We start from the raw sequence: 230686 nt of genomic DNA, 5'->3' as shown, positions 1-230686 counted from the left end.
GTTTCCGCCGCGCCTGGGCAAACCGGGCGAGTATGCCGGGCTGGTCAGGCATATCATTGAAAACAGCATGCTCAATGGCGAGGTGATCCGTCTCGACGGCGCCTTGCGCATGGCCGCCAAGTAAAGAGGATTTGTCATGACTATTGCCAATGATCCAATTGTTATCGTCAGCGCCGTCCGCACCCCGATGGGCGGTTTCCAGGGCGAACTGAAAAGCCTGACCGCGCCGCAACTCGGTGCGGCAGCGATCAAAGCCGCGGTTGAACGCGCCGGTATTGCAGCGGATGCGGTTGAAGAAGTGCTGTTTGGCTGCGTACTGCCCGCCGGCCTCGGCCAGGCCCCGGCGCGTCAGGCCGCACTGGGCGCCGGGCTGGATAAATCGACCCGTTGCACCACCCTGAACAAGATGTGCGGCTCGGGCATGGAGGCGGCCATTCTGGCGCATGACATGCTGGTGGCCGGCAGCGCCGAGGTGGTGGTCGCCGGCGGCATGGAAAGCATGTCCAACGCGCCGTACCTGCTCGACCGCGCGCGCAGCGGATACCGCATGGGCCACGGCCGCGTACTCGATCACATGTTTCTGGACGGTCTGGAAGACGCTTACGACAAGGGCCGCTTGATGGGCACCTTCGCCGAGGATTGCGCCGAAACCAACGGGTTCACCCGGGAAGCCCAGGACGCGTTTGCCATTGCCTCGACCACCCGTGCGCAGCAGGCGATCAAGGACGGCAGCTTCAGGGACGAGATCGTGCCGCTTACCGTGACCGTGGGCAAAGAGCAGGTCCTGATCAGCAACGACGAGCAGCCACCGAAAGCCCGACTGGACAAGATCGCCTCGCTCAAACCGGCGTTCCGCGACGGTGGCACCGTTACCGCGGCCAACTCGAGCTCAATCTCCGATGGCGCTGCGGCACTGGTACTGATGCGCCGCTCCGAAGCCGAGAAGCGCGGTCTGAAACCGCTGGCGGTGATTCACGGCCACGCCGCATTTGCCGATACCCCGGGCCTGTTCCCGGTAGCTCCGGTGGGCGCGATCCAGAAACTGATGAAGAAAACCGGCTGGTCCCTGGACGAAGTGGACCTGGTGGAGGTCAACGAGGCCTTCGCCGTGGTCAGTCTGGTGACCATGACCAAACTGGAAATCCCCCACGAGAAGATCAACGTTCATGGCGGCGCTTGTGCTCTCGGCCACCCCATCGGTGCGTCTGGTGCGCGGATCCTTGTGACCCTGCTCTCGGCCCTGCGCCAGAAAGGCCTGAAACGAGGTGTCGCGGCGATTTGCATCGGCGGCGGCGAAGCGACGGCCATGGCGGTGGAATGCCTCTACTGAGGCTGACACCAATCCCTGTAGGAGCTGGCTTGTCGAATCGTCGAACCGCAGCGAAGGACGTCAACGATAACGCGTGCTGCCTGGATACACGCGTCGCCCTCACGTCCATCGCGAGCAAGCTCGCTCCTACAAGGGGCAGGGGGCAACTTTAATTTTAAGGATTCACCATGATCCCCAATGACGACCAACAACAAATCCGCGATATGGCCCGGCAGTTCGCCGAGGAACGGCTGAAACCGTTCGCCGCCGAATGGGACCGCGAACATCGCTTCCCCAAGGACGCCATCGGCGAGATGGCGCAGTTGGGCTTCTTCGGCATGCTGGTGCCGGAAGAGTGGGGCGGTTGCGACACTGGTTACCTGGCCTACGCCATGGCCCTGGAGGAAATCGCCGCCGGCGACGGTTCCTGCTCGACCATCATGAGCGTGCACAACTCGGTGGGGTGCGTGCCGATCCTCAAGTACGGCAACGACGAGCAGAAAGAGCGCTTCCTCAAACCGCTGGCCAGCGGCGCGATGCTGGGTGCCTTCGCCCTGACCGAACCCCAGGCCGGCTCAGATGCCAGTGGCCTGAAGACCCGCGCCCGGCTGAACGGCGACCACTACGTGCTCAACGGCTGCAAGCAGTTCATCACGTCGGGGCAAAACGCCGGGGTGGTGATCGTGTTCGCCGTGACTGATCCGGGGGCTGGCAAGCGTGGCATCAGCGCGTTCATCGTGCCGACCGACTCACCGGGTTACAAGGTCGCACGGGTCGAAGACAAGCTGGGTCAACACGCGTCCGACACGTGCCAGATCCTGTTTGAAGACGTGAAGGTGCCGTTAGGCAACCGTCTGGGCGAGGAGGGCGAAGGGTACCGGATCGCCCTGGCCAACCTCGAAGGCGGCCGTGTCGGCATTGCCTCGCAATCGGTGGGCATGGCCCGCGCCGCGTTCGAAGCGGCCCGCGACTACGCCCGCGAACGTGAGAGCTTTGGCAAGCCGATCATTGAACACCAGGCGGTAGCGTTCCGCCTGGCCGATATGGCCACCCAGATCGCCGTGGCCCGGCAGATGGTGCACTACGCCGCGGCCCTGCGTGACAGCGGCAAACCAGCCTTGGTCGAAGCGTCGATGGCCAAGCTGTTCGCTTCGGAAATGGCCGAGAAGGTATGCTCTTGGGCCTTGCAAACCCTTGGCGGTTACGGTTATCTGAACGATTTCCCGCTGGAGCGGATCTACCGCGACGTGCGTGTCTGCCAGATCTACGAAGGCACCAGCGATATTCAGCGCATGGTCATTTCGCGCAATCTTTGAAACCACCCGGTAGGCCCCTGGAACCGTAAAACCGTACACGGTGGGACAAGGCTTTAACAATACTTAGGAGTCATACATGAGTTACGAAACGATTTTGCTGGAAACCCATGGTCGCGTTGGCCTGATTACCCTGAACCGTCCGCAAGCACTGAACGCGTTGAACGCGCAGATCGTCAGCGAACTGAACCAGGCCCTCGACGGCCTGGAAGCCGATTCGAACATTGGCTGCATCGTTTTGACCGGCTCGAAAAAAGCCTTCGCCGCCGGCGCCGACATCAAGGAGATGGCCGAGCTGACCTATCCGCAGATCTATCTGGACGATCTGTTCAGCGACAGTGATCGCGTGGCCAACCGCCGCAAGCCGATCATCGCCGCGGTCAACGGTTTCGCCTTGGGCGGTGGTTGTGAACTGGCGTTGATGTGCGACTTCATCCTGGCGGGCGACAACGCCAAGTTCGGTCAGCCGGAAATCAACCTCGGCGTGCTCCCGGGCATGGGCGGCACCCAGCGCCTGACCCGCGCCGTGGGCAAGGCCAAGGCCATGGAAATGTGCCTCAGCGGCCGCTTGATCGACGCGGTGGAAGCAGAGCGTTGCGGGATCGTCGCGCGGATCGTGCCGGCGGATGAACTGCTTCAAGAAGCGCTGAAAGTCGCGGCCAAGATTGCCGCGAAGTCGCTGCCGATCGCGATGATGGTCAAGGAAAGCGTCAACCGGGCGTTTGAAGTGAGCCTGTCCGAAGGCGTGCGCTTTGAGCGCCGGGTGTTCCATGCGGCGTTTGCGACGCAGGATCAGAAGGAAGGGATGGCGGCGTTTATTGCCAAGCGTGAGGCGGAGTTCGTCGGGAAGTAATCGGCGTTTTCAATGACGTCTTCGCGGGCAAGCCTCGCTCCTACAAGGATCCACATTCCCCTGTAGGAGCGAGGCTTGCCCGCGAAGCTTTCAGGGCATCACACCAGATAATTTTTCAGTTCACGGGCAATCACCATTCGCTGTATCTCGCTCGACCCTTCATATATCTGCGTAATCCGCGCATCCCGGTAATAACGCTCCACCGGGTAATCCTCCAGATACCCATACCCGCCATGAATCTGCATCGCCGACGAGCAGACCTTCTCGGCCATTTCCGACGCAAACAGCTTCGCCTGTGACGCTTCCGACAGGCAAGGCTTGCCGGCACTGCGCAAGCGCGCGGCATGCAGGATCAGCAACCGCGCCGCATTCAACCGCGTGTGCATGTCGGCCAGCATATTCGCAATGCTCTGGTGCTCGATGATCGGTTTGTCGAACTGCACCCGATCCCGCGAATAGGCCAGCGCCGCTTCGAACGCCGCACGCGCAATGCCCAATGCCTGCGCCGCGATACCGATGCGACCCCCTTCGAGGTTTGACAGGGCGATGGCCAGGCCTTTGCCACGTTCGCCCAGCAGGTTGGCTTCGGGGATCGTGCAGTTGCTCAGGGTCACCGCGCAGGTATCGGAAGCGCGGATGCCCATCTTGTGTTCGGTGCGATCTACGATGAACCCTGCGGTGTCGGTGGGTACCAGGAACGCCGAGATGCCGCGCTTGCCCAGCTCCGGATCGGTCACCGCGAACACGATCGCCAGTTTCGCCCTTTTGCCATTGCTGACGAATTGCTTGGCGCCGTTGATCACCCACTGACCATCGCGCAGTTCAGCGCGGGTACGCAGGTTGTGGGCCTCGGAACCGGCCTGGGGTTCGGTCAGGCAGAAGCAGCCGATGGCCTGGCCGCTGGCCAGATCCGGCAACCAGGTCTGTTTCTGCTCTTCGGTGCCGTAATTCAACACCGGTCCGCAGCCCACGGAGTTGTGGATGCTCATCAGCGCGCCAGTGGCGCCGTCGCCGGCAGAGATTTCTTCCACCGCCAGGGCGTAGGCGACGTAGTCGACATAGGTGCCGCCCCATTCCTCGGGCACCACCATGCCCAGCAGGCCCAGTTCGCCCATTTTCGCCACCAGGCCATCATCGATCCAGCCGGCCTTTTCCCAGGCCTGGGCGTGGGGCGCGATTTCGCCGCGGGCAAAGTCCCGGGCCATGTCGCGGATCATGACTTGTTCTTCGCTCAATTCGATATCGTGCATGGCTCAGCTCCAGCTTGGGTCGAACCCGCTGAAAAAACTCGCGACGTGCCCGGCGTCCAGCGCCTGCAAGGTCGGCGGGTTCCAGCGCGGGCTCTTGTCTTTGTCGATCAGCAAGGCGCGCACGCCTTCGATCAGGTCGCCGCGCTCGAACCATTGACGGTCCAGGTGCAGCTCAAGGGCGAAGCAGTGTTCCAGGCTCAGGTGCCGGCCGCGGCGCAACATTTCCAGGGTCACAGCCATGGCCAGCGGCGAACGGCTTTCAAGCAGGTCGGCGGTGGTCACGGCCCATTCATGACTGTCGGCGACCGTTACTTCACGTAGTTGTTCAACAATACTCGGCACGTCGGGCAGGGCGAAGAAGTGATCGATGGCCGGGCGCAATACGCTCAGGGGTGCATCGGGCAGTTGTTGCACCGCAAGTTTGGCCAGCAGGCCTTGCAGGTCCTTGAGCGGCGAGTCGTGCCATTGCAACCGATCGAGTTGCTCGTCAAGTGCGCCAAGGGTACTGCTCTCGAGGTACCAATCGGCCAGGCCACAATAGAGCGCATCGGCCGCGCGAATTTGCACGCCGCTGACGCCGAGGTAGATCCCCAGTTCCCCGGGAACCCGCGGCAGGAAGTGGCTGCCGCCGACGTCAGGGAAATAACCGATCGCGACTTCCGGCATCGCCAGGCGGCTTTTCTCTGTGACCACCCGCAGGTCCGCGCCTTGCACCAGGCCCATGCCGCCGCCCAGGACGAATCCGTCCATCAAGGCCAGGACCGGTTTACGGTAATCGTGGATCGTCAGGTCGAGGGCGTATTCCTCGACGAAGAAATCTTCGTGCAGGGTGTCGCCATTTTTGAAGCTGTCGTAGAGCGAGCGAATGTCGCCGCCGGCACAGAACGCCTTCTCGCCGGCACCGCGCAAGACCACCGCATGCACTTGCGGATCCTGCGCCCAAGCGTCGAGCTGACGCTGCAGCGTGCGTACCATGTCCAGGGTAAGGGCGTTGAGGCCAGCGGGGCGATTGAGGGTCAAGTGACCGATATGGTTGCGCACCTCGGCCAGCACTTCGTTTTGCATGGCATCCATGGACGAAGTCCCCGGAGAAGAAACCTGAGCAGTCATCTGTAACTCCCTGCTTTTATTGTTCTTTCATAGACAAGCTCGCGCACGAGCGATGCTGGATCGTACCAGTGCAAATTTGTGATGTACAACCGGGATATGTGCAGGGTCAGTTTGCGTTTTTGCCTTACTGAAAAAGCAAAAGATCGCAGCCTGCGGTAGCTCCTACATTGACCGCGTGCAAACCCGATCCCGTAGGAGTTGCCGAAGGCTGCGATCTTTTGATCTTCAACTTTTATGGGAAAACACATCACCAATACTGCGACGTTTGGCGTGCAACTCACTGATATGGATCAGTTGCTCCAGGTCTTCGGGGGTGACATCAAAGAACGCCTCCATCTCCGCCAGGGCCAGTTTCAAATCCTGGGCGGTGATGGCCTGGCTGTCCACCGGCGGGTGATCGGCCGGCACCACGGCTACCGGTTCGCTGGCGCGCTTGGGGTAACGGATGCGTGTCAGGTTGTTGTAGGTCAGGGCGCTGAGCAGCATGGCCGAGCCGCTGAGCATCACGGGGCCGAGGGCTTTCCAGTCCAGGGCGATGGTCGCCGGGTCCGCCAGCACCATCAGCAACGCCAGCGCGCCGGCAGGCGGGTGCAGGCAACGCAGCCAGCACATCAGAATCAGTGCCATGCCTGCCGCCAGGCAAGCGCTGCCGAGGGTCCGCCCGAGCACATGCGCAACCAGCAACGAGACCACCCCGGCGCTCAAATACCCGCCAAGAATCGACCACGGCTGGGCCAGTGCCCCGGAGGAAACGGCGAACAGCAACACGGCCGAGGCGCCCAATGGCCCGATCAGATGCTGCGCCACTTCCATGCCAAAGACCTGGCTGCAGAGCCAGACGCTGAACATAGTGCCCAAGGACATGCCGATAGCGGCGCGACTCCATTCGGAAGGACGGGTGTTGATGGCGGCAGGTAACCAGCGAGCGAACATGAGACTCAGGATCCGTAAAAAAAATCGAGGCAAAAAAAAGGCTTAGCTGGAATACCCAGAAAGCCCTTGAAGATGTTCCAACTATTGGGGAAGGAACGAGCACAGTGTGCCGCTCAATCCTGATGCTGACAAATTCATATTAATGAAGTTTCAATTCATTATTTCTGATGTATGGCGACGCGACGCCCGCTCATGAAACACAGGAAACCACCCATGGCAGTCAGCGCGCTCAACGCATAAAACATGGTGGGTGCAGGGGAGTGCAACAGTAGATAACCGCAGATCACCGGACTCAGTGCGCCGCCCAGGGCAGCGAGGTTCTGGGCGCCGTAGTAACTGCCGCGCAATTCCTCTGGGGCCAAGGTATCGACGAAGAGGAATTCGGCGGGGTAAATGATCATTTCCCCGAGGGTGAAGATGAACATTGCCACGCACCAACTCACCAGGCTGTCGGCCAGGCTGAAGCCGATCAACCCGACGATGAACAGGCTGGTACCGCCGGCGATCCAGTAGCGCAGTTGTTCGCGCTTGAGGAAACGGCCGATCTGGTATTGCAGCAGGATCACGCTGATGGCGTTGCAGGCGAGCAGGGCGGCCATGGTTTCCAGGGCCCGCTTGGAATCCTCGGTCACCAGCAGGTACTGCGACAGGTACAACGTGAAGCGGCCGTGGACCACGGTACTGAGCAGGCAACCGCAGGTGAACATGATCAGCGTGCGGTCGTTTTTCAGGGTGACCAGCGTTTTGAGAAAACTCTGGGGTTGGCCGATGGCGGGTGCCGGGGCGGCGTGCTTCGGTATCCCGATCATCAGGAAAATACTGAAGAAGGCGATACCCCCGGCGATCAGGAAGGGTGCAACCGGATACACGCCGGCTATTACCACACCCAACATCGGGCCGGTGGCGTAGCCGATGTTGGTCAGGGTGTAGCGCAGGGAAAACGCCTTGGCACGCTGGCCCATCGGCAGGTTTTCGCTGAGGATTGCCTTCGAGCCGATCAGGAACAGGGCGGAGGCGGTTTCGGTGATCACCAGGGTGGCGGTGGTCAGGTAGAGGTTGTCGGCAAAGGTCAGCAGCACGAAGCCGATGGCGCTGGAGAGCATCGCGAGGATCAGCAGCCGGCGCTTTTCGAGGCGATCGATGATGTAGCCGCCGTAGAGCGCCAGCAGGGTGGCGATGAACACCGCGATGCCCAGCAGCAAGCCGACGTCCTGTTGGTTGAGGCCGAGTTTGTTGCTCAGGAACAGCGTGAGCAACGGGCTGGTGATGGCGCGGCTGACGACGATGGTCAGCGAAACGATCATCAACCGGCGGATAACGAGTGAGTAAGTGGCCACGGTGGGGCAAATGTCCTTATTCAGATTCTATGGTGTTCGGTTTGATACCGAGTCGCCGCCATTCGCGAGCAGGCTCGCTCCCACAGGGGAATGCATTCCAACTGTGGGAGCGAGCCTGCTCGCGAAGGGGCCGGGTCAGGCAATGCCATAGTCAATTCAGCGATCGGTCCAGAGCCAACCGATTCCAATTCATCCAGCGCCCGTCGCTGCATCCGCGCACTCATGCAAGATAATTCCGATAATGCCGCTCATACACTGAAGCGGGATGATCCTCGGTCACTTGTGCCGCCGAATCGGCCCACCATCGGGCTACGTCGGCCCCGGTGGCGATCCATACGTCTTCGTGCCGTAAAATCCCCTCAAGCAACTCGCGCAGCACGCCAATCCGCCCGGGCGTGGCAATGATCTCCGGGTGCAGCCGCAGCACATAACACAAGCCGAACCGGTGAAACCCGGCGAAGTCCATTTGCAGGTTGCCCAGGGTGTGGCTGTATGACGCGATCCGTGATTGCGCCGGTGGCACGGCGGGGCTGAGGTTGAAGGCGAAGTAGGGTTCGTCTTCCAGTTCGTAGTGCAGCGGCAGTTCGATGATTTCGGGCGCGGTCGGGTGAGCGAAGGGCAAGTCATCGCCACGCCATGACGACGACCAACGTATGCCATGGTCTTTCAACGCCTCGATGAACCCCGGCGCGCCATTGCCGGCGGGGATACGAAACCCGGTCGGACGCTGACGGGTCAGCGCAGTCAACGCCGCGCACCCCTTGGCGATCTCGGCACTCTGCGCGGCCAGGTCCAGCCTGTCGTAGTCTTGATGGCGATAACCAGCGCAGGCAATCTCGTGACCGCCCGCCTGAATGGCCCGGATGTGGTCCGGGTTTTCTTCGGCAACGATACCGGGGATGCACCAGCTGCTGGGTACGCCCAGTTCTGCAAACAACCCGAGCAAACGCTCGACGCCGCGTTGGCTGCCATAGCGCCAGACCGACAGCGTCTTGTCGCGTCCGGCGACTTCAGGAGCTTGCGTCAGGATGCCGTGGACATCGTTGTAGTCGACGGTCAGCACCACGGCGCAGCGGTAGCCTTTGGGCCAGACAATGGAATCAGCCATGGTGATGCTCCTTCAGCCACCATTGGGCGACATCGCGGCAAGTGGCGAACCAGACGTCGTCGCGCTGGCGCATGTGTTCGAAGAGTTTTTCCAGCAGCAGGATGCGTCCTGGCTTGCCGGTGATCTTGGGATGGAACAGGGTGGTCAGGCACAGGCCTTCGTTCATCGCGCCGTCGTATTCGCGGCACCAGTTGTCCAGGGTCAGCTCGTAACTGGCGGTGCGGTCCAGGCCGGATGGGAAGTCTGGCGCGCGGGTATAGGCGATGGAGGCGTAATCGTCCATTTCCCAGCGGCCGGGGATTTCCACCAGTGGCGTGGCAAAGCCTGGCACCTTGACCAGGTACGGCCGGTCATCGCCGCGCATGCTGCTGGAGTAGGTTACGCCGGCCTCGACCAGCATCGCCGGGGTCTCGGCGCGCCAATCGCCGGAGGGGGTGCGGAAACCTTCGGCGCGGATGTGCAGGTGTTGCCAAAACACCTCGCGGGATCTGTTCATCACGTCCTTTTGCTGCGCCAGGGTCAGGGCGTAAAAGGATTCGTGTTTGTAGCCGTGGTAGGCCACCTCATGACCGCGTTCGACAATGGCCTGGCATTGTTTCGGCCAGTTTTCCACCACCCAGGCGGGGACGAAAAACGTGGTCGGGATCCGGAATTCGTCGAGCAGATCGAGAAGACGCGGCAGCGCCCGATAGGGGCCGTAACCACCGAAACCGAAGTACTCGGGCTTGCGCCAGATCGAGCCATCGAGCATGGCATCGCCGGTGGGGCCATCGAGGTCGAAGGCGAGGGCGAGACAGGCCTTGTGCTGGTCGGGCCAGGTGGGTTGTGGCGAGGAGGACATTAGCGGCTCTCCAACTGTTATAGGTAAAACACAATCCCTGTGGTCAACCGGCCCCCCTGTAGGAGCTGGCTTGCCAGCGAAGGCGGTGTGTCATTCGACATCGAAGTCGCCTGTCACGCCTTCTTCGCTGGCAAGCCAGCGCCTACAAGGGTATTCGGGTGTCCTCAAGATCGACATCCGGTCCTGTAGGAGCAAGCTTGCTCGCGATGGTCGCTAACGATAACGCGGCAAGCCTGACACCCCGCGTCGTTCTCAGGTGCATCGTCGGAACGCCGCCCGGAGCAGGCTCGCTCCCACAGGACAGGCATTATTTCCCGGCGTTGATGGTCACAGTCTTGATCGCACCCAATTCCAAGTCCCATTTTTTCAGGATGGTCTGGTAGGTGCCGTCATCGATCATGCTCTGCAACGCCACCTTCAGCGCTTCACTGAGCTCAGGCTTTTTCTTGCTCACCCCCAGCCCGGTGAACTGCTCGGAGATCGGCAGGCCCACGGTCTTGTACATGTCCTTTTCCTGGGTCTTGAGGTACGACAAGGTCTCGCTGCCCTGCATCGCCGCATCGATGCGGCTCTGGCGCAATTGCGCACGGGCGTCGGCCGAGCCTTCGGTGCCGATCACATTGATGGCAGGCTTGCCGGCGGCTTCGCAATTGGCCTTGCTCCATTCGGCGATTTCCGCCGGGAAGGTCGTGCGGCGGCTGGTGCCGACCTTCTTGCCACACAGGTCGATGATCTCGTTGGTGTCCTTGTTTTTCTGCAAGGTGTAGAACTGCGGCCCGCTGGTGAAGTAGTCGACGAAGGTCACGCTGGCCTGGCGTTCGGCAGTGTCGGTCATGCCCGACATCACCATGTCCACGCGGTCGGTGGTCAGGGCGTTGATCATTTGCTCGAAGCCGGTTTCCTGCCACTTGATCTTCACGCCCAGGCGTTCGGCCAGGGCATTGCCCAAGTCAACGTCGAGCCCGGTGAGGGTGTTGGTGGCCGGGTCCTTGAAGTCCATCGGCGGGTAGTTCGGCATGATCGCCACCACGACCTCGCCCTTGGCCTTGATGCTGGCGGGCAATTCGGCGGCGAACGTGAAGCCGGAGGCCATGATGCCTGCGAGTACTGCTGGGATAACGTAGTTCTTCATGGTCGTTCTCTTATGAGTGTTGTGAGGCGGCTCTTGTATTCCAAGCATCGCACTTAGGTTCGAACGGCAGAAATGAAGCTTTGGGTGCGCGGATTTTGCGGACTTATCAGTATTTCTTCGGGGCTTCCAGCCTCCACGATCTGCCCGCCGTCCATGAACACCATGCGATTGGAGACTTCGCGAGCGAAGCCCAGCTCATGGGTGACGACGATCATGGTCATGCCGGTCTGCGCCAGGTCGCGCATCACCGACAGCACCTCACCGACCAGTTCCGGGTCGAGTGCCGAAGTGGGTTCATCGAACAGCATCAGCTTGGGGCGCATGGCCAGCGCGCGGGCAATGGCAACCCGTTGTTGCTGGCCACCGGACAGTTCGATCGGGTAGCTGTTGCGCTTGTCGGCCAGGCCGACGCGGGCGAGCAGTTCCACCGCTTCTTCATGCGCCTCCTTGGGCGAACGCTTGAGCACCTGGCACGGCCCTTCAATGATGTTTTGCAACACGGTCATGTGCGGGAACAGGTTGAAGCGCTGGAACACCATGCCGGTGGACAGGCGTTGCCGGGCGATCTGCGACTCGTTGAGTTCGTACAGCTTGTTGCCTGCGATGCGGTAACCCACCAGTTCGCCGTCGACCCACAGGCCACCCTTGTCGATCTTTTCCAGCTGGTTGATGCAACGCAGCAAGGTGCTTTTGCCGGAGCCGGAAGGGCCGATGATGCACAGCACTTCGCCTTGCTCGACTTCGATGTTGACGTCCTTGAGCGCGTGGAAGTGGTCGTAGTACTTGTTCAGGCTCACGGCCTTGACGATGCTTCTCATGTCGGACTCCTCAAGAACGCTTGCCGGCGCCGCGAGCGAAACGACGCTCCAGGCGGCTTTGGCCGAAGGACAGCACGGTGACGGTGGCCAGGTACCAGATACCGGCGACGATCAGCAGCTCCATGACCCGGGCGTTGGCGTAGTAGATGTTCTGGGCGTTGTAGAGCAGTTCCGAATACTGGATGACGCTCGCCAGGGACGTCATTTTCACCATGCCGATGAATTCGTTGCCCACCGGCGGAATGATCACCCGCATCGCCTGGGGCAGGATGATCCGGCGCAGCGCTTGCAGGCGCGGCATGCCGATCGACTTGGCGGCTTCGTACTGGCCGGTGTCCACCGACAACAGACCGGCGCGCACCACTTCGGCGGTGTAGGCGCCCTGATTGATGCTCAAGCCGAGCAGGGCGGCCACGAAGGGGGTCATCAGGCTCACGGTGTCCATTTCGAACAGGCCGGGAATGCCGATGGTGGGGAAGATCAGCGCCAGGTTGAACCACAACAGCAGTTGCAGGATCAGCGGCGTACCGCGAAACAGCCAGGTGTAGGTGACCGCCACGTAGCGCAGGATCGGATTGGCCGACATGCGCATGATCGCTGTGATCACCCCGAAGACAATGCCCAGGGCCATCGCCAGCACCGCCATGACTATGGTATTGAGCAAGCCCCACATGATCGCCTGGGAGGTGAGGAACTGGCCGATGTACGACCATTCGATCTTGCCTTCGGCGAAGGCCCGGATCAGGCCGAGAATCGCGATGACGATCACGGTGGCGAAGAAAATCCGCCCGTAGTAACGCCGTGGCACATGGTGGTACTGGGTAATATCGAACTGGTTTTCCGCCAGTTTGCGCTCCGCCTGGAGTCGTTCTGCCTGGGTTTGGCTCATCTTGCTTCTCCGTACACTTGGTCATTCAGGCCAACCGCGATCCCCTTGTAGGAGCGAGCTTGCTCGCGATGGTCGTCAACGATAACGCTGGAAACCTGACACCCCATGGTGTTCTTAGGTCCATCGCGAGCAAGCTCGCTCCTACAAGGGGTCTTGCGGCGTCGATCAGAGGCGGAAGCCCTGATAGTCCTCGGTCCATCGTTGCTGCGCCGCGAGGGCGGTCTTCAAGCGCCCGATCTGCTCGCGCACCTGTTGCGGCGCGGTTCCGCCCCAGCCGCTACGGGCGGCAATGGCGGCTTCGAGGGTCAGGCAATCGCGCACCTCAGGTGTCAGGCGCGGATCGATCTCCGCCAACAGCGCCGGCGAGGCTTGCCACAGCTCAATGTCATGTTTCTCGCAGGCCCGGACCAGCGCACCGGTAATTTCGTGGGCTTCCTTGAACGGCACGCCGCGCATGGCCAGCCAGTCCGCGACTTCGGTGGCGAGGGTGAAGCCCAGCGGCGCCTGCCGCCGCAGCTCTTCGACATTGACCGTCATGGTCGCGACCATTCCGGCCATGGCCGGCAGCACCAGCAGCAAGGTGTCGACGCTGTCGAGCACGCCATGCTTGTCTTCGCTCAAGTCGCGGTTGTAGGACAGCGGCAGGGATTTGAGGGTCGACAGCAGGCCGGTCAGGTTACCGATCAACCGGCCAGCCTTGCCCCGGGCCAGTTCGGCGATGTCCGGGTTCTTCTTCTGCGGCATGATCGAACTGCCGGTGGCGTAGGCATCGTCCAGCGCAACCCAGCGAAATTGCCGGGAAGACCACAGGCAGAACTCTTCGGCGAGGCGGGAAATGTTGATCCCCAGCATGCTGGAGATAAACAGGAATTCGGCGACATGATCGCGGCTGGCCACGGCGTCGATGGAGTTTTCGCAGACGCCGCTGTAGCCCATTTCCCTGGCCGACTGCTGCGGCAGGCGAGCAATGGCGGAGCCGGCCATGGCTGCCGCCCCCAGTGGCGACAGCGAGGTGCGCACGTCCCAGTCCACCAGGCGCTGCACATCGCGCAGCATGGATTGGGCGTGGGCCAGCAAGTGGTGCGCGAAGACGATCGGCTGGGCCTGTTGCAAGTGCGTGAAACCCGGGCAGATGCTGTCGACGTGTTGCTCGGCCTGAGCCACCAGGGCGTGCTGCAAGGCCAGGACTTCAACGGCCAGGGTGCGCACATGATCACGCAGGAACAGGCGCAGGTCGTTGGCGGTCTGGTCATTGCGCGAACGGCCGGCGCGCAGTTTGCCGCCCAGGGCGCCGAGGCGCTCGGTCAACAGGCGTTCGATGAAGGTGTGGACGTCTTCGTCGTCCAGGGTCGGGGCAATGCTGCCGGCGCGGAAGTCAGCGCCAATGCGTTCCAGCGCATCGACCATGGTCCGGGTTTCCTGCTCGCTCAACAGCCCGGCGCGTTGCAGTTCACGGGCATGGGCGCTGGAACCGGCGAGGTCGTACGGGGTGAGCCGGAAATAGCACTCCGGGCAACGGGACAGGGCCGCCAGGGCTTCGGACGGACCGCTATTGAAGCGGGCACCCCAGAGACGGTCGGTGGTTTGAGACATTGTTGTTTTTCCTCGTCGTTGCTCGGGAGTGAAGGGTGTGATGGCCAGGAGCTTCGCTGGCAAGCCAGCGCCTAACGGGATCGATTGCCAAGCCGGGAGTGCACGCTCGAATTAATCGGGGCGTGGCTCGGTCCAAGCGGTGTTCAAGAGGGCAGTTGCGAAGTGGCGGGAGTTGATCGAAATGTCAGCTTTTAACAGTTCAAAATCAGTGATTTGGCGCCGATGTGTGGAATTTATTAGCGGTTGCCAAGCCTGGGTTTCTGTGTTCATTATTATTGGCCAGCTATGTTTTTGTTGTTGTGCACAGAGTGTTGAAACGGGCGCCAGAGGTAAATAAGCATTATGGAAACCCCACTTTCCAATTCCGGAAACCCGCCGCTGAAAACGTCGCATCGGGCACCGCTGACCCTCAGTGGCCTGGACTTCAAATTGCTCAAAGTATTCAAGGCCGTGGTCGAGGCGGGCGGGTTCAGTGCGGCCCAAAACGAGCTGAACGTGGGGCTGGCAGCCATCAGCAAACAGATCTCCGACCTTGAAATCCGCATCGGCATGCGTTTATGCACGCGAGGTCGGGAAGGCTTTCACCTGACAGAAGAAGGCAGTCTGGTGTATCAGGCATCCATTGATTTGTTCGCCTCGGTCGATAACTTTCGTGATCGTCTTAGTTCAGCGCAAAATGAACTTGTGGGTGACCTTGGGGTGGGAGTCATCGATAATACGATTTCCGATGCCAATTCACCCTTAGTTGCTGCGCTTAGACGAATTAATGAAACCTCGCCTAAAGTAAGATTCCAACTTCATACTTCGCAACTGGATGAGGTGGAAAGGGGCGTGGTAGAGGGGCGGTTGCTGGCGGGAATTGTCCCGGTTTATCAACGACGGGAGGAGTTTGATTATTACGCGCTTTATGAGGAGCGCTCGGAAGTCTACTGTGCTTCCGGTCACCCGTTATTCACCCTGCCGGAGGCGGAATTGGGCAGCGATGTGCTCAAGGACTACGAGTGCATCAACCACCGTTATGCGATACATCGCGACAAATTGAATTTTGCCCACTACGACAGCTTTTCGGCCTCGGCGACCCAGGTCGAAGCCGTGGCGCTGCTGATCAAGACCGGGCGGTTCGTAGGCTTTTTGCCGCAACACTACGCCGCCTCGCTAGTGGCCCAGAGACAATTCCGAGCCGTGCGTCCGGACCTGATCCACATCGACACGCCGTTCAACCTGATCCTGCGTCACAACACCGTGCGCAGTCCGCTGGTGAAGGCATTTGCCCAGGCGTTGGGCGTCGACTTGAAAGTGCCAGCTTGATACCCCGATGGATTGCGCGCCAACCCCTGTAGGAGCCGGCTTGCCGGCGAAGGCGTCTTCGAAGGCGCTGCAAGGCTCCAGGCAGTCTTCGCCGGCAAGCCAGCACCTACACAAAGTCCGCGTCCGGTCATTGCGCGACGACGTGCGCCACGGGCCATTGTTGCAATGGAATCGGCAACTTGCGCGATTCACCGCGCCCCATCGGGAAGTACAGGAAACCCGCGCGTGCCAGGCGTTCGGCGTCATACAGGTTGCGGCCATCGAAGATTACCGGCGCCTTGAGCCGCTGCTGGATCAGGTTGAAATCCGGCGCCTTGAACTGCTGCCATTCCGTGCAGATGATCAACGCGTCGGCACCGGACAACACCGCTTCCGGCGTCCCCATCAGCACCAACTTCGATTGATCGGGATACAATCGCCGTGTCTCCTGCATCGCTTCCGGGTCAAACGCCCGCACGTTGGCCCCAGCGGCCCACAGCGCTTCGAGCAGCACCCGGCTCGGCGCATCGCGCATGTCATCGGTGTTGGGTTTGAACGCCAGGCCCCACAGGGCAAACGTCCGGCCGCGCAAGTTGCCCTCATAGAACGCGTTGATCCGCTCGAACAGCTTGTGTTTCTGCCGCTGGTTGATGGCTTCCACCGCTTGTAGCAAATCACTGGAACAATGCGCCTGTGCGGCGCTGTGGATCAGGGCACGCATGTCCTTGGGGAAACACGAGCCGCCATACCCGCACCCGGGGTAGATGAAATGGTAGCCAATGCGCGAGTCGGCACCGATGCCCAGCCGTACCGATTCGATGTCGGCGCCCAGGTGTTCGGCCAGTTCGGCGATCTGGTTGATGAAGCTGATCTTGGTCGCCAGCATGCCGTTGGCGGCGTACTTGGTCAGCTCCGCGCTGCGCAGGTCCATGAACATGATGCGGTCGTGATTGCGGTTGAAGGGCCCATAGAGGTCACGCATCACCTCGCGTATGTCTTCGCGCTCGCAGCCGATGATGATCCGGTCCGGGCGTCGGCAATCGGCCACGGCCGAGCCTTCTTTCAAAAACTCCGGGTTGGAGACGATGTCGAACTGCAGCAGCCGGCCGACCTTGAGCAGGCACTTGTCCATATGCGCGCGCAAGGCATCGCCGGTGCCCACCGGGACCGTGGACTTCTCCACCAGAATCACCGGGTGTGCGCGATGACGCGCCACGGCTTCGCCCACGGCCATCACGTGGCGCAAATCCGCCGAGCCATCTTCCCGGGAGGGTGTGCCGACGGCAATGAACAGCACGTGGCCATGTTGCACCGCGAATTTCTCATCGGTGGTGAATTGCAAGCGCCTGGCGTCCAGGTTTTCACGCACCAGGCTGGCCAGTCCCGGTTCGAAAATGCTCACTTGGCCTTGCTGCAACAACTCGACCTTGTGCGGGTCAATGTCCATGCACACCACGTCGTGGCCTACTTCGGCCAGGACGGCGGCTTGCACCAGGCCAACGTAACCGCTACCGAATACACTGATTTTCATGAGGGCTCTCCTGTCCTGATCGACACCCATCCAGGAGTAGCAGGGCCATGTTTCAGTTCATCTATCGCGTTAACCTTGACCTGCCGGGCGTGACAATTCACATTCCCGGCCACGCCCGGCAGCGTAACCGCCAGTTCTTCATCTATCGTTGTGCTTTTCCTTTGGACTCTTCATTCAAGGCCGTTTCGTTTGACTGACTTACCCGCTGATGTTGCCCCTACGCCAAAAATCAATCCGCTGACCCTGTATCTGGCGCGACTGGCCCCGTCCAGCCAGCTGACCATGCGCTACGTCTTGCAGGACGCGGCCGACCGCCTGGGTTTCGAAGACATGAATGTCGAAGAGATCCCCTGGCACGAGTTGCAGCCCGAAGATGTGATAGCACTGGTGGCCACCTTGCGCGCGGACGGCTATGCACCAAACACTTCGTCGCTGTACGTCAATGCGGTGCGCGGGGTGATGAACGAAGCATGGCGCATGAGCCTGATCAGTCAGGAACACCTGCTGAAAATGCGAACGGTCAAGGGAATATCCGGTACCCGGCTGTCCCAGGGGCGCAACCTGCGGCGCACGCTGATCCAGGAGATGATGGCGGTCTGTGCCGCCGATCCCCGCCCACAAGGCCTGCGAGACGCGGCGATCATCGGGATTCTGTACGGCTCGGGGATGCGCAAGTCGGAATCGGTGAACCTGGACCTCAATCAGGTCGATTTCGCAGAGCGCAGCCTGCGGGTCACCGCCAAGGGCAACAAGCAGTTGATCAAGTACGCACCGGCCTGGGCCTTCGCCAAACTGGATGCGTGGCTGGAGCTGCGCCGGTCGCAACTCAAGGAAGGCGAAGAGGACGATCCTTTCCTGTTCAATCGCATCCGCCGCGGCAGTCACATCACCCGCGAGCGCATCACCAAACACGCCATCTATTACATCGCCCGCCAGCGCGGCGCGCAAGTCGGGGTCAAGATCATGCCCCATGACTTTCGGCGCTCGTTCATTACCCGGGTGATCGAAGAGCATGACTTGTCGATCGCCCAGAAGCTGGCGCATCACAGCAACATCCAGACGACCGCCAACTACGATGTGCGCGATGACAACGAGCGGCGGCGGGCGGTTGATCGCTTCGATCTGTGAGGGCAGGGGTCAGGCTTCGCTCAGCACGTGGGCGTGGCCGATCATCGAGACGTGAACGGCGCTGCCCATGGGGGGCGCATACAAGCCGGAACTGCGCACCATCAAGGAACGACCTGGCTGTTGCGCGCCATTGTGCGACTGCAATTCCACCGTCAAGGTGCAGGTATTGCCGCTGAAATCGCGCTCGGTCACCACTGCACGGCAGCCGAGGGCTTCTTCCGGACTCGTCTGGATGCTCACCAGATGCAATTGCTCTGGCCGCAGCATGATCTGCGCGCAGTGGTTGTTGCGGTGATTGTTGACCGGAATCCGCCCCAGGTCGCAATGGGCCCAGCCCGCTTCAATCCGGGCCGGCATGACCACCGCATCGCCGAGAAACAGCGCGGTTTGTTCATCGCCGGGATAGCGGTACAGGTCCAGCGGATGGCCTGACTGCACCAGCCGGCCCTGACGCATCACCGCCAGTTGATCGGCAAACGACAACGCTTCACTCTGGTCATGGGTGACCAGAATGGTGGTGACGCCGGTATCGGCGAGCAGCCGCGCGACCAATTTGCGCATGGCGGCGCGCAAGCCGGTATCCAGTGCCGAAAACGGTTCGTCCAGCAGCATCAGGCGCGGCTGTTGGGCCAGGGCGCGCGCCAGGGCCACACGTTGTTGCTGGCCGCCGGATAACTCATGTGGCCAACGCCCGGCCATGCTGGCGTCCAGCGCAACGCTGTCCATCAGTTCGGCGATCCGCTCCTGTTTTTCAAGGCTCCTGGTCGACAACCCGAAGCCGATGTTGGCAGCGACGGTCATGTGCGGGAACAGGGCGCCATCCTGGGGCACATAGCCAATCAACCGTTGGTGCGCCGGCACCTCGTGGGTGCTGTCGACCAGCGTCTGACCGTTGAGCAGAAGGCGGCCCGAATCGGGGAATTCGAAGCCGGCGATCATGCGCAGCAAGGTGGTCTTGCCCGACCCTGAAGGGCCGACAATCACTGTGCGGCTGCCCGCGGGCACCGACAGGCTGATATTTTCCAGGGCCGTCTGGGCACCATAGGACTTGCAGATCGTATGCAGTTCGAGAGCGTTCATCGGCCCGCCGTTCGCTTGGATTGATGATAAAGAATGCCGGTCAGCGGCAGCGACAGTACGATCATCAGCAGGGCATAGGGCGCCGCGGCGGCATAATCGATTTCGCTGGTCAACGCCCAGAACCCGGTCGCCAGGGTACGCGTCCCGTTCGGTGCGAGCAGCAGGGTGGCCGTCAGCTCATTGGTAATCGCCAAAAACACCAGCGCGACGCCCGCGGCAACACCCGGAGCGGCCAGGCGCAAGGTGATCAGCCACAGCGCCAGGGCAGGGGAGCGACCCAGGCTGCGAGCCATGTTTTCCAACTCGATCGGTGCCTGGGCGATACCGGCACGCAAACTCACCAGGGCACGGGGCAGGAACATCAGCAGATAAGCCAGCAGCACCGTGATGGTGGTCTGGTAAATCGGCCGGGCGAAATGAATCGTGATGGTCACCAACGCCAGGGCCACGACAATCCCCGGCAGCGAACTGGTGATGTAGTTACAGCTTTCCAGCACCCGTTGCAGCCGCCCGGGCGAACGAATCGACAGCCAGGCAATCGGGATGGCCGCCAAGGTGGTCAATATCGCCCCGCCGATACCCAGGAGCACGGTCTGTTCCAGTGCCGGCAGCAGTTCGCTCAGTTGCCAGACTTGCGTGCCGCCAGCGATCAGCCACTTGCCCAGCGTGATCAAGGGCACCCCCAGCGCCAGTGCGCAGGTCAGGATCTGCAAAACCAGCGCCAGCACCGTTGGCCCGGCAGACAGGCGCACGATTCGCTGTTCGCGAGGACTGCCCGAACCTACGCGGGCATAGCGTGCCCGGCCTCGCGCGGCGGATTCACCGGTGAGCATCGCCAGGCAACACAAGGCGAGCACGCCCGCCAGCATGTTGGCGGCGGGGCCATTGAAGGTGGACTTGAACTGATCGAAGATCGCCGTGGTAAAGGTGTCGAAGCGAATCATCGCGTACAGGCCATATTCGGCCAGCAGGTGCAGCCCCACCAGCAAGGCGCCGCCGCAGATGGCCAGGCGCAATTGCGGCAGCACCACACGGAAAAATACCGCCCAGGGCTTGAGCCCCAGAGACTCGGCGACATCTTCGATGGTCGGGTCGATCCGCCGCAGGGATGCCGCTATGGGCAGGTACAGGAACGGGAAGTAGGCGATCACCGAGACCAGAACGGCGGCAAACAGGCCGTGTATCGGTGGCACCAGGCTGACCCAGGCATAGCTGTGGACGAAGGCGGGGACTGCCAGCGGCGCCGTGGCCAGCAATGACCACCAGCGCCGACCCGGCATGTCGGTACGCTCCGTGAGCCAGGCCAGGGCCACCCCGAGCACCACGCACAAGGGAATGGTGATCAGTACCAGCAACAGGGTATTGATCAGTAACTCGCCGACCCGTGGCCGTACTACCAGCGGCACCAGGCGCGCCCAGCCGGTCTCGAAAGACACGCCGATCACGAAAGCGATCGGCAGCAGTGCCAGCAGCGACACCAGCACCGACAATCCCACAACCCACGCACCGCCCAGCCCCGCAAATAGACCACGGGAACGTCGGCGTAACCGGGGCGGGATCGCCTCTGCGACACCCGCCGGTAGCGTTTCAGGCATCAATCAGAGCAGTCCGGCCTGAGTCATCAGCTCCACGGCTTTTTTACTGTCGAGTTTCGAGGCGTCGACTTTCGGCGCGTCAAGCTGCTGCAAAGGCACCAGTTTGGGGTTGGATTCGGCGTTTTTGCCCACCGCGTATTCGAACGAATTGCCGGTCTTGAGGATGGCCTGGCCGTCTTTGCCGGTCACCCACTTGAGGAAGGCCTGAGCCTGTTCCTTGTGTTTGCTGGAGGCCAGCACGCCGCCACCGGAAAGGCTGACAAAGGCGCCGGGATCCTGGTGCTTGAAGTAGTGCAGGGCGGTGTTCTTGCTGTTTTCACCGGTCTTGGCCTGATCGCCGAAGCGGTAATAGTGGTAGATCACGCCACTGTCGATCTGGCCGGCATTGACCGCCTTGAGCACGGCGCTGTTGCCCCGGTACGCGGTGAAGTTGCTTTTCATCCCTTTCAGCCATTCCAGGGTCGCGGCTTCACCCTTGAGCGCCAACACGGCGGCGACGATCGCCTGGAAGTCGGCGCCGGCCGGCGAAGCACCCCAGCGGCCTTTCCAGTCCGGACCGGCGAGGTCCATCAGTGACTTGGGCAATTCGGCTTCGGGCAGCTTGTCCGGGTTGTAGACGAATACCGTGGAGCGCGCGGCAATGCCCACCCATTTGCCGTGGGCCGGCCGGTAGGCCGCGTCGACTTGTTCAAGGGTCGCCGGTGCCACCGGTGCGAACAGCCCGGCGTTGTCGACCAGCACCATGGCCGGGGAGTTCTCGGTCAGGAAGACGTCCGCCGGAGAGGACGCGCCTTCCTGCACGATCTGATTGCCCATTTCGGTGTCGTCACCATTGCGCACGGTGACCTTGATCCCGGTTTCCCGGGTGAAGCCTGCAATCCAGGCTTTGGTCAGGCTTTCGTGCTGGGCGTTGTAGACCACGATGCCGTCGGCATCAGCGGCGTACCCATGGCCGGCGCTCAACAACGCGGCCGTCAGCGCTGCGAGCTTAAGAAAAGACGGGATAAGGGGGATCATGCCGGGGCAGCTCCTGTTGGTTAGAATCATGCACGCAGACGTGACCGGGACGGTCGTCAATTATTGTAGGCCAATACGAATCATTTGCAGGTTTAAGCGTGGCAAAAATGTCATGCGCAGTAAGAAAAATCATCAAGTCACTGGGCGGGAGGGCAACCTCGTTGTGTACCGTTCGCTGCCTGGGTGATCAGCGCGGCCAGGCGTTTGACGTTGCTCTGCTGGGCCGCCACCAGATCATCGATGCTCGGCCCCGATGGCGTCTGCAAGGTGCTGCGGCATGTCACCAGGGCGTTATCGCTTTCGCCCAGAGTGCGCAGGCGCCATTTGACATCGATCAGGCCGTACTGACCGGGTATCGAGTCAAAGCGCTGTACATCGAGCCGCACCGACATTTTGCGTCGGGAATTGCTGTTGACCAGTTGATCTTGCAAGGCGCTGCTCAACTCATCCACCAGGCTCGCGGCCCACCATTGGGTTTCCAGGATCGCCAGGCCACTGTTGCCCTGGCGGATGACGATCTGCGGACGATCGACCTGGGGCGGCACGCTGATCGCTTCGATCTGGATATCCGCCACAGCGGACTTCGAAGGGCTGCCCGGTTGGGTCGGGACCAGGGTGTGAAACTGGATCGGGTCACTGCGACAGGCGGTGAGCAGTAGCAGCGCGGCGGCCAAGGTGATCTTCAGCGGAAAAGCCATGGGTAATGCTCCTGTGCTCAATTGCGCGGTGGCGCTTGCAGATCCATTGGTGCGGCATTGTTGGGACGACCGCGCAGCAGCGATTCCGGATGCCGGCCCAGGTAATCCGAGAGCTCGCGCAGTGAGCGTGACATGCGCCCCAGTTCGTCGAGTGTCTGGGTCAGTTGTTCCCGTTGCGGTGAGTCTTCGGCCAGGGTCGAACTCGCCGATTGCAGGGTCTTGCTGACGTCCGCCAGGGTGGTTTGCACGCCGGGCAAGGTCTTGGCATTGAATTGGGCAAGGCCCTTGCGCAGTTCGACAAGGTTGCTGTCGAGGTTGCCGGCAAGACGCTCGATCGGCAGGTTGTTGATCTTGGTGACCATGCCCTCGAGTTTTTCCTGCAACTGCTCGAGGCTGCCGGGAATCGTTGGAATGCTGACGGGACGGGCACTCGGATCGAACGCGACTTTCTCCGCCTTGGGGTAGAAATCGAGCGCGATGTACAACTGGCCGGTCAACAGATTGCCGCTACGGGCCTGGGCGCGCAGACCGTTCTCGATAAAGCTGCCCATCAACCGCACGCTGGCGGCTTCATCATTGGGATCATGATTCAGGGCCTTGAGCATTTTGGCGTGGGCCGTACCGAGGCGTTGCGGGTAGATGAGAATGCCGACATTGACCGGGAAACTGCGCTTTTTCGCATCGTAGTCCAGATTGATCGACACCACTTTGCCGAACTCGATGCCGAGAAACTCCACCGGCGCATCGACTTTGAGCCCGCGCAACGCCTGGTCGAAACGCAAACTCAGGTACTGACCCTTGCCGTGGGGCGGGGCGAGGGCGGTTTGCTGGTCGTCGAACAGGTCGAAGGCTTTATCCTCGCTGGCCGGTTGATCGTTGGGGCTGTATTCCGGGGCGCGAAAGGCAATGCCGCCCACCAGCAAGGACGACAGCGACTCGGTCTTCACCGCAACACCGTTGGCGCCAACGTTGACGTCGATCCCGCTGGCATTCCAGAACCGGGTGTTCTCGGTGACGTAGGCATCGTTGGGCGCGTGGATGAACACTTCGATATTCACCCCTTTGCCGTCGGCGTTCAGGGCATAGGCCACCACCTGGCCGACCGGAATCTTGCGGTAGTAAACCGGCGAGCCGATGTCCAGCGAGCCCAGGTCCTGGGTATTGAGCGTGAAGCGCTTGCCCGGTTCGCCATAGGTGATCGGAGGCGGGTTCTCCAGCCCGGTGAAGGTTTTCGCGCGGGTGTTGGACTGGCCGATATCGGCGCCAATGTAATCCCCGGAGAGCAGGGTATCGATACCCGAAACCCCGCCGGCACCGATACGCGGGCGCACCACCCAGAACTGTGAGTCTTCGCGGGTGAAACTTTCCGCCTGCTTGGCCAGCTTGACGGTGGCGTTGACACTCTTCTGGTCATCGCTCAATGCCACGTCGGACACCACGCCGATCACCACATTGCGGTATTTGACCTGGGTCTTGTTGGCCGTCAGGCCGCTGCCGGTCTTGAAGGTGACGGTGATGGTCGGTCCTTCCTGCATGACCGAGTGCACCACCAGCGAAATCCCCACCAGCACGGCGACGATCGGCACGATCCACACCAGCGATATGCTGAAACGGCGGGTCTTGATTGGGGCATGGCCGGGGGGCTGCGGCCCGTCAGTGGCTTGCGACTTCATCCATGACCTCCTCGTTGGGTGGGTTATTGCGTGCTTTATCCTGCTTGTCCCAGATCAGGCGCGGGTCGAAACTCATCGCCGACAGCATGGTGAACACCACCACCAGGCCAAAGAACAGAATGCCCAGGCGTGGTTCAATATCGCCCAGGGCCTGGAACTTCACCAGCGCCGCCACCAGGGCGACGACAATCACATCAAGCATCGACCAGTAGCCGATGAGTTCGACGAATCGGTACAGCTTCGAGCGCTCCTTGAGCGCCCAGGAACTCCCGCGCTGGACGGTCACCAACAGCATCGTCAGGGCGACGAACTTGACGCCGGGCACCGCGATGCTGGCGATGAAGATAATCAGGGCAATGTCCCAGGCGCCGTGCTGCCAGAAATCCAGGACCCCGGCCATGATGGTGCTGTCGGCGCCGGAACCGAGCATGGTGGTGTTCATCACCGGCAGCAGGTTGGCCGGCACATAAAATATCAGCGACGCCAACAGGTAAGCCCAGGTCCGGGTCAACGAGTCAGTCTTGCGCCGGTGCAGCGGCGCGCCACAGCGCTCGCATTCATGAGAGTCATGGGTAATGTCACAGGCCAGGCCGCAGCTGTGGCACAGGCACAGCTTGAGCTCGTCGGCGAGCGGTGGTCTCGTCATAGGATGTCCCACAGTTCACGGATATCGCGCCCGGCAATGCGGATCATCATCAAACTGAGCACCGCCAGGGCGAACAGACCGATACCGGGCAACACGTCGAGTAGTCCGGCGAGTTTGAACACCGCGACCATGGCCCCCAGCAGACAGACTTCCAGCATGCTCCAGGGCCGCAGGGTTTCCAGCCAGCGCATGCAGAACCGGAAGCCGGGCGAGCGCTGATGCGCGAGGGCGTAACTCAGGACCCAGATCAGCAACAACAGCTGGAACACCGGTGCGATGATCATCGAAATCGCCGCCACCAGCGCAATGAAGGTGATCGGCCCCTGACTGAGGGCCAGCACCGAATCCCAGAGCGTGGCGCTGTTTTTCAGGCCTTTGAGGCTGATGCTCATGACGGGATAGAAATTGGCGAAAATCCACAGGACAGCCGCCGTGAAGCTCAGCGCCAGGCGCTGTTCCACCGAAAGACCGTTATAGCGCTGAAGCACGCCGCCGCAGCGCGTACACAGGGTTTTTTGATGTTTGGCGAGCGTGACTTTTTCATACACGCAGTCGCAGTGCTCGCAGATGATCAGGTGGTCAGTCGTAGCCATAGGCGGCACTCGCCAGGAGACAGGAAATTCAGAGCACCCCCTCAATATAGAAGTGCCTTGCGATTGAGCAAATCGAAAGGTTGAACGAGGCGCTGGGGGCATGATGGCGTAACGAATTAATCAAGCCACCGATGCCCCCCTGTAGGAACCGGCTTGCTGGCGAAGGCGGCCTGGAGCCCTGCACCGCCCTTGAAGACGCCTTCGCCGGCAAGCCGGCTCCTACAGGGGGATGCGGCGGTCATTCGAATGTCAGCCAAGCAATTCGCGCAGGCGATACCAGAACATGCCGAGGGCCAGCAGCGGCGAGCGCAGCTTCCGCCCGCCAGGGAACGTCATGTGCGGCACAGCGCTGAACACGTCGAACCCCTGACTGTGTCCGGCATGGATCGCTTCGGCCAGCAACCTGGCGCACCAGTGGGTCACATTCAGGCCATGGCCCGAATAACCCTGGGCGTAAAACACGTTCGGATGCTGGCTCAAACGCCCGACCTGGGGAAAGCGGTTGGCGGTGATGCCAATCTTGCCGCCCCATTGATAATCAATGCGCACGTCCGACAGTTGCGGGAACACCTTGAGCATTTGTGGACGCATATACGCTGCGATGTCCACCGGGTCGCGCCCGGAATAATGGCAGGCCCCGCCAAACAGCAGGCGTCGGTCCGCCGAGAGCCGGTAATAATCCAGGCCGACTTTCTGGTCGCACAACGCCAGGTTCTGCGGGATCAACCGCGCTGCCACCTCGGGAGCTAAAGGCTCGGTGGCGATGATGTAGCTGCCCGCCGGCAGCACCTTGCCGCTCAGTTTCGGCTCGAGTTCTTCCAAGTGCGCATTGCACGCCAGCACCAGCGTACCGGCGCGAACCGTGCCAGCGGCACAGCGCACCTGCACGGTACTGCCATGAATCAACTCCAGCACCGGACTTTGCTCGAAGATCTGTACGCCGAGGCTATGTGCCAGTCGCGCTTCACCGAGGACCAGGTTGAGCGGGTGCAAGTGTCCCGAGCCCATGTCCACCAGACCGCCGGCGTACACCCCGGAGTCCACCACTTGCTGACGGATCCGCTCCGGCCCCACGAGGCAGATCTGATGGACGTAACCCGATTCGACAAGGCTGCGTTGCTCTGCCTCGAACGCCGCGAATTGCGCCCTGGTATTGGCCAGCTCACAGAAGCCCCAGCGCAAGTCGCAGTCAATCCCGTGTTCGCGGATGCGGTTTCCTACCAGTTCCACCGACTCGATCCCCGCACGCTCCAGGTAACGCACGCCTTCTGCACCAACATGCCGGGCAAAACCGCTGACATCATGGCCGACCCCGCGGATCAACTGACCGCCATTGCGCCCGCTGGCGCCCCAGCCGATCCGTCGGGCTTCCAGCAAGATCACCGAGAGCCCGCGCTGCGCCAGTTCGATTGCCGTGTTGACCCCGGTGAAACCGCCGCCGATCACGCACACATCGGCGACCAGATCCTGGTCCAGCGTAGGGTAGGGCGCCATGCTGTTCGCGGTCGCCGCGTAATAGGAATGCGCGTGTTGGTTATTCATTGGCTGGATTTCACTTTGCTCCAGGAACGGGTCATCAGGCGCATGATCGGCTGGGGCGGGGTGGTCGAGATGTAGAGCTTGTCGAGGACTGCCTGGGACGGGTACACCTCTGGGTTATTCACCAATTCGGCGTCCATGTATTGCCGGGAAGCCGGGTTCGGGTTGGCGTAACCGACCGCTGCGCTGACGTTGGCGATCACGCGTGGATCGAGCAGGTTGTCGATGAACGCATGGGCTTCTTTCTGGTTGCCGGCGTCGGCGGGAATCGCCAGCAAGTCGAACCATAGATTGCTGCCTTCCTTGGGGATCGCATAAGCGATGTTCACGCCGTTCTTCGCTTCCCTGGCCCGGTTCGCGGCCTGGAACACGTCGCCCGAGTAACCGAAGGCCACGCAAATGTCGCCGTTGGCCAAGTCCGACACGTACTTGGAGGAGTGGAAATAGGTGATGTAGGGGCGAATGGTCAGCAGCTTGGCTTCAGCCTTTTTGTAATCCTCAGGCTTTTCGCTGCTCGGGTCCATGCCCATGTAATTGAGGACCGCCGGGAACACTTCATCGGCCGAATCCAGCATCGACACGCCGCACTGGCTGAGCTTCTTCAGGTTTTCCGGTTCGAAAAACACCGCCCAGGAATCGATGCGCTCGATGCCCAGCACCTGCTTGACCTTGTCGACGTTGTAGCCGATACCGTCGGTACCCCACAGGTAGGGTACCGAATACTCATTGCCAGGATCGTTTTGCTCCAGCAACGCCAGCAGTTTCGGGTCGAGATTCTTGTAGTTGGGCAACTGCGAGCGATCCAGCTTGAGGAAGGCCCCGGCCTTCACCTGGCGGGCGAGGAAGTGGTTGGACGGCACCACCACGTCGTAACCGGTACGGCCAGCGAGCAGTTTGCCCTCCAGGGTTTCGTTGGAATCGAATACGTCGTAGATCACCTTGATCCCGGTATTGGCCTGGAAGTCGGCGAGGGTGGTCTCGCCGATGTAGTCGGTCCAGTTGTAGACGCTGACGCTGGGCTGGGCATGAGCCACCGCGCTGAACATCATCGCCAGCGCGACCGGGACCACGGATTTCAATAGACGCATATCGACACCTCTTGGAGTTATTGGATTTTTCAGGCGTTGGCATTCCCCTGTGGGGGGCTTGCCGCGATGGCGGTCTGTCAGTCAACGGTGATGTTGAATGTATTGGCCTCATCGCGGGCAAGCCCGTTCCCACAGGGGAGTGTGATTTCAGAAGCGCAAATTTCAGACGCTGAGCATCAGGAATTCCCGCTCCCAGGAACTGATCACCCGCTTGAAGTTCTCGTGCTCGGCGCGCTTGACCGCGACATACCCGCGCACGAACTTGCTGCCCAGGTAGCGGCCAATGGTCTGGCATTCCTCCATCTGCGTCAGGGCGTCTTCGATGGTGATCGGCAGGCGCAGATTGCGCCGTTCGTAGGCGCGGCCCTGGACCGCGGCGCTCGGTTCAATGCGTTCGACCATGCCGAGGTAGCCGCACAACAGACTCGCCGCAATCGCCAGGTAAGGGTTGGCATCGGCGCCCGGCAAGCGGTTCTCCACGCGCATCGAATCCGGCGTGGAAGTCGGTACGCGCAGGCCGACGGTGCGGTTTTCTTCGCCCCATTCGACGTTGACCGGGGCCGAAGTGTCCGGCAGGAACCGGCGGAAGGAGTTCACGTTGGGCGCGAACATCGGCAGCACTTTGGGAATGTACTTCTGCAGGCCACCGATATGGTGCAGGAACAGCTCGCTCATGGTGCCGTCGGCATTGGCAAAGATCGGTTGCCCGCTGGCGATATCGACCACGCTCTGGTGAATGTGCATGGCGCTGCCGGGCTCATCTCCGATCGGCTTGGCCATGAACGTCGCCGCCACATTGTGCTTGAGCGCTGCCTCACGCATGGTGCGTTTGAACACGGTGATCTGATCCGCCAGATCCAGCGCGTCGCCGTGACGGAAGTTGATTTCCATCTGCGCCGGGCCGTCTTCGTGGATCAAGGTGTCAAGGTCCAGACCCTGCAATTCACACCAGTCGTAGACGTCTTCGAACAGCGGATCGAACTCGTTGGCGGCGTCGATGGAAAACGACTGCCGGCCACTTTCCGCGCGGCCCGAACGGCCCAGCGGGGCCTTGAGCGGCAAGTCCGGGTCTTCACAGCGCTGGGTCAGGTAGAACTCCATTTCCGGAGCGACGATCGGCCTCCAGCCCTTATCCGTATACAGCTGCAGGACTTTCTTCAACACGTTGCGCGGCGACAGCTCGATGGGATTGCCGAACTTGTCGAAGGTGTCGTGGATCACGATCGCGGTCGGCTCGATGGCCCATGGAATCACGTAGACCGCATCGGAAACGGGCTTGCAGACCATGTCGATGTCGGCCGGATCGAGCAGGTCGTAGTAGATGTCATCGTCGACAAAGTCCCCGGTTACCGTTTGCAACAGCACACTTTCCGGCAGGCGCATGCCTCGCTCATGCAAGAACTTGTTGGTCGGTGCGATTTTTCCGCGTGCAATGCCGGTCAGGTCGCTGACGACGCACTCGACTTCGGTAATCTTGTGATCTTTCAGCCAAGTCAGCAGCTGATCGAAAGGGGCATTCATAAAGACCTCGTTATTGGTTTCATTAACGCCGGGGAGGGTGGTTTCATCCACCATCCACTTCCCCTGCGGCGCGTTGGCGACTATCTTGAGCAACCCTTGCCGATCCATCTATCCACTTTCAGCAGCACCAAAACGCACCAAAAGAGTGCGAAAGGTCACCCATGACAGCGTGCAATCCGTTACAAGTCCAAGCTTTCAACACCGCCGATGTGGTCGAGCAAATCCGCGCCACACCCGGTTGGGTCCAGCACTACCAGCAGATGTCGCCGGGGCACTTCGCCGGGCGGGTGCGCTACCTGGACCTGCAAGGCGTGGAAATCTACGAGGAACACATGAACACCCGCGTCGAGCAGAATTTCAGTGCGCCCGAGGGCTCGCTGGCGTTCTGTTTCGATCGCAGCGACAACGCGCTGTACGTATTGAATGAAGAAAGCCGCAACATCTGGATCACCCCAGAGAACTACAAGGAAATTGCCGTGGTGTTCGGCCCGGCGTTTCTCCGGCGGCACGGTCTGAATGTCGCCAGGCTGGAGGGACTGTTCATGGCGCCGCTGAATTCGGGCCAGAACGCGCTGTTCAGCCGCTGGCTGAGCGGGACCCTGACCCGGCTGGCGCAGACGCTCGACCCGCCGAGCAAGGAGGCTCTGACCCAGCAGTTGCTGGAGGACTGCCTGTACATCCTCGACAACGCCTGCGTCTGCCTTGATCGCGGAGGTCTGCGCCGCCGCGCCGAAGAACGTGCGGTGATCAAGCGCATCGGTGAATGGGCGGCCGACGAGCCCGAAGAAACCTTGAACCTGCTCGAGCTTTCCCAAGTGGCCGGGGTGTCCTTGCGCCAGTTGCAGCAGGCGTTCAAGGCCTACACCGGCATGACCCCCCCCCATTGGCTACGTTTGCGCCGGCTCAACAGCGCGCACCGTGAACTGCTCAAGCGCTCGCCCATGGAGACCACGGTGGCCGAAGTGGCGATGCAATGGTCGTTCTGGCACCTGGGACGATTTTCCAGCAGTTACCGGGCGTTGTTTCACGAGTTGCCAAGTGAAACGCTCAAGCGCAGCTGTCGCTGAAATAATGCTCAGCAGGATGAGCTTTATTCGAGATAACACTCATCATGTTGCCCTTTATCGTCTCGGCGATCAGATTTAATACGTGCTATGGTTAACCTTAATAAGGATAACGCTCATCATGGTGCGTATTATGAAAGACTTTTTCCCTGTCTCCTGTGCGGATACCCTCAGCAAGATCGGGCTATTGGTTAAAGCCAGGCGCTTGGCGTCGGGCATGCGCCAATCGGATTTCAAATCGACGCTCGGTATCTCGGAGCATACCCTGCGCAAAATAGAGAACGGCTCGGAATTGGTCGACCTGCGATCTTTTATGCTGGTCCTGTGGCGTCTGGGGATCAACGAGCCGGTTTTCGCCTCATTGGACGGGATTGAAACCACATCGCAGATCACCCGGTATGTCACCGATGAGGATGCTCACCAGAGCATTGCCTCCAAACGCGTGCGGCTGCGTAAACCCAAAGCGGAGGACTTCTGATGTCCCGTGCCTATATATACATGGAGCACCCGGACACCGGAGAAATCCTGACCCTCGGCAGGCTGACCCTGCAGGGGAAGTCCGGCGAATTCATTTATGCGCCCGACTATGTAGAGCGTGGCGCCTGGGTACCCGATCCCATCAACTATCCGTTACGCGCCGAAGCCTATACCGGCATCACCAGGAACCGAGGCATACCGGGTTTCATCAACGACGCCATGCCGGACGGATGGGGAGAGCGCTTGCTTCAGCGTGCCTTCGGTCAAGTGATGGCCCCAATCGATTTTTTGCTCAAGTCCCCGAATAACGACCGAGTCGGCAATCTCATGGCCGGCACAGCGACTGTTCCTACCCATGGCCTGGGAGACAGTTCAGTCCCCACTTTGAAAGGTTTGGCGAAATTCATCGAAGCCTGCGAAGCGGTCTATGACGGACAACTGGATGAACAATCCATCGCCATGCTGAACATCCGCCAGCAACGATCCTCCCTGGGCGGTGCGCGACCCAAGCGAACGTTGCAGGACAACGGGATGCTGATTCTGGCCAAGCCTCGAGACCGGTTTGACGCGTATGATTTTCCCTCGATCGAATATGCCTGCATGACCTTCGCCGCATCCAGGGGTTTGAACGTCGCCAAGACCGCGTTGCATGCCGAAATCCCATCCACGCTATTGATCGAACGCTTTGACCGCACCCCATTGGCCGACGGCGCCAGGCGCATCCCGATGCTCAGTGCTCTGACCTTGCTCGATGCTGAATGGAACGAGCAATATCACCGTGACTGGCGCTATGCCGCTGTGGCCGATGAAATGCGCCGGCGCGGTGTCCCGGACGTCGATCTGCAAGAGCTGTTCAAACGCATGTGCTACAACGCCTTGGCGGGCAACAGCGACGACCACCCGCGAAACCACTCGATCATCTGGCTCGCGGGGCAATGGCGCCTTTCGCCCATGTACGACGTGCTGCCAATTGTCGATGAAGGTCCTGCCCAGGCCCTGGCGATGGCAGTGGGCCGGGATGGCAATCAAATCAGCCGGGGCAATTTGCTCAGTCATCACACCCACTTTGCGCTAACCCGCGAACACGCCGAGCATCTGCTGGATGAAGTGATTGGCTGGGAGGAGGAACTGAAAGATTATTACGCGCAGTGGTTGCAAGGCGAAGAGTTGCAGATGGCACGCGGCGCGGTCAGTAGCGCGCGCATGCGCAAGTAGAAGTTACTGGTACCGGATCAGCTCCGGGCTGGATGATCAGGTCAGCCGATGCACCACATTCAACAAGACACGGGGGCTAAAGGATGGGTAGGGGAGTTGAATCTGACACAGGGCAATGGACGGCTCACATATAACTCAACTAAATAGATGTTTAGTTTAATTATAATTACTGATTATATCCATGACCACTGGCAGGTGGCTTGTCCAATGACTCAAAACAGACGCGACAACCAAATTCCCACCGCTCAAGACGTGATCGCCGCACTCGACTTGCAGTCCCACATGGAAGGTGGATTCTATCGCAGAACCTTCCAGACCGACCATTCCACAGTCGAGACTGCAGGCGGTCATCGTTATTTGATGAGCTCCATCTATTATCTGCTGACCCGCGATTCACCAATCGGACACTTCCATATGAACCGGTCCGATATCGTGCATTACTACCATCTAGGCGACGCGATTCAGTACAGCCTGATCTATCCGGACGGCACGTTGAAATCTGTCGTGATGGGCAACGATATTCTCGCAGGAGAATGTTTACAGCTGCACGTGCCTGGCGGAATCTGGAAAGCTTCGCAGCTGCTGGCTGGAATTGCGGGATACGGGTTGGTCAGTGAAGCGGTTTCACCAGGCTTTGATTATGTGGATATGGAGATGGGCAGTCGGCTGAGGCTTGGCCAGCGGTTTCCTGAGCATTCGATGTTGATTGAGAGGCTGGCACGTGAGTGAGTGATTGATGCCGAAGTTGTCGAGGGTTGGTGGTTAAGTCGATGCGGGTTTGGGTTGAGGGTTGAAGGTTGAGCGGGAATCATCTCCTCAAAATGTGCGTGCAAACCGGGCTGATCCCCAAGCGCATCATTACGTGTAATGTATATTATGTTAAATTTAATATGACCCCGAGAAAGTGGCGTGTACGTCAAAAGCCTCAGCTCTAAGGAGAATGCTTGGAGATCTACCCAGCCCACCCAACCCGTTCTGATTGTCAGTCGGAGCCAGAATGGTACTGCCATAGATGTGGCGCATTGAGGGAGCATCCTCATCGTCGCATGTGACGCTGTTCTGTGGTTTGGTCAGGTGAACATTGGAACACTCAGCGAGTTGTTTCTGGGTCATACTCAGGAGATTTTTAGCCTTTGATACACTCGCTTCGGAACGCGAAGCACCAATGGTTTTGTTGGACTGGTGATGCTTAATACGTAGTCATGGATTCTCGATCCGAAAGCACGTTTTGAAGGCGCTCCAGGTTCAGTCGCTGACACTCCACTTCAGCTTCCTCTCGGGCCTGGTAGGTAGTCTTCAGACGTAGCTTCTCCTCGTTGTCATAGATGTTGAAGCCTATGGGTGCAGTCTTGCAGTAAAAACGCGATCCGTTACGCATTGATCCCGTTTCTGTTGGGATTGCAGGGACAACAACAAATCTCGACATCATTTTCACGCCCTCTCCAAGCACTTCCTAACTATTAGCGGCTATTCGCCACCACAGCAAGTGACCTTCATCAGTTTCCGATGACAAGTGCAAACGGCCTCGGAATGGTTCGGAGCTTCGCAGCTTCGCATCAAGCTGATGTGAGATGCATGGCTCAGCTGGAGATCATCGAGTCGTAAAAAAATCTGCTGCTACGCTGACCGCTTCCACGGAGGAATCACAATGTCGAACGCAGACTTATTCTCTTCCCTACTCTTCAAGATCAATCAAAATCAGCTAGCACTTGAAGCCGCGATCATGAAACTCACGCTCTGGGTCGAGCAGCGCGGGTCAGCGGAGGTCGCCGGCAACGTTCGTGGGGCTTTGGACACAATCTGCAGAAACGAGGAGTTCATCAACCCAACGCTTGCCGTGCTGATGTCCCCGGAGAAGTAGGTTTCGAGTTTGTTAGACTAGCCGGGCCTCCTTGGCCCGAACGAGCGACCTCTTCATTCACGCCACTTCATAGCGCAGCTTAGCTACGTGCATGCGATGACTCGAGCGTGGAATGATTTGAACACAACCTCTCCTCTCACCGCCCACGAGGTCTGCCAGGTGCTGAAGGATGTCGCGCTCGGAAAACATTTCATAATGCGAAGCTCCATCCAGCCATAGAGTGAGGGCCTCCTGGCCCTCCCCTATCTGCTAGGTGCGATTGCCATGACGTTATGGGCTCGCCTGGCCAATCAAAGCCGTCTACGCTTACCTTATGTTGTGGGCGCTTTGGCAATGGCTGCTGCGGGTCTTGTCGCTGCTGCATTGATTGAGCATCCAGTGTTGAAGATTGCCTGCCTCTGTTTAACTGTCGCGAGCATCCTTTCCTTCCAAGCGACGTTCTGGGCAATCCCATCAACCTTTCTCACTGGTCGCGCCGCTGCTGGTGGCCTTGCAATGATTGTCTCAATCGGCAACCTCGGCGGTTTCACTGGCCCCTTCGTGATCGGCCGAATAAAAGACGCCACCCATAGCTATTCAATGCCCTTCTTCGCAGTGGCGGCGATTCTTTTGGTTGGGACATGCTTGATGGTCTGGCTGGGAGATCCCGCTCGACTAAAGCCTGAGAATCACCAAGCAGCCGCTAGCGCTGCCTGATTGGGTCATTACCCGTAGCCCGCCATTTGCTGGACGGGTAATAAAAAGAGCCCGCGCCTAGGGCCGCCACTCGCTTTGTGTGAGGAGATACAGCGATGACATCGCACAACTCCGGGGCCGGGGCCCAGCCCCAGAACCGCACGCCACAATCCATAGGCTTTCTGCTACTGGATAATTTCACATTGATTTCCCTGGCTTCGGCGGTCGAGCCGCTGCGCATGGCCAACCAGCTATCGGGTCGTGAGCTGTATCGCTGGACGACCCTAACGGTCGATGGAGGGCAGGTTTGGGCCAGTGACGGCCTGCAGATCACCCCCGACGCCTCCATGCACAAAGCCCCACCCATGGATGCGATCGTCGTCTGCGGTGGTGTCGGGATCCAGCGCACCGTCACTCGCGAACACGTGTCATGGCTGCAGAGTCAGGCACGTCAGCACCGTCGTCTTGGTGCGGTCTGCACTGGTAGCTGGGCATTGGCTTGCGCCGGTCTGCTCGACGGTTTTGATTGCAGCGTGCACTGGGAATGTCTGGCCGCCATGCAGGAAGCCTTCCCGCGAGTGAACATGAGCACCCGGCTGTTCACCCTCGACCGCAACCGCTTCACCAGCTCCGGCGGCACCGCGCCAATGGATATGATGCTGCACCTGATCAGTCGCGATCACGGTCGTGAACTGTCGGCGGCGATCTCGGAAATGTTCGTCTACGAGCGCATCCGCAACGAGCAAGATCACCAGCGCGTGCCACTCAAGCACATGCTCGGCACCAACCAGCCGAAGCTGCAGGAAATCGTCGCGTTGATGGAAGCCAACCTGGAAGAGCCGATTGATCTGGATGAGCTGGCCGTCTACGTTTCGGTGTCGCGCCGTCAACTCGAGCGCCTGTTCCAGAAGTACCTGCACTGCTCTCCATCGCGGTACTACTTGAAACTACGCCTGGTTCGCGCACGGCAACTGCTTAAGCAAACGCCGATGTCAATCATCGAAGTTGCGTCTATCTGTGGCTTTGTGTCCACGCCGCACTTTTCCAAGTGCTACCGCGAATACTACGGTACTCCGCCACGCGAAGAGCGCTTTAGCTCCAACACCGCGAAACACATAACGATGATTCCGTTGCCGCAATCCCTGGTGCTTTCACCGTTGTCCAGGGCGTTGTCGACGCTCAACGACGCCCGCGACGAATCAACCTTTGCCAGCGTCCGTCTTTAGGATTTGCATCATGCTGATCCGAAAACTTATTTCCTTCCCAAAATGCGGAGCGCTGAAGGGTGACGTATAAACAATATCACTACAGACAGTCGCACCTATCGCAGTAGTGAGTCAACGACACATCGCTTGTATTCTCACCGCCAAGTTCGCCAATCATTAAGGGATGGAGGCGAAAATAGAAGCCCCGAAGACGCGAACCTTCGGGGCTTTGCGTTTTTGCATCACTGTACTGTTACTGGTTACCGCGAATATGACCGCACGACTCGCAGAGTGAACCCGCCTGACTAGCCATCGCATCATAAATGTCGTTGGCTGCCGAGCCAAGGGAAGGTACGGTAACGACGTTTTTCAGTTTGAAAGCCTGGAATCTGTCAGCGGCCCTTTCATGTAAACATCCAATCCAACCGTTTTGGTTCGAACACTCGAATGCCTGACATCAAAGACTCAAGCTCGAACATCTGGTCTCGTCGAGACGAGACCAGGGTGCCAACAGCTCATGCACACACGAGCTTTAACCAAGCGGGATATGCACTCTCAGTCCTTCCTTTGGAAGCTGCCTCAACACAGCCTGCCAAGCTCGCGAAGTGAACGGGGCGACCGACCAGACCTGGCGCATAATGGGCAAATTTCGCAGAATTCGTCATCACGTTCTTGGCAGTCGGCGGGATCACTGGCTCACCAAGCATGCACCAACAGGTGTCATTCACAATTTGGGCGCCGAATCGCTCGATCTCGGCTACATAACCGTTTTGTATCGCCTGTTCGTAAATAGCACGCCCACACGTGATGACCATTGCCGTACCTGGAGCCTTTACGAGGCCTTTGCACAGATTCGCCAGCGTCTGGAATTCAGTCAGTGAGAAATGCGGGTTGCCCAACGACACGATATCAACGTCCGGTTCGCTCGCGCTATTCAGGCTGTCCCAACTTTGAATCAGGTCGACCGGAGCGATAGTCAGCAACTCTAGACCGGAACCCAAAAAGTTAGGTTTATCGACATCCAGTGCTTCTGGCGTTACGCCCGCGATATGAAATAGCGGCGCTCCTGATGTCGTGCCGAAAGCTGCTGAGAATGCTTTCAAGTTGTCCAGGCTTGGAGCAGCGTCCTCTAGCCCAAAAACAACGGGGATACGCTTCCCTGACAACAAGCCGACGTGATAACCAAGGAGAGGATAGAAAGCATCGTCAAGCTCATCAGGTAAAGTCACCTGAATTTTTAACTGAGGTTTCCGGTGTTCGTCTAAATGACATCCGGAAAGGGGCGCTCGCCCAGTAATTGCGATGCAGATATCCAAGTAATCTGGGTACTTCAATGTCCGGGCCGCAAGAACACTATTCGCATACACGACCGCGTTAGACTCAGCCCAGACAATTTGCTCCCCCGCTTTAGGCGCGGATTCGAGCAGGTACGGCGCGCAGGTGTAACTCATGCGCGCTCCCATTGCCATATAGGCAGTTCCCACAGCGCTCGCAGGCTCGCCGAATTCTGGATCTACACCGAGAGTCCTCCATCGACGCTGGTCGACGGAAATCGAGTTAAGCGTCGTAGGAACTACAACCTTGGCACCCCACTCGACAAACTGCTCAGCGAATTTAAGGCTTGCTGGCCCAGTGTAAATGCATCCATCGATATGAGCTTGGGTGACATTAATGAGCTCAGAGGCACCTTGTAAATCGGCCATCCTCAAAACCACCTGCATAGCAACCTGGGCAGCTTTGCCCTGATCACCGGCTAGCATTTTTCGATCTTGTTCTGAAAGAACGATTGGGTATGCCGAGAAGTCGAGCGTGCCGCTGGGCTTGCTAGGTATGAAGCCATCTTGGGGCAGACTACTGAGTGTCCTTACAGACTCGTCGCTAACGCGTACATAAGAGCTACCACGAAGGGATGCGAACGCTTCCTTACCAATGCTGATCACGGGTAAGGAGCGGTCATAGATCATCTCCGCCAGCAATACTCCGAGTGTCAGGATCTCATCCACCTCTGCAAGGATAAGTGCTGCAGGCGCATGGCCGGAACTGATGAGTTCCATCATCACACTGCTTCCAGTGCAAGACCCTCGTCCAGAAGGAATCGCCAGGACACGACCCGTTAAGTTCTTCCCGGCGAGCGGGTGATGCTGGTCGATTACGTCTCCAGTGAATGAATTGACTCCTCCCCAGAAGCTAAGCCCTACGTCAGCAAAAAGCAGTTCGCCCTGTGCAGAGCCGCCAACCAGGCTACGGCCTGGGAGAATCTTATCCTCGTTCGTCATGAGTAACCTCGGCACTCAACGTTACCTTCGGCGCCCAATCGGACGCCGAAGGCCGTCATTTAGCTGTTTTTAGAGTTGACCGGCTGCACGGTGAAAGAGCGCTTCATCTTGTAGAGCGTACCCTCAACCCAAAATCACTTGGTCAGCCAGGACTCAACGGTCGCAGAAGGGAGTAAAAAAGTCTTAATTAGCTTTGTTCTCAACCAAGCAATTGCCTCCATCCACCACGAGCAACTCACCGGTGATGTAACTCGCTTCAGGTGAAGCCAAGAATACAACGGCTGCGGCCACTTCCTCTGGCCGACCCGCTCTGCCGAGAGGTGTAGAGCGTGCTGCTTTGACTTCATCAGGAGTACTCGACCCTGTAGCTATCCAACCAGGGGCAACTGAATTCACAGTGATACCTTGATGAGCAACCTCAAGAGCTAGACTCATGTTCATCCCTACCATTCCGGCCTTTGCTGCACTATAAGCAGCCTCTCCTGGATTGCTGGCTCGTGTGCCGGTGGTTGAGCTGATGTTCACTATGCGGCCATATCCTCTAGCCCGCATCCCAGGCAACACCCCTTGAGTTAACAGGAACGCAGTTGTCAGATTTCTAGCGATGGAAAGATTCCAGGTTTCGAGGCTCGTATTCGTGAACTCGGCGAACGGTTCTGGACTCCCTTGCATCGCCATACCGGCATTATTTACAAGAATATCGATGCGGCCCCAGACGTCCTCAGCCCAAGCGACGAACTCACTAACCTGAGTTTCCTGAGTTAAGTCTACTGGTCGACCCTCTGCTTCGAAGCCGGCGGCGCGTAACTCCGCAACCCGCTCATTGATGCGTGCGCTGCTTGCCGTGACGATCAGCTTGGCCCCTTGAGCCCCAAGACGATGGGCAACAGCCATACCGATTCCCAGCTCACTGCCCGCTCCACTCACAAGCGCCACTTGATCTGCCCAGCTTGAATTCATCATCCTTGCCTCTGTTGAAGGTTTGCGAATCACGCGAATGGAGATGTAGCAGATAGCCGGAAACGCCGGTTGAGTATTTGGTCGCTGACTTCGCCACGCCCATAAAAAAGGGCCCTTCCGGGCCCTTTTGTACTCAAACCAAAATCACTTAATCAGCCAGAACTCGATGCTATCGGAACCGTATTTCGCCTTCCATTCCTTCAGAGTCTTGTGGTTGCCCCCCCTTGTCTCAACGACTTCGCCGGATTCCGGATTTTTGTAGACCGTCACTTGGTGAGGCTTGAGGTTGCGGCTTCGGACTCAACAGCTGGAGCACGAAGGCAGCCAACTTGTGGATCAGGCCAGTTGATCACGTATTTTATTTGGCGACCACCCACACCCAAGTTGCGGAGATAGGTCTAGGCAACATGCCTTTCAGTAGGTTTGAGACCAATCGCGAGTCGCCTTGCACATCCCACGCCCCATGCCAAAGCACGAGTCATTGACTCACCTGGCCTGGAATCAACTGCCTCTTCATGCAAAGCCATGCCGCTCGCCGCATACACTCCGATGAACATCTGCGTGTTTCCCGTGGGCGACAGCCTCACTTGGACATCAATGACGGTTCCGTCGTCTAACGTTTCATCGTGTGTTCGATTGTGAAGCGCCGGATCAGCCCATTGCCAAAACACATCCCCACGAATTCGCATACTCGCCCTCCTACGACTTTAGTCTTACATGCCGGAGAACTCACCATAGCGCAGAGAAGCAGGGACGCCACGGGTTGCTTCAAGTTTGAATGCTGAATCCGATGACTGGCCGCGATTCCTGTACACGGTTAGTCATTCTGCATAGGATCTGATGGAACTTACCCCCTGAGCAACTCAACCAACTGGGCATGCAACGCAGGATCACCACAAGCAACAATTGCTCCGCCATGCTGAGCAGTGCTCCCATCCCAAGCGGTAATTTCTCCACCGGCACCTTCGACAATCGGAATCAGTGCTTGTACGTCATATGGCTGGAGACTGGCCTCGATAATCACATCAACGAAGCCTGACGCGAGCATGCAGTACGCATAGCAATCACCGCCGAAGCGAACCAATTGCGCCTGACTAGCCACAGATTGGAAAGCGTTTCGAAGCACTGGTGTGTTGAACATATCTGGCGTGGTGCACATCAGTGTTGCTGAGGAAAGACCTTGGCACGAGCGCGTCCGTAGCGTCGTCCCATTGAGCCATGCACCATGTGGAGTTCCAATGTAGCGCTCCCCAGTGAATGGCTGGTTCATTACTCCGAACACAGGGCGCTGACCATTGTTTAGAGTCAAAAATGAGCAGGGCTTTCAGCGCCCAACGTCCTGCACAGCGTTAAATTTGCGCATATTTATTGGCTTACGGCCATTAACTATAATAAATATTTCCAATGATTCTAAAGTGTCAGTATACGCGAGCTAATATTAAGTCAACGCGACTTCAAATTATTATTAATCATCCCAGGCAAAGTCATTATTAGCAGGCTGGTAATAAATTCTAATATTCTGATGAATGTATTGGAATCGGACAATGATGCGGACGCAATTAATGCCTCCGCATGATCCTATTCACAAAAAAATACTTTGTAAAGTTTTTTTATCGAACATGAAGACCAAGAAAGTTCCACTGTTTTCCAAATGCATGGAGGATCTTTCAATCATGTACGAAAGGACTATGACCAGGCTGGGCGCCCTTGCCGTTACCGCATTTTTCCTCGGCGCAGGCAGCTGCGTCGCCGGGGATGACGTAGAAAACAGGCTCAGGGCTGTCGTGGACGCGGCTATCCGGCCGGTGATGCAAAAGTATGCCATTCCTGGCATGGCGGTGGCGGTAACACTCCATGGGAAGCAGTATTACTTTAACTACGGCGTCATTTCCATGGAAGAAGGGAAGCCGAAGGTTACCGAGAAGACGATTTTCGAGATCGGCTCAATTAGTAAAATCTTCACGGCGACCCTCGCATCCTACGCGCAGGAAATCGGAAAGCTCTCCCTGTCTGATCCCGCAAGCCAATACCTGCCTTCGCTGCGTGGCAGCAGTTTCGACAACATTAGCCTGCTCGATCTTGGAACCTACACGCCCGGTGGTCTGCCGCTGCAGTTTCCGGGCGATGTGGACAGTCACGAAAAGATGATCGGTTATTACAAAAACTGGCAACCGAACTATGCCGCCGGAACAATGAGGCTCTACTCGAACCCGAGCATCGGTCTGCTCGGCCTTCTGACCGCCGAGAGCATGGGGGAGCCTTTCGAAGATCTACTGGAAAAGAAGCTGTTTCCCATGCTCGGCCTGAAGCAAAGTTAGGTCAGAGTCCCTCAAGCGCAAATGAGTCATTACGCGTACGGCTATAGCCCAGAGGGAGTACCGTCCAGGATGGTGCCGGGTGTTCTATATGCCGAAGGTTATGGCGTGACATCCAGCTCAGCGGACATGATTCGTTTCGTCGAGGCAAACATGCAGGTGGTGGATCTGGATGAGGCTCTGCAACGCGCCATCACTGCAACGCATACAGGCTACTACAAGGTCGCAGAAATGACGCAGGGCTTGGGATGGGAGTTCTACACATATCCAATAGAGCTCGACCGCTTGCTCGCAGGCAACTCGTACCCGATGATCCTTGAGCCCCATGAAATTACCCGGCTCAACCCTCCGCTGCCACCGCAGGGTAACGTGCTCATCAACAAGCCAGGCAGGACGGACGGTTTCGGCGCTTACGTGGCCTTTGTTCCAGCCAAGAGCATGGGCATCGTGACGCTGGCGAACAAGGACTATCCCCTCCCTGCGAAGGTGGAAGCCGCCCATGAAGTATTGACGGCCCTGGATACCCGGATTGGGTCGAGTGCACGTCATTGAGCGCTTGAAACTCTACGCACCTTTGCGAGGTAGCCTGGATAAGGATGGGTGGGCAATGTTTTTGTCCACCCATTTCAGCGACTGACTGTTTTGGTCGATTGATGCCCTTCCACCAGGTAACAATCGGCCTTAAGCCGCCACGCTTTCAGTCCCTGGGCCCTCAACATTTCTGTCGCACTTGGTCGAGATCAATTCTCCTGTCATGGGTAAAATTGAGCTCTTCCTTGAGTTCATTTATGAGTTGGGCTATAGCCTTGTCTCCAGTGATGCGAGATGCAGAAATACCGGTAACAAGAAGCTCAACTCGCCCGGATATTGGTTCGCTAATCTGTATTTGCAGTGATCCCGACGGCTCGACTCTACATTCGCATGAGAGCGGCAGGAATGCTGAATCTATGACGTGGCATAGCTCGAGAGTGAACAACATAATGTCTCCGTTGGCTTGAGCCGGCCAAGGCGCTCAAGCTTGGTTGAAAGGAAGCTTGATCTCAAGCTTAGGGCCATTTTTCAAATCCCTGGCGAAGCGGTGACAATTTCAGCCTACGCCCATCTGCGAGACGCGTTATACCAATTGGGAACGAGCACAACCCATTCTTTCGTGCACATGTGGTTTATAAACGGGTACCTATCGGGTCGGTGGGTGCTTGAGTGCATGACTGGTGAATTCCCTGCGTTGCGGGATCCCGGTGTGCCCATGACAACCGGATAGATGTCGCACACAACCAACCAAGAAATGCTCTACCCATGGATGCCAAAAACCATCCGCCCCAATACGACAACAGCTACCCACGTTGCCATTAGTCCAACCAGGAACCAAATAAACTCGCTGCTGTTCATGGTACCTTTCCTCGCCGCACTTGCTTCTCTCGCTCTGTGTGAAGACTTCTGTAGACGCTGGATTGCGACAAGGTAGGCGACGATTACCTTTACTTCGTATCGTTCCGCTGCGCATTGCCTACATCCATTGGCCCTTGCGCACCAATGAAAATGCCGGCAGTAGGGGCAGCAATGAACTTCACTTTTTCGGTAATGGTGTCTTCGCAGTTGACCCGCGCAGAATGCGTCCATTCAATTTCTGCGCGCCGCTATCCCATAGCAACCATCTTCATGAGCTAAATCTTTCAGCCTCCAAATCGATCTGACCTCCTCGGAGAAAATCGATGGTTACCCCAGCAGAAAATCCTTTGAATTTTCCATGAGACAGCCACTCCTTTGTCTATGAGCATAGGGAGGGCTTCATGAATACCGATCTTTACATCATCGAGTACAAGCTTCACGGAGAGTCCAAGTCCTTCATCATCAGGACGAAGATAAGAAGCAACGCCGATGCGTGGCATTGGGCAAGTTGTGATGCTGGAGTGGCACCTATACCAAAACCTGGAAGACCGCCGCTCAAAGTCGTCACCAAGCCTCAAGCTGAAAAGTACGGGCTCAGTGACGTCAGATGGCGTGAATCGGCAATCTTGGATTGGACAGAGGTGGCAACGTGATTAAACACATGCTCAAAGCCATTGGTAAGACCCCCATCCAGCCTCTTCACCGAGCGAGCTGTCACTGCGGTGCCGTTGTTCTCGAGATCCATTTACCTGCAGGTCTGCCTGAACCACATCGCTGTGATTGCTCGTTCTGCAAACGCAAGGGAACGATAGTCGCTGCGGTGCCAGCAGCGGATTTGAAAGTGATTCGCGGCCAAGCTGCATTACGCAAATATCAGTTCGGAAGGCAGGTCGCCGAACATTTCTTTTGCGGGATCTGCGGCATTTATACCCATCACCGACGCAGTACCAATCCGAACGAATTTGGCTTCAATATCGGCTGCATGGAAGGCGTTAATCCCTATGATTTGGGGAGCGTTCCGGTAGCGGATGGGGCGAGTGGGAGGAACCTGTGGGTCAGCATCGTTAGCGAAAATTTTCTTCCCTAATTCACCTCCCACTAATGTGAAAAACAAAAGCTTCCTACGATGAGGACATTTTGTCAGAAAGAATTTCAAAGACTCACCGTGGTCTACCTGGCACCATACCCAGAGCTCGCAATCATGAAATTCTCAAAATTCTGCCAAGCACTCTCCAACCGGGCTGGCAGTTCGAAGACGTTCCTCACCGCTATTTGTCTCATCGTTGTGTGGGCAGTGACGGGCCCGTATTTTCATTTCAACGATACGTGGCAACTGATCATCAATACGTCGACGACGATCATCACGTTCCTGATGGTTTTCCTGATCCAGAACACCCAGAACCGGGACAACGACATTTTGCATCTGAAGATCGATGAGCTGATTCGAGCGACCAAGGAAGCACAAAACGCCACATTGTCCTTGGACAAGATGAGCACCAGGGAGCTTCGGAAGCTGCGGAAGCAGTACAGCGTTATGGGTGAAGCCGGTGAGATCAGTCTTGATGCTTCCGACGACGAGCCCCCTATTCCTAAATAGGTGGCCTGGATCATCCGAGGGCCGTTGTCCCCATCAATTTGAACGCAAGCTCTCAAGCGCTATCTATCAACGTATGTGAGTACCGGAACCCGCGCGGTCGTCGCTCGTCATCAACGCCTGAAACCTGTTTGTAAGAAGGATCTGCAATGAAAAAAAATAATCCTCAGCGCACGTTTTTCATCGCATCCAGAACATCGTTGATGCTGATGATCCTCGGCTTGCTGACTGCATGCGCCGGTAACACTACGTCGTCCAATGTCATTGCACCGGGCGAGGAAAAGACAGTCACGACCCGCACACTGGATGCGGGCGCCGCCCTGCTCCAGTCACGCCCACCCATTGATGCACTCAATGCCTACCTGGATGGATTCCATTTCTACAATGGCCACCCTGAGGTTCAAATGGAGGCCCACCACTATTGCTCCATCCTGAATGAAGAAGTAATCCAGTGCGTGATCTACGATGGCAATCGCAAGGACGCGAAGCTCATGGGGGTGGAATACATCATTAGTGAACAGCTGTTTGCAAAATTGCCCGACGCTGAAAAGGCGCTGTGGCACAGCCATGTTCATGAAGTGAAGTCTGGTCAATTGGTCGCCCCCGGCATTCCGGACATTGCAGAACATGCGCTTATGGAAAAGCTCATTCATACCTATGGCAAGACCTGGCATACGTGGCACACCGACCTCAACAAAGATCTACCGCTGGGCGTTCCGCAATTGATGATGGGATTCACCGCTGATGGGCAGATCGACCAGCGACTGGTGACAGATCGGGACAGAAGACTTGGCGTCGATAGCATCCGGAAAAAGAAAGCCCGGGCCGACATCCCTGCACCTGCTATTGACCCAGGTGCTGACGCTTGGCGTAAAGTAAAGGTCATTCAAATCGAAGATCCGAGTGGCCGTCCGCATCAGCACTGAATCATCAGGATGACTGGCTAGCCTTTGGATTTTCGTGGGTCAGCACTACGAGGAAAAGTTCTTTCTTCCTGAATAGTCCCGTCCTCTTTGTGAATCTTCAGCGACGCAGTTTTGCCCTGAAGGAACTCACCCGCCAGCGCGGTGATTTCAGCCTTGGTCGAGGCCGTCTTCGACGCCCTTTGCGCGCCTTCCTTTGTCAGTGCCCAGAGCTTGTTGGTCTTGGTGATGTGATAGTTGTCCATCCGATCTCCTAGCGCTCTGCGCGCATTTCCAACGTGGTGATCGGTTGACCTCTTCACTCATAATGAGTTTGAAAAACTTAGGCGGAATTATGGTTACTCTAAAATCAAAAGCTAGCCGCGACTGCGTCGCAAACCAGCGACCCTCCCTGACGTGCGTGGCAAAAGCTACCTTCCGCCCTTTCCTACTGTTTACTTCACTCTAGATTTTCAGAAGCCAGGGCAGAAGCAAAAGCTACGGCGATGCAATCGAGTCGATTGCCCCAAAGCGTCTGGAAATCTGAAAAAAACCGTGCGGATGAAGATCCCTGCTTTTTTTTGGTATCAAATATAATAACTCCGTTTTCTTTTTTTTATTTCAAGGGGGGTTCGCAAAATATATTTTTTTACAGACCGTCCCTGCGCCGTTTTGCTCGCCCTTGATGAACGTGAAAATGCCAGAGGGGTACCGGAATGCGCATGATCTGGTCAGAGGAGTAGTAGCGCAGAGTGGTGCCATAAATTGACTACTACGCTCTCTCTTTCCATGAAGGAATCACTACGTCGTAAGCAGACCCTGCCTTGGCCATTTTCAGTATGAACCAGCATCAATTGGCTCACGAACCTCAGTCATGAAGCTGACGCTGTGGTCGAGCGGCGCGACCCGGGTGAGGTTGGAGGCAATGTGCGCGGCGCGCTGGCATCAATCAGCAAGAACGAAGAGTTCATCAACATGACGCTAGCAGTGCTCATGCGCCGAAAAGTTATTAGAGACAGACAACCGACGACAAATAGTTGCCTATCCTGAGCCTTCCGTTTGGGTTGTGGATTCAACCGATCGCGGATGATAGGCAAGTCATCAATCCTGCGAACACAGTCACCTGACGATCACGCCAATCGATTTGCCAGGCAAGAGCCAGTTGCACTTGTGGCCTCATGAGCATCCGTGAGTGCCTCATTCGCCTCGTACCTTAATGCAGCCGGGACTGATAACCAGTGTGCGATCCCAAGTCCCGCCAGCGCTCCTATGAGCTTGCCTACTAGCAGCGGGACGATCAGCGTAGGTTGGAAATTGGCAATGAAGGCCAGGGAGTCACCCAACATCCACGCTGCGCATACCGCAAACGCAATGGTCAGCACTTTATCTTTGGCATTGAGCGAAGGGAGCATGCGCCACAATGCCAGGGGATTCGCAGCTGCAGCAAGCAACCCAACGCTGCCCATGGGCCCAAGTCCAAGCCGGCGACCAATTAACGTCAATGGATACCGCAGATAACGCTGGATGCAGTAGACCATTGGGAATGCGCCCGCCAACATCAATGCAATGTATCCAGCTATTTCCAGCGCTCGGAACTGATCGGCAGAGTCGGCGATCATTGGATCAAACGCCCAGCCGATATCGAGTTTGGTGAACACGCCGGTGAAATACTCAACGACGCACGCAGCAAAGATCAGTTTCATGAGGATATCGGCCCCTCGCCCTAACGCGATGAAGCCGAGGATCATCTGTCGCGTGAAAAGCTTCAGGCTCAGCGCAAGCGAACCAACGAACAACACTAAGGGCAGGATGTTGTGAACGATGACGGACGGCTCGAAATAGAGCAGATAGGTAGATGCGGCGTGAGTAGATATCTCCGTTCTGACCAGAGGCTCCATTATATTGATCAGCAACAGAATCGACACGAAAGCGACTGGAATTGAAATTAGGCCCGCGATCATGCCTAGCGCCAGGTACTTGTGATCTCGTTTGTCCAAGATAGCCAAGGCCACAGGAATCGTGAAAAGCAGGTGCGGGGCCAACAGGAATCCGTTCATGGACGCCAATAGCCACGACTCGGTGGTAGGTGCCAGCGCTTTGGCGATCTGATAACCACCTAGGTCAACTGAAATTAGACTGGTCGCTGCCATGGCTGGCTCGGAGCCCATGGCGACGAAAAGAGGGCTGACAAAGTTCGCAATCAGCTTGGTCAGCACAGGAACCGAAACCATGATTGCAGCCACGGGTATGAAGATTTGACCGAGAGTGTGGATACCAGCCATAAATTCAGCCCCGATTCCCTCTCGGTCGTTTAGGGCCGCACCAATGGCTCCGATGACGACGAAAAACATAATCAGATACAGCACGTAGTTACCAAGATCACTCATAACTCACACCTAATGAACGGAGGTTTCAGTAGGTCGTCCGTGACCCTCGGAAGATATACGTTGGTAAGAGCTAGACTTTGAATTGCTCGGCTATATGCAACTGTTGGTCGGCTAGTGCCATCGGCGCAGGAATACCCCAAGGCTTCGCAACGCTGTGACCCGGGCTAGTACCGTGGGCGAAAACAATTGGTACTCAGCCCTGGTCGACAGACGCTTGTGAGAGATTCTTGTTGTTATTTGGCTTGGCCGGCTTGGAACCACTGCCAAGTTGCCTCCAATGATTCCTCAAAGCATTTCAGGATGGCCTGGATATCTTCTTCTTTAGAAATCAACGGAGGGCAAAAAGCGACGGCGTCGCCCTTCGCACGGCTGATCATGCCCAGATCCTGAGCGCGTGCCGACAGATATCGACCCAAGCGCCCCACAGTTTCGAACGGCGCCTTTGTTCCCTTATCAGCAACCAACTCCACCGCAGCGATCAAGCCAACACCACGGATCTCACCCACCAGCGGGTGATCAGCGAACCGCTGAAGACCACCACGCAAGATCTCTCCCATGTGCGCAGCGTGCCGAACCAGCTCGTCCTCCTGGATGATCTTGACGTTCTCCAGGGCGACGGCAGCTGCGACCGGATGACCGCTGCCGGTAAATCCGTGACCAAGAGTTCCAATCGTGTGGCTTTGGTCAGCGATACCTTGATAAACCAGATCGTTGATCATAATGGCCGCAATCGGCTGGTAGGACGAAGACAGCTGTTTGGACACAACCATAACGTCTGGTTTGATCCCAAACGTCTCGCTCCCAAACATGTTGCCAGTGCGCCCGAAGCCGCAAATCACTTCGTCAGCCACAATGAGGATGTCGTGCTTGCGGCAGACCTTCTGAATCTTTTCCCAGTAGGTTTTAGGCGGCACGATCACGCCACCAGCCCCCATAAGCGGCTCTCCGTAGAACGCTGCGATCGTCTCCGGCCCCTCTTTGAGGATCAAGTCTTCCAGTTCCTGCGCGAGATGATCCGCAAATTGCTCCTCAGTCTCACCTGGCTTTCCGAACCGGTAAAAGTGAGGGCAACTGACATGGAGAAAGCCAGGGAGAGGCACATCAAAACCACGCTGATTGGCAGGCAGCCCAGTGAGGCTTGCACTGACGGCAGTAATGCCGTGGTATGCGTTCATCCGACTTATGAATTTCTTCTTCGTCGGCTTGCCCAATGAGTTGTTCCGGTACCACAGAAGCTTCACGACAGTGTCGTTGGCTTCAGAGCCAGAGTTGGTGAAAAACACCTTACTCATTGGCACTGGCGATATTTCAATCAGCTTTTCTGCAAGCTCAATGCTCGGCACGTGCGCCTTGCTGGTGAACAAGTGATAGAACGGTAGCGTACGCAGTTGCTTTTCTGCCGCCTCGATCAAGCGCTGATTACTGAACCCTCAATTCGTCGCTAATGCGTGAGCTGCGCACGATCGCTTTTGTCACCGACCTCATCCAACAAGACAAGGTCGATCGCAACGAGATGAAGGAGATGCTGATCCACTCCATTAAGTCAGACGAGGCAATGTGTGCGCTCAGCGTTTCCAGCAAGTACAACGCGGACTGGGGCTTCCTTTGCGGACTGCGCGACAACGGACGACACGAGGCCGAGATGTGGCTCTCGGAGAACTACCGCAATATTGGCAACCGGTCTAGTATCGACATCCGAAAGGAGTTTCTTTGAACGCCGCCATAGGACTAGAAAGGTGACTGGCGTTGGCATGAATTCTCGCGCGGGGGTGCGGTGCAGCACGCATGAGTGCTGCATGTGACTGCCCCCTATGCTAACGCCAGATCCAATGTCCCTAAATCTGCTACACAAAAGTCCCCTGCGGGCCCTTTTGTACTCAAACCAAACTCCCTTGGTCAGCCAAGACTCGACAGTCGCGGAGCCGTGCTCTGCTTTCCATTCCTTCAGCGTTTTGTGATTGCCACCTTTGGTTTCGACGACTTCGCAAATAAATGCTTATCCGCGGGCATGGCCGTTGCCACCGTGCGCAGCAATGAACATGTCGACGGCTGACCGACAATAGGATTCGATTTCGTTGTCGTCCTCTGCTCTGGTCTCATCGAAGCGTGCGATAGTTAGGAGATCGGATCCTTTGAAAAGCGCGGAAAACACACGGGCGGACAGTAGAGGATCGGGCACGTTCAGAACCGCCTTAGCGTGGAGCTGACTCAACAGGGCCTCGATTCGGGCGAGGACATGGGCCGGGCCGGCTTCGAACTGGAGCTTGCTTAACGACTTTTGATTCGTCTTGTCGGCCATGATCATAGCTTCGACAGCGCGGACGTCCGGACTCAACAGCGTGCGAAGAAGGGAAGATCCTACCGCCATTAGCTGATCTTCTGCCGAACCCTCGACGCCTTCAAAAAGGGCCTGTGGCGCAAATTGATGGCAGCGGGCCGCAATGGCTGCGCTGAACAGCGCCTCTTTATTCTCGAAGTGCCTATAGATGCTCAACTTGGATATCTTCGCCCGCCGGGCGACCTTGTCCATTGTCGTCGCTTGAAAACCCAACTCCAGAAAAAGATCGCATGCGGCGTCGACTATCGTTTGGCCCAGCGCCTCGTTGGCAGGCCGGCCGCGCCGGGCCTGGCTGTTTTCAGTCATAAAAATTCCAGTACTTGACAGTATTCTAATACGTGAATTAGGGTACTTCAAAGTATCTAATGTGTGCAAGCCAATGCATAAGTTTCAACTTGTTCTCCACATCATGTTCTCCGGGCCGCCCGGCGATATCGAGTGCGGCATTGTCAGACCGTTCAACACGGTGATGGGCGATTTTCTCGCCAATGCCGAAGCCTTGCACGCTGCATGTATCGGGCGCGTATCGCTGGACGATATTGCGCACATGGCCCAACTCCACCCTTTATCCACAGCACTGAGCCCATCATCATGAATGACGTCATCATTATCGGAGGCAGCTTTGCCGGCCTCGCCGCCGCCCTGCAGCTCGGCCGTGCCCGCCGAAAGGTCACCGTTCTCGATACCGGCCTGCCGCGTAATCGCTTCGCTGCCCACTCCCATGGCCTGCTCGGCCACGATCACAAGCCACCGCTGGACATCCTGGCCGAGGCGCGGCAGCAACTGACCCGTTATCCCACGATCAGGTTGGTCAGCGCCCGGGCTGAAAGCGTCTCAGGCTCCATCGACGATTTCTCTGTCCTCACTGGCGATGGCCAAAGCCTTGGCGCGCGCCGCCTGATCCTGAGCTATGGCGTCGTCGACAAGATGCTTGATGTTCCGGGCTTTGCCGATAGCTGGGGCACGTCCATCGTGCCCTGCCCCTATTGCGACGGCTTTGAAGTCGCCGGCCAGCATTGGGGCCTCGTATGGTCTGGCCCGCAGTCGCACCAGTCTGTCAGGCTGTTTCACGATTGGACTGACACGTTGACGCTCTTCGCCGATGGTCACAACATTCCGCCCGATATCCGGGCCGATCTGGCACGCCGCAACATACCTGTCGTTGAGGGCCGGATCGTCGAAATCGGACATCACAAGGGTCATATCACCACCATCAATCTCGATACCGGCCCCAATGTTGCGGTCGACATCCTGTTCGCCCATCCGCGCAACAAGCCGTCCGCAAGCCTGCATGAATCACTGGGCCTCTCCACCGTGGATACGCCGCTCGGCATCGTCCTCAAGGTCGACGAGCGCCGCCAAACGAGCATGCCAGGCATCTATGCCGCCGGCGACCTCACCACGCCATTCTTGCCCTCAGTCACCCTGGCATCATCGCAGGGCGCCATGGCGGGTATCTTCGCTCAGCAATCGATGCTGGTTTGAAAGCACAGGTTCCCTTCTCCGGTTGCGTCGTATATTTCGAAGAGGTTGGCGTAGATCGGCGCGGTGATGGACGAAGCGTCGAGTTTGACGGAATGGTAGGAGCGGTCGTACTTCGAGCTCCGGCTCTAGGCGGTACCGATCTCGACGCCTGAGACGACCACACGCAGATCTGGTGCCTTATCAAGCGGGTTTGGTCGAGACAATACGCGCCTTGGCATCGGTTCAGCCTCCCCTTGCCTAGTTCAAAGGGTAGCTAGTTAGGAACGAATGAAAAACGAGGAGAAGTCATGACAGATCAAAATACCTATCAGGTGGCCGACTGGAATGGCCAAAGCGGAGAGTACTGGGTCGCCAACCAGGCCCGGCTCGACGCCATGTTTGCGGTATTCGGTCAGGCCGCGATAGAAGCCGCCGCACCCAAGCGGGGCGAACGCGTGCTGGACGTCGGCTGCGGCGCGGGGGCGTCGAGTCTGGCTCTAGCTGCTCGCGTCGGCGCGGGTGGCCATGTGCTGGGCGTGGACATTTCCGAACCGTTGATCGGACGAGCGTGCGCGCTTGCGCCACAGGATACGCCGGCCCAGTTCCGGGTAGCCGATGCCAGCTGCGCCGAGCTGCCCGAGGGCGCGTTCGACATCCTGTTTTCGCGTTTCGGAGTGATGTTCTTCGACGATCCGACAGGGGCGTTCGCCCATATGCGTCGTGCTCTCAAGCCGGGGGCGCGGCTCGCTTTCGTCTGCTGGCGCGGCATGGCCGAGAACGATTGGGTGCGCTTGCCGATGGGCGCGATCAAGGGCATCGTCCCGCCGATCACCCCGCCCGCTCCCGAAGCGCCTGGCCCATTCTCTTTCGGCGACCGGGGGCGCGTGGAACGCATCCTGACAGTAGCCGGCTTCACCGATGTCACTATCACGCCCTTCGATGCTTCCATCCCGTTCGGCGAGGGCAGGACGCGGGACGCGGCGATCGACGACGCGGTAAAAATAGCGTTCGAGGGCGGCCCGCTGTCGCTAGTGCTCGCTGATCAGTCTGACGACATCCGCGCCCGCGCCTCGGCCGCGGTTCGTGCCGCCTTCGAAGGTCTCCCCGGCGAGCGGTCGCTGATGATCGAAGGCGCGGCGTGGATCGTCATGGCACGCACTCCGCCAAGCTGACAGGGATTAACAGGGGAGACGCCCCGCTGTGAAGCGGGCGTCTTTGGCGGGTCAGACTGACGTCCCTTTTGGCACCTGGTCGAGCAATTCGTCAAAATGGCTTATTGCTGGGTAAAAAAAGCGCTGGCTTATACGTCTGTATAAGCCAGCCAACTTATTGAAACTCATCCCATCTGTTAGAAGAAATGGTTCAGATCAACTTTTCGTAGCAAGATGACGATGTTGGTTTGCGGCAGAAGAGCGGAGGACTTTTTCACGATTTTCCAAATTACTTGCAGACCTTGCAGAATGTGCACGCATGGCATTAGCGAAGGATACTGCATCTCCTTCAGGTGCATTCGAACGAAGATGCGGCTTAGCAATAACTAAGTACAACCAGCCTGTAAGTATGACGATCGATACCCCAACAACCGCGATCCATCGATCCAGAAGAGACAGACTGAGATCACTCGACGGTGTTGCAAGTACAACGCAAGCAAAGATCCCGTATCCCAACGCGGCTATATTTACTACCCAGCCCCAGCGCCCTAATGAAAACGATCCTGCTGGTTTCCACCCCATGAATCTTGCTCTTAAGGCTGCAAATACCACCATCTGAAAGGCAATGTACCCTGCCAACATTTGCATGCCCGCGATGCGGAATAGCGCCCCTGGGAAGAAATATACGAACAACAGTAAGAGCCCTGAAAGTACGTTTACACCAATGATTGCCCATAGCGGGGTGTGACGGACTTTCGTCAACTTCCCAAAAATTGCAGCACCAGGGAACATATTGTCACGTGCGAAAGAGTAAATTAGACGGCTCGCTGACGCCTGCTGTCCCATCACACATGCGAGGAAAGATGTAAGGGCAATGAACAAGAACGCTTTCGTACCCCAAAATCCGATTGTCGCATTGAGGATATCTGGGACTGGATCCACGACGTTACCAGCCACTATCTCAGCAAGGTTCGGTGCCGCTAGCACGTAGCCAGCGAATGACAGCAGCGCAGAGCTGCAGCCAACGACAACCGTAAGAATCATGGCTCTAGGTACTTGCTTGCCGGGGTTAGGAACCTCCTCAGCTACCTCGCCGCAAGCCTCAAATCCATAGACCATCAAGATACCCACCAATGCAGCACCGACAAAGGCGGTCGTATAATTCCCGTCATGCGCCGTGCCCATGGCATCGAAAAATACACTGAACGAGTGTTTGCGCTCGAAAATTAGCAGGTAAATGCCTACGCCGATCACACCCACCAGCTCTGCGGCTAACCCAGCGCCCGCAATGCGTGCCAGCGTTTTGGTACCAGTTAAATTGAGCAACACGCCAACGAAAAGCATAACGGCAGCAATAGTGGCCGTCATACCTGCGGTGGTGGGTACCACAGGCATTTCTCGTGTCCCAACAAACAGGTTAGCGACAAAGCTAGCGCCAAACATCGCTGTCGTCGCAATAGCGACAATCACACAGGCCAAATAAATCCAGGACAGCAGCCATGCGTATTGTCCGTTCCACAATCGCCTTGCCCATTGGTATAGCCCGCCAGCGATAGGGTACTGAGCAACGATCTCACCAAAGACCAGTGCGACAAGCAGCTGACCACCACCAACGATAAAAATCCAGAAAATAGAAGGTGGGCCTGCGGTCGCAAGGCCCTGTGCAAGCATTGCCACCACACTGACGAGAGGAGAAAGATACAAGAAACCAAGGGCAAGGTTTGACCAAAGAGACATGCTACGTTCGAATTTTTGTTCATACCCTAGAGACTCTAAAAACTCAGAGTCAGAGCGATCAGACACGTTCGGCACTGCGTACTCCTCGAAGCTTAAAAAACTTACTTATAATTGTCTTTCAACCGCCAAAGCCTGGTTCGGCGAACGTTTCCAACGCAGTAGCGCTCCACATGTAAGCTTAGGCTACTGTCCGACCTGACTGACCTCTGTAAAAGCAGTATCAGGCAATTTTGTTTTCCTATCATCACCATTCCTGAGGCCCCGACTGATGGCGGCACCTCAGGTTCAGCAATGCTCAGCGCACTGTGCATTCACTCTTCAGAGCGCTTTTGATAGGGCCAATCTGCAAGACTGAGCTGACTCGGCTCGGCTGTTGATGACGGTGGTGGATCAAGAGATTCATCCTGAATCGCTTTTCGGAACCCTTTGATTGAGGAACCAACGTCAGCTCCCAAATTTTTCAGCTTTTTGGTTCCAAAAATCAGAATCACTACGAGCAGGATTACAACCCAATGCTTCCAATCAAAAATGCCCATAAGATTCACCTATGTTGTCGGCCAGAAAACGAAGCGCACACCCGGCCGAGGCATACGCTCGATGCGTCCATGCAAAAGGGTAAGGAGGAGGCGTCAGACTTTCCGACCTGGCCTCCTACATCGTCAGAAACCTGCTCGAAAAGAAGCCCACGCCTGCAGCCAGTCGTCGTACGTGGCGTACTTGTCTGACTGTCGGGGCGGTTGACCCTTGATTGGTGCGGTTTCTAAAAATTTGTCGACATTGTCGTAGTCGAACAGAGACTTCGTTGCTTCATCCATATGCTGGACGGCCTTTCTGTTCACTACTGCGGAACTGACAGACTTACTCATCGCCGCTTGGGTGCGGGGATCGAGCGCCTGATTGATAAAGGCTAGAGCCGTATCAATGTTTTCAGCGGTTGACGGGATGAACCATGCGTCTGCCCAGACTGCGCCCCCCTCTTTAGGAAAGACGTACTCAGTTTTTACGCCCTGCTTGGCGGTTTCCAAGGTTGCTGCTGTCCAAGTACAAAAGCACGCGGAAATCTCGCCAGCAACAAAGAGGGAGACAACGTCACCGTTGCTGGAAGCAAAAGTACGGCACTGATCCCGATATGGCTGCATCTGCTGCCAGATCTGATCGAGCTCGTCCTTAGTGACATTCGGGAATTTGTCGTCGAACCCCGTAATGCGTGCCGCAAGCGGCCAAACTGTCAACGGGTTGTCGAGGAAAGTCAGCTTACCTTTGAATTCAGGCCGCAACAGATCCTTGAAACTGGTAATTGGTGCCGAGAGACCTTTGGGGTTGTAAACAATGGTATCGACTCCCCATGTCCATGGGATTCCGAAACGTTTGCCGTCCCAAAACCACATACTGCCATCGTGGAATTTGCTGATCGTATCAGTCGGGTTGTAGTTAGAAATTTTGGACACATCAATCGGCTTAAGCTGGTTGAGTCCTTTGTACAACTCGTTATAGCCGTTGGAATACTCAGCAAGGTCAAGCCGAACACCGCCGCCCATCAGCTTGGCAGTTACGTCATCTTGGTTTCCCATGATGCTCGCGTTGACTCGAATCCCGTTCGCCTTGATCCAATCAGCCGCTTCCGTCTGCAGCGAGTACCCTTCCCAAGTCATGATGTCGAGATTGCCACCCACAGCGGCTTGCGCGGAAGGAACCCATCTACCAAGTGTCGCACCAGCCGCCGCAGCAGCAGCTCCCAGCATCAACAGCCGCCTACTGATTTTCGGATTCAATAACGTTTCTAAAGAGTTCTCACCGCATGGATCTTTTTCGACTGACATGGCGCATTCCTATCCTGTGAACGTTGTTTTTGAAATAGGCAGGACGAAACTTTGAAGCGGTACCGCATCATCCGGCGTGGCAAACCTCTCTGGGTGCCATCACTGGATATAGTGTTAAGAGCAAAAGGAATGCCAGTTGCGAAAAATCAATCTAACTAGCTGTAATATATGGATTTTTTTTCAACATCCAGATGGAAGATCCATCGCTGTCGCAGTGTTGCGATATGCGAAATTTCACCGCTGAGAAATTTTCGCCTGTGTGCGACAACAGAACGAAAGCGCGATAGAAACGAAGATCTCTGCTCAGAAAAAAGGCCCTGACTGGAAGCAGTAATACTCCCGTCAGGGCCTTAGGAAACAGATGCCGCTCGATTAAGACGCAGAAGGTGGTGATGCTTGTTTATCTGCGTGATAAGACGAACGAACAAGCGGCCCTGATGCCACGTTGCTAAAACCCATTGCCGCACCAAGTGTTGCAAAGCGAGCAAATACATCAGGATGGACGAATCGGTGCACTGGCAGATGATTTCGTGATGGCTGCAAGTATTGCCCTAGCGTCAGCATGTCCACTCCGTGCTCACGCATTCTCTGCATGACCTCAATAACCTCTTCATCGGTTTCTCCCAAACCGAGCATCAACCCAGATTTAGTAGGCACATGGGGAATACGCTTTTTGAAACCCTCTAGCAAATCCAGCGACCATTCAAAGTCGGATCCTGGTCGAACCGCCTTGTAGAGACGTGGGACAGTTTCAAGATTGTGGTTGAAAACATCGGGAGGCTCTTGCTCAGTGATGGCCAAAGCAACGTCCATTCGACCACGATAATCCGGTACCAACGTTTCCAGCCTGACACCTGGTGAAATCTTGCGTATTTCACGCAAACACTCCACAAAATGGCTAGCGCCACCATCTCTCAGGTCATCACGGTCGACGGATGTGATTACTACATATTTCAGACGAAGATCGGAAATCGCCATCGCAAGGTTGCGAGGCTCGTCTGCGTCCAGAGACTTTGGCCGACCATGCCCGACATCACAAAACGGGCAGCGTCGAGTACAGATGTCACCCATGATCATGAAGGTAGCAGTGCCACCGGAGAAGCACTCCCCCAAGTTCGGACATGAAGCTTCTTCGCACACGCTGTGAAGCTTGTGCTTCCTGAGCAATGCCTTGATACGACTTACCTCAGGTGACGCTGCAATTTCCACACGAATCCAGTCCGGTTTTCGAGGAATATCTTCGGTTGGGAGAATCTTGACTGGGATACGTGCAACTTTCTCAGCACCGCGAAGCTTCACCCCCGCCTGCAACGGTTGAGGGCGATTGGAAACAGACAGGAGTTCGGTCATTACAATCGATCCTTTAACCGCGGTAGTAGCGTTGAGGCACGAAAGGCGTCTTCGTCACGCGCATAGGAATGTGCTTACCTCGGACATCGGCGTAGACCACCGAGTCCAAAGCAGCAAAAGCTGATTCGACATATCCCATTGCGACTGGTGCTCCCAACGTTGGGCCAAAACCGCCACTGGAAACTTGGCCGATGATCGAACCTTCTTCCGAATAAATTACTACGCCCTCACGGACTGGAATACGCTCCAGAGGCAACAGACCTACGCGCTTCTTGCTCACGCCTTCCTTCTGTTGAGCAAAGATGTGAGAAGCACCAGGAAAGCCACCAGCTCGGATACCATCGATACGGCGCGCTTTCGAAATAGCCCATACAAGGCTCGCTTCAATTGGCGTTAGTGACGAGGTCATGTCATGACCGTAGAGACATAACCCCGCCTCTAAACGCAGCGAATCACGTGCGCCTAAACCGATCGCTTTAACTTCAGGCTGCGCCAGTAACGCTCGAGCTAACTCGTTCGCTTGCTCTACCGGAACCGAAATTTCATACCCGTCTTCTCCCGTGTAGCCGGAGCGGCTGACGTAACAAGATATGCCAATGATTTCCACCGCTCGGGACTGCATGAACGTCATTTCAGTTACTGCGGGTGCAAGGCGGCCCAACGCTTGTGCAGCCAGGGGCCCCTGCAATGCGAGCAAGGCTCGGCTTTCAAAAAGCTCTTCAACTTCGCACTGACCTTCGAGGTAAAGCCTAAGATGAGCAAGGTCTTGCTCTTTGCATGCCGCGTTGACGACGACAAATAGGTGATCACCGGCGTTCGCGACCATCAAGTCATCGAGAATGCCACCGTGCTCATTAGTGAAGAGCGCGTAACGCTGCATCCCCACTGGTAAATCTTGTATGTCGACAGGTACAAGAGACTCAAGTGCAGCAGATGCGCCCTTCCCGTGCAGGCGAATTTGCCCCATGTGACTGACGTCAAACAGACCTGCCTGCTCGCGAGTATGAAGATGCTCTTTCATCACACCCAAAGGGTATTGAACAGGCATTTCATAGCCTGCGAACGGTACCATTCGTGCGCCAAGCTCCACATGAAGATCATGAAGTGGTGTACGTTTCAAAGATTCGCTAGTCATCAATAAACCCTTCGTACAGCTGGGGATCGAACCTCAGCATTCAATAATGTTGACGGCTAATCCACCGCGAGCCGTCTCTTTGTATTTGGTCTTCATATCGGCGCCGGTCTGGCGCATGGTTCGAATGACCTTGTCGAGCGAAACGTAGTGATCTCCGTTGCCTCTCAGTGCCATACGGGCAGCATTGATGGCTTTCACAGAGCCCATCGCATTGCGTTCGATACACGGCACCTGAACCAACCCTCCGATGGGGTCGCAGGTCAGTCCCAAGTTATGCTCCATGCCTATTTCTGCAGCGTTCTCGACCTGACGAGGAGTCCCTCCCAGAACTTCACAAAGAGCGCCCGCAGCCATGGAACAGGCCACCCCTACTTCGCCTTGGCAACCCACCTCTGCTCCAGAAATTGAAGCGTTTTCCTTGTAAAGAATGCCTATTGCAGCCGCGGTGAGCAGGAATCGCTGCACCCCCTCTTCACTGGCACTACTGATGAAGTTGACGTAGTAGTGAAGAACAGCCGGAATAATTCCCGCAGCGCCATTCGTAGGTGCTGTAACCACACGGCCACCACTCGCATTCTCCTCATTGACTGCCAATGCATAGAGATTCACCCAGTCCAAGACTGAAAGATTGTCCCTAAGTCCTGCCTCAGGACTGACACGGAGTTGGCGGTAGAGATTCGCAGCACGTCGTTTGACCTTGAGGCCGCCAGGCATGATTCCTTCGTTATTGCAGCCTGCGCGAACGCAGTCCTGCATAACACTCCAGATATGCATCAACCCATGAGTTGTTTCCGAAGCCGGACGCCAAACCTCTTCATTTCGAGCCATCAGCTGACTAATGGAAAGCCCATGTTGCTCGCACAATGACAAGAGCTGATCGCCACTGCGAAAGGGAAACGGCAACGGCGTTTTGTCCTTTACAATACGGTCGTGCCCCGCAGCATCTTCATCAACCACGAAGCCGCCCCCAACCGAGTAATACTTCCGACTTCGCACCTGAAGGCCCGCTTCATCGAATGCTCGAAAGATCATTCCATTCGGGTGAAACGGTAGAGGCTTGCGAATCATCGCAAGATGTTCTTTCTCTACAAACCGAATCCGCTTTTTACCTAAGAGGTTGAGACTATTGTCGGCCCTGATTTCGATTAAGCGGCCATCGACACTGCTGGTTTCAACCTTGTCGGGATAATCGCCTTCTAAGCCAAGAAGCACCGCTTTATCACTGCCATGCCCCTTCCCGGTCGCACCTAACGAGCCGTACAACTCGACTTTTACCGAATGCACTGTGTGCAAAAGGCCATCGCGTTCCAGGCCCTCAACGAACGTCACGGCCGCACGCATAGGCCCAACGGTGTGGGAACTGGATGGCCCAATACCTACTTTGAACAGATCAAAAACACTGAGTGACATGTACGACTCCAACTTAGCGTTCGGAGAGCTTCACTTTCCGTAGACCGGAAAACGCTCGCAGAGCGTTGCGACTTGCTTCGCAACGTGCGCTTCAACGTCGGCATCGCCCAAGTGATCGAGGATGTCGCAAATCCAGCTTGATAGTGCTCGACACTCTGGAACCTTAAGTCCTCGGGTGGTAACGGCAGGAGTACCAATACGCAATCCAGAGGTCACAAAAGGAGACTGAGGATCATTAGGCACGGCATTTTTATTGACTGTGATACGCGCTCTGCCAAGCGCGGCATCAGCATCCTTGCCAGTGATGCCTTGACGTATCAGGCTAACCAAAAATAAGTGGTTGTCAGTACCGCCAGATATAACGTCGTAACCACGCTCCATGAACACTTCGGACATCGCCTGGGAATTGGCAATTACCTGCGTCTGATACTCCTTAAAGGCAGGCTCTAAAGCCTCCTTGAAGCACACAGCTTTCGCGGCGATCACATGCATCAATGGGCCGCCTTGACCACCTGGGAAGACTGCCGAATTAAGCTTCCGCTCGATTTCCGGATTCGAGTTAGCCAGAATCAAACCACCCCGTGGGCCGCGGAGTGTTTTATGGGTAGTAGTTGTAACCACATCAGCGAAAGGAAGCGGATTAGGGTACAAGCCTGTAGCGACCAAACCAGCTACGTGAGCCATATCAACGAACAGATAAGCCCCTACCTTGTCGGCAATTTCGCGAAAGCGCGCGAAATCTAAAGTCTTTGAGTATGCCGAAAAACCAGCTATTACCATTTTGGGTTTGTGCTCGAGCGCTAGTCGTTCGACCTCGTCGTAATCGATCAGGCCATTGGCATCAATTCCGTACTGAACGGCGTTGTACAACTTGCCAGAGGAGCTAACTTTCGCACCATGAGTGAGGTGCCCCCCGTGAGCCAGGCTCATGCCCAAAATCGTGTCACCGGCATTGAGCAAGGCTAGATACACAGCGGAGTTCGCCTGAGAACCTGAGTGCGGCTGAACGTTGGCATAAACTGCGCCAAACAGTTTTTTTGCTCGATCGATTGCCAACTGCTCGACCACATCGACGTACTCGCAACCACCGTAGTAGCGCTTGCCCGGATAGCCTTCAGCGTATTTGTTAGTCAGCGCCGAGCCTTGTGCTTCCATGACTTGCGGACTGGTATAGTTTTCAGAGGCAATGAGCTCAATATGAGCCTCCTGTCGACCTTCTTCTGCGTTCATTGCAGCAATCAGAACAGGATCAAAATCTGAAAGGGTTAGGCTCTTGTGAAACATGAAATTCTCCTCAATTGAGGGGAAGCACGGGGCTGCCGTGCTTCCCTGGTTCAGACCTGAGTCAGGCGTCTTGATACACAGACATTGGTGGGCAAGCACACGACAGATTTCGATCGCCGTAGACGTTGTCTACGCGTCCAACCGGCGGCCAGTATTTATTTTCCTGAACCGAAGTCGTCGGAAACACTGCCTGTTCGCGGCTATAGGAGTGATTCCACTCACCTGCCAACTCAGCAGCTGTATGAGGCGCGTTTTTGAGGGGGTTGTCGTCTTGATGTAAGTCACCGCGCTCGACCGCGCGGATCTCTTCACGGATACAAATCATCGCGTCACAGAAGCGATCGAGCTCTTCTTTTGATTCACTTTCTGTTGGCTCAACCATCAAGGTTCCAGCAACGGGAAAAGACATCGTCGGAGCGTGGAAGCCGAAATCAATCAAGCGCTTTGCGACATCCTCTACGCTGATGCCACTGCTGTCTTTGATAGGGCGGACATCAAGTATGCATTCGTGCGCGACTAACCCGTTTTCACCGGTGTAAAGGACTGGGTAGTGTTCTTCCAAACGTCGTGCGATGTAGTTCGCACTAAGAATTGCGAGTTCAGAAGCACGCTTCAGACCCTGCCCACCCATCATCCGGATGTACATCCAGGTGATTGGTAAAATACTCGCGCTACCAAATGGCGCGGCGCTCACTGCACCATGCTTGCTTTCCATATGGCCATGCCCTGGCAAATAAGGTGCAAGGTGAGATTTCACGCCAATGGGCCCAACACCAGGGCCCCCTCCACCATGAGGAATGCAGAAAGTTTTGTGCAGGTTGAGGTGAGAAACATCCCCACCAAACTGGCCTGGTGCGCACAGTCCCACCATGGCATTCATGTTTGCACCATCGATATAGACCTGGCCTCCGTGCTTGTGCACGATGTCGCAGATTTCACCGATGCGCTTCTCAAAAACACCGTGAGTTGAAGGGTATGTGATCATCAGGGCAGCAAGCTGAGTGCGATGTTTCTCAGCCTTGGCGAGAAGATCATCTACATCGACGTTACCGCGCGCATCGCAAGCGACAACGACGACACGCATGCCGGCCATTTGAGCAGTAGCGGGGTTTGTGCCATGCGCTGATGATGGGATCAGGCAAACATCTCGACCGGCTTCGCCACGACTCTTGTGGTACGCTCGGATTGCCAACAGACCAGCATATTCACCTTGCGATCCCGCGTTTGGCTGGAGCGAGACGGCGTCATAGCCTGTTGCCGCACAGAGCATTGCTTCAAGCTCTCGGGTTAACTCTTGGTAACCCTTGGTCTGCTCCACCGGAGCGAAAGGATGCAACGAGCCGAACTCTGGCCATGTTACCGGGATCATCTCACTCGCCGCGTTGAGTTTCATGGTGCATGACCCCAGCGGGATCATGGTGCGATCCAAAGCTAGGTCTTTGTCGGCGAGCTTGCGCAGATACCGCATCAGCTCAGTTTCGGAGTGATAGCGGTTGAAAACTTCGTGAGTCAGGAACCGTGACTCTCGAATGAGTTGTGTTGGTATACGGGCGCTGGCCAAATCGGCCATATTGTCGAAATTAGGCACTTCCTGATCTGCAGCAGTGAACACAGCCCACAACGCAGAAATGGATTCGGGAGTGCACGTTTCGTCGATAGAAACACCAACACGCTGATCATCCAAAATGCGCACATTGATGCGAGCGTTTTTCGCGTTAGCTACGATTTCGGGCGAAGGCCGCGCAGTGATGACACTGAGAGTATCGAAGAAATAATGTTGCTCCACATGATGACCCAGCTCTTCTAATCCCTTAGCCAAAATCGTGGTCAATCGATGAATTCGATTAGCAATGTTTTTCAATCCTGCTGGGCCGTGGTAAACGGCATACGTACTCGCAATATTGGCCAACAACACCTGAGCTGTGCAGATGTTGCTCGTCGCCTTTTCACGGCGAATATGCTGTTCGCGAGTCTGCATAGCTAGGCGCAGAGCGGGTCTGCTATGGCGATCAATCGAAACACCAACCAAACGCCCAGGCATGTCCCTTTTGAAAGCATCACGAGTTGCAAAGAACGCTGCGTGTGGGCCGCCGAAACCCAAAGGAACGCCGAATCGCTGTGCGCTCCCCAAAACTACATCGGCCCCAAACTCACCAGGAGGGGTCAGCAGGGTCAAAGCCAGCAGATCGGCAGCAACCGCGACCAGAGTGCCGAGCTCATGAGCTTTGGTGATCAGCGCTCGATAATCGGTAATACCACCGGTGCTTGCTGGGTACTGGAGGAGCAAGCCAAAGTAGCCATCCATCCCTTCCTCAAGCAACTCATTCTCATCGCCTACAACTACATCAATGCCCAGTGGTTCAGATCTGGTACGTAGTACTTCCAGGGTTTGTGGATGGCAGTGTTGAGAAGCGAAGAACGCCGGGGCCTTGTTTTTTGAAAGGCGCTGGCAAAAGGTCATAGCTTCAGCAGCCGCAGTCGCTTCATCAAGAAGCGAAGCATTGGCAATGTCCATTCCAGTGAGATCACTCACGAGTGTTTGGAAATTCAGCAGCGCTTCGAGTCGCCCTTGTGAAATCTCTGGTTGATAAGGGGTATAAGCTGTGTACCAAGCAGGATTTTCAAGCAAATTGCGTAAGATTGGTGCTGGCGTAAAGCATGGATAATAGCCTTGGCCTATATACGTACTAAACAGCTCATTCTTGGACGCAATAGCTTTCAAATCGGAAAGCGCCTGCGCTTCACCCTGTCCAATAGATTGCTCGAGTACGCTTGTCCCTTTGATCGCATCAGGTACAACGCTCTCAATTAAATTTTCGAGAGAGTCGTAACCGACAGCCTCCAACATTTCACGAACATCTTTGTCACGAGGGCCGATGTGACGAGCAACAAATTCATCACGTGTATCAAGAGAAATTGGAGTGGTCATTGTCTGTTCACCTCAGGAATTTTCCGCCAGGTATTGTTCATAACCGTCTTGATCCATCAATTGATTGAATGCAGACTTATCGTGAGGACGAATACGGAAGAACCAACCAGAGTCCATAGGGGATGCATTAACCAACTCAGGCTCTTCAGATACCGCAGGATTCACTGCAACTATCTCTGCTGCAATCGGCATAGTGATGTTGCTAGCAGCCTTCACCGACTCAAGAACGACCACTTCGGCACCTGCTTCAAAGGAAGATAAATCTGGAAGTTGGACGAACACCACATCACCCAATGCTTCTTGAGCAAAGTTGGTGATACCTACTGTGATCTCGCCAGTTTCTTCAAGACGAAGCCATTCGTGATCATGAGTAAAACGCAATTTCATAATAAGTCCTTGAAGCCGTTTAAGGATGATGGAGCCTAGTAAAATCCAGGTCTAAGCGGACACTGCAATTGGAGTGCCAACAAAATAAAATCAACGAAAACACATGCATTACAAAAACATACGAAAACAGCAAAGCAGCTCTTATCGATGTCACCCAATAAAGCCAATCGCGGTGCATTAGCGGCAGCAAAATTTATCAATCTTGAGAGCGATTCATCCCATCTAAACAGAACCGTCCCAGCATCTTAAAACGTTATCACCCGAATGATCAAACAGATAATCCTCGTGAGTTTACAATACTTTAATACCCTTAACTTCGACACCACAGAGCTTTACCAACTATCAATCTTGATCTTGTGGTGAAAAATTTTTTGCATTAATGAGAAACTCAGAGAGCATTTAAACGGCAATTGCATGCCCATGGACAATCGAATGCTTAGCCATCGATGACAGTTGCTCAGCCTCCAACGCAAGCCTGCACTCTACAAGCTCCGCGATTGTCAGTATTGGTAACCTGTAACGTGCGGCGTACGCCTCAATGTCATTCCCACGAGTCATTGTTCCGTCTGGATTCATCAATTCACAAAGCACGGCTGCTGGGCGCATGCCTGCCAGGATTGCGATTTCGACACTCCCTTCGGTGTGACCACGACGCTCCAAGACGCCTCCAGATCTAGCCTTCAACGGGAACATATGACCCGGGCTAACAATACGACGATTGAATGTGTCTGATGCTAAAGCGGCCTGTACGGTAGTCACCCTGTCCGCAGCAGAGACACCCGTCGTGATGCCTTCAGCAGCTTCAATACTCACAGTGAAGCCGGTTGCATACCGCGACTCGTTTAGTGGAACCATTGGCTTAAGCCGTAGCATGTCGACGGTTTGTTCGTCCAGGCAAAGACAGACAATGCCACTACCATCTCGAATCATCATGGCCATGCTTTGAACTGACATATTCTGAGCGGCCACGACTAGGTCAGCTTCATTTTCTCGATCAAAATCGTCGACTAATACTACTGGGCGCCCTGCCTTATAAGCGCTCATAGCAGCGAGCACGTTGGGAAAACGCGATAGGATAGAGTTGGACATTTCTTATTCTCCGAACAAGCCTGGCGCTGGGCCGGGCATTCAAAACCAGGGATAGGTCGATGTTTTTTTGCGATCACTTTCGCAACCGCAGAAATTAATTTTTACGCTTGTTCAATAACCACGACTGAGATCCACGCTTCCTTTCAACGGCCGGTTTGAAATGAATCGTTCAAAGTTTGACAAGAACGCATCAACCATCATTTCAGGGTTTGCCGGCCCGGCAATATGGGGCGTAATCGTGATATTTGGTGTTATCCAGAATTGATGCGAAGGCGGCAGTGGCTCATGGTGAAAAACGTCAAGCACTGCAGCAGCGATACGATTGTTACCGATTGCCTCCACTAAATCGGCGTCGACGACTGCTGATCCCCGTCCAATGTTGATGAACAACGCACTGGGCTTCATCAAATTGAAGAGTTTTCGATCAAACAGGTTTCTGGTTTCAGGTGTATCAGGAAGAATATTGACGACGAAATCAACTTCATCGAGATGTTCGTAAAATGAATCCAAGTCATACGTGGCGAGCAGATGCTCACTTTCTTTAGGCGCACGCTGTACGCCAACCACCTGCATTCCCAAACAGGTTAACCGTTGTGCAACGTAAAGCCCGATATTCCCAGCACCAACGAGCATGACTCTTTGCCCGTGAAGGGTGCCGGATTCAGCCGTTCCCCAAATAAAGCGTTCCTGATTTTCCGAACAACTCATACCTGGCTTTACATGTGCCAGCATGTGAAATAGAACGTACTCCAACATCGGCTGACCGAAAACATCAACAGCACGACTCAATAAATAGTCATCAGGCATAGAGGATTTCAAAAGAGGTGAAAAACCTGCCCATGTCAACTGCAACCAACGAGGCTTCCACCCTTGGATTAACAAACGTGCAGCTTTATCCGGTGCTCCAAACCATACATCAGCTGGGCAATCAGATTGCGAGTACACATCCGAGATAGGAAAAACCGTAATCTCAGGCGCTTTACTGCGCAGAAGAGAGAAGTACCCGTCGGCAGCGTCATCATCCAAAAGCAGTACGCTGCGAGAATCTGGTTGAGAGGTGGCAGACAACATCCCGGCATTACCTTTGATTGGAAGCTCCCGCGTCGTACAGAAGCCTTTTAACCAATAAGGCAATTGCTGTGCCATTATAAAAAAGCTTTTAAAAACATAGTGTTAGCTCATGATAAATTTACTGAACGCAACGTTGAGACGAGAGAATCACTTTTGCAACGAAAAAAAAGGCCAGCTAACAAGCGTTAGCTGGCCTTCTTTACACGTGGTTTAAGCGGTGCGAATTCCGTACCGTTTGATCTTGCGGTAGAGGGTCGCCTTGCTCATTCCTAGAGCCTTGGCGGCCCGATCGATCTGATTACCATGACTAGACAAGGCTGCCTGAATTGTTTGCCCTTCAAGATTTGCGAGTGCCTGGCGCGCGTCAAGATTCATGAACTCGTGCGAGCTACTCAATTGGTTGCGATTCACCACAACAGGAGATGAGTCATTCTCCAATTCGCCTGCACGGCTGTGTGGCATATCTGGCTCCTTATGAACCGGCACCTCCAAACGCTCAGAGATCGTTTTTATCCGATTCTCAAAAGGTAGCGTGATATCCGAAGGCTTGATGACACCATCCTCAGCAAAGAGCGATGCACGATGGAGGACATGTTTAAGCTCGCGGACATTGCCAGGCCATGAATAATCGAGGAGCTTTTTCCACGCAGCGGGCTTCATCTCTGGAAGGTCATCCGTACCAACCACAAGCTCCAAGACTGTTTCAATCAGTTGAGCCCTGTCTTCACGCTCACGAAGCGGTGGGATATTCACAATCATCCCTGCGAGCCGGAAAAATAGATCCTCTCTAAAGGTTCCATCAGCGACTTTTTCGTGAAGCCTTTGATTGGTAGCCGCGATGATCTGCAGGTTGACCTTAACTGCTTTACCAGACCCGAGAGGCGACACCTCTCCTGACTCGAGTACTCGCAACAAACGCGTCTGGAGTGCAAGGGGCATATCGCCTATTTCATCCAGGAATAGAGTCCCTCCATCGGCTTCCAGCAAACGCCCCTGATTTCCTTCCTTGCTGGCACCTGTGAACGCTCCTTTGCTATATCCAAAAAGCTCACTATCAATCAGGGACTCTGGTACGGCAGCACAGTTGAAAGCGACATAAGGGCCACGGCAACGATCGCTCTCTTCGTGGATCGCTTTCGCAAGCGTGTCCTTGCCGACACCTGTCTCACCCAAAAGAAGAAGGGGGAGATTTTTATTCATCACCTTGCGGATAAGTTTGACGTTTTGCAGCATCGTCGAATCCTGTCCAGCACAGCGGGCGAGAGAGCTGGAGGTTTCCCGAGGCTTAGGTTGGGGGCGGCTAGAGCGCGGCCTATTATCCGTAACTGCAATTTGAGATTCACCCCGCTCCCACTTCAACAAAACCATATCAATGGACTCATCACGGACTAGCGTCCGCACACGCGTCAGTGATCGGAAACACTCCAACGAGATGGCTGACTGCGGGCAATCGATAACCTCCCACAGCTTGGATTTACCGATATGCTTCGCCTCGATACCCAATCGTTTCCGCGCGCTATTACTAGCACCCCGTAGAGTGCCATTGTCATCAACGGCGATGATCTGAGCGGCGGTGTTGATGTCGCAGATTTGCAGGATGACACAGTCCCTGAAATGCTCGGTAAACAACCGTTCCTCGAGCATAACCGAGCTTCGAGTGGCCAGGTTATAGACAATGTGATGCGCATTGACATCCACATCAGGATTGCAGGTAGTGAGGTTCAGAACACCCTGTAGCTCCCCCCAAGGATTATAAAAGGGTGCAGCAACACAGGCTTGGGACGACAGATCGAAATAGAAATGATCATCCCTGAAAACGGCTACAGGCCGTTGTTCAGCTATGCAGGTACCAATGCCGTTGGTACCTCCCACGTCTTCGCTCCAAACTGTCCCTAGTTTATCGCTCTCACAATAGAAAGCCTGCTGGGGTTTAACACTCTCGGCGATAATCACACCTTGGGCATTCGCCAAGCTGGCGCTATAGCCGACGGCACTGACCATAGACATGAGACCGTTAAGTTCACTCAACGCAAAAGTGAATGCCTGCTGTCCGAATTCATCTTGCATCCGACGCAGCTGTGAGTCCTCTACCTGAGGAACCTCCGGCTTTTGATCCGGAGACATACCATTTGCGAAGCAGCGGGCCCAAGAGTCTTCGCATCTATCACGCAGGATTACAGAAGTATCTGAGGAGGTCTGCAAGGCGCCTGGCTTCCCTACGGAATCTAGCCGTGAGCGGATTCGTGAGAGATGTTCTTGGAAACTCATGCCTAGCACCTTCTCGGGTGAGCCGTAATGACAGGATACACCTTTACCTGATTTCGATGAATTCAAGCAATAATCGAGCCCACAGGACAGTCGCCATCTGTCCGAAATCGGCAAAAATAGCGACTCGATCGAATGGGGACACGCGCTAGCTCATCGCATTTCCTGCCAGCTCATACTTTTTTCTGCGAGTTAATCCGGCCCTGGCATGCCTACACCGCGCGCCACCAAGCCATGCCCCTTCGATCATCGAGAACATAAGCCGAATCGCAAAAAGGGGGTGGGTGAGGAATACGCGCACCTGCGCACTGGTGCTACGGCCATACAAACACCAATTGCAGAAATGCTCGCAGTTGTTCGTGAGTACTCGGTAACGATTTTCACCCACGCGCGAAAGCGCACGCCTTACCACCTCATCTGCGCTGTATTGAGGCCTTGGATCACCTCGATATTGCACCGTCTTGCCAGCAGCAAAACCCTCAATAGGCAAGATTTTTACCGCGCCGCCGTAGAGCCCGCCAAACAACCCCGAATAATGAATGACCTTTCCAGCGCCTAAGTAGATCCCATGATGAAAGTAGCCTTTTCGAGGGGTAATGAGATGACTACCAACAGGCAGTTCAGAGCTGCTCTGCCTGTCCCATTGCACCCAAGCAGCATGAGAATCCGTAGCCGATAAAGGAGTTGTCACTTTCATTTTAGGCACCACCTCGAACTGCTTCGGCGCTCACTTAGAGTCACCACTTCATCCAGGGTGGAGCACGCTTCATGCCACGTGACCAATTTATCCCTACTGACCTGCTCGCCGGCGCCAAAACTGGTACCACGACTCAACCCGAAATCTATTCGCCGACCGAGCCAAAGCACGAGTTTCATCGCACAAAAAATCAATTCTCAATTTTGCAACGAATGATTTAAGACCTTGTCGCAAAGTTGATTTTACGAGGTGAGAGACGTTGCGAGAAAAGGGATACGGTGAAAAAAATAATAAAATAACCATATATATCAATCAGATAAGCAATTTAAACCGAGATGGCACCCTTGTTGCTATGACCTGTTTACTGACGAACTCGACATGCATCCACGCAGTGCGCTTCGTTGTTCGGCGGTTAAACCCTCATGGGGCGTTCTACCAAAAACCAGACGCCCTAGATGCTCAGCAAAAGCTTAGGAGTACATATGGAACTCGGTCTTTTCATGATGCCGCTGCACGATCCGCGGCGTAACTACACTGAAATGCTGCAACAAGATCGCCAAGCCGCTATTTTGGCTGACCAGTTGGGCTACTCCGAGGTATGGGTAGGCGAACACTACAGTTGCAGCTCTGAGCCAGTAGCGAACCCGCTCCAGTTTTTCGCCACTCTTCTGGATGCCACCAAAAACATCAAATTCGCAACCGGTGTTTTGAACCTGCCTCAGCACCACCCGGCAACTGTCGCAGGTGATGTCGCTCAATTCGACCACCTGAGCGGGGGCCGTTTTATCATGGGTGTTGGCCCTGGCGGCTTAGTCAGCGACATGGAGCTGTTCGGCACTTCCGATATGAACCGTGCAGAGATGACTGTCGAATCCGTGGAAATGATCCACAAAATTTGGGCATCCAATCCACCATACAACATTCAGGGTAAGTACTGGAACGTCGTACTTGAGAAGAACCTGATCCCTTCGCTGGGTTTTGGCCCGATGCTCAAACCATTCCAGCAACCACATCCTCCGCTCGCCATTTCTGTAATGAGCCCGTCGTCTAGCAGTGCTCGCCAAGCTGGTGAAAAAGGCTGGAGCATTGTCAGCGCAAACTTCATTCCACCGGTGCACGCTAAATCTCACTGGGAACAGTATGCAATTGGTTGCGAAAACGCCGGTCGTCCGGCTGACCGCAACAACTGGCGTATCGCTCGTTCGATCTTGGTCACCGACACCGATCAAGAGGCTGCTGATTACCTGGCTCGTCCGGATTCTACTTATGGCTGGTACTACGACTACATCGTCGAAGATATGAAAGCCTTCAACATGCAGCGCATCCTCAAACCAAGCGCTGATATTCCGGACAGCGAAGTAACTCGCCAAAACTGCCTGGATTGGATGGTGATGTCTGGTTCACCAAAAACCGTCCTCGACAAGCTAGTTGCATTCGTCGATTACGTCGGTGGCCCATTCGGCACCCTGCTGACCACTCAGAAGGATTGGGAAAACCCAGCCCTTCATCAGAAGTCTTTGCGACTGCTGGCTGAGCAGGTCATGCCGAAGCTGCGTGATTATTGCAAAGAAATGAAGAAAGCTTCTTAACGAAGCCATGGGCCCGGAAGGGCCCAACTCAAGACGGCCAAAGCAGTCGTCAGCTCGGTGTCACCCTTACTGCCAAGAACAATCTGTCCGATCGTACGTTCACCTTCCAGGTAGAGCATGTAAAGGAAGTCGATCAGGGCATACACAAACAAGGTCGCAACACGTCCGATCCCAATGGTATCGGCGATTGCTACCTACACAAGGGGATTGCCATGATTTTAAATGTAACTCAACGACAGCGGCTGATAAGCGGATTTCTTGCCGCTCCGACAATGTCGTTCATGCTAGTGTTCTTCATTTTACCGTCCCTCTTGCTGTTGCTTTACAGCTTCTGGTCGGCTCGCTCCTTCGTCATCGACCCCACCTTTAACATAGACAATTACGTCCGAACCTTGTCAGCCGCCGGTTTCTGGAGGACTGGGGTCACTGGTCTTTCGAACGGTGTATGGACAGCCATTGCGTCCGTGGTTTTAAGCTTTCCTGCGGCGTATTACATCGTCTACCGCAGCGTCAACAACAACGCCTTCTACCTGATCCTCCTTTCATGGTTTTCAAGTTATCTGGTGAGGGTTTATGCCTGGAGAACCATTCTGGGTACAAACGGGCTGATCAACACGACGCTCATGCAATTCGGGCTGATCAACCAGCCGGTTGAATTTTTACTATTCAGCCCATTCGCCTCGGTGATCACCCTCGTCCACATCATGTTTCCTTTCGCGCTCCTTCTTTTGGTTTCAGCGTTGCGTGACGTGAAAACTGACTACATCGAAGCGGCTCGAGATATGGGCGCATCGCGGTTTCAGGTGCTGACCAAGGTAATCATTCCAATGTCCTACAAGGGCATTGTCTCCGCATTTATGTTTACGTTCATCCTCGCAGCAGGCGACTACATCACCCCTCAGTTATTGGGCGGAAGAGATGGGGTTACCAACGGCCTGCTCATTGCCAACCAATTCAGAAGCGCCGGTAACTGGCCCCTAGGTGCAGCGATGGCGTTCATCACCTTGGTGCTTTTTGTAGGTGTCTACGTGGCCTTTACGCAACTGATGAAAGCTTGCCGTCTTTCCCCCGGCCGCCGTTATCACAACTAATTGAGGACATCGAAATGTTAAGAATGTACCTCTGGCTCTATGTGCTGTTCCTCTATGCCCCTATCGTCATCATTGGCATGTTCAGCTTCCATAGCAGCCCATCACTGGTGTTTCCGTTCGACGGATGGAGCCTGCGCTGGTACGAACAGATTTTCGCCAGCCGCACCTTTCGCGAGTCACTGTGGAACAGCATCATCGTGGCGACTGCTGCATCTGTAGTGACTACCCTTCTCGGGGCTACGGTTGCTCTCGCGTTGATTCGGATCAAAGGAAAGATGCGGGATGTGATTGCTACGATCTGCGCAGCTCCTATCGCCTTGCCTGGATTATTTTTAGGGATCGCCCTGGTAAGTGGTTTCGCGCAAGTGGGAATGAATCGCTCACTACTAACCGTCACCATCTCGCATGTGCTTTATGCCCTGCCATTTTTTGTGGCGACTCTGCGTTCTCGTATCGACTACTTCGACAGTTCGCTCGAAGAAGCAGCCCGAGATCTGGGTGCGACGACTTGGCAATCTTTCCACCTTGTAACTTTGCCAATTCTGCGTCCTAGCATCGTGGGAGCCGCAATCTTGGTGTTCGCACTCTCGTTCGACGAGCTGATCATCACCGTCTTCGTGAGTGGAAACGAGTCAACGCTCCCCATGATGATTTGGTCGATGATGCGTCGCACTGTTGACCCAACCATCAACGCTGCATCCATGGTGGCCCTTGGGCTTTCCTTGATCGTCATCACCATCGCGGGAGCCATTTTTTGGCTGCAACGCCGTGCCGCAATCTCGTCCAGAACTTCTGATTTGAGGGTTGAAGCAAATGACCAAGTCGATAGTACAACTGAACAACGTCCACAAAGCGTTCGGCCCGTTCAAAGCTTTGAATGACATCAACCTTGATATCCAGAAAGGCGAGATTCTGACACTGCTTGGCCCAAGTGGCTGCGGCAAGACGACCCTCATGCGGATCATTGCAGGTTTTGAGGAGCCGACGTCCGGCACGCTGAAAATTAATGGGCAGAATGCGACCAGTCTGCCACCCGAAAAACGCAGCGTGAACATGGTGTTTCAGCGCTATGCACTGTTTCCGCACCTGGATGTTTTTGACAACGTTGCCTTCGGATTGCGCCTTCGTAAATTGCCCAAGGATGAGGTCAATAAGCAAGTGACAGCTATGCTTCATTTAGTGCAGTTGGAAACCTATTCCGGCAGATGGATCCATGAACTCAGCGGTGGGCAATGCCAACGAGTTGCTCTCGCCCGCGCATTGGTCAATCAGCCAGACGTGCTGCTATTGGACGAACCCCTGGCAGCGCTCGACCTCAAAATTCGGCATCACATGCTTCGTGAGTTGAAGCGAATTCATGAGGAAACAGGCACCACGTTTGTTTACGTCACTCATGATCAGGATGAGGCAATGATTCTCTCGGATCGGGTCGTACTGATGAACAAAGGGGAGATCGCGCAGCTTGGTTCACCACAGGATCTGTACGCAGCTCCTGAATCTCTGTTCTGCGCCAAATTCTTCGGCGAGACCAACATCTTGGAAGGGCGCGTCGACAAGATAACCAGCGGCGTAGCTGACATTTCGACTCCGCTTTTTTCTGCCAAAGGTGCGGCACGAAATGCTCGCGAGGGAGAGACCGTATCCATCTCCATTCGTCCAGAGGCGATGAAATTAACAGGTTCTGATGCCCCACTCTTGGCAGGCCCCAACAGACTGAAAGGACATGTTGAGGACATCGTTTTTATCGGTAATCGCGTTGTTTATCAGGTTCGCCATGGCGACAACCTTCTCAGTTGCCAGGAGACGCGTCCCGTAACAGGAATTCAACACACCCCGGGATCTCACGTCCATCTCAACTGGCCAGATGAGGCCGTTGTGGTTCTGACGCAATGATCAGTAAGAACGTCGCGGTGGGCTTAGTCCACCGCTGCAACCAAAGTACTAAGGAGTCGAAGTTGGTGGATTATATTGTAGTGGGTGGTGGGCCTGCAGCTTGCGCGGTCGCATCTCGTTTAACCGAGGATTCCAACACCTCGGTAACTCTGTTCGAGCAGGGTTCCCGTGACTGGAACCCGTATATCCATATGCCGGTTACCTACTTTAAGACGGCCAAGGGCAACCTGCTGAGCCGTTACACCTTGCAACCGCAAAAGCATCAGAACAACCAGACCCCGGTGATGGTGCAAGGTCGTGTGTTGGGCGGCGGTAGCTCCGTAAACGCCATGGTCTACATGCGTGGCTGCCCGGAAGACTATGACAACTGGGTCAAACTTGGTTGTGAAGGATGGTCGTACAAGGAGGTGCTTCCTTACTTCAAACGTAGCGAGGACAACGAGAGGTTCGCGGGAGAGGCGCACGGCCAAGGTGGGCCATTGGGGGTGTCCGACCAACGCCATACGCATTATCTGACCAAGAGCTGGGTGAAAGCGGCGCAACAGCTTGGCGTCAACTACAACCCAGACTTCAACTCTGGCAAGCAGGCTGGCGTAGGGTTGTATCAGGTCAAGATGCGCAATGGACTGCGTTGCAGCGCGGCCGTCGCTTATTTGAACCCAGCGCGAAAACGCTCGAATCTTAAAATCCGTACGCAATGCAAAGTATTGCGCATTTTGGTTGAGAACGGCCGAGCGGTTGGTGTGGAGTATGAGGAAGGCGGTAACGTAAAGACCCTGCGTGCCGAAAAGGAAGTGATCGTTAGTGCTGGTGCGATCGGCTCTCCTACCTTGTTGTTACGCTCTGGTATCGGGCCTGCTGAACATCTGAAATCTGTCGGTGTTCCGCTGGTTCATGACCTACCCGGCGTGGGTGAAAATTTGCAAGACCACGTCGATATGTTCCTCATTTACGAATTGACTGGCGCCCACAGCTACGACAAATACAAAAAACTGCATTGGCAAGCTTGGGCTGCTTTGCAGTACTTGATGTTCCGCAACGGCCCGATCACCTCCAACATCTGCGAAGGTGGGATGGTCTGGTACGGAGATGAGCAAGACCCGCTACCAAATCTTCAGTACCACTTCCTCCCTGGGGCAGGTGTAGAAGAAGGTGCCGAAAGCACCCCGAGTGGAAATGGCTGCACAGTCAACGTGTACCAAACCCGTCCTCGCTCTCGAGGCACAGTCCGTCTTCGCGACGCCAACCCTCATAGCGATCCGCTTGTTGATCCGAACTACCTGGCAGACCCGTACGATGTTGAGGTTCTCGCGGAGGCAGTGCGCATTGGCCAGGAAATTATGGAGCAGTCCGCACTCAGTCAATACATCGCGCATCCACATCGTCCATCGAAGCGGTTGATGACCAAAGAAGAGCGCATCCAATTTGTAAGGGAAACTGCACAAGGGGCTCTGCACCCATCAGGCGCCTGCAAAATGGGTACCGACCCTATGGCCGTAGTCGATCCGCAGTTCCGCGTGCATGGGCTTAAAGGATTGCGCGTGTGCGATACATCAGCAATGCCACAACTCGTCTCCGGCAACACCAGCGCACCATCCATGATGATGGGTGAACGCCTCGCCGACTTCATCCGTGGCCGTTCTGCGGAGGTCAGATGATATGAAGCTACTACCCGCCTTATCAGGTGCGGAACAAAGTAGTTGGTCTTGGTGGCGGGAGGATATACAGCCACTCCATGGCCTTCCATTGAGGCCACTACGCGGAGCTATCAATGTTGACGTCGTCATCATTGGTGGAGGCTTCACTGGCATGTGGACTGCGTTGGCTTTGCGCCAACGCGCTCCGCATTTATCTGTCGCCCTCTTGGAAGCTAATCGGCTTGGTGATGGAGCAAGTAGCAAAAATGGAGGGATGGTTCACGGTTACTGGGCTTCCCTTCCAGGAAACATCAGAGCAATGGGCGTTGATAATGCCCTCGATATCGCCCTGCTTGGTAGTAAGGCGCAAAACGCATTCAGGGAATTCGCGTTCAAACCCGGGCGCGACATCTGGTGGAACGAAAAAGGAAATCTCAGAGTCGCTACATGCGAGGCGCAGGAGCGAACGTTAAAAACCTTCCTTGAACAATGCCAAGGGTTGGGGGTGGAAAAATACATCCAGCCACTTGATCGTAAAAAAGTCAGAGAGCTCATAGACGCTCCCGCCTTTGGTAGTGGAATCTACTTTCCGGAAGCTGGAAATGTGCATCCAGGCAAGCTGATCATTGAGCTAAAAAAAGCAGTGATTGAAGCTGGCGTACAAGTGTATGAACACACGCCGGTATCTCGAGTTGAGGATGGTTTTCCACATCGGGTTCAGTGCGAGAATGGAGTCGTAATCGCAAAGGACGTGGTGCTTGCAACGAATGTGGGGCTCGCTGGCATTCCTTCCTTAACGAACAAATTCAGCATTTTTTCCAGCTACGCAACGATGTCCAATCAGACAGAGGAAGGCCTCTCCAATGTCGGATGGTCAACTCCCGTAGGCGTCAGCGATGCACGAATGTTTCTCCATTATTTCCGTCGCACTAACGACAATCGGGTGCTTATGGGATCGGGCTCCGGGCCTATCGGCTGGCGCAGTGAAATTGATGGGTTGGCATTACGCCAGGACGAACAAAGTGTCGGCAGAGCACGCCGAGGAATGAAGCATCTTTTGCCATCTGTTGCCCAAGCGGGTTTCGCAAAAAGCTGGGGCTGGCCGATAGATGTGTCGTCTGACCGGATTCCATTCTTCAAGACACTCAAGAGGCGAATACACTACGGCGGCGGTTACTCGGGCCATGGCGTCCAAGCAACTTGGATCGGAGGACAGTGCTTGGCCTCCTTGGTTCTGAACACTCAAGATGAATGGACGCTATCTCCATTTTGTAACCGCAGGATGCCTAGCCTGCCCCCTGAACCATTCAAGTTCATTGGAGCAAGTGCAATCCGGTGGGGAGTATTAAGCTGCGAGGAAGCTGAGCAAGTGGCGCGTAATGCGCCTTTCCCAGCTAAAGCGCTTGCTGCACTTCCTTCAATTCTGGGACTACGCATCGGGGTTCGCTGATCCTTCCCGAAGTACCTGTATTCAAAGGCCGCCATGAAAAATCTGCCCAAAAAAGTCGGTACGCTGCCGTATCGACTGTCGACCCGTATCGCATTTTTTGTGGCTGGTTTTTTGATGGCGTCGTGGGCGCCATTAGTAGCCTACGCGAAGAGTCGTCTAGAGCTTAATGAAGCCACTCTAGGTCTGTTGCTTCTTTGTGTGGGCATCGGATCACTCATTTGTATGCCACTCGCTGGGCCTCTTGCTCAGCGAGTAGGTCTACGCAAGCTCATCATCTCAAGCAGCCTTGTTTTCTGTGCAACCCTACCAGGTTTGGCGATCGCTTCTGATCTCATGGTTATGGCCGCCCTGCTCCTACTGTTTGGTGCTTCGTTAGGTCTATTGGATATCTCAATAAATTTCCAAGCAGCAGCAGTAGAACGAGCAGCAGGCATGCCATTGATGTCTGGGTTTCACGGTTTTTTCAGTATCGGCACATTCGTAGGTGCCAGCAGCGGAACAGCTCTTTTAAGCACAGGTGCGTCTCCACTATTTGTAACGCTTATCGCTGCGGCGTTGGGGTCACTTCTCATACTGGTAACGCACCCTCGACTCATTCCTTCAATGCCCGACTCATCTTCCAATTTCTTCGCGCGCCCCCGTGGCACCGTTAGCCTTTTAGCGGCACTCACCTTCATTTGTTTGTTGGTGGAAGGCGCAATGCTGGACTGGGGGGCCATTCTTTTAGGCACGCTTCAACACGTACCTTCCGCATCAGGAGCAATCGGCTATTCCCTGTTCACATTGACAATGTCCATTGGACGGTTATCTGGAGACTGGGCAAGCGCGAAATTTGGGGACAAAAATCTCCTGCAATCTGGTGCGGCAATAGGAGTCGCAGGATTCGCATTAATTCTGACACAAGACCTTAACGGCGCGTTGCTGGGTTACATGCTGATTGGGATTGGTGTTGCGAACATTGTCCCAATTTTGTTTCGGGCTGCGCTCAATCAACATGACGTTCCCAGCGCCCAAGCCTTGTCCGCGGTAGCAACAGTTGGATACCTGGGCGTGCTTATGGGGCCCGCCGCGATCGGATTCGTATCTCATGCCACCTCGATCAAAGTGGCATTCACCGGCCTGGCAGCACTACTTGGCATAGTTCTACTGGCAGCAACATTCGTCGCCCGCGGCAGTATCCCAGCGAATCAGGAGAGTTGAACAATTGCGAATGCGCCTCTCACTATTGAGAATTGAAAAACACCCTAACGCAACTTATTGATAAATAACGAATATTTTTATGGCATAGGCTTTGCTATCTCCTGAATAGGCTGATCCGAAACATTCCGGATCGATGCGCGGAATCATATTCAGGAGCTTTCCATGTTCTATCCCCCAGTGAAATTATTCATCAACGGTGCATGGCGTGAAGGTAGCGAAGGTATCCGGGAAGACGTGATCAACCCGGCTACAGGTGAAGTGATTGGAACATTCGCTCACGCTACCCCTGACGACTTGGATGATGCGATCAAAGCCGCCGAAGAGGGTTTTAAAGCCTGGCAAGCCATCTCCGTTTTTGAGCGCAGTAAAATTATGCGTGTTGCCGCCGGCCTAATGCGTGATCGGCTGGAAGAGATTGCTGGCCTCATTACTGCTGAAGAAGGCAAGCCACTCGCTGAAGCACGAATGGAAGTTAACGGCGGTGCTGACCTGGTCGATTGGTTTGCAGACGAAGCTCGTCGCACTTATGGTCGAGTTATTCCTGCACGCTCTCCAAACGTCACCCAACTTGCTATCAAAGAGGCAGTCGGCCCGGCAGTCGGTTTCACGCCATGGAATTTCCCCGTCAGCCAAATTCTTCGCAAGATAGGCCCGGCGTTGGCGGCTGGCTGCTCAATGATCATTAAAGGCCCAGAAGAAACCCCAGGTGCACCGGCAGCATTGTTCCGCTGCTTCCAGGATGCCGGAGTACCAGCAGGGACATTGGCCCTTGTATATGGCAACCCCGCCACTATCTCGGAGCATTGTATCCCGCACCCAGCGATCCGAAAGGTTTCGTTCACAGGTTCTGTACCTGTCGGTAAACACTTGGCCGCTCTGGCAGGCAAGCACATGAAGCCCGCGACTATGGAGTTGGGGGGACATGCGCCTGTAATCATCTGCAATGATGCAGACCTCGAATCGGCTTGCTCGGCATTGATTTCCTTCAAATACCGCAACGCTGGACAGGTATGTATTTCACCGACCCGCTTCATCGTACAAGAAGGCGTTTACGACCGTTTCATTGAGATGTTCACCGCCGCAGCTCAGATCCTAAAAGTAGGTGATGGTGCCGTGGAAGGTACTCAGATGGGGCCATTGATCAATGAACGTCGGCTCCAGGCTGTAGAGCGCTTGGTTAAAGACGCGATTGCTCGCGGCGCAAGCTTGGAAACGGGTGGTTCCCGATTCGATAAACAAGGCTACTACTTCCAGCCAACTGTTCTCAAAAACGTCACTCCTTCTATGGACATCATGAACGAGGAGCCCTTTGGCCCCGTAGCAATGTTCATGTCTTTCAAAAATCTAGATGAAGCCATTGCCGAAGCTAATCGCCTCCCCTTTGGGCTGGCTTCATACGCGTGGACTCGCCAGCAATCAAACATCTCGGCACTGAACCGCGGCGTCCAAGCGGGAATGCTGACCATCAACCACTTGGGACTGGCTTTACCAGAAACCCCATATGGCGGCATCAAAGATTCAGGGCATGGCTCCGAAGGCGGCACCGAAGCGTTAGAGGCGTATCTCACAACAAAATTTCTGTCATGCCTTAACGCATAAGACAGATCGCCCGGTTCGGTCGAATCGGGCTGATTACAACAGCGAGGTAATGATCATGTTGGACATTCAATTTCGTGAAGCAATGGGCCGTTTTGCCGGCGCAGTCAACGCTATCACTACATTCGAAGGCGACCAGCCCGTAGGACTGATCGCAACCGCAGTTTGCAGCCTTTCCGCAGAGCCACCTTCTGTCATCGTGTGCGTGAATAAAAGCGCTTCTGCTCACAATGCCATGCTGAACAATGGCTACTTTGGGCTAAGCCTGCTCTCCCCCGCCCAGTCCCATGTGGTATCACGCTTCACAAAGCAAAAAGGCTCAGAACGATTTGCAGCTGAGGATTGGGATCTTGAAGGCGGTAAAGCCCCGGTTCTGTGGAACGCACCTGTGGGCATGATCTGCAAGATCGGAAACTGCTTCGACGGGTTCTCCCACACCATTATTGTCGGGATTATTGAATCGATCAGCCTTTGTGATCCTGAGCTTAATCAGTGCCTGCTATGGAAAGGCAGAGGGCTTCATCAGGCAGTTGAGTACGTATCTACCCATTGAAGGTAGGCCAGGTACGAGAGCTCACTAAGCCGTTGCGATGGAGTCATTCATGTTGAGTATTAGCGAGAAAATAAGAGGCTATGGCACGGACTTCATCTCGGTGTTGCGAGGCGACAATCGGGCTGAAGGAGACATGCTGGAGCTGCGAGCCTCTGAAGATAGAACCCCATCGTGTAGCTCATTGTCGGCCTTTATTGTCAGTGAGGAAAACGGCTCACACCGCTTCGCGAGACACAGTCTCGCGCGAGCGGAGGAGCAGGCTATTGAGCTTGTTAAAGATTTATTCGGGGCTGAGTACGCCAACGTCCAACCTCAGTCGGGTGCCAATGCCAATGCTGCCGTTTACCGTGCATTGCTCAAGCCTGGAAACACCATTCTCGGCATGAGCACAACGTACGGGGGTCATTTACCTACTTCGACAATACCTTCTGTTGGCAGCAGTTCTTACAACGCTGTTGAGTACGGTTTATGTGACAACGGATTGATCGATTATGACGAGATGATGCGTCTGGCTGTTGTCCACCGCCCCAAAATTATCGTGGCTGGATTTTCAACATACTCGAGATTCCTGGACTTTCAGAAACTCAGAGATGTCGCTGACACGGTGGGCGCTTTTCTATTGGTCGATATGTCACATATCGCTGGCTTGGTCGCTGCGGGTCTACACCCGAGTCCAATCAGCTTTGCAGACATAGTTACTTCCACCACCCAGAAATCGCTGCGCGGCCCCAAGGGTGGATTGATTCTGTCGAAGGACAATAGGCTGGAAATCCTTCTGGATCACTCAGTTCGTGAGCTCAATCGTTATGCATCTCTCAATCGAATGATTGCAGCGAAAACTCAGTGTTTTCGCGAGGCAAAGACCCACCGGTTTGAGGCCTATCAGAAGCAGGTCGTTGCCAATGCTCGAGCAATGACCCATGCGTTGGTTCAACAAGGTATTGCGGTCGTCACGGGGGGTACAGACAACCATATATTCCTGATCGACCTCAGCAAACAAAACCTCAACACGCTCGAGGCCAGCGTTGCACTGCAGCATGTAGGTGTTGCTGTGGAAAATGGGGAGCAGGCACAGGCATCTGAATCACCTTTCGCCACCAGTCAATTGCGTATCACTACTTCGTCGATAACTGACCGGGGGTTCACACCTGCTTCGTGCGCTCGCCTTGCCTCAGTTATTAGCCAAGTTCTGTTGCAGCCCAACGACCTAAAAACGGTTTCAACAGCAGCAAAAGCGATTGGTTTGCTATGCGCAGATCACCCGCTTTATCCGAGTTACATCGGATACCCGAACCTCTGACATTAACCCCGTTGCGTATATCGCCACGCATTCCCCTGCAACAAATGGAGCTTATATGAAGATCGTTTCAGCCAAAGTGTTCCTTGTAGATAGCGGTTATGTGAAACCAATCATCGTGGAATTGACCACAGACGAGGGCATCACCGGCATCGGCGAAGCCGCCATCGCTTATGGCCTAGGTGCAACAGCCGCCGCCGGGATGATCAAAGATTTTTGCGATCGCTTGGTCATTGGTGCAGACCCGTTCCGCATCGAAAGTTTGTACACCCAAATGTACGACAACTCTTTTTGGGCCAAAGGGGGTGGTGCCATTGTCTTCGCTGGCATCAGTGCGATTGAAACCGCTCTCTGGGACATCAAGGGCAAAGCAACCAACCTTCCAGTTTATGAATTCTTTGGTGGCAAAGTGTTCGACGAAGTACCGGTCTACGCAAACGGCTGGAACTACCATTGCTTCGACGCCGACTCGTGGGCTCATGCCGCCGAACGCCCGATTGCCGATGGTTTCAAGGCCTTGAAGTGCTATCCCCTGGCGACTCAGGACAAAAATGGTCGTCTTCAACATGTCCAACGCCGATTCCATGATCGTGACTTCACTGAACTCGCCTATCAGCGAGTGAAGAAGCTGGTGGAAGTGGCTGGAAGCGAAACCGAAGTTTACATCGACCTCAGCGGCGGCATGACCACCGCTGAAACTATCCGTCTGTGCAAACGCTATGAAGACTTGGGCATCACCTGGATTGAAGAACCTTGCGATGCCTTTGACGTTGGTGCCATGGAGAAAATTTCCAAAGCTACCAACGCATCGTTGGCCGCTGGTGAGCGTCTGTACACTCGCCAAGGTTTCCGTCGTCTGATCGAGAAGCAGATTGTAGATATCGTTCAGCCTGATGTCGGTAACACCGGCGGGTTGTCTGAAACCAAAAAGATCGCATCAATGGCTGAGGCCTACAACATGCTCGTTGCGCCGCACAACTGCGCCAGCTCACTGTGCACGGCCGCTACCATGCAGGTCGGCGTGACCATGCCCAACTTCATGACGATGGAGATTTACCCCTACTTCAGTGATTCACCGAAGTACGTACAAATTCTGGAAAGCTCACCAGAAGACCGTATTGCCAATGGCAAGCTGGCGATCACCGACGATATAGGCCTTGGTGTCACCCTGGATCAGAAAGCGATCGCTCCTTTCCTGTGGGCTGAATGTAAGGCGCAATGATGACACCACCAATGCAGCTAATCGCTAGCGCATTGGCCAAGTGAACACTCTATTTAGGCCGCTTTACAGCGGCCTTTTTTTCAGGAGCGGTCATGAGTATTCAGGTAATTGAAGGCAAGTTCACTGACGTAAAAGGCCGGTACGCAATCATTATGGGACGATTCAACAGCTTCGTTGTTGAGCACCTTGTGAGCGGCGCTGTCGATGTTTTGAAAAGGCATGGCCTCGATGATGACGACATCAAAATTATCAAAGCACCGGGCGCTTTTGAGCTGCCGTTGGTTGCACAAGCCGTTGCAAAAAAATACGACGCAATCATCGCGTTGGGTGCAGTTATCCGAGGTGGCACTCCCCACTTCGAATACGTCGCGGGCGAATGCACAAAAGGCCTTTTCCAGGTGGGTATGCAGTTCAATGTACCCGTCGCGTTTGGCGTATTAACGGTTGACTCAATTGAACAGGCCATTGAGCGCTCGGGCACTAAAGCAGGGAACAAAGGTGCTGAAGCGGCAATGAGCGCCATGGAAATGGTCAGCCTCATCAAGACGCTGCAGAGCTGATCGGCGCCGCAGAAAAACAAAAAAACACCTCTCGCCAATTGCCACATGGAAGCGCGTCATGTTTGACTCCAGCTTATCGATCAAAAGCAGAATTACCCTCCTGGCCGGGTTGTGCATGCTCGGCGTCATCGCTGTACTCATAACCTTTTCGGTTTATCGAATACAGGGAATTTCAAACCTCGCGTTTGAATCCAGCTCGAAGATACTGAAAGAAGATGCTCAGCAGTATCTGGGTAAGATCGGCCAAGAGCAGTCTCGCGTTGCCATTGAGCGATTCACCAGCACTGCTGCTTTCGGCGAAACGCTCGCCAGGCAGTTGGTGCTTATGCGTGCGAATGACCAGCACTTACAGCGGGATTCTGAGCTCACTCGACAGGCAATCGTCGACTCGCTTGGCTCACAGATAAAAGCGAGCCCAAACATTTTTGGTGTCGGTGTGGCATTCGCTCCAAACGCGATGGATGGGCGTGATTCAAAGTACATTGCCAAAGGGATGATTGGTAACGAGATAGGTCGGTTCTCGGTTTATCAGTCGACTCACATTCCCAGCTACGCCATTCCCGAAAAGGAAATTCTCGATGACGGCACCGTGGGAACCTACTGGTACAAATGCGCCTTCCAGCAAAAGCGGACATGCGTCACAAATCCGTACACCTACACAGATGCGAGTGGTGTTAGCACCCTCATGTCGACTGTCGCGATTCCACTCATAGATGGACAGCAAGTCCTCGGCGTCATGAGCGTAGATATCAGTCTGGACAGCCTCCAGAAAATTGTTACCTCATCAGTGCCATCCCTTTATGGGGGGAACGCCGAGGTCTCATTCATAAGCCCGGATGGCGTCATAGCAGCCAATAGCAAACACGAAGAATCGTTGGGTAAATCATTGCAGGCGACCGATATCGCATCGGGCACACAAATACTGAGCGCAGCTAAAAAAGGCACTGAGAGCATTTTTGAAACAACAGATGCCATGATCGCAGTCGCTCCGTTCCAGGCTGTCGAGGGGAATACACCCTGGGCGGTAATTGTTAAAGCGCCTAAAGAGATTGTTCTAGCGCCCGCTCGCAAACTGGAGAGCGACCTTGGATTGGCAAAAGCTGCGAGCATGAAAATGCAGCTTGCGGTCGGCGCTCTTGCGGGCCTTTTGGGGATCGTTTTCATTTGGTTGATGGCCACGACAATTACCAAACCCATTCTGCGGGTTGCAGAAATGTTTAAAGATATTGCCTCTGGTGAAGGTGATCTTACGCATCGCCTGACATACGACAGAAAAGACGAATTGGGACAGCTGACCAGCTGGTTCAATAAATTTCTCGACAAGCTGCAGCCCATAATCGCAGCAGTGAGTCGCTCCATCGCAGATACGCGACGTACTGCGGATCAGGCGTCCAGCATTGCGAATGAAACCAGTGAAGGTATGCAGCAACAATTTCGTGAGGTCGATCAGGTTGCGACTGCCTCACAAGAGATGAGCGCGACTTCACAAGATGTGGCAAAAAATGCGGCTCTGGCAGCAGAAGCTGCGCAGAACGTCGATGCCGCGGCGAGAGAAGGAATGGCCACGATTAATCAGACAACCCATTCGATTGATCGCCTCGCTACGAATATTGATAGCGCGATGCAAGAGGTTGAAGTGCTGGCGTCAAACAGCGAAGAGATTGGTGCCGTACTTGACGTCATACGTGCCATAGCCGAACAGACAAACTTACTTGCATTGAACGCTGCAATTGAGGCCGCCAGGGCTGGCGAATCTGGTCGAGGGTTCGCAGTCGTTGCTGACGAGGTAAGAAACCTGGCCCGACGCACCCAGGATTCAGTTGGTGAAATCCACGGTGTAATCGAGCAGCTTCAAAATGGTACTCGAAATGTGGTTCAGTCAATGCAAACAAGCCACAGTCAAGCCTCAGGGAGCGTCGCCCAGGTTGAACAGGCAGTTCTTGCATTGCAGAAGATCAACCGCGGAGTCGAAGTGATCAGTGATATGAGTCTACAAATCGCGAGCGCTGCGGAAGAACAGAGCTCGGTATCGGAGGAGGTAAACCGAAACGTTGCCAACATTCGCGATGTCACTGAGCAACTGACCCTTCAATCAGAAGAATCGGCGAGAGTGAGTAAATCATTGAACGATCTGGCTAATCAACAACAGCAGTTGATGGCTAACTTTAAGGTCTAGCTCGTGGTCGAAACGACTGATGGCCAGCTGCGACTTAGCTACCTTACTCACCATTGATCTTTACTGTTTGAACTCGCAAACGTTAATCGCGCTGCAGATGGGCATCTGCTATTCATGTGGTTTGGTCACCCACGTTGCGTGTTCAACAGCTGGCTTCCGGAGCAATCCGGAAGCCTTTTTTTGATGATTGAAAAATGCTTCATTCCTTAATGAAAAAGGGCCCTCGAAGGGCCCTCTTGTACTCAAACCAAAATCACTTGGTCAGTCAGGACTCCACGGTGTCGGAACCGTGTTCAGCTTTCCATTCTTTCAGCGTTTTATGGTTGCCGCCTTTCGTTTCGACTACTTCTCCAGTGTGCGGATTTTTGTGTCACTTCACTTGGGTAGGTTCGCGAGAGTCGGCTGTTGACGCGCGCCCATCGGTAGCTCAAACGTCAACCATATGATGTGCTCACGAAATGCCTTCGCGTTGAGTTGACGACCTATAAATTACGCGACGCCTTGACCAATTCCTGATCGTTACCACCTAGGGCACTGGTGGCAATAGCTGCGTTTCGAAGCAACATAGCAATCGCAGCATCCATCTGTTGTTTGTTGAAACGCTCGGCTGGGCCCGACAGGGTGAGAGCCCCCTTGAACTCATACCCTACAGCAAAGACCGGTACCGAAACCGACGCGGTTTCGGGATCCCGCTCTCCACTGGACGCCGCCCAGAACTGATTGCGTTCCTGCGCAAGAGCCGGGTCTTGCAACTTGCTGAAGGCTCGTAGCACTTTGCCCGATGCTCCCGCCTGCAACGAAAAGCGCGCGCCCTCATGAATGGAGAATCGGACAGCACGCTTAGGCTCAACCCTGAACAGCACAACGCGACTGCCGTTATCCAGTACGTAAAATGATGAGGTTTCACCACTCTCTTCGGTAATCGATTCCAGGATCGGATAGATCACATCACGAAGGCGAAACGAGGTTTGATAGATCTGCGCCAGACGCAGTGGTTCAGGGCCCACTGCATAATTACCATCGGGAAGTCGCCGCACAAAACCTGCTAACTCCAATGACGTTATGAGTCGAAGAATGGTGCTTTTGTACAGCCCGGTACGCCTTGCAATCTCAGCCAGCGACAGACTGCTCTGGTCAATATCGAATGCCGTTAAAATCGAGAATGCCCGGTCAACCGCAGCCACACCACCCTCTGCAGCAGGATTGGAAGACTCGACGTCTTTGGGTTGTTCACTCGTCATGATCGCTCGCGGCAAAATAAAAAACGATGGAGTACGGTGCAAAAACGAATGCCCGCTAAGGGTGAACCTTACCCTTTGCCCCTATTAGCTGCCAAATCGTTTTCACAACCAGCCCTAACAGCCTACGCCTCATTGAGTCCCGACGATGGAAAAACGGCTGACTAGACTGAAATTCTGAAACCTCTTTCATTGGCTGCTGCAGAAGGCAATGAAAGAGGCATGTCCACAAGGTTCGACTACGTTACCGCAGAGCCAGCTCCTCCTATCAAGCGTCACGCATGAACAGACGAAGGGACATTGCCATCAAGGCCGCTACAAACACGATGCACCCCATCGCCATTAATCCTGCGCTGAAAGAACCGGTAAAGTCTTTCAAAAAGCCCATCAGATACGGGCCTGCAAATCCACCAAGCGCACCGATGGAGTTGATCAACGCAATACCACCTGCTGCCGCCTGCCCGGAAAGAAACTTGCCGGGTAAGGTGTAGAAGATGGTTTTGGCCGAAATCGTTCCAACCAGCGCAAAAGTGATGCCGATCAATGCCGGAACCAAAGTATTCATCTGCATTGCCACTAAGAGAGCAGTACCTGCCAGCAGCAAAGCCAGGATCAGGTGCAGGATGCCTTTGCCTGTACGGTCTACATGACGAGCCCAAATTAGCAGGCCAATAGTTGCGAAGAAATAAGGAATCGCCGCCACCCAGCCAATCATGCTGACTTCAACCCCATGCCCTTTGAGCATTTGCGGCAACCAGATTCCGATCCCATAAGAGCCGAGCGTGAAGCTGAAGGTGATACAGCTGAGAATCCAGACCCGTGGATCTTTGAGCGCGTCCTTGAAACCATGGTTTTTAGGTTGGCTGCGCTTCTCATCGGCAAGCATCTCTTCAAGAACACTGCGTTCTTCTGAGGTGAGCCATTTGGCTTCAGCCGGACGGTCAACCATGACCTTCAAGGTGATCAACCCGAGGATGCAAGCTGGCAAACCTTCAATCAGGAACATCCATTGCCAACCCGATAGACCCCAGATGCCGTGCATCTGCAACAACCAAACGGACAGTGGCCCACCGACCAGAAACGATATGGGGGTCGCTATGGTGAACCAGGCGAGCACACGAGTTCGATACTGGGCTGGAAACCACAGCGTCAGAAAAAATATGACGCCAGGAAAAAAACCAGCCTCAGCAACTCCGAGTACAAAGCGCGCAATGTAGAAACTGTAGGGCCCAATGACCAGTGCTGTCGCAGCGGCGGCAAGCCCCCACGTGATCATGATTCGAGCCATCCAAAGGCGCGCGCCGAAGCGGAACATTGCCAGATTGCTTGGCACTTCACAAAGGCAATACCCGACGAACATGATGCCTGCGCCCAGACCAAACTGGGATGCTGTCAAACCGAGCTGATCGGTCATCTGCAGTGCGGCATACCCCACGCTGGTACGGTCAAGGTAGTTGAAAAAATAAGCGAGTGCCAAAAGAGGTATCAAGCGCCAGGCGGCTTTGTGCAGGACACGTGTCTGCTCTCTACTCAGGACTATGGAGACAGGAGTGGACGATTCAGTTGCGGAAGTCGTGACGGTGGCCATGACGTGATCCTCGATATTGTTTTTATTGAAGCCGGCGGCTCAGTCATGCCGCCGGTAACACACCCTGGGATGACAAAAACTCAGCCTTTAACAACGCCGGCATTACGCAAAGCCTCAATATCGGCTGGTGCATAACCCATCTGGCTCAACAACTCACTGGAGTGGCTGCCCAACGCCGGCACGTTCAGGCGAGTGCCAAATCGTTGACCGTCCATCTCGAACGGAAGCATCGGCACTTTCACTGCCTCACCATCAGGCAGCGTCAGCTCAGCCATGCCACCTGATTGATTCAGGTGTTCATCTTCGAACAGATCTTGCGGACGCTGGATCGGCGAAAACGGTAATCCTGCCGCTTCACAACGGGCCATCACTTCAGCCTTGCTCATGCTGCCCAGGCGCTCGATAACCAGAGGCATGATCTGATCGCGGGCCGCAACACGCTCATTGTTCTGTTGCAGCGAAAGATCGGAACCGAGTTCGGTAAAGTCAAAAGCAGTGCAGAAGCTCTGCCATTGACTGTCGCTGACGACACCCAGGAACACCTGGTCATCATCAGATGTGTTGAATACGTCATAGATGGCCCATGCGGAAATGCGGCTTGGCATCGGCGCTGCGGCCTTCCCAGTCACAACTTTTTGCATCATGTGCTGAGCCACTAGGAATGCAGAATTTTCGAACAAGCCTGTCTGGACAAATTGCCCCTGCCCAGTGGCATTACGCTGATGTAAAGCCGCGAGAATCGAGATCGCGCTAAACATGCCACCCATGACGTCATTAACTGAGGCGCCAGCGCGCAACGGACGCCCTTCAGGGCCCGTCATGTAGGCCAGCCCTGTCATCATCTGCACCACTTCATCCAACGCCGTGCGGTGATCGTAGGGGCCAGGCAAAAAGCCCTTCATTGAGCTGTAAATAATGTCGGGGTTGATCCCTTTGACTTGCTCAAATCCGAGCCCGAGCTTTTCCATCGCACCTGGGCGGAAGTTCTCAGTCACCACGTCAGCGCTGGCGATCAGCTTGCGTACCGCCTCCATGCCCGCGTCAGTTTTCATGTCCACGGCAAAACTTTTTTTATTGCGGTTGTAAGTCATCCAGTAGCCCGCGCCGGATCCCATGAGACGTCGAGTGTTGTCACCTGCCGGAGCCGGTTCGACTTTGATGACTTCGGCACCAAGATCCGCGAGTACCAAACCGCAGGTTGGGCCCATAACCATATGCACAAATTCGATGACACGGATGCCGGCGAGCGGCAGGGCTTTTTCAGAAGTCTGCTGCATGCTCATGCATCCTTTTTCGCGTAATGGAAGTTCTTGCCGACGCCTGCGTCCGGAATGAAACCGTATAGCGGTTCACCGGGCAAACCCCGTTGCAGCCACTCACGGGCAGCCACCAAACGTTCGATATCGACGCCCGTGCGCAGCCCCATGGACTCAAGCAGGTAAACCAAATCCTCAGTCACAATGTTGCCCGAGGCGCCCGGTGCATAAGGGCACCCGCCTATCCCGCCCTGGGAGGCATCGATTGTAGTGACTCCTACTTCTATCGCCGCTACGACGTTGGCCAAGCCTTGACCGCGCGTATTGTGAAAGTGCGCACTCCCAGCCACCGTACCTACGGAGTCGCGCAGTCGGGTAAACAGGCGGCGAACCTGGGTTGGATTGGCGTACCCGACTGTGTCAGCCAGGCCAACTTCGTCGACCCCCATCTCGGCCATCGTAACGGCCATGCGGATGACATCGTCCTCCGGTACTTCGCCCTGAATCGTGCATCCGAACACTGTCGACAGACCGGCTTCTATCTGGATATGCGGGAACTGCGTGTTACGCAGAGCCACTACAGAGCGCACTTCCTCGAATACCTGAGCGTGCGTCTTGCGGATGTTCGACAGCGAGTGCGGCTCACTAACAGAAATCGGCATGGTGATTTTATGTACGCCGGCTTCGAAGGCCGCCTGCGCGCCTCTGAGGTTCGGCACCAGTGCGGTGACGAACAAGCCCGGTAAGCTACGCCCATGAGCGACTAACTGCGCGGCATCAGCCATTTGAGGCAAGAGCTTGGGCGAGACAAACGAGCCGATCTCAATTTCACGCAGACCGGCACCGGCCAGTGCTGATATCCATTGACGCTTGAGTTCGGTCGGCATTGTGGCCTTCACACTCTGAAGCCCGTCTCGTGGCCCCACTTCACTGATCAAAATGTCGATGTCGTTGTTGTTATGCATCGCTAGACCTCTTCTTGTTTTTTCCCCATGCCCCACAGCTCGCTCGGAGAGGTGACATGAAAAAGCGTTCTCGTTCTGTCTGTCAGAACAGTGTTCTATTTAAAATACTGCGATGCGTAGCCAGGGCTGTCAACAAATTCGTGATCAACGGCAAAATACGTTCACGAGAGAACGCTTACGGGAAAGTCATTCAAAAAAACAGGCTTGACAGAAGGAAGCATACGGCCTGAAAGTTGTTCTAGCCGAAAGAATCACGTTCTGCCAGATAGAACACAACAAAAAAAGACTTGGCCAGGCTAAACAGCCGCCACGTCTGTTTACACCGGAGACTGCCATGAGTTTTTACGCCCCTCCTCGCGTGCTGCCGACACGGCTATTCAGCCAATTACCTGAAGGGTTCTGGCGTGACGGTGACTCCGATTGGGTTAGGGCGAACAAACCTGGACAGCGGGTCAAGAGCTTTTTGGAAGGGCCGTCCTTCGATCTCGAAGGCAACCTCTACGTGACTGACATCCCCTATGGGCGAATTTTTCGCGTTACACCTTCGGGTGATTGGCAGCTAGTTGTGGAGTATGACGGTTGGCCTAATGGCCTGAAAATTCACCAAGACGGTCGCATTTTCATTGCCGATTACAAGCACGGCATTCTTCTGTTAAATCCAGTTGATAACAAAATCACGCCCTTCCTTACTCACCATCGTAGTGAAGGCTTCAAAGGTGTTAACGACCTGTTCTTTGATGACTTGGGTTTGCTTTATTTCACCGACCAAGGCCAGACCGGGCAGCACGATCCCAGCGGTAGGGTGTTTCGCTACGATCTGGATACACAGCAACTGACTTGCTTGATAGACAACGGCCCCAGTCCGAATGGACTCGTGATGGATATCGATCAGAAAGCTTTGTTGGTGGCGATGACCCGGGGCAATGCCGTGTGGCGCCTGCCCATTCAAACGGATGGGAGCACCACCAAAGTTGGCATATTCCTGACCATGGCTGGAGGTGTCAGCGGGGCCGACGGCATGGCGCTTGATACCGAAGGCAATCTCTATATCTGCGATGCGGGGAATGGCTGTGTGTGGGTCACTGACCGGCATGCGGTGCCGTTGTATCGAATAGAGGCATGCACTGGAGGACGAACGGTGACCAACCTCGCATTTGGCGGGCCTGGTAATCGTTCCCTGCACATCATCGATTCTTCCACCGGCAGCATCCTGATCGCGGACTTGGAACATTCGGGCAACCCCATGTTTTCCCACGCCACGACGTAATCCTTATGCGCAGCACTCCTTATATGCCCTCGTGCATATAGGCCCACTTCGTCCATAAAAAAGCCAAAAGCGCATGGGCCCCAGAAAACAATTCATAAAAATAAAGAGGAAAACATGCTCACTCTCCTTAGCTACGCAATGATCATCTGCTTCATGTACTTGATCATGAGCAAACGCCTCTCGCCTCTGGTAGCTCTGCTGCTAGTTCCGGTCGCCTTCGCTTCTATGGGCGGTTTCGCTACCCAACTAGGGCCAATGATGCTGGACGGGGTAAAGATGCTTGCACCAACCGGCATCATGCTTACGTTCGCAATCCTGTACTTCTGCATGATGACAGATGCCGGGCTCTTCAATCCCCTAGTCAAGTTGATCCTGAAAACGGTAAAAGGCGATCCTCGGAAAATCGTTTTAGGGACTGCGATTCTTGGACTTTGTGTCGGACTTGACGGTGACGGTGCGACCACCTACATCATCACCACGGCTGCGTTGCTACCTCTGTACCGCCTGACCGGCATCCGCATGCAAGTGATGGCGACCGTGCTGCTGATGACCATCGGGGTGATGAATATCCTCCCGTGGGCAGGGCCGTTTTCGCGCGCGGCAAGCGCCATGCATGTAGACATCACCGAGCTGTTCGTCGAGATGATTCCTATCATGTTCGCTGGTGCGATCTGGGTTCTTTTTTCTGCATGGTACTTGGGCCGCGTGGAGTACCGCCGTCTCGGTGTGGTTCAACTCGATGAAGAAGCCGCGCTGGAAGGAATGGCACATATCCGCATGCGAGATTGGAGATTCATTTTCAATTCGGCACTTACCATTAGCCTCATTGCAGCAATGATGATCAGCCTCATGCCGTTGCCGATCCTGTTCATGCTCGCCTTCGCTATTGGTGCTCTGGTAAATTTTCCAAAGCTCAAAGATCAGAAAGCAATGGTTGCAAGACATGCCGATAACGTCTTAGCGGTGACATTGCTGATTTTCGCAGCGGGGACATTTGTTGGAATCATGAGCGGAACAGGCATGATCAAGGCAATCTCCGCGAGCTTGATCTATGTGGTACCTGAGTGGGCAGGACATTTCATGTCTGTGTTTACGGCATTTCTCAGCATGCCGTTCACTTACGTGCTGACCAACGACGCCTTCTATTTCGGCATCTTGCCGATCCTCGCCGAGACCGCCAGCCACTACGGAATTGGTGCTCAGGAAATGGCCATCGCCAGCCTTATTGGTCAACCGGTACACCTGCTTAGCCCTCTGGTGGCCTCTACTTATCTTCTGTGTGGATTGCTCGACTTGGACTATGGCGATAACCAACGCGTGTCCATGAAATGGATGATTGGTACCTGCGTTGTAATGTTTATTGCGGCTCTGCTCTTTGGCTCGATTTCCATCATAGCGAAGGCATAGAGCTGACCTCTCTCGCTGAGGAAATGACTGTAACTATGTGCGGTGATGTGGATGGATGCAGGGATGCGAACGGCGGTGACGTTGACCTTGCGTGTGGTGCGGTTGAGCAGGCGCACGCGCAACCTCGCTTCCAGTTGCTGAACGAGCTGCGTAACGGTGGTCTTGCTCATGTGCAGGGTGGCTGCCGCCTTGGTGAAGCTGCCGGTTTCCACCACTCGGGCAAAGGCCTGCATTGCATCGAAACGGTCCATTTCACGCCTCACTCCGGTCTGGATAGTTTGGATTCTACAAACAGTCATGACCAGAGTTGCCTGTTTATTCCGGTGGGTCATCTTTTTACAGTGGCTCCATCGTAAACAGCGGGCCGCGATGGCCCCGAAGGAAGTATGCAATGACCAGCAAACGTGACGTCGTTTTCCCGCCTGACCGCCATGCACTGTACGAGCTCCACCGCTACTCGCCGGCGATTCGCTCCAACGGTTTTCTGTTTGTATCCGGTCAGGTCGGCAGCCGCAAGGATGGCTCGGCCGAGCCGGACCTCGCGGCACAGGTTCGCCTGGCCTTCGCCAACCTCAACGCGATCCTGGCCGAGGCCGGCGGTAGTTTCGAGGATGTGGTCGACACGACCATCTTCATGGTCGACCCCGACTCGACATTCGAAACTATCTGGGAAGTAGCGGCCGAGTACTGGGGCGAAGCCCCCTACCCGACGGTGACCGCTATCGGCGTGACCTGGTTGTCCGGCTTCGACTTCGAGACCAAGGTGATCGCCAAACTATCCCAATAAATTCGGCTCGGCCCTCGTGGCAACGGTCGGACTAAACGACAGGTCATGTCATAGATGTTGATGAGCCGTCTAAACCACTGATTCGACGAGCATACATCTACGTCCACTCCCTCACCGGACCATGTACCTGGTGTTCATGGTGTTCATGGAGAAAGGATTCGTACGTGAAAACGAACAACTACCTCGAACGCCAGTACCGTGGTCATTCACTCAACATCCAGTAAGGATCATTCTCCATCAATGCGGCCGCCCAATCGGCGAAGACCCGAACCCTCGCTGACAAATGCCGTGAGTACGGATAAACGAGACTGATCGGCATGCTGCTTAAGGTCCAATCCGGCAATAGCTTCACCAACTGCCCGGACTGCAGGTATGGATTTGCCTCCGCCAGAGGTACAGAAATGATGCCGAGTCCTGACAGCCCGGCGGTCATGTAAGCACCGCCGTGGTTGAAACGCATCGTCGGCAGTTGATCAAGCACGAAGCTCTTATCGTTATTCTGCAATACCGGGGTCATCTGTTTGCCAGACCCTGGAAAGGTGAAGCCCAGATACCGATGATTCTGCAAGTCGTCAGGACTGCGTATTGGAGTGTTTGTACACAGGTATGCCTCTGAAGCGCAGAGGCAGAAACGCATCTGTCCCACCGGACGGCACACCAATCCTCGATCGGTGACCGGGCCGCCACGAAAAGCGCAATCAATACCTTCCTGGACGAGATCGATCACGCGTTCGCTGCACCCAATGTCCAGTTGAATCATCGGGTGCAATGCCGAAAAATCGGGTAGCGATGGAATGATCAGGCACGTTCCGACGGGAGACGGCATCTCTACCCTCACCCTGCCCCGCGCCTCGCTCCGATTTTGCGATACCGAGATTTCCAGTTCGTCCAGATCATCGAGTACTGCACGTGCACGTTGATAGTACGCGGCACCATCCGTCGTGGGTGTAACCCTTCTGGTAGTTCTATGCAGCAGCTTGACGGACAGTCGTTTTTCAAGGCCCTGAATTTGTCCTGAAATCGTGGTTTTCGCGACGTTCAACGCGTCCGCAGCCTGGGTAAAGCTGCCCAGTTCGACGATGCGGCAGAACGCGCGCATCGCTTCCAATCGATCAAATGCCATGATTATCCGTTTTCTCGCACAATGAATACGGTACAGCCCAGTTTATGCGGGTGCTCGCTATCAATAAAGTGGTTCCACCGAAGCCTTCGCTTGAGAGATAGACCCATGGCAGCCAACGATACTTTCGACGTCATAATCCCTGACAGTTCATTAGCGCGCGAGGCGACTCAACTGATCCGCGACACTGAGAGTAATTTGCTGTTTTCCCACTCCACACGCGTTTACTTTTGGGGAGCGCTGATCGGTAATCGTAAAGGCCTGACATTTGACCCTGAACTGCTCTACGTCGCATCGATGTTCCACGATATCGGGCTGACGTCGATCTACCAAAACAGTCAACTTCGCTTCGAGGTGGATGGCGCAAATGCCGCGCGCGACTTCCTGCGAAACCATGGCATTGGCGGGGCCGATATAGAAAAGGTCTGGAACGCGATCGCGCTGCATACAACGCCGGGCATACCAGAGCATATGCATGCAGAAATTGCCCTGCTACAGGCTGGCGCGGGAATGGACGTGGCGGGACGTGGTTTTGAACAGTTCACCGACGAACAACGTGGTGCGGTGGTCGCCGCCTATCCCCGTGAATCCGGTTTTGCTAACAAGATGATCGACGAGTTTTATCACGGCATGAAACATCGGCCGGACAGCACATTTGGCACCTTCAACGATGACTTCCTTGCCTTTAAGGATCCAGGTTTCAAGCGAACAGATCTGTGCAGCATCATTTTGTGTTCGCATTGGGAGCATCGTTAACGCTAAACCACTGCAAAAAAAGCGAGACCCGAAATATCCGCAAGCAGGGTCTCGCCAAACTACCTCATGGGAGCGAACGGTAGCGGTTGGTTCCTGACCTGACGCAAGCCATAAATCTAAACAATGCGCAGTCAAAAGCGATCATGCAGATTAGGCATGCAGACTTCGCGCTCTATGACACTCCCTGCGACCAACAAGCGTTGTTCGCGATAGCTGTCAGCGACCAGTTGAACCCCGGTTGGCAGACCTTCTTCTACGCCTGTTGGAACATTCAGCCAGGCAAACAAAGTGCCGCCACAGTAATAAGCGGGCTCTGGTCCAGTAACACTCGTTTCATATCTTCTGTCGAGCCCAGATCATCACCCCACTTCATGGGCAAGCGGCAAGAGGTCGGCATGAGAATAAGTGGATAGCGGATCATGAATTCGTTCCACTGGCGACGTAATTGATCGCGACGGGCGATGGCGAGTGCATAGCCCTCAAGATCTAATGGGGGGGCGCCCGCCAGCATGTTTTCAACAGAGCGCAGGATGACGTCATCACCTATCGCTTTCACACCGGCAAACATCCCGATACGCGCTTCAGTCATGACAATCGATTGCCAGATCTCAATACCTTCGGTCATTCCCGGGGGTGTGGCTCGTTCAACCAAATAGCCCGCTGCTTCCAGGATCTGGCCCGCCTTGTTTAAAGCCGTTTTTATCGCGGGCGCTATCGTGCTGCCCGGAAGTTCATCGACCAGGGCAACACGCACAGCCGTCCAATCGTCCGGATAATCCATGTGCGCTGGCACCCACATCGGATCACGACGATCAGCACAGGCCATGGCCGCCAGCCCCAGGCGCACATCCCTCATCCGCCGTGCGAGCGGACCTTGAGCTGACATGGTTTGCAATCCAAGGTAACGCAGGCCGGTCGTGGGATGGAATGCCGGAATTCGTCCTGGTGTGGCGCGCAAACCTGCCAGGCCATTGACATAGGCCGGGTAGCGAATGGAGCCGGCAATATCAGTACCATGCGCCAACGGACACATGCCAGCTGCTACCGAGACCCCTGCCCCGCCACTCGAACCACCAGAGGTCACCGTCTCGTCCCAAGGGTTGAGCGTGCGCCCATGCAAAGGGTTTTCAGTAAACCAGCGAAAAGAAAACGGCGGCGTGTTGGTGCGACCCACGTTAATTGCGCCAGCTTTTCGCAAATTGCTGACAACGGTACTGTCACCGTTCGCGATTCGTCCTGCAAAGGCAGGCACGCCATTAGTTGTGGCCTCGCCTTCGACATCGACATTCAATTTGATGGTCACTGGCACACCGTGTAACGGCCCCAGGTTTTCGTGACGGCGAACTTGCCTGTCAGCCACATCAGCGTCCTGCAGTGCCCGCTGTCGATCGGCGAAGACGATGGCATTCAGATGAGGATTGATGGCGTCGATACGCTCATGGCAACTGTTAACAGCGTCTCGGCTGGAGATCGTACCTAGACGGATGTGTGCAGCCATGTCAGCGGCGTCCCACCGCCAGATTTGATCCGGAAGATCGGCTGCGCAGGTTATATCCTCGTCGTTTATCGGGCTTGTCATTAACTGGCACTCCATTCTGATTGAAGTTTTATAAAGTGATCCGGCCACCTACCGGCAACACTGCTCCCGCCATTGCACAAACGTCAGTCAATGGAGTTGGGGTGTCACCGGTTACAGCAATGTAATTAGCGTGCGGCGCTTAATCGGGTTCAAACTGGTTGAGTCGAGCCTTGTGCTTTGAATTCGACTTTCCGATGACGCACGAAACACATGGCCAATGCGGCCACGCAGCCCGGTATGGCGAATACGATGAAGTTCAAGTGGAGGGGCAACTGGATATTAACAAGCACGCCACCGAGAATTGGACCACTGATGGCTCCGCTGCGCCCGAGTCCGGAAATCCAACCCAATCCGGTGGTGCGAATGCCCATCGGAAAAAATTCCGCGACGCAGGAGTAAGCCAGGATTTGAGTGCCAATAGTGGTGGCACCTGCAACAAAAATCAGCGCATACAAAATTGCAGTCGGGCTGTTAAAGCCCAGCAGGCTAATCGATGCAGCGGCCAGTAGAAAAAATACGATCAGAACCCTGCGCAAGCCCAGGCGATCGCCAATCCATCCGCCACCGACGGCACCAAAAATAGCGCCGACGTTCATTAGCAACAAAAAGCTGAGACTCGATCCGAGGCCATAACCGGCGGTGATCATCAGTTTTGGCAACCACGAGTTAAGCGCATAAATCATTAGCAGGCAGCAGAAGAACACCAGGCACAGCATCACCGTGCCAATGGCCCGTCCCTCTCGGAACAACTGAACGACCGGCGCGCCTGGTGCCTTCAGAACAGGCACGACAAATTCATCACCCGGCAAAGATACAAATGCGGGCTCGACCCGATGCAAGACCTCTTTGGCTTTCGCTTCGTGGCCTTGTCGAATCATGAAACCAACCGACTCCGGCAGATAGCGCATAATCATCGGTAACAGGATCAAAGGGATAACCGCCACATAAAACACTGACTGCCAGCCGAAACTCGGTAACAACACCATGCCTAATCCGGAGGACAGTATCCCGCCCACGGAATACCCGCTGAACATGATCGCAACCAGCGTGCCGCGAATTTTCTTCGGTGCGTATTCACTCATCAATGCGACAACATTGGGCATCACACCACCGATCCCCAGCCCCGCCAGAAAACGGCATAGACCAAACTCAGTGGTGTCCCGTGCCAGGCCATTAAGCAGCGTGAACCCGCTGAACAAAATCACGCAGATGGCAATGATCCATTTGCGTCCGAAACGATCGGAGAGCGAGCCGAAAATGATAGCTCCCAACATGGCTCCGAACAACGCATAGCTACCCAGCGCGCCGGCTTGCAGCGGTGTCAGTCCCCAGTCTTTCATTAACGCCGGGAGTACAACGCCGTAGATCACAAGATCGTAGCCGTCGAAGATGATGATCAACGCACACCAGAACAGTACCCGCCAATGAAAGGCGTTGAAGCGCGCGTGGTCGATGACCTCATTGATGTCGATTTTTCGCATGGCGATCAACTCTTTTTGTAGTTGTAAGGGATCTGACAGTCACCCTGTTTTTTTCAGGCAACACAATCCTAGGGCTGCGCGTTGTCAGCCTATATCCGCTGATCGCAGTCCTTTATCCGTTTTTTACAGATAGGCATCTTGAGATGAAAACCAGATGTAGTAAGCGCCGACAGTATCAGGGCCACCCAGCCGGGCCTGTTTACTGGCGACGCTTTAGGGTGTCAGTCGGTAACTCGCCAAACTGTTTGCGGTAAATCTCGGAAAACCGACCCAAGTGAAGGAAGCCGAAATCCATCGCGAGTTCTGTGACGTTACGATATCCGCACGTCGCGTCACTAAGGCAGGCATGTACGCGCTCCAGCTTCTTCTGCCGGATATAACGGTTGGGAGTAAGCCCCACCGTGCGTTGAAACAGGCCATAGAGCGATCGAGCACTCATGTGCGCCCGACGGGCCAGGTCGTCACCGTCTATGTCTTCCTTGAGGTTTTGCTTTATGTAGTCGGCTATCTGTTCGAACGTAGCCAGGGATGAATTCAACTCCGGGCGAGTCAAATTCGTGCGCATCAGCATCAGCAGTTTGGTCGCGACGATCTGCATGTAGTTTTCCTGAATCCGGGGCATTTGCTCAGCGGACTCCGCCTCAGCGCATACCATGCGCAAGAGGTCAAAAAACCCCCCGAGCTCGCTCATCCGATAGCGTGATTCGACAAACCGCAGACCTTGACTGGGCGTCTGCCAGCGCTGATCGCGACAAATCGCTTCCATCACCGCTGAAGGGATTTTCAGGATGAATTTTTCGCAGTCCGCAGAACTCGTCAGGTCGACGCGATCATCAGGATTGATAATCAGCATTTCCCCGGCGCTCAAGTAGTGCTCCTGCTTGTAGTTGCGCCACAGGCAATGACCTCGCAACAGAATCTGCAAGTGATAAAACGTTTCCAGAGCGGGCGATGTAACCCGCACATCGGAGCCATAACTGATACGACATAAATCAAAGTCGGCGAACTTGCGGTGCAAGAGGTTCGATACAAACGCCTGCGATCGGGAGAGATGAATACTGTGGGTGCCCAAGTGTTCGTTGACATAGCTTGAAACCGCATAAGGGTCGGCCAGATTGAACACTGCGCTTTGTTGATTAGAAAGTAGCTGTTCCATTACTCAGTACTCTATTTGTCGGCCTGGTGCCGATGATGCCGCCACACGGCACTACTCAGGACACCGTCTTCATGAAATTCCACCTCCTGCGCAAGGTCGTCAAGCATCATTGCGCTACCCGGTGGCACAAACCGCCCAACGGCTGCGTCCCTTCCCCCGACCTTCACCGGGAAGGAATGCCTTATACACCCTACTGCGCTGGTCCCGGCCGAACGCTACGCAAATGTGGAGAAAAAGGATAACGATCTGCAAAAACTGGATACTGCCCCTCCGGCACCAGGCTTAATTTCAGTTCCACGAACAAGTATAAGAACTGGAGATACCGCACACGCCACCTGCCTGTTCATTTGACTTGAGCAAATATCAATTTTCACTCCCGCACCCCAATAAAAATAAAGTTTTGGCGGAAAGAACATGAAATCAAAACACACGCACTCCGGTATCAGTTCGGAGCAATGCTACTCATTGAGTTTGATAGGTCTCCTGGCACTTTCCTGTGGACTTCCCTTAGCCGCGTCCGCTGCCGGATTTATCGAGGATTCCAAAGCGACTCTGGAGTTGCGCAACTATTACTTTAATCAGGATTATCGCAGCGGCACGGCGGCTCCTTCAAAACAGGAAGAATGGGGCCAGGGTTTTATCCTTAATTATACTTCCGGCTTCAGTCAGGGACCGGTGGGTTTTGGTCTGGATGCATTGGGCATGCTCGGTATCCGCCTGGATTCCGGCAAAGGTACGCACTACAACCCCAATGGTATAAATCAGGCCGGCTTTGTCTTCCCTACCGACAATGATGGTCGCGCAGTGAATGACTTCAGCAGCCTCGGCCTGACCGCCAAAGTACGTGTGGGCAAGACGGAAGCCAAATTCGGTACGCTTCGGCCAAAAATGCCCATCCTGGTCATCAATGATGGTCGGTTATTGCCAGAAACCTTTGAAGGGCTGCAAATCACATCACAGGATTTTGACAACATTACCCTCACCGGCGGCAAAGTCGAAAAGGTCAAAAGCCGCACCTCATCCAACAATGAGAACCTGGCGATTTCGGGCGCAGGCGGCGCATCAGGCAAACGCAGCAACAAATTCTACTTCGCGGGTATCGACTATAAACTCAGCCCACACCTGCTGCTCCAGTACTACTACGGCGGCCTCGAAGATTTTTACCAGCAACATTTCCTGGGAATGGTCCATAACCTCCCTTTGCCAGTCGGGAATCTGAAGAGCGACCTTCGTTTCTTCGACAGCAGCCCGGATGGCCGCAATGGTAGCCTGGCCGGACGACAAGAGGGATACCGCAGTAGCGGTTATCACAATAACGGCGAAGTCGATAATCGAGCGCTGGCCGGGATGTTCACCTACACGGTGGGACCTCACTCTGTCGGACTTGGTTATCAGACGCTTAGCGGCTCCAGTGACTTTCCTTTCGTCAATCAAGGTGACGGATCAGCGACCTACCTGATTACAGACAGACAAACCGGTGCCCGCTTCCAGCGTGCTGGCGAGGATACTTGGGTAGCTCAATACGGCTTCAACTTCGTGGGTGTCGGAATCCCCGGGCTCACCACCCTGATGACCTATCAGCGAGGGGACAACGTTAAAACCGATAAGGGTGATCAACATGAATGGGAACGAAATATCCACTTCAACTACGCGTTCCAGGCGCCTGTGCTTAAAGGTTTAAGTGTGTCACTGCGAAATGCAACGCTACGCAGCACTGTTCCCAATCAGCGCGACATTGACGAAAATCGGGTGTATATCACCTACACTCGTGACTTGTTCTAAAGGCACTATTTTTCGTTTTCATCTCATTCCATCCTTGCCGACGCCTCCTGTTCCAGATGTGTCATTGCTACCTTTAACAGGATTTAGTGATGGCCTGGAATAGTCCGGCTCGGCTTCGATAAGCACCCTGGACACGATCATCGAGTGGGTCGTTATCAGTCCATTGCACAGCGTTCTCCCGGAACTCACCGCGCATTACTGAGCCCGGCTCACGATTGCATCCTGCAAACGCCAGTTATCACCCGGAGCCTGTTGCCATAGGCTCCCACAATGAACATTTTTGCAAATACCGCGCCCTTGTTTCGCGCCTCACTTAAAGAGCTTCCGGTTCCAGCTACCCACACTTGCGAATGGAGACGTTGATGAACCCTCGAAAACCTTCCGAAGACGGATTCAGACTATCCCGGCGACAAGTACTGATCGGTACCGCAGGATCTGCAGTCACCGCCGTATTTGCCAAAGCTGATGATGTACAAGCGGTAACCCGTATGGAAACAGCTGCAGATCCGCCCTCAAGCAGTCATGTGGCGTTCATTCTTAACGGGCGGCGCTATGCCTTGGATGTCGACAACCGCATCACTCTCCTGGACGTCCTTCGAGAAAGGCTGCATTTGACGGGCACCAAGAAAGGCTGTGACCACGGCCAGTGCGGGGCTTGTACGGTGATTGTCGAGGGTCGGCGAATCAACGCCTGCCTCACGCTGGCAGTCATGCACGAGGGCGACAGCATCACCACCATTGAAGGGCTTGGTACGCCAGACAACCTGCACCCGCTGCAAGCGGCGTTCATCAAGCATGACGGCTATCAGTGTGGTTACTGCACGCCGGGGCAGATCTGCTCGGCAGTCGCGATGCTTGAGGAATTGAAGGCCGGCGTGCCCAGCCACGTGAGCAGCGATCTGATTGCCACGAGCGCCGTCACCGACGCCGAGATTCGGGAGCGCATGAGTGGCAACATCTGCCGTTGTGGCGCGTACTCCAACATCGTTGATGCGATTCGCGAAATTGCTGGAGGTCAGGCATGAAGTCCTTCACTTACGAACGGGTGACGTCTGCCCAAAAGGCGGTTAACGCAGCGGCCAGTACTCCGGGCGCCCGATTCATTGCCGGGGGTACCAACCTGCTCGATCTGATGAAGCTGGAAATAGAGACACCCCAGCACCTGATCGATGTGAACGGACTGGAGTTCGACAAAATCACCATGACCGAAGACGGAGGGCTGAGAATTGGCGCCTTGGTGCGTAATACCGACTTGGCGGCTGCGCCTCAGGTTCGTCGAGATTACGCGGTACTTTCCAGGGCGCTACTTGCGGGAGCGTCAGGTCAACTGCGCAACAAAGCCACGACCGCAGGCAATCTATTGCAACGCACCCGGTGCGCTTACTTTTACGATACCAATCAGCCTTGCAACAAGCGGCGACCCGGTGCTGGCTGCGCTGCAATCGGTGGCGCCAGTCGCCAGCACGCGATCGTTGGTGGCAGCAACGCTTGTATTGCCAGCCATCCCAGCGATATGGCCGTGGCGATGCGAGCATTGGGCGCGATGGTAGAAACCCTGCACTCAAACGGCCAGGTCAGAACGATACCGTTGAATGATCTTTACAGGGCTCCCGGTGATACGCCGCATATTGAAAACACCCTCGATACCGCCGAACTGATTACTGCTGTGATCTTGCCTAAACCTGTAGGCGGCAAGCATATCTACTACAAGGTTCGCGACCGCGCCTCCTACGCGTTTGCGCTAGTTTCCGTCGCAGCGATTGTACAGCCAGATCAAACGGGTCAGGTCGCTCTTGGCGGCGTGGCTTACAAACCTTGGCGAAGTGAAGAAGCCGAGGTTTATCTTCCTGACGGCGCGAATGCCATAACAATGCATTTGCTCGCTGACGCTCATCCCACGGCGCAAAACGCCTTCAAGATCAAACTCGCAGAGCGGGCCATAGGTCTTGCTCTTTCCAACGCTTCTTCCTAAGCGAAATCACTCGCGCTGTGCAATTGCGGCCGATTGACCAGGAGTAAACCCTATGAAGTTCGATACGCCTGCGAGCACTAATCCAATCGATCAAATGAATGTGATTGGCCAACCCAAGGATCGGGTTGAAGGCAAACTGAAGACAACCGGCACGGCGACCTATGCGTACGAACAACAGGTCGCTGCCAGTTACCCCGCTTATGGTTACGTAGTAGGTTCGTCAATCGCCAAAGGCAGGATTTCCTCCATTGACTTGAGCGAAGCACGCCAGGCCAGCGGCGTTATCGCAATTGTCACCCATCAGAATGCAGGTCAACTGGACAGGGGCGAATTTTACGTTGATCGCGCACTTGCCGGCCCTCAGGTTGATCACTACCACCAGGCGGTAGCAATCGTCGTGGCTGAGACGTTCGAACAAGCCAGGGCAGCTTCGGCATTGCTTCGAGTCTACTACGTCAGGGAGCCTGGAGCTTACGACCTGGCAGCACAGCGAGACTCAGCCACGACACCCGCGCCCGGCGCGTTCGGCCCTCCCCCCCACACCGCGACCGGTGACTTCGAAGGTGCCTTCAAAAAAGCTGCGTTCACACTCGACGGCCAATACACCACCCCGGATCATGCTCACGCGATGATGGAACCACACGCCACCATCGCCCAGTGGCAGGGAGACAAACTGACGCTTTGGACGTCGATCCAGCAGATGAATTGGGGCGTCAGAGACCTGGCCAAAACACTGGGAATCCGCAAACATGACATTCATTTGATCTCCCCTTACATTGGCGGCGGCTTTGGTGGAAAAGGCACCATCCTCTGCGACGCCGTGTTGGCGTCTCTTGCGGCTCGAGCGGCCGGGCGCCCCGTAAAAGTAGCGCTGCCCCGCCCGCTCATGTTTAACAATCTGACCCACCGACCTGCGACGATCCAAAGAATACGACTTGGTGCAAATCCAGACGGAACACTCACTGCCATTGGGCACGAGAGTTGGTCGGGCAATCTGCGCGGCGGTCGTACTGAAGCAGCGACTGCATCGACCCGAACGTTGTATGCGGGGGCGAACCGTATGACCCGCTTGTACCTTGCTGAACTCGACCTTGCCGAAGGCAGCGCCATGCGAGCGCCCGGTGAAGCGCCTGGGATGATGGCGCTGGAAATTGCCATGGACGAAATGGCCGAGAAACTGGACATGGATCCGGTAAAGTTTCGCGTGATCAACGACACTCAGGTTGACCCGGAACAGCCTGATCGTCCGTTCTCTCAGCGTCAGTTAGTGGAGTGTCTGAATACGGGAGCCGATCATTTCGGCTGGGCTCGACGTAATGCCCATCCAGCTAAAGAGCTGCATGACGGCTGGTGGATCGGCATCGGCATGGCTTGCGCCATCCGGGGCGCTCCCACCACAAAATCCGCTGCTCGCGTCCGACTTGATCGTAAAGGCATGGTAACGGTCGAGACCGACATGACAGACATTGGCACGGGTTCTTACACCATCATTGCCCAGACGGCTGCAGAGATGATGGGTGTGGACATGGACAGCGTGAAAGTCCATCTGGGGGATTCATGGTTCCCGGAGTCTTCAGGGTCAGGTGGTCAGTGGGGAGCAGCCTCATCAACGGCCGGGGTATATGCGGCCTGTGTCAAGCTCAGGGAGGCCGTCGCCAACAAGGTGGGCCTTGATCCAACAAAAGCCGAGTTTATCGGTGGCCACGTTCGCGAGGGTTTAAAAACCTTGCCACTGGCACAGGCGACGATGGACGGCGACATTCTGGCCGAAGACACCATGGAGTTCGGCGACCTGGCGAAGCAGTATGCCCAGCAGACCTTTGGCGCTCACTTCGTCGAAGTTGGAGTAAACGCTGCCACCGGGGAGATTCGCATTCGCCGTCAGTTGGCGGTGTGCGCTGCTGGCAGGATACTCAACCCCAAAACAGCGCGCAGTCAAATAATCGGGGGAATGACCATGGGCGCAGGTGCCGCGCTTATGGAAGAGATGGTCGTGGACCATCGTTTGGGATTCTTTGTCAATCACGATCTGGCTGGCTACGAAGTACCGGTGCATGCCGACATTCCTCATCAGGAGGTTATTTTCCTGGAAGAAGTAGATCCCTGCGCGCCCCCCCTGAAAGCTAAAGGTGTCGGTGAGCTCGGTATTTCCGGAGCAGCCGCGGCGATTGCCAACGCTGTTTATAACGCTACCGGCATAAGGGTTCGCGATTATCCCATTACGCTCGATAAGCTCATTGACCATTTGCCCGCTACGGGTTGACCCTACCCCCCTGGACTGACTTAGCTTCGGAGTTATCAATGCAGCTCAGCCGCACGAATTTGGCAGATATTGTTTACTTCCTCGCCATCGCTCGGCATCAAAGCTTCAGAAAGGCTGGTCTGGAGGTGGGGATCAGTGCGTCAGCGCTGAGCCATGCCATAAAAGGACTCGAGTCGCGCCTTGGAGTTCGACTGCTCAATCGCACCACCCGAAGTGTGACGCTTACGGCCGCAGGCGAGGAGTTGCAGGGACTGATCAGCTCCCCGGTCAACGATATCGGACAAGCGCTGGAGACACTGAACCGGCTGCGCGACGAGCCCGCCGGGCGTATCCGTCTAAACGTCTTGAGCGATGGTGCAAAACTGCTGCTAGGGCCCGTTCTTCCGGTTTTTATCGATCGCTATCCGGACATCGAGGTCGACATCACCGTGACCAATAAAATGGTCGACATCATCGGCGACGGTCATGATGCGGGCATTCGTTTTGGTGGGACTGTACCCGAAGACATGATCGCTCAGCGGCTATCTCCCGATGTGGCATGGGCAGTAGTGGCAGCGCCTGGTTACCTTGAGCGATTTGGAACACCAAAGCATCCAGAAGATCTACAACATCACCGGTGCTTGCGCATTCGCTTGGGTAATGCGCGCCTCTATCACTGGCAATTCTCGAAGAATGGCCAGCAGATGGAGATTGACGCGCCCGGTGCCATTACTATCGATGAAACGCGGGTCGGTGTAGCGCTGGCAATGCGCGGCGCCGGGCTGATGTATGTTCCGGCGTCAGTTATCGAACGACAGATCGCGGAAGGCTCGTTACAACGAGTGCTTGAAGACTGGACGCATTACGACCCAGGTTTTCACATCTATTACTCAAGCTTCAGACAGGTTCCCGTAGGCCTTAGGCTGCTCATTGATTTGATCCGCGAACTGGAATCCATGGGCGCACTCCCCTGGCGGCGTTAGCGCTCCTGCCGCTTAGTGAAGACATCGCTAAACACCGGCACCGCCGAAAATGCGTTAGGCCAGCCCGCATAGAAAGCCAGGTGCGTCAAAAGTTCTGAAGCCTCGGTCTGCGTAAGGCCATTGTCCATCGCACGATTGAGGTGATAGCCGATCTGAGCGGACTGACCATTTGCTACCAGCGTGGTGACAGTGATCAGACTACGGTCTCTGGGCGCTAGCCCCGGCCGCAACCAGAGGTCATTGAATAACGCGCTGGTGGTGTACTGTACTAGCCCGGGTGAAACCGGGCCCACGGATTTGTCGACATTCGCTACGCGTGCATTCTCTGCGGCTTGATCAATGGGTAGGAGCACGGGTGTCACCGGAGCCAGCTGATCAGAGGTTATACCGTGCCTGTTGAACACTTCCTTGGTGATCGGGACTGCGCCAGCGGCATTACCCCAGCCCGAATAAAACGCGAGATGGTTGATTGCTTCGGACAGCTCCAATGGAGTCACGCCATGGTTCAGCGCCAGCTCAAAATGAGCGGCCATCTCCGCTGTCTGGCCTCGCGCGATCAGTACAGCGACAGTAGCCAAACTTCGGTCTCGCGGCGACAACTCTGGGCGTTTCCATACTTCGCCGAGGAGTAAGGAGTCGGTGTTGTGCGCCATGACGGGTGAAACGGCGCGAGTATCGACTGACGTTGGCATGTGAGAGATCTCCTTGGTGTTCGCCTCCTGTGGGGAGGCGCAAGCGGTTAAAAATATCGCTAAACCCGCTACTGCAAATTTGCGAATGCTCATCGTGAGGCGCCATATTGGGCTTCGGTGACAGGCTCAAGCCATTCGACATTTTTGCCGTCCAGTGACTCTTGAATAGCCATGTGGGTCATGCCGGTCGTACTCGTTGCTCCGTGCCAATGCTTGACGCCGGGGGGCGTCCATATCACATCGCCCGGCTTGATCAGCTGCTTATCAGCGCCCTGTTGCTGAACCCATCCAGTACCTGACGTGACCACCAAGGTCTGTCCTAGCGGATGGGTATGCCACATTGATCGCGCCCCTGGTTGAAAGGTCACGTAACCCGCCGAAACCCTGGACGGCGCCCGTGCTGGAAACAGAGGATCAATTCGCGCATTGCCCACGAAATTTGCAGGCGCACCGATGATTGATGCCTGCTCACCATTTCTGACGACGATCATGGGTCGCTCATTAAGGTCATCGGTAGCGCTGGCGTTGAACGCGACAGTTAACAATAAAGCGAATGCAGATGAGAGTGCGATCGGACGCATCTGTAGCTCCTTGTGGGACGAATACCTGTGCGAACAACCTAAGGCATGCCCCTGCATTCAACTACCGGCTTTTCGGTTTATGCACCGATGAGCGTGACTCAACAATGCCTAAGCAAGTCGAAAGCCGGGGTCGACCAGACATTGGGCGTTCCGGCTGTATAACTCTGGTCATCAGGTGGTTCACGAGTGATGGCTGGGTTGCCCAAATCCCACGCCCAAACGAGCTTTCCCGTGTGTACGTCAAAGGCACGAACGACACCCACACGTTGTGGACGCGCACTGACGTCGGCTCGATTTCCATCGTGCCAATGATCAGTGGCGGCAGTCGCATGGCGCTGATGGACACCAACCGCATGCAAAAAGTCGATCAGGTGGCCAATAAGTAGAAGCGAGCTTGCTTGCGAAAAACGTAAACGATGACGCGTATTCCCTGGGTATACGCCGCATTTGAGACCATCGTCGGATCGCCCCCGGAGCAAGCTCGCTCACACAGGTTTTGTGCTTGAGCGGTTATTCAGGTGGGTCGATCTGGTCCAGCACTCGGTTCGCGGTGATCTCGGCAAGCATCACGCTGTTGGAGATGCCCAGCAGGGCATGGCGTGATCCGCCGTCCAGGTGATCCACCAACTGATGGACCATCACATCCACCGAGGCCAGGGTTTCCACCAGATACACCATCAAGCTTTCGCTCGTGGCCTGCGGGTCGACGGTAAACAGGGTGCTGACTGTGCGCGGTGTGGCCTTGATGTCGGCTGTCGAGGGGGCGTGGAAGTCGAGGGCGTGTTCGGCGGCTTCGTTGAGCTTTATTGAATTGGGTTCGTGCGGAGATGCCGGATTGGTGTCTGGCGGGTTTGGCGTTACTTTGAACATTGGCTCTATCCTCATAGGACTGAGGCTACAACCCGTTCGCTGCTAAACGAATTAGGGAGGCAGCTGTGCGCAGGTTAGCAGACCGATGAGCCAAGAAATCGGCGCGCCGAAGCGCCCTGCGCACAGCCACCATCAAATACAGGCATGGGATACCTGACTGATAGGGACGTCGTGCGTCTTGACATCAACGGACTGCTAAACCCGATCACTGATGGGCAGTGACGGCAATCAAGTTACCGAGGGAGTCGCAAGCGCACAAGCCAGCGGATTCTGGCGTAAGCGTAGGCAACGGCGCAAGGTGTTGTAGCTTTCGAGACGTAAGGCTGACAGTGCTTAAACACATACTGCCTGGAGATGTTTAAAGGCTTGCAGCCTGATGCATTGATGTTGTTTGTGCCGACGCTTTCGCGGGCAAGCCCGCTCCCACAGGTTCTTAAGTCGGTCACCCATTCTGCGACCTCCACGAATCCGCAGGAGCAAGCTTGCTCGCGATGGGGCCGGCACAGCCGCAGCTAGTGTCTTCAGCATTTATTTACGAGCGAAATGCCGACATCAGCGCAAGCCTTCACCCCACTTACGCTTTCGTTCGGTCTCTACGATGTGAAAGCTACGGATCGAGTCCCCACGAGCTTTCGGGTCAGGAAGTGTGTCGCGCCCAACCATTGCTGGAGCGTCCCGAAGGGATGCTCAACCGTCCGTTTTCGGATCCTCATCATCTCCGGGGCATTGCTCAACCGGTTCTGCATTTCCTCAAATATTGCTGCATGCTCCCAGCGTCGAACCCGCCGTTGCGTGCACTGCGGTTTCATTGCGCAGCCCCGGCATTTCGAACTCCAGCAACGGTGCAACGTCAAGCCTTTTTCAATGTTGGTATAGCGCCAGATTAGCGCCTCTCCAGCCGGGCAAACGTATTCGTTTTTTGCCGCGTCATAGATAAAGGCATCGTTATTGAAACGCCCGTCTGCTTTGGCTCCAGAGGTCATCGGCTTGGGCACGTAGGCGGTGATGCCTGCATCGTGACAAGCCAGGATTTCTTCGGTTTGAAGTAACCTCGGTCAGCCGCTACCGACAGAGTTTTTTTGACGCCATCGCCTCGCGGGCCTGCTTGGCCATCGAGCTGAGTTGATCGCGGTCGGAACCGACGTAGGTCACCTCATGCGCAACGATCAAATGAAGCTGGGTATCGACCGCTGTCTGCACGTTGTAGCCGACGATTCCCGTGCCGCGCGTCATCATGGAGCGGGCGTTTGGATCGGTCAGTGAGACCTGATTATCCAGCGATTCGTTGAGCTGGATTTCAATCGCTTGAAGCTCCTTCATTTGCATTTTCATCTTGGCGATTTTCTCTTCCAGCCGTACTGCTTTGGGCTCAGAGGATGTGGGTTCTTGCCGATCGGCAGCATCGAGCGCGGTCAGGTAACGGCTGATGCTCGATTCAATTTCGTCCATGCGCCGCTTCAGTTTGGCACTGGTGAAATTGCGGTCGCGGTTGTTGACTGCCTTGAACTTGCTGCCGTCGATGGCGACCAGATTCTCTCCGAATAATCCCAACTGCTGACAGAGCACAACGAACTGGCGGCAGACGCCCCGGATACCCTTGCTGTTGTCTCTTCGAAAGCTGGCGATGGTCTTGAAATCCGGCAGCAAACGCCCGGTTAGCCACATCAGTTCGACGTTACGTTGGGCTTCTCGTTCCAGTCTCCGACTCGGTCATTCACGGAGCATTAGTCGCGGGGATTGAGCACCGCTTCCAAGCGCTGAAGGAACATTCCTACTCTATGCGGCACGTGCTGACGAGTGGGCAATATTGCGGTGATGAAAAGTTGTTCGGGGTCAACATCCTCCAATTCAACTAAGCAAAGGCTTCCAGCAGCCAGATCATCACGGATGTCCCAGTACGTGAGCATCGCCATCCCCAAGCCTTGCCTACTCGCCGTGCGCACCGCCTCGACACTGTTGGCCGAAAAAACGCCCTCTGCCCGCATGGAAACCGCTTCACCGTCACGCATGAATGGCCAGAAAGGCATCCCATGCAAAGCTATGCGGCGGTGGCTTAATAGTGCGTCCATCGTAGCGGGTATGCCGTGACGCTCCAGATACATCGGACTGGCGCACAGCACTCTAGGGTTCGGTGCTAGGGGGCGCGCGATTAAAGCTGAGTCTCGCGGGGTTGCGATGCGAACCGCGACATCGATCCCAAGACCGACAATATCCACAATGCTGTCTGATAATGTCAGATCAACCCGCAGCGCCGGGTGTTCTGCCAAGAGGGCGGGAATCAGCGGCATGATCACTGCCTGTCCGAACACTGTGGGGGCAGTTACCTTCAAGACACCGCTGGCAGCTCCGGCATTGCATTTCAAACTGATCTTCGCCCCCTCACTGGCTTCCAATAGCGTCGTTGCAAAGGGGAGAAATGTTTCGCCTTCGGCTGTCAGTGACACGGAGCGAGTTGTTCGATGAAACAGCCGAACACCTAGCTCACCCTCAAGCGATGCCAGCCTGCGAGATACTGTCATGGGGGACAGGCCGAGTCGTCGAGCGGCTGCCGAAAGACTGTCGCTTTCGGCAATGGCGCTGAACACTTCCACATCTGGAATCTGCATCATTACATCCAATTTTGATAAAGCGGCTTATCGTTTTTGCTGGCTTCTCAGCGGTTCAAGCCAAGTTTATTGTCCTCTATATCGCTATCTAACAGCATCTTGGATAAATGAGGGCAGACCACATGATTGACTACAATCAGCAGATTTTAACTCAGTATGATATTGGCCGCCTCAGATTGAGAAATCGTCTTGCCGTAGCACCCATGACGCGTGTCAGTGCTACCGAGGCGGGCCGGGCTACCGCTGAGATGGCGCGTTACTACGAGCGATTCGCCAAAGGCGGATTTGGTCTGGTGATTACCGAAGGGCTGTACAGCGATCAGAGGTATGCTCAAGGTTACCCCTTCCAACCGGGGCTCAGCGATGTCGAGCAGGCCCAGGCCTGGCGTGGTGTGACCGATCTTGTTCATGCCCACCATGGCGCGGTATTCGCACAACTCATGCACGCTGGAGCGCTGAACCAGGGCAACCGCTTTCAAACTGCTACCGCTGCACCCTCGTCCGTCCGACCGAAAGGAACGCAGATGAAGCTCTACTACGGTGAGGGACAGTATCCGCTTCCCCAAGCGATGAGTGATGAGGACATCGCCGATGCCATCGCGGGATTTGCACAAGCGGCGGTGCTGGCAACGCGTGCCGCTGGCTTCGACGGTGTTGAAATCCATGGGGCGAACGGCTATCTGCTTGATCAATTCCTGACCGATTACACCAATCAGAGAGACGACCGCTGGGGCGGTAATGTCGCAGGACGGATCACTCTAATACTGGAAGTCATCAAGGCAGTCAGAGCCGCTATCGGCACGCTTGCTCCCGTCGGTGTACGCATTTCCCAGAGCAAGGTGAATGACTACGAACATAAATGGCCTGAAGGCGAAGCAGCCGCCGAGGTCATCTTTGGCTCGCTCAAGGACGCCGGCGTAGACTTCATCCATGTGACGGAGCTTGAGGCTTGGAAACCGGCGTTCGTAGATGGAAATGCAAGCCTGGTTGAGCTGGCCCGCCGGTATGCGCCGCAGGTGGCGATCATCGCCAATGGTGGTCTGGATGTATCGCAACGCGCTGAGCAGGTGTTACGAGTCGGCGCCGACATGATCGCGCTGGGCAAGGCAGCTCTGGCCAACCCCGATCTTCCCTGCCGCCTGGCAACCCACGCCGCCCTAGACGAATTCGACGCTTCGATCCTGGGGCCGATTGCGAATATCAAAGACAGTGAATTAACGTTGGCGTGACACCAACTGGAAAGCGTCGAGCGGACACTATCGATTTGTGTTTACGATCAGCCTAGGCCAACGACCGCTTCACGCCCTGAGGAAGTCAGTCAACCTAAATCGAGGTTCTTGAGGAGCGGTGAACCACGCTTCCTCAAGGCATTCAAGTAGGTGGTTTCATCGTAGCGTCTGAGCAAACGGCGGATGTCTCGGCGCCTATACGGGCTCAGCAGTAGACTCTGCATCCTCTTCCTCCTCACCAGACACACCCTCAATTTCGAAGCGAGTCTTGAAGCCCGGATAGACGGTGTTCTCACCATCAAGCATGGCATTCACCAAGTGCAGTGCATCAGCTATGGTGGACTCCAGCATGCGATGCATCGGCAGCGCAATCCTGTGGAAACGATGCAGCGGATTCAGACAGTGACTGAAGTCACTGTCTCTCGGGGCTTCTAAGCAGCTGGCGTGACGGGCACCATGATGGTTTACTGAGCACTGCTTTGAGCGAGGCCGATGATCTCGGCAGTCGCTGAAACATATAAATAAATACTCTACGGCGCTAATGCAGAGATCCTGTAGCTCGTACCCAAAGCAATGAAAGTTATGTTGTTTCTGCTTATTGGATTTTCACGCATTAGTCAGGCTAAAGCGTGTGATTGGAAACCAACGCTCTGCACCAGGAAGGTAGTCGCTGGTTTCCGCTTAACAGACAATCTTTTACTGTATGGGGGTACACTACCCATGTTCGCGACTGACAATAACGCTCCCTGTACGATCGAGCCCGTTTGCGGCAAGCCCTCTGGAACTCAAAGTATCGAGCGCGCAGCCAATATCCTGCGCGAGATTGCCTCCTATAACGACCAAGGACTTCGCCTCTCCGATCTCTCTACCATCCTGAAACTCGAACGTCCGACTATCCATCGAATACTCTCGTGCCTGGTGCGTGAGGGGTTGGTTATGCAGGATCCGGTAACACGGCATTATATGCTTGGTCACGGGCTTTTCGAGCTCGGCCTGACTGCCGCTACACAATTCAAGCTTAAGACCTTGTGCCGCCCTTCAATGGCCCGCCTGGCAGAGGCCACTGGCGAGATGGCCTTCCTCACTATCAGAAGCAATCGCGATGCAATCTCCATCGAGCGCGTCGAAGGCACGCGGCCGGTAAACGCACCCGTCATCGAAATCGGGGTTCACCGGCCACTGGGGGTAGGTGCTGGAAGCCTGGCGCTAATGATGCTCCTGCCGGACGATGAAATCTCCCGCCTCTGCGATTTGAATGCAAAGCGCCTCATCAAATACGGCGGCCTCTCTACACCGAAACTGTTGAAGATCATTCGCCAATCGCAAGATATCGGCTACGCGGTACATGACGGCAACCTGATCCCTGGCTTCAGCGGAGTGGGTACAGTGATCAACGATCACAAAGGCGCTCCACTGTGCGCCCTCAGCGTCACTTTGGTCTGCGACTCGATCTCGACAGCGAAACACCAAGAGATCATCTCACTGCTCCGGCAGGAATCTCGGACAATCCAGAATCTGATCTACCAATCAGGTGGTTTGATGAATTAAGTTCTTCCCGATAGACAAAAAGGCCTGCTTCCCCAAGCAGGCCTTTTTCATGCACGACTTTCAGAGGCTACTGCGCGAACCCCGGCGGCACTGTATCCCAGAGGCACTGTTCACCTTCCAATGCAGAGGCGGCCCGGAAGATGTCTTTTTCCTGGTTAACCTTTGCGACCATCTGCAGACCGACAGGCAGGCCTGCCGCCGTGAAGCCCACCGGAACCGATGCCGCCGGCTGCCCTGTCACGTTGAATGGATAGGTGTAGTACTGCCAAGTGCAAAGGCTTCGACCACCGAACTGGGGGGGAACGTCCACCCCGACATCACAAGCCGCAATAGGTACGGTCGGCGATAGCAGCAAATCAAAAGACTCGAACAGCGCGCTCACCTTTTCACGAAAGGCGTAACGTGCAAAGACGTTCTCGTAATAAGAAGAGAAGGATTGGCCTCCGGCCGCCTCAAGTACTTCGCAAAGTGCAGGATCCAGCAGATCTCGCGAATCACGCATGGCCCCGCTCAATCGGGTGCTGATGCCGGCGTAGAACTCGGACAACCAGATATTGGCGGGATCAATACCAATCCCCTCCTCCAACTGGATGACTTCACAACCCAACTTTTCCAGGATCCTCACCGCGTTTTCAGTGATCCGGAGGATCTCGGAATCAGGTTTCGCAAAGCCTAATGTCGGGCTCCAGGCTAAACGCATTCCTTTAACGGGAAGCTCGCAGGCTGCTAGATAATCTGGGACATCGCTGCTCACCGAGAACGGATCACGCCGATCAAAGCCGGAGAGCACCCCTAACAGCAATGCGCTGTCACGCACTGTCCTGGCCAGTGGGCCCACATGGGCCAAGGTCGGCGTCGCCGATGTTGGAAAGACCGGAACCCGGGCAAACTGAGCCTTGATACCGACCAAACCCGTGAACGACGCAGGTGTGCGAATCGAACCGCCGCCATCTGTGCCCAGAGCGAAGGGTGTCACACCGGCCGCTACACTGGCAGCGGCCCCGCAACTTGAGCCTCCCGGGGTCTTGCCCAGGTTCCACGGATTGTGAGTGATTCCCGTCATGGGTGAATCGCCGACCGCCTTGCAGCCGAATTCGCTGGTGGTGGTCGTCCCGATGATGCAGGCACCTGCGGCCTTGATCCGCTCCACGGAAGGGGCATCCGAGGCGGCGATATTTTCAGCCATGACACGCGACCCAAAAGTCTGCCGCACACCGCCGACCGAGATAAGATCTTTGACCGAAATGGGGAGGCCATGCAGCGCGCCGAGCTTTTCCCCCGCCATCACGGTTTTCTCGGCAGCCCGTGCGGCGCTCAAGGCAAGTTCGGGAGTTTGGGTCACAAATGCGTTCAACTGTGGCTCTAGTGACTGCATCCTATCGATGGCCGCCGTCACAACCTCAACGGGCGAAATCTCTTTGCTCGTGATAGCGTTACGCAATTCCAGAGCCGAGCGGAATGGGTAAGAATTCATACTTTGATGCGCCTTTTTCAGAGTCAAATCATTCCCAGAGCTCGATCCAGCACCGGTTGCGCTTTCGCGATGCACGCCTCAAACCGTTCCCTGATTTTGTTGTGATCGAGCTCCTTGCCAATGATCACCAGACGAGTTTCGGCTACCCCTCCAGGCCAGGCATCGGCGTAGCTCAAAGGACTGAACACGTTTTGGACGCCTTGGAGCACCACTGGCCGCTCTACTCCGCTGAACCTGATCAATCCCTTGATGCGGTAGAGATTCGGCCCGTACTCCTCCGTCAACTGAAGGAGGCAGCTCATCAGTTCCTGGTAATCGACCTCGCGCGAGTCGCGCAGGCTTATGGCCGACACATCGGTATGGTGATGGCCCTTGTGAGGGTGGCAAGAATGGCAATCTGCCCCGTGATGCTCGCACCCCTCCGGCTCCTTACCCCCGAGCCAGCCACTCAGGTCGGCGTTCTTGGTCGCCGGGTCAAAGAACGACCCACGAAGCAACTGGTCTATGTCGATCTCACTGAAGGAGGTGAACTCCTTTGGCGCGAAGGGGTTCAGTTTTGAAACTGCGGCGAGGGCCTGGCCGAATTCATCATCGCTCACCAGGTCGCGCTTATTCAACACCACCTTGTCTGCCAGAGCGATTTGTCGCTCGGCCTCAGGACAGTCTCTCAGCTGCAGGCTAATGTGCTTGGCGTCTACAAGCGTAACGATTGCATCCAGCCGGTAGGTCAGGCTCAGTGACATGTCGGTGTAGAACGCCTGCGCCAAAGGCGCCGGGTTCGCGAGCCCCGTCGTTTCAATCACGATCCGGTCGAAATCGATCTTCGGCTCGAGCAGTCCGGATTTGCGCATGTACAACTTATACAGCGACTCGATTAAGTCGTCCTTGCTCGAACAGCAGATACATCCATTGCTCAGTTCGAGCATGTCATCCGACGCACGGCTGATCAGATCGCCATCAATTCCGATCTCGCCGAACTCGTTGACGATGACCGCAACCCGCTCCTTATTGGGGTTAGACAAGATTCGGTTAACCAACGTCGTTTTCCCAGCGCCCAAAAACCCAGTGAGAAGAGTTATCGGGATTCGCTGATCCTGATCGATCGAATTATTCATATCATCACCTGACTTGATATAGGGCGATGAAGCTCATCGCCCTGATACTGGAAAGTTCAGTTACTCGTCGAGAACTGCCCAGGCGCGCACAGGGGAGCCGCTGCCGTTCTTGATCTTCAGCGGGGGGCCATAGAACATGAATTCCCCTTTGCCAACCAATTCTTCAAGGTTCACCAGCCACTCGTAGTGGGTGATCCCCCTGTCTCGGCAAACACGGTGGCTGGGGAAAAGGTTATGGGAAGGTTTGTCGGTTGACGGCCCTTCCACGCCGTGTAACTTCGAGCCGCGGTCGGCCAGCCAGTGGGTCGCCTCGGCGGTCAGGCCAGGGTTCGACCACACAACCTTGATGTCGGGGTAGTGCCGTTTGTGCAACCCAGTATTCAGCAGCACGATATGCCCGTCGACCTTCACACCCGTGGCATCCTCGGCTGCCTCCAGATCGGCAACATCGATGTCGCCCAGATCGGGGACGTGGGTCATGTCAAAGCAGACGGCTTTGCCCATAAACATGGACAGGGGCATCTCATCAACCGGAGCCCCGTTTGGACTGGTGTGGTAAAACGCATCGACGTGAGTCGCAATATGATCGAGTGTGCTGATGAAGGTGGTCGCGAACGTCATCGGATCACCTGGCACGCCCAGACCGAGTTCGAGAGATTTTTCGTGAGTGAGGTGAGGCGCTACGATTGGCCGCTGGAAAAGTTTGTGCGCCGGCATGTTATCAGAGAGCGTCAGGGTTAGATCGACAATGCGCTGAGTCATATGGCCTACTTTTTTTTTCGAGTTGATAGATTCGGCAGATATACAATTTCTCTGTTCCTGAACAAAGCCACCCTGTTGCCTGAGCAATTTCTTTCAACCCAAAACTTCCAACTCATCGCTAAAACTTGGCCACATTGAATTGATTTGGGCAGGCGCTTTTCCAGTGGGGAAACCTTAACGCTCGTACCTCTGCCCTACAACCACCGACCCTTACAAACAAGTCCACATCGTGGAACGCTTTTCATAACTGCTTCGCCAGCGTGCACCTTTACCAATCCACGCTCACTCAAAAGGGCTTGCCAGAGCCATCCTTATAAAAAACAGGCTACCTCTTCACAACACTACAAGACCTGAAAAAGTGTTTTTTAATCACTTAAATGAGCGATTCCATACGCCCCGGTTCGGAGCGTCCATCATGTGGAATCCTTTATTGGGCACGCTATTGCAATGATTCATGCCATCGATAAAGCTTGACTCAGCTCCAAAAACTCCAGCAACCATGGAACGCATCCAGGTCGAACTGAAACGTTTTAGAGCGAATATTACAACGCTAACCAAATGGAACCTAACAATGAATAACAATTCGGACTGCGCCAAAGTGGTACTCATTACGGGGGCAGGAATTGGTATCGGTCGTGCCACGGCGGTCGCTTTCGCGGCACAAGGCTACCGCGTAATCGTCACTGACATACTTGAGGCAGAGGGTTGCGAAGTGGTTTCGCAAATCCGGGAGAGTGGCGGAGTCGCGGAGTACCACCCACTTAATGTTCGCGATACCGCCGCGTGCGATCGGCTGGTTTCGGATATCGAGAAAAAGTACGGCGCCATCGACACCATCGTCGCCAACGCAGGCATAGCCCACAAAGTCCCGCTCAACGACCTGACAGACGAAAAATGGGATCTGACTTTCGATATCGATCTCAAAGGTGTTTTCCGAATCATCCGCGCCGCCGTTCCAGGCATGAAGAGCAATGGAGGGGGTTCCATCATCGCGGTTTCCTCGATCATGGGCGTCGCCTATGGCTGGGATGAGCATGTCCATTATTCCGCAGCTAAATCCGGCGTAGTAGGCCTGGTACGCGGCCTCGCGGTTGAACTGGGCCGGCATCGGATTCGCGTAAACGGCATTGCCCCAGGCTTCATCCGCACCGCCCAAGCCCTCTCCGAAGTGCACTCACTCGGCGCAACCGGCCTCGACAAGGTCGCAAGCTCCATTCCGTTGGGCCGCGTAGGTGAGCCGGAAGAAATGGCTGATGTGATCACGTTCATGGCCTCTCACAGTGCTCGGTATCTCACTGGTCAAACAATCACCGTCGACGGCGGATTGGTTGTTCAAAGCCACTAAAGTCATTGAATGCAGGTTGTATTGGAGTTTCTTTCATGAGCAGATTGACCGGTAAGAAAGCATTGGTGACAGGTGGTGCACGTGGCATTGGCCAAGCCATCGCACTTGAGTTTGCGAAAGAAGGCGCTGACGTCGCTATCCTGGATCTTCGGGCGGCCGACGCTGAAGCCACTGCGGCGCAGGTTTGCGCCCTGGGCGTGAGGGGCTATGCCGTCACTGCGGATGTTGGCGAAGAGCAGCAGGTTCAAGCAGCAGTCGAGAATGTGATCGCCGAATTTGGCCAGATCGACATTCTCGTCAACAACGCTGGCATCGAGTCAGCCTCATTCATCGTCGACATGCCTACCGCCATGTGGGACAAGATGATGCTAATCAACCTTCGCAGCGTCTTCCTGTGCTCCCGCGCAGTGCTGCCTGCGATGATCGAACGCAAGAGTGGCCGCATCATCAATGTTGCCTCGCAACTGGCCCACAAAGGGGCAAAAGAGCTTGCACACTACGCCGCCGCCAAATCGGGCGTAATCGGATTTACACGCTCGCTGGCGTACGAGGTCGGTGACAAGGGCATCACGGTCAATGCTATTTGCCCGGGCCCGACCAATACCGAACTGTTCCGTAGTCTCCCGGCAACTTTCCGGGAGGCAAAAATCGCCGAACTACCGATTGGGCGCGTGGCGGAAGTTTCCGAAATTGCCCCCTGCGCGGTTTTGTTAGCGTCCGATGAAGGTTCTTACTTCCTGGGTGCGACCATGAATCCTAATGGTGGAGACTATATGATTTAATCGATGATACCTCATCGACTATTGATCCATCTCGCAACACAGCCTAACAACAATAATGCTAGTCACTAGCGTGTGGCCGTTATAGCCCGCCTGCTTTAATGACTTTTTCTTTCTGCCCTAATTTAAATGCGCAGAGGTTAAACAAAATGGCTAACCAAGCAAAACCCTTGGCATCAAGTACATTTAAACTTGAGCCCATTCTTCCCGGTGACGTAAAGCGTGCCACCACCGTCGCGTTCTTCGCATGGGTATTCGCTGTTTATGACTTCATTCTATTCGGTACGCTACTGCCCGAGATCGGAGCTCATTATAACTGGGACATTACTCAACAAGCAGAAATCGCAACATTGATCGCTGCAGGAACTGCCGTAGTTGCATTCGCCATCGGGCCGATCCTTGACCGTGGAGGCAGGAAAAGCGGTTTGCTGTTTACGGTGGCGGGCGCGGCAGTTTGCTCAGCTTTGACTGCTTTAGGTGGTTCGCTCGGCAAATGGCCCTTGGTGTTGATACGCTCCTTGTCAGGCCTTGGGTATGCAGAAGAAACAGTCAACGCGACCTACCTCAATGAGCTTTACTCAGCGGCCAATGATCCTCGGCTAAACAAGCGTAAAGGGTTTATCTACAGCTTGGTACAAGGCGGCTGGCCAATCGGAGCCTTGATGGCTGCGGGCTTGACTGCGCTGCTGCTACCGATTATCGGCTGGCAGGGCTGCTTTATCTTCGCTGCGTTTCCAGCAATCCTGATTTTCTTCATGACCCGCAAGCTGAAGGAGAGCCCTCAGTTTCTCCTGCACAAACACGTTAAAAACCTCCGTGAATCAGGTCAGGATAGCGAAGCACGTAAAATCGCAAAGCAACATGGTCTGGACTACGAGCAGCACGCTCGTGCCGGCATTCGCGAGGCTTTCCGTGGTGCATCGTTGAGACCCACCCTGGTGCTCGGCGGCGGTTTTTTACTGAACTGGGCAGCCATTCAGGTATTCGGCGTGCTCGGTACTACAGTCCTCACCGAGGTTCATAAAGTATCGTTCGAGAACTCGTTAATTATTCTCGTTCTATCGAACGTGGTTGGCTATATCGGGTATCTGACCCATGGTTTCATCGGAGACAAGATCGGCCGTCGTAACACGCTTGCGTTGGGTTGGATGTTAGGTGGTATGGCCTTCACCGCAATGCTTTACGGCCCTAGCGACTTGCCAGTGGTGGTAGGACTGTACAGTTTGGGTCTGTTCTTCTTGAACGGGCCGTATGCAGCTGCACTCTTCTTCATTGGTGAGAGCTATCCCACCGCGATTCGTGGTACCGGGAGCGCTATTGTCCATGCAATGGGGCCGATCGGCGCCATTCTAGCCGGCTTGGGCTTTTCCGCTGTTCTGAGCGACGGAGGCGATTGGCAACATGCAGCACTCCTGTTCGGTGCTCTCCCCTGCTTCATCTCCGGGGTTCTCATCTTCGCTGCGCGTCATGTAAACCCGGACGAAGAATCTTTCATCGAACCCGTTTCCGATGTGCAGCTAGCGCCAGCAAGCTGACAAAGCCAGCCTGGAATTGCTGAAGGCTCCAGCGCTTTTTCTATGCAAATGAAACGACTTATTCATCTTGTGGAAAATGCTGGAGCCTCAGAAAACCTTTGGCAAAACGAAATTTGCTTTTTCCCATCAGGACTTAAACGCAGAACAACACTTAACCGGAAAGGCTGAGGTCAATGATCTCACCTCCAATAATTTTGTGCGTTTCAGTTTCTTCGTATCGCGACCCAATCCCGACGCGCATCAGGGTGCTGTCGCAGGACTCAACCATAAAAATTTCGACCAACTCAAAGGAGTACGTATGGCCAAGATGAGAGCAATTGATGCAGCTGTACTGGTAATGCGCCATGAAGGCGTAGATACCGCGTTTGGCATCCCTGGGGCTGCCATTAACCCCCTGTACTCGGCCCTGAAAAAAATCGGCGGCATTGATCACGTCCTCGCTCGTCACGTCGAAGGCGCCTCGCACATGGCCGAGGGCTATTCCCGTACCAAGGCTGGCAACATCGGTGTATGCATCGGCACCTCTGGCCCTGCCGGCACCGACATGGTCACTGGCCTCTACAGTGCCTCGGCTGACTCGATCCCGATCCTCTGCATCACCGGCCAAGCGCCGCGTGCTCGCATGCACAAGGAAGACTTCCAGGCGGTCGATATCACCAGCATCGTCAAGCCAGTGACCAAGTGGGCTACCACCGTCATGGAGCCGGGCCAAGTACCGTACGCGTTTCAGAAAGCCTTCTACGAAATGCGTTCCGGCCGTCCAGGGCCCGTGCTGATCGACCTGCCGTTCGACGTGCAGATGGCTGAAATCGAATTCGATATCGAGGCCTACCAACCGCTGCCCGTGCACAAGCCGGCAGCCAACCGCATCCAGATCGAGAAGGCCTTGGCCATGCTCGACACCGCTGAGCGTCCGCTGCTGGTCGCTGGTGGCGGCATCATCAATGCTGATGCCTGCGACAAACTGGTCGAATTCGCCGAGCTGACGGGTATTCCGGTGATCCCTACCCTGATGGGCTGGGGCATTATCCCTGACGATCATCCGCAAATGGTCGGCATGGTCGGCCTGCAGACGTCGCACCGTTATGGCAACGCCACTCTACTGAAATCCGATGTGGTGCTGGGCATCGGCAACCGCTGGGCCAACCGTCACACCGGCTCCGTTGATGTCTATACCGAAGGCCGGCGCTTTATCCATGTCGACATCGAAGGCACCCAGATCGGCCGCGTCTTCACCCCAGACCTGGGCATTGTTTCCGACGCCGGTTGCGCCTTGGACGTTTTCCTTGAAGTGGCTCGCGAGTGGCAAGCCGCCGGCAAACTGAAAAACCGCAGCGTCTGGCTAAAAGACTGCCAAGAGCGCAAAGCAAGCCTGCAGCGCAAGACCCATTTCGACAACGTTCCGGTCAAGCCGCAGCGCGTGTACGAAGAAATGAACCGGGTGTTCGGCAAAGACACTTGCTACGTCAGCACAATCGGACTGTCGCAAATCGCAGGTGCCCAGTTTCTGCACGTCTACAAGCCTCGCCATTGGATCAACTGTGGCCAGGCCGGCCCGCTGGGCTGGACAATTCCAGCAGCATTGGGCGTGGTCAAAGCCGACCCGTCGCGCCAAGTCGTGGCCCTGTCGGGTGACTACGACTTCCAGTTCATGATCGAGGAGCTGGCGGTGGGCGCGCAGTTCAACCTGCCATACGTCCACGTGCTGGTGAACAACTCCTACCTGGGCTTGATCCGCCAGGCGCAGCGCGGTTTCGAAATGGACTACTGCGTGCAACTGGCGTTCGAGAATATGAACGCCCCAGAGATCAATGGCTATGGCGTTGATCACGTAGCAGTGGTGGAAGGTCTTGGCTGCAAAGCCATCCGCGTCTTTGAACCCTTCGAGATAGCGCCCGCTTTGCGCGAGGCTCAGAAAATGGCAGCTGAGCTGAGAGTCCCGGTGGTCGTTGAGGTAATTCTTGAGCGTGTTACCAACATTTCGATGGGAACCGAAATTAACGCAGTGAATGAGTTTGAAGAATTGGCGCTTGTTGGCAGCGACGCCCCTACTTCAATCCGTCCGCTGAACTGACGCTGATTCATTCAGAAAAGGAGATGCCTATGCCACGCCTGGCAGCTAACTTGTCCATGCTGTTCACCGAACGTGACTTCCTCGCCCGTTTCAAGGCTGCAGCCGACGCCGGTTTCAGCGGCGTTGAATACCTCTTTCCGTACGACTTCAGCGCGGCTGAAATCAAGCAACAGCTCGACAACAACAGCCTGACTCAGGTGCTGTTCAACCTGCCGGCCGGTGATTGGGCCAAGGGCGAACGCGGTATCGCCTGCCACCCTGACCGTGTCGAGGAATTTCGTTCCGGCGTCGACAAAGCCATCGAATACGCCAAGGTGCTGGGTAACACCCAGGTCAACTGCCTCGCCGGCATCCGCCAACAGGATCAGGACTGCACCACGGTGCGCAAGATCTTCGTCGACAACCTCAAGTATGCCGTCGACAAGCTGCAGGCCGCCGGGGTTCGTTTGATTATGGAAATGATCAACACCCGCGACATCCCGGGCTTCTACCTCAACACCACCAAGCAGGCCCTGGGGATCCAGGCAGAGGTCGGTAGCGACAACTTGTTCCTACAGTACGACATCTACCACATGCAGATCATGGAGGGTGACCTGGCCCGCACCATGGAATGCAACCTGGCCAAGATCAATCACGTCCAACTGGCTGACAACCCCGGCCGCAACGAACCGGGTACCGGTGAGATCAACTACCGCTTTCTTCTCGAGCATCTGGATCGAATCGGTTACCAAGGCTGGATCGGCTGCGAATACAAGCCACTCACCACCACCGAAGCCGGCCTGGGCTGGCTGAAGACCCACAACGCATTCTAAATGGCCGGCGCCAGGGCATGATGCTGCGGCGCCGAAGCTGAACATCGAAAAGAGGAAAACTCTAATGGCTAAAATCGGTTTCATCGGCACTGGCATCATGGGTCACCCAATGGCCCAGAACCTGCAGAAAGCAGGACACAGTCTGTTCCTGTCCACCCACTTCGACCCAGCGCCCACTGACCTAATCAACGCTGGCGCCATAGTCCTGGCCACTCCGAAGGAAGTGGCCCAGGAAGCCGAATTCATCATCGTCATGGTGCCGGACACCCCGCAGGTCGACAGCGTCCTGTTTGGTGACAACGGCGTGGCCCACGGCGTCGGCCCAAACAAGGTGGTAATCGACATGAGCTCAATCTCGCCGACCGCCACCAAAACTTTTGCCGAGAAAATCAAGGTTACCGGCGCCGCCTACCTGGATGCCCCGGTGTCCGGTGGTGAAGTCGGTGCCAAGGCTGCGACGCTGAGCATCATGGTCGGTGGCTGCCCGAAAGCCTTCGAGCGCACCCTGCCACTGTTCCAGGCCATGGGCAAAAACATTACACACGTTGGTGACAACGGCGACGGCCAGACGGCCAAAGTGTCCAACCAGATTATCGTTGCTCTGAACATCCAGGCTGTCGGCGAAGCCCTGCTGTTCGCCGCTAAAAACGGCGCTGATCCGGCCAAGGTGCGTGAAGCGCTTATGGGTGGCTTCGCCTCTTCGAAGATCCTTGAAGTGCACGGCGAGCGCATGATCAAGGGCACCTTCGATCCCGGGTTTCGCATCAACCTGCATCAGAAAGACCTGAACCTGGCCCTGCAGGGCGCCAAGGAGCTGGGCATCAACCTGCCCAACACCGCAAACGCCCAGCAAGTGTTCAGCACCTGCGTCGCCTTGGGTGGTGGCAACTGGGATCATTCAGCGCTGATCAAAGGCCTGGAACACATGGCTAACTTCTCGATACGGGACGAAAAGTAAAACCCTTGTTACCAATCGTCCAGGATTACGTATGAAACGACAATAGCCTTTGGTAACACCGCCCCTTGGCTTGCACAGAGCCAGGTCTAGGGGTGTTTTCCATACTACCGAGCTATCAGATGGCTGCTGTAAATATAACCCGATTCCATGTTGGTCTCTGCGGAGTGATATATGGCAGGTTCTGGATCAATCGAGCATGGAAAATTCAGGTCGCCGACCAGGTAGTTGAGCGCACCAGGCGCCTATGCCTAAAGGAGATAAAAGATATTTACGATACTCGCGCTCATCCAACTTTCAAAACGTGAGATTTCACAAGAGACATAAGCATGACGTGAAATAGCGATGCCGGTGAAGTTCTAAAATCCAGCCAGAAATGCCTTCGCAGGAGATAATCATGGAACATGCATATCCACAAGATGGTGGCCCGGTCGTATCCGTTGACCAGGTTGATGACACGATTAGCAATCCGATTCTCGAAAACCCACAGTTTCGTGCTTTGGTAAAACAGCGACGAATATTTTCGTGGAGCATGACGGCTCTTATGCTGGCGGTGTATTTCGGTTTTATTCTTTCACTGGCCTTTATGCCTGCCCGCTTAGGCACACCCATCACCGTAGGCCAGCCTATGACGTGGGGCGTGCCTATTGGCTTCGGCATGCTCGCTTTCACGATTCTTATCGTGGCTGTCTATGTATGGCGCACGAACACCTGCTACGACCCTAAAATAAAAACAATCATCAGGAGCTTCAACAAATGAAGCATCTAATTATTGCAATCTCGGCCATCCTTGGTTCGGTCGCGGTATACGCAGCCGACGTCCCTGCCGCAGTACACAAGCACAACCCCATTGCCATCGGCATGTTTTTAGCATTCGTTATTTTCACTTTGTTTGTCACGCGATGGGCGGCACGTAAAAACAATAGCGTTGCGGATCACTATGCTGCAGGAGGAAAAATCACCGGTTTCCAGAATGGTTGGGCCATCGCCGGCGACTACATGTCAGCGGCGTCTTTACTGGGCATTTCCGCATTGGTTTTTACCAGTGGTTTTGATGGACTGATCTACTCCATCGGCTTCCTTGCAAGCTGGCCGATTATTTTGTTTCTGATTGCGGAGCCATTGCGAAACCTGGGGCGCTACACCCTGGCGGACGTACTGTCATATCGGTTAAAACAACGACCTATACGAGCATTTTCGGCCTCCAGTTCTATTGTGATCGTGTTGCTTTATCTGGTTTCCCAACTGGTAGGCGCTGGAAAACTGGTTGAATTGCTATTCGGCTTCGATTACACCGCGGCGGTGCTTCTCGTGGGTACGCTGATGGTTATCTATGTATTCTTTGGTGGGATGCTAGCGACCACCTGGATTCAGATTATCAAGGCGGTGTTACTGCTCACCGGCTGCGTCTTCATGGCCTTTATGGTGTTGTCCCAGTTCGGATTCAGCTTGAATCAACTGTTCACTCAAGCTACCGAAGTGCATCCATCCCATATCGCAATCATGAGCCCAGGAGGCTTGATTACAGATCCGGTTTCTGCCATTTCATTAGGATTAGCACTTGTCTTCGGCACGGCAGGTCTCCCGCATATCCTCATGCGGTTCTTCACCGTCGGGAACGTTAAAGCGGCACGCCAAAGTATTCTGTATGCCACTGGTCTGGTCGGCATAGGCTATGCGCTGATCGTTATCATCGGCTTCGGCACCATTGCCTTGGTTGCCAGCAACCCTGCCTATCACGATGCATCAGGTGGGATTTTGGGCGGCGTTAACATGGTTGCAATTCACCTCGCGCAGAACGTTGGCGGTAACGTCTTCCTAGGTTTTATGTGCGCGGTATCGTTCTCGACGATACTGGCGGTAGTGGCTGGACTAACGCTGGCAGGTTCTTCTGCGGTTTCTCATGACCTCTATGCTCATGCGTTATGCCGCGGTACAGCCAGCGATCGTGATGAAATGCGCGTATCGCGTGTAACAACCATTGTTATGGGGCTGCTATCGATTCTTTTAGCGATTGCATTTGAGAAGCAAAATATTGCGTTTATTGTAAGCCTCACCTTCTCCATCGCGGCAAGTTCCAATTTTCCAGTCCTGTTGTTGTCGATCTACTGGAAAGGTTTGACGACGCGCGGTGCCGTGATTGGGGGATCGCTGGGCCTTGTATCTGCAATCACCCTATGCGTACTCAGTCCAACGGTATGGGTCAAGATACTCCATCATCAACAAGCTTGGTTCCCGTACGAATATCCAGCGCTGTTTTCTATGGTCGTCGCATTTGTCGGTATCTTTGTGTTCTCCATTACCGATCGTTCCGCCAGTGCCGTGAGTGAACGCGGCCTTTTCGATAATCAATTAGTCGATTCTGAGTTGGGTGCGCCAGCAACCTGGAAGGCGCAGTTGAAAGGCGAGTAACAAATTGTTTTGATGGTTTTCCTGTGCGTCACAGGTTGTTGTCATACGTACGTCTATGGAAGGTCTGCAGTACCCACCGATTTTTTGATACTCCAACCATTGGGTGTTAAAAAATCGGTGACCTGCCAAAATTCAGACGTTGGCTCTCATTAATTCATTGTTCCTCCTTGAGCAATACCTTTTCTGCGCCCATTTCGCGCATCACAGAGGCGCGAAATGCTGCATGACCGTAACCGCGAGCCCATGCTGAGCTACGTTCAGGATCAGCAATTGCTCATCACCAACGTTCAGACCCCAGCTTTTCAAATGTCGAGCTATCGAAGTTCGCTCATGCTGGCTCCCACCCTCCATGAGGTTGATACCTCAGCAGGGCCTCTAGTTCGCCATCAGACGGCAGTCAGCGCAAGTCACTTCGCAGTGAGTCTGCCTGACCCGGCTATGCGGGGTAATTGAAGTTGAGGTCTAAGATCCCCGAAACGACGGCATGGATCGACGTAGCATGCGCTCCGTACAGGACAAGCCCGGCATGCCGGCTTTCGTTCGCGAACTATCAGAAAACGCCTGCGCACTACTGATCGAGTCCCGCGCAGCCTCCCAACAATTACTGCATGTGCAGCTGGCGCAGATACTGGAATCGCTGGCTCCCAAAGCTGAGCATGGCACCAATCAACGCATTATGCGCAGTCTCTTGACCGGGGAAGTCGTCCAGCGTCGAAATACAGCCCCAGAAAGAGCCATCCGTGGCGTCATCGATACGCAGTACATCGGGAACATCGGTGCCTGCGCCCTGCCAGTTCATACCCACTGCCCCTACAATCCCGTCTATGCCTGCTACACCTGCAAGAAGTTTCACCCCTTTGCTGACGGCCGCCATGAGCAAGTGAAAGAGGCGCTGCAACGAGAAGCTCAACGGTTCATTGACATGGCAGAACAAGCCGGAGACCTCATTCACAACCGGCCTCTCGCCCAGCATCAAACAACCATCCTGGCAGTAAGCGCTACCATCGACGCCACACCGGTGATCATCTCATGCAAGGAGTCCTTCCACCGACTTTGCGATCTGAGCACGTTTACCGGCTGATCTTGCTTTTGGTGTCGAGCCATTTCTGGCGGGCTTCGATGTTCTCTCGGTGGAAAATTGTTGGTATTGCGAAGCCCTTGTAGCTATTCATCCTTATCACACTCTCGTAAGAGCCAGCAGACGATGCCGAGCACCAGGGTGGCAAATCCTAGTGCGGCAATGGTGAGCGCAGGCGTAGCGGCAGAATCGAGAATAACGAACTTCCGGCTGAGCGCCAGCAAGGCGATCAACAGCACTGTGCGAACCTGAACGATGCTGTTGCGTCGTAGGGCCGGGCGCACAATCGAATGCTTAAACTCCAGGGCTATCAGCACGGTGAAGATTGAGCCAAAGAGGGCCTGGAAAACATCGTGATCTAGAGGGTCAATCGCACCACCGATCACCAACGGCACAACCCTGCGACAGAGCTGCAGTAGCGCCATCAAAATCACAGACGCGATGATGAGACTGAGCGCTATAACAACCAATTGTTCGAAACGTTCGTAAGCATTCATCAGCGCCCACTGAAGTCTGAAATTTTTCAGCGTCGAGTTGCGCTCACGCCTTTCAGAATCAGGCTTTGACACGATAACCCTCCACACTTGCGTCTTCAGTCCGCCGGGCTCGTCCAGGCATTTGAGGATCCAGTACACCACTGCACGTCGTGATCAACAGGCCTGCTCCCAGGTTACGTGAGTGTGATGGGGCTAAGTCCCGGTCTCCGCAGTAGGTGCCAGATCATCTGGCTGGTCTGGCGGACTACTCTTTCCGGAGGTCTTTGGCGCATCCACCTCCACTTTATTGAAGACCACTTCCCTACGTTCCGTGTCGTAACCCAACTCAACACTGTCGCCGGCTTGCAGCTTGCCAGCGAGCATTTCCTTCGCAAGCCGCGTTTCGACGGCCTGGCGAATCTGACGTTTCAACTCGCGCGCGCCAAACTCAGGCTGATAACCAACATCCGCCAGATGATCGATGAGTGAGCCATCAATTTTCACTGTGATGTTCTGTGCAGCTGCGGTTCGAATGACCCGATCAAGTTGAATGCTCACAATCGATCGGATGTTGTCACGGGTAAGGGCATGGAACACGATGATGTCATCAATACGGTTCAGGAATTCGGGACGAAAATGCCCTTTCAGGACGCCCATTAATTCATCACGTAACGCTTTATCCGTAAGGCGTTCATCTTCGGGGCGCTCAAGATTCTCCATGATAATGGGAGAGCCCAAGTTGCTGGTGGCAATGATGATCGTATTGCTGAAGTCCACGACACGTCCCTTACCGTCCGTTAGACGCCCATCGTCGAATACCTGCAGCAATACGTTGCTCACATCGGGATGCGCTTTCTCGATCTCGTCGAGCAGAATCACACTGTAGGGCTTGCGGCGGACACGCTCTGTCAACTGGCCGCCTTCGTCATATCCCACATAACCGGGGGGCGCACCGATCAACCGAGCAACCGCATGACGCTCCATGTACTCCGACATATCAATACGAATGATGGATTGCTCGTCACCAAACACCGTTTCCGCCAACGCTTTGGCAAGTTCAGTTTTGCCGACGCCCGTAGGGCCAAGAAAGAGAAACGTGGCAATAGGTCTGTTCGCTTGGCCAAGGCCGGCTCGAGACAAACGAACGGCATCGCTGACCGCGAGGACAGCATCTTCCTGCCCGACCAGCCGATCACGCAACGTCTCTTCCATATTCAACAATTTTTGACGCTCTTCTTGCGTAAGCTCGGTCACAGGAATACCGGTGAGACGGGACAGCACCTCTGCAATTGACTCCAGGGTCACCTCAAGAGTTTCGGAACCTGTCTTGCGCTCCCAGGCTTCTGTTTCCTCTCCCAGTTGCGCTTGTTTTTGACCAATGCGTTCTTCGAAGCCTTTGGATTCATCAAAACGTTTACGGGAGGATGCATAATCCTGTTCACGTTTAAGTTGCGTGATTTCCGCTTCCAGCTCCTGAATGCCAGCCGGCCTCGAGGAGGAACTGATTCGAACGCGGGCGGCTGCCTGATCGATCAGGTCAATGGCTTTATCCGGCAAAAAGCGCGAGGTGATGTAACGATCCGACAGCTCTGCTGCCGCCACAAATGCTTCATCGGCGAATGTGACCTGATGGTGAGCCTCAAGCTTATCGCGCAGCCCACGCAGGATAATGATGGTCTGTTCGACGGTGGGCTCGGCTATCAGCACAGGCTGAAAACGTCGTTCAAGCGCTGCGTCTTTTTCGATGTGCTTTTGATACTCATTGAGTGTCGTCGCACCGATCAAACTAAGCTCCCCGCGTGCCAATGCGGGTTTCAGTACGTTGGCAATATCCAGGCCGCCCTCCTCACCACCCTGCCCCGCGCCAACGATCGTGTGTAACTCATCGATGAACAGAATAAGCTCCGAGCTTTTTGCGGCGACTTCATCAAGCAATTGCTTGGCTCGCTCCTCAAATTCACCACGATATTTAGAGCCCGCAACCATTGAGTTCAGATTGACTTCAACAAGCCGTCTGCCACGCAAAATCTCAGGGACATCGCCCTTCACTATTCGTTGTGCAAGCCCTTCAACGATGGCTGTTTTACCGACGCCAGGTTCGCCGATAAGAACCGGATTGTTCTTTCTGCGCCGCGCCAGCACCTCAATGGTATTTTCGATTTCCTGCGCGCGTCCCAGTACGGGATCCAGTTTGCCCTCACGAGCCAATGACGTCAGGTCGCGACCGAACTTGTCGAGTGTCGGTGTTCCCGTCGGGGTGTCGACTCGCCCATCCTCAGCCCCCTTACCCACCACCTTTACCACCTTCTGCCGCAAGGCTTCAGGCGTTACGCCGTATTTTTTAAGCAATGTCCCGGCGATACTTTCTGGTACAGAGGCAAGCCCGATCAACAAATGCTCTGGGCCAACGTACGAATGTCCTAAATCACGAGATGCCTGGAACGCAAAATTGAAAACTTTCTTTAACCGTGGCGAAATGCTCATCTGGTCCACCGGGGCCTGGGCCTCCGCTGTGCCCCTCTGAGCATGTTGATCGATGTAGCCTTTGATCTCGTCCGGAGAAAGCTTCAGCTCCTTAAGCAACGCCGTACCCACATCGGTATCCGCAAGCACATACAACAAATGCTCAGTATCGAGCTCGCTACGATTGAGCTCATGGGCTTTCTCACCCGCGCGTTGCAGGATTTCCAGCGTCTGGGAACTGAATGCATCGGTTGCATCGACAGATTCTCGAGGCACTTGCGCAGAGAGCCTGAAGTCATCACCCGCTTGATCCTTTGCTCCGCCCATGCTGTCGAAAAAGCGGGACACACCCCCGCCCAGCAGAGAGTCGAATGGATTCAACATGCTTTGATGGCGTAAGAGTTGACGGTAATCGTGGTCGCAAATGGACATTGTCCTGGCTTGGCCATTTTGCGATACGGTCACTCGCGCTACAGCGGGTCTCGCATTACATATTTCACAGAGAGTAGCCATGATGAGTTGTCTCCAAAGATGGATAACACGGACTCATTCAGATGGATCTACGGCCCCGTAAACGATGCTCAAGCAACAGGGGCATGAGATCCGCAATACGCTGAGATTGCTCAGGAAGACGATTACGTTGGAGGGAATGGCAGTCTCGGCAGACGACGCCATCCAATAACGATAGTCGGATCTCATCAAAACACGCTATGGGCGACCCAGGATACCGACGAACGACGTCTGATAAATTTGTGCTCAAAAATACCGCCAGTCGTAAACCACCAACTCATCAGCAAATGAGGCTATGGTATCACCAGCGTGATCGAGCAACGCTTCGATGTCGGAATTCGCAGGGGCGAATCGATCAGCAAGGACATGATTGCGGTTCGCACCAAAACCATCGGATAAAAAAGCCGCCGAAAATGACAGCAAAAGAACGAGCGCGCGAGGTCTTGCCGGCATTGGAGGAAACGGAGAACGCGTTCAGCGATTACGGCAAGCGCCAACAACGACTATAGTCAATGGTGCGTCAGAGCGAATCCAGCCTTTCCGCTGCCAACCTGGCCTCAATCCAATACCGCGAAGGCACGGCGGATCTCCTCGTGCTTCTTGATGCGGATAGTGAACGTCTCGCAACCGAAGACACTCAGGCTCAGGCCTCAAACGAGGTGTATCGAGGCATCGTCGCCATTTATAAATCACTTGGCGGTGGATGGAGTTATCCCCCCGGGCAAGTCGTATCCCGCTGAGCAGACCCCAACCGCCCATCTATAAGGGCTCAAGCCATGCACACGTCAGAATTGGATGATGCGAAAGAAACGAATGGCGACCTGGTTCAGGGGCCGCTGCCGGCCGGCACTGTCGCGCCCGACTTCACTCTGTACGCAACCCCTGATCAGCAGTTGTCGCTACGCGAGCTAAAGGGAAATCCCGTGATACTGGCGTTTTATCCCGCAGACTGGACCTCGGTTTGTGGCGACCAACTGACTTTGTACAACCAGTTGCTACCCACATTCAGAGAATACGGTGCGACGCTACTGGGTATCTCAGTTGACAGCGCCTGGTGTCATCAGGCCTTTGCCAAAGATCGGAGTTTTCACTTCAGCCTGCTGGCCGATTTCGAGCCCAAAGGGGCTGTGGCGCGGCAGTATGGAGCCTACGAGTCCCACCTGGGGGTTTGTAAGCGGGCGCTGTTCGTGATTGACAAGGAGGGGGTGGTCGCCTGGAGCTACGTCTCCCCGATGGCAATCAATCCGGGGGCGGACGGCATTCTGGATGCGCTGGATGCTCTGGCTAATTCATCACAAAGCACGCCAACCTAAAATTAACAGGTGATCCCATGGCCACTCTCAAAGTCCCGGTAAGTGCCAGCGACCATCGCCAGGGAAGTGCGCATGCCAAGGTCACACTGGTGGAATTTGGCGACTATCAATGTCCCTATTGCGCTGAAGCGTATTGGATAGTCAAGAATCTGCAACAGCATTTTCGCGATGATTTGCTGTTCGTGTTCCGTAATTTTCCACTGACCACTGCTCACCCGCATGCGATGGCTGCAGCTGTCACCGCTGAGTTTGCCGGGAGTCGAGGATTCTTCTGGGAGGCGCACGACGAATTGTATGAAAATCAGGATCGATTGGGCCTGCCGCTGTTTCGGGCCATCGCTCTAAAACATGGCCTCTCCGACGAAGAACTCTATCTTGCCATGCAAGACGGTACCTACGTACCCAAAATAAAATCCGATTTTAATGGCGGCGTACGGAGCGGCGTGAATGGCACCCCAGCGTTTTACATTGACGGGCTTCGCTATGACGGGGCTCCAGAGTTCACCGAGATGAGTCAGATGATTGAGCTTTCGTTAGTGAGTTGACGAAATCGCTAGATAGTGAAATCGCTTGGCATCACCCACACCGTAGCCGAGGGCGAACGTGCCCCATTGCGCAGCGCACCAGGTGTGCGTTCGATAATATTTCAATACGGGAGATTGAAGAATCCACGGTGCTGCCAACGATAAGCATCGCTCATAAAGCAGCGGCACGAAAATATCAGCCCAGCGAACCGAGGACATAAAAAATGGCGATGTTAATTTTTGACAGCTCGGAAGATTCCATAGTCGAGGCCCGTGTCCTGGTCGAGGCGCTGAATGAATGGTTGGCGGAACAGCAGCCCAGTTGCCCGCTAAGGTCCGCCCGTGCGAAATGTTGCTATCGGCCCGATGGCACGCTGGATTCTGTATTGACCGTACTAACAGACGTGGTGGTGGACTAGGTCAGGTGTTGCACTCAGTTTTTGCGACCGCCCCCAAGGTTGACGCCTATACCCGTCCACCCGTTCGCTTATCCGTTAGTTTCCTTCTACATTAAAGAGGTGCACACGGAGCCAGCAGCGAATGAAATCTTTGAAGTATTATGAAAAAAATCGACACGCCACATGGTTAGAGTTGTTTTTTGACCTGATTTTTGTTGTAGCAATTGGCAAGGTTACGCATACTCTCGGGCATCTTCATCACGGCCACTTTGAACAGGAGCAATTATGGACATTTTTATTGCTTTTTGTTCCATTATGGTGGATCTGGTCCAGCCACACGATTTACTCAAATAGGTTTGATACAGACAGTAACCTTCACCGTTTGGCAACATTATTTTTAATGTTGCTGCTCATTGTGCTGTCTGCACGGATTGGGGAAGAATTGGAAGTAAACTATGCGCTTGTTATTGCCTGCTATTTCGGTATACGTGCCATCATCAGTATTATGTACATTTCGTCCATAAATAAATTCGATCACCGTAGCGAATTCTCCTCCAGGCTTGGCTTCGCCCTGTTAGTTAGCGCAGTTGTTAGTCTTTCATCCATTCTTTTTGACCCACCTATGCGTTACCTTGTCGCTTACATTGGGATTTTACTTGACATTCTGCTCCCTCTATTTTCTTGGGGTAAGCTAAAGCCATTGCCCGCACATACAGAACACTTGGTTGAACGACTAGGTTTACTCACCCTCATCTTATTGGGCGAGTCGGTAATTAGCCTTTCTGGAGGGTTATCTGACATTCAATGGGATCGTTATAATGTGATGGCGGCAATCACCGGATTTATCATGATTTGCAGTATCTGGTGGATCTATTTTGATAGCTTTTACCTGCTGAGCAAAAATGAAAGTAGTATGAGTGGACACTCCTTAATCTACTCGCACCTTTTTCTATTTATGGGGCTAGCACTTCTCGCAAATTTGATCAGGCATGCGATCCTGAATGACATTGCGATGCGCGATTTCCAGATTACGTCAATCATCGGCATGGCTTTATTTTTCTTAGGCAAGCAATATGGCTACTTCATAGCGGTACCTAAAATAAGGAAATACATACTACAAAACACCTTGATCGTGTTTTCTCTAGGTGGTTTGGTTATATTCCTACCCCGCGTCGAGTACATATTGGTCGGCCTGACAGCAACCATGATCTGTTATGTTTTATTAAACTTCAGGTATCGTTGAATCTTTAAAGTTGGGCCATATCACGGATGGATCAGCTATCCGCGCGCACCAAAGACTCAGCAGCTGATTGTCGAGGACTGGCGCACTGCGGATCGTGCTGAATGTGGTTAGCTGTTCAAACCCTTCACTCAGTCGCTATACATCCCTACCAACGAGAAGCGGGTGGTCGCATGGTAAAGCACGGGGGGGGAAACACCGCGCGGCGGGAGGCCCGCGCCAAGCGGCAAAAACCTAATCAAAGAAGGCCAGGGTGCGAACTTCGATACTCTCGCGCGGCGGGGCTCCCGGCGGCGTATTGGGGTCTTTGAAGGCGGTATGGGGCGTGAAGCGGGCACGGCCGTCGTGACGTGAGTCATACCCCTTGATCAGCAAGACTTCGTCACGGCGCATGTCCGGAAAATAGTACCAGCGTTGTTGCGGATTGTAGGCCAGGTGGTAGATCTCACCGATACGATCCGGATAGACCAGGTCGGTGGCCAGCAAGTCATTGGGGTCGAGCGTCGAGGCATCCAGCACGGCCAGCGGTGAGCGCTTGACGGGCCCGCTCATCGGGCGCCAGAGGTTAATCTGGGCCACCGACACCAGTGCGCCGGCCTGATCCTGACCCAGCACGTCGCGAATACGCTCAGGCCCCGAGCGGTCGGTGTAGTCATTATGCACACGGCTGGCTGGACCGCGAATATCCCGCCGCTCGGCGTCGCTGCGCCTGGTGTGGTCGAAGATGACGACCCGGCTCGCGCCCGTCAACTCCTTGATCAAGGCCTTGACCTCGTCATAGTAGATGCTTTCCACTGAGGTATCGTCGTAGAGATCGTCGACCACCGTATCCCGCCGATGGAGTTCAAACCCCTGCTTGTCCAGAGACAGGCGGTCTGCTAACGGACGACCGTTGTGTATCGTGACCTCGCGCTCCTCCTGCTCAGCAAAATAGTGCGGTTCACTGTTACCGGTCAGAGCCTCGGTATGCACATAGGGCTTCGCATCGTGCTTGACCAGGTAGGTGAGTTTTGTGATGACGCTAGCGGGCATATCAGTTGTGCACTTCAAGTAACGCCTCCCGGTCTGCTGACCGCATTCGGCGTGGTGTCACCGTGGCGGCGCTGTAGCTTGCCTGTAAACTGCCTCATCCTCGATCGTATGCCTTCCAAGGGACACTTTCAAATGCACCCCGAGGTGCATGGTCCCCGACCGGTAGAAAACGACATACCTACCTCGGCACCGACGTGCAGCTTGACCAGTACTGGCGCGTCGGACTCCAGGCCCGCGCCTAGGGCGACTACTACATCGAAGTTCTGAACCAGCAGCGCAAATACGGTGGATATCCGGATGGAAGATCGCATCCCAACACATCATCTTTTGCGCAGCGTTGATCAGTATCTCGATCTGAGCAACCTGCGATAGCTGACAAAATTGAGAAAGAAAAAACTAGATATTGACATATCTCGATATCGCAAATAGTCTGAGTTCGAAGCCACCCCCCTTATCTCAGGAAGCGCCAAATGCAGAAGATGTGGGTAAACACCTCAACGAAGCGCCTTACGGTTTGCTCTGATCCCGTGGAGCCGCATCCATTTAGCTTGATACATCGATATTTCTATATATGCAGGTAAATGAAATGACACAGACCGCGCTCTTCAAAACCGCACAGCTGGGGCCCTACACCCTCAAGAATCGAATCGTTTTGCCACCGCTTACCCGTTCGCGTAGCTCCCAGCCTGGCAACATTCCGAACGATCTCATGGCCACGTATTACCGCCAGCGTACTGGCGCGGGATTCATGGTGACCGAAGGCACCCAGATCGAGCCTCGTGGACAGGGTTATGCCTGGACTCCCGGCATTCACAGCGCCGAGCAGATTGAAGGCTGGCGCAAAATCACCGACGCCGTTCACGCCGAAGGGGGTGTGATCTTCGCTCAACTTTGGCATGTCGGCCGCGTGTCGCACACGTCCTTGCAGCCCGGCGGTGAAGCGCCGGTCGCGCCGTCAGCCATAAAGGCGGACAACGTCAAGGTATTCATCGAGACCGGCCCTGGCACGGGTGCACTGGCCGATCCATCGATCCCGCGCGCTCTTTCCACCGCAGAGGTGAAAGAACTGGTCCAGCTCTATGCCCAGGCGGCCCGCAATGCCCTGGACGCTGGGTTCGACGGGGTGGAACTGCACTGCGCGAACGGATACCTGGTGAACCAGTTCATTTCCGCCCACACAAACCAGCGTGATGATGAATATGGTGGCTCGTTGCAAAATCGACTGCGCTTCCTGCGCGAAATCACCCAGGCAGTTGCTGGCGTCGTTGGCAAGGAGCGTATGGGCGTTCGCTTCGCCCCGCTCTTCGCGACCACCGATGAAGATCGCGTCTACCTCGGCCTGGTCGAGAAAGATCCCCATCAAACCTATGTCGAAGCGGTGAAGATTCTCGAGGAAGTGGGTGTCGCCTACCTGTCGCTCGCCGAGGCCGACTGGGAGAACGCACCCGATCTACCTGAAGCGTTCCGGGAAGATATTCGCAGTATCTTCAGCGGTAAGATTCTCTATGCCGGCAGGTACACCGCTGAACGCGGAAATCGTGTCATCCAGGCGGGTTGGGGCGATCTGATCGCGTTTGGTCGTCCATTCATCGCCAACCCCGACCTGCCCGCCCGTATCGCCAACGACTGGCCGCTCAATCCGGTCGACCCGACAAGCATGTATGGCGGTACCGACAAGGGCTACACCGACTATCCGAGCTATCGCCCCTGAGCAATCCGCGCCGCGTCCCAGACTCCAGGGCGCGGCTTACGCTTGCTGACCGAGGAAGGGGAACATCTTGCCTGGCAACAAACGGACGCAGAGGTCACTTTGGGTGCCTTCCAATTCTCCGTGCGAACGACGAAGATATCGCAATATCGCGAAAAACAGGTATCACCAATTTTATGAACATTGACATCAACGAAGCCCTGAAAGCCTTGGCGAACCCGACGCGCCTTGACATCCTCAATTGGCTCAAGGATCCCAGGACGAACTTTCCCGAGCAGGAAGTCGACCCGGAAACAGTAGGCGTGTGCGTCAGCATCATCCAGGAGCGCACAGGCCTTTCGCAGTCCACTACATCGCTTTACCTCACAACCCTGCAGCGCGCGCACCTGGTAACCTCGCAGCGGATAGGCCCTTGGACCTATTACAAACGTCACGACGAAAATATCGATGCCTTTTTCAAAGCGCTGCAAGAAAAGATCTAGGTCCAGGCTACCCGAGGACCGTTTACCGGCGGCGCCCAAAGCTTTCCCTTAACGAAAGCGCTTCAAAAGGTGGATTGTCGCCCATCAGCGCTCAGTTTAAACGGGGTGGGCCGCGACCCACTCTTTGAGATGAGCAACAAAACTGAGAACAGTCGGAGCGATGTTTTCTCTTGAAGGGTATACCGCATAGATTCCCACCGGCGGCTCAATGGCCCAATCGGAAAATGCCTCCACCAGCTTTCCTGAATCAAGATCATCTCGTATATGCCAGTCCATCAGCAGCGCTACTCCATGCCCATCTATTGCCATCTGGCGAACCACTTCCCCCAAACTGGATGAAAAACGGTTGCGTATTTTGCATGTTTTTTTAACGCCTCCTCGGGACATGGTCCAACTGGAATCTTTTCCGACGATGAGGCCGTCCAGCGTGGTTAAGTCTTTTGGAGAGGTAGGCATACCCTGTTTTTCCCAAAATTGGGGGGCGGCGCAAATCAGACGTCGGGACGCAGAAATCCTCTGCGCGATCAGGGATGAATCGGCCATTACTCCGTGCCGAATCGCAAGGTCGGTACCATGGGCGGCCAAATCAACCAGTTGATCTGTCGGGTGTAAATCAACGATAACGCCCGGGTAGCGTTTGAGATAACTGCTCACGACGCTCGATAAATAACCTTGGGCAAATGTTGCGGAAGCGGTTATGCGTAGATGACCGGTAATCTCGGTTTTCTGGAAAAATCCTCGCTCCGCTTTTTCGACGCTTTCCAGGATGCTTAGTGCGTGTTGATAAAGCTTCTCACCGTCCGAAGTGGGACTTAGCTTGCGGGTGGTGCGGTTAAAAAGTCTCCGACCAACGCTGTCTTCAAGGGCCAGAAGACGCTTGCTTGCGCCTGCGGCAGTCATCCCCATTCGTTCGGACGCTGCGCGGATGGAACCCTCCTCGAAAATAGCAATAAACAACCGCAATTCATCAATGGAATCCAGCATTTATTACCAACCAAAAGGACCGAAAGATTCAATAATTCTAGCGTATTTATCCCATATTACTGATGATAAATTTGTTGGCCTATTGTTCCTCGGAGTTTAAGCCTTGAAAGCCATTGTGATAAATCAGCATGGTAACTCAGACCTTTTTGTAGAAATTAATACGGAAAACCCCGTTGCCCGCCCAGGTCATGTGATTATCGACGTGCGGGCGACAAGCGTGAATCCAGTGGACACGAAAATTCGTCGGGGCAGCGAAGGTACGGCCGGTCTGACTTTTCCGGCAATTCTTCACATCGATGTTTCAGGGGTGGCCAGCTCCGTTGGTGCTGGTGTGACCCGCTTTAACGTAGGCGATGAAGTCTATGGCTGTTTCGGCGGCATCGTGGGGATTCCCGGTGCGCTGGCAGATCAGATGGAGGCCGATGCTGAGATGCTTGCTCTAAAACCCAAGTCGCTCTCTTTTGGCGAAGCAGCCAGCTTGCCGCTCGTGGCAATTACGGCCTGGGAGGCGCTGATCGACCGAGCCTCGATCAAACCCAATGACAACGTCTTGGTGCATGGTGGCACCGGTGGTGTTGGGCACATAGGCATTCAATTGGCCAAGGTCCTGGGGGCCAGGGTATCGACGACGGTTTCAACGCCAGAAAAAGCGGAAATTGCCCGTCAACTGGGCGCCGATGAGATTATTTTTTATAACAGCGAGACGCCCCAGGAATACAGTCAGCGAATCACCGAAGGAAAAGGATTCGATACGGTCTTCGATACCTTGGGCGGTGAGGTCTTAGAAAACTCACTGAAAGCCGCGAAGCTTAAGGGCCATGTTGTCTCGATCATCGGTTACGACAGCTACGATCTGACCGAAATGCACTTTAAGGCATTGAGACTCGACTTTGTATTCATGGCTATTTCGATCATTCATAACGAAGGCCGCAAGCACCATGGCGAGATCCTGCAAAGACTGGCCGCACTGGTTGATCGCGGCCTGGTTAAACCACTGATCGATGAGCGCCATGACTTCACTGCTACGGGTGTCAGCGCGGCACATGATCGCCTTGAGTCAGGCCGTGCCATTGGCAAAGTCGTCATTGAGCGACAGGCTTAGTCGTGCTGGGACAGGATCGTTTCCAGCAGGCCCGGAAAACGGTTACTCAAGTCTTCTCTACGCAACGAGTTCATGTGGGTCGTGCCGATGGTCTGGGTTTGAACCAAGCCGGCATCTCGCAGCACCCGAAAATGATGGGACATGGTGGACTTCGCGCGGCCACCGTCCAGGTCGCCGCAGCTGGCCTCTCCCAGCTCGGCGAGGCGCCGGACAATCTCCAGGCGTACAGGGTCGCTCAAGGCGTAAAACAGACGCTCAAGAACGAATTCGCTGAGAGGAAGGTGTTTGAAGGGGCGCATGAGCGAATCATACACGGGTTTGCTCTAGGTCAATAGTTCGAATATTATCGAACAACAGTAATAGTATCCCTCGGAGAAAAAACCTGATGTCTGCACTGTTCCAACCTTTCACGCTCAAGGATGTCTCCCTTCGCAACCGGATCGCGATTCCCCCCATGTGCATGTACTCGGCCAATGATGGCCTGATCAACGATTGGCACACTGTGCACTATGCCACCCTCGCGCGTGGCGGGGCGGGACTGGTGGTTGTCGAGGCGACCGCCGTGTCACCCGAAGGACGGATCACGCCTGGCTGCGCTGGTATCTGGAATGATGAGCTCGCTCGTGCCTTCGTGCCGGTGGTGCAATCGATCAAGGCTGCCGGCGCAGTGCCAGGTATCCAGATTGCCCACGCGGGGCGCAAGGCTAGTGCGAACCGTCCTTGGGAAGGTGACGATCATATCGGCGAGGATGATTTGCGTGGCTGGCAGACCATCGCCCCGTCGGCTGTTGCCTTTGGCGCTCATCTCGCCAAGCAGCCGAAAGCCATGACGCTGGAGGATATCGCCCGAGTGCGCGAGGATTTTGTCTCCGCCGCTCGCCGTGCACGTGAAGCCGGCTTCGAGTGGTTGGAACTGCATTTCGCCCATGGCTATCTGGCCCAGTCATTCCTCTCTGAACACTCCAACCTTCGTGACGACGCCTATGGCGGAAATTTCGATAACCGTAGCCGCTTTCTGCTGGAAACACTGGCGGCGGTTCGCGAAGTATGGCCAGAGCACTTGCCGCTGACCGCTCGTCTGGGTGTCATCGAATACGACGGTCGGGATGAACAGACCTTGTCAGAGGCTATCGAACTGACACGTCGTTTCAAGGACGGTGGATTGGACTTACTCAGCGTCAGTATCGGGTTCACCATCCCTGAATCCAACATTCCTTGGGCCCCCGGTTTCATGGGCGAAGTTACCCAGCGTGTACGGCGCGAGGCGGGGATTGCGGTGGCCTCGGCATGGGGCTTCGGCACGCCGAGCGTCGCCGAAGAAGCGGTGAAGAGTGGTCAACTGGACCTGGCGATGATTGGCCGGGCGCACCTGGGCAATCCCAACTGGTCCTATTCAGCCGCCCAGGCGCTGGGTGTAGAGCGTGCTGCCTGGACCCTGCCCGCTCCCTATGCCCATTGGCTTGAACGCTACAGGTGATCCCGCCGGAGCGAGGGCGCTCGCATGGCCTTAGGGCTATCAACTTGGTCGAATGCCCAAGCGGGCAAGATTGTTGTCGCGCTCTCACCCGGATTCAGGTTTTTGGCCGCATGGCCGGCATGGACATCTTCGATACTCCGTGCCAGCCAATGCGCTCCCTCTTTATATCGCACACAGACAGGAGGTTTGATGACCACCCCTCTGACACTGATTGCCACCTTGGTCGCCAAGGCCGGCTTCGAAGCCGAGTTCGAGCAAACGCTGCAGGGCCTGCAAGGCCCAAGCCGAGGCGAAGCGGACTGTATCCAGTACGACTTCCATCGTGATGCCGAGCAGGCTCGCACTTTCCACATGATCGAGCAGTGGCGGGACGAAGCGGCGCTGACTGATCACGAAGCGACACCGCATTTTCAGGCAGCGCTCCCTTTCATCGAACGTGCTGCTGAAAAGCTCACCATCACGAAAATGTATCGCATCTCCTGAGGATCTTCGAATGAAAGCCATTGCACACTTCAAATGCCTGCCTATTGAACATCCCGACGCCTTGGTGGAGATCGATATTCCCGAGCCAGTGCCGGGGCCGCGCGACTTGCTCGTAGAGGTAAAGGCCGTATCGGTCAATCCTGTCGATACCAAGGTGCGGCAGGGCTACGTACCGCACGAGGACGAAAGCCAGCCGCGCATCCTCGGTTGGGACGCTGCCGGCGTGGTCAAGTCGGTCGGCAGCGACGTGACGCTATTCAAGCCCGGTGACAAGGTCTGGTACGCCGGATCGCTGATCCGCCCGGGCAGCAACAGTGAGCTGCAACTGGTGGACGAGCGTATCGTCGGCTCAATGCCCCAGTCGCTGGATTTCAGCAAGGCTGCGGCATTGCCACTGACTTCCTTGACCGCTTGGGAATTACTGTTTGATCGCCTCGGTGTTGCACGCGATACCACCGACCGGGGCGAAACGCTGCTGATCATCGGCGCTGCAGGCGGGGTGGGTTCAATCCTGACTCAGCTGGCGCGTCAGCTAACCGGGTTGACGATCATTGGTACGGCTTCGCGCCCTGAAACCCAGACCTGGGTCACCGAGCTTGGTGCGCATCATGTCATCGACCATACCAAGCCACTCAGCGAGGAGCTCAAGCGCATCGGTATCGCACAAGTCAGCCATGTCGCTAGCCTGACCCAGACCGATCGGCACTACGAGCAAATCATCGAATCACTGAAGCCTCAGGGCAAGCTGGGCCTGATCGATGACCCGGCCACGCTGGACGCCGTACCGCTCAAGCGCAAGAGCCTGTCGTTGCACTGGGAGCTGATGTACACCCGCTCGCTTTACGAGACAGAGGACATGCAGGAGCAGCACAACATCCTCAACGAAGTTTCGCGGCGCATTGATGCGGGTGACTTGCGCACCACCGTTGGCGACAACTACGGGCGCATCAGCGCAGAAAATCTTCGTCGTGCCCATGCTCTGCTGGAAAGCGGCAAGGCGAAGGGCAAGGTCGTGCTGGAAGGCTTCTAAGAGGGTGTAGACAAACCCGCCGCCCCATTCGTTTTAATGCGATTTGACCACGCCACACTACAAGGCTGGTCGCGGATGGGCTGGCTGGGGCAACGTCTTGGGCTGCGGGCCAAAATTCTGCTGTTATTGGCGGAGGGATTAACGCCCAAAGAGGTCAGCCATCAGTTCCAGGTCTCAGCGCCCGCAGCGCTTGCCAAGCTCTTCAAGTGGAACAAGACGACTGAGTCCATCATTAGCTCTGTAAACAAAAACAAAGCTGGGAATTCACCGCTCATGACAATAGTTAGAGAAGCGGAAGGCTATAGCTTACAAAAACACGATTCTGATCTACGCTACGAGCCGCTTCGCTGTTGGACTTGCCGTTACGCCAGCCGAACCCGACGCCTTTGAGCGCCCCCGACTGAAGGACGTAGTCCAGACTAATGTCTCTTTCCCATTCCTTTTGGTTGTCGCCTGACGTAGTTTTAATGTTATCGCCGGAGAGGTACATGACCGATCCTTTCAGGCCAGGGACACCCAGAGCGGCGAAGTCGTAAGCATACTGACCGAAAGCTGTGCGCTCGCCTGCGCGGGTGAAAGTTTGGATCAGGCGGTCGGTATACAGATACAGGCTTGCTCCACCGGCGCCCTTGTCTACCAGGCTACCCTGGCTGAGTTGAGTGAAGTTGCTGCCGTCCGACACACTTTGGTACCCCGCAGTAATCGCGTGGCCACCTAGTGTATAAATCAACGCGGCACTCCAGGTACGGTTGTCGATCTCTCCATCACCGTTTTTGGTGTAGCCACTCATTCTGTAGCCTGACGTACCGGAGCTATTTGCACCTGACGAGTCAGTTTTGAAGTAGCGCAGGTCGGTTTTAAGGGACTGATTGTCCGAGAGAGCAAGGGTGTGAATTAATCCCAAAAAATGCTGTGTATAGTAATTATCGAGGCTGGCGTAGTAGTACTGAGCTGTCAGATCCTTGGTGACGTTCCAATCGCCCCCGGCGAAGTCAAACTGATTGCTTTCGCGCGTACCACCAGCAACGGCCAACCCCGTCTGATCGCTCGAACCACGTCCTGTTGCGTGTTCGATCCGACCTCCAGTCAAGGTCAGCCCCTTGAACTCGCTCGAGGTGATTTGACCGCCCTCGAAGGTTTGTGGAAGCACGCGCCCATCGTTGGCGACCAGAATGGGGAGTTTTGGAATCAAGGTGCCGTAGCGAAGTTCAGTTTTCGACATTTTGACTTTTCCGGTCAGCCCCAGCCGGCTCCACTCGTCAACGGCACGGTTGTCACTGTCAGAAGGCATCATGCTGCTGCCGACATGCCGTCCTTGGCCGCTGTCCAGTGTAACCCCCAGCAACCCGAGGCCATCGACACCAAAGCCAACCATGCCGTCGGTATAGCCCGATTTGAAGTCCAGCATGAAACCCTGCGCCCATTCTTCGGTTCTGGAAGGGGCGGCAATGCCATCGCGGTTGTCGTTATTGAAGTAGAAGTTTCTCATTCCCAAGGTGGCTTTACTATCACTTAGGAAGTCAGCATGCGCCTGGGCACTCAGGGTGATACTAAGAAACACCGAACTTGCAGCAATTTTCTTTCTGCTCACTTATATAGCGCTCCATTTGTTATTTTCAAGTAATAGAAGCAACGCAAAATTTTCCAGGTGCGCGTTTTTATTATTCTTAATATCCTGCTAAACACGAGAAATCGACGATACCTAGCCCCTCCTGCATCAAGTTAATATTGTTAATGCAAGTTCCAAAGTCGCTCATCGCACCTGTTTCTGTTATGCAGCGCGATAGCGTTAGAGCCGATTGTGTGAGAAAGGCGCAGGGATTGCCTTGCCTGGGGAAATGGAGTTCTGCGTTGGGGTCTGAAAATTTATCTTATCGTCTGAATTTCAGGACTGGGGCCGGACACAATTGTCGGTCGAGTATCTAAAGGCTCAGCGGGCTGACCTGACGACTGTCCTCAATAGCAACCCGCGGAGCGCCGATCACGACGCCCAAGGCCCAGACTGCGGTGTAATCATCTGCGACAGGTACCGAGACGGACGACGAACATGGCGGTTCCCCGCAATGCCGCCTACGCTTGTTGGATGGTCCCCATGCTTTTGCTCAGGCGATGTATCGGGTTGGAACGATCTGATTTATTTTGACCGTCCGCTCAATGCCAATCCGGACCTGCCCGCGCGTATTGCCAGCAACTGGCCCCGCACTCCGGTCGACCCGACCAGCATGTACGGCGCAACGGGCGAAGACTACACCCATTACCCCACCTGTCGTTCCCAAGCGACCGATGCCTCAGCACCTCTTAAACAGGCGCTGTTCACGTTTCTCCCATTGAGGAAGATGAGTATGTATCGGCCGAGTACGATTCCTTATCAGCAGCACCGAGGGTTCAGCCGAACCTTCACTCAGGGGCATTTGAGCCTTGGATTGTTCTTTCCTTTGGAGGCCTTCGATGGGGACACTCCGAGCATGCTCAACCAGGTCGAATTGGCCAAACGAGCGGAGGCGCTGGGCTTCTGCGCACTCTGGTTTCGCGACGTGCCTCTTCGGGACCCTGGCTTCGGCGATGTTGGCCAACTGTTCGACCCTTGGGTTTACCTGGGCTACATGGCTGCCCATACGTCGGAGATAGCGCTTGGCACCGCATCCATTGCCATCCCTGTACACCATCCTTTGCACACGGCCAAGGCATCAGCTAGCGTTGATCAGTTGAGCGCAGGTCGCTTGATACTGGGGGTCGCCTCTGGCGATCGTCCTGTGGAGTTTTCGGCTTTCGGCGTCGATCCCGAAAGGCGCGGAGAAATCTTTCGGGAGCACTACGAGGTGATTCGCAGAGCCCACAGCACCAGCTTTGAGCCCATTCGCTGGAGCGGTGGTGAGATGCGGGGCGCAGACCTCATTCCGAAACCCACAACCCAAGTCATTCCAATGTTCGTGACCGGCAATAGCCGCCAGTCACTGGATTGGATCGCGCGCGAAAGCGTCGGATGGATCAACTATCCACGCATTCCGAACATGCAGCGAATGATCGTGGAAGATTGGCGGCAGGAGGTCATGAAGCAATGTGGCCCCGTCTATAAGCCCTTCACTCAGTCGCTCTACATCGACCTCGATGAGAACCCGTCTACGCCGCCCACTCGCATTCATTTGGGGTTCAAACTTGGACGCTACCATCTCCGTTTTTTGCTGGAGTCGCTTGAGGAGATCGGAGTGGACCACGTTATCCTGAATCTCAAATACGGAAAGCGCCCTGCTGCGGAAGTCATAGAGGAGCTGGGTACTCACATCGTTCCGCAATTCGGAGTACAGCCGCGCCCTGAAGCGAATTGATACGCCGGCCGCTTCCATGCCGGCCGAGGTGGTGCGGTTCAACAGGTTGAATCATCAGGTCGATACCTGAGCAAGGAATATCGGTTGCAACGGCTCTTCGAGCAGGTCATTTGCCGTGGCGGTGAAGCGCTGCTACCAATGCATCGAAATACGCGCAACCACCCTCACCCGATGAGTGAAATCAGAACCCTTCGAGAACGATCTTGCCCCGGGCTTTGCCGCTTTCAACCAGTGCATGGGCACGACGCATGTTTGCCGCATTGATTGCACCGAAGTGCTCGCCCACAGTGGTTTGCTGGCCGGACAGTCATGAAGCTGCAGCCCGGTTTCCATGAACTTGGACCGATGAACATTTCCACGCCATCAGCCGTCGGACCTGCAGCAGAACATATTAACGGCCTGCCTATGAACATATGACATGGCCCATAAGTAAAATCATGTATATAGGAACGTAACTCACACCTGAGTCACCGGTACCTGAAACCAGCTTTTGCCGCTAATGACCAGATTCCAAAGAAATCATTAGCATCCACGCCCTATCGCCTCGGTTCTTGAGGTTTGAGCTTGCTGCAACCCCCATCCACAGACATAAACACCAGAATGGCTGAGCAATGGGGCTGATCCTGTTGACCTATTGAGTGCCTGGGAGCGTGAACAGCTCGAAGGTTTGCTCGCCGCGCTCTGAGCCTGGACGCAAAAGCACGTTACCATTGCCAACTTAGACGCAATGGAGACCACACATGAGAAAGCCACCTATGAAAATCATGATCGAAGAATGGGATGGTGATGGTGCAATTCGAATTCCCGATGAGGCTTTGCAGGAGCTCGAACTGGATGTCGGCGACGCTGTGTACCTGATAGAAGAATTTGTCGGCAACACGCGCTGCCTCGTCCTATCAAAAAAGCCTCAAATCGCAGATCGAATAGACGAGCTTACAGAAGCCTGGGATAACGAACAGCACGGTAGCGCCGAAGGCAAATGAGGAGAAAATCAAACGTTTCGTGGAACCAGCACATCTGGCTAATACGTATCTATCAACCGAACTTCTGAGCGCTAACCTGACGAACGCCTGATGCACTTGGCCTTTATTCTTGCAGGTGTCGGGTAAAAATTTGACGCTGCAACAGCTTCAGAGAGGCAGGCCACATATGTGTTACCCGGAGCTGGCATCGTGTCGTGCACGAACACACGGTTGCTACTAGCATTAGCGCCCTCTCCTACTCGACCTCCATCGCCTCAATCCAACTCCACAGCGACAGGAATCGCAATGGACTCATTCCGCATTCAACCAGGCCGTGAAATCCCGTGATGACGCAGTTTGCGATACAGCGTATTGCGGCTGATTCCCAGGCGAGCGGCAACGCGGGCGATATGCCAATGTTCCGCCTCAATCAACGTCAGCAGCGTCTGCCGCTCAGAAACTCCAAGCGGATTTTCGGCCAGCGCGGCTGTCGCTGGCGTTGCCGGCAGCAACTCCGCCAGGTCGTCCAGAGTGACCCGCCCCTCCAACGCCAACGCTACCAGTGTGCGCAGACACGTACGCAGCTGCCGGACATTGCCTGGCCAGGGATGGGTCAACAAGCGTTCTCTAACTCCAGCATCCAGCCGAATTCTTGCACCTTTTGTCTCTTCGCGCAGTAGAAGGTCGAGCAACCGGCCCTTGTCTGAACGCTCACGCAGCGGCGGGAGCTGCACGGCGAACCCGGCGATGCGGTAAAACAGATCTTCGCGAAAGCGCCCATCGGCGACACAGGCGTGCAGATCCTGGTGGCTGGCACTGATCAGGCGTACGTCGAGCGGACGGGCCGTCGCGCCGCCTAGCGGCACCACCTGACGTTCCTCCAGCACACGCAGCAGGCGAGTCTGCAGCGCCAGTGGCATATCGGCGATCTCATCGAGAAACAGAATGCCGCCATGGGCCTGCTCCAGCTTGCCGATCATCCCGTCCTTGCGTGCGCCGGTGAAGCTGCCACCGCGATAGCCGAACAGCTCGCTCTCGATCAGCGTCTCTGGAATGGCCGCGCAATTGATCGCCACAAACGGCTGGCTCGCTCTGGAGCTGGCGCGATGCAGTGCCGCAGAAAAAGCTTCTTTGCCGGTACCGGTTTCGCCTTGTAAAAACACCGGCACGTCACGCTCCAGAACGCGCAATGCGCGAGCAAAGCCCCGTTGCAGGCGCGGGTCTTCCAGACACACGTGCACGTCGTCGATGTTGGGGATTGCAGGCATGACTAAAGGCACTTGGCGCAAGGGTTCGCGCAACTGTCCGTAGAGCAGCCGTCCGTCCACAAGCCGCATTGGCCAACAGACGCTCGGCTGAGTGCTGGCCTGACTCATCACCTGATCGATAGGCGTTTCCAGCAGCATCGTCAGTGATAGCCCAACCACCTGCTCACGGCTGAGGCCCAGCAGATCCAGCGCAGCCTGATTGACTGAACAGACTCGGGCACTCTCGTCGAAACTGAGCAGACCTTCGCCTAACAGCCCAACGAAGCCCGCCTCAGGGTGGAAGCGCAGCAAGTACCGCTGCGGATCATGCCCCAGGAAATAACAGCTCTCGATCAAATTGGCTGTCAGGTTGGTCAATGCCATGGCTTTGAAGTGCTGCTGAAGACTTTGTTCTTCTCGCACAGAAGAGAGGTTGAGAACGGCGAGCAACTCTCCACTCGCATCGAATATCGGGCTGGCCGAACACGTCAAGCCGACGTGCTTGCCACGGAAATGTTCATCACGACGGATGGTGACGTGCTGTCGCTCGACCAGGCAGGTGCCGACACCGTTGGTACCCTCGCAATCCTCGCTCCATACGGAGCCGAGCCACAGTCCGGAACGCTGGAACTCGGCTCGCTCGGATTCATTGAACACACTGTCGATCGCCACACCGCGAGCATCGGTGAGTAGCACCACGTGGCCGTCACGCCCGAGTTGCTGGTGCAAACTGCTCATCTGCCAGTGCGCCACGGAGATGATGTGTTCCAGGGGCGCGCGGTGATCCTGTAAACGTGGGTGCTCAACTACATTGGGCGCGCGGCGGCTGGCGGGATCGAGCTGATGCTGATCCAGGCATCGACGCCAGGACCGTGTGATAGCCAGGTCAGCGGCAGGGCCGTGGCTGGCGATAGTGCCCTGCACGGCTTGTAGCACTTGTTGTGCATGGGCGTTGATCAAGGCCGGCTTCATTGTTCTTGTTCTCCGTTACGGTCAAGACACGGGGCTGTTCGCAGCTTATATGAAAAGATCGCAATGAGCGCTTTTTGTACCGAGTGACACTCTGTCATCCGCCATTCCCGCAATCGTGACATAGATCCGGGTCGAAACCTGAGCAGTACTGCGCCAGCCGCTCTGCTACGGGGCTCTCAGGAACATGGCCCGAGCCTTGCTCAAGGGCAAGTTGTTACAAAAACAACAAGAACGGGAGAAGCCATGAACATCGCTATCGAAACACCTCTGCAAACGCCAACTCATCAGCTCGCGGCTTGGGTCGAAAACCTCAACGCGTGTCTCGCTCAACGTGATCTGGACGGCGCGCTCGAACTATTCGCCGAAGAGTGTTACTGGCGCGACCTGCTGCTTTTCAGCTGGAACCTGGTGACCCTGGAAGGCAAGCCTGCCATCCGGGACATGCTCGAAACACGCCTGGACCAGACTCGTCCTGAGCAATGGAAAGTGGAAGGTGAAGCGACGCTCAATAACGGTGTGCTCGAAGGTTGGATCAGCCTGGAGACAGAAGCGGCGCGAGGTAAAGGCTACGTGCGCCTGAAGGAAGGCCTGTGCTGGACGCTGCTGACGACCATGCGTGAACTCAAAGGTTTTGAAGAACCCAGTGGCCGCCGTCGGCCGATGGGCGCCAGTCATGGTCACGCCCACGCCGACAAACGCAACTGGCTGGAGCGTCGACGCGATGAAGAAGCTTCGCTAGGTTTCACCACCCAGCCCTATTGCCTGATCGTGGGCGGCGGCCAAGGGGGGCTGGGACTCGCTGCGCGACTCAAGCGAATGGGCGTGCCAACCCTGATCGTCGATAAGGCCGATCGTCCTGGCGATCAGTGGCGCGGCCGCTACAAGTCGCTGTGCCTGCACGACCCTGTCTGGTATGACCATATGCCTTACCTGCCCTTCCCCGATCACTGGCCGGTCTTCACCCCAAAAGACCAGATTGGCGACTGGCTGGAAATGTACACCAAAGTCATGGAGCTCAATTATTGGCCGCGTACAGAATGCGTGAGCGCCAGCTTTGACGAGCAAAGTGGCACCTGGAATGTTGAAGTGCAGCGCGATGGCGAGCGTGTAACTTTACAGCCGACCCAGTTGATCCTCGCCACCGGCATGTCTGGCGTACCCAATGTTCCTGTTTATCCGGGTGCCGGGGATTTCAATGGCCAGCAGCATCACTCCAGTCGCCATCCCGGTGGAGACGCCTGGAGCGGCAAGCGCGCAGTGGTCATCGGTGCGAACAATTCGGCTCACGATATCTGCGCCGATCTGGTGGAGAACGGCGCCGAGGTGACCATGGTGCAACGCTCGAGCACCCACATCGTGCGTTCCGACAGTTTGATGGATCTGGTCTTCGGCGGGCTCTACTCGGAAGACGCCCTGGAGACGGGGTTGACCACGGACAAGGCTGACATGCTGTTTGCCTCGATCCCCTACAAGGTAATGCCCAGTTTTCATCAACCCGTCTTTGACGCGATCAAGGAGCGTGACAAGGACTTCTACGGGCGCTTGTCCGAGGCTGGCTTCATGCTCGACTTCGGTGACGACGACTCTGGTCTGTTCATGAAATACGTGCGCCGTGGCTCTGGTTACTACATCGACGTCGGTGCCTCGGAACTGATCGCCAACGGCACGATCAAGCTCAAGAGCGCGCCTGGCCTGGGTGTCGAACGCATCGAAACAGATGCCGTCGTACTCAACGATGGCAGCCGACTACCGGCAGATCTGATCGTCTACGCCACGGGCTATGGCTCAATGAATGGGTGGGCGGCGAAGCTGATTTCCCAGGAAGTGGCTGACAAGGTCGGCCGCTGCTGGGGCTTGGGTTCTGAAACCACGAATGATCCTGGCCCGTACGAGGGCGAACTGCGGAACATGTGGAAGCCAACACAGCAGGAAAACCTCTGGTTCCACGGTGGCAACCTGCATCAGTCACGGCACTATTCGCTGTATCTGGCGCTGCAGTTGAAGGCGCGCTTCGAAGGCATCGACACCTCCGTCTACGGCCTTGCCGAGAGTCACCACACTGGCTGAGTCAAATGGCGCCCAGCCTTTGGTTGGGCGCCTTTCCACAATGTCCCGGACGCATTCCGGACGAAGCGCTACAGGAGCTTTCGAGCGTGGATAGCTGGATCAAGATCGATCCCGGGGATGACCTGGTAACCGGTCAGCTTGAGGCGAAACCATCCATCCTCAACCTCAAATGGATCCAGAACATTTTCATAGTTGTTCTTTCGTGCGTTCATCAAAGTGCATGCCAATCGGTAGTTATGCCACTCATAAACGTCTTGCCAGGCAAGCGACTTGGGCAGCATGTGGTCAACCGATGCTCCACCCGTAACGGGCTCGATATAAATACAGACGTAGGCACAGAGTCGGTTATACGCCTCCATCAACTCTGGCAATGCCTCTGTCCATATCGCCGGAAATTTATCCGCCGGTATTGCGTCTCTTGCCTGGGCTACGACCTTTCTTGGTCGTCCCGCACGCTTGGGCAAGTCCGCCTCTCCTACCAGCTCAGCTATAGCCCGAAGCCCTGGCTGTCTAACATTCACATCGAAATTTTGCGGTTCGTCCGCCCGCTCCACTTTGAAAATGATTTCTCTTGCTGGCGGTACCCGATAACGTTCATAGGCTACTTGATGCTCTCGCCACGTCCAGACCAGAAGATAAGCCAGCGCCGCAATACGCCGCATCCCTGCCGAGGCGAGAGTCAAAGGCACGTCTTGTCCATAAGCCATTCTGAGAGAGGGAATCTCCCTGACGCTCTCTCCCACACGCATTGGAGCACCGGGGGTCAACTTCTCTATGCCCGAAGGCGAGAGTGCGTCTAACACCTTTACCAGATCGTCAAAGGCGGGCTTGCCTCCTTCTTGCCACAAAACCCAATCGCTGATCAGGCCATTGCACAATTGGGTCTTGCCATCGCTGGACAGCAATCCATTCCATACTGCGTCGGGTGAAAAATCAAAACTGCGAGGACGGTTTGGCGCGGGGGCTTCCCCTGTATCGCTCTTCCAATAATTTCGTGCCGGATCCCAGACCGAGAAACTTCCGTCTACGCCCGCATAGATCACGACGCCAGGAATCTCTGGACGACTTTGCTTGACCGACCATTGCTGCGTCTCATGATCGAAGCGGCTTTTGAAGGAGAAATCGCCAGTACTGCCTTCATAGCAGTAAGTGATATTGGATTGCTCGGAATTTTTACGAGGAGTAGCAATTGCTTCTCTCGACCAGGTACGCGTCAACGACCACCACGCAATATCCAACACAAAACTTTTACCCAGGCCATTGTCACCGGTTAGAAAATTAAGGCGCGATTTGAAGTCAATTACCAGCCGCTCCGCAGGGCCAACGCCTTCAAGGGTGAGGCTTTTTAGCATGGGCTGTGTCTCCAACCGTTCGGACGTCATGAATTAGGCAGTACTTCATGCCTAAATAATGCTCGGATGTGCCTGGTAGGCTTCGATTATTGCCTATTAGGCACTTGTGCCTAGCGCCTCAAGTGACCTTTTTGAGGGAACGCAAGCGGCTCCATATGGCTCGCCACTGAGCCCATGGACATGCGCGCTGGTACCGAAACCGCCTTGGCGCGGGTGGTTTCGGTGTTCGGTGCGGCGCAGCCGCACTGTGCTTATTTGTTCGCCAATCGCCGCGCCAATCGCATGAAAGTGTTGGTGCATGACGGGGTGGGTATCTGGCTCATCGTTCTTATGTCTGGGCCTACGCCACCAGCCAATTTTCGGACTTGGCGGCGGTCGTTTATGACTTCAGCCCCAGCCGCGCAGGCGAACACGCCCGCAATTTTCTGGATGCTGGAAAGGCAAGTTGGTCTGCGACGATTTCGGCGGCTACAAGGCCAGTTTTGAACTCGGCGTGACCGAGATCGGCTGCATGGCCCATGCGCGGCGCAAATTTTTCGAGCTGCACGCCACGCACAAAAGCCAAACGGCGGAACAAGCCTTGCGATACATCCAGATGCTGTACGAAATCGAGCGTGAAGTCCGCGATCTGGAACCGGATTTACGTCGCTTAATAAGGCAAGAAAAAGCCGTGCCGGTAATGGAAGCGCTACATGCCTGGATGATCGCCCAGCGCCAGATCGTACATGATGGTTCGGCTATCGCTAGAGCTTTGGATTACAGCCTGAAACGCTGGGCAGCGCTATCGCGCTATCTGGATGACGGGGCCGTACCCATTGACAACAACTGGGCTGAAAACCAAATCCGACCTTGGGCGTTAGGTCGCAAGAACTGGTTATTTGCGGGTTCACTACGCAGCGGAAAACGGGCGGCGGCGGTCATGAGTTTGATCCAATCGGCACGGCTAAATGGACACGATCCGTATGCCTATTTTAAGGACGTTCTCAAGCGACTGCCAACGCAGCGGGCGAGTGAGATGGGGGGCTGCTGCCGCATAAGTGGCAATTGTTTTAATCCCGCAAGGCATGATGCCTGGCCGCACACGACCGGGGAGATATCCGTAGTAACTACATCGTTACCGCCGAATGACACCAATGCTTGCATGGCCGCCGGTATGGAGGGGTTAGGGGCATCCATGCGAGCCCCGGACGCTTTCGGTGATGTACATGCAAGACTGTCACCTTAGTGTTCGTGTCCACGCGTCTATGGATTGGCTGGTGGAGCACTCGGCAGCACATTCTCATGTGCTGCCGTGAGCAGGTGGCGGACTCCGCTGTGGTTTAGATGAGTTACCACAGTAGAGCGTGGCATGGGCGCGGGCGAAGGCATTCCTACCCCGCACTTGCCTGTTCCTACCTTTCGCTTATAACGCAAAAACGACGGAGATCACCATGTTGGCCAAGGACACACCACTGAACGAGCTGCGACGTCTAGCTTCGAAGGCAGAGAACCGTATGACTGAAACAGGCATTCCCCGCGTCTCGATGATTCAGGGGGATGTTCCCAAGCATTTGCTGGCTGCCGTTTACGCAACCTCATTTTGCAGGGCAGCAAAGCAATGACCGTTGGCGAGCGTACTTTGCGCTACGATCCGGCCACGTACTTTGTGATGTCAGTCGATTTGCCCGCCGTGGGCACCCTGCATCCTGCACCAACGGGGGAGCCGTACCTCGCTGTTAGCCTGACACTCGATCCGACGGTGCTTTCCACATTGATGTCTGATCTGCCCAAACGCACCGAGATTTTCGAAGACAACGCGGGGTTTTCAGTCGCAGCCGTTACGCCGAAATTGATGGATGCGTGGGTGCGGATGTTGGGCTTGATGGAGACACCTGATGAGGTCGCGGCCCTGGCCCCGATTTACGAGCGTGAAATTCTCTTTCGGGTGTTACAAGGGCCTCACGGCTGGATGTTACGAGACATCGCTGCACCGGACACTGCTATGGCTAAGGTCAGTGTGGCGATTCAGCACATACGCAAAGACTTTGCCGACCCTATCCGCGTAGAGAGCCTTGCCAGCAAAGCCGCCATGAGCGTGTCGGCGTTTCATCGCCACTTCAAATCCATCACCACCCTAAGCCCATTGCAGTATCAGAAGCGGGTTCGGTTACTTCAGGCGCGAACCCTGATGATGACCAATCCCGGCAGCGTCAGCAGCGCCGCTTTCAAAGTGGGTTATGAAAGTGTCAGCCAATTTACCCGTGATTACACGCGTGTTTTCGGTCTGCCGCCTGCGCGAGATACCGCCAGAATTCAAGCCGAGGTCAAGCCGTTCAGGGCTGACTGAGCAATACAGGCGTACCGCTAAAAAAGCGCGCGATGATCCATAACGAGCCGCACAACGTTCCCGCTGCGCCAACCCAAACGGCGCTCGTCAAGCCGTAATTATCGACGGTGATTCCGCCAACCAATGCCCCAGCACCCATAAATAACTGGCCCATGGAGACGAATAGTGCCGCAGCACTTTCCAAGTGATTAGGCGCAGCGTTGAAAATCCAACTCTGGATCGCGATAGGTAGCATCCCAAAGCCGAAGCCCCACATCACGACTGCGAGGGTGACAGCTGCTGGATTTTTTCCTATGGCCGCTAACAACAGCATCGAACAGCCCAGAACCAATGATGTACTCAATACTGCCAGGCGCAGATTTCGTCCGACCCACCAACCGCAAAACAGATTGCCGAGAATCCCGGCAATGCCGTAGGTGAGAAGTAGCGCACTGAGTGCACTGGGTTCAACGCCGCTCACCTCTCCCAAGTATGCGGCGAAATAGGTGTAAGCGCAGAACTGCCCGGTAAAAATCAGCGCCACGGCCACCAGACCAAGTTGCACGTTAGGTATCTTCAATACGCTTGGAACGTGCGTTAACCCTGATGACGGCTCGGGACGGATAGCTGGAAGAAGCCTAACCAGTGCCAACACCAGCAACGCGGCTAAAACAGCTGACACCGCAAAACTCATGCGCCATCCAAATAAAGCACCGAGCATCGTTCCCGCTGGAACGCCGGCAACAGTGCCCAACGTAACGCCTGAAAAAACGATGGATGTCGCTTTCCCCACCGCGTCAGGCCGAAGCCGTGCACCGAGCGAAACACCAATTGTCCAAAAGCCACCGACTGCAACACCCAGCACAACACGGCCTAGCAACAGTAACGGCAAACCATTTGCGCAGGCGATAAGCGAGTTGGAAACGACGAGCAAACTGAGCAATACCCAGAGGACATGGCTGCGATCAAAGGCGTTGGTAAGACCTATGGTCAACAACGCAGAGCATGCAGCCACCACACCGGGAATGGTGATCATGAGACCTGCCTGTCCCTGCGTTATCGCCAGATCGTTGGCGATTTGCGGCAGTAAGCCCACGGGCAGGAACTCCGCCGTGACCAGCGCAAAAGCGCCAATGCCGATGGCGGCCACTGCACTCCATGGCGCCGGAGCAGGTGTTAATGCTGAGGTGGTGTTTGAATCCACCAGAACTGTTTGGGTCATGATTGAAGCCTTCTGACAATACAGGCGCACACGGGTTGCGCCTGATGCGTATAAGGGGGCGTTAGTAACCAACCCCACGCACGCCACCCGATGCTCGGATCGATTCACCAGTAACCCAGTGCGAATCCTCGGACGCCAGGAACACGGCCAATGGCGCGATATCTTCAGGCTCGCCAAAGCGGCCTAGCGGCGTGCCGGCGATCAGTTTTTCGCCAAACTCACCGTCGAAATTGCCTTTGGTGAGCGGCGTATTGGTGTGACCGGGCAGGATAGAATTGACGCGGATGCCTTTCGCGCCGAGTTCACGCGCCAAGGCAAAGGTCAACGTGTCCACAGCCCCCTTGGTTGCCGAATAGACGCTTGATGCCAAGTACGGATCGGTGCTGAGGATAGAGCTGATATTGATGACGCTGCCCTTGCCGTCAAACAATTTCACTGCCTCACGGACAGCTAGCAGATAACCCAAAACGTTGACATTGAATTGATGATGGAACGCGTCCTCGGTAAGGTCTTCAATCATCTGAAACACCGCAACACCCGCGTTATTCACCAGAATATCCAGGGTGCCGAACTCAGTGGCAACAGTTTCGAACAAGCGCGTTACATCAGCGCCTTTGCTCATGTCCGCTTGAACTGCGATGGCTGTGCCGCCGTTCTCTTGGATGAAAGCAACAACTGCGTCTGCCTCCGGCTTGCTTGAGGCGTAATTGATAACAACCGTAGCGCCTTGCGCGGCTAACGCTTTTGCGATACCTGCGCCGATACCTTTGGAGGCGCCGGTGACAACGGCAATTTTTCCTTCAAGTTTCATGGGGTGACCTTCTTAAGTTGACTGATGATTTGCAAAGCTCGCTACGGTTAAGGGTTCAGCCCTTTCCGCCTACCAACAGTATTCAGTCAACGTCCGATCAAACCTTTGCCGGTTCCTATCCAATCCTTGCCTGTTCTTATCAGCGCGCTTGCGCGACGCTCGGGGATACGCCATGTTGCGACCATGACTAATCCTCCCATCACACCCATGGATGAACTGCGCAGCATCGTCATGCGTGCGCAACACACCTGGACTGAAACCGGCCTGCCGCGCGTGGCCATGGTCAAGGCAGAAGCATGTGCCAGTAGGGTTTACCAGCCCATGCTGCACATTGTTCTTCAAGGCGAAAAAACGCTGACTATCGGTGACCGAGTTCTGAACTACGGCGAGGCGACCTACTTCGTGGTGCCGGTTGACGTGCCAGCTACCGGCGAGATTTACCCGAGCGGGCCGCAGCAGCCTTACCTGGCACTGAGTTTGGACTTGAACACAACAGTTATTGCGTCTCTGATGGAAGGCAGTAGTACAGAAGCCGCGCAAGCGCCGGCGAAGTGCTTTGCACCAGTGCCCGCATCGTCAGACATGATCGACGCTTGGCTGCGTATGCTGCGGCTGATTGATCGCCCGAATGAGGCTGCGGTTCTAGCACCGATGATTGAGCGTGAAATTCTATTCCGCGCATTGCAGGGCCCACTGGGTGCGGTGTTGCGTGAACTCGCTCGTCCTGAAGGACGCCTTGTGCAAATTCGCCGCGCCACCCAATGGATTCGCGAGCACTACACCGAGCCCTTTCGCGTGGAGCCGCTCGCCGCCATGGCCGACATGAGCGTGGCAGCCTTTTATCGACATTTCAAAGCTGTCACGACGATGACGCCCATCCAGTACCAAAAAAAACTGCGTTTGCTAAAAGCGCGCTGGCTGCTGCTGTTTGAAACCCAAAATGCCTCCTCCATCGCATTTACCGTTGGCTATGAAAGCGCTTCACAATTCAGTCGGGAGTACGCCCGTTTATTTGGTTTTCCTCCAGCGCGAGATGCAGCCAGGTTCAGATCGCCAGCAGATGGAAGCAACGTAGACACGACGGAAATGCCGTAAGCCAACTGATGCCACATTGTCTTGTGCGTCGGCGCAAGGTTGGCTCTAAATAATGTCTGCCCTTGACGTCACTATCAGTCCTTCACATGGCAGCTACCGGCCAAGAGTGTTTAAAAATCTTCGCCAAAATTGATTTGCGCGCGCCTGTGCTAAATCTAAAATTTATCGGCACTACACAGCCTCTTTGGGACTGAGTTCCGAAGGTTTTGCCTAGCCTAAACTTTTACTAGATGACTTTGCCGGACGCATACTCTGTATGCGTCCGGGCAAGTCGTCTTGCACGGCGACACCACCTGTGTGGCAGCAGCCCTAAAATCCTACTTGCCCGCTGCGTCGACAGCAGCGTCAGCACATCCTACAGGTAGGCATATGGATGTGCCTGAAACGAGGATTGTCTTATCTCGAACCTTATGCGAGATAACCCAGCAACAATTGCCGCACATTTTCCACTAGCGCAGACTCCCCCTTACGCGGAGGAAGTAGCAGGAACCTGGCTTGCGCCAACGCAGGCAGGCCAGCCCTGTAGGGCTCGACGCCAAGCGGTATGGCACTCGCGTTTAGGCACGCAATGCCAAGCCCTGCCCTCAATGCCGATTGCAACCCCGCCACCCCTGAGGTCGAGTAAACGATCTCATATCCGACATGGTCGCGTTCCAACACTTGGCAACTGTATTCCGACAATCCGCACCCGCTGATCGCGAGCAGTGGTAGCGGCTGCCCAGGCTCTGGAACCCAGCCAGAAGCGGCTACCCATTGCAGTGGTTCCCGCCTCACCTCAAAGGTGCTGGATGTGAACACGCGCTCGTTGAAACGCATGGCCAAGCCAATGTCTAGGTAGTCACTTGCCTGGTCAATTTCCAGACTCTTTTTCATCACCACATGAAGTCGAAGCCGTGGATGCCATTCACGTAGTTTTTTCAGTAGCCCGGCAATGTCGTCGGGGCGGAAGTAATCGGTTATCGCCAAGCGTATCTCACCTTCGAATTGTTCGCCTCGAACATCAGACAGCGCCCGCTCTCCCAGGGTGAGGATCTGCTTGGCGTGGCGCAAAAGTCGTTCACCCGCAGGGGTGGGGCGGACGCCTTGCTTGCTTCGAATGAGCAACTCGACTCCGATGGCATCTTCCAGCTTCCGCAGTTGTTCACTGATGGCGGAGGTCGAGCGAAACAGAGCCGGAGCGGCTGCAGAGATACTGCCTGCGTTACAGACCGCCAAGTAGACGTAGAGCTGGCTAAGATCGAAGTGGTACATGCAAGTTCCGGATAAACAGGAAGATGAACACTGATTTTCCCGCTTTTTAGGATGATGTTCAAAGGCTAAGTTACTGGTACATCACTTACGAGGATTACTGAAATGCCTGGTATCACCCTGACCTTATCTGGGGCGCCTGATGCTGCCTTAGCGTCCCAACTCAGCCACGAGCTGACTGAACTGACTGCACGCGTTCTGGACAAGCAGCCATCTCAAACGATGGTGATCGTTGGGTTCGTTGATCCTAGTTTGTGGTTTATCGACAGTAAATCGCTTGAGAACTTGGGGCGAAATAGCTTTCGCCTGGAGATCACGATTACCGACGAGACAACCACAGTGGCGCAGAAACGGCGCTATCAGCGTGAGTCGTATGATTTGCTCTCAGAGCGCGTTGGGAATGTACACCCTCATTCGAACGTCCACATCATAGACGTGCGTGCTACGGCGTATGGCTATGGCGGAGTGCCGCAAGCGGAGAAACTATGGGGATGAAAAAGGTAAGCCTCCGCCCAGCTCACCTTGTGTAAGCTAGGCCGGCACCCACTGATGCGGCAGCAATTGCCCGATCTCACTCGCCCGCTGCGTCGGCAGCCGCGTCAGCACATCCTTGAGATAGGCATACGGATCATACCCATTCATGCGCGACGATTGGATCAAGCTCATGATCGCCGCCGCCCGTTTGCCGCTGCGCAGCGACCCAGCAAACAACCAGTTCGACCGCCCAAGCGCCCACGGTCGGATCAAGTTCTCGATCTGGTTGTTGTCGATGGGTACAGCCCCATCCTCAAGGTAGCGCGTCAGCGCTAACCAGCGTTTAAGGTTGTAATCCAGGGCCTTGGCCGTAGCCGAACCATCGGGCACAAGCTCGCGTTGGGCCAGCATCCACTCATGCAGTTTTTCAGCAATGGGCACCGCCGTTTCCTGGCGTAGTCGCCAACGCTCTTCGTCGCTCATTTCCTTGGCGTGTCGCTCGACTTCGTACAGCCCACCAATCGAGTGAAGCGCCTGCTCCGCCAATTGGCTTTTATTGGCTACATGCAAGTCGAAGAACTTACGGCGTGCATGGGCCATGCAGCCGATCTCGGTAATGCCCAGCTCAAAGCTGGCTTTGTAGCCGGCAAAGTCATCACAGACCAGCTTGCCGTTCCAGGTGCCCAAGAAATTACGCGCATGTTCGCCAGCACGGCTGGGGCTGAAGTCATAGACCACGGCCTTTAAGGCCGAGAACGGCGTAGTGCTGTAGGCCCAGACATAAGCGCGGTGAGTTTTCCTCTCGCCGGGCGCCAGCATTTGTACCGGCGTTTCATCGGCGTGAACCACGCGCTGGGCCAGCACCACTTCGCGCAGCGCATCGACCAGGGGCTGGAGCTGCACGCCGGTTTGACCCTCCCACTGCGCCAGTGTCGAGCGCGGTATGGCCAGGCCGGCACGGCCGAAGATCTTCTCCTGTCTATGCAGCGGCAGATGGTCGGCGAACTTCGCCACCATCACATGCGCCAGCAGGCCGGCAGTGGGGATGCCCTTGTCGATCACCTGCGCCGGTACCGGGGCCTGGATCAGTGTTTCGCACTGCCGGCAGGCCCATTTCCCGCGAACGTGCTGTTCGACGGTAAACACGCCCGGTGTGTAGTCCAGCTTTTCGCTGACGTCTTCACCGATGCGCTGAAGCTGGCAGCCGCACGCGCACTGGGTGTTGTCCGGCTCGTGATGGATCACAGTGCGTGGGAACTGCACTGGCAACGGCGCGCGCTTGGGTTGCTGGCGTGGCTCTGTCTGTGCAGGAGCGGGATGAAGAGCTTTTAACTCGGACTCGATGGCTTCGAGGTCGGTATTGAGCAGGTCGTCGAGCAAGCTGCCTTGCGCCGGGCTGATCTGCTCGCTGCGCTTGGCGAACTTGTGGCGTTTAAGGATGGCGATCTCGTGAGTGAGCTGCTCGATGATCGTTTCATTACGATGGATCTTTCGGCTCTGGGTGTCGACCTTGGACATCAACTGCGCAGCCAGTGTGCGCAGTTGTTCGTGGGTCATTTGGTCGAGATCGGGCAAGGAAGTCATGGTGTGGATTTTACCAAAGCAGCCCGCTGCTTCAGCAAAAGAGGCAACATTTAAAGCAATGTAATTGCGCCGCCCGCACCGACTCGTTGCCAGGGTAATCCAAGTACCAGCGCCTGAAGTTGTTCGGGGTCGAGTTCGACCTCCGTCCCACGATGGAGGCCTGGCCAATGAAACTTACCTTGATTCAAGCGCCGGGCGGCAAGCCAAATCCCCACACCATCATGCACCAACACTTTCATACGATTGGCGCGGCGGTTGGCGAACAGATAAGCACAGTGCGGCTTCGCCGCACCGAACACCGCGACCACTCGAGCCAACGCAGTCTCAGTGCCTGCGCGCATGTCCATAGGCTCGGTGGCGAGCCAGGTGGAGTCAATGCGGATCATTGAGCCACGCCACGAATGAAACACGCGCAGCCGTCCGGATCCGAGGCTGGCCATTTTACGGTGATGGATTTATCACCCAGAGGCAGCGAGATGATCACCATCTCTTCTGATGCTCGCCTTGGTACCGTTTTTACCGGAACGAAAGCAGGCAAGGTTGCAGGCGATTGATCCCGGTAAGTCGGTAGCCACTTGCGGATCACGTTGGCGTTGATGCCGTGATGGATGGCTACGCTGGAAATCGTCGCTCCGGGTTGCAGGCACTCCTGGACGACCTGGGCTTTGAATGGTTTGGGGTAAGAGCTGCGTTGGCGCATGGAAATCCTGGCGATAAGGGCGATCGCGTCCGCTTAAAAATACGCGGACACCATCGCCCTTAATGCTGGAGTTCGGTAGGTGACTTGGCCGGACGCTTACCATACTCTGGGCTTGCAACGAGCCTATTTCTTCTGTTCTGCCTGGCTCGCTTTTTCGAGCCTCAGTCGACTGGACGCGGTCAGTTTCTGAAGTCCCAGCTCTCTCGCCATGGCGTGCAGTAATGCCCTCCCTGCTTTACCTTTGGCACGAAGCTCACGAGCAAGCGCCATCAACTCAGCACTACAGATCTCATCAACTGGTCGGATACTCGTCTCATCACCGGGTCTACGACAGACGACGGTAGAGGCATCAGGGTGACGGCTCGGCCAGTAAAACTCGCCGAGATCATCCATTGTCACGCGATGAGTGTTCTTCGCCATCGCAGACACTCTTTCTCGAATCTTGGAACCCGCACGTACCCAACCATGAGCTCTGGCAATACGCCTGGCAAGAATCACATCGAGAATAGGTCCTTCTTCGCAAATCACATGCTCGATGAGTGCGCCTAAAACGCCAGAGTAACTCGCCTCAAAAAACGCATCCGGATCCACCCCTTGAACGATCAAAGCTGGATCGGACTCTCGGTAATAAACAACCTCCACCGCATTTTCGACCAGCAATCGTGCAGCCTCTTCCCGGGCTTCATGCTCAGCGCGTTGAGCTCGACTCAACACGAGCAAAGCGGTTAGACGCTCGTGGATAATATCAGCCGTGCCAACGGCATTGATCCACCAATCAGTCGACCAAGTCCGCAGAATCTCCCAGCCCAACCCACGTAATACATGTTCACGCAATTTGTCTCTATCACGCGCCGTAGCGCTGCGATGGTAGGTCGCCCCATCACACTCCACACCCGCCAGATAGCGACCAGGTGCATCGGGATCGATTACGCCCAAATCGATTCTGAATGCGGAAACACCGACTTGGGTGTGCACTTGCCATCCTCGACTTGTGAGTGCCGCCGCGTCGAGCAGGAGCATGCGCAGTGCCCTGACTCGATTAGCAGCCGAGTTTTCGCCGGACGCTAACCCCGATGCGGCGACAAATCACCCTTCGATCCTGCTAACGATCTATCTCGACCGTCATCAAGACCGGCGAAGCGAACTTAGCCTGCCGGGCATCAAAGCACTCTATAGATCTCGGAAACCACCTGCATCGTTGCGTCTTCGATCGTTCCTTCATTACGGCATAAAAACCAGCCGTTATCTGCAATCGCCCGCTCGAACGCATTGCTACAAGCGACATGCTCTTCCAGGTTATGGATCACAGTACTGCCCAACCCACGAGACCGTGCCGCGGCCCTCGCCCATGAAATTTCAGGGGCGGTGATAACCCCGACATGCAGGTCTGGCACTCGCACGTTTCGATCGAGGTTCAACTGTAGAATCTCTGCAAACGGGACTATCCGGCGAAAGGCGGCATCAGACGGGTACCAGCGATCGATCAGGACGATGCTGCCCGATGGCTGTTCAGGCAGCACGTGTTGCGAAATCCAGGTACGGCTATCAGCAAAGCGCTCACAAACCTCCAACTCCAGATCCCGGGAGGGGTTTCTGACGAGTTTGTTGACGAGGGCCATTGTTTCACCCCTATAGGGATCACTTTTACTCTCGGAAAGTCGGATCACCTTTTTGTTGTCCGCCCTCAGTACTTTCGTAACGGCCTCCAACAGTGTGGTTTTGCCGGCGCCCTTGGGTCCATCCAGAGAAACAAACAGCGAGCTATTCATTCTTCAAAAAACGAGTGGTATACGGGTTTTTCAAGACTCGAATCGTGCAATAACATCTTGCTCCCTTATCTATTCAATATAAGCAGTGAGTGCGTAGAAAAGCGCTTTCAAGCCCTGAAAGCTTTTTCCGTTGTGGTCGCACGGTTCGATCGCTGGAACCGCTTGACGCGACTACGCGAACTGAGTGGAGGGCTCTTCTGAATAGCCATTGGTTAACATTCTAACCTGAAGGCACGTCCTTCCCGCGATTGGGGGAAGAGACACGCCATCTCAGATCCCCCGTTCTCCATCGGCAGCTGTGAAGTCGTGCGTATAATGTGTTTCCTTTCAATTACTTAAGCTGTCCAATGAAAAAACTGCTTTCCGTAGTAGCACTGACCCTCTCGGTCATCACCCCCGCCTTCTCAAGCCCTCCTTCGAACTTTTCAGAAGCCAAGGTCATCGCAAAACAAAAGATCTACCTCGACCAGGCGAACAGTGCCTTTGGCGAATTGTATTGTGGCTGCAAGTGGACATGGGTAGGCAAGTCGGGTGGCCGGATTGACGCGGAGTCTTGCGGCTATCAAACCAGGAAACAACAGAACCGTGCTGAACGGACTGAGTGGGAACACATCGTTCCTGCCTGGACATTCGGTAATCAACGCCAATGCTGGCAGAACGGTGGTCGAGAGCACTGCGTAGACGATGATCCGGTTTTTCGAGCAATGGAGGCAGACCTGTTCAACCTCTACCCATCCGTTGGAGAGGTGAACGGCGATCGCAGCAATTTCAACTACGGTATGGCCTCCGGCGTAGCGCCGCAGTATGGGCAGTGCAAAACGCGAGTCGATTTCGATCAACGATCGGCGGAACCGCGTGACGAGGTTAAGGGGCTGGTCGCCAGGACAACCTTTTACATGTTCGACCGATACAATCTGAACATGTCTCGCCAGCAGCAACAGCTCCTGATGGCCTGGGACAAACAGCACCCCGTTTCGGCTTGGGAGAAAGAGCGTGACAGGCGCATTGCGGCAATCATGGGGTATTCCAATCCGTTCGTAACCGGTGACCGTCGATGGACGCAAGGATACAAGGTGGTTGGCGATGGAGTGGTTAGCGCCATTCCTGTGAATCCCCCGCGAGCAGCAGCCCCGCCGTCCCTGGCGAGCACAAGCAGAGCAGGTGCGATCATTGGCAACCGGAAAAGCCAGATCTATCACCTGTCAATGGGGTGCCCAGGTTATGGTCAGGTGTCGGCGAAAAACCAGATAACCTTTGATTCTGAATCTGGAGCCCAGGCGGCGGGATATCGGAAAGCGGGCAACTGTAAGTAGCATCAATCTGGAGAACTATGGCTACGTCCCAGGACAAAGGAACCACGTCAATTGCACTCGTGCATGAAGCGCTCTACAGCGCCAGGCAGCGAGGCATCGATGTGGCACGTGCATTAGAGAATGCCGACATCGATCCTCAGCTGCTCGACGCGCCACGAGCAAGAGTTTCAGCCAGCTCCTTTGCCAGGCTGTGGGTCGAATTGGCGGATCTCCTGGATGACGAATTTTTCGGTATCGACAGCCATCCTATGCGACGTGGCAGCTTCAAACTGATGTGCCATGCACTCATCGCTTGCGACACTTTGGGCCAGGCTTTGCAGCGGATGCTTTCGTTCTTGCGGCTGGTACTCGATGACATTCACGGAGCATTACAGATCAAGGAGGATCAAGCCTGCATCATCCTGAAGGATGACGGGAGCTTGCGGCGTCTGTTCGCCTACGGTACCTGGTTTATCCTGGTGCATGGCCTGGCGTGTTGGCTGGTTAACCAACGCATTCCATTGCGGGCGCTAAGTTTCCGCGTCCAGAAGCCTGCCGATGAAAGCGACTATCGAATGCGCTTTTGTGAAGACATTCATTACGACGCACCCATGACCCAGGTCAGCTTCGACAAAAAATTCCTGGATATGAAAATTGCACAGACGCCTGCCAGTCTCAGCGCATTTCTAAAAGAGTCCCCCGCGTGCCTTTTGGTCAAATACCGCAACGACGACAGTATCAGTGCGCAGATAAGACGTCGTTTGCGAGGGTTGAGCCCTGACAAGTGGCCAGAAAGAGACGAGCTGGCCATTGTACTGCGCATGTCCAACTCGACCTTGCAGCGCCGGCTGCAAGCAGAAGGTACCCATTATCAGAACCTCAAAGATGATTTACGTCGTGATATGGCCATTGACCTGCTCTCGCGCGGTGACCTGACGGTGACCGAAGTCGCGGCAGAGACCGGCTTTCAAGAAACCAGCGCTTTTCACCGCGCGTTCAAAAAGTGGACGGGAGTCAACCCGGGCGCCTATCGGCGCAACCATTGCGACGAGTAATGCCGCTTTAATACCACGCTCCCCTTTCCCGCTCTATTCACGTCGGCCAGGCACCGTCCTGGCTGTCGTGCCTGCCAACTTGTCGCCCTGTTGCCGGCGTTCAATTCGCTGGCGTCCCGGACATGCCCAAACAGCTCACACAAGTTGGTGCCGCCAGGCATGGGCGGCCCCAAATCGCCTACCTAGAATGGCCACCAACCCGCTGTCCTCCCCTGAATAAACGGCTGGAGGTCGACGCCATCAAGCTGACGTTTCGGCGTCCAACTTGAGGTACGCCAGCCAGTGCACTTCACCAACAACAATAAAATCGAAGGAGACACGATATGCAACCAATGAACGTCTATGCGCTCGCAGGCGAGTCAACATTCAACAGCTTCCATCGGCTGATTCTTTTCTGGTGCGTGCTGATATTGGTCATCGACGGCTACGACCTTGCCGTTGTCGGGGCTGCATTGCCCGCCATAATGAAAGACATGGGAATCGACCCCACCAGCGCTGGCATCATGGCCGGCTCGGCCCTGCTGGGAACCATGCTGGGTGCGATTTTTCTGGGGACGCTGGCCGACCGTATCGGTCGCCCGAAAATGATCGCCATCTGCGTCGCGTTGTTCAGCCTGTTCACAGCGGCTGCGGGACTCACCAGCGACCCGATCAGCTTCAGCATCGCCCGCTTCATCGCCGGGCTCGGAATCGGCGGCGTCCTGCCGATCGTTACAGCACAAATGGGCGAGTTTTCGCCGGCGAAGCTTCGTACCCGGCTTGTGACCCTGGTGTTTGCTGGCTACTCGGTGGGCGGCATTCTGGTCGCACTCACCGGTAAGCAACTGATCGAAAGTCACGGTTGGCAGTCGGTCTTTTACGTCGCCGGCCTCCCCGTGCTGTTGATCCCGTTTATCTTGAAGACCATGCCGGAATCGATGGCGTTCTTGCTCAAACGGGGTCGCCAGCAGGAATTGCGCACCCTCGTCAAAAGGATCAACCCCACTTATCCATTGGACAGCCAGACAGTGTTGGCGGGCAATCCTGCCAAGAACGATGCCTCGCTCGACGCCCCGATCAAAGGACTGTTCAGCGAAGGCCGTGGCTTCAGTACGGTGATGATCTGGGCAGCCTTCATGACTGGACTGTTCATGGTCTACGCGCTCAATTCATGGTTGACCAAGCTGATGGCCATGTCGGGCCACAGCCTGGGCTCGGCGCTTAACTTCGTTATCGTTTTCAACGTCGGTGCGATTGTCGGTGCGCTCGGCGGCGGATGGCTCAGCGACAAGTTCAACATCAAATATGTGCTGGTTTCATTCTACGTGGTGGGCGCAGTGGCGCTGACTGTAATGGGCTTCACCCGCTCGACCGAGTTGTTGTTCGTGGTCGTCTTCATTGTTGGCGCATCCACCCTCGGCACTCAATTGATCGCCTACGCCTATGCGGGCGATTTCTACCCGACCTCAATTCGGTCCACAGGCGTGGGCTTCGCGTCCGGTGTCGGCCGAATCGGCGCAATCATTGCGCCAGTGCTTATCGGCTGGCTCGTCTCGCTGGCCTTGCCGCTTGAACAGAACTTCATGGTGATCGCACTCGCAGGCCTCATTGGAGCCTTGGCGGTCACATGTGTAAACCAGGCACGGGCGGACTCCACACAGATCAGCAAAGCGCCAGCATTGTCACGCTGACCGCCGGTTCGCAGTCCTGATCTCGCTGTCGCCTGCCTCAAATCAGTTAAAGGATGTGCCCCTTGAATCGCTTGTCACTACCGCCGCTCTCAGCGCAAGAACTAAAACGCACCGTCGACTGGGCCATCGCCTCACGTCGCAGTGTCAGAGCCTTCCTGCCAACTGCCGTGGCGCGTGAGGAAGTCGAAGCGATTCTGGACATCGCCCGGTTCAGCGCGTCGGGTGTCAACATGCAACCGTGGCGCGTTCACGTCGTAACCGGCGCCGTGAAGGAACGTCTGTCGATGGCAATCGCCGCCATCGACAACGATCCGCAGCTTAATGGCGACATGCAGGATCCTTACGAGTACTACCCCCGCGAGTGGGTCGCACCCTACGTTGATCGCAGGCGTAAAGTCGGCTGGGATCTCTACGGGCTGCTGGGAATCGCCAAGGGTGACAAGCAACGCATGCACCAACAGCACGGGCGCAATTACCGATTCTTCGATGCTCCGGTAGGGTTGCTGTTTACCCTGGACAGAGTGCTCGAGCAGGGCAGCCTGCTGGATTACGGCATGTTCCTGCAGAGCGTGATGGTGGCTGCCCGCGGTCGGGGCTTGCACACCTGCCCACAAGCGGCGTTCCTCAAATATCACAAAGTCATTTCGGAAGTTCTGGGCATTCCAGCCGGGCAAATGCTGGTCTGCGGAATGAGCCTTGGCTACGCCGATCCCGCGTCCATTGAAAACACGCTGGTCACCGCTCGAGAGCCGGTCAGCGCCTTCACCATTTTTCACCATAATAATAAGGAGACCTGTCCATGATTACTGGCGCCTACGCACACGGACTCGATCAAAGCCCGGCGAACCATGTCCCTCTGACACCCCTCGGTTTTCTGGATAGAGCCGCCCTGGTTCACCCTGAGCGTGTTGCCATCATCCATGGCGAGCTACAAAGGACTTGGGCGCAAACCCGCGACCGTTGCTACCAGCTCGCTTCGGCGTTGGTGGGTAGAGGCATCCACCCGGGTGATACCGTTTCGATCCTTTCGCCCAACACGCCGGCGATGGTCGAAGCGCATTTCGGTATTCCGTTGTCGGGCGCCATCCTCAACACGATCAACCATCGCCTGGACGCCGAAGGCATCGCGTTTATTTTGCGCCACAGCGAATGCAAGTTGCTGCTGGTCGATTGCGAGTACATGGCGGTTGCCTCTGCGGCACTTGAGCGACTCGAACACCGCCCGGCATTAATCAACATTCGCGATCACCTGGCTGCCGCAGGTGCCGACTCGCAGGTACCGGACTACGAATCACTGCTCGCCGAGGGCGACGCGACATTTGAAGGGGTATGGCCGAGTACCGAGTGGCAACCCATCGCCCTCAATTACACTTCGGGCACCACGGGAGACCCGAAAGGCGTGGTGGTCAGTCACCGTGGCACCTACTTGATGAGCCTGTTGCAGATGACCAATTGGTCGCTCCCTCAGGCACCTCGATACCTGTGGACGTTGCCCATGTTCCACGCCAACGGCTGGTGCTTCACATGGGCGATCACGGCAGCGGCCGGCACCCATGTGTGCCTGCGCAAGGTCTCTGCGGAAACGGTGTTCGACGGGATTGCCAAACACCAGGTTGATCATTTCTGCGCGGCCCCCACGGTGATGGCCATGATCGCCAATGCATCCGGTTTTCGCGCCCTGCCCCACCCGGTTCGCGTATTGACGGCAGGTTCCCCGCCGCCTGCAACTGTGCTGGACGCGGTGGTCTCCATGGGGTTCCAGGTTGACCATGTGTATGGCATTACTGAAGTGGCGGGCACGCCGATCAGCTGCGTCTGGCAGGACGGATGGGACGGGCTCCCCGATCGAGAGAAAGCGAAAATACGGGTTCGACAAGGTGCACGTGCTGCGGCATTCGAAGGCTTGATGGTCGCGGACGCGCAAACGCTACAACCCGTTCCCCATGACGGCCAGACCACCGGTGAACTGCTGCTGCGAGGCAATACCGTGATGATGGGTTACCTGAAAAATCCGACAGCCACGCAAAACGCATTTGAGGGCGGCTGGTTCCATACCGGTGACGTCGCGGTGGTTCACGCAGACGGTTACATGCAGATCACCGACCGCTGCAAGGACGTCATCATTTCCGGTGGTGAAAATATTTCATCCGTCGAAATCGAAGACGTCCTCCATAGCCATGCCGCAGTACTTCATGCCGCCGTGGTTGCACAGCCGGACAATAAATGGGGCGAAGTGCCCTGCGCTTTCATCGAACTGAAAAGCGAGACCCTCTCCCCTACAGAAGCGGAACTCATCGCGTACTGCCAGGCACGCCTGGCCCGCTACAAGTGCCCCAGCCGGGTGATCTTCATGGAGCTTCCCAAAACGGCCACCGGGAAAATCCAGAAGTTCATTCTTCGCCAACAAGCCGGCAGCCGGGAAGCCATCCTACGACTGGCTTCAAGTGGCTGATAACGGCGTGGTGTGCGGTCTGCGCCCACCACAACTGGCGTTGCGTGCAGACCGTCGATATCACTCCGACCACCCTCACCTTGCACAACTGACATCCACACATTAATCAACGTGCGCAGCGCAGCCGCGTCGCTCTTTCAGGGAGAGGTGCGCGCTGCCGACACCAAAAACAACAACAAATGGTGCATTAAGACATGTCAAAAAAAACCATGACGTCGCTCTCTACGCTCCTGTTCACATGCGCGGCTCCCAACACTTATGCCGCGTTCATCGACGACACGCAGACAAGCCTCGAATTGCGCAACTTCTATTACAATCGCGACTTTCGCAACGAGGGCGCCAGCCAATCCAAACGTGATGAATGGGCCCAAGGTTTCATCTTGAACCTGCAGTCCGGATTCACCGAGGGCACGCTTGGCTTTGGCGTCGATGCGCTCGGCCTGCTGGGTGTAAAACTGGATTCCAGCCCCGACCGAACCGGTTCCGGCCTGCTGGCCTTTGATTCGCAGCGCAATGTGAATGACGAATACGGCAAGTTTGTTCCAACCGCGAAGGCTCGCCTGGGGCGTAGCGAATTACGTATCGGTGGTCTCAACCCCGTGTTGCCCCTGTTATCCAGCAACAACAGCCGCCTGCTCCCACAGGTGTTCCGCGGTGGAATGCTGATCTCTAAAGACCTTGAACCTTTGACCTTCAGTGCTTTACGGATCAACGCCGTGAAACAGCGAAACTCGACCGACTTTGAATCGCTGACCACGTTCGGCTACAAGCCGGTACAGGCCGATCACTACACCTATCTGGCCTTTGACTACAAAGTGATGCCGCAACTTTCGCTCAGCTACCATGTGGCCGAACTGGGAGACCTCTACCGCTCGAATTTTTTCGGCTTGAAGTTCGAACGCCCGCTGGGCGCCGGTTCGGTGATCTCCGACCTTCGCTATTTTGCTGCCAGCGAAACCGGGGATGAAGGACTGGGTGAAGTGGATAACCGCACGCTAAGTACACTGCTTTCCTACCGTCAGAGCGGCCATACGTTCGGCATTGGCTTCCAGAAAGCCTGGGGCGAAACATCGTTCGCCATGGTTAACGGTGCTGATACCTATCTGTTCGGCGAGTCGTTGGTCAGTACTTTTACCGCACCCAACGAGCGCGTCTGGATAGCGCGTTACGACTTTGATTTCGCAGCTGCCGGATTACCGGGGCTCATTCTGGGTCTGAAGTATGTAACGGGTGACGAGGTAGACCCTGCCCTGTTGGGTTCATCCCAGGCTGCCAATCTGCGATCCAAAGGGCAGGATGGCAAAGAATGGGAGCGGGTCACCGACATCATTTACACCGTACAAAGTGGCCCGTTGAAGAATGTATCAGCACAGTGGCGCAACTCCACGAATCGCTCCACCTACGCCGACAGTGCTAACGAAAATCGGCTGATTTTCCGATACACGTTCAAGTTCTGAGAGAGATCACACAGGATTCGCGCTCATACTATCGCTGAGGCTTGCTTGGCCCTGAAATCGCGCCTTGATAGGGCCAATCTTGACACCCACGGACTTTCCCCGACGCCGTCTATAATCTGTCTATATTCTGTCTATAGTCACTCTATAATCAGCCATAAAAACTCACAACCCTCCGGTAAGCCCTGTCGGTGGCTTGAATTTCAGCCTGGACAAAATCGGCCTCGGCAAAGACATCGATCTGACCACTGCGCTTGTGGCGCTCTCCGATGAATCGCAGAAGATTATCGTCCTGATGATCGACGAAGCGCAGCACGCGATTACAACGAGCGAAGGTGTGGCGGCGCTGTTCGCGCTCAAGGCGGCAAGGGACGAACTCAACAGTTCCAAGCATCATGGACTTCGCATCGTCTGCACCGGATCGAACCGGGACAAACTGGCCATGCTGCGCAACAGTAAGGATCAGGCTTTCTTTGGCGCTTCCATGGTGCAGTTCCCCACCCTGGATCAAGATTTCATCGATTGGTTGTGTGCCAACCTTGATCTTCCCTGCGCGCTCGATCCGACAGAGGTGTTCGAGCTATTCAAGGAAAGTGGCTACCGCCCTGAGTTGCTCGGGGCGGCGGCTGACGAAATCCGCTTTGACTTCACCATCGACCCTGAAACCATACCGGCACGGTTTACCGAACTGGTTCGAGCGCAAGCTGATGAGCTGTACGCGAACCTGAAGAAGGTGATCCGTAGCCTCACCCCTATCCAGTCTGCCGTCATTCGCGTCATGAGCGTGAAAGGCGATCACTACGCCCCCTTCGAGGCTCCGACCATGGCGCTGTACGCCAAAGCGCTGGAGCACGCGGGGATTGCAGCAAGCGAAGTAAAGGTTGAAGTACCGGGTGTTCAGCAAGCACTCATTGCCTTACAGGAGAAAAAGTTGGTCTGGAAGGCTTCGCGGGGTGTGTATGCAGTCGATGAACAGGTGATTGTCGATCTGCTACGTGCCGATGGCCTGCTGGGAGGATTGTCCTGATTGTAGGAGCGAGCTTGCTCCGGGCGGCGTTCCGACGATGGTCGTCAACGATAACGCTATCAACCTGACACCCCGCGGCGCTTTCAGGTTTTTCGCGAGCAAGCTCGCTCCTACAGTTGATCGTCAAGTGTGCCGATGGCAGTGCTCATTGCCCGAACCAATGTCAAAATAACGTTACCTCCTCAAAATACCTCAGTTCCACTCATCAGAAAGATCGGTTTTTTGACGATTCTCCGATATGCGGTCACAACTTTCACGCTCCCTCAGGTCCTAACACCGTGCTCGTCGATGGAATATTGACATCAATGCGGTTTTAGCCTGACACGGAGATAAGTTTATGATTTTTAACGTACAAAGTTTTGGCGCTAAAGGCGATGGCATCACAGACGACACGGCGGCGATACAGAGTGCAATAGACGCGGCCGCCGCTGCAGGCGGTGGGCAAGTCTACATGCCGACCGGAACTTATATCGTTTCCGGCGGTGAAGAACCCTCAGACGGCTGTCTGATGCTCAAGAGCAATGTCTACCTGTACGGCGATGGCATGGGCGCAACCAACGTCAAGGTGGCTGATGGCTCCGACACCAAGATCACGGGGGTCATCCGCTCCGCCTATGGCGAGGAAACCCACGACTTCGGCGTCAGCAACCTCACCATCGACGGCAACCGCGACAGCACCACGGGCAAGGTCGACGGTTGGTTCAATGGCTACATTCCAGGCGAAGAAGGCTACGACTCCAACGTCACCCTCGACAGCGTCGAAATCAAGGATTGCTCAGGGTATGGATTCGACCCCCACGAGCAGACCGTCAACATGGTCATCAAGAACAGCGTCTCCCACGGCAACGGCCTGGACGGCTTCGTGGCAGATTTCCTCAGCGACAGCACCTTTGAAAACAACGTCGCCTACGACAATGACCGCCACGGTTTCAACGTCGTTACCAGCACCCACGACTTCACCCTCACCAACAACGTTGCCTACGACAACGGCGGCAATGGCATCGTGGTGCAGCGCGGCAGCGAGGACATCCCCTCCCCCAGTAACATCACCATCACCGGCGGCCAGGTGTACGGCAACGGCGCCGAAGGGGTGCTGATCAAGATGTCCAGCGCGGTGACTGTCAGCGACGTCGACATTCACGACAATGCCAGCGCCGGGATCCGCGTCTACGGCAGCAATCATGTCGAAATCATCGGCAACACGCTCAACAACAATTCCCTGGGCAACCCCGTACCGGAAATCATCATCCAGTCTTACGACGATACCCTGGGCGTCTCCGGCAAGTACTTCAACGGCAGCGACAACACCATTCAGGGCAACATTATCAGTGGCAGCGACCTGTCGACCTATGGCGTTGCAGAGCGCAATGAAGACGGCACCGATCGTAACGCCATCATCGGCAACACCATCAGTCACACCAGCAAGGGTGCCACGCTGGTCTATGGTGACGGCAGCTACGTCAGCGCCACGGTGCCGATGACCACCGTGCAAGGTACAGCTGGCAACGACATCCTGTCAGGCAGCGCCGCCAGCGAGATTTTCTACGGCGGTGCCGGCAATGACACGATCAATGGCGGGGACGGCGGCGACATTCTGGTGGGTGGTGCCGGCATCGACAAACTCACGGGTGGTACCGGCGCCGATATATTCCGTTTCGCCGCGCAGTCCGACAGTTACCGCAACGCCACCGCAAGCTTCGATGACACCATTACCGACTTCGACGTCACCCAGGACAAGATCGACCTTACCGGTCTCGGTTTCACCGGCCTGGGCAATGGCCGTGGCGGCACCTTGCAGGTCAGCTACAGCGCCAGCAATGACCGCACCTACATCAAGGACTACGATGCCGACGCCAGTGGCAATCGCTTCGAGTTGATCCTGTCGGGCAACCTGGTCAGTACCCTGACCGCCAGCAATTTCATCTTCAATCGGGTGGTCAGTGGCACCAGCGGCAGCGACTCGCTACTGGGTAGTGATTCGGCCGACACCCTGCTTGGCCTGGCGGGCAATGACAGCCTCAGTGGCGGCGCGGGCGACGACAAGCTCGACGGCGGTGCCGGCATGGACACCCTCACCGGTGGCACCGGGGCGGACACCTTCGTGTTCTCCGATCGCCTGGACAGTTACCGCAATTACAACACCGGCGGTGTCAACCTGAGCGACCTGGTCACCGATTTTGATATCAGCGCCGACAAGATCGACCTCTCGGCCATGGGTTTCACCGGCCTGGGGGATGGCAAGAACAACACCGTGTACCTGGTGCTCAACAGTGCCGGCACCAAGACTTATATAAAGTCCCTGAGCGCCGACGCCAATGGCAACCGCTTCGAAATGACACTGAATGGCAACTACCTCGACACGCTGACCAGCGCCAATTTCGTCTTCGCCACCGCGTCGCCGACCAATCAGGCGCCGGTGCTGGCCACGCCACTGCTGGATCAGAACGCCACCGAAAACACCGCATTCAGCTACGTGGTGCCGGCCACCAGTTTTACCGATCCGGATAACGACAGCCTCAGCTACAGCGCCAAGTTGGCCAATGGCAGCGCCCTGCCCAACTGGCTGACATTCGATGCAGCCACTCGTACGTTCAGCGGCACACCTGGCGACACGGCATCGGGCACCTACTCCATCCAGGTCATCGCGACCGACGCCAGCAATGCAACCGTCAGCGACAGCTTCACCTTGGCCGTGCAAGACGTGCCCGCCGGCCCCGCCGTGATCAATGGCACGCCGAACAACGACACCCTGACCGGCACCGACGCCAACGAACAACTGTTCGGGGGCGCCGGCAACGACACGCTTAATGGCGGCGCGGGCAACGACATCCTCGTCGGAGGTACCGGTGCGGACAAACTCACCGGCGGCGCGGGTGCCGATGTGTTCCGCTACACCGCAACACTCGACAGCTACCGTACCAGCGCCACCAGCAGCAGTGACCAGATCCTCGATTTCGATGTGGCCGCCGACAAGATCGATGTCTCGGCGCTCGGTTATACCGGCCTGGGCAATGGCCTGAACGGTACGCTGCAAGTGACCTACAGTGCTACGAGCAACCGCACCTACCTCAAGGACCTGACCGTCGACGCCAATGGCAACCGCTTCGAAGTGTCGCTGGCGGGCAATCTGGCAACCAGCCTGACGGCGAGTCATTTTGTCTTCGCCGACCAGAACACTCCCGGCAATGTAGCGCCGGTGGTGGCCATCCCCCTGCTCGACCAGAACGCCACCGAAAGCGCACCGTTCAGCTACACCCTGACCCAGGACAGTTTCACCGACGCCAACCAGGATGTGCTGACCTACACCGCGACGCTTGCCGACGGCAGCGCCCTGCCCGCATGGCTGAGTTTCAACGCCACCAGCCTGACGTTCACCGGCACGCCGATCAGCACGGCGTCCGGCCAATACAACGTGCTGGTCAAGGCGACCGATCCTTCGGGGGCGTCGGTCAGCGACAGCTTCGCCCTGGCGGTGGCCGATGCGCCCGCCAACACCATCGCCGGCACCAACAATACCGAAACCCTCATTGGCACGGCCGGTGCGGACCTGATCCTCGGCCTCGGTGGCAATGACACGATCAAGGCCGGCACCGGTGCGGACATCGTCGACGGCGGTGCCGGACGCGATTCGCTGTACGGCGGCGACGGCGGCGACACCTTCCGCTACATCAACGTGCTCGACAGCTACCGCGACTATGACGCCGGCGGTGTCACGGCCACAGACACGATTTACGACTTCACCGCAGGCGTCGACAAGATCGACGTCTCGGGCCTGGGCTTTCTCGGCCTCGGCGATGGCAGCAATGGCACCTTGTACCTGACCCTTAACACGGCCGGCGACAAGACCTACATCAAGTCCGCAGAAGCGGATGCCGATGGCAATCGTTTTGAAATCGCCCTCAACGGCAACTACCTCGATACCCTGACCGCCAGTGATTTCGTGTTTGGCGAGCGCGCCCAGCAAGACATCCTCTACCTGCCCACCCTCGGCCAATCCAATGCGCGCCTGCTGCGCATGACCGAGGACGACGATCAGTCCGGCACCTCGATGCTGGTCAATGACCTGGACCGCTACACCCCCTATGACGTGCGCAGCCAGTTCACCGACGCCGATGGCAACGGCATTGACATCGCCGTGGGTGGCAGCACCGTCAACGGCCTGTCGACCCTGGGCGCCGAGGAACTCAAGTTGTGCTGGTGGCTGACCGACACCAACCAACCCGGACCTGCACTGCTGCGCGCCGAGGCGTTGCTGCGGGACCAGCTCACCGAACTGCAATCGATCGACAACGTCACCATGGGCATCATTTGGGGCCAGGGCGAGGAAGCCGCCCAGGAAATCGGCCGTGCCACGGACAAACCAGCGGCAGCGGCGGCCTACAAGGCCGCGACTCTGAAGGTCTTTGATTACCTGCATGCCCAGTTCGGCAGCTTCAGCGTGTACATGATGGAAACCGGTCACTACGAGCAGGACGCAGCGCGTGCCCGTGGGTACTCGGAAGAGAAGATTGCCGCCATCGTCGAAGGGGTCGGTTATGTTCGAGCCGCCCAGGAAGCCATCGTCGCCGAACGCGCCGATGTCAAGCTGGCAGTGGACTACACCGACCTGCCCTTGCGCTACGAGGTCGATCCACTGGTGTATCCCGATGACGTCTGGCACCTGCACGAGGAGTCGGCGGAGATCGTCGGCCAGCGCCTGGCCGACTTCATTGCCGATGACCTTGGCTTCCAGGGCAACCCCAGTGACAACAACAGCGTGCAGGACATTTTCGACAACGCTCAGAACCAGGGCGGAATGATTTCCGGTACCGACCAGGCCGATACACTGGTGGGCAGCTCGGGCAACGACACGCTGGATGGCGACCTGGGCGCCGACACCCTGACCGGTGGCGATGGCAACGACATCTATGTGGTCGATAACGCTTTCGACAGCGTTGAGGAAAGCAACGCCTCGACCGCGCAGATCGATACCGTACAGGCCTCGGTCAGTTGGACCCTGGGCGCCAATCTCGAGAACCTGGTGCTCACCGGCGTGTCGGACATCGACGGCACCGGCAATGAACGGCGCAACTTCATCACCGGCAATGCCGCCAACAACGTGATCGATGGTGCCGCAGGGGCCGACAGCATGAGCGGCGGCGATGGCAACGACACCTACTATGTCGACAGCGTCGACGACACAGTGATCGAGACCAGCAACAGTGCCGGGCCGGGAGGGATCGACAGCGTGCACAGCAGCCTGGCGGCCCATACCCTCGCCAGCAACGTCGAGCAGCTGTATATCGATAACGCGGGCGCCGCCAATGGCACGGGCAACGGGCTGGACAACACGCTGTTCGCCGGCGCCGGCAACAATGTGCTGGACGGGCGCGAGGGTAATGACACGGTGTCTTTTGAGCGCGCCGTGTCCGGCGTTACCGCAAACCTTTCGACCTCGGCGCAGCAAAACACCTTGGGTTCCGGGCTCGATACCTTGAAGTTCTTCGAAAACCTGACGGGCAGCGCCTACGCCGACAGTCTGTCGGGCAACAGCGCCGCGAACGTGCTGAACGGTGGTGCGGGCAACGATACCCTGGTGGGCGGTTCGGGCGATGACCGGCTGATCGGTGGTGCAGGCACCGACAACCTCAGTGGCGGCACGGGCGCGGATACCTACGCGTTCGGTGCGCTGTCGGACATGGGCGTCGGGGCTTTGCGCGATGTGATCAACGGCTTCAAGACCGCCGACGGCGATCATCTGGATTTCACCGGCCTGGACGCCAACCCGCTGACCGCCGCTGTCGACGCCTTTACCTTCATCGGCAGCAATGCCTTTGACCCTGCCAATGCCACCGGCCAACTGCGCTTTGCCGATGGCATTGTCTACGGCAGTGTCAATGCCGACGCCACCCCCGAGTTCGAAATCCAACTGGTAGGCGTCAAGGAGCTGCACGCCAGCGATTTCACAGCCTGAGTCAACCCGCTCCCCATGGGAGCGGGCTTGCCCGCGAAGGCGGCGGCACATTCGATATGGATGCTGACTGATCCACCGCTTTCGCGAGCAAGCTCGCTCCCACAAGGGTTTGCAGTGCCCGAAAAATCCAGGACAACCACAGATCAAATGTGGGAGCGGGCTTGCCCGCGAGGCGGCGGCACATCCAGCACTGAGGCAAGCTGACCCACCGCTATCGCGAGCAAGCTCGCTCCCACAAGGGTTTGCAGTGCCCGAAAAATCCAGGACAACCACAGATCAAATGTGGGAGCGAGCCTGCTCGCGAAGGCGGTGGCACATCCGATATGGATGCTGACTGACCCACCGCTTTCGCGAGCAGGCTCGCTCCCACAGGGATAGGCGCCAGTCTTTGAGTTTGAGTTTTATTGCAACCGGACTTCTCAAAACAGACGTTGCACCTGCTCCAGGACCGCGCGGTTCATCTGGCCGGTGTGGGTGTGCAGGCTTACGTAGCTTTGCAGCATGTCGAGCTTGGTATTGAGCAGGTCTCGACGGGCCTGGAACACCCGCTGTTGCGCATCAAGAATGTCCACCGTGGAACGCACGCCACCCTGGAAGCCTTTTTCCGTCGAGGTCAGCGCCCGCTGATTGGAATCCACCGCCCTCTGCATCGCCTTGCTCTTGGCAAAGCCTGCCACGACGCCCAGATAATCGGCCTCGATGTCCTCGGCCAACTGTTGACGCTGCACATCGTAGTCGGACTGGGCACCTGCCAATTGCGCTTCGGCCTTCGCCACGGAGGCACGTACCGCCCCGCCGCGATACAACGGAATATCCAGCTGGACCCCCACGTAATAAGAGTCCTGGCGCGGGTCGAGCTCCTGGTACTGAGGGCTTTCCCGGCGCGTTAGCTGGGTGGTCAGCGACAAAGTCGGATAATGCCCGGCGCGCTGGCTGTCAGCCTGCGCCTCGGCGACTTTCACTGCCGCCAGCCGGGAGGCCAGATCGGGGCTGGCTTCACGGGCAATCGCCGTCCAGTACGGCAAATCCCGCTCCGGCGGTATCGGGCTACCGGCGGGCAATTCTTCGCGCATCGGCTGAATGTCATCGATCGGTACGCTGGCGCGACCGGACAACGCCCGCAACGCCGCCACGCGACGGGCCTGGGCTTCAGCCTCCTGGGCGTCGACGAGATCGAGCCGGGCCTGGGCCTCGTCAATATCGGTGATTGCGCCCTCGCCGCCCTGATAAAGCTTTTTGCTCTGCGTCACCAACCCGTTGATGGCCGCCTTTTGCTGGGCGATCAACTTGATCTCGTTCTCCGCACGGGCGACGTCGAAATAGCCTTTGGCCACCCGGTCGAACAAGGTCTGGCCGGCAACATCGAACAGTTGGGTACCCAACTCCCCCCGCGCCTTTCCCTCCTGATACGCCGCCCAGCGCCCCTTGTCATAGAGCGGTTGTTGCGCCGCCAGGGTGACGCTGTTCGCCTGGTAGTCGTTACTGTTGACGTAGGTGTTGTCGTCGCCGCCGTCGATCCGTCCGCCGTAACCGTAGCGCGACGTCAGCGACACCTGCGGATAGAGGCCGCCGCGGCCAATCTCCTCTTCATGGCTGGAAGCGTCAAAGGCATGGGCTGCCGATTGCACGGTCGGATCATTGAGCCGCGAGGCATCGTAGGCCGCGGTCAGGTTCAGGCCTTCTTCGGCGGCTGCCAGGGGATTGATCGCGGCCCAGTTGGCACACAAACCCAGTAGTACAGCGTAGCGATAGCGGCAACGGTCGGTCATGCTCATTCCTCTTTGAAGGCTGCGAGCAAGCGTTCGCGCAGTGGTTTCATCAGGTAATTCATCAAGGTGCGTTCCCCCGTCACCACCGTGACATCGGCGAGCATGCCGGGGCGCACCAGCAGGCCAGCGGCCTGCAGCGAGGCGACGGTGTCGGCGGCAATCCCGATCTTGGCGGAGAAGTACGGCTGGTGTGTCTGTTCATCGATCAACTGGTCCGCCGACACCGTTGTCACCGTGCCGGTGACGGTCGGCGTATCCACCCGTTGCAGCGCGGTGAAATGCACATGCACCGGCAGCCCCGGGCGCAACTTATTGGCCATCAGCGGCTCGAAACGCGCGGTGATCGCCATCGGGGCGTCCAGCGGCACCACCTGCATCAGGGTCTGGCCGGCCTGGGCAACGCCGCCGACCGTATGGACGCTCACGTCCATCACCTGCCCGGACACCGGCGCCCGGATCGCACCGTTGTCGACTTCAAACTGCAAGGCACGAATCTGATCGGCGTAACCTGCCGCCTCGGCAGAGACCTCGCTGAGCTGGATTTCGGCATCGCGGCGAAATTCCTGCTGCGCCTGCAAGGCCTTGAGCCGACTTTCGTTGATCGCCTGGCGGGTCCTGCCGACATCGCCCACCCCGGAGGCAATCTGCCCGGCCAATTGGGCGGCGTTGCGCTCGGACTCGAAGAGCTTGTTGCGCGGAACGTAGCCTTCACGGGCCAAATCACGCAGGCCTTCGAGTTCCTGCTGCTGGAAGCGCATCTGCGTGTCGTAGTTGCGCTTGACGCCTTCGTAGCCGAGCAATTGCTGCTGCAACGCCGCGGCTTCGTGTTCGATGATCTGCAGGCGGCTGCCCAGCTCTGCGCGGCGCGTCAGAAACAACTGGCTCTGCAAGGCCATGGCCGCCTTGACCCGCGGCTCCTCGGCACGTGCCAACAGTTCAGCGGGCCATTGGATCTGGGCCGAGCCCAGGCGCTCGGCAATCAACCGCGCTTCGACGCTGCGATCGTTGAGCAACTTGCCCAGGGTCACGTCCCGTTGCGACTGCGCCTGCACCGTGTTGAACTGCACCAGCAACTGCCCCTGGGTGACGCGGTCACCATCGCTGACCAACAGTTTTTCCACCACCCCACCGACCAGCGACTGCACCGCCTTGCGTTCGCCCGCCACCACCACAGTGCCGCTGCCCACGACACCCTGGTCGAGCGGCGCAAGGCAGGCCCAGAGCAGGAAGCCGCCCAGGGTCAGGACCAGGAAGCCCACACCGTAGCGTGCAGCCCCCCGGGCGTCGGTACTGGCGCCGGGCAGCGTGCTGTCGCTGCGTACGCTCAGCACCTGCTCGCTGTACGTTTTAGCCTTGGGTGTCAGATCACGCATGATTGCCAGCCTCTTTGACCGCGGCCGGTCCTGGCCCTGGCATCAATGCCTTGAGCACCCGATCCCGAGGACCGAATGCTTGTTGAGTGCCATCCTTGAGCACCAGGATGTGATCGACCACCGCCAGCACATTAGGCCGATGGGTAATCAGCACCACGGTGCTGCCGGCAGTCTTGAGCGCACCGATGGCCTGCACCAGCGCCAGCTCGCCGGCTTCATCAAGGTTGGAGTTGGGCTCATCCAGCACGATCAGCGACGGGCGCCCGTAAAGCGCGCGGGCCAGGCCGAGGCGTTGCTTTTGTCCGCCGGACAACCCAAGCCCGCCAGGCCCCAGCGGCGTGTCGTACCCCTTGGGGAACCGCAGGATCATCTCGTGGATACCGGCGTGGCGCCCGGCGGCAATGATCTTGTCGGCGTCCTGCTCGCCGAAGCGGGCAATGTTGTCGGCCACTGTGCCGTCGAACAGCTCGATGTCCTGCGGCAGGTACCCGAGGTGCGGGCCCAGGGCGTCGTGGGACCATTGGCTGATCTCCGCGTCGTCCAGGCGCACCGACCCGCCCATGGCCGGCCATACCCCGACCAGCGCCCTGGCCAATGTCGATTTACCACTGGCGCTGGGGCCGACGACGGCAAGCACCTCTCCTTTGGACAGACTGAAATTGATGCCCCGCACGATCGGTTGCGTGGCACCCGGGGGGCCGACATACAACTGCTCCAGGCGCACGGCGCCGGAGGGCGGTGGCAAAGGCATGCGCAGGCGCTCGCGTGGATGCCCGGCAAGCAGTTGGCTCAGGCGCTGGTAGCTCTGGCGGCCGGCATTGAATTGCTTCCACGAGCCAATGGCGATTTCCACGGGCGCCAGGGCACGGCCCAGCAGCAGCGACATCGCAATCATCATGCCCGCCGACAATTGGCCTTCAAGCACCAGCAACGCCCCCAGGCCGAGGGCCAGCGACTGGCCGGAGATGCGCACGAAACGGGTCATTGAAGTGATGCGGGCGCTGCGATCGCTGGCATGGGCCTGCGCGGCAATGATGCGTTGCTGCAACAAGCTCCAGCGCTGGCGCAACGGCCCGAGCATACCCAAGGCCTGGATGACTTCTGCATTGTGCAGTGTGCTGTTTACATAGATCGAAGACTGCACGCCCAGGCGATTGGCTTCGCCCAGACGCGTGCGAGTCGCCAGTTCGCCCCACAGCGCCAGGCCGATCAGCACCAGGGCCAGAACCAGCGTCAGCACACCGAACCAGGGATGAAAGATGAACGCCACCAGCACGAAGATCGGCAACCACGGTGCATCGAGCAAGGCAATCAGGCCCTGGCCGGTAATCAACTGCCGCAGCGTCGCCAGGTCGGTGAGCACCTGCGCCGGGTTGGCGTTGTGCTCGCGCAGGCTGCGGGCGAAGGCAGCGTCGAAAATCCGCTCGCCCAGGGCATCGTCCAGCCCCGCGCTCATGCGTATCATCACCTCGCCGCGCACCCACTCGATCAGGGCGCTGAACATGAACAGCCCCAAGGCGATCAAGGTGAGCATGAACAAGGTGGTTTCGTTGCGACTGGTGAGGACCCGGTCGTACACCTGCATCATGTAGAGCGATGGCACCAGCACCAGCAGGTTGATCACGCCACTGAACAGTGCCAGGGACCAGAACACCCGGCGATAGCTTAATAACGCGGCATCAATCTCATGACGCGGATCGAGAAGCAAACCCATTAATATGTCGCTCACAAAAGGAAAAGTCGGTCCAGGACGCAATCCATCGCGAGCGTTTTGCTCAGGACACTGGAGAAAACACTAAATGTAGGCTGACATGCCGCTATCAGAGACGGTCCTCGTCTACAGCGCCCATAACTGACAACGACACCAGGGGTTAGTGCCGGCTACAAGGGCCGGGTTTTGATGTAGACGACGGGCGGGAATGCAGGGGCAACACGTTCGCTCCTTTCAGAGCGGCCCCGTCAGGTAACCGATGAACAGCCGAAACAGCTCAGCATTCGTGGAAATTTCAAATCGCTGGTAAATGTTGTGCTTGTGAACCTTGACCGTGCCTTCCGATATCTTCAGCACAGCAGCGATTGACGTGCTGCTGTGGCCCTGCAATATCAATGATGACGAACAGGGTTATGGAAGTCGTTTGATGAGAGGTCGACCAGAGGGAGACTGGACGGAAACTGGGCGCGGCTTGTCAACTGATCGATAGGTCGCCGCGGTTCCATCATCGGACCGCGGCACCGGCATCCCGCAACTGACGCTGATTGACGTCCTTGCTATCAATGATTGTTTGGCAACGCTGGAATCGGCGTTGCGCGATTGGCACGCCAGGTCGCAGGAAAGACCCGGTGTTCAGCAATGGAGAGCAATGGTCGAACGTGGCGCCATGGATCACTTAGAGCGTGTAGGAAATGCCGACCTGAACGGTTCTCGGTTCACCCGGGTAGGCATAGACATTACCGAAGGCACCCTCTTCATAGTCACGATCGAACAGGTTCTTCACATCGAGATTAAGCCTTACCTTGTCATTGACCTTGTAGAAGCCGAGCAGATCGACAACGGTATAACTGCCCATCGAAAACGCCGTGGCAGCGGTCTGACCGGCGCGTTCATCCACGTACTTGCCTCCCACCCCTACACCCAGCCCTTTCAAGTTGCCCTCCTGGAATTCGTAAACGTTGAGCAAGCTGAAGCTGTTTTTCGGAATGTTCATCAACCGGGTGCCCGACGGGATCACATTGTCCTTGGTAACCTCGGCGTCGACATAGGCATAGCCGCCAATCACCCGCCACTCAGGGGTTATATTGCCGGCCACGTTCAAATCAAAGCCACGGCTGCGCACCTCGCCCGCCGCCACGCTGAAGGTCGAGTCCACAGGATCGGTGGTGAGGACATTGCGTTTTTCAATCTGGTAGATCGCCGCGTCAACACTCAGCTGGCGATCCAGCGCTTCCCATTTGATACCCATCTCATAAGACTTGCCCTTTTCCGGGTCGAAGCCACCACCCAGTCGACTGGCCCCGGTGTTAGGTTTGAACGAGCGCGCTGTATCGGCATAAACCGCCACGGTATCGGTAAGGTCATAAAGCACGCCGAAACGAGGCGTCACGGCATTGTCGCTCGCCTCCCAGCTTCTGCCACCTGGCACAAAGGTTTCGTATTCATGCTCGAAGCGCTCGAAACGGGCGCTCGCCAACACCTTCAACCGGTCAGTCAACGCAACCTGGTCCTGGACGAAGGCCGCGTAGGTCTTGAGGTTTTCCTTATCGTTGGTCGGCGTGCGGGTCAGGGCCGGGCGAGGTTGGCCGTACACCGGGTCGAAGATATCAATCGGATAAGCACTCACGGCACCACTGGAACGCTGAATGATCGACTTGTAATCGTAATCCTCGTACTCGATACCGGTTAACAAGGTGTGATCGAAACCACCGGCAGAGAAATGCCCGGTGAGGTTCAGTTGGGTGTCCTTGTCCGTCCACTCCAGTTTGCGATAATTGAAGTTGCGCCCCAACGTGCGTCCATCGGCGGCGACTCCGTTCGCTTCAATGGCATTGCCCTGCAAGGTGCCATCAAGCCACTGAAAACCACCGCCCAATGTCCAGTTGTCACTCAGGAAGTGCTCAAATCGCAGTTGGGCCATGTTGTTGTCGTTGTGCAATTTGCCCGCGTCTTTTTCACCAAAGAATGTGTCACGGGACGCGGTGCCAATCTGATTCGGATAGCGCGTCACGCCGCGATCCAGCGGATGATTGTTGCGCATGAAATCGCCCTCGAAGATCACCTTGGTGTCGTCGTCGGCCTGCCAGGAAATAACCGGGGTCACGCCGTAACGTTCGGTTTCGACATGATCGCGGAAGGTATCACCGCCCTCTCCCACCACGTTCAAGCGATAGGCCAGACGGCCCTCTTCATCGAGCGGGCCGGAGGCATCGAGCGTGCCACGCTTCATGCCCTGATCATCGACCTGGCTGCCCAGCGTTACGGTACGTTCAGCCAGAGGCTGTTTGGAGACCACGTTGAATGTGCCACCAGGATCGCCCCGGCCATAGAGAGTGGTCGCGGGGCCCCGCAAAACTTCCAGGCGCTCGATGGTGTTCGCGTCTGGCATGTTCGGATACCCGCGGTTGATCGGAAAGCCGTTGCGGTAGAACTCGCCGGTGGTAAATCCACGCACCGTGAAGGTGGTCAGCCCCTGGCCGCCGAAGTTGTTGGCGCGTCCCACCCCGCCGGCGTAGTCGAGGGCATCCTGAAGCCGGGTAGCCCCGATATCCTCAACCACATCTTTGGTTACCACGCTGATGGACTGCGGCGTTTCATGAATTGAAGTGTCGGTGCGCGTCGCGCTGGCGGAACGCGTGGCACGGTAGCCCTTCACCGGCCCCTGAGCCGTTTCATCCTCCGCCGTACCGACAATGTCGGTCGCCTGCAGCTCCAGACTGTTGTTATCGTTAAAGGCCTGCTCCGCCCAGGAAGCAGCGGAGAACGCCTGAAGCACACAAATGGAGAGCAGAGTACGACGCATCTAGGAACCTCGATAAAACAGCCATATAGGACGGCATACGTGCCAAAATCGCGACGCATGGTATACCATCTTTTTAGCTTTTGATACTTATTCGTATTTGTATTTGCTGTAACGCCCAGAGGCTTGCGCGCATGGTCAAGACGTCGGCGACCACGTCGCATCGCAGCATTGACTGCACCTTTGAGCAGGTCATCCAACCCTCGTCCGCTTAGTCCTTGTCCGATCTTGGTATCGCAATCCGGCTACTGGCCTTGACCTCCCGTAAAGCCAGACTGGATTGAATGGACGCAATCCCCACCTGGCGCCTGAGCACCTGCTCGATGAAATCACTGTAGCTATCCAGATCCTCTGCCAACACTTGCAGCACGTAATCGGCATCCCCGGTGATCTTGTGACAGGACAGCACTTCAGGCAATTGCGCAATTACCGCCTCGAAGGCGTCGGGCGCGTGATCGGCGTGGGTAGAAAAACGGATGTGCACGAACGCCATGATATCCAGCCCCAGCATGCGTCGATCAAGGTTGGCCTGGTAGCCCTTGATCACACCCGCCTCCTCCATCCGCTTTCGGCGCCGCCAGCAAGGCGTAAGGCTCAGCGACAGCCGCTCACTGAGCTCGGCGTTGGAAATGCTCGCGTCCTCTTGCAACAACGCCAGAATCGCCAGATCGGTGTCGTCGAGACTGATGCGTTTGGATATTTTTTTCTGCACGGATCAGTTCCTGAGTATATTCGCCCGAAAAATCTACCAAACCATGAACATAAAGCAAAGAAATCGCAGCCTTACCAGAACAAAATATTTGCACTGGTTCACCTCAACGGATGCGCAGAATGTTTACAGTTTTCAGTGATTCCCACCGTTTGCACCATGGCACCGAATTGAAAGATGGCGTGCTCAAGCCGTCCTTCGAACAGCCCAGCCGGGCCGATACCGTGCATAAACGGGTCAAGCAGGTAGGGCTTGGCCAGATCATCGAGCCGCGAGCATTTGACCGGTCGTGCTATGTCAACGCGCACAGCGAGCGCTACGTCACCTTTCTCGAAACCGCCTGGCCTGAGTGGTGCGCCACCGGACGCACCCACGATGCCTTGCCGCTGGTATGGCCGGTGCGCGATCTGGCCAACGAGCAAGTGCCGACGTTCATCGATGGCAAGCTGGGTTTCTATGCCATGGACGCCGGCTCCCCTATTACAGCCACCACTTGGCAAGCGGTACAAACCAGCGCCGATATCGCGCTGACCGGGCTGGCGTTGATCGATGAAGGCCACGACAGTGCGTTTGCCTTATGCCGCCCGCCGGGCCACCACGCAGCGCGTGAATACATGGGCGGCTATTGCTATCTGAACAACGCCGCCATTGCCGCCCAGCAGGCCATTACCCAAGGCGCCAAACGTGTCGCGGTACTGGATGTCGACTTTCATCATGGCAACGGCACCCAGAACATTTTTTACGGGCGTAGCGACGTCATGTTTGTCTCGTTGCATGGCGAACCGGCGGTGTCCTATCCGTACTACTCAGGCTTCAGTCACGAAGTCGGTGCCGGGCACGGTGAAGGTTACAACCTGAACTATCCACTGCCGAAGAACACCACCTGGGAAAGCTACCGCAACGCCCTGCTCCACGCCTGCAAGAAACTCCAGCAATTCGCCCCCGAGGTGCTGGTTGTTTCACTGGGCGTCGACACGTTCAAGGACGATCCCATCAGCCACTTCCTGCTGGAGAGCGAAGATTTCATCGGCATCGGCGAGCTGATCGCGGGAGTCGACTGCCCCACCCTGTTCGTGATGGAGGGCGGCTACATGGTCGACGAAATCGGGATCAACGCGGTCAACGTGCTGCATGGCTATGAGAGCAAACGTGCCTGATTTGATGCAGGAGCTGCTTTGTCGGATCGCAGCACCGCAGCGAAGGCGGTGTTGAGCCATGCACCGCCGATGAAGACGTCTTCGCCGGCAAGCCGGCTCCTACCGGGGTTGGCCTTCACCACAACCCGGCGGTATGCAGCTGGACCTGTAGGAGCCGGCTTGCCGGCGAAGGCGGTCTCGAGATTTGCAGCGTCCATGAAGACGCCTTCGCCGGCAAGCCAGCTCCCACAGGGTTCAGGCCCTGAATCGCAACGTTTTAACTATTGAATCGGAGAATAACAACATGACTCTTTTTATAGACGTCGATCATGCCGCACGCCTGTTTGCCAAGGTTGGCATTCGCCGTGCAATCCGCGACATGGCGGCTTACATCGAAGCTGACTACTCACGCTGGGCGCAGTTCGATAAGTCGCCCCGCACCGCCAATCATTCGGCCGACGGTGTGATCGAGTTGATGCCGACCGACGATGGCCAACAGTATTCGTTCAAATACGTCAATGGCCACCCGGACAACGGTAAAAGAAACTTGCTGACGGTCATGGCGTTCGGTGTCCTGGCCGATGTCCACAGTGGCTATCCCACCTTGCTCAGCGAATTGACGTTGACCACCGCCGTGCGCACTGCCGCGACCTCGGCCCTGGTGGCGCAGTCCCTGGCGCGGCCGGACGCCAGCATCATGGCAATCATCGGCAATGGTGCACAGAGCGAATTTCAGGCCCTCGCTTTCCACGAAATGCTGTCCATCAAGCACATTCGCATTTTCGATGTCGACCGCGACGCTTCACTCAAGTTGAAGCACAACCTGTCCGCCTTCCCGGATATCGAGGTGATTCTGGCCGACTCGGTACAAGACGCAGTCAAGGGCGCGCACATCGTCACCACGGTCACCGCCGACAAGGCCTACGCAACGATTCTGACGCCCGAGATGATCGAGCCCGGCATGCACATCAACGCCGTCGGCGGTGACTGCCCGGGGAAAACCGAACTGCACGCCGAGATCCTGCGCAATGCCCGGGTCATCGTCGAGTTTGAGGCTCAAACCCGGATTGAAGGCGACATTCAACAACTGGAGCCCGACTTTCCCGTCATCGAATTCTTCCGGATCGTTCTGGGTGAAGTCCAGGGGCGCGAGAGCGACGCACAGGTCACCGTGTTCGATTCGGTGGGTTTTGCCCTAGAAGACTTTTCGTCACTGCGCTACGTGCAGGACCTGGCGCGGGAGCATGCGATCGGTGAGCGCATCCACCTGGTGCCGACGCCTGCCAACATAAAAAACCTCTACCAACTGCTTGATCAGCAGGCGGCCATCGTTCCCGCGCGCCTGCGTACGGTCAGCTGATAGTCCAGGGTGACGCCCCTGCGCAAAGTGCCAAGGGGCCACTCACCCTGTCCTGAACGCAAAACCCTGCTACCCACCGTCAGTAACCCTGCATCTCTAACAAGAACGCTAGCCAGCCACTTTTCTGCCAAAACTCAAAAACATAAAATAAAGAGGTTTTGTAATGAAATCGACTTCGTCCGAGCGGGTTGAACAGCCCGCGCTGCAGCGTACGCTCAGCAATCGTCACATCCAGCTCATGGCCATGGGAGGCGCCATCGGTACCGGCCTGTTCATGGGCTCCGGGAAGATCATTGCCCTCTCCGGCACATCGATCATCCTCATCTATATGATCATCGGGATGTTCGTCTTCTTCGTCATGCGCGCCATGGGCGAGCTGTTGCTCTCCAACTTGAACTTCAAAAGCTTCGCCGATTTTGCCGGTACCTACCTCGGCCCGCGGGCGGCATTCTTCCTCGGCTGGTCGTACTGGCTCAGTTGGAGCGTCGCGGTGATAGGCGATGCCGTGGTGGTCGGCGGCTTCTTTCAATACTGGTTCCCCGGCGTACCCGCCTGGATACCGGCCGTCGGTATGCTGATGACGCTGTTTGCCTTGAACGTGCTGACGGTCAGGCTGTTCGGTGAGGTGGAATTCTGGTTCGCGATCATCAAGATCATTGCCGTCGTGACCCTGATTGGCGTCAGCCTGGTGCTGATCGCCAGCTCCTTTGTCTCTCCCAATGGCGTTACGGCATCCCTCAGCCACTTGCTGGACAAACAGGCCACCTTCCCCAACGGCCTGTTCGGTTTCTTCGCCGGTTTCCAGATGGCAATCTTCTCATTTGCCGGCACCGAACTGATCGGCATCGCGGCCGCGGAAACCCGCTCTCCGGAGAAGACACTGCCTAAAGCCATCAACTCGATTCCGCTGAGAATCATCCTGTTTTATGTGCTGGCACTGGCCTGCATCATTGCAGTGACGTCCTGGCACCAGGTTTCGCCCAACAAGAGCCCCTTCGTCGAGCTATTCCTGGTTGCAGGGTTTCCCGCAGCAGCCGGTATCGTCAACTTCGTGGTATTGACGTCCGCCGCCTCTTCGGCCAACAGCGGCGTATTTTCGTCCAGCCGCATGTTGTTCGGGCTGGCGAACCAGGACAATGCGCCCGGGATTTTCCGACGCCTGTCGAGCAGCAGCGTGCCCCTGGCGAGCCTGGCGTTCACCACACTGTTGATGCTGGTGGGCGTCCTGTTGCTGTTCATCGTTCCGGAAGTCATGACAGCGTTCACCATCGTCTCGACCGTGTCGGCGATCCTGGTGATTTTCACCTGGTCGACCATCCTCGCGTCATACATTGCCTACCGCAAACGCCGGCCCGACCTGCACGCGCAATCGGCCTACAAAATGCCCGGCGGCGTACCGATGGCCTGGTTCTCCCTGGCGTTCCTGGGGTTTGTCCTCTGTTTGCTGGCATTGAGACCTGACACCCGTATTGCCTTGATGGTCATGCCGGGGTGGTTCATATGGTTGGCGATTGCCTATCAGTTGACCCACGCCGGAAAGCGCAAATCTGCTGGTGGTTCGGCGAGCCAGTACAGCTGATACTCACTTGGAGCCTTTGGGAGCTGATGCAGTGAAACGCCCTTGAGCGACCGTGCTCAAGCACCTCCTCTCTTTAGATAAGGTGGTAGTCATCCCGCGATGAAACTCACCCGCTGGCAACTTGCATCACTGCCAATGCTCACATAGTTTGACCAGCTCATCGACCACATACCTGACCTTCGGCCGCAGATGCGACACCTTTGGCCACACGGCATGCACATCGACCGCTTCGGGTTCATACACCTGCAGCACCTCCACCAGTCTGCCCGCCTGGATATCGTCCTGGAACAGGCTGCGTGGCATCTGGCACAGACCGGTGCCGGCGACCGCCGCGAGAATCATGGCTTCCCCGTCGCCGATCTGATGGGTCGAAGGTGGCGCGTATCGTACGGTTTGCCCCGCCTGCATGACCCGCCACGACAGCGGCTGGCCGCGTCGATGCCCGACAATGCAACGGTGCTGGCTGAGGTCTTCCAGGGTCTGCGGAATGCCAAAGCGCGTCAGGTAGTCGGGGGCGGCACAAATGGCCCAGCGTTGTCGGGTCAGCCGCCGCGCCACCAGACCGCTGGTGTCTTGCAGTTCTCCGAAGCGGACCAATAAATCGATGCCCTCCTCGAAGGGATCGACCAGGTGGTCGGAGAACGTCAGGTTCAGTTGCAAAGCCGGATACTTTTTCGCGATCTCAAACAGCAATGGGGCCACGACCCGACGCCCGAATGCCACAGGAATGTCGACGCGCAGGCGTCCGGAGGGCTCACCACCACCGGGCCCCAATCCGCTCTCTGCGGCACCTATTTCTTCAAGGGCACTGGAGCACGCCACGAAATAGGCCTCTCCATCCGCGGTCAGGGAAATTCGACGAGTCGTGCGATGAAACAACTGCGTGCCCAGGCGCTCTTCCAGGCGTGCAATGGCTTTTCCCACGGCGGATTTTGACACCCCGAGACGCTCGGCAGCCTGGGTGAAGCTGGTCGAGCGCGCCGCCACGACGAATGTGATGACGCCTTGAAACGAATCGATAGGTACCATGCCAGCTCGATAATTGTAGAGTTCAGGTCTACCCAGATTATAGTTTCAGGTCATTTATCGCCAGCATACTCAACAGTAAGATGGGCACCAGCAATGCAACGGTGCAGATCGTGATCGAACGTCGCGCACCTCTCCTGATCATCAATGCCCATAAGGACACCATCATGCCCGTCGTACGTGTGAGCTGGTTCGAAGGTAAAGAACACGCACAAAAAGCCGCTGTTGCTGCAGATATCACCGAAAGCATCGTTAAACACACCGGTACCGATGCCAACTACATCTACGTCATCTTTGAAGACGTTGCGACTTCGGATTGGGCCGGCGCCGGCAAACTGTTCGGGGACGCGCCAGAGAAATCCTGACCCCCATCGGCACCGAATGCATCGGCTTGGCCAGCGATGCATCCTCAACAGGCTTTTCATCAAGCCTCTGACGCAAGGGCTACCCATGCACCCATATATCTCCTGCCTGTTCTCCCTCGCGGTAAAACCCGAAGCATTTGGAAAGTTCAAGGCGCTGATCTCGAACATCGTGGCCGCCACCCGCGCCGAGCCCGGCACGCTGGTTTACGAATACAGCGTAAACGAAGACAACAGCACCGTTCACATCCTTGAACGCTATAACGCCGACGCCGTCGTCAGTCACGTTGATACCACCTTCGCACCGTTCGGCAAACGTTTCCTTGAGCTGTGCACCGTTACCAGTCTGGTGGTCTACGGCACACCTGATGCAGAAGTCCGCAAGCGCCTGGACCCGTTCGGCGCGGTCTACATGACCCCTTTCGACGGCTTCAGTCGCTAAGTCCATTGACTGCGCAGACCCCTGACAGCCCTGGGTCTGCGCATTCCTCTTTCCCGCACAGAGATCACCATGTCTGGTATTGCTGAAGTTATTAAGTCGCGCATTTCCGCCAACAGTTATGACACTGAACGTGAGTTGACGGATCAACAGGTCACCGACCTGGTCGATCTGGCCACACACGCCCCTTCCGCCTTCAACCTGCAAAACTGGAAGTTCCTGGCCGTTCGCAGCACCGAGGCAAAAGCGCGGTTGCTGCCACTGGCCTACGGCCAACAGAAAGTCATGGATGCCGCCGTGACCTTTATTGTCTGTGGCACCCTCAATCCCCATGAAACCCTGCCCTCAGCCCTGAAACCGACCCTGGATGCCGGCATCATTGACCAGGCGATCTACGACATGTGGCTGGGCGCCGCCCAAGGCATGTACCAGCAGAACCCGCAGTTGCAACGCGACGAAGCGATCCGTTCAGGCTCGCTGGCCGCCATGACCCTGATGCTCGCCGCCAAAGGGCAAGGTCTTGTTTCGACTCCCATGATCGGGTTCGACCCGTCGGCAGTGGCGCAAGCGTTCGGTCTCTCCACTATGGAGATCCCGGTGATGTTGATCACCGTTGGCTACCCTGGCTCGGCCAACTGGCCGCAAAAGCCTCGTAAAGCGGTTGACGACGTTCTGCAATTCGTGTAAGCGAATGCTGCCAGCGATTGCCAGGCAATCCCTGACTTTCGCTGGCCGTTGCTGGTCGACTCGATACCAACCGCTGGCTCAAACTCCGCCGACGCCCTGCCCCCAGCGCGTCGCAAGGCAACCATAACGAATCACGTCAGGCGGGATGTCATGAAGCTCACGAACGCCTTTATCTTGGGCAACGGCTGACGGCTGGATGGCCAGAGAATGGCAAACGTGCGGTGGTCGCGAACGTAGCGATCCAATATCGGCACCAATCGTCCGTCAGCGATGGCGTCCTCGACGAAAAAATCAGGCAGGCAAGCGATTCCCTGTCCCGCCTCGGCCATCGCCAATAACGGCTCAATCGCGTTGGCGGTAGCCGACTGTCCCGGTTCAACACTAACCTGCCCCTTTTTGACCACCAGAGGCCAGGCGTCGAGTTTACCGCTGGTGGGGTATCGGTAACGCAGGCAGGCATGGCCGGACAGTTCCGATGGCCGTGAAGGTACGCCCTGCAGCGAAAGATAGTGGGGCGACGCCACCAGGCGATGACTGTAGCCGTTGAGCTTGCGCATCATCAGCCGCGAGTCTTCAACTTCTCCGATACGCATCACGGCATCAAAACCCTCCTCGATCACGTTGACCAACCGATCACTGAACTCCAGCTCCAGTTCCACTTCGGGATAGGCCTGCTGAAACGCAATCAAGTGCGGCATCAACCTCATCCCCAGCTGCGGCAAACCGAGGCGCAACTTCCCCTGGGGTTTACCGGCGGCCTGGGTGAGCTCCCGTTTGGCAACTTCGTACTCGGCAAAAATTCGATGGCAGCGTTCCAGAAACAGGCTGCCCTCGGACGTCAGGGTGATGGCACGCGTAGACCGGTGAAACAGCCTTACACCCAGTTCGTCCTCCAGTCGCGCAACCGCCTTGCCCACGGCCGATGAAGAGACCCCGGTTCTGCGTCCGGCTTCGGTAAAGCTGCGCGTTTGCGCTGCATGAACGAACGCGTTGAGCGCTCCAAAATGATCCATGGTCACCTCAGTCTATTTGAGCCTTTTATTCGCAAATGATCGGAATTTCATCCTGTTTTTCTTTCCAATCATACAACTTATAGTCACCGCCATTGTGACTTCTCCCCGCGCTGTCGCACCGCGAAGTTACCTTCATCCGACTAGACGAGAGACCTCGAATGACTTCGATGCCTTGCCCCTATGGACTTGCGCCAGAGCTCAGGCAACACCCCGGCTTCGCGCGGGTTTTCCAACCAGGCCATTTGACCTTCGGTTTTATTGCGCCGCTGGAAAGCTATCCCGATAGCCCGGGCCCGACCCTGCAGGATCACGCGCAATTAGCCCAAAAGGTTGACGAAGCGGGGTTTTCCGCCATTTGGCTACGGGACGTGCCCTTTTACGATCCGAACTTCGGTGACGTGGGTCAGATCCTTGATCCGCTGGTCTATGCCGGCTTCCTCGCCGCCGTGACCACGCAGATAGCCATCGGTACTGCCGGCATTGTCCTGCCCCTGCGCGATCCGTTGATCGTGGCCAAGCAGGCCGCGAGCATCGATCAGTTGCTTGGGGGACGATTCATTCTGGGCCTGGCCACAGGCGATCGGCCCGTGGAATACCCCGCCTTCGGACTCGACTTCAGTAACCGCGCCGAGCGTTTCCGTGACGCACTGGCAGTCATTCGTGCCGCCTCGGAAACACACTGGGCCGTGCACCGGACGCAGTTTTATGGCCTGTTGAATGGAGAGATTGACCTCGTTCCCAAACCAGTAGGCCCACGTATGCCAACCATTATCGTTGGTCAGGCTGGTCAGTCGCTGGAGTGGGTCGGCAAAAACAGTGACGGCATCCTTTCCTACATTTCCAATCCTGTCCTGATTCCCCAGATCATCGAACGGTGGCGTGCAGCCTGTGGCGACAACGTCTACAAGCCCTATGGCTACGGCACGCTGTTCGACCTCGACCGAGATCCAAACCATCCTCTGCAGGCCGGGCGCGTGCTGCGTGCAGGGCGAAACGCGTTGATCGAACACTGGAAACGTCAACAGGATCAGGGCGTCGGTCACGTTGCCCTGCACTTCAAACCTCAGCGACGCCACGCCTCGGAAGTCATCGACGAACTGGGCGAATACCTCTTGCCGCACTTTCCAAGTGCGTACTTACCTGTTGAACCAACGCCAGCGCAGGCCCACTCATGAATCGACCTCTGCATCATATGGATTTCATTTTTCAGACGGCCTTGGGGACCTACCCCCTCGCGGCGCAGTGCGAGATGCTCGCCGAACTCGGCTATCAGGGGCTGACGATGTCTGCCTGGAGCAAAGACCTGAATTCGATCGCCCAGGTCAAACCGACCTGGGGCCTGGACGTCGGTGCGGTCTACCTGATCTATCGCAGGGGCCTGGAATCGTTCGTGACCAACCTGTTCGAGACCATCGAGGGCTGCACCACCATCGAACTGGCCCTGCATTCCGGCGACGAAGTCACACACTTTGACCGCCAGATGCTCGAGCACCTGCTGCCGATCTGCGAGCGCCGAGGCTTGGCGATCAACCTGTACCCGCACGCCCGCTACGGCATGCAGACCACCACCGAGGCGGTGGCCCTTTGCAAGGAGTTCAACCATCCGCGCCTCAACATCGTGTTCAACGGGTATCACTGGTACGCGACTGAAGAACAGGCTCTGGAGCAGCGCCTTGATGCGATGTGGCCGTGGCTGAAACAGGTGAACATTGCCGGCACTCGGCGCTCCCCACTCGGATGGGGCGGCCTGGCCACCATCGAACCGCTCGATGAGGGGGAAATGGACAACTTCGTGTTGTTGGGCGCCCTCGAACGGCGTGGCTTTGACGGACGGTTTGGCGTGCTCGGTTGGGAAAGCATGGGCGGCGATGTCTACGGCAACCTGCGCCGCTCGGTCACCGCCTTCCGGTCCATGGAACAACGGTTGGCCGCCCACCCTGAGTGGGCTGTCCTGACCGATTCGCCGCACTGAGCCAGGAGAACAATCATGGCTCATCGCATTCATGCACTCGATTCCTTCTTCTACTCCTCGATGGGCGTATACGCCTTCCAGACGCAGTGCGAAATGTTGGCCGAGATCGGCTACGACGGCATCACTGTGGCTGCCTGGGGTGGCACACCACTGACTGACCTAAGCTTGCTGCCCAGCGTCCGGGAAAACCATGGCCTGCACATCGAGGGCCTTTACCTGGTGTTGCATGAGGGGCGCAACGACGCCCTGATAAAGCGCATCGTCGAAACCGTCGAGGGCGTCGAGCTTATCGAGCTGGCGATACAGACCTCTGTCAATGGCGCCCAAGCCATTCTGCGGTTCATCGAGTCGCTGCTGCCCATTGCCGAACGGCGCGGGCTCCGGATCGCCTTGTATCCGCACCTTCATCATGTCACCCAGACCACTACGCAAGTCGTGCAGATTTGCGAGCTCTTCGCTCACCCCCGCCTGGGGGTCTCGTTCAATGGCTATCACTGGTACGCCAGCCAGGAAGGCGAACTGGAAAAGCGTCTTGGCGCGATGAAACCCTGGCTCATGCAAGTGGTGACCTCTGGCAGCGCACTGTCGCAGCTGGGCTGGGGCGGCGTGGCGACCATGGAGCCGGTCGACCGTGGTGAGATGGACAACTTCGCCTTGATCGCCGCGCTCAATCGCGTCGGTTATACCGGCAGCATCGGCGTGCTCGGCTGGGATTACGGGGGTGACATTTACCTCAAGCTCCAGCGCTGCCTGGCAACTCTACGGGATATCGATCAGCGCCTGGAACGTCATCCGTCCTGGTCAGATTTCCCGCTGAAGTAGCGGATTGCCGCGTCACAGTCCTCAACTCAAAAACGGAACATGCAATGACAGCTCTTTCTGTGCTTGACCTCATGATGATCGGCGAAGGCAAAACCTTTGCCCACACGATTGATGACGCCACATGTCTGGCGCGCCACGTGGAAGCCCACGGCTACAAACGCTACTGGATCGCCGAGCACCACGACCTGCCGGGGATTGCCTCTTCGGCGACCACCTTGCTCATTCAGCATCTCGCTGCGGCCACCAGCACCCTGCGAGTCGGTTCCGGTGGAATCATGCTACCCAACCACTCCCCCCTGATCGTGGCGGAGCAGTTCGGGACATTGGACACCTTGTTTCCAGGCCGTATCGATCTAGGCATTGGCAGAGCACCTGGATCAGCAGGGCTGGCTATTCGCGCCATGCGCGGCGACGCCTCCGAGCGCGACTTCGCGCAAGACATCCAGCAGTTGACGGACTATCTGGCGGACAACGGAAATCAGCCGATTCGTGCAATCCCCGAACCCCATGACGTGCCGCTATGGCTACTGGGTTCAAGCCTCAATAGCGCGGATCTCGCTGCGAAAATGGGGCTTCCTTACGCATTCGCTTCACATTTCGCGCCTCGATTCCTGATGCAAGCCATCACGCACTATCGCGCCTCGTTTCGGCCGTCGGCCTTGCTGGACCGCCCCTATGTCATCGCAGGCGCAAATGTCTTCGCTGCCCCATCACGCGCCGAAGCCGATTACCTGGCGAGTTCGCACCGTCATTGGGTAAGCAATTTGTACGCGGGCAAAGCAGGTGCTCTGCCGCGCCCGCAAGAGGGCTTTATGGAAAGGCTCGCCGACGTAGATCGCCACAATCTGGCTCAAGCCATGTCTTGCACTGCAGTAGGCGACAAAGATGATGTGGGAAGTTGGCTGCGCCAGTTCATCGCGACCACCGAGGCGGACGAGATCATGATCGATGCGAGAATTCATGACCCCGACGCACGCTGCCGCTCCTATCAACTGGCCGCGGAATCCATTGCCGACCTGCTTGACTGAGGCGTCCATGCGCTGAGTTAACGCCAGTAAACGGTACTGGAGAATGCCGTGACACAAGGCGCCGTCAATTTGCTTGAATGATTGACGACGCCTGTTTGGGCCGATCCTTGCTTCAGCGGCGCATGGCTGCCAGTCCAGACTTAATTAAAAACCATTCCACCGTCAATAATGACAGCCTGACCTGTCATGTAGTCAGAATCAGGGCCGGACAAGAATGAAACACAGGCAGCAACATCCTCCGGCTGAGAAAGTCTCTTTAACGCAATATGCTGGGCAAATTGCTCCATCCCCCATTCAAAGCTTTGATTAGCATTGTCCGCCACATCCTGGGCAACCTTGCGCATCATGGGTGTATTCACAATACCAGGGCAATATGCGTTCACCGTAATGCCAAGGTGAGCCAATTCCCTGGCCGCCGTTTGGGTGATGCCACGCACTGCAAATTTAGTCCCGCCATAAACAGCCAGGTCTGGATTTCCGACATGACCTGCCTGCGAGGAGGCACTGATGATCTTGCCACCGTGCCCCATTTTTTTGAACGCATTTACCGCGGCCTGTATCCCCCACAAGACACCACCCACATTGATATCGAACGTTCTCCTGTAAATCTCTGGCGTAATCGATTCAATCGGAGCAATAGGCGCGATACCCGCATTATTGATGACAACATGCAGATCGCCCAAACCGTCCACCGCTTCCTGCACGGCTTTGAAGACATTATCGCGATCGGCCACGTCAACTGTTATCGCCAAGGCTCTCCCGCCCCCTTTGTTGATTCTTTCAGCAACATGAGTGGCGGTTTCAAAATTCATATCGGCACAGGCCACCGCAAAACCATCTGACGCCAATCGCAAAGCAATGGCCTCACCGATCCCTTGACCTGCACCTGTAACAAAAGCAACTTTTCCCTGGGATTTACTCATTTCGGTTTTCCTTCTCATCGTTATGGGGAAATCAGACAGCGGTCTAGAAGCTCGCCTGGAGCTTCACGCCTGCGACCAAGGCGTTCTCCACTTCGTAAACGCCGCCGGGGTGACGGACGTACTGCACGTTCGGGCGCACGGTCAGCCAGTCGGTGACATGCACGCCATAGTTGAGCTCAATGTTGTATTCGCTGTGTTGAACGGGGACGTATTGCGAGTTGTCGTAGTCGTCGATGCCCGCGCTTTGATTGATCTGGCGCTGGCGTTTGCTCACGGCATCGTTGACCAGGAGCCGGGCGATACCCAGGCCGATGTCATCTTTTGGTCGGGCATCGAACGGGCCTTTGTAGACCGCGCCGATGTTCTGGAAACTCTCGATGCCGCTGGTGGCCTTGTCATGGACGGTCAAGCTCGCGAAAACGCTCAAGCCACGTGACGCATCGCCGTGATGGGAGGTGAGTTGCTGCTGGCCCATGATCCACGCGCCATGTTTGCTGCTGCGGGATTTGGGCGCCTGGCCGGTCAACCCTTGCGGCTCACCGTTGACATCGTCATACACATCATCGGCGCTGGCGCTGCTGTGGTAGTAACCCAACCGGTATTCACCCGGAAGTGCTTCGCTGCCCAGCGTCGGTTTCCAGATCACCTCTACCGGCACCAGTGCGCCTTGGGTACCGCTGCCGCTGAGTTTAAAGCCGTTGCCAGTCTCCAGGTTCGAAGGGTTTTGCTCGTACACCCCGACCTGCACCGCCCACTGTTCATCGATGTTGTAACGAACCCGCCCTCCCCACTGGCTGACGGGACCGCTGTACCAGACGTCACCGGCGACGTTGCCGATGGGTGCGCTGCAGAACGACAGGCTCTGGAAGTCACAAGGGAAACTGTTGAAGTCTTCGTTGACCCCCAGGCGCCCCAGCTTGAGGTCCAGAGCACCGTCGAAGAACGTTTGCCGGTACCACATCTGGGTCAGGCGCCAGGTTTGGCCTCGGCCCCACACTTCCTGAACGGAACTGAGTTGCGGCGCACGCGGGTCGGAGATTCGCTCGTTGGACAGGTTGTTGCCATTGCGCTCAGTCACCAGCAATTGGAACTCTGCATCATTCCAGCCCAGCAGTTTTTGCAGATCCAGGTGTGTGCCCAGGGCCCACTGGGCCGTGTAGCGCGCCGTCCGGTCATCGTTGTAACCGCCGTGCAGATTGGCGGCCGCTTCACCGGTATACCCAACGATGACATCCACCCCCTTTTCCAGCAATTCGCTGCGTGCGCCCCCCCAGTCTCCCGTTCCCCATCGGGACGAAGGGTCTGCTGCTGATACAGGGGCAGCCATACACGCCAGTAGCCCGAACCCCAACGGCAGGTTCCAATAGATGTTCATGTCGATTTTTACTTATTTTTATGTTTGCGACACAGCGTTATCTGGACCGCAGGGCAATGCCCCTGCGGTCACCAAGAAAGCGATAAATTGAAAGATGGGCGGTGGCGGGTTAACGGCCTGTCAGATGCCTGCCAGGCACAGGTACTTGATTTCGAGATAGTCCTCGAGACCGTACCTGGAACCTTCCCGGCCGACACCGGACGCCTTGATACCGCCAAAGGGCGCGGCCTCGGAGCTGATGATTCCAGTATTAACCCCGACAATGCCGTACTCCAGGGCTTCACCGACGCGGAACACCCTGCCGAGGTTCGCGGTGTAGAAGTACGCCGCGAGGCCAAACTCGGTGTCGTTGGCTTTGGCGACAACCTCAGCGTCATCAAAGAAGCGGAAGACCGGTGCCAGCGGGCCGAAGGTTTCTTCCTTGGCGACCCGGGCATGGTCAGGCACATCGACCAGGATGGTGGGTTCGAAGAAGTTGCCGCCAAGGGCATGGGCGGCCCCTCCTTTGATGACCTTGGCACCTTTGGCCAGAGCATCTTCAATATGCTCGCGAACCTTGGCGATGGCCTTGCCATCAATCAACGGGCCAAGGGTGACGCCGTTGGCAAAGCCGTCGCCAATCTTCAGCGCACCCACCGCGCAGGCGAGTTTGTCGACGAAGGTGTCGTAGACCTTGTCGTGGACGTACAAGCGGTTGGCACAGACGCACGTTTGCCCGGCGTTACGGAACTTGGACGCCAGCGCGCCCTCCACCGCCGCATCGAGATCGGCATCTTCAAAGACAATGAACGGCGCATTACCGCCCAGCTCCAGAGAGACTTTCTTGATGTCGTGGGCGCACTTTTCCATGATTTGGCGACCGATTTCGGTGGAGCCGGTAAAAGAAATCTTGCGCACGGCCGGGTTGCTGGTGAACTCTTCGGCAATCTCCGCTGCCGCGCCGGTCACCACCGACAGTACGCCCTTTGGAATGCCCGCCTGCTCGGCCAGGTAGACCAGCGCCAATGCCGAAAATGGCGTTTGGGAGGCCGGCTTGATGACCATGGTGCAACCGGCCGCCAACGCGGGGGCGGCTTTACGGGTGATCATCGCGCTGGGGAAGTTCCATGGGGTGATGGCTGCGCACACACCCACGGGTTGCTTGATCACCAGTAGACGCTTGTCCACGGCCCCCGGGATCAGGTCACCGTAAACACGCTTGGCTTCCTCCGCATACCACTCGATGTAGGAAGCGCCGAACGTGATTTCTCCCAGGGCCTCGGGCAATGGCTTGCCCTGCTCCAGGGTCATGATGTGGGCCAGATCGTGCTGATTCTCGATGATCAGGTTGTACCAGCGGCGCAACGTGTTGGCGCGTTCCTTCGCCGATAGCTCACGCCAGGCGGGCAGCGCGCGCTCGGCAGCCTCGATGGCTCGACGGGTCTCGGCCTTACCCATGCGAGGGACCTGGCCGATGGTGACCTGGGTCGACGGGTTGACCACTGTGATGGTGGCAGCGTTGTCGGCAGCCAGCCATTCACCGTCGATATAGGCCTGTTGGCGCAAGAGTTGAGGGTTGTTCAATATCACTGCAGGTTCTCCGTTGTGCGGCGCAATTACGCCCGTTCGACACTCGCCTGGGCCGCTGGCGCAGCAGGCGAGTGCAACCGTTTTTGCCAGTGGCGTGGTTGTCGATCAGTGCAGTGCTTTTTGCGTTTGCTTGTCCGCTACACCCACGGCCTTGAACCTGAAGCCGCGGTATTCATCGTTTTTTACCGCCGTCAGTTGTTCGCTGAAGGCGCCCAATCCGCCCATGTAGAAGTAAACCTTATTGCTCTTGCCGGGGATGTTGGCGCCGAAGATCCACGAGTCGGTCTTGGCGAACAGGGTCTGATCGGCGATTGCCTGGCAGGTCACTCCCCATTCATGCTCGCTTTGCGGGTCGGGTTCCACGCATGCCAACTCGTTTTCTTCCATGAAGGTAATCAGTTCGGACACCCACTCCACTTCGGTTTCAATAGTGGGTGGCAGGTTGGTGAAAGGACCGTTGGGGCCGAGGATCATGAACATATTGGGAAAATTGGCGGTGGCGACCGACATATAGCTCGAAGGTCCGTCGGCCCAGTGATCGTTTATCGAGACATTGTCGCGCCCGCGAATATCAATGCGCTTGTAGTTGCCGTCCACGGCATCGAAGCCGGTAGCGAACACCAGTACATCCAGCTCGTGTTCAACCCCGTCTGCGGTGCGAATGCCCTTGGCGGTGATTTCCTCGATCGGGTTGGCCTTGACGTCGACCAGCGACACGTTGTCCCGGTTGAAGGTGGCGTAGTAACCGCTGTCACACAGTGGCCGTTTTGCGTAAAGGTCGCGGGGCATCAACTTGCGTGCGGTTTCCGGATCCTTGACGATTTCAGCGATTTTCCCCCGCACGAAGTCCTGGGCGGCGAGGTTCGCTTCTTCGCTGGTGGCGATGTCATTAAAGGTCTGGAACATGTAGCGAAAACCGCCACCACCGTCCCAGGCCCGCTGGAATATGGCTTTTCGTTCAGCGGCGTCGACGCTCATCGTCGGAATATCGCTTTCCTGGAAACCGAACGCCAGACGCGAACTGCGCACTTCTTTCCAGATGGCGTCGTAGTTGCGCTTGATGTCATCGACATATTCGCGGCTGAGCGGGCCGTTACCCACAGGCACTGTGTACTGCGCGGAACGTTGGAACACGGTCAAGTGGCCGACCGTTGGTGCGATCGCCGTGATCACCTGGCAACCGGTCGAGCCGGTACCGATGACGCCCACCCGCTTGCCCTCCAGCACGGCATCGGCAGGCCAGTTGGCCGTGTGGTACCTGTGGCCCTCGAATTGATCGAGGCCTTTGATCTTGGGTACGTTAGTCGCAGAAAGCAGGCCCAGCGCCGTGACCAGGTACTTGACGCTGTATTGGTGACCATTATCTGCAGTGACGAGCCAACGGCTGCATTGCTCGTCGAACACCGCAGAGGTGATCCCGGTCTCCAACTGAATATCACGACGCAGGTCATGTCGATCGACCGCGTGGTTGAGGTAGGACAGAATCTGCGGCTGGGTCAGATAGCGGGTGGTGATATCCCACTCCTGGCACAGCTCTCGGTCCCAGGAGAAGCAATAGACAAACGATTCACTGTCGGATAACGCACCCGGGTATCGGTTCCAAAACCAGGTGCCGCCGATACCGCCCGCCTTATCGAAGGCGCGTACGTTCAAACCGAGTTCATCGCGCAACTTCTTGAGCATGTAAATGCCCCCGAAGCCCGCGCCAATCACGATGGCGTCGTAATCAATGATGTCGGTGCCAACGGAACGTTTGGCCAGAACTGTAGTTGTCATTATGTTCTCCTGTTTCGGTCATTGCGCCCGCAGACCTCACTAACGCCAATGCGTTTTTGAAGATTGCGGGCAAGCCGCATCCGTATCCCTTGACTGAGCGTTCAGGGAAAGTGGTCATCAAATTCGGGGTTGAGCGGGTCAGTACATTCCCGCTTGCTCAACTAGAGCGAGAAGCCGCCATCGACGGCGATCGCCTGGCCGGTGACATGGGGGGCACAGGCCAGGTAAACCGCCAGTTGGCCCATGTCTTCTACTGTTTGCGCCTCGCCTTGGGGCAGAAGGCTGGACTGGTGCCGCTCCCAGGACTGTACTTCCGTTTCCCCAGGCTGGGCCCAGCGTGCGGACAGCCCTTCATCACCACGCCACATGCCGGTGCCGACCACCCCTGGACACAGGGCATTGACCGTGATGCCTTCGCGGGCAACTTCCTTGGCAAAAGCGTTGGTAAAGCCGATCACTGCAAATTTGGAAGCGCTGTAATGGGACAGGTCCGGAAAACCGACTTTGCCGGCAATCGAGGCCAGGTTGATGATTCGCCCGAAATTGTGCTCGCGCATCAGCTTGAGTTCAGCCTGGCAGCACAGGAATACACCGCGGGCGTTGATGTTCATGATCCGGTCCCATTCGCTGACCGGTAATTCATCAACTCTGCCGAGACTGACCACCCCCGCGTTGTTGACTGCCACATCGAGACGGCCAAATGCCTGTCTGACCTGTCCGATCATGTTCGCGACGCTCTCGGCCTTGCTGACATCGACTTGCAGGGCGACAGCTCGACGACCCAGGGCGCGAACATTGGCGGCGGCCTCTTCAGCGATGCCAATATCGTAATCCGCGAGCACCAGGTCAGCGCCAGCCTGGGCCAGGCTTAGCGCAATGCCCTGACCGATACCGCGTCCGGCACCGGTCACCAGGGCAACTTTGCCTGTCAGGGAGAAATCGACAGCTTTGAATCCGCTCATGTGATGCCTCTGTTCATTATTGTTGTTGAGATACGGCCGTCTCATGCGGCCCGCCGAGACAGTCAGAGCAAGTCGAATGCCAAGACTGGAATAATGGGCTGAAAGGCCCGGAACAGAGAGGTTTAACCTTGAGAATATACGGCGACACAACGGGCAGGACCAAGACATAACGGCTCTCTCTCCTCACGCCCTGCTGCGAATACTGAGATGTTATGTCTCACCGCAACCGATTGACCGATTCAGCTTGAAGGGGCTGTCCAACCCGCCTTTAATGAGCCTCACAGAAAAATAAGATCCAACCTTCGGAGGTACCATGTCCTCTGGCTTTTCAAAGATTCACGTCGAGCATGTGAATCGGGTGTTACGCACTGCCGAAAATGCCCCGACCCTGCCGGTGCCCAATGTCATCCTCGATTCCTGGCGCCGTTCGGTACAGCATCACAAACTCGACCCCGGTTCATTACAAGGCCCCAGGATCCTTGAGGCTCACCAACTCCATGAACACCGCGAGCGCGTCGACGACTTCTTGCACCTGGCGGGCGATGAAATGTCGCGACTGCACGGCCGCGTTCGTGACGCCGATTATTGTGTGATGCTCACCGATACGCTGGGTTGTACGGTGGACTACCGCATCGATCCGACGATACGCGGCGAATACCGCCGCGCGGGCATGGATGTGGGAACCTGTTGGTCGGAAAGCGAAGAAGGCACGACCGGCGTCTGCGCAGTACTGATCGACAAGCTGCCCGTCACGGTGCATAAGCACGATCATTTCCGCGCAGCGTTCATCGGCATCACTTGCTCCGCGGCACCGGTGTTTTCGCCGAGCGGCGAGATCCTCGCGGTCCTGGATGTTTCCTCGATCCGCTCACCGGAGGACCGGCGCAGCCAGCACCTGATTCGGCAGATGGTCATTCAGAGTGCCACTGACATCGAGAATGCGTACTTCATGTACAGCACCCAGGATCTTTGGGTGATGCGCGCACACCCCCTGCCCGGTTACATCGACAGCCAGCCACAGTACCTGTTCGCCTGGGATCGCGATGGCAGGATCGAGGCACTCAACCCTGCCGCCCGCCGACTCCTGTTGCAGCGCTGTGGAAGGATCCCCACCCATATTGAAGAGGCCTTCGCATCGGCACGACTGCCCGCCTCCGGTGATGACAGCATCCACTACCTGTCGTCGATAGGCCTGCATGTGCGCCTCAAGGTGCCAAGAAGACCCACCCGTGTGCCGATGGCCGGCAATGTGGCTTCAGCACTCGATCCCAAGGTCGCCCAAGCCCTGGAGTTGGCGGTGCGCGTCAAGGACCGCGGGCTGCCGGTACTGATCCATGGCGAAACCGGGGCAGGCAAAGAGCACTTCGCGCTGCAACTGCATGCTGCCAGCAAGCGACGTGACAAGCCCTTCGTAGCAGTCAACTGTGCGGCAATTCCTGAGAATCTAATCGAGAGTGAGCTGTTTGGTTATGCAGCCGGCGCGTTCACTGGCGCGTCCAGTAAAGGCATGCGCGGTCTGCTGCAGCAAGCTGACGGCGGTACGCTGTTCCTGGATGAGATCGGCGACATGCCGCTAATGTTGCAAACCCGTCTGCTCAGGGTTTTGAGCGAGGGAGAGGTGGCGCCACTGGGCGGTGCGCGACCGCAGTCCATCGACATCCAGGTCATTTGCGCCAGCCACCGTGATATCTCCACCCTGGTCGATACCGGCAGCTTTCGTGAGGACCTGTTCTTTCGGTTGAGCGGCGCGCGCTTCGATATCCCCCCGCTACGTGAACGCAAGGACAAGCTGGCGTTGATTACCAAACTTCTGGATGAAGAGTGTCAGCGCTCGGGGGAGTCGATGGAACTGAGCGAGAGCGCGTTGGAAATGCTCTTGAATTACAGCTGGCCAGGCAATATGCGGCAGCTGCACCATGTGCTGCGATACGCGTGCGCTGTCTGTAAAAGTCAGGTGATCGGTGTTGAGGACCTACCCGCCACGCTCGGCGTGAGTGCCCCGGTGAAGGGACAGGAGACAGTATCCGGGAGCCCGGAACGCCAGGCATTGATCGATACGCTGGTGCGCAATCGCTGGAAACCCGTGCTGGCGGCTCAGGAGCTGGGCATTTCCCGGGCAACCCTGTATCGCAAAGTAAACCTGCACGGGATCAAGATGCCGGGCAAAGGCTCCTACAACTGAGTGACACCAGGCGCTATGAACATAGCGCCTGGTCCTGTCGCTTCTCGTCTCAGATCAATTGTTGCAATTGCGGCACCGCCTCGAACAGATCCGCCACCAGGCCATATTTTCGCAGCGGCCTCAGCCACGGCGCCAACGCCTGACCGGCAGCGAGGTTCTACAGATCAGCGTTCGCCAAGCTGCTCGATGACACCGCGTGCCTTCAACCCGGCCAGGCGTTCATCGTCCAGCCCCAACTGACGCTTGAGGACTTCATCGGTATGTTCACCCAGCATCGGGGCCGGGCGCAGGTACTCCACCGGCGTGCCTGACAACTTGATGGGACTGCCCACCGTCACGAAATCGGCCTTCAGTGGATGGGGAATGTTCACCAGCATATTGCGCGCTTTCACCTGCGGCTCATCCAGTGCCTGGGCGATGCTGTTGATTGCCCCTACCGGCACACCCTGCGGATGAATGCGTCGCACCCATTCATCCGCAGTAGCCCCGAGAAAATGCTGCGTAAGAATGTCGATGATCGCCTCCCGATGGGTGACTCGGTCCGCATTGCGCGCGAAGCGTGGGTCTTCAGGAAGGTCCGTCAGACCGATAGCCTCGCACAGCGCGACAAATTGGGAGTCGTTGCCGCAGGCAATAATGAAATCCTGGTCACTGGCGCGAAATACCTGATACGGCACGATATTGGCGTGGGCGTTACCGTAGCGGCCCGGGGGTTTGCCGGAAGCCAGGTAGTTCTGGCTCTGGTTGCACAGGGTGGCGACCTGCACGTCCAGCAGCGCCATGTCGATGTGTTGGCCCACACCGGTTTTTTCCCTGCTGAGCAACGCAGCCTGAATAGCGACTGTGGAGTAAAGCCCGGTCATCAGATCAGAAAAGGCCACGCCCACTTTCTGTGGGCCTCCACCAGGCAAGTCATCACGCTCCCCGGTGATGCTCATCAGCCCGCCGATCCCCTGGATGATGAAGTCATAACCCGGCTCCGCAGCCCGCGGCCCGGTCTGCCCGAAGCCGGTCACCGAGCAATACACCAGCCGCGGATTGAGCCGGGACAAGGTGGCATAGTCCAGCCCGTATTTGGCTAACGAGCCGGCCTTGTAGTTTTCGATCAGCACATCGCAGTCGGTGGCCAGTGCACGCACCAGCTCCTGGCCTTCGGCGCTCGCCAGGTTCAGTGCCACCGATAGCTTGCCGCGGTTGGTCGATTGGTAGTAGGAGGCTTCGTGGGTAGCCTCATCGTTCTGACCCTTCATCCACGGCGGCCCCCAACCACGTGTGTCGTCACCCACGCCAGGTCGTTCCACCTTGATGACTTCTGCTCCCAGGTCGGCCAGGGTCTGGCCACACCAGGGGCCGGCCAGCACCCGGCTCAAGTCGAGTACGCGGTATCCAGTCAAAGCACCCATTTCATACCACCTTTGTTTGTGCGCGTTCGGTGTGGCACAACGACAGGCCAAGGCTCGCGCGTCGGCGCAGCCAGGGGCCCGGCCGGTAACGCGGATCGCCGGTCAATTCGGTCATGCGTTCCAGGATGGTCAGCAAGCGTTTGCTGCCGACACTGTCGCCCCAGGCCAACGGCCCCTGCGGATAACCCAGCCCGCGGCGCACACCCTCATCCAGGTCCTCGACGCTGGCGATGCGCTGTTGGACGATATCGCCGGCCAGGTTGACGATCATTGCCAGCACGCGCTGGGCGACGAAGCCGACACTGTCGTTGATAACGCTGACACCGACGCCGTCACGAGCCAGCAATGCATGCGCGGCATTGCCCATGTCGACTCGGGTTGCCGGGGTCGGCATCAGCGTGCGGTAGCGAGCGCTGTCGAGCAGCGGGTCGATGCAGACTGTGCGCGTCGGGTCGGTGGCAAAACGTTGCGCCGCGCTGGTGGCATCCAGGCCATAGGGCGCCAGCAAGCAGAGCGCTTCACTGGATGGTGTAGCGCCCTGCTCTACCTGCGCGCCCAGTCGCTCCAGCAATGCCATCAGGCTGATACGATCGGTCTCGCTCTCGGTACCCAGCCACACCGGCGGTAGCGTTTCCACCACCGGTACTGCCTGCGCCGGGGGCGCATCAACCATTTGGCCGTTGGCATACCGGTAAAAGCCTCGCCCGACCTTGCGACCGACGTACCCGGCCTCAAGCATCTGCCGGGTCAATGCGGCCGGGCGATAGCGAGGTTCCTGGTAAAACTGGTTGTAGATTGACTCGATCACCGGGTGCGAGACATCCAGTGCTGTAAGGTCGAACAGCTCCAGCGGCCCCATGCGAAACCCCAGACCTTCGCGCAGGATGCGGTCGATTTCGGCGGGCTCGGTCACGCCTTCCTTGAGAATCTGCAGGGCTTCGGTGCTGTAGGCTCGCCCCGCATGGTTGATGATGAAACCTGGCGTGTCCTTGGCGCGTATACCACGGTGGCCCATGCGCGCCGCCAACGCCTGCAAACGATCACCGACTTGCGGATCACTGGCAAGGCCGTCGATGACTTCCACCACTTTCATCAGTGGCACGGGGTTAAAGAAATGGAACCCCGCGACACGTTCAGGACGCCGACATTCCCGGGCGATGCTGGTCACGGACAGCGAAGAGGTATTGGTAGCCAGAATGCAATCGTCAGCGACGACCGCTTCAAGCTGTGCGAGCAACGCCTGCTTGGCATCGAGGCGCTCGATGATGGCTTCGACGACCAGGTCGACGTCCTTGAGCTCGGTCAGCGCGGTCGTTACCTTCAGGCGATCGAGTGTGGCCTGTGCGTCTGCACCGAGAATCTTGCCCTTGCTCGCCAGCTTGTCCAACGTCTGTTCAAGGTCATCGCGAGCGGCCTGGGCGGCGCCTTCGCGGTTATCGAACAACAGGACCGAAATACCAGCCTGGGCTGCAATCTGGGCAATGCCGGTGCCCATGATGCCAGCCCCCACCACCGCCATACGGTTGATCTCGCGTGTCATGAATCACTCTCCCGAGAAGGTGGCTTTGCGTTTGTCCAGGAAGGCATTGGCGCCCTCTTTCTGGTCCCTGGAATCGAACAGCAACTGAAACGCCTTGCGCTCCAACGCCAAGGCGCTGTCCAGGGGCAAGTCGGCCCCTAGCAGCATCACTTCCTTGATCTGCGCTACAGCCAGGGGCGGCAAGGCGGCTATTTCAGCGCCCAGCTCAAGGGCGCGCGGCACTGTGCGCTCGTCACTCACCACTTCGCTGACCATGCCCATGGCTAGCGCTTCAGGGGCCGCGACCAGGCAGCCCGTCAGTGCGATACGCATCGCCTGGAACTTGCCGACGGCGCGAATCAGGCGCTGGGTGCCACCGGCGCCCGGCATCAGGCCAAGCTTGACCTCCGGCTGGCCGAAGCGTGCCGATTGCCCTGCAACGATGATGTCGCAGTGCATCGCCAGTTCGCAGCCTCCCCCCAGCGCAAAACCATTCACCGCTGCGATCACAGGTTTAGGGCACCGAGCGATCGCCTCCCACAAATACTCCGTGTGGCGGCGGTACATCTCGATCGGACTGGCCTCGGCGAACTCGCGGATGTCGGCACCGGCGACAAAGCATTGTTCTCCACCGGTGAGAACGATTGCGCGTACCCGGGCATCACCGGCAAGCGAACGAAAGATTTCTGCCAACTGTTCGCGCACTGCGCTATTGAGCGCGTTCTTGACCTCGGGTCTCTGGATTCGTACGACAGCAACGGCATCGTCACGGATTTGCAAGTCCACTACAGCATTAAGCCGGGAGTCCATATCTACCTCTTATTTTTGTTTCGCTATACGAAATTGAATACCGTAATTACGATCAATCATAGATAGGCTTTTGAATTTCTGTAAACAGGAAATCCACTAAATCTGTTTAAACCCTTTAAATACAAGCATTTGATTGTCGTAAATAAAATAGATTGGTTTTTTTAGAAGCACCGAATACAATTCCGTCTAGCGAAACTGAATTTTATTTACTTGCATTTCTCGAAAGCGAGGTTCTACCATGGGTCGCAACAAGGCAGATCACCAGGCCGTGGACCAGGCGAAAGGAACGGATGAAATTGGCTTGCTGAAGATGGGGATGCTCGATCCCGCCAGCGCGCTGAGCGATGACGAAAGCAGCGGCCAGTTCGTGACGGCGTTAGCACGCGGGCTTGAGCTGATGAGGTGTTTCACCCCGCGGGACAACGTACTCGGTAATCAGGACCTGGCGCGGATGACCGGGCTGCCCAAACCGACCGTGACGCGTCTGACCAATACGCTGATGCGGCTGGGCTGCCTCAAGCGTGAAGTGCATTCAGGCAAGTATCAGCTGGACGTCGGTGTGTTGGGTTTCGGTTACGCCATGTTGTCGAATCTGGCGATTCGCACGGTGGCGCATCCCTTGATGGAGGAGTTGGCCAATCACGCTCAGGCGGCCGTCGCGATGGCCGCCCGCGATCGACTTCAGATGGTGTACCTGGATGTGGTTCAGGGTCAGGGCAACATGACCATGCGCCGGCAGATCGGCAGCTACTTGCCGCTGGCACAGAGTTCGGTGGGCCGGGCGTGCCTGGCTGCGATGCCGGAAACCGAGCGGGAATTTCTGCTCGACCACATCCGCCAGCGCGAATCGGAGCAATGGCCAGCCATCCGCAAGGGCCTGGACAAAGCGTTCAGGGATTTCGCCGACTACGGCTTCTGCCTGTCGATCGGAGAGTGGCACCGCGACGTCAATTCCGTTGCAGTGCCATTGCTACACCCGCAGTACGGGTTACTGACCTTCAACTGCGGTGGACCGAGCTTTCAGCTACCCCGTGAGCAGCTCGTGGACGATATCGGGCCTCGCCTGATCAACATGGTCAATAACATTAGCGCCGCTGCTCGCTAACGCAACGGAGTAACGGCGCCCTAAAAAACCGGCTCGCTTGCGAGCCGCAGGAGCGCACATGATCCGTGATACCGAAACCCTGCAGATACTCTTGGATTCCCTTCGGCAGTTCGTCAGCGAAGTGCTGATTCCCCGTGAAAACGAAGTGGCTGACACCGACGCGATCCCCCAGGACATCGTTGAGCAGATGCGGGAAATGGGCTTGTTCGGCCTGACGCTCCCGGAAGAGTTTGGAGGCTTGGGCGTCACGATGGAGGAAGAGGTGAATATTGCCTTCGAGCTGGGCCGCACTTCACCGGCGTTTCGTTCCTACATCGGGACCAACAACGGCATCGGCTCCATCGGTATCCTCCTGGACGGCACTGAAGAACAGAAGCATCACTACCTGCCCAAGCTGGCCAGTGGCGAGCTGCTCAGTTCCTTCTGCCTGACAGAGCCGGACGCCGGTTCAGATGCCGCCTCGCTCAAAACCAACGCCGTGCGCGATGGCGACAGCTACATTCTCAATGGCACCAAGCGCTTCATCACCAACGCCCCGCACGCCGGCATCTATACGGTCATGGCGCGAACCAATGCCGAGATCAGGGGCGCCGCCGGCATCAGCGCGTTCGTTGTCGAGCGTGGAACACCCGGCGTGTCGCTGGGTAAGCCCGACCACAAAATGGGCCACAAAGGTGCCCATACCTGCGACGTGATATTCGAGAATGCACGGGTCCCCGCCAGCCAACTGATCGGTGGTGTCGAAGGCGTAGGCTTCAAGACCGCGATGAAGGTACTCGACAAGGGGCGTTTGCATATCGCGGCTTTGAGTGTCGGCGCCGCTGAGCGGATGCTCGACGATGCCTTGCGCTACGCGCTTGAGCGCAAACAGTTTGGCAAGCCGATTGCCGAGTTTCAACTGATCCAGGCCATGCTCGCCGACAGCAAGGCTGAAATCTATGCCAGTCGCTGCATGGTGCTGGATGCGGCACGCAAGCGTGATGACGGACGTAACGTCAGCACTGAAGCCTCCTGCGCCAAGATGTTCTCCACTGAAATGTGCGGACGGGTCGCCGACCGCTGCGTTCAGATTCATGGTGGCGCCGGCTATGTGAGCGAATATGCCATCGAGCGCTTCTATCGGGATGTTCGTCTGTTCCGCATTTATGAAGGCACCACCCAGATCCAACAGCTGGTCATTGCCCGAAACATGATCCGCGACGCGCAAAGCTGAGGCCACGGACTTTCAATTCCCGGCTCAAGTCACCTCCCATATAAATACAATAAGGTAACGCTATGGACGCTGCTGCTCAGGCGAGTGCGACGACGCACGCCAAATCCAGTACCTGGGTACTGGTCTTCATCTTCTGCTTTCTTGGATTGTTGATCGACGGTGCCGATCTGATGCTGCTGTCCTACAGCCTCAGCAGCTTGAAGGCCGAATTCGGCCTGACCAACGTAGAGGCCGGCAGCCTGGGCAGCTTCACCCTGGCCGGAATGGCCATCGGTGGCATCTACGGTGGCTGGGCCTGCGATCGTTTCGGCCGGGTGAAAACCGTCGTCTGGAGTATCGTACTGTTTTCCGTCGGCACCGCTGTCCTGGGCCTGACCCATAGCTATTGGCAGTTCGCGATCACCCGGTTCGTGTCCTCGCTGGGGATCGGCGCATTGTATGTGGCCTGCAACACGCTGATGTCCGAATACGTGCCTACCCGCTACCGCACAACAGTACTCGGCACCCTGCAGGCAGGCTGGTCGGTGGGGTATATCGTTGCGACGCTGCTGGCTGGCTGGATACTGCCCATCCATGGCTGGCGCTGGCTGTTCTACATCGCCATTATCCCGGTGATCCTGGCCGTGGTGATGCAACGTTTCGTGCCGGAGCCACAAGCCTGGATCAACGCTCAGGCCGAGCGCGCCAGGAAAAAAATCACCGGCACCCAACAGTCAATCCCCGCAAAACGCGAGAGCATGTACAAGCTGATCTTCAGTGATCCGCAGGCCAGTCGGATGTTTATCTTCTGGGCCCTGACTGCCGGCTTTCTGCAGTTCGGTTACTACGGTGTGAACAACTGGATGCCGACGTACCTGGAAAGCGAACTGGGCATGAACCTCAAATCCATGACCAGCTATATGGTGGGCACCTATACCGCCATGATCCTTGGTAAAATTCTGGCTGGCATCGCGGCTGACCGTATCGGGCGTCGTGCCGTGTTCGCCTTTGGCGCCTTGGGGACCGCGTTATTCCTGCCGGTGATCGTGTTATTCCAAAGCCAGGAAAACATACTGTGGATGTTGGTGGTGTTCGGCTTTTTGTATGGTGTTCCTTACGGTGTAAACGCCACGTACATGACCGAAAGTTTCGAAGCCAAATTTCGCGGGTCCGCCGTGGGCGGTGCCTACAATATCGGGCGTCTGGGTGCAGCGGTTGCCCCGGCCGCTATCGGCTTCCTCGCCTCGCATGGCTCGATCGGTGTGGGTTTTCTGGTCATGGGTGCGGCCTACTTCATCTGTGGCGTGATTCCGGCGCTGTTTATCAGGGACAAGCAGTTCGACCCGCAAAAGCAGTAGCGCTTTGTAATCCCTGGAGGCATGGCGGTGCGGCTAATGAGACAAGGCTGTGCCGTGGCACCCGAGTGCAAAAAAACCGGCGCATTACGCGCCGGTTTCAATCCTAGAATGGATAAGGCTGGTTGGAGGGTTCAACCGTGACCCACTTGACCTCGGTAAACTCCTCGATGACTGCGCTGCCATCAAAGCGTCCATAGCCGCTCTTCTTCATCCCACCGTAGGGGGCCTGAGGCTCGTTTTGCACGGTAGCGCCATTGATGTGTACGCAGCCGGCATCCAGTCGGCCGGCCAACTCCAATGCCCGTGTGACATCGCGACTGAATATTGAGGACGAAAGACCGTAGGCGGTGTCGTTGGCCACCTGCAGCGCCTGCTCGGCGCCTTTTACCCGGACGATCGTTGTCACCGGGCCAAAGGTCTCTTCGTCGTAGATCGACATCTCACGGGTCACCCGATCGACCAGTGTCGGGCCCATCAGGGCATTTTCCGCCAGGCCGCCAGCCACGATGTCAGCACCCTTGCCAATGGCGTCGTCGAGCAGATGGTTGATCCGTTGTACAGAGCCCTGACCGATCATCGGGCCAATCACGCAGCCTGGAGTCGTCGATGGAACGCCCGTCTCCAGCGACCGCACGCGTTCTGCGAAACGGGAAACGAACTGGTCGGCAACCGCTTCATCGACCACGAAACGCTCGGTCGACATGCAGATTTGTCCCTGGTAAAGGAATGCTCCGAAAACGGCGGCATTGACTGCCCCGTCGATATCCGCGTCATCCAGGACGATGAAAGGGGCTTTGCCACCCAGCTCCAGGAGGCAGCGCTTGAGATGACTGGCACAGGTCTGGGCGATCATGCGGCCGACCTTGGTCGAGCCGGTGAAATTCACTCGACGCACAACGTCATGCGCTACCAACGCTTCAGTTACGGCAGACGCGTCCTCTGGCGCGCTTATCAAAAAGTTCAACACGCCCGCAGGCAGACCGGCATCGTAGAACGCTTCGGCCAGCAATGCATGAGTACGTGGGCTGCTTTCCGAACCCTTGAAAATTACCGTGTTGCCACACGCCAACGGGTAGGCAATAGCGCGTGCGCCAAGGATGACCGGACCGTTCCAGGGCACGATGCTCAGTACCGCGCCCACCGGTTGGCGCAACGTCATCGACAGTGCGCCCGGTTTATCTGTAGGAATGGTTTCGCCTTTGATTTGTGTGGTCAGGGCCGCGGCTTCACGCAACAGGTTGGCCGATGCGCCCACGTTGAATTGTGCCCACAGTTGCGAAGCGCCGATCTCTTCGGCCATGACCGAGCAGAACTGCGCCATTTTCGATTCCAGGGCATCGGCAGCCGCCAGCAGAATGCGCCGGCGCTCGGTTGGGCCGGTTCTGGACCACGTCCGAAAAGCGCGCTGGGAAGATTCGGCGGCACGGATGGCGTCCTCGACGCTGCAGGCTGCACCTACGCTCACGGTAGCGGCGCTGAGCGGATCGACACGCTGGAAGGTCTTGCCATTGGAGGCGTCGAGTTTTTGATTGTCTATTACGAGTTGAACGTTCATTGCAGGTACCTTTGAAATCGAAATAATCAGACCGAAGCAGGGGCTGGCATGCGAAGAATCGGTTTGATGGTGACACCGCGCTCGCTATCGGCCATCGCCTGGTTAACCTCTTCGAACTCGTAAAACTTGCAAAGCTTGTCGAAGGGGAATCGGCCCTGCAGATAGAGATCAACCAGCTTCGGAATAAAGGCATTGGCAACGACATCGCCTTGGACGATGCCCATGATCCGTTTGCCGGGAATCATCACGTCGTTGATATTGAAGGCCACCTCGGTGCCGACTTTGGTAGCGCCGACGATGCCACAGGTGCCAAGCGTGGTGAGTGAGTCGATCGCCTGGCGCAGAACTTCGGAGCGCCCGGAGCATTCGAGGCTGTAATTGACACCGCTCTGAGTGATGGCATGAATACGTTGAACCGGATCTTCTTCGCGGCTGTTGATGACATGGGTGGCCCCCAGTTCGCGCGCCAGTTCCAGCCGACTCGGAGTGACGTCCACAGCAATGATGGTCGTAGCGCCTGCGACCTTCGCAGCCATTACCGCTGCCAGGCCGACCGCGCCCGCGCCAAAGGCGGCGAAGCTCGATCCGGCCTCAACCTTCAGTGCATTGAGGACCGATCCCGCGCCAGTCTGGATGCCGCAACCCAGCGGCCCCAACAGTTCCAATGGCGCCTGCTTCGCGACTTTGACCACGTTGCGTTCATTGGCGATCGTGTAAGTGGAAAAAGAGGATTGGCCGAAGAAATGGTCATGGATGGCGTGGTCGTTGCCACAAGCGCAAGCAGAAGTACTGCCATCGAGTCGGCCGCCACCGAAGTTCAGCGGGTGCATGTGCGTACAGTGGGCCGGGTGGCCCGTTTCGCAAGGCAGGCAAAGGCCGCATGACATATAGGTCATGACCACGTGATCGCCCGATTTTACCGTGGTGACGGCGGAACCGACAGCATCGACTACACCCGCACCTTCATGGCCGAGGATGATGGGCAGCGGTGTAGGAAACAGCTGGTCTCGCACCACCATGTCCGTGTGGCAGACGCCTGTGGCGACAACACGGACGCGCACCTCGGTAGGTCGAGGGGCCTCGAGCAGGACGTCCTCGATCTGTAATGGGGCTCCGGAGGTGCGCAGCACTGCGGCGCGGATGTTCATCGATTGTGCATCGGTCCGGGACATCGTTGTCTCCTTGAAGTGATTCGTCAAAGCCGAGAAAACGTCGGTTTGTCAGGCAGACTGCAACGCTCGCGGGCGTTGGCTACGATGGCTTACTTCTTCGCTCGCGGCCGGACGCAGGCTGAAATTGAACGTCATCTCGGCAAAGCACCCTGCCACGCCCATGAATGCGCCCCGTGCCTCGTCATCGACGAAACTGACTTCGCCGATCAGTCCATCGCGTGTCGCGTAGGCGAAGTCGTCCCACAGGTACTCGTCATTCGACAAGTTGATCTGCGTGGTCAGATGTTCATGCCCAGGGGCGGAAATGAAGAAGTGGATATGAGCTGGTCGCTGCCCGTGACGGCCCAACTGATCGAGGCATTCCTGAGTGGGGCCGGCTGGATCGCAACCGTACCCCGAAGGCACGACGCTACGAGCCCGGTAGCATCCATTGGCGTCCGTGAGAATCCGTCGACGCAAGTTGAATTCCGACTGGCTCTTGTCGAAGTATGAGTAGTTGCCCTGGGTGTTGGCTTGCCACAAGTCCACGGTGGCTCCGGCGATCGGCTGACCGTTCAAGTCGGTTACGCGTCCCTCCAGGAACATCACCGTTGCTGTGCCGTCCTCGCTCCCATCATCCATTCGGGTTTGATACTCACACAGTGGGGCACCTGCTACGTACAACGGACCTTCAATCGTCCGTGGTGTGCCGCCGGTCCGGCCCGCCTCGGCATCCCTGGCATCCGCCAGCAGATCAAGGAAGTGTTCGATGCCAAGTCCAGCGACCAGCAAACCTGCTTCGTTCTTGGCACCCAGGCGGTTGACGTAGTCCACCGCCCCCCAGAACTCATCGTCGCTGATCTGCAAATCTTCAATCACTCGGGCGACTTCCTGCAGCAAACGCAAAACGATCTGCTTGCGGCGTGGATCGCCTTCGTTGTTGTCCAGTCCCGAGGCTTGTCGGAAGAATTGCTGCAATGGCGGCAGTTGAGAAATTTTTACTGTCATCTTGATTCACCAGATCTTATTTGTCATCACGAACGAAGAGAGCCGCTGGATGCTCTCTCCGTGCTTGTCGGTTCAAATCATTAGGCGAGTGCGCGCCAACCTAACTGGGCACGAGCCTCTTGAAGGTCGGACTGCATATCGTGATTCCACAGCCAGTCGAACCGCTCTGCCAAGGTCTTGCCCAGCAGTTGTTCATCATCGGCTACCGCTGGATCGCGCATTTCATACAGCTCCCCGGCTTCCCAGGAAGTACGCTGCACACGGCAGGCACGCGGACGACGGATGGCGTCGTAAGCCGCGAGCACCGCTTGTGGCTGGCTGTCCAAGACCTGTGGATCGGCCAGCAATCGGGCCAGAAGCCAGGCGTCTTCCAGCCCCTGACCTGCGCCAGCGCCCTGGTGCGGCAACATGGCGTGCGCAGCATCGCCGATCAGCCCCACGCGACCGTGCACGTAACCTGGCAACTCATCGAGTTCATGCAACGCCCAAAGGGTGGGGGCTGGAATGCATTCGAGCAGCACCCGTGCAGCGTCTCCCCAATGATTGAAGGCAGAGAGCATTTCTTCCTGGCTGGCATTGCGCACCCACGGTGAATCGGTCGGCCAGGTTGGATCAGGGCGGCTGCGATCGGAAATGAAGGCCACTACGTTGATAAGGCGGCCTTGTTTGACCGGGAACGTGAGGATATGTGCATCAAGCCCCAGATACATCTGCGGGACATCGATCAAGTGCTCATCGACACCCCGGGCCCGGTACGCTGCACGCAGCTGTTCGCTGTCGATCATCCCGCGGTAGGCGCAGGTACCGCTGAAACGCGGCGCCACCAGGGGTTGGCCAAGACCGTTGAGCACATGATCACGAATTGAAGACTTGATACCGTCCGCGGCGATCAACAGGTCGCAGCGATGCTCAGTGCCATCGGTGAACAGTACACGAGCCTGTTCGGCATCCTGCTCCACGCTGACGGCGCGCTTGCCGAACTGGGCGATCCCTTCGGGCAACTGGCTGGCCAGGGCGTCGAGGAAGTCGGCACGGTGTACCGAAGACTGCCCTACCCCTTCGGCCAGGCTGGCGCCCAGATAACCGGCATCTTCACCACGACGCCATTCGAACCAGATGTCCTGCCAGGGGTCCTGGGTCTGGTCGGCAATCTTGCGGTAGGGTTCGGCAATACCCAGACCCGCGATGGCACGAACGGCATTGGCGCCGAAGGAGACACCTGCTCCAACCTCGCCAAAGGCTGGAGCCGATTCGAACAGCTGGACGCTCAGATGGGAATGACGGCACAAGTCCAGGGCCAGGGCCACACCGGCAATACCGCCGCCAACAATACCGATTTGCAATTTGGATTGAGAAGTACGCATGGCAAGTTACCCGTGAGACTGATTGTTATTGGTGTAACCAAATCATCGCCAACCGAGCGCTATTGATAAATACCGCAACTCTCATACATTCCATCACAGGCGTGAATATTACTCGTGCGCTCGAGCAGTCATTGACCAGGCGAGCTCTACCTTGAGCTCGGCTGGTACCGCTGCGACGCCTAAGCAGGATTCTTCAACGCCTCGGCATAAACGTTCAATACTCCTGCCCGTTCTCATTCCATGCTCGAACCTCAAAACAAAAAAATAATGAGGAGATGGCAATGGCACATCCAGACATCCGTAATCTTGTAGTTACAGACAGCCCTGCTGCGGCGCTCTACCAGCCCGGGCGGATCGGCACCCTGCAATTGCGCAACCGCTTTGTGCAAGCGCCGATATTCACTCAGTTCGCCAGCACCTTCGGTGAGGTTGACGATAAGCTGATCGAATACCATCGGGCCCGCGCCCGTGGAGGGGTCGGTCTAATCATCACAGAAAACACCTCAATCGATTGGGAAGTCGGGCGCACGGCCGGCCACCCGATGCGAATTGACCACGACAGGTTCATCGGCGCACTCAGCAATCTGGTCGACGCCGTCCACGGCGAAGGCGCGAAGATCGCGGTGCAGTTGCATCACACCGGCCGCCAGAACTCCCAAGGCAATACGGAACGGAACGAACCGCCACTCGCGCCGACAGCAGGCATCACCAGCGCCTTTGGCACCCCACCGCGAGCAATCGAAGAACATGAAATTCCCGGGCTGGTCGACAAGTACGTCCAAGGTGCCCGACGCGCCGTGGCTGCTGGCTTTGATGCCGTTGAGCTGCACGGTGCACATGGTTATTTGCTCGGTCAGTTTCTCTCCCCTTTCACAAATAAACGTACTGACCGCTGGGGCGGATCCCTGGAGAACCGGGCACGTTTTGCCCTCGACGTCGTGCGCGGGATTCGCGAACAGGTCGGTGCGGATTTCCCGATCCTGTATCGCCTGAGCGTGATGGAGCCTTACGAGGGCGGCCTCTCATTGGAAGATGGCCTGGCCTTCTGCGAAATGCTCGAACCTTACGTTGACGCCCTGGATGTCAGTGCCGGGAACTACGACACGGCGATGACGTTGCTGCCCATGGTCCCGCCAGGATCGTTGGTGAATTACGCCAAGCTTGTGAAAAAGCGTGTTTCGATCCCGGTGATCGGCGTCGGTCGTCTCACCTGGCTCTTTGATGAGATGGCACAAGCGGTGTCCAACGGCGAACTCGACTTCGTGGCCTTGGGTCGATCCGGTCTTGCGGACCCTGAAACGGTTAACAAGACACGACGCGGCCAACCGCAGAGTGTCCGCCGCTGCCTGGCGGTCAATGAATGCATCTCACGGTGGATGTTCAATGGCAAGGGCACACAGTGCGTGATAAACCCTAGCCTCGGCCAGGAACGTCGGGCGAGTGACGCTCGTCGCCCTGCTTCGAAACAACAGCGAGTATTGATCGTCGGTGGCGGGCCGTCCGGCTGTGAGGCCGCGATCCTGGCCGCTGAGCGCGGACACCAGGTGCGCCTGGTCGAGAAATCGGATCGCATCGGCGGCCAGCTTCATGCCTGGGCTGCTGCGAGCCCTTTTCGCATGGAGGTCAAGAACATGATCCGGTATTACGAGACCGAAATTGAACGCGTGGGCGTCGACGTGCAACTCAATACCGATGCCACCGATCTCGACTTGAGCCCATGGGACACAGTACTGCTTGCCACCGGTACCGTTGCCCAGGATCAGGGTGCGGATGTTGCCGACCTGCTGGCAAACGGCGATCTGCCCGTGGCTGACGAAATCACCGTGTTTGGTGAAACCGAGACCGCAATGTTCGCCGCCCTGTGGCTGGCCGAGCAAGGTAAAAAGGTCAGCCTTGTTTCATCCGCTGACGGGGTGGGTGTCGATACCAATGATATGCAGCGCGATCATCTCACTGGCCTGCTCCAGAGCCTGGACGTATCGATCCGGACAACAGGCGCGGCGCCCGATGACGGCCATGTGGTGATGGCGACTGCGCGCCATGCTTCGACTGTCCTGGAGGCGTCAGTCGATGACATCCGCGTCCATAGCATCGGCACGAGATCCCGTGGCGGGCGGATGTATGAGGCGACCCAGTCAGGATTCTGGGCGGCAGCGAAAATAGGAGAGTTGGCATGAATGTTCGTGCGATCGAACACGTAGGCATCACCGTTCCCGATATCGAAGCGGCAACGCGATTCTTCGTCGACGCCTTTGGTGCCGAGAAGCTATACGACATGCTTGACGCACCCTTGGGGGGACCTGAAGTGGAGGTGGGACTGGGCATCGCACCCGGCGCTGTGATTACCGCAATCCGCATGCTTCGCCTCGGCAACGGCCCCAACCTGGAGCTGTTTTCCTACACTGGGGTGCCGCAGTCGCAGCCCGTTGTTCCAAGCGACTTGGGTATTCAGCACATCTGTATCTACGTTGACGATATCGACACTGCCGCCAATCGTCTGGAGAAGGCTGGTGGCGTTCTGCTCAGCCGCCCAGGCGACCTCCCAGGCGGTGACGCCGGGAAAGGTAATCGCTACGTATACACTCGCACGCCTTGGGGAAGCACGATTGAACTGGTGACTTACCCATCGGCGCAGGCCTACGAGCGCCACACTCACCTGCGCCGATGGCGGCCGGGTTTTACCGAGCCGAGCGACCACGAAACCCAGGTGAAGTAAGAGACGGCTTGCCAGACGAGTGGTGGAAATCTCTCCGATCGATGGCAAGCCCGTCTTGCGTACAAACTTGAAGGATGTGTTAGGTTTTGAATGTGAGAACGCTACGCCATCAACACTCAAAAACCACCAAGTGCTGATAAAAAACTCCACTGCCAATACAAATAAAAAGGGAGTCGTGATGAGTGCCATCCTCTTAACGCCAGAAAAAATGCTGGACGTTATCCCAGGCGAGGTCACGATCAAAGGTACCGTTGAGACTGCCCCCGATAACGGCATGTCAATTCGGGGCTATCGTTTTGACAAAACCGAAGTCAGCATCCCTGGCATGCGCGATTACGAGCTGGTGAGATGGAAATCGGGAACATCCAATCTGGGTTTCCATGATGGCAAGCAATGGCAAAAATGGTCCGTTGGCGATAACGACGTCACCATTTTGACTCGAGGCGAATCATCCAGGTGGTACTGGATGAACGATATCGAGGTCAGTCATATCTACATCTCGCAAGCGATGATGGCAAAGGTTGCCAATGAAGTTTTTCAGCAGGATGTTGGCGGAGTCTTTGTCGACCACTGCCCCATGGTCAACGACGCGAAACTCTCCAGGCTCATGGCGGCCTATGAAATGGAGTGTTTGAGTGGCGAACCGGGGAGCCGCATCTTCGCCCAGACGCTAGAAATTCAGATATGCATTCATCTGCTGCGCCAGTATGTGCGGTGTGATCGGAGAGACAGCGATCAAGCGTCTCGCCTGACAAACATGAAGCGCGACCAGCTTCAGCAATACATCGATTCACACCTGTCCTGCCCGATTTCGGTCAAAGACATGGCCGCCATAGTTGACCTGAGCCCGTCGTACTTTGTACGGGTGTTCGGGGCTGTGTACGGGGTCTCGCCCCATCAGTACGTTCAGTCGCGCCGCTTGAAAAAAGCTGAGCGGATCTTGTCTACGGTGCGTGATGTACCGTTGAAAGCGGTCGCCATGGATTGCGGATTCTCGGATCAAAGCCACATGACCCGACTGTTCCAGGAAAAACTGTCCATGACGCCCAAGCAGTATCGCGAGAGAAACGTATCCAGGCTTTTTTGCTCAGGGGCCTTACAGTAACGAGCCCAAGGCCTAAGGACGACGATCAAATCACCCGTGAGCGCTATCGAACCATTTACACATGACGGTTGGGGGGCGCTCCAGCAGCGTAAAGAGCGCACTCGTTACAAATCAGACCAGGCTCATCTAAAAAGGTATCGCCAATTTCAACCAATACGCATTGCCTTCGGCTCTGTTTCGCACTTCTGACTCCTGTTGCCATTTCGCAGTCAAAAACCAACCTTTACTGCTGGTATATTTAATAGATGGACCAATAGCAAACGCATGCCCTTTGTTGTTTTCAATCCGTTCACCATACTGCCGATCATCCGTAGTCTGCTGATAGATATAGCCACCGACGCCCAAGACCCAACCATTGCCAAGCCCCCACCCCATTGCATAGTCCATATGAAACTCCTGCCCCGAGGTGTAATCGGTAGCATTATTTTTCAGATTGAAGTCGTACATGATTTTTGCATCAACATTCAATCCTGCAGGATCGATATATGACAGTGCGACGATAGGTTGTATGCCCCAATAATTTCGACCGATGTTGGCCAGATCATTACGATCATACTCACCGGTCGGCGTTATGATATCGAGAGCAAGGATGGCGTGAAACTTCTCGCTCAAGTGATAGCCCAGCGCCGTGCCGAATATCATATCGCCCACTCCCCGCTTCCTTTGCGACTGGCCGTTGAGCTCAACCTTCAGGTCAACTAAAGGCATAATGGTATGAAATCCCAGGGCGCCGCCTAAAACCTGCTGATCGGTGACCCAGATAAAGCGCGGGTCAATCGAACTGGCTTTGACTCGAAAATCTACCGGCAGTTTTTCTCCGCTGTTGCTTCGCAGTGAGTCCGCATCGTAATGGTTCGAAAAAACCACACCGTAAAAACCAGGCGGGGGCATGGCGCCACTCATGTAGTTTTCAGCACCCATTGGATAGCTGGATCCGCCACCTTCTGTTGCCTGAACGCTGTTTGCAACGCCAACAGCCAGCATGCTGAGACAAGTAAAAAACAAGAAATAAACAACATTGAAAGAAGGTGTTTTTTGTGCCGAACAAGTATTGTTTTTGTTATTATTCATTTTAATTCCGCCATATCAGAATTGTGCTTGGTTAGTGTTTCGAGTGCGCAGCAATATCAATTATTAGAGCTGGCGCTGCAGTTGAATCGGTTGGTGCCGGACGCGTAAAGGGGCAATCGCGGTATCCTTGCGAAGGTGCGGAGTAAAGCTTGAACATCAGGTGTATTGTTAGCTTTTCAACGACTGCTTAATAACTGCGCGAAGCGTAATAACCTGGAAATACACGAAGCCAGGCCATTTCCAGCAGAGGCACCCCTTTTATCAAAAAAACACTAGCGCTTGAGCTTGCTCGCCGATTCACCGCCGATACCAAAATGGTTTTTCGGCATTTCGGTGATGATCACTCTGACCCGCTCGATAGGCGCGTCCAGGGAACGCGACATCGCTTCGCTGACTTCATGGATCAGCGTTTCTTTCTGTTCATCGGTACGACCTTCGAGGATATACAACTGGGCAATCGGCATGGTGCCTTTCCTTGCGTTTAGCGGCCGGCTCGCAAGCCGGCAGCAAAAGAGGTTAGATAAAGCGTGCTGAAACCGAGCCGAGGCCCTGGTAACGTACGGTGATGTTGTCACCCGGCGCCACCGGCACCGCTGCGGTGATGCCGCCGGTCATTATGAAACTACCCGCCGGGATGTGTTCGCCGCGCTCGGCCAGCAGATTGGCTAACATCGCCACACTGGACGCCGGATGACCGAGCACCGCAGCGCCAGCACCGAGTTCCACCACTTCACCGTTTTTCTCCATCACAACACCGAGAGTGCGCAGGTCAAGGTCGGCCACATTGGCCATTTGCCCGCCTGTGATAAAACGGGTCGATGAGGCGTTGTCGGCAACCACGCTGATCAGGTCGAACTTGAAGTTCTCGAAGCGCGAGTCAATCACTTCCACAGTCGGGATAACAAAGTCGGTGGCGGCCAGTACCTGACCGATGTGGCAACCAGGGCCGTACAGAGGCGCCTTGGTGACGAAACTGATCTCTGCCTCGATCTTGGGGTGGATCAATTTCGAGCAGTCCACCACGCCGCCGTCGGCAATGCTGAAGTAGTCGGCGAGAAAGCCATAGATCGGTGTCTCCACACCCATCTGTGCCATTTTCGCCCAGGAGGTCAGGCCCATCTTCATCCCGACGATCTTGTTGCCACGGGCTTCCTTGCGCCGGCGGATTTCCCATTGCACGTCGTAGGCGTCTGCAAAGGTCATTTCTGGATAATCGTTAGTCACCTTGCTGATGTCATGCACATTCAGTTCGGCGTTTTCCACATGTTCGGCGAGGGCCAACACCTGTTCGCGGGTCAGGGTACGCTTCATGAGCGTTGCTCCTTACGGGCGGCCAAAAGATCAAGGGCGACGTCGACGATCATGTCTTCCTGGCCGCCGACCATCCGGCGTTTGCCCAGTTCGACGAGGATATCGAGGGTCTTGAGACCGTACTTGGCGGCAGCGATTTCGGCGTGGCGCAGGAAGCTTGAATAGACGCCGGCGTAACCCAGGGCCAGGGTCTCGCGGTCGACCCGCACCGGGCGGTCCTGCAGCGGACGCACGATGTCATCCGCCGCATCCATCAGCGTGTACAGGTCGGTGCCGTGGTTCCAGCCCAGGCGTTCGGCGGCGGCGATGAACACTTCCAGCGGCGCGTTACCGGCGCCCGCGCCCATGCCGGCGAGGCTGGCGTCGATGCGGTCGCAGCCTTCCTCGACCGCCGTGATCGAGTTGGCCACGCCGAGCGACAGGTTGTGATGCGCGTGCATGCCGGTTTCGGTTTCCGGCTTGAGCACCGCCTTGAACGCGCGGAATCGCTCGCGCACATCCTGCATGTTCATCGCGCCACCGGAGTCGGCCATGTACACGCAGGTCGCGCCGTAGCTTTCCATCAGCTTGGCCTGGGCAGCCAACTGCTCGGCCGGGATCATGTGGCTCATCATCAGGAACCCGACGGTGTCCATGCCCAGCTCGCGGGCGTACTCGATGTGCTGTTTCGACACGTCGGCCTCGGTGCAATGGGTGGCGATGCGCACCACCCGGGCTCCAGCGTTGTAGGCCGCTTTGAGGTCATGTACGGTGCCGATGCCGGGCAGCAGCAAGGTGGTGATTTTGGCGTGACTGATCACATCGGCCGCCGCTTCGATCCACTCCAGATCGGTGTGCGCGGCGAAGCCATAGTTGAAGCTCGAGCCTTGCAGCCCATCACCGTGCGCCACTTCGATCGAGTCGACCTTGGCCTTGTCCAGGGCGCGGGCGATGTCCTGCACGTTCTGCAGCGAATACTGGTGGCGCACCGCGTGGCTGCCGTCGCGCAGGGTCACGTCTGAGATGTAGAGTTTTTTACCAGGATTGAAAGTCATGTCGGTCTCCTCAGGCGTTGAGCATCGACTGCGCCATGCGCTCGGCGGTGGCCAAGGCTGCGGAGGTCATGATGTCGAGGTTGCCGGCGTAGGCTGGCAGATAATGGGCGGCGCCTTCGACTTCGAGGAACACCGAAGTCTTGAGCCCGGAGAAGGTGCCGAGGCCGGGAATGTGCAGCGGCGCGTCTTCGGGGATGACATCGAACTGCACGTTCTGCTTGAGGCGATAGCCCGGCACATAAGCCTGCACGGCCGCCGCCATTTCGACGATGGAGGCCTCGACCAGCGCCTGATCCGCCGCTTCGGACAACACAAACACTGTATCGCGCATCATCAATGGCGGCTCGGCCGGGTTCATCACGATGATTGCCTTGCCCTTGGCTGCACCGCCAATGACCTCGATGGCCTTGGAAGTGGTTTCGGTGAACTCGTCGATATTGGCACGAGTCCCAGGGCCAGCGGATTTACTGGCGATCGAAGCAACGATTTCCGCGTAATGCACCTTCGCCACCCGCGATACCGCCGCGACCATCGGAATGGTCGCCTGGCCACCACAGGTGACCATGTTGACGTTGAGCTGATCCAGGTTCTGCTCCAGATTGACCACCGGCACGCAGTACGGACCGATCGCCGCGGGCGTCAGGTCGATCAGACGGATGCCGGGTTTGATCGAACGCAGGAACGCGTCGTTCTTGACGTGGGCGCCGGCCGAGGTGGCATCGAACACGAAGTCGATGTCCTTGAATACGTCCATGCGGGTCAGGCCTTCGACGCCTTCGTGAGTGACGGCCACGCCCAGGCGCGACGCGCGGGCCAGGCCATCGGAGGCCGGGTCGATACCGACCATGACCGCCATTTCCAGGTGCCTGGCGTTACGCAGGATCTTGATCATCAGGTCGGTGCCGATGTTGCCGGAACCGACGATGGCAACTTTGAGTTTATTGTTCATTATTAGCTCCCAGGATCAGGTAAAGCGCACGGAGGCGCTGCCGATACCACCGATGTCGACGCGCATGATGTCGCCAGCCTTGACTGGCTCCAGCGGCACCAGCGAACCGGAAAGAATCACTTCGCCGGCTTTGAGCGCGATACCGAAGCGGCCAAGGGTGTTGG

195 protein-coding genes and 20 pseudogenes (2 of these 215 running past the window's edge) are annotated in these 230686 nt (G+C 56.3%); 103 read left to right on the top strand and 112 right to left on the bottom strand.

Features of this window, described 5'->3' with window-relative positions:
* The 4 genes from J2W17_RS05690 to J2W17_RS05675 form a co-directional block, all read left to right on the top strand.
* A protein-coding gene (locus J2W17_RS05690; protein WP_307330514.1) for an SDR family NAD(P)-dependent oxidoreductase crosses the window boundary here: on the top strand, positions 1–124 show its 3' portion. Its footprint begins 638 nt before the window's first position; only the last 124 of its 762 coding nucleotides appear in the window; its start codon lies beyond the left edge, outside the window; its stop codon occupies positions 122–124.
* A 12-nt stretch (positions 125–136) separates the two neighbouring features.
* Positions 137–1330 carry an acetyl-CoA C-acyltransferase gene (locus tag J2W17_RS05685; RefSeq protein WP_307330511.1) on the top strand — a complete coding sequence of 398 codons (1194 nt, stop codon included), beginning with the start codon at positions 137–139 and terminating at the stop codon, positions 1328–1330.
* A gap of 167 nt (positions 1331–1497) precedes the next feature.
* On the top strand, positions 1498–2625 hold the full coding sequence (locus J2W17_RS05680) for an acyl-CoA dehydrogenase (RefSeq protein WP_307330509.1): 1128 nt from the start codon (positions 1498–1500) through the stop codon (positions 2623–2625).
* 76 nt (positions 2626–2701) lie between these two features.
* Positions 2702–3475: an enoyl-CoA hydratase gene (locus tag J2W17_RS05675; protein WP_307330506.1), complete on the top strand. Its 774-nt coding sequence runs from the start codon at positions 2702–2704 to the stop codon at positions 3473–3475.
* 98 nt (positions 3476–3573) lie between these two features.
* Here the strand turns inward: J2W17_RS05675 and J2W17_RS05670 are convergent, their stop codons facing one another.
* From J2W17_RS05670 to argH, 10 genes are all read right to left on the bottom strand, one after another.
* Entirely contained in the window at positions 3574–4725 is a 1152-nt protein-coding gene (locus tag J2W17_RS05670; RefSeq protein WP_307330503.1) for an acyl-CoA dehydrogenase family protein, read from the bottom strand.
* Between the two features lie 3 nt (positions 4726–4728).
* Positions 4729–5835, bottom strand: coding sequence for an enoyl-CoA hydratase/isomerase family protein (locus tag J2W17_RS05665; protein WP_307330499.1), 1107 nt, complete (start codon positions 5833–5835; stop codon positions 4729–4731).
* Positions 5836–6060: 225 nt separating this feature from the next.
* The gene (locus J2W17_RS05660) at positions 6061–6768 is read right to left on the bottom strand and encodes an HPP family protein (protein WP_307330495.1); all 708 of its coding nucleotides are present in this window, start codon (positions 6766–6768) and stop codon (positions 6061–6063) included.
* Between the two features lie 158 nt (positions 6769–6926).
* Positions 6927–8105: an MFS transporter gene (locus J2W17_RS05655; RefSeq protein ID WP_307330492.1), complete on the bottom strand. Its 1179-nt coding sequence runs from the start codon at positions 8103–8105 to the stop codon at positions 6927–6929.
* Between the two features lie 220 nt (positions 8106–8325).
* Entirely contained in the window at positions 8326–9213 is an 888-nt protein-coding gene (locus J2W17_RS05650) for a polysaccharide deacetylase family protein (protein WP_307330489.1), read from the bottom strand.
* Positions 9206–10054, bottom strand: coding sequence for a polysaccharide deacetylase family protein (locus J2W17_RS05645; protein WP_307330486.1), 849 nt, complete (start codon positions 10052–10054; stop codon positions 9206–9208). Before J2W17_RS05645 ends, J2W17_RS05650 begins: the two co-directional genes overlap by 8 nt.
* Positions 10055–10361: 307 nt before the next feature.
* On the bottom strand, positions 10362–11186 hold the full coding sequence (locus tag J2W17_RS05640) for an ABC transporter substrate-binding protein (RefSeq protein WP_307330484.1): 825 nt from the start codon (positions 11184–11186) through the stop codon (positions 10362–10364).
* Positions 11187–11239: 53 nt separating this feature from the next.
* Entirely contained in the window at positions 11240–12004 is a 765-nt protein-coding gene (locus tag J2W17_RS05635; RefSeq protein ID WP_064677852.1) for an amino acid ABC transporter ATP-binding protein, read from the bottom strand.
* Positions 12005–12014: 10 nt separating this feature from the next.
* A complete protein-coding gene (locus tag J2W17_RS05630) occupies positions 12015–12893 on the bottom strand; it encodes an amino acid ABC transporter permease (RefSeq protein ID WP_150766341.1) in 879 nt (292 codons plus the stop codon).
* A 165-nt stretch (positions 12894–13058) separates the two neighbouring features.
* Entirely contained in the window at positions 13059–14486 is a 1428-nt protein-coding gene (gene argH / locus J2W17_RS05620; protein WP_307330475.1) for an argininosuccinate lyase, read from the bottom strand.
* Positions 14487–14828: 342 nt separating this feature from the next.
* Between argH and J2W17_RS05615 the strand changes: the two genes are divergently transcribed.
* Positions 14829–15794, top strand: coding sequence for a LysR family transcriptional regulator (locus J2W17_RS05615; protein WP_307330472.1), 966 nt, complete (start codon positions 14829–14831; stop codon positions 15792–15794).
* Between the two features lie 127 nt (positions 15795–15921).
* Here J2W17_RS05615 and J2W17_RS05610 read toward each other — a convergent pair whose 3' ends face one another.
* The gene (locus J2W17_RS05610; protein ID WP_307330469.1) at positions 15922–17304 is read right to left on the bottom strand and encodes a UDP-glucose dehydrogenase family protein; all 1383 of its coding nucleotides are present in this window, start codon (positions 17302–17304) and stop codon (positions 15922–15924) included.
* Positions 17305–17351: 47 nt separating this feature from the next.
* Here J2W17_RS05610 and J2W17_RS05605 point away from each other — a divergent pair, with 47 nt between their 5' ends.
* Both J2W17_RS05605 and J2W17_RS05600 read left to right on the top strand, forming a co-directional pair.
* Complete coding sequence (locus J2W17_RS05605) at positions 17352–17501, top strand: hypothetical protein (protein ID WP_307330466.1); 150 nt, start codon at positions 17352–17354, stop codon at positions 17499–17501.
* Positions 17502–17586: 85 nt separating this feature from the next.
* Complete coding sequence (locus tag J2W17_RS05600; protein ID WP_373459965.1) at positions 17587–18432, top strand: site-specific integrase; 846 nt, start codon at positions 17587–17589, stop codon at positions 18430–18432.
* Between the two features lie 9 nt (positions 18433–18441).
* On the opposite strand, the gene J2W17_RS05595 is transcribed toward J2W17_RS05600, so the two are convergent.
* From J2W17_RS05595 to J2W17_RS05550, 10 genes are all read right to left on the bottom strand, one after another.
* On the bottom strand, positions 18442–19512 hold the full coding sequence (locus tag J2W17_RS05595; protein WP_307330459.1) for an ABC transporter ATP-binding protein: 1071 nt from the start codon (positions 19510–19512) through the stop codon (positions 18442–18444).
* Positions 19509–21107 carry an ABC transporter permease gene (locus J2W17_RS05590; protein WP_307330455.1) on the bottom strand — a complete coding sequence of 533 codons (1599 nt, stop codon included), beginning with the start codon at positions 21105–21107 and terminating at the stop codon, positions 19509–19511. Before J2W17_RS05590 ends, J2W17_RS05595 begins: the two co-directional genes overlap by 4 nt.
* Positions 21108–21110: 3 nt before the next feature.
* Positions 21111–22124, bottom strand: coding sequence for an iron ABC transporter substrate-binding protein (locus J2W17_RS05585; protein WP_307330452.1), 1014 nt, complete (start codon positions 22122–22124; stop codon positions 21111–21113).
* Positions 22125–22261: 137 nt separating this feature from the next.
* Entirely contained in the window at positions 22262–22822 is a 561-nt protein-coding gene (locus tag J2W17_RS05580) for a PqiC family protein (RefSeq protein ID WP_307330449.1), read from the bottom strand.
* Between the two features lie 17 nt (positions 22823–22839).
* Complete coding sequence (locus J2W17_RS05575; protein WP_307330446.1) at positions 22840–24495, bottom strand: PqiB family protein; 1656 nt, start codon at positions 24493–24495, stop codon at positions 22840–22842.
* A complete protein-coding gene (locus J2W17_RS05570) occupies positions 24476–25141 on the bottom strand; it encodes a paraquat-inducible protein A (protein WP_307330443.1) in 666 nt (221 codons plus the stop codon). The genes J2W17_RS05575 and J2W17_RS05570 overlap by 20 nt, the downstream gene beginning before the upstream one ends.
* Entirely contained in the window at positions 25138–25734 is a 597-nt protein-coding gene (locus J2W17_RS05565; RefSeq protein ID WP_307330439.1) for a paraquat-inducible protein A, read from the bottom strand. The genes J2W17_RS05570 and J2W17_RS05565 overlap by 4 nt, the downstream gene beginning before the upstream one ends.
* Before the next feature lie 249 nt (positions 25735–25983).
* Positions 25984–27276 carry an NAD(P)/FAD-dependent oxidoreductase gene (locus J2W17_RS05560; RefSeq protein WP_307330436.1) on the bottom strand — a complete coding sequence of 431 codons (1293 nt, stop codon included), beginning with the start codon at positions 27274–27276 and terminating at the stop codon, positions 25984–25986.
* Positions 27273–28361 (bottom strand): polyamine ABC transporter substrate-binding protein, encoded by a 1089-nt coding sequence (locus J2W17_RS05555; protein WP_307330433.1) that lies wholly within the window; start codon positions 28359–28361, stop codon positions 27273–27275. Before J2W17_RS05555 ends, J2W17_RS05560 begins: the two co-directional genes overlap by 4 nt.
* A gap of 162 nt (positions 28362–28523) precedes the next feature.
* Positions 28524–29882 (bottom strand): glutamine synthetase family protein, encoded by a 1359-nt coding sequence (locus J2W17_RS05550; RefSeq protein ID WP_307330430.1) that lies wholly within the window; start codon positions 29880–29882, stop codon positions 28524–28526.
* Positions 29883–30043: 161 nt separating this feature from the next.
* On the opposite strand from J2W17_RS05550, the gene J2W17_RS05545 reads away from it, so the two are divergent.
* From J2W17_RS05545 to J2W17_RS05515, 7 genes are all read left to right on the top strand, one after another.
* Positions 30044–30949: a helix-turn-helix domain-containing protein gene (locus J2W17_RS05545; RefSeq protein WP_307330426.1), complete on the top strand. Its 906-nt coding sequence runs from the start codon at positions 30044–30046 to the stop codon at positions 30947–30949.
* A gap of 118 nt (positions 30950–31067) precedes the next feature.
* Positions 31068–31424, top strand: coding sequence for a transcriptional regulator (locus J2W17_RS05540; RefSeq protein ID WP_307330423.1), 357 nt, complete (start codon positions 31068–31070; stop codon positions 31422–31424).
* Positions 31424–32638, top strand: a complete 1215-nt coding sequence (locus J2W17_RS05535; protein WP_307330420.1) for a type II toxin-antitoxin system HipA family toxin — start codon at positions 31424–31426, stop codon at positions 32636–32638. Before J2W17_RS05540 ends, J2W17_RS05535 begins: the two co-directional genes overlap by 1 nt.
* 207 nt (positions 32639–32845) lie before the next feature.
* On the top strand, positions 32846–33367 hold the full coding sequence (locus J2W17_RS05530; protein WP_307330418.1) for a cupin domain-containing protein: 522 nt from the start codon (positions 32846–32848) through the stop codon (positions 33365–33367).
* 919 nt (positions 33368–34286) lie between these two features.
* Positions 34287–34499 (top strand): hypothetical protein, encoded by a 213-nt coding sequence (locus tag J2W17_RS05525; RefSeq protein ID WP_307330416.1) that lies wholly within the window; start codon positions 34287–34289, stop codon positions 34497–34499.
* 264 nt (positions 34500–34763) lie between these two features.
* Positions 34764–35195: an MFS transporter gene (locus J2W17_RS05520; RefSeq protein ID WP_307330413.1), complete on the top strand. Its 432-nt coding sequence runs from the start codon at positions 34764–34766 to the stop codon at positions 35193–35195.
* Positions 35196–35290: 95 nt separating this feature from the next.
* Positions 35291–36400 carry a GlxA family transcriptional regulator gene (locus J2W17_RS05515; RefSeq protein ID WP_307330410.1) on the top strand — a complete coding sequence of 370 codons (1110 nt, stop codon included), beginning with the start codon at positions 35291–35293 and terminating at the stop codon, positions 36398–36400.
* 494 nt (positions 36401–36894) lie between these two features.
* Here the strand turns inward: J2W17_RS05515 and lhpI are convergent, their stop codons facing one another.
* From lhpI to J2W17_RS05490, 5 genes and pseudogenes are all read right to left on the bottom strand, one after another.
* Entirely contained in the window at positions 36895–38655 is a 1761-nt protein-coding gene (gene lhpI, locus J2W17_RS05510) for a cis-3-hydroxy-L-proline dehydratase (RefSeq protein ID WP_307330406.1), read from the bottom strand.
* 183 nt (positions 38656–38838) lie between these two features.
* The gene (locus tag J2W17_RS05505; protein WP_307330989.1) at positions 38839–39615 is read right to left on the bottom strand and encodes an SDR family NAD(P)-dependent oxidoreductase; all 777 of its coding nucleotides are present in this window, start codon (positions 39613–39615) and stop codon (positions 38839–38841) included.
* A gap of 144 nt (positions 39616–39759) precedes the next feature.
* Positions 39760–39986: pseudogene (locus J2W17_RS05500) on the bottom strand (transcriptional regulator); the annotation flags it as partial.
* Positions 39987–40013: 27 nt separating this feature from the next.
* Positions 40014–40304, bottom strand: coding sequence for a hypothetical protein (locus J2W17_RS05495; RefSeq protein ID WP_307330401.1), 291 nt, complete (start codon positions 40302–40304; stop codon positions 40014–40016).
* Between the two features lie 158 nt (positions 40305–40462).
* Positions 40463–40918 (bottom strand): annotated as a pseudogene (locus J2W17_RS05490) (inositol monophosphatase family protein); the annotation flags it as partial.
* 370 nt (positions 40919–41288) lie between these two features.
* Here J2W17_RS05490 and ampC point away from each other — a divergent pair.
* A pseudogene (gene ampC, locus J2W17_RS05485) lies at positions 41289–42482 on the top strand (class C beta-lactamase).
* 160 nt (positions 42483–42642) lie between these two features.
* Here the strand turns inward: ampC and J2W17_RS05480 are convergent.
* The gene (locus tag J2W17_RS05480) at positions 42643–42909 is read right to left on the bottom strand and encodes a DUF1652 domain-containing protein (protein ID WP_307330397.1); all 267 of its coding nucleotides are present in this window, start codon (positions 42907–42909) and stop codon (positions 42643–42645) included.
* Positions 42910–43720: 811 nt separating this feature from the next.
* On the opposite strand from J2W17_RS05480, the gene J2W17_RS05475 reads away from it, so the two are divergent.
* The 4 genes from J2W17_RS05475 to J2W17_RS05460 all read left to right on the top strand — a co-directional run bounded on the left by J2W17_RS05475 (position 43721) and on the right by J2W17_RS05460 (position 45839).
* The gene (locus tag J2W17_RS05475) at positions 43721–43972 is read left to right on the top strand and encodes a DUF6555 family protein (protein ID WP_154980561.1); all 252 of its coding nucleotides are present in this window, start codon (positions 43721–43723) and stop codon (positions 43970–43972) included.
* Positions 43973–43980: 8 nt separating this feature from the next.
* Positions 43981–44406, top strand: a complete 426-nt coding sequence (locus J2W17_RS05470) for a GFA family protein (protein ID WP_307330384.1) — start codon at positions 43981–43983, stop codon at positions 44404–44406.
* A 114-nt stretch (positions 44407–44520) separates the two neighbouring features.
* Positions 44521–44916 carry a low affinity iron permease family protein gene (locus J2W17_RS05465; RefSeq protein WP_155002694.1) on the top strand — a complete coding sequence of 132 codons (396 nt, stop codon included), beginning with the start codon at positions 44521–44523 and terminating at the stop codon, positions 44914–44916.
* Between the two features lie 200 nt (positions 44917–45116).
* Complete coding sequence (locus J2W17_RS05460) at positions 45117–45839, top strand: OBAP family protein (protein ID WP_307330986.1); 723 nt, start codon at positions 45117–45119, stop codon at positions 45837–45839.
* 17 nt (positions 45840–45856) lie between these two features.
* Here J2W17_RS05460 and J2W17_RS05455 read toward each other — a convergent pair whose 3' ends face one another.
* Complete coding sequence (locus J2W17_RS05455) at positions 45857–46081, bottom strand: DUF2188 domain-containing protein (RefSeq protein ID WP_307330379.1); 225 nt, start codon at positions 46079–46081, stop codon at positions 45857–45859.
* A 573-nt stretch (positions 46082–46654) separates the two neighbouring features.
* On the opposite strand from J2W17_RS05455, the pseudogene J2W17_RS31080 reads away from it, so the two are divergent.
* Positions 46655–46865: pseudogene (locus J2W17_RS31080) on the top strand (hypothetical protein).
* Between the two features lie 80 nt (positions 46866–46945).
* Here J2W17_RS31080 and J2W17_RS05450 read toward each other — a convergent pair.
* Positions 46946–48202 carry an ethanolamine utilization protein EutH gene (locus J2W17_RS05450; RefSeq protein WP_307330377.1) on the bottom strand — a complete coding sequence of 419 codons (1257 nt, stop codon included), beginning with the start codon at positions 48200–48202 and terminating at the stop codon, positions 46946–46948.
* A 233-nt stretch (positions 48203–48435) separates the two neighbouring features.
* On the bottom strand, positions 48436–49614 hold the full coding sequence (locus J2W17_RS05445; protein WP_373459960.1) for an aminotransferase: 1179 nt from the start codon (positions 49612–49614) through the stop codon (positions 48436–48438).
* 32 nt (positions 49615–49646) lie between these two features.
* Between J2W17_RS05445 and J2W17_RS05440 the strand changes: the two genes are divergently transcribed.
* Positions 49647–49916, top strand: coding sequence for a hypothetical protein (locus J2W17_RS05440; protein ID WP_307330373.1), 270 nt, complete (start codon positions 49647–49649; stop codon positions 49914–49916).
* Positions 49917–50096: 180 nt separating this feature from the next.
* Here the strand turns inward: J2W17_RS05440 and J2W17_RS05435 are convergent.
* Both J2W17_RS05435 and J2W17_RS05430 read right to left on the bottom strand, forming a co-directional pair.
* Positions 50097–50186 (bottom strand): annotated as a pseudogene (locus J2W17_RS05435) (transcriptional regulator); the annotation flags it as partial.
* 12 nt (positions 50187–50198) lie between these two features.
* On the bottom strand, positions 50199–50846 hold the full coding sequence (locus J2W17_RS05430) for a TetR/AcrR family transcriptional regulator (protein WP_307330370.1): 648 nt from the start codon (positions 50844–50846) through the stop codon (positions 50199–50201).
* Between the two features lie 73 nt (positions 50847–50919).
* Here J2W17_RS05430 and J2W17_RS05425 point away from each other — a divergent pair, with 73 nt between their 5' ends.
* Both J2W17_RS05425 and J2W17_RS05420 read left to right on the top strand, forming a co-directional pair.
* Positions 50920–51135: a hypothetical protein gene (locus tag J2W17_RS05425; RefSeq protein WP_307330367.1), complete on the top strand. Its 216-nt coding sequence runs from the start codon at positions 50920–50922 to the stop codon at positions 51133–51135.
* Positions 51132–52025, top strand: coding sequence for an NAD(P)/FAD-dependent oxidoreductase (locus tag J2W17_RS05420; protein WP_307330364.1), 894 nt, complete (start codon positions 51132–51134; stop codon positions 52023–52025). Before J2W17_RS05425 ends, J2W17_RS05420 begins: the two co-directional genes overlap by 4 nt.
* Here the strand turns inward: J2W17_RS05420 and J2W17_RS31075 are convergent.
* Positions 52004–52135 (bottom strand): annotated as a pseudogene (locus J2W17_RS31075) (DUF736 family protein); the annotation flags it as partial. The gene J2W17_RS05420 and the pseudogene J2W17_RS31075 overlap by 22 nt on opposite strands.
* Before the next feature lie 177 nt (positions 52136–52312).
* Here J2W17_RS31075 and J2W17_RS05415 point away from each other — a divergent pair.
* Positions 52313–53176 carry a class I SAM-dependent methyltransferase gene (locus J2W17_RS05415; RefSeq protein ID WP_307330361.1) on the top strand — a complete coding sequence of 288 codons (864 nt, stop codon included), beginning with the start codon at positions 52313–52315 and terminating at the stop codon, positions 53174–53176.
* Positions 53177–53371: 195 nt separating this feature from the next.
* Here J2W17_RS05415 and J2W17_RS05410 read toward each other — a convergent pair whose 3' ends face one another.
* From J2W17_RS05410 to J2W17_RS05350, 13 genes and pseudogenes are all read right to left on the bottom strand, one after another.
* Entirely contained in the window at positions 53372–54967 is a 1596-nt protein-coding gene (locus J2W17_RS05410; RefSeq protein WP_307330359.1) for an APC family permease, read from the bottom strand.
* 281 nt (positions 54968–55248) lie between these two features.
* A pseudogene (gene tatA / locus J2W17_RS05405) lies at positions 55249–55428 on the bottom strand (twin-arginine translocase TatA/TatE family subunit); the annotation flags it as partial.
* Between the two features lie 123 nt (positions 55429–55551).
* Complete coding sequence (locus J2W17_RS05400) at positions 55552–56712, bottom strand: ABC transporter substrate-binding protein (protein WP_307330353.1); 1161 nt, start codon at positions 56710–56712, stop codon at positions 55552–55554.
* Between the two features lie 372 nt (positions 56713–57084).
* The gene (gene lipA / locus J2W17_RS05395) at positions 57085–58062 is read right to left on the bottom strand and encodes a lipoyl synthase (RefSeq protein ID WP_307330349.1); all 978 of its coding nucleotides are present in this window, start codon (positions 58060–58062) and stop codon (positions 57085–57087) included.
* A 13-nt stretch (positions 58063–58075) separates the two neighbouring features.
* Positions 58076–59197, bottom strand: coding sequence for a glycine cleavage system aminomethyltransferase GcvT (gene gcvT, locus J2W17_RS05390; protein WP_307330346.1), 1122 nt, complete (start codon positions 59195–59197; stop codon positions 58076–58078).
* A gap of 33 nt (positions 59198–59230) precedes the next feature.
* On the bottom strand, positions 59231–60607 hold the full coding sequence (locus tag J2W17_RS05385; RefSeq protein ID WP_307330343.1) for an L-serine ammonia-lyase: 1377 nt from the start codon (positions 60605–60607) through the stop codon (positions 59231–59233).
* A gap of 30 nt (positions 60608–60637) precedes the next feature.
* Positions 60638–61891 (bottom strand): serine hydroxymethyltransferase, encoded by a 1254-nt coding sequence (gene glyA / locus J2W17_RS05380; RefSeq protein WP_307330342.1) that lies wholly within the window; start codon positions 61889–61891, stop codon positions 60638–60640.
* Positions 61892–61952: 61 nt separating this feature from the next.
* Positions 61953–64820, bottom strand: a complete 2868-nt coding sequence (gene gcvP, locus J2W17_RS05375) for an aminomethyl-transferring glycine dehydrogenase (RefSeq protein ID WP_307330339.1) — start codon at positions 64818–64820, stop codon at positions 61953–61955.
* Positions 64821–64832: 12 nt separating this feature from the next.
* A complete protein-coding gene (gene gcvH / locus J2W17_RS05370) occupies positions 64833–65210 on the bottom strand; it encodes a glycine cleavage system protein GcvH (protein ID WP_307330984.1) in 378 nt (125 codons plus the stop codon).
* A 396-nt stretch (positions 65211–65606) separates the two neighbouring features.
* Entirely contained in the window at positions 65607–66296 is a 690-nt protein-coding gene (ribB, locus tag J2W17_RS05365; RefSeq protein ID WP_307330336.1) for a 3,4-dihydroxy-2-butanone-4-phosphate synthase, read from the bottom strand.
* Positions 66297–66407: 111 nt separating this feature from the next.
* A complete protein-coding gene (locus tag J2W17_RS05360; protein ID WP_307330334.1) occupies positions 66408–67442 on the bottom strand; it encodes a D-2-hydroxyacid dehydrogenase in 1035 nt (344 codons plus the stop codon).
* 135 nt (positions 67443–67577) lie between these two features.
* Positions 67578–69635 (bottom strand): sigma-54-dependent Fis family transcriptional regulator, encoded by a 2058-nt coding sequence (locus tag J2W17_RS05355; RefSeq protein WP_307330331.1) that lies wholly within the window; start codon positions 69633–69635, stop codon positions 67578–67580.
* A 145-nt stretch (positions 69636–69780) separates the two neighbouring features.
* Positions 69781–70329 carry a lecithin retinol acyltransferase family protein gene (locus J2W17_RS05350; protein ID WP_307330328.1) on the bottom strand — a complete coding sequence of 183 codons (549 nt, stop codon included), beginning with the start codon at positions 70327–70329 and terminating at the stop codon, positions 69781–69783.
* Between the two features lie 482 nt (positions 70330–70811).
* Between J2W17_RS05350 and J2W17_RS05345 the strand changes: the two genes are divergently transcribed.
* The 14 genes and pseudogenes from J2W17_RS05345 (at position 70812) to J2W17_RS31065 (ending at position 86593) form a co-directional block, all read left to right on the top strand.
* Positions 70812–71918 (top strand): LLM class flavin-dependent oxidoreductase, encoded by a 1107-nt coding sequence (locus J2W17_RS05345; protein WP_307330325.1) that lies wholly within the window; start codon positions 70812–70814, stop codon positions 71916–71918.
* Positions 71891–73009 carry an ABC transporter permease gene (locus tag J2W17_RS05340; RefSeq protein WP_307330322.1) on the top strand — a complete coding sequence of 373 codons (1119 nt, stop codon included), beginning with the start codon at positions 71891–71893 and terminating at the stop codon, positions 73007–73009. The genes J2W17_RS05345 and J2W17_RS05340 overlap by 28 nt, the downstream gene beginning before the upstream one ends.
* A 14-nt stretch (positions 73010–73023) precedes the next feature.
* Positions 73024–73890, top strand: coding sequence for an ABC transporter permease (locus J2W17_RS05335; RefSeq protein WP_307330320.1), 867 nt, complete (start codon positions 73024–73026; stop codon positions 73888–73890).
* On the top strand, positions 73823–74902 hold the full coding sequence (locus J2W17_RS05330; protein ID WP_307330317.1) for an ABC transporter ATP-binding protein: 1080 nt from the start codon (positions 73823–73825) through the stop codon (positions 74900–74902). The genes J2W17_RS05335 and J2W17_RS05330 overlap by 68 nt, the downstream gene beginning before the upstream one ends.
* 62 nt (positions 74903–74964) lie before the next feature.
* Entirely contained in the window at positions 74965–76560 is a 1596-nt protein-coding gene (locus J2W17_RS05325; protein WP_307330982.1) for a GMC family oxidoreductase, read from the top strand.
* Between the two features lies 1 nt (position 76561).
* On the top strand, positions 76562–77989 hold the full coding sequence (locus J2W17_RS05320) for an NAD(P)/FAD-dependent oxidoreductase (protein ID WP_307330314.1): 1428 nt from the start codon (positions 76562–76564) through the stop codon (positions 77987–77989).
* 33 nt (positions 77990–78022) lie between these two features.
* Positions 78023–79189 carry an MFS transporter gene (locus J2W17_RS05315; RefSeq protein ID WP_307330310.1) on the top strand — a complete coding sequence of 389 codons (1167 nt, stop codon included), beginning with the start codon at positions 78023–78025 and terminating at the stop codon, positions 79187–79189.
* Between the two features lie 162 nt (positions 79190–79351).
* Positions 79352–80788: an NAD-dependent succinate-semialdehyde dehydrogenase gene (locus tag J2W17_RS05310; RefSeq protein ID WP_307330308.1), complete on the top strand. Its 1437-nt coding sequence runs from the start codon at positions 79352–79354 to the stop codon at positions 80786–80788.
* A gap of 55 nt (positions 80789–80843) precedes the next feature.
* Complete coding sequence (locus J2W17_RS05305; protein ID WP_307330306.1) at positions 80844–81338, top strand: flavin reductase family protein; 495 nt, start codon at positions 80844–80846, stop codon at positions 81336–81338.
* A gap of 49 nt (positions 81339–81387) precedes the next feature.
* Positions 81388–82638, top strand: a complete 1251-nt coding sequence (glyA, locus tag J2W17_RS05300; protein ID WP_307330303.1) for a serine hydroxymethyltransferase — start codon at positions 81388–81390, stop codon at positions 82636–82638.
* Positions 82639–82693: 55 nt separating this feature from the next.
* Positions 82694–83857, top strand: a complete 1164-nt coding sequence (locus J2W17_RS05295; RefSeq protein ID WP_307330300.1) for a mandelate racemase/muconate lactonizing enzyme family protein — start codon at positions 82694–82696, stop codon at positions 83855–83857.
* A gap of 92 nt (positions 83858–83949) precedes the next feature.
* A complete protein-coding gene (ribH, locus tag J2W17_RS05290; protein ID WP_307330298.1) occupies positions 83950–84417 on the top strand; it encodes a 6,7-dimethyl-8-ribityllumazine synthase in 468 nt (155 codons plus the stop codon).
* A gap of 58 nt (positions 84418–84475) precedes the next feature.
* Positions 84476–85735 (top strand): annotated as a pseudogene (locus tag J2W17_RS31070) (PDC sensor domain-containing protein); the annotation flags it as partial.
* 102 nt (positions 85736–85837) lie between these two features.
* Positions 85838–86593, top strand: a complete 756-nt coding sequence (locus J2W17_RS31065; protein ID WP_373459964.1) for a methyl-accepting chemotaxis protein — start codon at positions 85838–85840, stop codon at positions 86591–86593.
* A gap of 265 nt (positions 86594–86858) precedes the next feature.
* On the opposite strand, the pseudogene J2W17_RS05280 reads toward J2W17_RS31065, so the two are convergent.
* The 5 genes and pseudogenes from J2W17_RS05280 to J2W17_RS05260 all read right to left on the bottom strand — a co-directional run.
* Positions 86859–86963, bottom strand: a pseudogene (locus tag J2W17_RS05280) (transcriptional regulator); the annotation flags it as partial.
* Between the two features lie 112 nt (positions 86964–87075).
* Entirely contained in the window at positions 87076–87834 is a 759-nt protein-coding gene (locus J2W17_RS05275) for an IclR family transcriptional regulator (RefSeq protein WP_307330293.1), read from the bottom strand.
* 265 nt (positions 87835–88099) lie between these two features.
* Positions 88100–89419 (bottom strand): MFS transporter, encoded by a 1320-nt coding sequence (locus tag J2W17_RS05270; protein WP_307330289.1) that lies wholly within the window; start codon positions 89417–89419, stop codon positions 88100–88102.
* Between the two features lie 80 nt (positions 89420–89499).
* Positions 89500–90696 (bottom strand): CaiB/BaiF CoA transferase family protein, encoded by a 1197-nt coding sequence (locus J2W17_RS05265; protein WP_307330287.1) that lies wholly within the window; start codon positions 90694–90696, stop codon positions 89500–89502.
* Positions 90697–90698: 2 nt separating this feature from the next.
* Entirely contained in the window at positions 90699–91640 is a 942-nt protein-coding gene (locus J2W17_RS05260) for a hydroxymethylglutaryl-CoA lyase (protein WP_307330284.1), read from the bottom strand.
* A 334-nt stretch (positions 91641–91974) separates the two neighbouring features.
* On the opposite strand from J2W17_RS05260, the gene J2W17_RS05255 reads away from it, so the two are divergent.
* Positions 91975–92907, top strand: a complete 933-nt coding sequence (locus J2W17_RS05255; protein WP_307330281.1) for an SMP-30/gluconolactonase/LRE family protein — start codon at positions 91975–91977, stop codon at positions 92905–92907.
* A 114-nt stretch (positions 92908–93021) separates the two neighbouring features.
* Positions 93022–94314: a CitMHS family transporter gene (locus tag J2W17_RS05250; protein WP_007995716.1), complete on the top strand. Its 1293-nt coding sequence runs from the start codon at positions 93022–93024 to the stop codon at positions 94312–94314.
* A 71-nt stretch (positions 94315–94385) separates the two neighbouring features.
* Here the strand turns inward: J2W17_RS05250 and J2W17_RS05245 are convergent.
* Positions 94386–94565 (bottom strand): annotated as a pseudogene (locus J2W17_RS05245) (LysR family transcriptional regulator); the annotation flags it as partial.
* A 140-nt stretch (positions 94566–94705) separates the two neighbouring features.
* Here J2W17_RS05245 and J2W17_RS05240 point away from each other — a divergent pair.
* Positions 94706–95101: a RidA family protein gene (locus tag J2W17_RS05240; protein ID WP_307330275.1), complete on the top strand. Its 396-nt coding sequence runs from the start codon at positions 94706–94708 to the stop codon at positions 95099–95101.
* A gap of 202 nt (positions 95102–95303) precedes the next feature.
* Here the strand turns inward: J2W17_RS05240 and J2W17_RS05235 are convergent, their stop codons facing one another.
* On the bottom strand, positions 95304–96224 hold the full coding sequence (locus tag J2W17_RS05235) for a LysR family transcriptional regulator (protein WP_307330272.1): 921 nt from the start codon (positions 96222–96224) through the stop codon (positions 95304–95306).
* A gap of 105 nt (positions 96225–96329) precedes the next feature.
* Between J2W17_RS05235 and J2W17_RS05230 the strand changes: the two genes are divergently transcribed.
* Positions 96330–96977: an HD domain-containing protein gene (locus tag J2W17_RS05230; RefSeq protein ID WP_307330269.1), complete on the top strand. Its 648-nt coding sequence runs from the start codon at positions 96330–96332 to the stop codon at positions 96975–96977.
* Between the two features lie 271 nt (positions 96978–97248).
* On the opposite strand, the gene J2W17_RS05225 is transcribed toward J2W17_RS05230, so the two are convergent.
* From J2W17_RS05225 to J2W17_RS05215, 3 genes are all read right to left on the bottom strand, one after another.
* A complete protein-coding gene (locus tag J2W17_RS05225) occupies positions 97249–98556 on the bottom strand; it encodes an amidase (RefSeq protein ID WP_307330267.1) in 1308 nt (435 codons plus the stop codon).
* A gap of 149 nt (positions 98557–98705) precedes the next feature.
* Entirely contained in the window at positions 98706–100037 is a 1332-nt protein-coding gene (locus J2W17_RS05220) for an MFS transporter (RefSeq protein ID WP_307330263.1), read from the bottom strand.
* A gap of 199 nt (positions 100038–100236) precedes the next feature.
* Positions 100237–101193 carry an AraC family transcriptional regulator gene (locus J2W17_RS05215; RefSeq protein WP_307330260.1) on the bottom strand — a complete coding sequence of 319 codons (957 nt, stop codon included), beginning with the start codon at positions 101191–101193 and terminating at the stop codon, positions 100237–100239.
* Between the two features lie 414 nt (positions 101194–101607).
* On the opposite strand from J2W17_RS05215, the gene J2W17_RS05210 reads away from it, so the two are divergent.
* The 5 genes from J2W17_RS05210 (at position 101608) to J2W17_RS05190 (ending at position 108172) form a co-directional block, all read left to right on the top strand.
* Positions 101608–102975, top strand: a complete 1368-nt coding sequence (locus J2W17_RS05210; protein WP_307330256.1) for an OprD family porin — start codon at positions 101608–101610, stop codon at positions 102973–102975.
* A 362-nt stretch (positions 102976–103337) separates the two neighbouring features.
* On the top strand, positions 103338–104000 hold the full coding sequence (gene paoA / locus J2W17_RS05205; protein WP_307330253.1) for an aldehyde dehydrogenase iron-sulfur subunit PaoA: 663 nt from the start codon (positions 103338–103340) through the stop codon (positions 103998–104000).
* Positions 103997–104947, top strand: coding sequence for an FAD binding domain-containing protein (locus J2W17_RS05200; RefSeq protein ID WP_307330250.1), 951 nt, complete (start codon positions 103997–103999; stop codon positions 104945–104947). The genes paoA and J2W17_RS05200 overlap by 4 nt, the downstream gene beginning before the upstream one ends.
* Before the next feature lie 52 nt (positions 104948–104999).
* Positions 105000–107210, top strand: coding sequence for an aldehyde oxidoreductase molybdenum-binding subunit PaoC (paoC, locus tag J2W17_RS05195; protein ID WP_307330246.1), 2211 nt, complete (start codon positions 105000–105002; stop codon positions 107208–107210).
* 38 nt (positions 107211–107248) lie between these two features.
* A complete protein-coding gene (locus J2W17_RS05190; protein ID WP_307330242.1) occupies positions 107249–108172 on the top strand; it encodes a LysR family transcriptional regulator in 924 nt (307 codons plus the stop codon).
* On the opposite strand, the gene J2W17_RS05185 is transcribed toward J2W17_RS05190, so the two are convergent.
* The 3 genes from J2W17_RS05185 to J2W17_RS31250 form a co-directional block, all read right to left on the bottom strand.
* A complete protein-coding gene (locus J2W17_RS05185; protein ID WP_373459959.1) occupies positions 108169–108957 on the bottom strand; it encodes a carboxymuconolactone decarboxylase family protein in 789 nt (262 codons plus the stop codon). The two genes, J2W17_RS05190 and J2W17_RS05185, sit on opposite strands and share 4 nt — an antisense overlap.
* Positions 108954–109445 carry a (R)-mandelonitrile lyase gene (locus J2W17_RS05180; RefSeq protein WP_307330238.1) on the bottom strand — a complete coding sequence of 164 codons (492 nt, stop codon included), beginning with the start codon at positions 109443–109445 and terminating at the stop codon, positions 108954–108956. The genes J2W17_RS05185 and J2W17_RS05180 overlap by 4 nt, the downstream gene beginning before the upstream one ends.
* A 98-nt stretch (positions 109446–109543) precedes the next feature.
* The gene (locus J2W17_RS31250) at positions 109544–109708 is read right to left on the bottom strand and encodes a hypothetical protein (RefSeq protein ID WP_444965457.1); all 165 of its coding nucleotides are present in this window, start codon (positions 109706–109708) and stop codon (positions 109544–109546) included.
* On the opposite strand from J2W17_RS31250, the gene J2W17_RS05175 reads away from it, so the two are divergent.
* Positions 109679–109831, top strand: a complete 153-nt coding sequence (locus J2W17_RS05175) for a hypothetical protein (protein ID WP_307331007.1) — start codon at positions 109679–109681, stop codon at positions 109829–109831. The genes J2W17_RS31250 and J2W17_RS05175 overlap by 30 nt on opposite strands.
* 124 nt (positions 109832–109955) lie before the next feature.
* On the opposite strand, the gene J2W17_RS05170 is transcribed toward J2W17_RS05175, so the two are convergent.
* From J2W17_RS05170 to J2W17_RS05160, 3 genes and pseudogenes are all read right to left on the bottom strand, one after another.
* Entirely contained in the window at positions 109956–110315 is a 360-nt protein-coding gene (locus tag J2W17_RS05170) for a DUF6124 family protein (RefSeq protein ID WP_307330235.1), read from the bottom strand.
* Positions 110316–110941: 626 nt separating this feature from the next.
* Positions 110942–112022, bottom strand: a pseudogene (locus J2W17_RS05165) (IS1182 family transposase); the annotation flags it as partial.
* A gap of 17 nt (positions 112023–112039) precedes the next feature.
* On the bottom strand, positions 112040–112921 hold the full coding sequence (locus tag J2W17_RS05160) for a LysR family transcriptional regulator (protein WP_307330233.1): 882 nt from the start codon (positions 112919–112921) through the stop codon (positions 112040–112042).
* Between the two features lie 122 nt (positions 112922–113043).
* Here J2W17_RS05160 and J2W17_RS05155 point away from each other — a divergent pair, with 122 nt between their 5' ends.
* Positions 113044–114150, top strand: coding sequence for an NADH:flavin oxidoreductase (locus J2W17_RS05155; protein ID WP_307330230.1), 1107 nt, complete (start codon positions 113044–113046; stop codon positions 114148–114150).
* A gap of 195 nt (positions 114151–114345) precedes the next feature.
* Here the strand turns inward: J2W17_RS05155 and J2W17_RS05150 are convergent, their stop codons facing one another.
* Positions 114346–114510: a hypothetical protein gene (locus tag J2W17_RS05150; protein ID WP_307330225.1), complete on the bottom strand. Its 165-nt coding sequence runs from the start codon at positions 114508–114510 to the stop codon at positions 114346–114348.
* Positions 114511–114870: 360 nt separating this feature from the next.
* On the opposite strand from J2W17_RS05150, the gene J2W17_RS05145 reads away from it, so the two are divergent.
* Complete coding sequence (locus J2W17_RS05145) at positions 114871–115698, top strand: IclR family transcriptional regulator (RefSeq protein ID WP_307330222.1); 828 nt, start codon at positions 114871–114873, stop codon at positions 115696–115698.
* A gap of 67 nt (positions 115699–115765) precedes the next feature.
* Here J2W17_RS05145 and J2W17_RS05140 read toward each other — a convergent pair whose 3' ends face one another.
* Genes J2W17_RS05140 through J2W17_RS05130 form a run of 3 tightly spaced genes read right to left on the bottom strand, consistent with a single transcriptional unit; the run spans position 115766 to position 119049 of the window.
* Positions 115766–117172: an amidase gene (locus J2W17_RS05140; RefSeq protein ID WP_307330218.1), complete on the bottom strand. Its 1407-nt coding sequence runs from the start codon at positions 117170–117172 to the stop codon at positions 115766–115768.
* 23 nt (positions 117173–117195) lie between these two features.
* A complete protein-coding gene (locus J2W17_RS05135) occupies positions 117196–118287 on the bottom strand; it encodes a CobW family GTP-binding protein (protein WP_307330215.1) in 1092 nt (363 codons plus the stop codon).
* 60 nt (positions 118288–118347) lie between these two features.
* Positions 118348–119049 (bottom strand): cyclase family protein, encoded by a 702-nt coding sequence (locus J2W17_RS05130; protein WP_064677827.1) that lies wholly within the window; start codon positions 119047–119049, stop codon positions 118348–118350.
* 571 nt (positions 119050–119620) lie between these two features.
* On the opposite strand from J2W17_RS05130, the gene J2W17_RS05125 reads away from it, so the two are divergent.
* The 8 genes from J2W17_RS05125 to J2W17_RS05090 all read left to right on the top strand — a co-directional run bounded on the left by J2W17_RS05125 (position 119621) and on the right by J2W17_RS05090 (position 128961).
* Positions 119621–120394 carry an SDR family NAD(P)-dependent oxidoreductase gene (locus tag J2W17_RS05125; protein ID WP_307330211.1) on the top strand — a complete coding sequence of 258 codons (774 nt, stop codon included), beginning with the start codon at positions 119621–119623 and terminating at the stop codon, positions 120392–120394.
* A gap of 35 nt (positions 120395–120429) precedes the next feature.
* Complete coding sequence (locus J2W17_RS05120; protein WP_307330208.1) at positions 120430–121176, top strand: SDR family NAD(P)-dependent oxidoreductase; 747 nt, start codon at positions 120430–120432, stop codon at positions 121174–121176.
* Between the two features lie 146 nt (positions 121177–121322).
* Positions 121323–122708 carry an MFS transporter gene (locus J2W17_RS05115; protein ID WP_307330204.1) on the top strand — a complete coding sequence of 462 codons (1386 nt, stop codon included), beginning with the start codon at positions 121323–121325 and terminating at the stop codon, positions 122706–122708.
* Positions 122709–123006: 298 nt separating this feature from the next.
* On the top strand, positions 123007–124782 hold the full coding sequence (gcl, locus tag J2W17_RS05110) for a glyoxylate carboligase (protein ID WP_307330972.1): 1776 nt from the start codon (positions 123007–123009) through the stop codon (positions 124780–124782).
* A 29-nt stretch (positions 124783–124811) separates the two neighbouring features.
* Positions 124812–125594, top strand: a complete 783-nt coding sequence (gene hyi, locus J2W17_RS05105; RefSeq protein ID WP_064677823.1) for a hydroxypyruvate isomerase — start codon at positions 124812–124814, stop codon at positions 125592–125594.
* 64 nt (positions 125595–125658) lie between these two features.
* Complete coding sequence (locus J2W17_RS05100; RefSeq protein WP_307330197.1) at positions 125659–126552, top strand: 2-hydroxy-3-oxopropionate reductase; 894 nt, start codon at positions 125659–125661, stop codon at positions 126550–126552.
* Between the two features lie 394 nt (positions 126553–126946).
* Positions 126947–127309: a DUF485 domain-containing protein gene (locus J2W17_RS05095; protein ID WP_307330194.1), complete on the top strand. Its 363-nt coding sequence runs from the start codon at positions 126947–126949 to the stop codon at positions 127307–127309.
* Positions 127306–128961 carry a cation acetate symporter gene (locus J2W17_RS05090; RefSeq protein WP_307330191.1) on the top strand — a complete coding sequence of 552 codons (1656 nt, stop codon included), beginning with the start codon at positions 127306–127308 and terminating at the stop codon, positions 128959–128961. Before J2W17_RS05095 ends, J2W17_RS05090 begins: the two co-directional genes overlap by 4 nt.
* Before the next feature lie 207 nt (positions 128962–129168).
* On the opposite strand, the pseudogene J2W17_RS05085 reads toward J2W17_RS05090, so the two are convergent.
* Positions 129169–129454: pseudogene (locus tag J2W17_RS05085) on the bottom strand (PLP-dependent aminotransferase family protein); the annotation flags it as partial.
* Between J2W17_RS05085 and J2W17_RS31060 the strand changes: the two are divergent.
* Positions 129446–129604 (top strand): annotated as a pseudogene (locus tag J2W17_RS31060) (hypothetical protein); the annotation flags it as partial. The pseudogenes J2W17_RS05085 and J2W17_RS31060 sit on opposite strands and share 9 nt — an antisense overlap.
* 521 nt (positions 129605–130125) lie before the next feature.
* On the opposite strand, the gene J2W17_RS05075 reads toward J2W17_RS31060, so the two are convergent.
* The 3 genes from J2W17_RS05075 to J2W17_RS31055 all read right to left on the bottom strand — a co-directional run bounded on the left by J2W17_RS05075 (position 130126) and on the right by J2W17_RS31055 (position 133941).
* On the bottom strand, positions 130126–130536 hold the full coding sequence (locus tag J2W17_RS05075) for a phosphate-starvation-inducible PsiE family protein (RefSeq protein WP_307330968.1): 411 nt from the start codon (positions 130534–130536) through the stop codon (positions 130126–130128).
* A gap of 192 nt (positions 130537–130728) precedes the next feature.
* Positions 130729–133494 (bottom strand): ATP-dependent Clp protease ATP-binding subunit, encoded by a 2766-nt coding sequence (locus tag J2W17_RS05070; protein WP_373459963.1) that lies wholly within the window; start codon positions 133492–133494, stop codon positions 130729–130731.
* Positions 133495–133734: 240 nt separating this feature from the next.
* On the bottom strand, positions 133735–133941 hold the full coding sequence (locus J2W17_RS31055) for a hypothetical protein (protein WP_191654177.1): 207 nt from the start codon (positions 133939–133941) through the stop codon (positions 133735–133737).
* On the opposite strand from J2W17_RS31055, the pseudogene J2W17_RS05060 reads away from it, so the two are divergent.
* From J2W17_RS05060 to J2W17_RS05045, 4 genes and pseudogenes are all read left to right on the top strand, one after another.
* A pseudogene (locus J2W17_RS05060) lies at positions 133923–134228 on the top strand (TolC family protein); the annotation flags it as partial. The gene J2W17_RS31055 and the pseudogene J2W17_RS05060 overlap by 19 nt on opposite strands.
* Before the next feature lie 36 nt (positions 134229–134264).
* On the top strand, positions 134265–134801 hold the full coding sequence (locus tag J2W17_RS05055) for a redoxin domain-containing protein (protein ID WP_064677812.1): 537 nt from the start codon (positions 134265–134267) through the stop codon (positions 134799–134801).
* Positions 134802–134818: 17 nt separating this feature from the next.
* A complete protein-coding gene (locus J2W17_RS05050; protein ID WP_010459441.1) occupies positions 134819–135346 on the top strand; it encodes a DsbA family protein in 528 nt (175 codons plus the stop codon).
* Between the two features lie 519 nt (positions 135347–135865).
* A complete protein-coding gene (locus tag J2W17_RS05045; protein ID WP_307330182.1) occupies positions 135866–136966 on the top strand; it encodes a low temperature requirement protein A in 1101 nt (366 codons plus the stop codon).
* Between the two features lie 231 nt (positions 136967–137197).
* On the opposite strand, the gene J2W17_RS05040 is transcribed toward J2W17_RS05045, so the two are convergent.
* On the bottom strand, positions 137198–137995 hold the full coding sequence (locus tag J2W17_RS05040) for a CmcJ/NvfI family oxidoreductase (RefSeq protein ID WP_307330179.1): 798 nt from the start codon (positions 137993–137995) through the stop codon (positions 137198–137200).
* A 586-nt stretch (positions 137996–138581) separates the two neighbouring features.
* Between J2W17_RS05040 and J2W17_RS05035 the strand changes: the two genes are divergently transcribed.
* A complete protein-coding gene (locus tag J2W17_RS05035) occupies positions 138582–139706 on the top strand; it encodes an alkene reductase (protein WP_307330174.1) in 1125 nt (374 codons plus the stop codon).
* Between the two features lie 173 nt (positions 139707–139879).
* Positions 139880–140185: an ArsR/SmtB family transcription factor gene (locus J2W17_RS05030; RefSeq protein WP_047530947.1), complete on the top strand. Its 306-nt coding sequence runs from the start codon at positions 139880–139882 to the stop codon at positions 140183–140185.
* Between the two features lie 96 nt (positions 140186–140281).
* On the opposite strand, the gene J2W17_RS05025 is transcribed toward J2W17_RS05030, so the two are convergent.
* Positions 140282–141169, bottom strand: coding sequence for a LysR family transcriptional regulator (locus J2W17_RS05025; RefSeq protein ID WP_307330170.1), 888 nt, complete (start codon positions 141167–141169; stop codon positions 140282–140284).
* A 103-nt stretch (positions 141170–141272) separates the two neighbouring features.
* On the opposite strand from J2W17_RS05025, the gene J2W17_RS05020 reads away from it, so the two are divergent.
* Positions 141273–142271 (top strand): zinc-dependent alcohol dehydrogenase family protein, encoded by a 999-nt coding sequence (locus J2W17_RS05020; protein ID WP_307330167.1) that lies wholly within the window; start codon positions 141273–141275, stop codon positions 142269–142271.
* Here J2W17_RS05020 and J2W17_RS05015 read toward each other — a convergent pair.
* Positions 142268–142570 carry an ArsR/SmtB family transcription factor gene (locus tag J2W17_RS05015; protein ID WP_064680709.1) on the bottom strand — a complete coding sequence of 101 codons (303 nt, stop codon included), beginning with the start codon at positions 142568–142570 and terminating at the stop codon, positions 142268–142270. The genes J2W17_RS05020 and J2W17_RS05015 overlap by 4 nt on opposite strands.
* 86 nt (positions 142571–142656) lie before the next feature.
* On the opposite strand from J2W17_RS05015, the gene J2W17_RS05010 reads away from it, so the two are divergent.
* The 3 genes from J2W17_RS05010 to J2W17_RS05000 all read left to right on the top strand — a co-directional run bounded on the left by J2W17_RS05010 (position 142657) and on the right by J2W17_RS05000 (position 145261).
* Entirely contained in the window at positions 142657–143748 is a 1092-nt protein-coding gene (locus tag J2W17_RS05010) for an NADH:flavin oxidoreductase/NADH oxidase (protein WP_084322895.1), read from the top strand.
* A 189-nt stretch (positions 143749–143937) separates the two neighbouring features.
* Positions 143938–144231, top strand: coding sequence for a putative quinol monooxygenase (locus J2W17_RS05005; RefSeq protein ID WP_307330157.1), 294 nt, complete (start codon positions 143938–143940; stop codon positions 144229–144231).
* Positions 144232–144241: 10 nt separating this feature from the next.
* Positions 144242–145261, top strand: coding sequence for a zinc-binding alcohol dehydrogenase family protein (locus J2W17_RS05000; RefSeq protein WP_307330153.1), 1020 nt, complete (start codon positions 144242–144244; stop codon positions 145259–145261).
* A gap of 283 nt (positions 145262–145544) precedes the next feature.
* Here J2W17_RS05000 and J2W17_RS04995 read toward each other — a convergent pair whose 3' ends face one another.
* A complete protein-coding gene (locus J2W17_RS04995; protein ID WP_307330150.1) occupies positions 145545–146852 on the bottom strand; it encodes an OprD family porin in 1308 nt (435 codons plus the stop codon).
* 751 nt (positions 146853–147603) lie between these two features.
* Here J2W17_RS04995 and J2W17_RS04990 point away from each other — a divergent pair.
* Complete coding sequence (locus J2W17_RS04990) at positions 147604–148587, top strand: LLM class oxidoreductase (protein ID WP_307330962.1); 984 nt, start codon at positions 147604–147606, stop codon at positions 148585–148587.
* 181 nt (positions 148588–148768) lie between these two features.
* Here J2W17_RS04990 and J2W17_RS04985 read toward each other — a convergent pair.
* A pseudogene (locus J2W17_RS04985) lies at positions 148769–148882 on the bottom strand (zinc-binding alcohol dehydrogenase family protein); the annotation flags it as partial.
* A 309-nt stretch (positions 148883–149191) separates the two neighbouring features.
* On the opposite strand from J2W17_RS04985, the gene J2W17_RS31245 reads away from it, so the two are divergent.
* Entirely contained in the window at positions 149192–149272 is an 81-nt protein-coding gene (locus J2W17_RS31245; RefSeq protein ID WP_444965458.1) for a hypothetical protein, read from the top strand.
* 55 nt (positions 149273–149327) lie between these two features.
* A complete protein-coding gene (locus J2W17_RS04980) occupies positions 149328–149570 on the top strand; it encodes an AbrB/MazE/SpoVT family DNA-binding domain-containing protein (RefSeq protein WP_307330147.1) in 243 nt (80 codons plus the stop codon).
* A 302-nt stretch (positions 149571–149872) separates the two neighbouring features.
* Here J2W17_RS04980 and J2W17_RS04975 read toward each other — a convergent pair whose 3' ends face one another.
* On the bottom strand, positions 149873–151768 hold the full coding sequence (locus J2W17_RS04975) for a sigma-54-dependent Fis family transcriptional regulator (protein WP_307330144.1): 1896 nt from the start codon (positions 151766–151768) through the stop codon (positions 149873–149875).
* Positions 151769–152011: 243 nt separating this feature from the next.
* Here J2W17_RS04975 and J2W17_RS04970 point away from each other — a divergent pair, with 243 nt between their 5' ends.
* Positions 152012–153835, top strand: a complete 1824-nt coding sequence (locus J2W17_RS04970; RefSeq protein ID WP_307330141.1) for an NAD(P)/FAD-dependent oxidoreductase — start codon at positions 152012–152014, stop codon at positions 153833–153835.
* A gap of 68 nt (positions 153836–153903) precedes the next feature.
* On the opposite strand, the gene J2W17_RS04965 is transcribed toward J2W17_RS04970, so the two are convergent.
* Positions 153904–155187 carry an AAA family ATPase gene (locus J2W17_RS04965; RefSeq protein WP_307330138.1) on the bottom strand — a complete coding sequence of 428 codons (1284 nt, stop codon included), beginning with the start codon at positions 155185–155187 and terminating at the stop codon, positions 153904–153906.
* A gap of 174 nt (positions 155188–155361) precedes the next feature.
* On the opposite strand from J2W17_RS04965, the pseudogene J2W17_RS04960 reads away from it, so the two are divergent.
* The 3 pseudogenes from J2W17_RS04960 to J2W17_RS04950 form a co-directional block, all read left to right on the top strand.
* A pseudogene (locus J2W17_RS04960) lies at positions 155362–155451 on the top strand (IS66 family insertion sequence element accessory protein TnpB); the annotation flags it as partial.
* A 56-nt stretch (positions 155452–155507) separates the two neighbouring features.
* Positions 155508–156240 (top strand): annotated as a pseudogene (gene tnpC / locus J2W17_RS04955) (IS66 family transposase); the annotation flags it as partial.
* Positions 156241–156617: 377 nt separating this feature from the next.
* A pseudogene (locus J2W17_RS04950) lies at positions 156618–157513 on the top strand (AraC family transcriptional regulator).
* On the opposite strand, the gene J2W17_RS04945 reads toward J2W17_RS04950, so the two are convergent.
* Together J2W17_RS04945 and J2W17_RS04940 are read right to left on the bottom strand one after the other, a co-directional pair.
* Complete coding sequence (locus J2W17_RS04945; protein WP_307330135.1) at positions 157500–158714, bottom strand: MFS transporter; 1215 nt, start codon at positions 158712–158714, stop codon at positions 157500–157502. The pseudogene J2W17_RS04950 and the gene J2W17_RS04945 sit on opposite strands and share 14 nt — an antisense overlap.
* Before the next feature lie 61 nt (positions 158715–158775).
* Positions 158776–159525, bottom strand: a complete 750-nt coding sequence (locus tag J2W17_RS04940; RefSeq protein ID WP_122386417.1) for an SDR family NAD(P)-dependent oxidoreductase — start codon at positions 159523–159525, stop codon at positions 158776–158778.
* A gap of 207 nt (positions 159526–159732) precedes the next feature.
* Here J2W17_RS04940 and J2W17_RS04935 point away from each other — a divergent pair, with 207 nt between their 5' ends.
* Complete coding sequence (locus J2W17_RS04935) at positions 159733–160620, top strand: AraC family transcriptional regulator (protein WP_307330960.1); 888 nt, start codon at positions 159733–159735, stop codon at positions 160618–160620.
* Between the two features lie 408 nt (positions 160621–161028).
* On the opposite strand, the gene J2W17_RS04930 is transcribed toward J2W17_RS04935, so the two are convergent.
* Positions 161029–161871, bottom strand: a complete 843-nt coding sequence (locus J2W17_RS04930) for a LysR family transcriptional regulator (protein WP_307330130.1) — start codon at positions 161869–161871, stop codon at positions 161029–161031.
* A gap of 102 nt (positions 161872–161973) precedes the next feature.
* Here J2W17_RS04930 and J2W17_RS04925 point away from each other — a divergent pair, with 102 nt between their 5' ends.
* Complete coding sequence (locus J2W17_RS04925; RefSeq protein ID WP_307330127.1) at positions 161974–162363, top strand: tautomerase family protein; 390 nt, start codon at positions 161974–161976, stop codon at positions 162361–162363.
* 36 nt (positions 162364–162399) lie between these two features.
* Here J2W17_RS04925 and tnpC (J2W17_RS04920) read toward each other — a convergent pair whose 3' ends face one another.
* The 5 genes and pseudogenes from tnpC (J2W17_RS04920) to J2W17_RS04900 form a co-directional block, all read right to left on the bottom strand.
* A complete protein-coding gene (tnpC, locus tag J2W17_RS04920) occupies positions 162400–163926 on the bottom strand; it encodes an IS66 family transposase (RefSeq protein ID WP_307330124.1) in 1527 nt (508 codons plus the stop codon).
* Positions 163927–163976: 50 nt separating this feature from the next.
* Positions 163977–164312 (bottom strand): IS66 family insertion sequence element accessory protein TnpB, encoded by a 336-nt coding sequence (gene tnpB / locus J2W17_RS04915; RefSeq protein WP_307330119.1) that lies wholly within the window; start codon positions 164310–164312, stop codon positions 163977–163979.
* Entirely contained in the window at positions 164309–164626 is a 318-nt protein-coding gene (gene tnpA, locus J2W17_RS04910) for an IS66-like element accessory protein TnpA (RefSeq protein ID WP_307330116.1), read from the bottom strand. The genes tnpB and tnpA overlap by 4 nt, the downstream gene beginning before the upstream one ends.
* A 123-nt stretch (positions 164627–164749) precedes the next feature.
* Positions 164750–165631 (bottom strand): annotated as a pseudogene (locus J2W17_RS04905) (DUF3320 domain-containing protein); the annotation flags it as partial.
* Positions 165632–165786: 155 nt separating this feature from the next.
* Positions 165787–166395: a dTMP kinase gene (locus J2W17_RS04900; protein ID WP_307330110.1), complete on the bottom strand. Its 609-nt coding sequence runs from the start codon at positions 166393–166395 to the stop codon at positions 165787–165789.
* 347 nt (positions 166396–166742) lie between these two features.
* On the opposite strand from J2W17_RS04900, the gene J2W17_RS04895 reads away from it, so the two are divergent.
* The 8 genes from J2W17_RS04895 to J2W17_RS04855 all read left to right on the top strand — a co-directional run bounded on the left by J2W17_RS04895 (position 166743) and on the right by J2W17_RS04855 (position 181298).
* Positions 166743–167708 carry an endonuclease gene (locus J2W17_RS04895; protein ID WP_307330107.1) on the top strand — a complete coding sequence of 322 codons (966 nt, stop codon included), beginning with the start codon at positions 166743–166745 and terminating at the stop codon, positions 167706–167708.
* Between the two features lie 17 nt (positions 167709–167725).
* Entirely contained in the window at positions 167726–168742 is a 1017-nt protein-coding gene (locus tag J2W17_RS04890; RefSeq protein WP_307330104.1) for an AraC family transcriptional regulator, read from the top strand.
* Between the two features lie 323 nt (positions 168743–169065).
* Positions 169066–170412: an MFS transporter gene (locus tag J2W17_RS04885; protein ID WP_307330101.1), complete on the top strand. Its 1347-nt coding sequence runs from the start codon at positions 169066–169068 to the stop codon at positions 170410–170412.
* Positions 170413–170474: 62 nt separating this feature from the next.
* Positions 170475–171215, top strand: a complete 741-nt coding sequence (locus J2W17_RS04880; RefSeq protein ID WP_307330098.1) for a nitroreductase — start codon at positions 170475–170477, stop codon at positions 171213–171215.
* Positions 171212–172864, top strand: coding sequence for an AMP-binding protein (locus J2W17_RS04875; RefSeq protein WP_307330095.1), 1653 nt, complete (start codon positions 171212–171214; stop codon positions 172862–172864). Before J2W17_RS04880 ends, J2W17_RS04875 begins: the two co-directional genes overlap by 4 nt.
* A 194-nt stretch (positions 172865–173058) precedes the next feature.
* Positions 173059–174321 carry an OprD family porin gene (locus J2W17_RS04870; protein ID WP_373459958.1) on the top strand — a complete coding sequence of 421 codons (1263 nt, stop codon included), beginning with the start codon at positions 173059–173061 and terminating at the stop codon, positions 174319–174321.
* A 193-nt stretch (positions 174322–174514) separates the two neighbouring features.
* On the top strand, positions 174515–175345 hold the full coding sequence (locus J2W17_RS04865) for an ATP-binding protein (protein ID WP_307330092.1): 831 nt from the start codon (positions 174515–174517) through the stop codon (positions 175343–175345).
* A gap of 337 nt (positions 175346–175682) precedes the next feature.
* Positions 175683–181298, top strand: coding sequence for a putative Ig domain-containing protein (locus tag J2W17_RS04855; protein WP_307330088.1), 5616 nt, complete (start codon positions 175683–175685; stop codon positions 181296–181298).
* A gap of 419 nt (positions 181299–181717) precedes the next feature.
* Here J2W17_RS04855 and J2W17_RS04850 read toward each other — a convergent pair whose 3' ends face one another.
* From J2W17_RS04850 to J2W17_RS04825, 6 genes and pseudogenes are all read right to left on the bottom strand, one after another.
* Positions 181718–183067: a TolC family outer membrane protein gene (locus tag J2W17_RS04850; RefSeq protein WP_307330086.1), complete on the bottom strand. Its 1350-nt coding sequence runs from the start codon at positions 183065–183067 to the stop codon at positions 181718–181720.
* 2 nt (positions 183068–183069) lie between these two features.
* Positions 183070–184440 (bottom strand): HlyD family type I secretion periplasmic adaptor subunit, encoded by a 1371-nt coding sequence (locus J2W17_RS04845; protein WP_307330083.1) that lies wholly within the window; start codon positions 184438–184440, stop codon positions 183070–183072.
* Positions 184433–186154 carry a type I secretion system permease/ATPase gene (locus J2W17_RS04840; protein WP_307330080.1) on the bottom strand — a complete coding sequence of 574 codons (1722 nt, stop codon included), beginning with the start codon at positions 186152–186154 and terminating at the stop codon, positions 184433–184435. The genes J2W17_RS04845 and J2W17_RS04840 overlap by 8 nt, the downstream gene beginning before the upstream one ends.
* A gap of 231 nt (positions 186155–186385) precedes the next feature.
* Positions 186386–186553: pseudogene (locus J2W17_RS04835) on the bottom strand (helix-turn-helix domain-containing protein); the annotation flags it as partial.
* A 274-nt stretch (positions 186554–186827) separates the two neighbouring features.
* Complete coding sequence (locus tag J2W17_RS04830; protein WP_307330077.1) at positions 186828–188954, bottom strand: TonB-dependent siderophore receptor; 2127 nt, start codon at positions 188952–188954, stop codon at positions 186828–186830.
* A 208-nt stretch (positions 188955–189162) separates the two neighbouring features.
* Positions 189163–189663, bottom strand: coding sequence for an Lrp/AsnC family transcriptional regulator (locus tag J2W17_RS04825; protein WP_307330073.1), 501 nt, complete (start codon positions 189661–189663; stop codon positions 189163–189165).
* Between the two features lie 119 nt (positions 189664–189782).
* On the opposite strand from J2W17_RS04825, the gene J2W17_RS04820 reads away from it, so the two are divergent.
* Positions 189783–190817 (top strand): histone deacetylase family protein, encoded by a 1035-nt coding sequence (locus J2W17_RS04820; RefSeq protein ID WP_307330070.1) that lies wholly within the window; start codon positions 189783–189785, stop codon positions 190815–190817.
* Here J2W17_RS04820 and J2W17_RS04815 read toward each other — a convergent pair.
* A complete protein-coding gene (locus tag J2W17_RS04815) occupies positions 190796–191014 on the bottom strand; it encodes a hypothetical protein (RefSeq protein WP_307330067.1) in 219 nt (72 codons plus the stop codon). The genes J2W17_RS04820 and J2W17_RS04815 overlap by 22 nt on opposite strands.
* 86 nt (positions 191015–191100) lie before the next feature.
* Between J2W17_RS04815 and J2W17_RS04810 the strand changes: the two genes are divergently transcribed.
* Both J2W17_RS04810 and J2W17_RS04805 read left to right on the top strand, forming a co-directional pair.
* On the top strand, positions 191101–192156 hold the full coding sequence (locus J2W17_RS04810) for an ornithine cyclodeaminase (RefSeq protein ID WP_307330064.1): 1056 nt from the start codon (positions 191101–191103) through the stop codon (positions 192154–192156).
* A 163-nt stretch (positions 192157–192319) separates the two neighbouring features.
* Entirely contained in the window at positions 192320–193735 is a 1416-nt protein-coding gene (locus J2W17_RS04805; RefSeq protein WP_307330062.1) for an amino acid permease, read from the top strand.
* A gap of 126 nt (positions 193736–193861) precedes the next feature.
* Here J2W17_RS04805 and J2W17_RS04800 read toward each other — a convergent pair whose 3' ends face one another.
* Positions 193862–194764, bottom strand: a complete 903-nt coding sequence (locus J2W17_RS04800) for a LysR family transcriptional regulator (RefSeq protein ID WP_307330059.1) — start codon at positions 194762–194764, stop codon at positions 193862–193864.
* Between the two features lie 164 nt (positions 194765–194928).
* Between J2W17_RS04800 and J2W17_RS04795 the strand changes: the two genes are divergently transcribed.
* From J2W17_RS04795 to J2W17_RS04785, 3 genes are all read left to right on the top strand, one after another.
* Positions 194929–195126: a tautomerase family protein gene (locus J2W17_RS04795; RefSeq protein ID WP_307330056.1), complete on the top strand. Its 198-nt coding sequence runs from the start codon at positions 194929–194931 to the stop codon at positions 195124–195126.
* Positions 195127–195211: 85 nt separating this feature from the next.
* Positions 195212–195565 carry a putative quinol monooxygenase gene (locus J2W17_RS04790; RefSeq protein WP_307330053.1) on the top strand — a complete coding sequence of 118 codons (354 nt, stop codon included), beginning with the start codon at positions 195212–195214 and terminating at the stop codon, positions 195563–195565.
* A gap of 69 nt (positions 195566–195634) precedes the next feature.
* Positions 195635–196249, top strand: a complete 615-nt coding sequence (locus tag J2W17_RS04785) for a nitroreductase family protein (protein WP_307330051.1) — start codon at positions 195635–195637, stop codon at positions 196247–196249.
* A 131-nt stretch (positions 196250–196380) separates the two neighbouring features.
* Here the strand turns inward: J2W17_RS04785 and J2W17_RS04780 are convergent, their stop codons facing one another.
* Positions 196381–197262: a LysR family transcriptional regulator gene (locus J2W17_RS04780; RefSeq protein ID WP_307330048.1), complete on the bottom strand. Its 882-nt coding sequence runs from the start codon at positions 197260–197262 to the stop codon at positions 196381–196383.
* A 158-nt stretch (positions 197263–197420) separates the two neighbouring features.
* Between J2W17_RS04780 and J2W17_RS04775 the strand changes: the two genes are divergently transcribed.
* From J2W17_RS04775 to J2W17_RS04760, 4 genes are read left to right on the top strand one after another with little or no spacing between them, the layout of a single operon-like run.
* Complete coding sequence (locus tag J2W17_RS04775; protein WP_307330046.1) at positions 197421–198437, top strand: LLM class oxidoreductase; 1017 nt, start codon at positions 197421–197423, stop codon at positions 198435–198437.
* Complete coding sequence (locus J2W17_RS04770; RefSeq protein WP_307330043.1) at positions 198434–199234, top strand: sugar phosphate isomerase/epimerase family protein; 801 nt, start codon at positions 198434–198436, stop codon at positions 199232–199234. Before J2W17_RS04775 ends, J2W17_RS04770 begins: the two co-directional genes overlap by 4 nt.
* 15 nt (positions 199235–199249) lie before the next feature.
* Positions 199250–200056 (top strand): sugar phosphate isomerase/epimerase family protein, encoded by an 807-nt coding sequence (locus J2W17_RS04765; RefSeq protein WP_307330040.1) that lies wholly within the window; start codon positions 199250–199252, stop codon positions 200054–200056.
* 44 nt (positions 200057–200100) lie between these two features.
* Positions 200101–201084, top strand: coding sequence for an LLM class flavin-dependent oxidoreductase (locus J2W17_RS04760; protein WP_307330036.1), 984 nt, complete (start codon positions 200101–200103; stop codon positions 201082–201084).
* 140 nt (positions 201085–201224) lie between these two features.
* On the opposite strand, the gene J2W17_RS04755 is transcribed toward J2W17_RS04760, so the two are convergent.
* The 5 genes from J2W17_RS04755 to J2W17_RS04735 form a co-directional block, all read right to left on the bottom strand.
* Entirely contained in the window at positions 201225–202007 is a 783-nt protein-coding gene (locus J2W17_RS04755) for a (S)-acetoin forming diacetyl reductase (RefSeq protein ID WP_307330033.1), read from the bottom strand.
* A gap of 43 nt (positions 202008–202050) precedes the next feature.
* Complete coding sequence (locus J2W17_RS04750) at positions 202051–203382, bottom strand: carbohydrate porin (protein ID WP_307330030.1); 1332 nt, start codon at positions 203380–203382, stop codon at positions 202051–202053.
* 120 nt (positions 203383–203502) lie between these two features.
* Positions 203503–204951: an NADP-dependent succinate-semialdehyde dehydrogenase gene (gene gabD, locus J2W17_RS04745; protein WP_307330027.1), complete on the bottom strand. Its 1449-nt coding sequence runs from the start codon at positions 204949–204951 to the stop codon at positions 203503–203505.
* Between the two features lie 105 nt (positions 204952–205056).
* A complete protein-coding gene (locus tag J2W17_RS04740) occupies positions 205057–206727 on the bottom strand; it encodes a flavin-containing monooxygenase (RefSeq protein ID WP_307330024.1) in 1671 nt (556 codons plus the stop codon).
* A gap of 161 nt (positions 206728–206888) precedes the next feature.
* Positions 206889–207689, bottom strand: coding sequence for an SDR family NAD(P)-dependent oxidoreductase (locus tag J2W17_RS04735; RefSeq protein ID WP_307330022.1), 801 nt, complete (start codon positions 207687–207689; stop codon positions 206889–206891).
* Between the two features lie 313 nt (positions 207690–208002).
* Here J2W17_RS04735 and J2W17_RS04730 point away from each other — a divergent pair, with 313 nt between their 5' ends.
* Complete coding sequence (locus J2W17_RS04730; RefSeq protein ID WP_307330020.1) at positions 208003–209871, top strand: sigma-54-dependent Fis family transcriptional regulator; 1869 nt, start codon at positions 208003–208005, stop codon at positions 209869–209871.
* Between the two features lie 164 nt (positions 209872–210035).
* On the opposite strand, the gene J2W17_RS04725 is transcribed toward J2W17_RS04730, so the two are convergent.
* Genes J2W17_RS04725 through J2W17_RS04715 form a run of 3 tightly spaced genes read right to left on the bottom strand, consistent with a single transcriptional unit; the run spans position 210036 to position 213603 of the window.
* Complete coding sequence (locus J2W17_RS04725) at positions 210036–211274, bottom strand: CaiB/BaiF CoA transferase family protein (protein ID WP_307330017.1); 1239 nt, start codon at positions 211272–211274, stop codon at positions 210036–210038.
* Position 211275: 1 nt separating this feature from the next.
* Positions 211276–212814, bottom strand: coding sequence for a 3-hydroxyacyl-CoA dehydrogenase (locus J2W17_RS04720; protein WP_307330014.1), 1539 nt, complete (start codon positions 212812–212814; stop codon positions 211276–211278).
* 3 nt (positions 212815–212817) lie between these two features.
* Positions 212818–213603, bottom strand: a complete 786-nt coding sequence (locus J2W17_RS04715) for an enoyl-CoA hydratase (protein WP_307330011.1) — start codon at positions 213601–213603, stop codon at positions 212818–212820.
* Between the two features lie 238 nt (positions 213604–213841).
* Here J2W17_RS04715 and J2W17_RS04710 point away from each other — a divergent pair, with 238 nt between their 5' ends.
* From J2W17_RS04710 to J2W17_RS04700, 3 genes are all read left to right on the top strand, one after another.
* The gene (locus J2W17_RS04710; protein WP_307330008.1) at positions 213842–214708 is read left to right on the top strand and encodes an IclR family transcriptional regulator; all 867 of its coding nucleotides are present in this window, start codon (positions 213842–213844) and stop codon (positions 214706–214708) included.
* Between the two features lie 58 nt (positions 214709–214766).
* Positions 214767–215921, top strand: coding sequence for an acyl-CoA dehydrogenase family protein (locus J2W17_RS04705; protein WP_307330005.1), 1155 nt, complete (start codon positions 214767–214769; stop codon positions 215919–215921).
* A 62-nt stretch (positions 215922–215983) separates the two neighbouring features.
* Entirely contained in the window at positions 215984–217258 is a 1275-nt protein-coding gene (locus tag J2W17_RS04700) for an MFS transporter (protein ID WP_307330002.1), read from the top strand.
* Positions 217259–217361: 103 nt separating this feature from the next.
* Here the strand turns inward: J2W17_RS04700 and J2W17_RS04695 are convergent, their stop codons facing one another.
* From J2W17_RS04695 to salA, 4 genes are all read right to left on the bottom strand, one after another.
* On the bottom strand, positions 217362–218813 hold the full coding sequence (locus tag J2W17_RS04695; protein ID WP_307329999.1) for an aldehyde dehydrogenase: 1452 nt from the start codon (positions 218811–218813) through the stop codon (positions 217362–217364).
* A 26-nt stretch (positions 218814–218839) separates the two neighbouring features.
* A complete protein-coding gene (locus J2W17_RS04690; RefSeq protein WP_307329994.1) occupies positions 218840–219985 on the bottom strand; it encodes an NAD(P)-dependent alcohol dehydrogenase in 1146 nt (381 codons plus the stop codon).
* Positions 219986–220033: 48 nt separating this feature from the next.
* Positions 220034–220972, bottom strand: coding sequence for a catechol 1,2-dioxygenase (gene catA, locus J2W17_RS04685; protein WP_307329990.1), 939 nt, complete (start codon positions 220970–220972; stop codon positions 220034–220036).
* An 80-nt stretch (positions 220973–221052) separates the two neighbouring features.
* The gene (salA, locus tag J2W17_RS04680) at positions 221053–222336 is read right to left on the bottom strand and encodes a salicylate 1-monooxygenase (RefSeq protein WP_307329987.1); all 1284 of its coding nucleotides are present in this window, start codon (positions 222334–222336) and stop codon (positions 221053–221055) included.
* Positions 222337–222617: 281 nt separating this feature from the next.
* Here salA and J2W17_RS04675 point away from each other — a divergent pair, with 281 nt between their 5' ends.
* The 3 genes from J2W17_RS04675 (at position 222618) to J2W17_RS04665 (ending at position 226157) form a co-directional block, all read left to right on the top strand.
* Complete coding sequence (locus tag J2W17_RS04675) at positions 222618–224513, top strand: oxidoreductase (RefSeq protein ID WP_307329985.1); 1896 nt, start codon at positions 222618–222620, stop codon at positions 224511–224513.
* A complete protein-coding gene (locus J2W17_RS04670) occupies positions 224510–225052 on the top strand; it encodes a VOC family protein (protein WP_307329982.1) in 543 nt (180 codons plus the stop codon). The genes J2W17_RS04675 and J2W17_RS04670 overlap by 4 nt, the downstream gene beginning before the upstream one ends.
* Before the next feature lie 178 nt (positions 225053–225230).
* Positions 225231–226157 carry a helix-turn-helix domain-containing protein gene (locus J2W17_RS04665; protein ID WP_307329979.1) on the top strand — a complete coding sequence of 309 codons (927 nt, stop codon included), beginning with the start codon at positions 225231–225233 and terminating at the stop codon, positions 226155–226157.
* A gap of 126 nt (positions 226158–226283) precedes the next feature.
* Here the strand turns inward: J2W17_RS04665 and J2W17_RS04660 are convergent, their stop codons facing one another.
* The 6 genes from J2W17_RS04660 to dmpE form a co-directional block, all read right to left on the bottom strand.
* The gene (locus J2W17_RS04660) at positions 226284–227141 is read right to left on the bottom strand and encodes a SphA family protein (protein ID WP_307330951.1); all 858 of its coding nucleotides are present in this window, start codon (positions 227139–227141) and stop codon (positions 226284–226286) included.
* A gap of 359 nt (positions 227142–227500) precedes the next feature.
* Positions 227501–227803 (bottom strand): 2-hydroxymuconate tautomerase, encoded by a 303-nt coding sequence (locus tag J2W17_RS04655; RefSeq protein WP_307329976.1) that lies wholly within the window; start codon positions 227801–227803, stop codon positions 227501–227503.
* On the bottom strand, positions 227745–228539 hold the full coding sequence (gene dmpH / locus J2W17_RS04650; RefSeq protein ID WP_307329972.1) for a 2-oxo-3-hexenedioate decarboxylase: 795 nt from the start codon (positions 228537–228539) through the stop codon (positions 227745–227747). The genes J2W17_RS04655 and dmpH overlap by 59 nt, the downstream gene beginning before the upstream one ends.
* Complete coding sequence (gene dmpG, locus J2W17_RS04645) at positions 228536–229573, bottom strand: 4-hydroxy-2-oxovalerate aldolase (protein WP_307329969.1); 1038 nt, start codon at positions 229571–229573, stop codon at positions 228536–228538. Before dmpG ends, dmpH begins: the two co-directional genes overlap by 4 nt.
* Before the next feature lie 10 nt (positions 229574–229583).
* A complete protein-coding gene (locus J2W17_RS04640) occupies positions 229584–230522 on the bottom strand; it encodes an acetaldehyde dehydrogenase (acetylating) (protein WP_307329966.1) in 939 nt (312 codons plus the stop codon).
* Positions 230523–230537: 15 nt separating this feature from the next.
* A protein-coding gene (gene dmpE, locus J2W17_RS04635; RefSeq protein WP_307329963.1) for a 2-oxopent-4-enoate hydratase crosses the window boundary here: on the bottom strand, positions 230538–230686 show its 3' portion. Its footprint extends 637 nt past the window's final position; 149 of the gene's 786 nt are visible here — the last part of the coding sequence; its start codon lies off the right edge, out of view; it ends in the stop codon at positions 230538–230540.

Origin of the sequence: Pseudomonas lini (genome assembly GCF_030812475.1) — a bacterium.
Lineage (GTDB): Bacteria > Pseudomonadota > Gammaproteobacteria > Pseudomonadales > Pseudomonadaceae > Aquipseudomonas > Aquipseudomonas lini_A.
This window is presented reverse-complemented; position numbering and strand designations above follow the sequence as displayed.

What these genes read in the sequence shown, in the direction of transcription:
- J2W17_RS05200 (WP_307330250.1), top strand. Translation starts at nt 103,997, where the DNA reads ATGAAGTCCTTCACTTACGAACGGGTGACGTCTGCCCAAAAGGCGGTT.
- salA (WP_307329987.1), bottom strand. Translation starts at nt 222,336, where the DNA reads ATGCGTACTTCTCAATCCAAATTGCAAATCGGTATTGTTGGCGGCGGT.
- J2W17_RS05310 (WP_307330308.1), top strand. Translation starts at nt 79,352, where the DNA reads ATGTTCTATCCCCCAGTGAAATTATTCATCAACGGTGCATGGCGTGAA.
- J2W17_RS05335 (WP_307330320.1), top strand. Translation starts at nt 73,024, where the DNA reads ATGTTAAGAATGTACCTCTGGCTCTATGTGCTGTTCCTCTATGCCCCT.
- J2W17_RS05600 (WP_373459965.1), top strand. Translation starts at nt 17,587, where the DNA reads ATGCGCTACGTCTTGCAGGACGCGGCCGACCGCCTGGGTTTCGAAGAC.
- J2W17_RS05465 (WP_155002694.1), top strand. Translation starts at nt 44,521, where the DNA reads ATGAAATTCTCAAAATTCTGCCAAGCACTCTCCAACCGGGCTGGCAGT.
- J2W17_RS05035 (WP_307330174.1), top strand. Translation starts at nt 138,582, where the DNA reads ATGACACAGACCGCGCTCTTCAAAACCGCACAGCTGGGGCCCTACACC.
- J2W17_RS05075 (WP_307330968.1), bottom strand. Translation starts at nt 130,536, where the DNA reads ATGAATGCTTACGAACGTTTCGAACAATTGGTTGTTATAGCGCTCAGT.
- J2W17_RS05040 (WP_307330179.1), bottom strand. Translation starts at nt 137,995, where the DNA reads ATGCCCGCTAGCGTCATCACAAAACTCACCTACCTGGTCAAGCACGAT.
- J2W17_RS05100 (WP_307330197.1), top strand. Translation starts at nt 125,659, where the DNA reads ATGGCTAAAATCGGTTTCATCGGCACTGGCATCATGGGTCACCCAATG.
- J2W17_RS05155 (WP_307330230.1), top strand. Translation starts at nt 113,044, where the DNA reads ATGATTGACTACAATCAGCAGATTTTAACTCAGTATGATATTGGCCGC.
- J2W17_RS05260 (WP_307330284.1), bottom strand. Translation starts at nt 91,640, where the DNA reads ATGCATAACAACAACGACATCGACATTTTGATCAGTGAAGTGGGGCCA.
- J2W17_RS05525 (WP_307330416.1), top strand. Translation starts at nt 34,287, where the DNA reads ATGTCGAACGCAGACTTATTCTCTTCCCTACTCTTCAAGATCAATCAA.
- tnpC (WP_307330124.1), bottom strand. Translation starts at nt 163,926, where the DNA reads ATGACTTCCTTGCCCGATCTCGACCAAATGACCCACGAACAACTGCGC.
- J2W17_RS04870 (WP_373459958.1), top strand. Translation starts at nt 173,059, where the DNA reads ATGTCAAAAAAAACCATGACGTCGCTCTCTACGCTCCTGTTCACATGC.
- J2W17_RS05125 (WP_307330211.1), top strand. Translation starts at nt 119,621, where the DNA reads ATGAATAACAATTCGGACTGCGCCAAAGTGGTACTCATTACGGGGGCA.
- J2W17_RS05240 (WP_307330275.1), top strand. Translation starts at nt 94,706, where the DNA reads ATGACCAGCAAACGTGACGTCGTTTTCCCGCCTGACCGCCATGCACTG.
- J2W17_RS04705 (WP_307330005.1), top strand. Translation starts at nt 214,767, where the DNA reads ATGATCCGTGATACCGAAACCCTGCAGATACTCTTGGATTCCCTTCGG.
- J2W17_RS05190 (WP_307330242.1), top strand. Translation starts at nt 107,249, where the DNA reads ATGCAGCTCAGCCGCACGAATTTGGCAGATATTGTTTACTTCCTCGCC.
- J2W17_RS05230 (WP_307330269.1), top strand. Translation starts at nt 96,330, where the DNA reads ATGGCAGCCAACGATACTTTCGACGTCATAATCCCTGACAGTTCATTA.
- J2W17_RS05095 (WP_307330194.1), top strand. Translation starts at nt 126,947, where the DNA reads ATGGAACATGCATATCCACAAGATGGTGGCCCGGTCGTATCCGTTGAC.
- J2W17_RS04965 (WP_307330138.1), bottom strand. Translation starts at nt 155,187, where the DNA reads ATGCTAAAAAGCCTCACCCTTGAAGGCGTTGGCCCTGCGGAGCGGCTG.
- J2W17_RS04715 (WP_307330011.1), bottom strand. Translation starts at nt 213,603, where the DNA reads ATGGACTCCCGGCTTAATGCTGTAGTGGACTTGCAAATCCGTGACGAT.
- J2W17_RS05535 (WP_307330420.1), top strand. Translation starts at nt 31,424, where the DNA reads ATGTCCCGTGCCTATATATACATGGAGCACCCGGACACCGGAGAAATC.
- J2W17_RS04820 (WP_307330070.1), top strand. Translation starts at nt 189,783, where the DNA reads ATGTTTACAGTTTTCAGTGATTCCCACCGTTTGCACCATGGCACCGAA.
- J2W17_RS05650 (WP_307330489.1), bottom strand. Translation starts at nt 9,213, where the DNA reads ATGGCTGATTCCATTGTCTGGCCCAAAGGCTACCGCTGCGCCGTGGTG.
- J2W17_RS04830 (WP_307330077.1), bottom strand. Translation starts at nt 188,954, where the DNA reads ATGCGTCGTACTCTGCTCTCCATTTGTGTGCTTCAGGCGTTCTCCGCT.
- J2W17_RS05575 (WP_307330446.1), bottom strand. Translation starts at nt 24,495, where the DNA reads ATGAAGTCGCAAGCCACTGACGGGCCGCAGCCCCCCGGCCATGCCCCA.
- J2W17_RS04845 (WP_307330083.1), bottom strand. Translation starts at nt 184,440, where the DNA reads ATGCGTGATCTGACACCCAAGGCTAAAACGTACAGCGAGCAGGTGCTG.
- J2W17_RS04895 (WP_307330107.1), top strand. Translation starts at nt 166,743, where the DNA reads ATGAAAAAACTGCTTTCCGTAGTAGCACTGACCCTCTCGGTCATCACC.
- J2W17_RS31055 (WP_191654177.1), bottom strand. Translation starts at nt 133,941, where the DNA reads ATGCCGGCAAGACCTCGCGCGCTCGTTCTTTTGCTGTCATTTTCGGCG.
- J2W17_RS04760 (WP_307330036.1), top strand. Translation starts at nt 200,101, where the DNA reads ATGACAGCTCTTTCTGTGCTTGACCTCATGATGATCGGCGAAGGCAAA.
- J2W17_RS05235 (WP_307330272.1), bottom strand. Translation starts at nt 96,224, where the DNA reads ATGGCATTTGATCGATTGGAAGCGATGCGCGCGTTCTGCCGCATCGTC.
- J2W17_RS05055 (WP_064677812.1), top strand. Translation starts at nt 134,265, where the DNA reads ATGCACACGTCAGAATTGGATGATGCGAAAGAAACGAATGGCGACCTG.
- J2W17_RS04665 (WP_307329979.1), top strand. Translation starts at nt 225,231, where the DNA reads ATGAGTGCCATCCTCTTAACGCCAGAAAAAATGCTGGACGTTATCCCA.
- J2W17_RS05430 (WP_307330370.1), bottom strand. Translation starts at nt 50,846, where the DNA reads ATGACTGAAAACAGCCAGGCCCGGCGCGGCCGGCCTGCCAACGAGGCG.
- gcvP (WP_307330339.1), bottom strand. Translation starts at nt 64,820, where the DNA reads ATGACCACTCCAATTTCTCTTGATACACGTGATGAATTTGTTGCTCGT.
- lipA (WP_307330349.1), bottom strand. Translation starts at nt 58,062, where the DNA reads ATGACCGAACTCCTGTCTGTTTCCAATCGCCCTCAACCGTTGCAGGCG.
- tnpA (WP_307330116.1), bottom strand. Translation starts at nt 164,626, where the DNA reads ATGCGCCAACGCAGCTCTTACCCCAAACCATTCAAAGCCCAGGTCGTC.
- J2W17_RS05145 (WP_307330222.1), top strand. Translation starts at nt 114,871, where the DNA reads ATGTTCGCGACTGACAATAACGCTCCCTGTACGATCGAGCCCGTTTGC.
- J2W17_RS05520 (WP_307330413.1), top strand. Translation starts at nt 34,764, where the DNA reads ATGACGTTATGGGCTCGCCTGGCCAATCAAAGCCGTCTACGCTTACCT.
- J2W17_RS05315 (WP_307330310.1), top strand. Translation starts at nt 78,023, where the DNA reads ATGAAAAATCTGCCCAAAAAAGTCGGTACGCTGCCGTATCGACTGTCG.
- J2W17_RS05585 (WP_307330452.1), bottom strand. Translation starts at nt 22,124, where the DNA reads ATGATCCCCCTTATCCCGTCTTTTCTTAAGCTCGCAGCGCTGACGGCC.
- J2W17_RS05170 (WP_307330235.1), bottom strand. Translation starts at nt 110,315, where the DNA reads ATGTTCAAAGTAACGCCAAACCCGCCAGACACCAATCCGGCATCTCCG.
- dmpG (WP_307329969.1), bottom strand. Translation starts at nt 229,573, where the DNA reads ATGACTTTCAATCCTGGTAAAAAACTCTACATCTCAGACGTGACCCTG.
- J2W17_RS04945 (WP_307330135.1), bottom strand. Translation starts at nt 158,714, where the DNA reads ATGACCCAAACAGTTCTGGTGGATTCAAACACCACCTCAGCATTAACA.
- J2W17_RS04980 (WP_307330147.1), top strand. Translation starts at nt 149,328, where the DNA reads ATGAGAAAGCCACCTATGAAAATCATGATCGAAGAATGGGATGGTGAT.
- J2W17_RS05000 (WP_307330153.1), top strand. Translation starts at nt 144,242, where the DNA reads ATGAAAGCCATTGCACACTTCAAATGCCTGCCTATTGAACATCCCGAC.
- J2W17_RS05275 (WP_307330293.1), bottom strand. Translation starts at nt 87,834, where the DNA reads ATGACGAGTGAACAACCCAAAGACGTCGAGTCTTCCAATCCTGCTGCA.
- J2W17_RS05305 (WP_307330306.1), top strand. Translation starts at nt 80,844, where the DNA reads ATGTTGGACATTCAATTTCGTGAAGCAATGGGCCGTTTTGCCGGCGCA.
- J2W17_RS05160 (WP_307330233.1), bottom strand. Translation starts at nt 112,921, where the DNA reads ATGCAGATTCCAGATGTGGAAGTGTTCAGCGCCATTGCCGAAAGCGAC.
- glyA (WP_307330303.1), top strand. Translation starts at nt 81,388, where the DNA reads ATGTTGAGTATTAGCGAGAAAATAAGAGGCTATGGCACGGACTTCATC.
- J2W17_RS05515 (WP_307330410.1), top strand. Translation starts at nt 35,291, where the DNA reads ATGACATCGCACAACTCCGGGGCCGGGGCCCAGCCCCAGAACCGCACG.
- J2W17_RS04810 (WP_307330064.1), top strand. Translation starts at nt 191,101, where the DNA reads ATGACTCTTTTTATAGACGTCGATCATGCCGCACGCCTGTTTGCCAAG.
- J2W17_RS05660 (WP_307330495.1), bottom strand. Translation starts at nt 6,768, where the DNA reads ATGTTCGCTCGCTGGTTACCTGCCGCCATCAACACCCGTCCTTCCGAA.
- J2W17_RS04800 (WP_307330059.1), bottom strand. Translation starts at nt 194,764, where the DNA reads ATGGTACCTATCGATTCGTTTCAAGGCGTCATCACATTCGTCGTGGCG.
- J2W17_RS04795 (WP_307330056.1), top strand. Translation starts at nt 194,929, where the DNA reads ATGCCCGTCGTACGTGTGAGCTGGTTCGAAGGTAAAGAACACGCACAA.
- J2W17_RS04700 (WP_307330002.1), top strand. Translation starts at nt 215,984, where the DNA reads ATGGACGCTGCTGCTCAGGCGAGTGCGACGACGCACGCCAAATCCAGT.
- dmpH (WP_307329972.1), bottom strand. Translation starts at nt 228,539, where the DNA reads ATGAAGCGTACCCTGACCCGCGAACAGGTGTTGGCCCTCGCCGAACAT.
- J2W17_RS04970 (WP_307330141.1), top strand. Translation starts at nt 152,012, where the DNA reads ATGAACATCGCTATCGAAACACCTCTGCAAACGCCAACTCATCAGCTC.
- J2W17_RS05455 (WP_307330379.1), bottom strand. Translation starts at nt 46,081, where the DNA reads ATGGACAACTATCACATCACCAAGACCAACAAGCTCTGGGCACTGACA.
- J2W17_RS05665 (WP_307330499.1), bottom strand. Translation starts at nt 5,835, where the DNA reads ATGACTGCTCAGGTTTCTTCTCCGGGGACTTCGTCCATGGATGCCATG.
- J2W17_RS04690 (WP_307329994.1), bottom strand. Translation starts at nt 219,985, where the DNA reads ATGTCCCGGACCGATGCACAATCGATGAACATCCGCGCCGCAGTGCTG.
- J2W17_RS04765 (WP_307330040.1), top strand. Translation starts at nt 199,250, where the DNA reads ATGGCTCATCGCATTCATGCACTCGATTCCTTCTTCTACTCCTCGATG.
- J2W17_RS05590 (WP_307330455.1), bottom strand. Translation starts at nt 21,107, where the DNA reads ATGCCTGAAACGCTACCGGCGGGTGTCGCAGAGGCGATCCCGCCCCGG.
- J2W17_RS05090 (WP_307330191.1), top strand. Translation starts at nt 127,306, where the DNA reads ATGAAGCATCTAATTATTGCAATCTCGGCCATCCTTGGTTCGGTCGCG.
- J2W17_RS04720 (WP_307330014.1), bottom strand. Translation starts at nt 212,814, where the DNA reads ATGACACGCGAGATCAACCGTATGGCGGTGGTGGGGGCTGGCATCATG.
- J2W17_RS04990 (WP_307330962.1), top strand. Translation starts at nt 147,604, where the DNA reads ATGTATCGGCCGAGTACGATTCCTTATCAGCAGCACCGAGGGTTCAGC.
- J2W17_RS05610 (WP_307330469.1), bottom strand. Translation starts at nt 17,304, where the DNA reads ATGAAAATCAGTGTATTCGGTAGCGGTTACGTTGGCCTGGTGCAAGCC.
- J2W17_RS05045 (WP_307330182.1), top strand. Translation starts at nt 135,866, where the DNA reads ATGAAATCTTTGAAGTATTATGAAAAAAATCGACACGCCACATGGTTA.
- J2W17_RS05540 (WP_307330423.1), top strand. Translation starts at nt 31,068, where the DNA reads ATGGTGCGTATTATGAAAGACTTTTTCCCTGTCTCCTGTGCGGATACC.
- J2W17_RS05140 (WP_307330218.1), bottom strand. Translation starts at nt 117,172, where the DNA reads ATGAATTCTTACCCATTCCGCTCGGCTCTGGAATTGCGTAACGCTATC.
- J2W17_RS05330 (WP_307330317.1), top strand. Translation starts at nt 73,823, where the DNA reads ATGACCAAGTCGATAGTACAACTGAACAACGTCCACAAAGCGTTCGGC.
- J2W17_RS05345 (WP_307330325.1), top strand. Translation starts at nt 70,812, where the DNA reads ATGGAACTCGGTCTTTTCATGATGCCGCTGCACGATCCGCGGCGTAAC.
- J2W17_RS05615 (WP_307330472.1), top strand. Translation starts at nt 14,829, where the DNA reads ATGGAAACCCCACTTTCCAATTCCGGAAACCCGCCGCTGAAAACGTCG.
- J2W17_RS05565 (WP_307330439.1), bottom strand. Translation starts at nt 25,734, where the DNA reads ATGGCTACGACTGACCACCTGATCATCTGCGAGCACTGCGACTGCGTG.
- J2W17_RS05350 (WP_307330328.1), bottom strand. Translation starts at nt 70,329, where the DNA reads ATGAAAGTGACAACTCCTTTATCGGCTACGGATTCTCATGCTGCTTGG.
- J2W17_RS05255 (WP_307330281.1), top strand. Translation starts at nt 91,975, where the DNA reads ATGAGTTTTTACGCCCCTCCTCGCGTGCTGCCGACACGGCTATTCAGC.
- J2W17_RS05015 (WP_064680709.1), bottom strand. Translation starts at nt 142,570, where the DNA reads ATGCGCCCCTTCAAACACCTTCCTCTCAGCGAATTCGTTCTTGAGCGT.
- J2W17_RS05415 (WP_307330361.1), top strand. Translation starts at nt 52,313, where the DNA reads ATGACAGATCAAAATACCTATCAGGTGGCCGACTGGAATGGCCAAAGC.
- J2W17_RS05265 (WP_307330287.1), bottom strand. Translation starts at nt 90,696, where the DNA reads ATGCAGCAGACTTCTGAAAAAGCCCTGCCGCTCGCCGGCATCCGTGTC.
- gcl (WP_307330972.1), top strand. Translation starts at nt 123,007, where the DNA reads ATGGCCAAGATGAGAGCAATTGATGCAGCTGTACTGGTAATGCGCCAT.
- J2W17_RS05570 (WP_307330443.1), bottom strand. Translation starts at nt 25,141, where the DNA reads ATGACGAGACCACCGCTCGCCGACGAGCTCAAGCTGTGCCTGTGCCAC.
- J2W17_RS05130 (WP_064677827.1), bottom strand. Translation starts at nt 119,049, where the DNA reads ATGACTCAGCGCATTGTCGATCTAACCCTGACGCTCTCTGATAACATG.
- J2W17_RS05210 (WP_307330256.1), top strand. Translation starts at nt 101,608, where the DNA reads ATGAAATCAAAACACACGCACTCCGGTATCAGTTCGGAGCAATGCTAC.
- J2W17_RS04855 (WP_307330088.1), top strand. Translation starts at nt 175,683, where the DNA reads ATGATTTTTAACGTACAAAGTTTTGGCGCTAAAGGCGATGGCATCACA.
- ribB (WP_307330336.1), bottom strand. Translation starts at nt 66,296, where the DNA reads ATGTCCAACTCTATCCTATCGCGTTTTCCCAACGTGCTCGCTGCTATG.
- J2W17_RS04940 (WP_122386417.1), bottom strand. Translation starts at nt 159,525, where the DNA reads ATGAAACTTGAAGGAAAAATTGCCGTTGTCACCGGCGCCTCCAAAGGT.
- J2W17_RS05545 (WP_307330426.1), top strand. Translation starts at nt 30,044, where the DNA reads ATGACAGCGTGCAATCCGTTACAAGTCCAAGCTTTCAACACCGCCGAT.
- J2W17_RS04730 (WP_307330020.1), top strand. Translation starts at nt 208,003, where the DNA reads ATGTCCTCTGGCTTTTCAAAGATTCACGTCGAGCATGTGAATCGGGTG.
- J2W17_RS05270 (WP_307330289.1), bottom strand. Translation starts at nt 89,419, where the DNA reads ATGGCCACCGTCACGACTTCCGCAACTGAATCGTCCACTCCTGTCTCC.
- J2W17_RS05050 (WP_010459441.1), top strand. Translation starts at nt 134,819, where the DNA reads ATGGCCACTCTCAAAGTCCCGGTAAGTGCCAGCGACCATCGCCAGGGA.
- J2W17_RS05120 (WP_307330208.1), top strand. Translation starts at nt 120,430, where the DNA reads ATGAGCAGATTGACCGGTAAGAAAGCATTGGTGACAGGTGGTGCACGT.
- J2W17_RS04790 (WP_307330053.1), top strand. Translation starts at nt 195,212, where the DNA reads ATGCACCCATATATCTCCTGCCTGTTCTCCCTCGCGGTAAAACCCGAA.
- J2W17_RS05530 (WP_307330418.1), top strand. Translation starts at nt 32,846, where the DNA reads ATGACTCAAAACAGACGCGACAACCAAATTCCCACCGCTCAAGACGTG.
- J2W17_RS05630 (WP_150766341.1), bottom strand. Translation starts at nt 12,893, where the DNA reads ATGAGCCAAACCCAGGCAGAACGACTCCAGGCGGAGCGCAAACTGGCG.
- J2W17_RS05360 (WP_307330334.1), bottom strand. Translation starts at nt 67,442, where the DNA reads ATGGCACAGCAATTGCCTTATTGGTTAAAAGGCTTCTGTACGACGCGG.
- J2W17_RS05295 (WP_307330300.1), top strand. Translation starts at nt 82,694, where the DNA reads ATGAAGATCGTTTCAGCCAAAGTGTTCCTTGTAGATAGCGGTTATGTG.
- J2W17_RS04660 (WP_307330951.1), bottom strand. Translation starts at nt 227,141, where the DNA reads ATGCTGGCTGTTGGCGTTGCAAACAGCGTTCAGGCAACAGAAGGTGGC.
- J2W17_RS05385 (WP_307330343.1), bottom strand. Translation starts at nt 60,607, where the DNA reads ATGTCACTCAGTGTTTTTGATCTGTTCAAAGTAGGTATTGGGCCATCC.
- J2W17_RS05185 (WP_373459959.1), bottom strand. Translation starts at nt 108,957, where the DNA reads ATGAGCATTCGCAAATTTGCAGTAGCGGGTTTAGCGATATTTTTAACC.
- J2W17_RS05450 (WP_307330377.1), bottom strand. Translation starts at nt 48,202, where the DNA reads ATGAGTGATCTTGGTAACTACGTGCTGTATCTGATTATGTTTTTCGTC.
- paoA (WP_307330253.1), top strand. Translation starts at nt 103,338, where the DNA reads ATGAACCCTCGAAAACCTTCCGAAGACGGATTCAGACTATCCCGGCGA.
- J2W17_RS05580 (WP_307330449.1), bottom strand. Translation starts at nt 22,822, where the DNA reads ATGGCTTTTCCGCTGAAGATCACCTTGGCCGCCGCGCTGCTACTGCTC.
- J2W17_RS05505 (WP_307330989.1), bottom strand. Translation starts at nt 39,615, where the DNA reads ATGAATTCAAGCTGGGCAGATCAAGTGGCGCTTGTGAGTGGAGCGGGC.
- J2W17_RS05475 (WP_154980561.1), top strand. Translation starts at nt 43,721, where the DNA reads ATGAATACCGATCTTTACATCATCGAGTACAAGCTTCACGGAGAGTCC.
- J2W17_RS05440 (WP_307330373.1), top strand. Translation starts at nt 49,647, where the DNA reads ATGCGTGAGCTGCGCACGATCGCTTTTGTCACCGACCTCATCCAACAA.
- J2W17_RS05150 (WP_307330225.1), bottom strand. Translation starts at nt 114,510, where the DNA reads ATGCATCGCATGCTGGAGTCCACCATAGCTGATGCACTGCACTTGGTG.
- J2W17_RS05425 (WP_307330367.1), top strand. Translation starts at nt 50,920, where the DNA reads ATGCATAAGTTTCAACTTGTTCTCCACATCATGTTCTCCGGGCCGCCC.
- lhpI (WP_307330406.1), bottom strand. Translation starts at nt 38,655, where the DNA reads ATGACGAACGAGGATAAGATTCTCCCAGGCCGTAGCCTGGTTGGCGGC.
- J2W17_RS04785 (WP_307330051.1), top strand. Translation starts at nt 195,635, where the DNA reads ATGTCTGGTATTGCTGAAGTTATTAAGTCGCGCATTTCCGCCAACAGT.
- J2W17_RS05030 (WP_047530947.1), top strand. Translation starts at nt 139,880, where the DNA reads ATGAACATTGACATCAACGAAGCCCTGAAAGCCTTGGCGAACCCGACG.
- J2W17_RS05460 (WP_307330986.1), top strand. Translation starts at nt 45,117, where the DNA reads ATGCTGATGATCCTCGGCTTGCTGACTGCATGCGCCGGTAACACTACG.
- J2W17_RS05685 (WP_307330511.1), top strand. Translation starts at nt 137, where the DNA reads ATGACTATTGCCAATGATCCAATTGTTATCGTCAGCGCCGTCCGCACC.
- J2W17_RS04740 (WP_307330024.1), bottom strand. Translation starts at nt 206,727, where the DNA reads ATGACAACTACAGTTCTGGCCAAACGTTCCGTTGGCACCGACATCATT.
- J2W17_RS05550 (WP_307330430.1), bottom strand. Translation starts at nt 29,882, where the DNA reads ATGAATGCCCCTTTCGATCAGCTGCTGACTTGGCTGAAAGATCACAAG.
- glyA (WP_307330342.1), bottom strand. Translation starts at nt 61,891, where the DNA reads ATGTTTCACAAGAGCCTAACCCTTTCAGATTTTGATCCTGTTCTGATT.
- J2W17_RS04875 (WP_307330095.1), top strand. Translation starts at nt 171,212, where the DNA reads ATGATTACTGGCGCCTACGCACACGGACTCGATCAAAGCCCGGCGAAC.
- J2W17_RS31065 (WP_373459964.1), top strand. Translation starts at nt 85,838, where the DNA reads ATGCAGCAACAATTTCGTGAGGTCGATCAGGTTGCGACTGCCTCACAA.
- J2W17_RS04975 (WP_307330144.1), bottom strand. Translation starts at nt 151,768, where the DNA reads ATGAAGCCGGCCTTGATCAACGCCCATGCACAACAAGTGCTACAAGCC.
- hyi (WP_064677823.1), top strand. Translation starts at nt 124,812, where the DNA reads ATGCCACGCCTGGCAGCTAACTTGTCCATGCTGTTCACCGAACGTGAC.
- J2W17_RS05025 (WP_307330170.1), bottom strand. Translation starts at nt 141,169, where the DNA reads ATGCTGGATTCCATTGATGAATTGCGGTTGTTTATTGCTATTTTCGAG.
- J2W17_RS04735 (WP_307330022.1), bottom strand. Translation starts at nt 207,689, where the DNA reads ATGAGCGGATTCAAAGCTGTCGATTTCTCCCTGACAGGCAAAGTTGCC.
- J2W17_RS04930 (WP_307330130.1), bottom strand. Translation starts at nt 161,871, where the DNA reads ATGTACCACTTCGATCTTAGCCAGCTCTACGTCTACTTGGCGGTCTGT.
- J2W17_RS05605 (WP_307330466.1), top strand. Translation starts at nt 17,352, where the DNA reads ATGTTTCAGTTCATCTATCGCGTTAACCTTGACCTGCCGGGCGTGACA.
- J2W17_RS05595 (WP_307330459.1), bottom strand. Translation starts at nt 19,512, where the DNA reads ATGAACGCTCTCGAACTGCATACGATCTGCAAGTCCTATGGTGCCCAG.
- J2W17_RS04900 (WP_307330110.1), bottom strand. Translation starts at nt 166,395, where the DNA reads ATGAATAGCTCGCTGTTTGTTTCTCTGGATGGACCCAAGGGCGCCGGC.
- argH (WP_307330475.1), bottom strand. Translation starts at nt 14,486, where the DNA reads ATGTCTCAAACCACCGACCGTCTCTGGGGTGCCCGCTTCAATAGCGGT.
- J2W17_RS05480 (WP_307330397.1), bottom strand. Translation starts at nt 42,909, where the DNA reads ATGTTGTTCACTCTCGAGCTATGCCACGTCATAGATTCAGCATTCCTG.
- J2W17_RS04695 (WP_307329999.1), bottom strand. Translation starts at nt 218,813, where the DNA reads ATGAACGTTCAACTCGTAATAGACAATCAAAAACTCGACGCCTCCAAT.
- J2W17_RS05180 (WP_307330238.1), bottom strand. Translation starts at nt 109,445, where the DNA reads ATGCGTCCGATCGCACTCTCATCTGCATTCGCTTTATTGTTAACTGTC.
- J2W17_RS04675 (WP_307329985.1), top strand. Translation starts at nt 222,618, where the DNA reads ATGGCACATCCAGACATCCGTAATCTTGTAGTTACAGACAGCCCTGCT.
- J2W17_RS05645 (WP_307330486.1), bottom strand. Translation starts at nt 10,054, where the DNA reads ATGTCCTCCTCGCCACAACCCACCTGGCCCGACCAGCACAAGGCCTGT.
- J2W17_RS05640 (WP_307330484.1), bottom strand. Translation starts at nt 11,186, where the DNA reads ATGAAGAACTACGTTATCCCAGCAGTACTCGCAGGCATCATGGCCTCC.
- J2W17_RS04670 (WP_307329982.1), top strand. Translation starts at nt 224,510, where the DNA reads ATGAATGTTCGTGCGATCGAACACGTAGGCATCACCGTTCCCGATATC.
- J2W17_RS04805 (WP_307330062.1), top strand. Translation starts at nt 192,320, where the DNA reads ATGAAATCGACTTCGTCCGAGCGGGTTGAACAGCCCGCGCTGCAGCGT.
- J2W17_RS04815 (WP_307330067.1), bottom strand. Translation starts at nt 191,014, where the DNA reads ATGGACGCTGCAAATCTCGAGACCGCCTTCGCCGGCAAGCCGGCTCCT.
- J2W17_RS05135 (WP_307330215.1), bottom strand. Translation starts at nt 118,287, where the DNA reads ATGAATAATTCGATCGATCAGGATCAGCGAATCCCGATAACTCTTCTC.
- J2W17_RS05225 (WP_307330267.1), bottom strand. Translation starts at nt 98,556, where the DNA reads ATGACAAGCCCGATAAACGACGAGGATATAACCTGCGCAGCCGATCTT.
- tnpB (WP_307330119.1), bottom strand. Translation starts at nt 164,312, where the DNA reads ATGATCCGCATTGACTCCACCTGGCTCGCCACCGAGCCTATGGACATG.
- J2W17_RS05470 (WP_307330384.1), top strand. Translation starts at nt 43,981, where the DNA reads ATGCTCAAAGCCATTGGTAAGACCCCCATCCAGCCTCTTCACCGAGCG.
- J2W17_RS04885 (WP_307330101.1), top strand. Translation starts at nt 169,066, where the DNA reads ATGCAACCAATGAACGTCTATGCGCTCGCAGGCGAGTCAACATTCAAC.
- paoC (WP_307330246.1), top strand. Translation starts at nt 105,000, where the DNA reads ATGAAGTTCGATACGCCTGCGAGCACTAATCCAATCGATCAAATGAAT.
- J2W17_RS05560 (WP_307330436.1), bottom strand. Translation starts at nt 27,276, where the DNA reads ATGAATAACCAACACGCGCATTCCTATTACGCGGCGACCGCGAACAGC.
- J2W17_RS04840 (WP_307330080.1), bottom strand. Translation starts at nt 186,154, where the DNA reads ATGGGTTTGCTTCTCGATCCGCGTCATGAGATTGATGCCGCGTTATTA.
- ribH (WP_307330298.1), top strand. Translation starts at nt 83,950, where the DNA reads ATGAGTATTCAGGTAATTGAAGGCAAGTTCACTGACGTAAAAGGCCGG.
- J2W17_RS04935 (WP_307330960.1), top strand. Translation starts at nt 159,733, where the DNA reads ATGGATGAACTGCGCAGCATCGTCATGCGTGCGCAACACACCTGGACT.
- catA (WP_307329990.1), bottom strand. Translation starts at nt 220,972, where the DNA reads ATGACAGTAAAAATTTCTCAACTGCCGCCATTGCAGCAATTCTTCCGA.
- J2W17_RS05320 (WP_307330314.1), top strand. Translation starts at nt 76,562, where the DNA reads ATGAAGCTACTACCCGCCTTATCAGGTGCGGAACAAAGTAGTTGGTCT.
- J2W17_RS04640 (WP_307329966.1), bottom strand. Translation starts at nt 230,522, where the DNA reads ATGAACAATAAACTCAAAGTTGCCATCGTCGGTTCCGGCAACATCGGC.
- J2W17_RS04925 (WP_307330127.1), top strand. Translation starts at nt 161,974, where the DNA reads ATGCCTGGTATCACCCTGACCTTATCTGGGGCGCCTGATGCTGCCTTA.
- J2W17_RS05675 (WP_307330506.1), top strand. Translation starts at nt 2,702, where the DNA reads ATGAGTTACGAAACGATTTTGCTGGAAACCCATGGTCGCGTTGGCCTG.
- J2W17_RS04780 (WP_307330048.1), bottom strand. Translation starts at nt 197,262, where the DNA reads ATGGATCATTTTGGAGCGCTCAACGCGTTCGTTCATGCAGCGCAAACG.
- J2W17_RS04775 (WP_307330046.1), top strand. Translation starts at nt 197,421, where the DNA reads ATGACTTCGATGCCTTGCCCCTATGGACTTGCGCCAGAGCTCAGGCAA.
- J2W17_RS05215 (WP_307330260.1), bottom strand. Translation starts at nt 101,193, where the DNA reads ATGGAACAGCTACTTTCTAATCAACAAAGCGCAGTGTTCAATCTGGCC.
- J2W17_RS05495 (WP_307330401.1), bottom strand. Translation starts at nt 40,304, where the DNA reads ATGCGAATTCGTGGGGATGTGTTTTGGCAATGGGCTGATCCGGCGCTT.
- gcvT (WP_307330346.1), bottom strand. Translation starts at nt 59,197, where the DNA reads ATGACTAGCGAATCTTTGAAACGTACACCACTTCATGATCTTCATGTG.
- J2W17_RS05355 (WP_307330331.1), bottom strand. Translation starts at nt 69,635, where the DNA reads ATGAGTTTCCAAGAACATCTCTCACGAATCCGCTCACGGCTAGATTCC.
- J2W17_RS04710 (WP_307330008.1), top strand. Translation starts at nt 213,842, where the DNA reads ATGGGTCGCAACAAGGCAGATCACCAGGCCGTGGACCAGGCGAAAGGA.
- J2W17_RS05250 (WP_007995716.1), top strand. Translation starts at nt 93,022, where the DNA reads ATGCTCACTCTCCTTAGCTACGCAATGATCATCTGCTTCATGTACTTG.
- J2W17_RS05670 (WP_307330503.1), bottom strand. Translation starts at nt 4,725, where the DNA reads ATGCACGATATCGAATTGAGCGAAGAACAAGTCATGATCCGCGACATG.
- J2W17_RS04755 (WP_307330033.1), bottom strand. Translation starts at nt 202,007, where the DNA reads ATGAGTAAATCCCAGGGAAAAGTTGCTTTTGTTACAGGTGCAGGTCAA.
- J2W17_RS05400 (WP_307330353.1), bottom strand. Translation starts at nt 56,712, where the DNA reads ATGTCAGTCGAAAAAGATCCATGCGGTGAGAACTCTTTAGAAACGTTA.
- J2W17_RS05635 (WP_064677852.1), bottom strand. Translation starts at nt 12,004, where the DNA reads ATGAGAAGCATCGTCAAGGCCGTGAGCCTGAACAAGTACTACGACCAC.
- J2W17_RS04725 (WP_307330017.1), bottom strand. Translation starts at nt 211,274, where the DNA reads ATGGGTGCTTTGACTGGATACCGCGTACTCGACTTGAGCCGGGTGCTG.
- J2W17_RS05115 (WP_307330204.1), top strand. Translation starts at nt 121,323, where the DNA reads ATGGCTAACCAAGCAAAACCCTTGGCATCAAGTACATTTAAACTTGAG.
- J2W17_RS05680 (WP_307330509.1), top strand. Translation starts at nt 1,498, where the DNA reads ATGATCCCCAATGACGACCAACAACAAATCCGCGATATGGCCCGGCAG.
- J2W17_RS04850 (WP_307330086.1), bottom strand. Translation starts at nt 183,067, where the DNA reads ATGACCGACCGTTGCCGCTATCGCTACGCTGTACTACTGGGTTTGTGT.
- J2W17_RS04770 (WP_307330043.1), top strand. Translation starts at nt 198,434, where the DNA reads ATGAATCGACCTCTGCATCATATGGATTTCATTTTTCAGACGGCCTTG.
- J2W17_RS05555 (WP_307330433.1), bottom strand. Translation starts at nt 28,361, where the DNA reads ATGCGTCTATTGAAATCCGTGGTCCCGGTCGCGCTGGCGATGATGTTC.
- J2W17_RS04890 (WP_307330104.1), top strand. Translation starts at nt 167,726, where the DNA reads ATGGCTACGTCCCAGGACAAAGGAACCACGTCAATTGCACTCGTGCAT.
- J2W17_RS05005 (WP_307330157.1), top strand. Translation starts at nt 143,938, where the DNA reads ATGACCACCCCTCTGACACTGATTGCCACCTTGGTCGCCAAGGCCGGC.
- J2W17_RS05010 (WP_084322895.1), top strand. Translation starts at nt 142,657, where the DNA reads ATGTCTGCACTGTTCCAACCTTTCACGCTCAAGGATGTCTCCCTTCGC.
- J2W17_RS04750 (WP_307330030.1), bottom strand. Translation starts at nt 203,382, where the DNA reads ATGAACATCTATTGGAACCTGCCGTTGGGGTTCGGGCTACTGGCGTGT.
- J2W17_RS05220 (WP_307330263.1), bottom strand. Translation starts at nt 100,037, where the DNA reads ATGCGAAAAATCGACATCAATGAGGTCATCGACCACGCGCGCTTCAAC.
- J2W17_RS05420 (WP_307330364.1), top strand. Translation starts at nt 51,132, where the DNA reads ATGAATGACGTCATCATTATCGGAGGCAGCTTTGCCGGCCTCGCCGCC.